General features: G+C 71.5%; 228 protein-coding genes, 1 tRNA gene and 1 pseudogene (1 of these 230 running past the window's edge). 114 read left to right on the forward strand and 116 right to left on the reverse strand.

The annotated features are described in order from the left end of the window. Positions 1-30 precede the first annotated feature (30 nt). Complete coding sequence (locus CF165_RS14165; protein ID WP_093947971.1) at positions 31-1,071, reverse strand: NAD-dependent epimerase/dehydratase family protein; 1,041 nt, start codon at positions 1,069-1,071, stop codon at positions 31-33. Between the two features lie 117 nt (positions 1,072-1,188). On the opposite strand from CF165_RS14165, the gene CF165_RS14170 reads away from it, so the two are divergent. Then, positions 1,189-1,620, forward strand: coding sequence for an organic hydroperoxide resistance protein (locus CF165_RS14170; protein ID WP_093947972.1), 432 nt, complete (start codon positions 1,189-1,191; stop codon positions 1,618-1,620). Further along, positions 1,620-1,772: a hypothetical protein gene (locus CF165_RS51190; protein WP_158226788.1), complete on the forward strand. Its 153-nt coding sequence runs from the start codon at positions 1,620-1,622 to the stop codon at positions 1,770-1,772. The genes CF165_RS14170 and CF165_RS51190 overlap by 1 nt, the downstream gene beginning before the upstream one ends. A 35-nt stretch (positions 1,773-1,807) precedes the next feature. Here CF165_RS51190 and CF165_RS14175 read toward each other — a convergent pair whose 3' ends face one another. Beyond that, entirely contained in the window at positions 1,808-2,836 is a 1,029-nt protein-coding gene (locus CF165_RS14175; RefSeq protein WP_093947973.1) for an alpha/beta fold hydrolase, read from the reverse strand. A 93-nt stretch (positions 2,837-2,929) separates the two neighbouring features. Then, on the reverse strand, positions 2,930-5,626 hold the full coding sequence (locus tag CF165_RS14180) for an ATP-binding protein (RefSeq protein WP_093947974.1): 2,697 nt from the start codon (positions 5,624-5,626) through the stop codon (positions 2,930-2,932). Positions 5,627-5,774: 148 nt separating this feature from the next. On the opposite strand from CF165_RS14180, the gene CF165_RS14185 reads away from it, so the two are divergent. From CF165_RS14185 to CF165_RS14195, 3 genes are all read left to right on the forward strand, one after another. Continuing rightward, positions 5,775-7,250: a tannase/feruloyl esterase family alpha/beta hydrolase gene (locus CF165_RS14185; protein ID WP_093947975.1), complete on the forward strand. Its 1,476-nt coding sequence runs from the start codon at positions 5,775-5,777 to the stop codon at positions 7,248-7,250. A gap of 91 nt (positions 7,251-7,341) precedes the next feature. Continuing rightward, positions 7,342-8,409: an aldo/keto reductase gene (locus CF165_RS14190; protein ID WP_093947976.1), complete on the forward strand. Its 1,068-nt coding sequence runs from the start codon at positions 7,342-7,344 to the stop codon at positions 8,407-8,409. 26 nt (positions 8,410-8,435) lie between these two features. Continuing rightward, the gene (locus CF165_RS14195; RefSeq protein WP_093947977.1) at positions 8,436-9,188 is read left to right on the forward strand and encodes an aspartate racemase/maleate isomerase family protein; all 753 of its coding nucleotides are present in this window, start codon (positions 8,436-8,438) and stop codon (positions 9,186-9,188) included. Here the strand turns inward: CF165_RS14195 and CF165_RS14200 are convergent. Beyond that, entirely contained in the window at positions 9,142-9,867 is a 726-nt protein-coding gene (locus CF165_RS14200; RefSeq protein WP_167441466.1) for an ANTAR domain-containing response regulator, read from the reverse strand. The two genes, CF165_RS14195 and CF165_RS14200, sit on opposite strands and share 47 nt — an antisense overlap. Before the next feature lie 176 nt (positions 9,868-10,043). Here CF165_RS14200 and CF165_RS14205 point away from each other — a divergent pair, with 176 nt between their 5' ends. After that, positions 10,044-10,379, forward strand: coding sequence for a DUF3140 domain-containing protein (locus CF165_RS14205; protein WP_093947979.1), 336 nt, complete (start codon positions 10,044-10,046; stop codon positions 10,377-10,379). A 67-nt stretch (positions 10,380-10,446) separates the two neighbouring features. Here the strand turns inward: CF165_RS14205 and CF165_RS14210 are convergent, their stop codons facing one another. From CF165_RS14210 to CF165_RS14235, 6 genes are all read right to left on the reverse strand, one after another. Next, the gene (locus CF165_RS14210) at positions 10,447-12,345 is read right to left on the reverse strand and encodes an RICIN domain-containing protein (RefSeq protein ID WP_240521594.1); all 1,899 of its coding nucleotides are present in this window, start codon (positions 12,343-12,345) and stop codon (positions 10,447-10,449) included. Between the two features lie 121 nt (positions 12,346-12,466). Further along, on the reverse strand, positions 12,467-14,221 hold the full coding sequence (locus CF165_RS14215) for a glycoside hydrolase family 35 protein (RefSeq protein WP_093947981.1): 1,755 nt from the start codon (positions 14,219-14,221) through the stop codon (positions 12,467-12,469). After that, positions 14,214-15,752 (reverse strand): alpha-N-arabinofuranosidase, encoded by a 1,539-nt coding sequence (locus CF165_RS14220; protein ID WP_093947982.1) that lies wholly within the window; start codon positions 15,750-15,752, stop codon positions 14,214-14,216. The genes CF165_RS14215 and CF165_RS14220 overlap by 8 nt, the downstream gene beginning before the upstream one ends. Further along, the gene (locus CF165_RS14225) at positions 15,749-17,095 is read right to left on the reverse strand and encodes an ABC transporter substrate-binding protein (RefSeq protein ID WP_205660860.1); all 1,347 of its coding nucleotides are present in this window, start codon (positions 17,093-17,095) and stop codon (positions 15,749-15,751) included. Before CF165_RS14225 ends, CF165_RS14220 begins: the two co-directional genes overlap by 4 nt. A 49-nt stretch (positions 17,096-17,144) precedes the next feature. After that, positions 17,145-18,008, reverse strand: coding sequence for a carbohydrate ABC transporter permease (locus CF165_RS14230; RefSeq protein WP_093947983.1), 864 nt, complete (start codon positions 18,006-18,008; stop codon positions 17,145-17,147). 1 nt (position 18,009) lies between these two features. Next, on the reverse strand, positions 18,010-18,936 hold the full coding sequence (locus CF165_RS14235) for a carbohydrate ABC transporter permease (protein ID WP_167441442.1): 927 nt from the start codon (positions 18,934-18,936) through the stop codon (positions 18,010-18,012). A gap of 111 nt (positions 18,937-19,047) precedes the next feature. On the opposite strand from CF165_RS14235, the gene CF165_RS14240 reads away from it, so the two are divergent. Next, a complete protein-coding gene (locus CF165_RS14240) occupies positions 19,048-20,103 on the forward strand; it encodes a LacI family DNA-binding transcriptional regulator (RefSeq protein WP_093947985.1) in 1,056 nt (351 codons plus the stop codon). A 277-nt stretch (positions 20,104-20,380) separates the two neighbouring features. Beyond that, entirely contained in the window at positions 20,381-20,566 is a 186-nt protein-coding gene (locus CF165_RS14245) for a hypothetical protein (protein WP_093947986.1), read from the forward strand. Positions 20,567-20,570: 4 nt separating this feature from the next. Here CF165_RS14245 and CF165_RS14250 read toward each other — a convergent pair whose 3' ends face one another. Continuing rightward, positions 20,571-21,194 (reverse strand): DsbA family oxidoreductase, encoded by a 624-nt coding sequence (locus CF165_RS14250; RefSeq protein ID WP_093948457.1) that lies wholly within the window; start codon positions 21,192-21,194, stop codon positions 20,571-20,573. 74 nt (positions 21,195-21,268) lie between these two features. Beyond that, a complete protein-coding gene (locus tag CF165_RS14255) occupies positions 21,269-22,234 on the reverse strand; it encodes an NAD(P)-dependent alcohol dehydrogenase (protein ID WP_093947987.1) in 966 nt (321 codons plus the stop codon). A 95-nt stretch (positions 22,235-22,329) separates the two neighbouring features. On the opposite strand from CF165_RS14255, the gene CF165_RS14260 reads away from it, so the two are divergent. Both CF165_RS14260 and CF165_RS14265 read left to right on the forward strand, forming a co-directional pair. Beyond that, positions 22,330-22,989, forward strand: a complete 660-nt coding sequence (locus CF165_RS14260) for a TetR/AcrR family transcriptional regulator C-terminal domain-containing protein (protein WP_093948458.1) — start codon at positions 22,330-22,332, stop codon at positions 22,987-22,989. A gap of 45 nt (positions 22,990-23,034) precedes the next feature. After that, the gene (locus tag CF165_RS14265) at positions 23,035-24,027 is read left to right on the forward strand and encodes an LLM class flavin-dependent oxidoreductase (protein ID WP_093947988.1); all 993 of its coding nucleotides are present in this window, start codon (positions 23,035-23,037) and stop codon (positions 24,025-24,027) included. On the opposite strand, the gene CF165_RS14270 is transcribed toward CF165_RS14265, so the two are convergent. The 4 genes from CF165_RS14270 to sigK all read right to left on the reverse strand — a co-directional run bounded on the left by CF165_RS14270 (position 24,028) and on the right by sigK (position 27,622). Continuing rightward, positions 24,028-24,690 (reverse strand): fasciclin domain-containing protein, encoded by a 663-nt coding sequence (locus CF165_RS14270; protein ID WP_093948459.1) that lies wholly within the window; start codon positions 24,688-24,690, stop codon positions 24,028-24,030. Between the two features lie 92 nt (positions 24,691-24,782). Further along, on the reverse strand, positions 24,783-26,324 hold the full coding sequence (locus tag CF165_RS14275) for a molybdopterin-dependent oxidoreductase (RefSeq protein WP_205660862.1): 1,542 nt from the start codon (positions 26,322-26,324) through the stop codon (positions 24,783-24,785). A gap of 24 nt (positions 26,325-26,348) precedes the next feature. Further along, positions 26,349-27,029: an anti-sigma factor gene (locus CF165_RS14280; protein ID WP_093947989.1), complete on the reverse strand. Its 681-nt coding sequence runs from the start codon at positions 27,027-27,029 to the stop codon at positions 26,349-26,351. Then, entirely contained in the window at positions 27,026-27,622 is a 597-nt protein-coding gene (sigK, locus tag CF165_RS14285) for an ECF RNA polymerase sigma factor SigK (RefSeq protein ID WP_093947990.1), read from the reverse strand. Before sigK ends, CF165_RS14280 begins: the two co-directional genes overlap by 4 nt. A gap of 323 nt (positions 27,623-27,945) precedes the next feature. Between sigK and CF165_RS14290 the strand changes: the two genes are divergently transcribed. Both CF165_RS14290 and CF165_RS14295 read left to right on the forward strand, forming a co-directional pair. Beyond that, entirely contained in the window at positions 27,946-28,359 is a 414-nt protein-coding gene (locus CF165_RS14290; protein ID WP_093947991.1) for an SsgA family sporulation/cell division regulator, read from the forward strand. A 13-nt stretch (positions 28,360-28,372) separates the two neighbouring features. Beyond that, entirely contained in the window at positions 28,373-29,737 is a 1,365-nt protein-coding gene (locus tag CF165_RS14295) for a class I adenylate-forming enzyme family protein (RefSeq protein ID WP_093947992.1), read from the forward strand. Here the strand turns inward: CF165_RS14295 and ilvD are convergent. Continuing rightward, positions 29,716-31,407: a dihydroxy-acid dehydratase gene (ilvD, locus tag CF165_RS14300; RefSeq protein WP_093947993.1), complete on the reverse strand. Its 1,692-nt coding sequence runs from the start codon at positions 31,405-31,407 to the stop codon at positions 29,716-29,718. The genes CF165_RS14295 and ilvD overlap by 22 nt on opposite strands. A 113-nt stretch (positions 31,408-31,520) precedes the next feature. Here ilvD and CF165_RS14305 point away from each other — a divergent pair, with 113 nt between their 5' ends. Both CF165_RS14305 and CF165_RS14310 read left to right on the forward strand, forming a co-directional pair. Continuing rightward, positions 31,521-32,597 (forward strand): NAD(P)H-dependent amine dehydrogenase family protein, encoded by a 1,077-nt coding sequence (locus CF165_RS14305; protein WP_093947994.1) that lies wholly within the window; start codon positions 31,521-31,523, stop codon positions 32,595-32,597. Continuing rightward, positions 32,594-33,079 carry a carboxymuconolactone decarboxylase family protein gene (locus tag CF165_RS14310; protein WP_093947995.1) on the forward strand — a complete coding sequence of 162 codons (486 nt, stop codon included), beginning with the start codon at positions 32,594-32,596 and terminating at the stop codon, positions 33,077-33,079. Before CF165_RS14305 ends, CF165_RS14310 begins: the two co-directional genes overlap by 4 nt. Positions 33,080-33,123: 44 nt before the next feature. Here CF165_RS14310 and CF165_RS14315 read toward each other — a convergent pair whose 3' ends face one another. Continuing rightward, positions 33,124-34,620, reverse strand: coding sequence for a GMC oxidoreductase (locus tag CF165_RS14315; RefSeq protein WP_500676259.1), 1,497 nt, complete (start codon positions 34,618-34,620; stop codon positions 33,124-33,126). Between the two features lie 293 nt (positions 34,621-34,913). Here CF165_RS14315 and CF165_RS14320 point away from each other — a divergent pair, with 293 nt between their 5' ends. The 3 genes from CF165_RS14320 to CF165_RS14330 all read left to right on the forward strand — a co-directional run bounded on the left by CF165_RS14320 (position 34,914) and on the right by CF165_RS14330 (position 36,366). Next, positions 34,914-35,276 carry an RNA-binding S4 domain-containing protein gene (locus tag CF165_RS14320; RefSeq protein WP_240521595.1) on the forward strand — a complete coding sequence of 121 codons (363 nt, stop codon included), beginning with the start codon at positions 34,914-34,916 and terminating at the stop codon, positions 35,274-35,276. A gap of 215 nt (positions 35,277-35,491) precedes the next feature. After that, positions 35,492-36,019 carry an RNA polymerase sigma factor ShbA gene (gene shbA / locus CF165_RS14325; RefSeq protein ID WP_093947998.1) on the forward strand — a complete coding sequence of 176 codons (528 nt, stop codon included), beginning with the start codon at positions 35,492-35,494 and terminating at the stop codon, positions 36,017-36,019. Positions 36,020-36,045: 26 nt separating this feature from the next. Then, complete coding sequence (locus tag CF165_RS14330) at positions 36,046-36,366, forward strand: cupin domain-containing protein (RefSeq protein ID WP_093947999.1); 321 nt, start codon at positions 36,046-36,048, stop codon at positions 36,364-36,366. 3 nt (positions 36,367-36,369) lie between these two features. Here CF165_RS14330 and shbA (CF165_RS14335) read toward each other — a convergent pair whose 3' ends face one another. The 3 genes from shbA (CF165_RS14335) to CF165_RS50225 form a co-directional block, all read right to left on the reverse strand. Then, a complete protein-coding gene (gene shbA / locus CF165_RS14335) occupies positions 36,370-37,017 on the reverse strand; it encodes an RNA polymerase sigma factor ShbA (protein WP_439098507.1) in 648 nt (215 codons plus the stop codon). A 230-nt stretch (positions 37,018-37,247) separates the two neighbouring features. Further along, positions 37,248-38,195 (reverse strand): hypothetical protein, encoded by a 948-nt coding sequence (locus tag CF165_RS14340; RefSeq protein ID WP_240521596.1) that lies wholly within the window; start codon positions 38,193-38,195, stop codon positions 37,248-37,250. A gap of 27 nt (positions 38,196-38,222) precedes the next feature. Then, positions 38,223-38,498 carry a hypothetical protein gene (locus CF165_RS50225; RefSeq protein WP_143268589.1) on the reverse strand — a complete coding sequence of 92 codons (276 nt, stop codon included), beginning with the start codon at positions 38,496-38,498 and terminating at the stop codon, positions 38,223-38,225. On the opposite strand from CF165_RS50225, the gene CF165_RS51195 reads away from it, so the two are divergent. Next, the gene (locus CF165_RS51195) at positions 38,497-38,664 is read left to right on the forward strand and encodes a hypothetical protein (RefSeq protein WP_158226789.1); all 168 of its coding nucleotides are present in this window, start codon (positions 38,497-38,499) and stop codon (positions 38,662-38,664) included. The genes CF165_RS50225 and CF165_RS51195 overlap by 2 nt on opposite strands. On the opposite strand, the gene CF165_RS14350 is transcribed toward CF165_RS51195, so the two are convergent. After that, a complete protein-coding gene (locus CF165_RS14350) occupies positions 38,661-39,302 on the reverse strand; it encodes a TetR/AcrR family transcriptional regulator (RefSeq protein WP_093948002.1) in 642 nt (213 codons plus the stop codon). The two genes, CF165_RS51195 and CF165_RS14350, sit on opposite strands and share 4 nt — an antisense overlap. Before the next feature lie 138 nt (positions 39,303-39,440). On the opposite strand from CF165_RS14350, the gene CF165_RS14355 reads away from it, so the two are divergent. The 3 genes from CF165_RS14355 to CF165_RS14365 are packed head-to-tail and all read left to right on the forward strand — an operon-like array spanning position 39,441 to position 42,956. Next, positions 39,441-40,244 carry an SDR family NAD(P)-dependent oxidoreductase gene (locus CF165_RS14355; RefSeq protein WP_093948462.1) on the forward strand — a complete coding sequence of 268 codons (804 nt, stop codon included), beginning with the start codon at positions 39,441-39,443 and terminating at the stop codon, positions 40,242-40,244. Between the two features lie 25 nt (positions 40,245-40,269). After that, positions 40,270-41,391, forward strand: a complete 1,122-nt coding sequence (locus CF165_RS14360) for a DUF5938 domain-containing protein (RefSeq protein ID WP_093948003.1) — start codon at positions 40,270-40,272, stop codon at positions 41,389-41,391. A 5-nt stretch (positions 41,392-41,396) separates the two neighbouring features. After that, positions 41,397-42,956, forward strand: a complete 1,560-nt coding sequence (locus tag CF165_RS14365; RefSeq protein WP_093948004.1) for an AMP-binding protein — start codon at positions 41,397-41,399, stop codon at positions 42,954-42,956. Here CF165_RS14365 and sigJ read toward each other — a convergent pair. Then, complete coding sequence (gene sigJ, locus CF165_RS14370) at positions 42,898-43,761, reverse strand: RNA polymerase sigma factor SigJ (protein ID WP_240521597.1); 864 nt, start codon at positions 43,759-43,761, stop codon at positions 42,898-42,900. The genes CF165_RS14365 and sigJ overlap by 59 nt on opposite strands. 95 nt (positions 43,762-43,856) lie before the next feature. On the opposite strand from sigJ, the gene CF165_RS14375 reads away from it, so the two are divergent. The 3 genes from CF165_RS14375 (at position 43,857) to CF165_RS14385 (ending at position 47,054) form a co-directional block, all read left to right on the forward strand. Further along, positions 43,857-44,057 (forward strand): carboxymuconolactone decarboxylase family protein, encoded by a 201-nt coding sequence (locus tag CF165_RS14375; protein ID WP_093948006.1) that lies wholly within the window; start codon positions 43,857-43,859, stop codon positions 44,055-44,057. A 105-nt stretch (positions 44,058-44,162) separates the two neighbouring features. After that, positions 44,163-44,672 carry a hypothetical protein gene (locus CF165_RS14380; RefSeq protein ID WP_093948007.1) on the forward strand — a complete coding sequence of 170 codons (510 nt, stop codon included), beginning with the start codon at positions 44,163-44,165 and terminating at the stop codon, positions 44,670-44,672. A 69-nt stretch (positions 44,673-44,741) separates the two neighbouring features. Then, on the forward strand, positions 44,742-47,054 hold the full coding sequence (locus CF165_RS14385) for a putative bifunctional diguanylate cyclase/phosphodiesterase (RefSeq protein ID WP_240521598.1): 2,313 nt from the start codon (positions 44,742-44,744) through the stop codon (positions 47,052-47,054). Positions 47,055-47,073: 19 nt separating this feature from the next. On the opposite strand, the gene CF165_RS14390 is transcribed toward CF165_RS14385, so the two are convergent. Further along, entirely contained in the window at positions 47,074-47,901 is an 828-nt protein-coding gene (locus CF165_RS14390; RefSeq protein WP_093948009.1) for a cyclase family protein, read from the reverse strand. A 101-nt stretch (positions 47,902-48,002) separates the two neighbouring features. Here CF165_RS14390 and CF165_RS14395 point away from each other — a divergent pair, with 101 nt between their 5' ends. Both CF165_RS14395 and CF165_RS14400 read left to right on the forward strand, forming a co-directional pair. Then, positions 48,003-48,425 carry a DUF5709 domain-containing protein gene (locus tag CF165_RS14395; protein WP_093948010.1) on the forward strand — a complete coding sequence of 141 codons (423 nt, stop codon included), beginning with the start codon at positions 48,003-48,005 and terminating at the stop codon, positions 48,423-48,425. Positions 48,426-48,538: 113 nt separating this feature from the next. Next, complete coding sequence (locus CF165_RS14400) at positions 48,539-49,384, forward strand: MFS transporter (RefSeq protein WP_093948011.1); 846 nt, start codon at positions 48,539-48,541, stop codon at positions 49,382-49,384. A gap of 51 nt (positions 49,385-49,435) precedes the next feature. On the opposite strand, the gene CF165_RS14405 is transcribed toward CF165_RS14400, so the two are convergent. Next, the gene (locus CF165_RS14405) at positions 49,436-50,629 is read right to left on the reverse strand and encodes a glycoside hydrolase family 18 protein (RefSeq protein WP_439098506.1); all 1,194 of its coding nucleotides are present in this window, start codon (positions 50,627-50,629) and stop codon (positions 49,436-49,438) included. A gap of 152 nt (positions 50,630-50,781) precedes the next feature. Between CF165_RS14405 and CF165_RS14410 the strand changes: the two genes are divergently transcribed. Beyond that, positions 50,782-51,174: a hypothetical protein gene (locus CF165_RS14410; protein ID WP_093948013.1), complete on the forward strand. Its 393-nt coding sequence runs from the start codon at positions 50,782-50,784 to the stop codon at positions 51,172-51,174. Here CF165_RS14410 and CF165_RS14415 read toward each other — a convergent pair. Next, entirely contained in the window at positions 51,168-52,514 is a 1,347-nt protein-coding gene (locus CF165_RS14415; protein ID WP_093948463.1) for a pyridoxal phosphate-dependent decarboxylase family protein, read from the reverse strand. The genes CF165_RS14410 and CF165_RS14415 overlap by 7 nt on opposite strands. Before the next feature lie 66 nt (positions 52,515-52,580). Between CF165_RS14415 and CF165_RS14420 the strand changes: the two genes are divergently transcribed. Next, positions 52,581-53,114 (forward strand): GNAT family N-acetyltransferase, encoded by a 534-nt coding sequence (locus CF165_RS14420; protein ID WP_093948014.1) that lies wholly within the window; start codon positions 52,581-52,583, stop codon positions 53,112-53,114. Here the strand turns inward: CF165_RS14420 and CF165_RS14425 are convergent. Continuing rightward, complete coding sequence (locus CF165_RS14425; protein ID WP_093948015.1) at positions 53,104-53,580, reverse strand: nitroreductase family deazaflavin-dependent oxidoreductase; 477 nt, start codon at positions 53,578-53,580, stop codon at positions 53,104-53,106. The two genes, CF165_RS14420 and CF165_RS14425, sit on opposite strands and share 11 nt — an antisense overlap. A gap of 44 nt (positions 53,581-53,624) precedes the next feature. Here CF165_RS14425 and CF165_RS14430 point away from each other — a divergent pair, with 44 nt between their 5' ends. The 4 genes from CF165_RS14430 (at position 53,625) to CF165_RS14445 (ending at position 56,243) form a co-directional block, all read left to right on the forward strand. After that, positions 53,625-54,248 (forward strand): class I SAM-dependent DNA methyltransferase, encoded by a 624-nt coding sequence (locus CF165_RS14430; protein ID WP_093948016.1) that lies wholly within the window; start codon positions 53,625-53,627, stop codon positions 54,246-54,248. A gap of 68 nt (positions 54,249-54,316) precedes the next feature. Further along, positions 54,317-55,495 (forward strand): PucR family transcriptional regulator, encoded by a 1,179-nt coding sequence (locus CF165_RS14435; RefSeq protein ID WP_093948017.1) that lies wholly within the window; start codon positions 54,317-54,319, stop codon positions 55,493-55,495. A 50-nt stretch (positions 55,496-55,545) separates the two neighbouring features. Then, on the forward strand, positions 55,546-56,025 hold the full coding sequence (locus CF165_RS14440) for a DUF2975 domain-containing protein (RefSeq protein WP_093948018.1): 480 nt from the start codon (positions 55,546-55,548) through the stop codon (positions 56,023-56,025). Further along, entirely contained in the window at positions 56,025-56,243 is a 219-nt protein-coding gene (locus tag CF165_RS14445; RefSeq protein ID WP_093948019.1) for a helix-turn-helix domain-containing protein, read from the forward strand. Before CF165_RS14440 ends, CF165_RS14445 begins: the two co-directional genes overlap by 1 nt. Positions 56,244-56,250: 7 nt before the next feature. On the opposite strand, the gene CF165_RS14450 is transcribed toward CF165_RS14445, so the two are convergent. Continuing rightward, positions 56,251-56,766, reverse strand: coding sequence for a hypothetical protein (locus CF165_RS14450; RefSeq protein WP_240521600.1), 516 nt, complete (start codon positions 56,764-56,766; stop codon positions 56,251-56,253). A gap of 251 nt (positions 56,767-57,017) precedes the next feature. On the opposite strand from CF165_RS14450, the gene pgfA reads away from it, so the two are divergent. Next, positions 57,018-58,046 carry a cell envelope lipid trafficking protein PgfA gene (gene pgfA, locus CF165_RS14455; RefSeq protein WP_093948020.1) on the forward strand — a complete coding sequence of 343 codons (1,029 nt, stop codon included), beginning with the start codon at positions 57,018-57,020 and terminating at the stop codon, positions 58,044-58,046. A 40-nt stretch (positions 58,047-58,086) separates the two neighbouring features. Here pgfA and CF165_RS14460 read toward each other — a convergent pair whose 3' ends face one another. Continuing rightward, positions 58,087-58,782 (reverse strand): class I SAM-dependent methyltransferase, encoded by a 696-nt coding sequence (locus CF165_RS14460; RefSeq protein ID WP_093948021.1) that lies wholly within the window; start codon positions 58,780-58,782, stop codon positions 58,087-58,089. Between the two features lie 145 nt (positions 58,783-58,927). On the opposite strand from CF165_RS14460, the gene CF165_RS14465 reads away from it, so the two are divergent. Further along, complete coding sequence (locus CF165_RS14465; RefSeq protein WP_240521601.1) at positions 58,928-60,085, forward strand: glycosyltransferase family 4 protein; 1,158 nt, start codon at positions 58,928-58,930, stop codon at positions 60,083-60,085. A 44-nt stretch (positions 60,086-60,129) separates the two neighbouring features. On the opposite strand, the gene CF165_RS14470 is transcribed toward CF165_RS14465, so the two are convergent. Genes CF165_RS14470 through CF165_RS14480 form a run of 3 tightly spaced genes read right to left on the reverse strand, consistent with a single transcriptional unit; the run spans position 60,130 to position 63,063 of the window. Further along, on the reverse strand, positions 60,130-61,185 hold the full coding sequence (locus CF165_RS14470; protein WP_093948023.1) for a hypothetical protein: 1,056 nt from the start codon (positions 61,183-61,185) through the stop codon (positions 60,130-60,132). Positions 61,186-61,188: 3 nt separating this feature from the next. Continuing rightward, entirely contained in the window at positions 61,189-61,371 is a 183-nt protein-coding gene (locus tag CF165_RS14475) for a hypothetical protein (protein WP_093948024.1), read from the reverse strand. Between the two features lie 3 nt (positions 61,372-61,374). Beyond that, positions 61,375-63,063 carry an MmpA family trehalose lipid delivery protein gene (locus CF165_RS14480; protein WP_093948025.1) on the reverse strand — a complete coding sequence of 563 codons (1,689 nt, stop codon included), beginning with the start codon at positions 63,061-63,063 and terminating at the stop codon, positions 61,375-61,377. Between the two features lie 70 nt (positions 63,064-63,133). Between CF165_RS14480 and CF165_RS14485 the strand changes: the two genes are divergently transcribed. Continuing rightward, a complete protein-coding gene (locus CF165_RS14485; RefSeq protein ID WP_093948026.1) occupies positions 63,134-64,345 on the forward strand; it encodes a lipopolysaccharide biosynthesis protein in 1,212 nt (403 codons plus the stop codon). 215 nt (positions 64,346-64,560) lie between these two features. On the opposite strand, the gene CF165_RS53415 is transcribed toward CF165_RS14485, so the two are convergent. Next, the gene (locus tag CF165_RS53415; protein ID WP_093948027.1) at positions 64,561-68,571 is read right to left on the reverse strand and encodes an alpha-(1->3)-arabinofuranosyltransferase; all 4,011 of its coding nucleotides are present in this window, start codon (positions 68,569-68,571) and stop codon (positions 64,561-64,563) included. 78 nt (positions 68,572-68,649) lie between these two features. On the opposite strand from CF165_RS53415, the gene CF165_RS14495 reads away from it, so the two are divergent. After that, positions 68,650-69,369 (forward strand): class I SAM-dependent methyltransferase, encoded by a 720-nt coding sequence (locus CF165_RS14495; protein WP_240521602.1) that lies wholly within the window; start codon positions 68,650-68,652, stop codon positions 69,367-69,369. On the opposite strand, the gene CF165_RS14500 is transcribed toward CF165_RS14495, so the two are convergent. Both CF165_RS14500 and CF165_RS14505 read right to left on the reverse strand, forming a co-directional pair. After that, the gene (locus CF165_RS14500) at positions 69,363-71,096 is read right to left on the reverse strand and encodes a hypothetical protein (protein ID WP_093948028.1); all 1,734 of its coding nucleotides are present in this window, start codon (positions 71,094-71,096) and stop codon (positions 69,363-69,365) included. The genes CF165_RS14495 and CF165_RS14500 overlap by 7 nt on opposite strands. Positions 71,097-71,106: 10 nt before the next feature. Then, positions 71,107-72,687 (reverse strand): substrate-binding domain-containing protein, encoded by a 1,581-nt coding sequence (locus CF165_RS14505; RefSeq protein ID WP_093948029.1) that lies wholly within the window; start codon positions 72,685-72,687, stop codon positions 71,107-71,109. 259 nt (positions 72,688-72,946) lie between these two features. On the opposite strand from CF165_RS14505, the gene CF165_RS14510 reads away from it, so the two are divergent. Next, positions 72,947-73,747 carry a hypothetical protein gene (locus CF165_RS14510; protein WP_093948030.1) on the forward strand — a complete coding sequence of 267 codons (801 nt, stop codon included), beginning with the start codon at positions 72,947-72,949 and terminating at the stop codon, positions 73,745-73,747. 24 nt (positions 73,748-73,771) lie between these two features. On the opposite strand, the gene pdxR is transcribed toward CF165_RS14510, so the two are convergent. Next, entirely contained in the window at positions 73,772-75,172 is a 1,401-nt protein-coding gene (gene pdxR, locus CF165_RS14515; protein ID WP_093948031.1) for a MocR-like pyridoxine biosynthesis transcription factor PdxR, read from the reverse strand. A gap of 47 nt (positions 75,173-75,219) precedes the next feature. Between pdxR and CF165_RS14520 the strand changes: the two genes are divergently transcribed. Both CF165_RS14520 and CF165_RS14525 read left to right on the forward strand, forming a co-directional pair. Continuing rightward, positions 75,220-75,678: a carboxymuconolactone decarboxylase family protein gene (locus tag CF165_RS14520; RefSeq protein ID WP_093948032.1), complete on the forward strand. Its 459-nt coding sequence runs from the start codon at positions 75,220-75,222 to the stop codon at positions 75,676-75,678. After that, positions 75,675-77,072: an MFS transporter gene (locus CF165_RS14525; protein WP_093948033.1), complete on the forward strand. Its 1,398-nt coding sequence runs from the start codon at positions 75,675-75,677 to the stop codon at positions 77,070-77,072. Before CF165_RS14520 ends, CF165_RS14525 begins: the two co-directional genes overlap by 4 nt. A 180-nt stretch (positions 77,073-77,252) precedes the next feature. Here CF165_RS14525 and CF165_RS14530 read toward each other — a convergent pair whose 3' ends face one another. Next, positions 77,253-78,716 carry an MFS transporter gene (locus CF165_RS14530; protein ID WP_093948034.1) on the reverse strand — a complete coding sequence of 488 codons (1,464 nt, stop codon included), beginning with the start codon at positions 78,714-78,716 and terminating at the stop codon, positions 77,253-77,255. A gap of 86 nt (positions 78,717-78,802) precedes the next feature. On the opposite strand from CF165_RS14530, the gene CF165_RS14535 reads away from it, so the two are divergent. After that, positions 78,803-79,177, forward strand: coding sequence for a MarR family winged helix-turn-helix transcriptional regulator (locus CF165_RS14535; RefSeq protein ID WP_093948035.1), 375 nt, complete (start codon positions 78,803-78,805; stop codon positions 79,175-79,177). A 4-nt stretch (positions 79,178-79,181) separates the two neighbouring features. On the opposite strand, the gene CF165_RS14540 is transcribed toward CF165_RS14535, so the two are convergent. The 8 genes from CF165_RS14540 to glyA all read right to left on the reverse strand — a co-directional run bounded on the left by CF165_RS14540 (position 79,182) and on the right by glyA (position 89,729). Beyond that, positions 79,182-80,522 carry a S1C family serine protease gene (locus tag CF165_RS14540; RefSeq protein WP_093948036.1) on the reverse strand — a complete coding sequence of 447 codons (1,341 nt, stop codon included), beginning with the start codon at positions 80,520-80,522 and terminating at the stop codon, positions 79,182-79,184. A gap of 149 nt (positions 80,523-80,671) precedes the next feature. Next, complete coding sequence (locus CF165_RS14545; protein ID WP_093948037.1) at positions 80,672-83,107, reverse strand: GcvT family protein; 2,436 nt, start codon at positions 83,105-83,107, stop codon at positions 80,672-80,674. A 13-nt stretch (positions 83,108-83,120) separates the two neighbouring features. Continuing rightward, positions 83,121-83,963, reverse strand: coding sequence for a formyltetrahydrofolate deformylase (gene purU / locus CF165_RS14550; protein ID WP_093948038.1), 843 nt, complete (start codon positions 83,961-83,963; stop codon positions 83,121-83,123). Next, positions 83,960-84,427 (reverse strand): sarcosine oxidase subunit gamma, encoded by a 468-nt coding sequence (locus tag CF165_RS14555; RefSeq protein ID WP_439098508.1) that lies wholly within the window; start codon positions 84,425-84,427, stop codon positions 83,960-83,962. The genes purU and CF165_RS14555 overlap by 4 nt, the downstream gene beginning before the upstream one ends. Next, complete coding sequence (locus tag CF165_RS14560) at positions 84,420-86,957, reverse strand: 2Fe-2S iron-sulfur cluster-binding protein (RefSeq protein ID WP_093948040.1); 2,538 nt, start codon at positions 86,955-86,957, stop codon at positions 84,420-84,422. The genes CF165_RS14555 and CF165_RS14560 overlap by 8 nt, the downstream gene beginning before the upstream one ends. After that, positions 86,954-87,232 carry a sarcosine oxidase subunit delta gene (locus tag CF165_RS14565; protein WP_093948041.1) on the reverse strand — a complete coding sequence of 93 codons (279 nt, stop codon included), beginning with the start codon at positions 87,230-87,232 and terminating at the stop codon, positions 86,954-86,956. The genes CF165_RS14560 and CF165_RS14565 overlap by 4 nt, the downstream gene beginning before the upstream one ends. 8 nt (positions 87,233-87,240) lie before the next feature. Further along, the gene (locus tag CF165_RS14570; RefSeq protein ID WP_093948042.1) at positions 87,241-88,452 is read right to left on the reverse strand and encodes a sarcosine oxidase subunit beta family protein; all 1,212 of its coding nucleotides are present in this window, start codon (positions 88,450-88,452) and stop codon (positions 87,241-87,243) included. Beyond that, complete coding sequence (gene glyA / locus CF165_RS14575) at positions 88,449-89,729, reverse strand: serine hydroxymethyltransferase (protein WP_093948043.1); 1,281 nt, start codon at positions 89,727-89,729, stop codon at positions 88,449-88,451. Before glyA ends, CF165_RS14570 begins: the two co-directional genes overlap by 4 nt. A gap of 73 nt (positions 89,730-89,802) precedes the next feature. On the opposite strand from glyA, the gene CF165_RS14580 reads away from it, so the two are divergent. Then, positions 89,803-90,450 (forward strand): GntR family transcriptional regulator, encoded by a 648-nt coding sequence (locus tag CF165_RS14580; RefSeq protein WP_093948044.1) that lies wholly within the window; start codon positions 89,803-89,805, stop codon positions 90,448-90,450. On the opposite strand, the gene CF165_RS14585 is transcribed toward CF165_RS14580, so the two are convergent. Next, positions 90,447-91,568 (reverse strand): aromatic ring-hydroxylating oxygenase subunit alpha, encoded by a 1,122-nt coding sequence (locus tag CF165_RS14585; protein ID WP_093948045.1) that lies wholly within the window; start codon positions 91,566-91,568, stop codon positions 90,447-90,449. The genes CF165_RS14580 and CF165_RS14585 overlap by 4 nt on opposite strands. A 281-nt stretch (positions 91,569-91,849) precedes the next feature. Then, positions 91,850-92,428 (reverse strand): TetR/AcrR family transcriptional regulator, encoded by a 579-nt coding sequence (locus CF165_RS14590; protein ID WP_093948046.1) that lies wholly within the window; start codon positions 92,426-92,428, stop codon positions 91,850-91,852. Positions 92,429-92,519: 91 nt separating this feature from the next. Between CF165_RS14590 and CF165_RS14595 the strand changes: the two genes are divergently transcribed. The 6 genes from CF165_RS14595 to CF165_RS14620 all read left to right on the forward strand — a co-directional run bounded on the left by CF165_RS14595 (position 92,520) and on the right by CF165_RS14620 (position 99,422). Then, a complete protein-coding gene (locus tag CF165_RS14595) occupies positions 92,520-93,980 on the forward strand; it encodes an aldehyde dehydrogenase family protein (protein ID WP_093948466.1) in 1,461 nt (486 codons plus the stop codon). Between the two features lie 32 nt (positions 93,981-94,012). Then, a complete protein-coding gene (locus CF165_RS14600; protein ID WP_093948047.1) occupies positions 94,013-95,581 on the forward strand; it encodes an amino acid permease in 1,569 nt (522 codons plus the stop codon). 8 nt (positions 95,582-95,589) lie between these two features. Further along, positions 95,590-97,257 (forward strand): choline dehydrogenase, encoded by a 1,668-nt coding sequence (betA, locus tag CF165_RS14605; protein ID WP_093948048.1) that lies wholly within the window; start codon positions 95,590-95,592, stop codon positions 97,255-97,257. Positions 97,258-97,438: 181 nt separating this feature from the next. Next, positions 97,439-97,759: a bifunctional 3-phenylpropionate/cinnamic acid dioxygenase ferredoxin subunit gene (locus tag CF165_RS14610; RefSeq protein WP_093948049.1), complete on the forward strand. Its 321-nt coding sequence runs from the start codon at positions 97,439-97,441 to the stop codon at positions 97,757-97,759. Then, positions 97,756-98,889, forward strand: coding sequence for an NAD(P)/FAD-dependent oxidoreductase (locus CF165_RS14615; protein ID WP_093948050.1), 1,134 nt, complete (start codon positions 97,756-97,758; stop codon positions 98,887-98,889). The genes CF165_RS14610 and CF165_RS14615 overlap by 4 nt, the downstream gene beginning before the upstream one ends. Positions 98,890-98,927: 38 nt before the next feature. Then, on the forward strand, positions 98,928-99,422 hold the full coding sequence (locus tag CF165_RS14620) for a putative immunity protein (RefSeq protein ID WP_093948051.1): 495 nt from the start codon (positions 98,928-98,930) through the stop codon (positions 99,420-99,422). Positions 99,423-99,643: 221 nt separating this feature from the next. On the opposite strand, the gene CF165_RS14625 is transcribed toward CF165_RS14620, so the two are convergent. The 5 genes from CF165_RS14625 to pdhA are packed head-to-tail and all read right to left on the reverse strand — an operon-like array spanning position 99,644 to position 104,476. After that, positions 99,644-100,633 (reverse strand): hypothetical protein, encoded by a 990-nt coding sequence (locus CF165_RS14625; RefSeq protein ID WP_093948052.1) that lies wholly within the window; start codon positions 100,631-100,633, stop codon positions 99,644-99,646. After that, positions 100,630-101,178, reverse strand: a complete 549-nt coding sequence (locus CF165_RS14630; RefSeq protein ID WP_093948053.1) for a hypothetical protein — start codon at positions 101,176-101,178, stop codon at positions 100,630-100,632. Before CF165_RS14630 ends, CF165_RS14625 begins: the two co-directional genes overlap by 4 nt. 55 nt (positions 101,179-101,233) lie before the next feature. After that, the gene (locus CF165_RS14635; RefSeq protein ID WP_093948054.1) at positions 101,234-102,412 is read right to left on the reverse strand and encodes a dihydrolipoamide acetyltransferase family protein; all 1,179 of its coding nucleotides are present in this window, start codon (positions 102,410-102,412) and stop codon (positions 101,234-101,236) included. Beyond that, a complete protein-coding gene (locus CF165_RS14640; protein WP_093948055.1) occupies positions 102,405-103,400 on the reverse strand; it encodes an alpha-ketoacid dehydrogenase subunit beta in 996 nt (331 codons plus the stop codon). The genes CF165_RS14635 and CF165_RS14640 overlap by 8 nt, the downstream gene beginning before the upstream one ends. Continuing rightward, the gene (pdhA, locus tag CF165_RS14645; RefSeq protein WP_167441443.1) at positions 103,400-104,476 is read right to left on the reverse strand and encodes a pyruvate dehydrogenase (acetyl-transferring) E1 component subunit alpha; all 1,077 of its coding nucleotides are present in this window, start codon (positions 104,474-104,476) and stop codon (positions 103,400-103,402) included. Before pdhA ends, CF165_RS14640 begins: the two co-directional genes overlap by 1 nt. Before the next feature lie 134 nt (positions 104,477-104,610). On the opposite strand from pdhA, the gene CF165_RS14650 reads away from it, so the two are divergent. Continuing rightward, on the forward strand, positions 104,611-105,087 hold the full coding sequence (locus tag CF165_RS14650; protein WP_093948468.1) for an Lrp/AsnC family transcriptional regulator: 477 nt from the start codon (positions 104,611-104,613) through the stop codon (positions 105,085-105,087). Between the two features lie 10 nt (positions 105,088-105,097). Here the strand turns inward: CF165_RS14650 and CF165_RS14655 are convergent, their stop codons facing one another. Then, a complete protein-coding gene (locus CF165_RS14655) occupies positions 105,098-105,508 on the reverse strand; it encodes a GNAT family N-acetyltransferase (RefSeq protein WP_093948056.1) in 411 nt (136 codons plus the stop codon). A gap of 248 nt (positions 105,509-105,756) precedes the next feature. Here CF165_RS14655 and CF165_RS14660 point away from each other — a divergent pair, with 248 nt between their 5' ends. Continuing rightward, positions 105,757-108,348, forward strand: coding sequence for a glycoside hydrolase family 3 protein (locus CF165_RS14660; RefSeq protein WP_093948057.1), 2,592 nt, complete (start codon positions 105,757-105,759; stop codon positions 108,346-108,348). 40 nt (positions 108,349-108,388) lie between these two features. Here the strand turns inward: CF165_RS14660 and CF165_RS14665 are convergent, their stop codons facing one another. Further along, positions 108,389-109,117 (reverse strand): TetR/AcrR family transcriptional regulator, encoded by a 729-nt coding sequence (locus CF165_RS14665; RefSeq protein ID WP_205660863.1) that lies wholly within the window; start codon positions 109,115-109,117, stop codon positions 108,389-108,391. Positions 109,118-109,206: 89 nt separating this feature from the next. Between CF165_RS14665 and CF165_RS14670 the strand changes: the two genes are divergently transcribed. Further along, complete coding sequence (locus tag CF165_RS14670; RefSeq protein ID WP_093948058.1) at positions 109,207-110,781, forward strand: FAD-dependent monooxygenase; 1,575 nt, start codon at positions 109,207-109,209, stop codon at positions 110,779-110,781. A gap of 34 nt (positions 110,782-110,815) precedes the next feature. Here the strand turns inward: CF165_RS14670 and CF165_RS14675 are convergent, their stop codons facing one another. Next, on the reverse strand, positions 110,816-111,247 hold the full coding sequence (locus tag CF165_RS14675; protein WP_240521604.1) for a hypothetical protein: 432 nt from the start codon (positions 111,245-111,247) through the stop codon (positions 110,816-110,818). A gap of 8 nt (positions 111,248-111,255) precedes the next feature. Then, positions 111,256-111,741, reverse strand: coding sequence for a hypothetical protein (locus CF165_RS14680; protein WP_093948060.1), 486 nt, complete (start codon positions 111,739-111,741; stop codon positions 111,256-111,258). A 375-nt stretch (positions 111,742-112,116) separates the two neighbouring features. On the opposite strand from CF165_RS14680, the gene CF165_RS14685 reads away from it, so the two are divergent. After that, the gene (locus tag CF165_RS14685) at positions 112,117-112,812 is read left to right on the forward strand and encodes a response regulator transcription factor (RefSeq protein WP_093948061.1); all 696 of its coding nucleotides are present in this window, start codon (positions 112,117-112,119) and stop codon (positions 112,810-112,812) included. After that, a complete protein-coding gene (locus CF165_RS14690; protein WP_093948062.1) occupies positions 112,802-114,604 on the forward strand; it encodes a sensor histidine kinase in 1,803 nt (600 codons plus the stop codon). The genes CF165_RS14685 and CF165_RS14690 overlap by 11 nt, the downstream gene beginning before the upstream one ends. On the opposite strand, the gene CF165_RS14695 is transcribed toward CF165_RS14690, so the two are convergent. The 3 genes from CF165_RS14695 to CF165_RS14705 all read right to left on the reverse strand — a co-directional run bounded on the left by CF165_RS14695 (position 114,583) and on the right by CF165_RS14705 (position 117,325). After that, a complete protein-coding gene (locus CF165_RS14695) occupies positions 114,583-115,734 on the reverse strand; it encodes a 4-hydroxybenzoate 3-monooxygenase (RefSeq protein ID WP_093948063.1) in 1,152 nt (383 codons plus the stop codon). The genes CF165_RS14690 and CF165_RS14695 overlap by 22 nt on opposite strands. Positions 115,735-115,806: 72 nt before the next feature. After that, complete coding sequence (locus CF165_RS14700; protein ID WP_093948470.1) at positions 115,807-116,559, reverse strand: IclR family transcriptional regulator; 753 nt, start codon at positions 116,557-116,559, stop codon at positions 115,807-115,809. Positions 116,560-116,770: 211 nt separating this feature from the next. Then, positions 116,771-117,325: an AAA family ATPase gene (locus CF165_RS14705; protein WP_093948064.1), complete on the reverse strand. Its 555-nt coding sequence runs from the start codon at positions 117,323-117,325 to the stop codon at positions 116,771-116,773. Positions 117,326-117,606: 281 nt separating this feature from the next. Here CF165_RS14705 and CF165_RS14710 point away from each other — a divergent pair, with 281 nt between their 5' ends. Continuing rightward, complete coding sequence (locus CF165_RS14710) at positions 117,607-118,029, forward strand: hypothetical protein (RefSeq protein ID WP_093948065.1); 423 nt, start codon at positions 117,607-117,609, stop codon at positions 118,027-118,029. On the opposite strand, the gene CF165_RS14715 is transcribed toward CF165_RS14710, so the two are convergent. Together CF165_RS14715 and CF165_RS14720 are read right to left on the reverse strand one after the other, a co-directional pair. Then, positions 118,007-119,764, reverse strand: a complete 1,758-nt coding sequence (locus CF165_RS14715) for a serine/threonine-protein kinase (RefSeq protein WP_093948066.1) — start codon at positions 119,762-119,764, stop codon at positions 118,007-118,009. The two genes, CF165_RS14710 and CF165_RS14715, sit on opposite strands and share 23 nt — an antisense overlap. After that, positions 119,761-120,549: a hypothetical protein gene (locus tag CF165_RS14720; RefSeq protein WP_093948067.1), complete on the reverse strand. Its 789-nt coding sequence runs from the start codon at positions 120,547-120,549 to the stop codon at positions 119,761-119,763. Before CF165_RS14720 ends, CF165_RS14715 begins: the two co-directional genes overlap by 4 nt. A 74-nt stretch (positions 120,550-120,623) precedes the next feature. On the opposite strand from CF165_RS14720, the gene CF165_RS52635 reads away from it, so the two are divergent. The 6 genes from CF165_RS52635 (at position 120,624) to CF165_RS14755 (ending at position 127,671) form a co-directional block, all read left to right on the forward strand. Beyond that, entirely contained in the window at positions 120,624-121,520 is an 897-nt protein-coding gene (locus CF165_RS52635) for a hypothetical protein (protein WP_240521605.1), read from the forward strand. 78 nt (positions 121,521-121,598) lie between these two features. Continuing rightward, positions 121,599-122,375 carry an ArsR/SmtB family transcription factor gene (locus CF165_RS14735; RefSeq protein WP_093948070.1) on the forward strand — a complete coding sequence of 259 codons (777 nt, stop codon included), beginning with the start codon at positions 121,599-121,601 and terminating at the stop codon, positions 122,373-122,375. Positions 122,376-122,576: 201 nt separating this feature from the next. Beyond that, positions 122,577-123,734, forward strand: coding sequence for an EfeM/EfeO family lipoprotein (locus CF165_RS14740; protein WP_093948071.1), 1,158 nt, complete (start codon positions 122,577-122,579; stop codon positions 123,732-123,734). Next, positions 123,731-124,930 (forward strand): Dyp-type peroxidase, encoded by a 1,200-nt coding sequence (locus CF165_RS14745; RefSeq protein WP_093948072.1) that lies wholly within the window; start codon positions 123,731-123,733, stop codon positions 124,928-124,930. Before CF165_RS14740 ends, CF165_RS14745 begins: the two co-directional genes overlap by 4 nt. 39 nt (positions 124,931-124,969) lie before the next feature. Further along, positions 124,970-126,592, forward strand: coding sequence for a phospholipase C (locus CF165_RS14750; protein WP_093948073.1), 1,623 nt, complete (start codon positions 124,970-124,972; stop codon positions 126,590-126,592). Between the two features lie 119 nt (positions 126,593-126,711). After that, entirely contained in the window at positions 126,712-127,671 is a 960-nt protein-coding gene (locus CF165_RS14755) for an IS481 family transposase (protein ID WP_093948471.1), read from the forward strand. Positions 127,672-127,723: 52 nt separating this feature from the next. On the opposite strand, the gene CF165_RS14760 is transcribed toward CF165_RS14755, so the two are convergent. The 5 genes from CF165_RS14760 to CF165_RS14780 are packed head-to-tail and all read right to left on the reverse strand — an operon-like array spanning position 127,724 to position 131,722. Further along, the gene (locus CF165_RS14760) at positions 127,724-128,128 is read right to left on the reverse strand and encodes an ATP-binding protein (RefSeq protein WP_205660864.1); all 405 of its coding nucleotides are present in this window, start codon (positions 128,126-128,128) and stop codon (positions 127,724-127,726) included. Between the two features lie 11 nt (positions 128,129-128,139). After that, positions 128,140-128,496: an STAS domain-containing protein gene (locus CF165_RS14765; RefSeq protein WP_093948075.1), complete on the reverse strand. Its 357-nt coding sequence runs from the start codon at positions 128,494-128,496 to the stop codon at positions 128,140-128,142. Between the two features lie 34 nt (positions 128,497-128,530). Then, entirely contained in the window at positions 128,531-128,971 is a 441-nt protein-coding gene (locus CF165_RS14770; protein ID WP_093948076.1) for a response regulator, read from the reverse strand. Further along, entirely contained in the window at positions 128,968-130,530 is a 1,563-nt protein-coding gene (locus CF165_RS14775) for a sensor histidine kinase (protein WP_093948077.1), read from the reverse strand. The genes CF165_RS14770 and CF165_RS14775 overlap by 4 nt, the downstream gene beginning before the upstream one ends. Continuing rightward, positions 130,520-131,722, reverse strand: a complete 1,203-nt coding sequence (locus tag CF165_RS14780; protein ID WP_093948078.1) for a PP2C family protein-serine/threonine phosphatase — start codon at positions 131,720-131,722, stop codon at positions 130,520-130,522. Before CF165_RS14780 ends, CF165_RS14775 begins: the two co-directional genes overlap by 11 nt. A gap of 193 nt (positions 131,723-131,915) precedes the next feature. Here CF165_RS14780 and CF165_RS14785 point away from each other — a divergent pair, with 193 nt between their 5' ends. Continuing rightward, on the forward strand, positions 131,916-132,284 hold the full coding sequence (locus CF165_RS14785) for a hypothetical protein (protein ID WP_093948079.1): 369 nt from the start codon (positions 131,916-131,918) through the stop codon (positions 132,282-132,284). Between the two features lie 6 nt (positions 132,285-132,290). Here CF165_RS14785 and CF165_RS14790 read toward each other — a convergent pair whose 3' ends face one another. The 4 genes from CF165_RS14790 to CF165_RS51750 all read right to left on the reverse strand — a co-directional run bounded on the left by CF165_RS14790 (position 132,291) and on the right by CF165_RS51750 (position 136,572). Next, positions 132,291-132,884 (reverse strand): hypothetical protein, encoded by a 594-nt coding sequence (locus CF165_RS14790; RefSeq protein ID WP_093948080.1) that lies wholly within the window; start codon positions 132,882-132,884, stop codon positions 132,291-132,293. 71 nt (positions 132,885-132,955) lie between these two features. Then, positions 132,956-133,669 (reverse strand): GNAT family N-acetyltransferase, encoded by a 714-nt coding sequence (locus CF165_RS14795; RefSeq protein ID WP_093948081.1) that lies wholly within the window; start codon positions 133,667-133,669, stop codon positions 132,956-132,958. A 41-nt stretch (positions 133,670-133,710) separates the two neighbouring features. Then, positions 133,711-136,203, reverse strand: coding sequence for a CHAT domain-containing protein (locus tag CF165_RS14800; RefSeq protein ID WP_240521606.1), 2,493 nt, complete (start codon positions 136,201-136,203; stop codon positions 133,711-133,713). A gap of 210 nt (positions 136,204-136,413) precedes the next feature. Next, positions 136,414-136,572 (reverse strand): hypothetical protein, encoded by a 159-nt coding sequence (locus CF165_RS51750; RefSeq protein ID WP_167441444.1) that lies wholly within the window; start codon positions 136,570-136,572, stop codon positions 136,414-136,416. Between the two features lie 409 nt (positions 136,573-136,981). Between CF165_RS51750 and CF165_RS14805 the strand changes: the two genes are divergently transcribed. The 4 genes from CF165_RS14805 to CF165_RS14820 all read left to right on the forward strand — a co-directional run bounded on the left by CF165_RS14805 (position 136,982) and on the right by CF165_RS14820 (position 139,948). Further along, on the forward strand, positions 136,982-137,392 hold the full coding sequence (locus tag CF165_RS14805) for a hypothetical protein (RefSeq protein WP_093948083.1): 411 nt from the start codon (positions 136,982-136,984) through the stop codon (positions 137,390-137,392). 29 nt (positions 137,393-137,421) lie between these two features. Further along, complete coding sequence (locus CF165_RS14810; RefSeq protein ID WP_093948084.1) at positions 137,422-137,784, forward strand: VOC family protein; 363 nt, start codon at positions 137,422-137,424, stop codon at positions 137,782-137,784. 82 nt (positions 137,785-137,866) lie between these two features. Next, positions 137,867-139,537, forward strand: coding sequence for a hypothetical protein (locus CF165_RS14815; protein ID WP_093948085.1), 1,671 nt, complete (start codon positions 137,867-137,869; stop codon positions 139,535-139,537). 15 nt (positions 139,538-139,552) lie between these two features. Then, on the forward strand, positions 139,553-139,948 hold the full coding sequence (locus tag CF165_RS14820) for an NUDIX hydrolase (protein ID WP_093948086.1): 396 nt from the start codon (positions 139,553-139,555) through the stop codon (positions 139,946-139,948). A 387-nt stretch (positions 139,949-140,335) separates the two neighbouring features. Here the strand turns inward: CF165_RS14820 and CF165_RS14825 are convergent, their stop codons facing one another. From CF165_RS14825 to CF165_RS14835, 3 genes are all read right to left on the reverse strand, one after another. After that, positions 140,336-141,073: a dihydrofolate reductase family protein gene (locus CF165_RS14825; protein WP_093948087.1), complete on the reverse strand. Its 738-nt coding sequence runs from the start codon at positions 141,071-141,073 to the stop codon at positions 140,336-140,338. Next, complete coding sequence (locus CF165_RS14830) at positions 141,070-141,708, reverse strand: dihydropteroate synthase (protein WP_093948088.1); 639 nt, start codon at positions 141,706-141,708, stop codon at positions 141,070-141,072. The genes CF165_RS14825 and CF165_RS14830 overlap by 4 nt, the downstream gene beginning before the upstream one ends. A 117-nt stretch (positions 141,709-141,825) precedes the next feature. Beyond that, positions 141,826-142,125 carry a YciI family protein gene (locus tag CF165_RS14835; RefSeq protein ID WP_093948089.1) on the reverse strand — a complete coding sequence of 100 codons (300 nt, stop codon included), beginning with the start codon at positions 142,123-142,125 and terminating at the stop codon, positions 141,826-141,828. Positions 142,126-142,337: 212 nt separating this feature from the next. Between CF165_RS14835 and CF165_RS14840 the strand changes: the two genes are divergently transcribed. The 5 genes from CF165_RS14840 to CF165_RS14860 are packed head-to-tail and all read left to right on the forward strand — an operon-like array spanning position 142,338 to position 147,003. Further along, positions 142,338-143,246: a hypothetical protein gene (locus CF165_RS14840; RefSeq protein WP_093948090.1), complete on the forward strand. Its 909-nt coding sequence runs from the start codon at positions 142,338-142,340 to the stop codon at positions 143,244-143,246. A gap of 21 nt (positions 143,247-143,267) precedes the next feature. Next, a complete protein-coding gene (locus tag CF165_RS14845) occupies positions 143,268-144,461 on the forward strand; it encodes a pyridoxal phosphate-dependent aminotransferase (protein ID WP_093948091.1) in 1,194 nt (397 codons plus the stop codon). Positions 144,462-144,472: 11 nt separating this feature from the next. Continuing rightward, entirely contained in the window at positions 144,473-145,399 is a 927-nt protein-coding gene (locus CF165_RS14850) for a phosphotransferase enzyme family protein (protein WP_093948092.1), read from the forward strand. A gap of 29 nt (positions 145,400-145,428) precedes the next feature. After that, the gene (locus tag CF165_RS14855) at positions 145,429-146,118 is read left to right on the forward strand and encodes a TetR/AcrR family transcriptional regulator (RefSeq protein WP_093948093.1); all 690 of its coding nucleotides are present in this window, start codon (positions 145,429-145,431) and stop codon (positions 146,116-146,118) included. A 36-nt stretch (positions 146,119-146,154) separates the two neighbouring features. Beyond that, positions 146,155-147,003: an LLM class F420-dependent oxidoreductase gene (locus CF165_RS14860; protein ID WP_205660865.1), complete on the forward strand. Its 849-nt coding sequence runs from the start codon at positions 146,155-146,157 to the stop codon at positions 147,001-147,003. Here the strand turns inward: CF165_RS14860 and CF165_RS14865 are convergent, their stop codons facing one another. Together CF165_RS14865 and CF165_RS14870 are read right to left on the reverse strand one after the other, a co-directional pair. Further along, on the reverse strand, positions 147,004-147,327 hold the full coding sequence (locus CF165_RS14865; protein ID WP_093948094.1) for a nitroreductase/quinone reductase family protein: 324 nt from the start codon (positions 147,325-147,327) through the stop codon (positions 147,004-147,006). It lies immediately after the preceding gene. A 170-nt stretch (positions 147,328-147,497) separates the two neighbouring features. Beyond that, positions 147,498-148,325 carry a hypothetical protein gene (locus tag CF165_RS14870; RefSeq protein WP_205660866.1) on the reverse strand — a complete coding sequence of 276 codons (828 nt, stop codon included), beginning with the start codon at positions 148,323-148,325 and terminating at the stop codon, positions 147,498-147,500. A gap of 61 nt (positions 148,326-148,386) precedes the next feature. Here CF165_RS14870 and CF165_RS14875 point away from each other — a divergent pair, with 61 nt between their 5' ends. Continuing rightward, positions 148,387-149,910, forward strand: coding sequence for an AMP-binding protein (locus CF165_RS14875; protein WP_093948096.1), 1,524 nt, complete (start codon positions 148,387-148,389; stop codon positions 149,908-149,910). 33 nt (positions 149,911-149,943) lie between these two features. Here the strand turns inward: CF165_RS14875 and CF165_RS14880 are convergent, their stop codons facing one another. From CF165_RS14880 to CF165_RS14910, 7 genes are all read right to left on the reverse strand, one after another. Beyond that, a complete protein-coding gene (locus CF165_RS14880; RefSeq protein ID WP_093948097.1) occupies positions 149,944-150,489 on the reverse strand; it encodes a dihydrofolate reductase family protein in 546 nt (181 codons plus the stop codon). A gap of 43 nt (positions 150,490-150,532) precedes the next feature. Next, on the reverse strand, positions 150,533-152,845 hold the full coding sequence (locus CF165_RS14885; protein WP_093948473.1) for a molybdopterin-dependent oxidoreductase: 2,313 nt from the start codon (positions 152,843-152,845) through the stop codon (positions 150,533-150,535). Between the two features lie 11 nt (positions 152,846-152,856). Next, entirely contained in the window at positions 152,857-153,882 is a 1,026-nt protein-coding gene (locus tag CF165_RS14890; protein ID WP_093948098.1) for an LLM class flavin-dependent oxidoreductase, read from the reverse strand. After that, on the reverse strand, positions 153,879-154,376 hold the full coding sequence (locus CF165_RS14895; RefSeq protein ID WP_093948099.1) for an SRPBCC family protein: 498 nt from the start codon (positions 154,374-154,376) through the stop codon (positions 153,879-153,881). The genes CF165_RS14890 and CF165_RS14895 overlap by 4 nt, the downstream gene beginning before the upstream one ends. Before the next feature lie 69 nt (positions 154,377-154,445). Next, entirely contained in the window at positions 154,446-154,949 is a 504-nt protein-coding gene (locus CF165_RS14900; RefSeq protein WP_093948100.1) for a winged helix-turn-helix transcriptional regulator, read from the reverse strand. Positions 154,950-154,981: 32 nt separating this feature from the next. Then, complete coding sequence (locus CF165_RS14905) at positions 154,982-155,557, reverse strand: GNAT family N-acetyltransferase (protein WP_093948101.1); 576 nt, start codon at positions 155,555-155,557, stop codon at positions 154,982-154,984. A 9-nt stretch (positions 155,558-155,566) separates the two neighbouring features. Further along, entirely contained in the window at positions 155,567-155,947 is a 381-nt protein-coding gene (locus CF165_RS14910; protein WP_093948102.1) for a cupin domain-containing protein, read from the reverse strand. Positions 155,948-155,998: 51 nt separating this feature from the next. On the opposite strand from CF165_RS14910, the gene CF165_RS14915 reads away from it, so the two are divergent. Then, the gene (locus CF165_RS14915) at positions 155,999-156,964 is read left to right on the forward strand and encodes a helix-turn-helix domain-containing protein (protein WP_093948103.1); all 966 of its coding nucleotides are present in this window, start codon (positions 155,999-156,001) and stop codon (positions 156,962-156,964) included. On the opposite strand, the gene CF165_RS14920 is transcribed toward CF165_RS14915, so the two are convergent. Next, positions 156,921-157,538, reverse strand: coding sequence for a TetR/AcrR family transcriptional regulator (locus CF165_RS14920; protein ID WP_093948104.1), 618 nt, complete (start codon positions 157,536-157,538; stop codon positions 156,921-156,923). The two genes, CF165_RS14915 and CF165_RS14920, sit on opposite strands and share 44 nt — an antisense overlap. A gap of 69 nt (positions 157,539-157,607) precedes the next feature. Between CF165_RS14920 and CF165_RS14925 the strand changes: the two genes are divergently transcribed. The 3 genes from CF165_RS14925 to CF165_RS14935 all read left to right on the forward strand — a co-directional run bounded on the left by CF165_RS14925 (position 157,608) and on the right by CF165_RS14935 (position 159,672). After that, positions 157,608-158,072 carry a GNAT family N-acetyltransferase gene (locus CF165_RS14925; RefSeq protein ID WP_093948105.1) on the forward strand — a complete coding sequence of 155 codons (465 nt, stop codon included), beginning with the start codon at positions 157,608-157,610 and terminating at the stop codon, positions 158,070-158,072. 122 nt (positions 158,073-158,194) lie between these two features. Further along, positions 158,195-159,091, forward strand: a complete 897-nt coding sequence (locus CF165_RS14930; protein ID WP_240521607.1) for an NHL repeat-containing protein — start codon at positions 158,195-158,197, stop codon at positions 159,089-159,091. A 242-nt stretch (positions 159,092-159,333) separates the two neighbouring features. Continuing rightward, entirely contained in the window at positions 159,334-159,672 is a 339-nt protein-coding gene (locus CF165_RS14935; RefSeq protein ID WP_240521608.1) for a hypothetical protein, read from the forward strand. On the opposite strand, the gene CF165_RS14940 is transcribed toward CF165_RS14935, so the two are convergent. Then, entirely contained in the window at positions 159,661-160,497 is an 837-nt protein-coding gene (locus tag CF165_RS14940; RefSeq protein WP_093948107.1) for a DMT family transporter, read from the reverse strand. The two genes, CF165_RS14935 and CF165_RS14940, sit on opposite strands and share 12 nt — an antisense overlap. Then, the gene (locus CF165_RS14945; RefSeq protein ID WP_093948108.1) at positions 160,497-161,006 is read right to left on the reverse strand and encodes a MarR family transcriptional regulator; all 510 of its coding nucleotides are present in this window, start codon (positions 161,004-161,006) and stop codon (positions 160,497-160,499) included. The genes CF165_RS14940 and CF165_RS14945 overlap by 1 nt, the downstream gene beginning before the upstream one ends. Before the next feature lie 106 nt (positions 161,007-161,112). Between CF165_RS14945 and CF165_RS14950 the strand changes: the two genes are divergently transcribed. From CF165_RS14950 to CF165_RS14980, 7 genes are all read left to right on the forward strand, one after another. After that, a complete protein-coding gene (locus CF165_RS14950; protein WP_093948109.1) occupies positions 161,113-162,132 on the forward strand; it encodes a LacI family DNA-binding transcriptional regulator in 1,020 nt (339 codons plus the stop codon). Between the two features lie 69 nt (positions 162,133-162,201). Further along, positions 162,202-163,737, forward strand: coding sequence for a sugar ABC transporter ATP-binding protein (locus CF165_RS14955; protein ID WP_093948110.1), 1,536 nt, complete (start codon positions 162,202-162,204; stop codon positions 163,735-163,737). Further along, entirely contained in the window at positions 163,734-164,735 is a 1,002-nt protein-coding gene (locus CF165_RS14960; protein WP_093948111.1) for an ABC transporter permease, read from the forward strand. The genes CF165_RS14955 and CF165_RS14960 overlap by 4 nt, the downstream gene beginning before the upstream one ends. A 22-nt stretch (positions 164,736-164,757) precedes the next feature. Continuing rightward, a complete protein-coding gene (locus CF165_RS14965; protein ID WP_093948112.1) occupies positions 164,758-165,744 on the forward strand; it encodes a substrate-binding domain-containing protein in 987 nt (328 codons plus the stop codon). 20 nt (positions 165,745-165,764) lie between these two features. Beyond that, positions 165,765-167,171 carry an L-fucose/L-arabinose isomerase family protein gene (locus CF165_RS14970; protein WP_093948113.1) on the forward strand — a complete coding sequence of 469 codons (1,407 nt, stop codon included), beginning with the start codon at positions 165,765-165,767 and terminating at the stop codon, positions 167,169-167,171. Positions 167,172-167,413: 242 nt separating this feature from the next. After that, on the forward strand, positions 167,414-168,910 hold the full coding sequence (locus CF165_RS14975) for an alpha/beta hydrolase (RefSeq protein ID WP_093948114.1): 1,497 nt from the start codon (positions 167,414-167,416) through the stop codon (positions 168,908-168,910). Between the two features lie 72 nt (positions 168,911-168,982). Continuing rightward, positions 168,983-169,840: an SGNH/GDSL hydrolase family protein gene (locus tag CF165_RS14980; RefSeq protein WP_093948115.1), complete on the forward strand. Its 858-nt coding sequence runs from the start codon at positions 168,983-168,985 to the stop codon at positions 169,838-169,840. A gap of 79 nt (positions 169,841-169,919) precedes the next feature. Here the strand turns inward: CF165_RS14980 and CF165_RS50240 are convergent, their stop codons facing one another. After that, complete coding sequence (locus CF165_RS50240; RefSeq protein WP_143268593.1) at positions 169,920-170,144, reverse strand: hypothetical protein; 225 nt, start codon at positions 170,142-170,144, stop codon at positions 169,920-169,922. Between the two features lie 187 nt (positions 170,145-170,331). Next, positions 170,332-171,009 carry a hypothetical protein gene (locus CF165_RS14985; protein WP_240521609.1) on the reverse strand — a complete coding sequence of 226 codons (678 nt, stop codon included), beginning with the start codon at positions 171,007-171,009 and terminating at the stop codon, positions 170,332-170,334. Between the two features lie 362 nt (positions 171,010-171,371). Between CF165_RS14985 and CF165_RS14990 the strand changes: the two genes are divergently transcribed. Together CF165_RS14990 and CF165_RS14995 are read left to right on the forward strand one after the other, a co-directional pair. Beyond that, positions 171,372-172,541, forward strand: coding sequence for a lytic transglycosylase domain-containing protein (locus CF165_RS14990; protein WP_093948117.1), 1,170 nt, complete (start codon positions 171,372-171,374; stop codon positions 172,539-172,541). Beyond that, a complete protein-coding gene (locus tag CF165_RS14995) occupies positions 172,538-172,801 on the forward strand; it encodes a hypothetical protein (RefSeq protein WP_240521610.1) in 264 nt (87 codons plus the stop codon). Before CF165_RS14990 ends, CF165_RS14995 begins: the two co-directional genes overlap by 4 nt. Here the strand turns inward: CF165_RS14995 and CF165_RS15000 are convergent. Further along, on the reverse strand, positions 172,798-173,568 hold the full coding sequence (locus CF165_RS15000; protein WP_093948118.1) for a TetR/AcrR family transcriptional regulator: 771 nt from the start codon (positions 173,566-173,568) through the stop codon (positions 172,798-172,800). The genes CF165_RS14995 and CF165_RS15000 overlap by 4 nt on opposite strands. A 60-nt stretch (positions 173,569-173,628) precedes the next feature. On the opposite strand from CF165_RS15000, the gene CF165_RS15005 reads away from it, so the two are divergent. Then, on the forward strand, positions 173,629-174,048 hold the full coding sequence (locus CF165_RS15005; protein WP_093948119.1) for a DnaJ family domain-containing protein: 420 nt from the start codon (positions 173,629-173,631) through the stop codon (positions 174,046-174,048). Positions 174,049-174,130: 82 nt separating this feature from the next. On the opposite strand, the gene yidC is transcribed toward CF165_RS15005, so the two are convergent. Both yidC and CF165_RS15015 read right to left on the reverse strand, forming a co-directional pair. Further along, complete coding sequence (yidC, locus tag CF165_RS15010) at positions 174,131-174,781, reverse strand: membrane protein insertase YidC (RefSeq protein ID WP_093948120.1); 651 nt, start codon at positions 174,779-174,781, stop codon at positions 174,131-174,133. A 94-nt stretch (positions 174,782-174,875) separates the two neighbouring features. Beyond that, positions 174,876-175,148, reverse strand: coding sequence for a DUF6412 domain-containing protein (locus tag CF165_RS15015; RefSeq protein WP_093948121.1), 273 nt, complete (start codon positions 175,146-175,148; stop codon positions 174,876-174,878). A gap of 69 nt (positions 175,149-175,217) precedes the next feature. On the opposite strand from CF165_RS15015, the gene CF165_RS15020 reads away from it, so the two are divergent. The 4 genes from CF165_RS15020 to CF165_RS15035 all read left to right on the forward strand — a co-directional run bounded on the left by CF165_RS15020 (position 175,218) and on the right by CF165_RS15035 (position 178,697). Then, positions 175,218-176,339 (forward strand): metallophosphoesterase, encoded by a 1,122-nt coding sequence (locus tag CF165_RS15020; protein WP_240521611.1) that lies wholly within the window; start codon positions 175,218-175,220, stop codon positions 176,337-176,339. 156 nt (positions 176,340-176,495) lie between these two features. After that, positions 176,496-177,146 carry a DUF998 domain-containing protein gene (locus tag CF165_RS15025; RefSeq protein WP_093948123.1) on the forward strand — a complete coding sequence of 217 codons (651 nt, stop codon included), beginning with the start codon at positions 176,496-176,498 and terminating at the stop codon, positions 177,144-177,146. A gap of 25 nt (positions 177,147-177,171) precedes the next feature. Beyond that, complete coding sequence (locus CF165_RS15030) at positions 177,172-177,963, forward strand: alpha/beta fold hydrolase (protein WP_093948124.1); 792 nt, start codon at positions 177,172-177,174, stop codon at positions 177,961-177,963. Positions 177,964-178,049: 86 nt separating this feature from the next. Beyond that, positions 178,050-178,697 (forward strand): HAD family hydrolase, encoded by a 648-nt coding sequence (locus CF165_RS15035; RefSeq protein WP_093948125.1) that lies wholly within the window; start codon positions 178,050-178,052, stop codon positions 178,695-178,697. Here CF165_RS15035 and CF165_RS15040 read toward each other — a convergent pair. Next, positions 178,687-179,154: an NUDIX hydrolase gene (locus tag CF165_RS15040; RefSeq protein WP_093948126.1), complete on the reverse strand. Its 468-nt coding sequence runs from the start codon at positions 179,152-179,154 to the stop codon at positions 178,687-178,689. The genes CF165_RS15035 and CF165_RS15040 overlap by 11 nt on opposite strands. 111 nt (positions 179,155-179,265) lie before the next feature. Here CF165_RS15040 and CF165_RS15045 point away from each other — a divergent pair, with 111 nt between their 5' ends. Next, entirely contained in the window at positions 179,266-179,706 is a 441-nt protein-coding gene (locus tag CF165_RS15045; RefSeq protein WP_093948127.1) for a DoxX family protein, read from the forward strand. Between the two features lie 24 nt (positions 179,707-179,730). On the opposite strand, the gene CF165_RS15050 is transcribed toward CF165_RS15045, so the two are convergent. From CF165_RS15050 to CF165_RS15070, 5 genes are all read right to left on the reverse strand, one after another. Continuing rightward, the gene (locus CF165_RS15050; RefSeq protein WP_004561734.1) at positions 179,731-180,333 is read right to left on the reverse strand and encodes a GTP-binding protein; all 603 of its coding nucleotides are present in this window, start codon (positions 180,331-180,333) and stop codon (positions 179,731-179,733) included. Further along, complete coding sequence (locus CF165_RS15055) at positions 180,314-180,685, reverse strand: DUF742 domain-containing protein (protein ID WP_093948128.1); 372 nt, start codon at positions 180,683-180,685, stop codon at positions 180,314-180,316. The genes CF165_RS15050 and CF165_RS15055 overlap by 20 nt, the downstream gene beginning before the upstream one ends. Next, on the reverse strand, positions 180,682-181,098 hold the full coding sequence (locus CF165_RS15060; protein WP_093948129.1) for a roadblock/LC7 domain-containing protein: 417 nt from the start codon (positions 181,096-181,098) through the stop codon (positions 180,682-180,684). Before CF165_RS15060 ends, CF165_RS15055 begins: the two co-directional genes overlap by 4 nt. After that, positions 181,098-183,662 carry a sensor histidine kinase gene (locus CF165_RS15065; protein ID WP_093948130.1) on the reverse strand — a complete coding sequence of 855 codons (2,565 nt, stop codon included), beginning with the start codon at positions 183,660-183,662 and terminating at the stop codon, positions 181,098-181,100. Before CF165_RS15065 ends, CF165_RS15060 begins: the two co-directional genes overlap by 1 nt. A gap of 611 nt (positions 183,663-184,273) precedes the next feature. Beyond that, positions 184,274-184,930 (reverse strand): transcriptional regulator, encoded by a 657-nt coding sequence (locus tag CF165_RS15070; protein ID WP_093948131.1) that lies wholly within the window; start codon positions 184,928-184,930, stop codon positions 184,274-184,276. Between the two features lie 196 nt (positions 184,931-185,126). Here CF165_RS15070 and CF165_RS15075 point away from each other — a divergent pair, with 196 nt between their 5' ends. Continuing rightward, a complete protein-coding gene (locus tag CF165_RS15075; protein WP_093948132.1) occupies positions 185,127-187,055 on the forward strand; it encodes an AMP-dependent synthetase/ligase in 1,929 nt (642 codons plus the stop codon). A gap of 99 nt (positions 187,056-187,154) precedes the next feature. On the opposite strand, the gene CF165_RS15080 is transcribed toward CF165_RS15075, so the two are convergent. Beyond that, positions 187,155-188,054, reverse strand: a complete 900-nt coding sequence (locus CF165_RS15080) for an SDR family NAD(P)-dependent oxidoreductase (RefSeq protein ID WP_093948476.1) — start codon at positions 188,052-188,054, stop codon at positions 187,155-187,157. 384 nt (positions 188,055-188,438) lie between these two features. On the opposite strand from CF165_RS15080, the gene CF165_RS15085 reads away from it, so the two are divergent. Next, on the forward strand, positions 188,439-189,650 hold the full coding sequence (locus CF165_RS15085) for an MFS transporter (protein WP_240521612.1): 1,212 nt from the start codon (positions 188,439-188,441) through the stop codon (positions 189,648-189,650). A 552-nt stretch (positions 189,651-190,202) separates the two neighbouring features. Then, on the forward strand, positions 190,203-191,432 hold the full coding sequence (locus CF165_RS15090) for a GGDEF domain-containing protein (RefSeq protein ID WP_093948133.1): 1,230 nt from the start codon (positions 190,203-190,205) through the stop codon (positions 191,430-191,432). Here CF165_RS15090 and CF165_RS15095 read toward each other — a convergent pair. After that, entirely contained in the window at positions 191,410-192,321 is a 912-nt protein-coding gene (locus CF165_RS15095) for a hypothetical protein (protein WP_093948134.1), read from the reverse strand. The two genes, CF165_RS15090 and CF165_RS15095, sit on opposite strands and share 23 nt — an antisense overlap. A gap of 167 nt (positions 192,322-192,488) precedes the next feature. Here CF165_RS15095 and CF165_RS15100 point away from each other — a divergent pair, with 167 nt between their 5' ends. The 3 genes from CF165_RS15100 to CF165_RS15110 all read left to right on the forward strand — a co-directional run bounded on the left by CF165_RS15100 (position 192,489) and on the right by CF165_RS15110 (position 197,132). After that, a complete protein-coding gene (locus CF165_RS15100) occupies positions 192,489-194,642 on the forward strand; it encodes a phospholipase A2 family protein (protein WP_093948135.1) in 2,154 nt (717 codons plus the stop codon). Positions 194,643-194,786: 144 nt separating this feature from the next. Beyond that, positions 194,787-196,484 carry an LCP family protein gene (locus CF165_RS15105; RefSeq protein ID WP_093948136.1) on the forward strand — a complete coding sequence of 566 codons (1,698 nt, stop codon included), beginning with the start codon at positions 194,787-194,789 and terminating at the stop codon, positions 196,482-196,484. 180 nt (positions 196,485-196,664) lie between these two features. Further along, complete coding sequence (locus CF165_RS15110) at positions 196,665-197,132, forward strand: helix-turn-helix domain-containing protein (protein WP_093948137.1); 468 nt, start codon at positions 196,665-196,667, stop codon at positions 197,130-197,132. A gap of 54 nt (positions 197,133-197,186) precedes the next feature. Here the strand turns inward: CF165_RS15110 and CF165_RS15115 are convergent. Next, a pseudogene (locus CF165_RS15115) lies at positions 197,187-198,637 on the reverse strand (flavin-containing monooxygenase). 113 nt (positions 198,638-198,750) lie between these two features. On the opposite strand from CF165_RS15115, the gene CF165_RS15120 reads away from it, so the two are divergent. Together CF165_RS15120 and CF165_RS15125 are read left to right on the forward strand one after the other, a co-directional pair. Continuing rightward, a complete protein-coding gene (locus CF165_RS15120) occupies positions 198,751-199,308 on the forward strand; it encodes a TetR/AcrR family transcriptional regulator (protein ID WP_167441469.1) in 558 nt (185 codons plus the stop codon). Positions 199,309-199,558: 250 nt separating this feature from the next. Then, entirely contained in the window at positions 199,559-199,975 is a 417-nt protein-coding gene (locus CF165_RS15125) for a hypothetical protein (protein ID WP_205660877.1), read from the forward strand. Positions 199,976-199,978: 3 nt separating this feature from the next. Here the strand turns inward: CF165_RS15125 and CF165_RS15130 are convergent, their stop codons facing one another. Further along, positions 199,979-200,200, reverse strand: a complete 222-nt coding sequence (locus CF165_RS15130; protein ID WP_004559246.1) for a DUF3618 domain-containing protein — start codon at positions 200,198-200,200, stop codon at positions 199,979-199,981. Positions 200,201-200,316: 116 nt separating this feature from the next. Between CF165_RS15130 and CF165_RS15135 the strand changes: the two genes are divergently transcribed. From CF165_RS15135 to CF165_RS15145, 3 genes are all read left to right on the forward strand, one after another. Further along, positions 200,317-200,390 (forward strand) — tRNA-Leu (locus CF165_RS15135). Positions 200,391-200,456: 66 nt separating this feature from the next. Beyond that, positions 200,457-201,836 (forward strand): amidase family protein, encoded by a 1,380-nt coding sequence (locus CF165_RS15140; protein ID WP_093948140.1) that lies wholly within the window; start codon positions 200,457-200,459, stop codon positions 201,834-201,836. 4 nt (positions 201,837-201,840) lie between these two features. Further along, positions 201,841-202,677 (forward strand): MerR family transcriptional regulator, encoded by an 837-nt coding sequence (locus CF165_RS15145; RefSeq protein ID WP_093948141.1) that lies wholly within the window; start codon positions 201,841-201,843, stop codon positions 202,675-202,677. Here the strand turns inward: CF165_RS15145 and CF165_RS15150 are convergent. Next, positions 202,664-203,605: a saccharopine dehydrogenase NADP-binding domain-containing protein gene (locus CF165_RS15150; RefSeq protein ID WP_093948142.1), complete on the reverse strand. Its 942-nt coding sequence runs from the start codon at positions 203,603-203,605 to the stop codon at positions 202,664-202,666. The two genes, CF165_RS15145 and CF165_RS15150, sit on opposite strands and share 14 nt — an antisense overlap. Before the next feature lie 70 nt (positions 203,606-203,675). On the opposite strand from CF165_RS15150, the gene CF165_RS15155 reads away from it, so the two are divergent. The 5 genes from CF165_RS15155 (at position 203,676) to bcp (ending at position 207,391) form a co-directional block, all read left to right on the forward strand. Beyond that, positions 203,676-204,596: a helix-turn-helix domain-containing protein gene (locus tag CF165_RS15155; RefSeq protein WP_167441445.1), complete on the forward strand. Its 921-nt coding sequence runs from the start codon at positions 203,676-203,678 to the stop codon at positions 204,594-204,596. 184 nt (positions 204,597-204,780) lie between these two features. Next, positions 204,781-205,668 carry a hypothetical protein gene (locus CF165_RS15160; RefSeq protein WP_093948144.1) on the forward strand — a complete coding sequence of 296 codons (888 nt, stop codon included), beginning with the start codon at positions 204,781-204,783 and terminating at the stop codon, positions 205,666-205,668. 203 nt (positions 205,669-205,871) lie between these two features. Then, a complete protein-coding gene (locus CF165_RS15165; RefSeq protein WP_093948145.1) occupies positions 205,872-206,054 on the forward strand; it encodes a hypothetical protein in 183 nt (60 codons plus the stop codon). Positions 206,055-206,244: 190 nt separating this feature from the next. After that, positions 206,245-206,790 carry a hypothetical protein gene (locus CF165_RS15170; RefSeq protein WP_093948146.1) on the forward strand — a complete coding sequence of 182 codons (546 nt, stop codon included), beginning with the start codon at positions 206,245-206,247 and terminating at the stop codon, positions 206,788-206,790. 127 nt (positions 206,791-206,917) lie between these two features. Further along, a complete protein-coding gene (bcp, locus tag CF165_RS15175; RefSeq protein ID WP_093948147.1) occupies positions 206,918-207,391 on the forward strand; it encodes a thioredoxin-dependent thiol peroxidase in 474 nt (157 codons plus the stop codon). Between the two features lie 4 nt (positions 207,392-207,395). Here bcp and rdgB read toward each other — a convergent pair whose 3' ends face one another. The 5 genes from rdgB to CF165_RS15200 are packed head-to-tail and all read right to left on the reverse strand — an operon-like array spanning position 207,396 to position 211,035. Then, a complete protein-coding gene (gene rdgB / locus CF165_RS15180) occupies positions 207,396-208,001 on the reverse strand; it encodes an RdgB/HAM1 family non-canonical purine NTP pyrophosphatase (RefSeq protein ID WP_093948148.1) in 606 nt (201 codons plus the stop codon). Further along, positions 207,998-208,774: a ribonuclease PH gene (gene rph, locus CF165_RS15185; RefSeq protein ID WP_093948149.1), complete on the reverse strand. Its 777-nt coding sequence runs from the start codon at positions 208,772-208,774 to the stop codon at positions 207,998-208,000. The genes rdgB and rph overlap by 4 nt, the downstream gene beginning before the upstream one ends. A 22-nt stretch (positions 208,775-208,796) precedes the next feature. Continuing rightward, on the reverse strand, positions 208,797-209,564 hold the full coding sequence (locus CF165_RS15190; RefSeq protein WP_093948150.1) for an MBL fold metallo-hydrolase: 768 nt from the start codon (positions 209,562-209,564) through the stop codon (positions 208,797-208,799). A gap of 29 nt (positions 209,565-209,593) precedes the next feature. Further along, positions 209,594-210,400: a glutamate racemase gene (gene murI / locus CF165_RS15195; RefSeq protein WP_093948151.1), complete on the reverse strand. Its 807-nt coding sequence runs from the start codon at positions 210,398-210,400 to the stop codon at positions 209,594-209,596. After that, entirely contained in the window at positions 210,397-211,035 is a 639-nt protein-coding gene (locus CF165_RS15200; protein ID WP_093948152.1) for a rhomboid family intramembrane serine protease, read from the reverse strand. The genes murI and CF165_RS15200 overlap by 4 nt, the downstream gene beginning before the upstream one ends. 92 nt (positions 211,036-211,127) lie before the next feature. Between CF165_RS15200 and CF165_RS15205 the strand changes: the two genes are divergently transcribed. Next, complete coding sequence (locus tag CF165_RS15205) at positions 211,128-211,979, forward strand: arylamine N-acetyltransferase family protein (RefSeq protein WP_093948153.1); 852 nt, start codon at positions 211,128-211,130, stop codon at positions 211,977-211,979. Position 211,980: 1 nt separating this feature from the next. Here the strand turns inward: CF165_RS15205 and CF165_RS15210 are convergent, their stop codons facing one another. Then, positions 211,981-212,697 carry an aspartate/glutamate racemase family protein gene (locus tag CF165_RS15210; RefSeq protein ID WP_093948154.1) on the reverse strand — a complete coding sequence of 239 codons (717 nt, stop codon included), beginning with the start codon at positions 212,695-212,697 and terminating at the stop codon, positions 211,981-211,983. A 9-nt stretch (positions 212,698-212,706) separates the two neighbouring features. On the opposite strand from CF165_RS15210, the gene CF165_RS50245 reads away from it, so the two are divergent. After that, positions 212,707-213,534: an MBL fold metallo-hydrolase gene (locus tag CF165_RS50245; protein WP_143268595.1), complete on the forward strand. Its 828-nt coding sequence runs from the start codon at positions 212,707-212,709 to the stop codon at positions 213,532-213,534. Between the two features lies 1 nt (position 213,535). Here the strand turns inward: CF165_RS50245 and CF165_RS15220 are convergent, their stop codons facing one another. The 3 genes from CF165_RS15220 to CF165_RS15230 all read right to left on the reverse strand — a co-directional run bounded on the left by CF165_RS15220 (position 213,536) and on the right by CF165_RS15230 (position 215,237). Further along, positions 213,536-214,486 (reverse strand): PLP-dependent cysteine synthase family protein, encoded by a 951-nt coding sequence (locus CF165_RS15220; RefSeq protein ID WP_093948155.1) that lies wholly within the window; start codon positions 214,484-214,486, stop codon positions 213,536-213,538. A gap of 3 nt (positions 214,487-214,489) precedes the next feature. Next, positions 214,490-214,762, reverse strand: coding sequence for a MoaD/ThiS family protein (locus CF165_RS15225; RefSeq protein ID WP_086679767.1), 273 nt, complete (start codon positions 214,760-214,762; stop codon positions 214,490-214,492). 67 nt (positions 214,763-214,829) lie between these two features. Next, a complete protein-coding gene (locus tag CF165_RS15230; protein ID WP_093948156.1) occupies positions 214,830-215,237 on the reverse strand; it encodes a M67 family metallopeptidase in 408 nt (135 codons plus the stop codon). Positions 215,238-215,318: 81 nt separating this feature from the next. On the opposite strand from CF165_RS15230, the gene CF165_RS15235 reads away from it, so the two are divergent. After that, positions 215,319-215,561: a hypothetical protein gene (locus CF165_RS15235; protein ID WP_240521614.1), complete on the forward strand. Its 243-nt coding sequence runs from the start codon at positions 215,319-215,321 to the stop codon at positions 215,559-215,561. Here CF165_RS15235 and CF165_RS15240 read toward each other — a convergent pair. Genes CF165_RS15240 through clpS form a run of 3 tightly spaced genes read right to left on the reverse strand, consistent with a single transcriptional unit; the run spans position 215,549 to position 217,385 of the window. Continuing rightward, entirely contained in the window at positions 215,549-216,535 is a 987-nt protein-coding gene (locus CF165_RS15240) for a P1 family peptidase (RefSeq protein WP_093948158.1), read from the reverse strand. The genes CF165_RS15235 and CF165_RS15240 overlap by 13 nt on opposite strands. Next, positions 216,532-217,089, reverse strand: a complete 558-nt coding sequence (locus tag CF165_RS15245; protein ID WP_004560463.1) for a DUF2017 domain-containing protein — start codon at positions 217,087-217,089, stop codon at positions 216,532-216,534. Before CF165_RS15245 ends, CF165_RS15240 begins: the two co-directional genes overlap by 4 nt. Next, a complete protein-coding gene (clpS, locus tag CF165_RS15250) occupies positions 217,086-217,385 on the reverse strand; it encodes an ATP-dependent Clp protease adapter ClpS (RefSeq protein ID WP_093948478.1) in 300 nt (99 codons plus the stop codon). Before clpS ends, CF165_RS15245 begins: the two co-directional genes overlap by 4 nt. A 74-nt stretch (positions 217,386-217,459) precedes the next feature. Here clpS and CF165_RS15255 point away from each other — a divergent pair, with 74 nt between their 5' ends. Genes CF165_RS15255 through CF165_RS15265 form a run of 3 tightly spaced genes read left to right on the forward strand, consistent with a single transcriptional unit; the run spans position 217,460 to position 219,995 of the window. Continuing rightward, a complete protein-coding gene (locus CF165_RS15255; protein ID WP_093948159.1) occupies positions 217,460-218,761 on the forward strand; it encodes a nicotinate phosphoribosyltransferase in 1,302 nt (433 codons plus the stop codon). A gap of 14 nt (positions 218,762-218,775) precedes the next feature. Further along, positions 218,776-219,354, forward strand: coding sequence for an isochorismatase family protein (locus tag CF165_RS15260; protein WP_093948160.1), 579 nt, complete (start codon positions 218,776-218,778; stop codon positions 219,352-219,354). Further along, the gene (locus CF165_RS15265; RefSeq protein WP_093948161.1) at positions 219,351-219,995 is read left to right on the forward strand and encodes a bifunctional 4-hydroxy-2-oxoglutarate aldolase/2-dehydro-3-deoxy-phosphogluconate aldolase; all 645 of its coding nucleotides are present in this window, start codon (positions 219,351-219,353) and stop codon (positions 219,993-219,995) included. The genes CF165_RS15260 and CF165_RS15265 overlap by 4 nt, the downstream gene beginning before the upstream one ends. A 1-nt stretch (position 219,996) precedes the next feature. Here the strand turns inward: CF165_RS15265 and CF165_RS15270 are convergent, their stop codons facing one another. Beyond that, a complete protein-coding gene (locus CF165_RS15270; RefSeq protein WP_093948162.1) occupies positions 219,997-220,614 on the reverse strand; it encodes a choice-of-anchor P family protein in 618 nt (205 codons plus the stop codon). A gap of 209 nt (positions 220,615-220,823) precedes the next feature. Between CF165_RS15270 and CF165_RS15275 the strand changes: the two genes are divergently transcribed. The 3 genes from CF165_RS15275 to CF165_RS15285 all read left to right on the forward strand — a co-directional run bounded on the left by CF165_RS15275 (position 220,824) and on the right by CF165_RS15285 (position 223,956). Then, positions 220,824-221,411, forward strand: a complete 588-nt coding sequence (locus CF165_RS15275; protein WP_093948163.1) for a biotin transporter BioY — start codon at positions 220,824-220,826, stop codon at positions 221,409-221,411. Between the two features lie 96 nt (positions 221,412-221,507). Further along, positions 221,508-223,556 carry an ATP-dependent DNA helicase gene (locus CF165_RS15280; protein WP_093948164.1) on the forward strand — a complete coding sequence of 683 codons (2,049 nt, stop codon included), beginning with the start codon at positions 221,508-221,510 and terminating at the stop codon, positions 223,554-223,556. Positions 223,557-223,614: 58 nt separating this feature from the next. Further along, a complete protein-coding gene (locus CF165_RS15285; protein WP_093948165.1) occupies positions 223,615-223,956 on the forward strand; it encodes a hypothetical protein in 342 nt (113 codons plus the stop codon). Between the two features lie 236 nt (positions 223,957-224,192). On the opposite strand, the gene CF165_RS15290 is transcribed toward CF165_RS15285, so the two are convergent. Beyond that, positions 224,193-224,594 carry an OsmC family protein gene (locus CF165_RS15290; RefSeq protein WP_093948166.1) on the reverse strand — a complete coding sequence of 134 codons (402 nt, stop codon included), beginning with the start codon at positions 224,592-224,594 and terminating at the stop codon, positions 224,193-224,195. Between the two features lie 16 nt (positions 224,595-224,610). Further along, positions 224,611-224,780, reverse strand: the end of a protein-coding gene (locus CF165_RS15295; protein WP_093948167.1) for a peptidyl-tRNA hydrolase. Its footprint extends 610 nt past the window's final position; 170 of the gene's 780 nt are visible here — the last part of the coding sequence; its start codon lies off the right edge, out of view; it ends in the stop codon at positions 224,611-224,613.

Genomic DNA, 224,780 nt, shown 5'->3' on the forward strand with positions numbered 1-224,780 from the left:
GTCGTTCATGACCTCCGGGCGAGCCGGGCGTCAGGGGCGGCGGCCGATACCGGTGCTGATTTCGTGCAGGCGGTGCCGGTCCGGGGCCAGCGGCGCCGTGTCCGCGCCGGCGCCCGCGCGCAGCCCGGCGAGGAACTCCCGCACCGTCGACGCGGCGTCGTGCCGCGGCTGCCAGCCCAATTCGGACTCCGCCCGCGTGGTGTCCAGCAGCGGCAGGCGCATGACCGCGTCGAACAGCCCGGGTGACGCGGGTACCGCGTGCAGGCGCCAGGCCGCGGCGACCGCCGCGCGGACCGCCGCGACCGGCACCGGCACCGTGCGCGCGCCGAGCAGGCCGGCGACGAACCGCGGGTCGACGACCGGGCCGGTCGCGATGTTGAACGCCCCGCGCACCGGGCGCTTCACCACGCGGCGGACGGCGTCGCCGAGGTCCGCGGTGTGCACGACCTGGAAGCGCAGCCCCGGGACGTCCGGCAGGAGCGGGACCAGCCCCGGCCGCACCAGCGAGCCGGGGAGGAACGGCCCGGCGAACAGGCGGCGCTGTTCCGTCGCGGCACTGCGCTGGAAGACGAACCCGGGCCGGAGCCGGACCACGTCGAGCTTCGGGTGGCGGTGCTCGAACGCGTCGAGATACCGCTCCAGGTAAGACTTTTCCCGCGTGTACGCCGCGCCGGGCCAGCCGTGCGTCGGCCAGTCCTCGGTGACCGGCTCGTCGTCTTCTCGCGGCGAGTACGCGCCGACCGACGACGAGTAGACGAGCTTGGGAACCCCCGCCGCGGCCACCGCGTCGAACACGCGCAGCGAGCCCAGGACGTTCGCGCGCCAGGTGCGTTCCGGGCGGCGCGTCGGCTGGAACAGCCAGGCCAGGTGGACGACCGCGTCGGCGCCGCGGAAGTGCGCCACGAGGTCGTCCCGCTCGACGTCGGCCCGCACGTACTCGGCCTTTTCCGGCGGCCGGCCCGCCGTCCGCCGGGCCAGCCCGACGATCGTCTCGACCTGCGGGTCGGCGCTCAGCGCGCGGACGACCCCGGTCCCGATGTTGCCCGTCGCTCCGGTCACCACGATTCGCATCCGGGCCGGTTACCCGCCCGCCGGTGACGTACACGGGTGACGTCGCGCGACGGTCGCCGCGCGCGCACGCGGGTTCCTAGCGTGGGGTTCGTCCACCCGCCAGAGCAAAGGAAGACCATGTCCGAAGTGACCTACACCGCCGTCGCCACCTCCACCGCGGAGGGCCGCAACGGCGGCCGCGCGACCTCCGACGACGGCGCGCTCGACGTCACCCTCGCCGTGCCCAAGGCCTTCGGCGGCGCCGGCGACGGCACCAACCCCGAGCAGCTGTTCGCGGCCGGCTGGGCGTCGTGCTTCGTGGGCGCCGTGCGCCGGGTCGCGGGCGCGAAGAAGGTGCCGCTGAACGACCTCGCCGTCGTCGCGGAGGTCACCCTGCACCACGACACCGAGGCCGGCGAGTTCAAGCTCAGCGCGGTGCTGCACCTGGAGGCGTCCGGCATCGACCAGGCCACGGCCGACGAGCTGGTCCAGGGCGCGCACCAGGTCTGCCCGTACTCGAAGGCGACGCGCGGCAACATCGAGGTCACCCTCGACGCGACGGTCGCCTGATGAAGCGCCCGAAACCGACCGTCGTGCTGGTCCACGGCGCGTTCGAGGACGCGTCCGCGTGGGCGCCGGTCACCGAGGTCGACTCGCCGCACGCGATCGTTTCGGCGGACCCGGACGCCGTCGTCGACGCGGTTCACCGCGCCACGCGCTGAGTGGGAGGGCCCGGGTGCGCGGGCCCTCCCACCGGTCACAGGCGGTCGGCGTCCTGGATCGCCTGGGCGAACGGGCGCGGCGCCTCCTGCGGGACGTTGTGGCCGATCCCGTCGAAGACACGGTGTTCGTACTCGCCGGTGAACTTGGCGCGGTAGGGCTTGCCGTCCTTGGCCGCGCCGTCGAAGTCGCTGCCGATCGTGATCGCTGGGACGCCGATGGTCGCGCCGGCGGCCAGTTTTTGTTCGTACGCCTCGTACTGCGGCTCGCCCGGGGCGAGGCTCAGCCGCCAGCGGTAGTTGTGGACGACGATGGCGACGTGGTCGGGGTTGTCGAACGCCGCCGCGCTGCGGTCGTACGTCGCGTCGTCGAAGTGCCACGCCGGGGATGCGTTCTTCCAGATCAGCTTGTTGAAGTCGTGGCGGTTGGCCGCGTAGCCGGCGCGCCCGCGCTCGGTCGCGAAGTAGTACTGGTACCACCAGCCGAGCTCGGCCGCCGGCGCGAGGGGCTGCTGGTTCGCCTTGAGGTTCGTGACGATGTACCCGCTCACGGCGACGACCGCCTTGCAGCGCTCGGGCCACAGCGCGGCGATGATGTCGACGGTCCGGCCGCCCCAGTCGTAGCCGCCGAGGACGGCCTTGCCGATCTTGAGCGCGTCCATCAAGGCGATGACGTCGAGCGCGACCGCCGTCTGCTGGCCGTTGCGGACCGTTTCGGCGGACTTGAACGCCGTCGGCCCGTAGCCGCGCAGGTACGGGACGATCACGCGGTAGCCCGCGCCCGCAAGGATCGGCGCGACGTCGACGTAGCTGTACGGGTCGTATGGCCAGCCGTGCAGCAGCAGGACCGGCTGCCCGGTGGCCGGGCCGAACTCGTGGTAAGCCATGCTCAGCACCCCGGCGTCCACGTGCTTGACCGGGCCCAGCGAAGTGTGCTCGCCCGAACCGGCCCGCAGGTCGGGCCCGGGGGCCGGCGCCGCGGCGGGCGTGCCGGACGAGCAAGCCGCCGGCGACGTCGCCGCCAGTCCGGCCGCGAACGCCTGCCCGAACCTTCTCCTGCTGATCATCTGGAGCTCCTGCGCGAAAGACTGTGGGACTTTCACGACGTTAGGAGCGGTCCGGTGACCTTCGCGCCCGTCAGGTGACGCAGCCGGTGTACGTCACCCTTCCAGGGTCTTCAGCATCCCGGCGAGGTCAGCGCGCGAGCTCACGCCCAGCTTGGGGAAGATGCGGTGCAGGTGGGTGCCGACGGTCCGGTGCGAAAGGTACAGCCGCTGCCCGATCTCCCGGTTCGTCAGCCCCTCCGCGGCCAGCTGCGCGATGCCGAGTTCGTGCGGGGTCAGCTTTTCCCGCGCGTCCGGGCCCCGGTTCGGGCTCGACTCGCCCGCGCCGCGTAGCTCCCGCCGCGCCCGCTCGGCCCAGGCCGCCATGCCGAGCGCGTCGAACGTCTCGCGGGCCGTGCGCAGGTGCGTCCGCGATTCGACGACCCGTCGCTGCCGCCGCAGCCACTCGCCGAACGCCAGGTGGACGCGGCCGCGTTCGGCGGGCCAGCCGGTCAGGTCGGCCCGCAGCGCTTCGCCGAACAGCTCGTCGCTCGGGTCGAGCACAGCGCGCGCGTACCGCAGGCCGATGTGCAGAGCGGGTGACGGCGCTTTCGCGGCGAGCGGCTCCAGCTCGGCGAGGACGTCCCGGAGCGCGTCCGTCCGGCCGGCCCGCACCGCGGCCTCGGTGAGCTCCGCGACGCAGTACGCGCGCAACGCCAGCTGGTACGCGGGGTCGGCCGGGTCGAGCAGGCGGCGCAGGTCGGCGAAGGCGTCGTCGAACCGGCCCTCGCCCAGGTTCGTCAGTGCCCGGGCGAGCTGCACGGTGGCCAGCACCGGCCGCGCGCCCGCCGCGAGCCCGAGGCGTTCGGCCGCGTCGGCCAGGCTCTTGGCTTGCTTGTGCTCGCCGCGCAGGGCGGCGATCTCGGCCTGGACCGCCGTGGCCAGCCCGTGCATGAACGGCTGGCCGGTCTCCTGGGCGAACCTGGCCGCCTCCGCCGCCGCCGGCGCCGCCCCGGTCAGGTCGCCGAGCCGGACGCGGCTCCACGCTTGGACGGTCAGCGCGCGCGGCAGCAGCCCGAGCCGGCCCTGGGCGCGCAGACCGGGCGCCGCCGCTGCGGAGAACCGGGCGGCCAGGTCGAACGCGCCGACCTGCAGCGCGGCGCTGCCCAGGTACCGGTCGACCTCGGGATCGGCGCCGGTCCTCGCGACCAGCTCCCGCAGCTTCTCCAGAACGGCCCGGCCGCGTTCGAACGGCGCGACATAAGCGGTGACGGCCACGACGCGCGGGTCGTCGTCGGGGATGGGCAGCCGGTCGGTGACGTCCAGCAGGGCTTGCCTCGCGGCGGCTCCCGGCTCGGTCCAGAAGCAGCGCATGGCGGCGCTCCAGAGGATGCGCATCGCCGCGTCGTGCTGCCCGTCGGCCGCGACGGACCGGGCGGTCTCGGCCAGTTCCGCGACGCGGGCGGGGTCCTCACGGACGCCGTCTTCGAACTCGCTGAGCAGCCGGCTCGCGGTGGCGCGGCGCCGCGCGTCGGCGGGTTTCGCGGCGTGCACCAGGCGTTCGGCGGTCTCGCGGCGGCCGGAGTCGACCGCGAGTCCGGCGGCCCGCAGAAGCCGGTCCGCCCGGCACCCGGCATCGGGACTCAGTCGCGCGGCCTGTTCGAGGGCGGCGATGGCGGCGGCCGCCCCACCCCGGAACCGGGCGCGCTCGGCGGTCCGCTCGAGTTCGGCGGCGACGGTTTCATCGGGCCCGGCGGTGGCGGCGGCCTGGTGCCAGGCGCGGCGGTCGGGCTGGTCGCGGAGGGCGTGGACGAGGGCGAGGTGGGCGTTCCGGCGGTCGAGTGGTGTGGCGGAGGCAGGGATGGCGGAGCGCATGAGGGGGTGGCGGAAGGTCAGGGTGCCGGCGGAGAGATCGATGAGACGAGCTTCGGCGGCGGGCGCGAGGATCTCGGGTTCGGCGGACATCCGGAGCAGTGCACCCGTCGCCGTGAGGGTCTCCGCCAGCGATGTCGTCTCGTTCAACGCCGCCACCAGCAACGCCGTGCGCGTCACCTCCGGCAGCGCCGCCACGCGCGCGGTGAACGTGCGCTCGAGCCGTTCGGTCAGCGGGAGCACCGGGTCGAGCCCGCCGAGATCGGCGACCGCCGGGAGTTCCACCAGGGCCAGCGGGTGCCCCGCCGCCTCCGCCAGCAACCGGGTCCGGACCGCCGGGGCGAGCCGCGGGGCGACCGAGTCCAGCAGCTCCGCCGCCGCGTCCGCGGGCAGGCGGTCGAGCGCCATCGGGGCCAGCCCGGCGTCGAACAGGGGCGACTCGGCGTCGTCCCGCAGCGTCGCGACCAGCACGATCGGCTCGTTCTCGATCCGTCGCGCGACGAACGCGAGCACGTCCGCGCTCGCCCGGTCCAGCCAGTGCACGTCCTCGGCGACCAGCAGCAACGGCTTCGCGGCGGCCTCCTCGGCCAGCAGGGTCAGCACGGCGAGCCCGACGAGGAAGACACTCGGTTCGTCGCCCGCGGCCAGCCCCAGCGCGGTCCGCAGGGCGTCGCGCTGCGGCGCGGGCAGCTCGGCCACCCCGGCCCGGACGGGGTACAGCAGCTGGTGCAGCCCCGCGTACGCGAGATTCTGCTCGGCTTCGGCGCCGGTCGTGCGCAGCACCCGCAGCCCGGCGACCGAAGCCGCGGCGGCCGTCTCGGCCACCAGCGCGGACTTCCCGATGCCGGCTTCGCCGCGGATGAGGACGCCGCCGCGGTCTTCCGGGCCGTCGACGAGCTCCCGCAGCTCCTTCAGCTCGGTGTCCCGTCCGCGCAGCGCCATGGAAACGACCTTACCCAAAGCACGTTTCCGCAGCTCAAGGCCGATGACGTACGACGGCAGCGTCACCTGACGGGCGCGGGGATCCCGGCGCCCCGCCTAGGTTTCCCCAGCAATGTCCACATCGGACGAAAGCGACCAGAGAGACCCGATGAGACGCTTACTCCTCGCGGCCGCCGTGCCGCTCCTGCTGACCACCGTCGTGCAGGCCGCCCCCAGCGCGGCGGCGTCGGCCCCCTGCGCCGCCGTCCCGGTCGCCGCCCCGCCCGGCGCGAAGATCGAGTCGGTGCAGGCCGCGCACCAGCCGTCGTACTGCCAGGTCACCGTCACGCTCACCCACACCGGCGCGGACCACGTCAAGGTCGCCGTGGCCCTGCCGGACACCGGGTGGAACGGCCGGCTCCAAGCCCTCGGCGGCAGCGCCTACGCCGCCGGCGACTCCGCCGCGCTCGCGCAGGCGGTCAAGGACGGCTACAGCGCCGTGACGACCGACGCGGGCGTGTCCCTGAACGGCCTCGACACGTCCTGGGCGCTGAAGAACGGCCAGGTCGACCAGACCCTGCTGACGAACTTCGCCACCCGGTCGGTGCACGAAGAAGCCCTGATCGGCAAGGCCGTCACGCAGCGGTATTTCCAGCGGCCGATTTCGTACTCGTACTGGACCGGCTGCTCGACCGGCGGCCGCCAGGGCTACTCCGAAGCCCAGCGCTATCCGGACGACTTCGACGGCATCCTGGCCAACGCCCCCGCCGTCGACTGGACGCGCTTCGCGGTCGCGACCCTGTGGCCGCAGGTCGTCATGAACCAGAGCCACGACTTCCCCAGCCCCTGCGTGCTTTCCGCGTTCCGCACGGCCGCGGTCCAGGCGTGCGACGCGCGGGACGGCGTGACGAACGGCATCGTCGACCGGCCCGACGAGTGCGGCTACGACCCGCGCAGCCTCGTGGGGACGAAGGTGGTCTGCGACGGCCACGAGGTCACCGTCACGGCGGCGGACGCCGAGGTGGTGCGCAAGATCTGGGCCGGCCCGACCGACGAGCACGGCCACAAGCTGTGGTCCGGGCTGCCGAAGGGCGCGGACTTCACGTGGCTCGCGGGCACCCAGCCGGGCTTCCCGGTGGCCGTCGAGTGGGTGCAGTCGTTCCTGGAGAAGCAGCCCGCCTTCGACACGTCGAAGCTCACGTACGCGCAGTTCACGGACCTGTTCCGCCAGTCGGTGCGTGAGTACGACGACGTCATCGGCACGTCCGATCCCGACCTGTCGGCGTTCCGCCGCGCCGGCGGCAAGCTGATCACGTTCGTCGGCGCGAACGACCAGCTGATCCCGCCGGGCGGCACGCTCTCCTACCGCACCCGCGTTGAGCAGACGATGGGCGGAGCGCGGCGGGTGAACGACTTCTACCGGCTGTTCCTCGCGCCGGGCGTCGAGCACTGCTTCGGTGGCGGCGGCCCGGAGCCGACGAACGCGCTCGGCGCGCTGGTCGACTGGGTCGAGCACGGGAAAGCTCCGGCCACGCTGGCGGCGGCGTCCGCGGACGGGAAGACGCGCGACCTGTGCGCGTACCCGCGGGTTTCGCGCTTCACCGGCGGCGACCCGGCCACGGCGTCGAGCTACCGCTGCCGCTGAGTCCAGGGCCGTGCGTGCCGCCCTCCCTCCGGCACGCACGGCCCGCTCGATTGGACTTGCGGGTCCAAAATCGGCTCGGCACGCTGAGGTCATGGCACTCGATCAGTACTACCTCCTCGGCCGCTCCGGACTGCGCGTCAGCAGGCTCGCCCTCGGCACCATGAACTTCGGCACGGGCGGGTTCCACGCCGCCTACGGGAAAACCGAGGACGAAGTCCGGCCGATCTTCCGCCGCTACCTCGACGAGGGCGGCAACTTCGTCGACACCGCCGACTTCTACACCGCGGGCGAAAGCGAGACGATCCTCGGCAAGCTCATCGCCGAGGCGAACGTGCGTGAGCGGGTGGTCCTCACCACCAAGTTCACCAACAGCGTCGACCCGGCCGACCCCAACGCCGGTGGCAACGGGCGCAAGCACATGATCCGCGCCCTCGAAGCGTCGCTGCGGCGGCTGGGCACCGATTACGTCGACCTCTTCCTGCTGCACACGTGGGACCGGGTCACCCCGGTCGAAGAGGTCGTGCGCACCTTCGACGACCTCGTCCGCGCGGGCAAGATCCGCTACCCCGGCCTGTCCGACGTGCCGAGCTGGTACGCGGCACGGGCGCAGAGCCTTGCGGAGGCGCACTCACTGGCGCCGATGGTCAACCTGCAGCTGCCGTATTCGCTGGCCGAGCGGCAGATCGAGACCGAGCACGTCCCGATGGGCCGGCACCTCGGCCTCGGCGTCACGGCGTGGAGCCCGCTGGCCGGCGGCGTCCTCACGGGCAAGTACCGCGACGGCGGCACGGGACGGCTCAGCGACGGGCCCCCCTGGACCGAGCGCACCCCGCACGTGCTCGAACCCCTCGAAGAGGTCGCGAACAAGCTGGGCGTGACGATGGCCCAGGTGGCGATCAACTGGGTGGCCACCCAGCCGGGCATCGCGGCGGCGATCGTCGGCGCGAGCAGCGCGGACCAGCTCGGCAAGAGCATGGCGGCGCTCGACTTCGAGATCCCGGCGGAGTTGCGGACCCTGCTCGACGAGGCGAGCGCGGTCCCCCCGGCTTCGGTGTACCGGATGTTCACCCCGGCCTACCAGAACTGGATCGTCACCCCGGACCTGAAGGTCGGCGACAAGCCGGCGGGGTACGCCCCCGCGGTGCGGAACTGGGTGTAGCGGCGAAATCCGGGTAACCGCGGGACATGCGCATCGGCCTGCTGTACCCGACCCGGGACTGCGGCGAGGACGACTTCGCCGCCCTGTGCCGCCGGCTCGATCCCGCCCCCAGCCTCGACTTCGCCTACGTCGAAGGCGATACGGACGTCGGCCCCGACGCGGCCGCCCAGACCGCCGCCGTGCGTGCGCTCGGGACACCCGGACGCCTGACCGCGGCCGCCGACAAGCTGCCGGCCATTCCGGACGTCGTCAGCTGGGCGTGCTCCAGCTGCAGCTTCGCCCACGGCCTCGACGGCGCCCGCGAACAGGCGCGGGCGCTCGCCGAGCACGTCGGCGTCCGGGCAAGCAGCACGTCGCTGGCCTACCTCGCCGCCCTCGACCGGCTGGGGGCCGGCCGCGTCGCACTCGCTTCCGTCTACCACCCGGACCTGACCGCCGCCTTCGCCGCCTTTCTCGCCGAGGCGGGCGTGACGACGGTGCACGCCGTGTCGGCCGACGCGGGCTCCGATCGCACGCTCGCCGCCTGGGGCGGGCACCGGATCACCGAGCTGGCCGTCGCGGCGGACCACGCCGACGCCGACGCCGTGCTCGTCCCCGAGACCGCCCTGCACACCACGCCGCTGCTCGCCGGTCTGGACGAACGGCTGCGGAAGCCGGTGCTCACGGCGACCGCGGTCACCGTGTGGGACGCGATGGGATCGGCACCGGCGCAAAGCGGCCTGGGGACGCTGTTCAGTGCCGGGCCGTCCCGCCGTCGGCGGAGCTCATCCTCCTCGTGAACCGGGCCGCGACGTCGCGCAGCTTGATGTTCGTGTGCTGGGACTCCACGATCAGCCGCTGCATCGCCGTGTCCTCGTTCACCCGGTGGATCAGCATCAGCATGCCCTTCGCCTGCTCGATCACCGCGCGCGTCTCCATCGCGTTGCGGAGCTCGTCGGCCAGGCGGCGGGCCTCGCGGTAGCGGCGGGTCAGCCGCAGGACCGTTTCCACGCAGAGCGTGAACAGCCGCAGCACCTTCGTGTCGAACTCGTGGTAGCCGTGGGTCTCGAACCCGAACAGCGTGATCGCGCCGACGAGCGTGTCGTCCACCCGGAGCGGGACCGCCAGGTAGCTGCCCACGCCGAGCTCCTTCGCCGCGGCGACGAACTCGGGCCACCGATCGCCCGTTTCGTCGACCGCGACCCGCACGACCTCGCCCGTGAGCGCCGCGAGCAGGCCGGGACCGTCGCCTGCCGCGTACTGGACGTCGTCGATGCGCCGGGCTCGCTCGTCGGTGAAGGCCGCGGTCTGCGTCACGCCATCGCGGACGACCATGATGCTGGCCAGGTCCGCGTCCGGGACCACCCGGACCGCCTCGCCGCAGACCGCGTCGAGCAGACCGGGCGTGTCGGACATCGATTCGAGGACCCCGACGAGATCGGCCAGGACGGCGTTCAGCTCGTCGACCCGCTCCGCCATGCCGTCGCCAGTGGTCGGCAAGGCCCACCCCTCCCATGCGTCAAGCCGCGAGCACGGGGAATGAGCTCGCCAGCAGCGTCAACCGAGACCACCGCTGGCGTTTCAACGGGTCCGGACGAATTCTACCGGCCACGGGCGCCCGGTTTGACGTCGGCCGCGCCGGGTAGCCGCGGAAGATGGACAATCCGGCTGTTGACGACGAGTTGTGGGCGGAGTTCCACCGGGTGGTGAACATGACCTCGCGCGAGCTGGAGGACTGGCTGCGCACGCGCGACGCGGGCCCGGAGACCGAACCGCTCCCCCGCGAGGCGGGCCCGCCGACGGGCAACGAAGTGCTGGCCATCCTGCGCAAGCGCCGCTCCGACGTGGACCACCACGACGCGGACGTGATGCGCAAGATCGTCGACCGGGTGCACGCACAGCGCCGCGACGACCTCGAGCCGACCGCGGGCGAGACCCACTGGCGCCACCGGCTGATGTCGATCGGCCACGACCCGCTCAAGCCCGCCTGAGGCCCCGAAAAGCCGTGAAGGCCACCTTGCGGGGATCCCGCAAGGTGGCCTTCACGCACGAGCAGGGTCAGCCTGCCACGGCCTGCCAGCGCTGGTTCGGCCCGTTGGTCGGCTTGTACAGGCCGATCCGCGCGCCGTCTTCGCGGGACTCGCTCGTGACGTCGAGCAGCTGGCCGCTCGCCGCGTTCACGAACGTCCAGGTGCCGTCACCGGTGGTGGACAGCGTCCACTCCGCCGCCGGGTCGCACGTTCCCGCCGCGGCCAGCGTCACCGCGCCGCCGGAGGTGCCGAGCACCTGGCCCGTGCCGACGTTGGTGATCGTGAACCGGTCGCGGTTGCCGTAGCGGCCCGTGCGGTCGGTGAGCGTCCAGCGCTGCGCGGGCGCCGAAGCGTCCGTCGTGCGCTGCACCAGCGAGCCGTTCTCCGCGGAGAGGGACTTGCCGCTCTGCACCCCGGTGAAAGTGAACGGCTTGCCGGAGCCGAGGCCCGTGCCGGCCGCCGTCGAGGAGACGCCGTCGACGAGGAAGCTGGTCACCGAACGCGCCGGCACCCGCAGCGTCGCCTTGCCCGCCGTTACCCGCACCGGCTTGCCGCGCTGCAGCGCGCCGTTGACGTCGGTGACGACCGGCGTCACCGACGCGCCGGGCCGGACATTCCGGAAGCCCGACAGGTCCAGCGTGACGTCCTGGGCGTCGGTGCCCGAGTTGGTGTGCACGACCGTCGCCAGGTCCTCGCCGCGCATCGCGGCCGTCGACGCGGTGTCGTTCACCCCGACCAGCCGGTCGCCCGGCTTGATGTAGTGGGTGAAGTTGCGCATCGTGTTGAACTTCGTGTTGGTCTTGATCTGGCAGGTCTGCAGCGTGGCGTTCTTCGGGCAGTCGAACGGGACCTGGATCTCGCCCCAGTTCATCCCCGCTGCGGACTCGCCGCCCGGCTTCATGTTGTTGTAGTCCTCGATCGGCTGCCAGCTGACCCACGCGCTGGGTTCGAGCAGGCGCAGGTCGTCGGTGATCTGCTTGGCCATCCCGAGGCCGGGGTCCATGTCCGTGAAGTCCTGGCGGTCCAGCCAGCTGCCGCCGACCTCGCTCATCCACAGCGGCTTGTCGCCGCCCTTGGCCAGGTCACGCGGGACCGGCCGGTTGCCGGTGCCGTAGGTGTGCACGTTGAGCCGGCCCGCCGCCGCACGGGCGTCGGCCGACCAGCCGGCCCAGTCCGCGGCGAAGATGTCCGGGTTGGTCTCGTCGGGCGCGGAGACGATCGCCCGCGAGCCGGCCGCCTTCAGGGCGCCGGCCATCGCCGGGATCAGCTGGGACTGGACCGACGGCCCGATGTGCGCGCCTTCCTGCCGTCCGCCGGCCGGGTTGCCGTCGGCGCCGAGGGTGGTCTTCCAGTAGTTCGTGTTCGGCTCGTTCATCGGGTTCACCGACGAGAACTTGATGCCGTGCGCGCGTTCGAGCGTGCGCACGGCCTGCGTCAGGTACGCGGTGAAGTCGCCGATCTTGTCGGCGCGCAGCTGTTCGTCGGTGGCGTTGAAGCCGCCCGAGACGTACCCCGACACGGTCTGGAAGTACGGCGGCGAGTTGCTGAACGCCTCCCACTTCGTGACGCGGTTCTTGATCTTGTCCAGCCACCAGCGCTGGTTCGGGTCGGCCTTGGGGTCGAACTCGGCCGGGTTCCCGGGCGTCCACCAGTCCTTGTCGGCGCGGGTGGTGCCGGCCGGCGCCTTCCACCAGCCCGGGACCGCGGCGCCCGGACGCAGGTACGCCGGGACGTCGGGGGCGTTGCCGCCGCCGATGTTGAACCGGGCGATGTTCAGGTTCAGCCCGTCCGGGCCGAAGACCAGGTCGGCCAGCTTGTTCCGGATCGCGTCGGGGTAGCCGCCGGTCGCCTCGGCCATCCACGCCAGGCTGGCGCCCCAGCCGTCGAACGACTGCTGCCGGTAGGCCGGGTCCGGCTTCACGGTCACGGCGGTGGCCGCTTCCGCCGGAGCCGATGCGATTCCAGCCGTAACAATTGGTACACAAAGGACGGTGAGCAAACGCCGCAAGTTCATCGTCGAACTGCCCTTCGGGTGCGGTGGGGACTTCTCAGGCCTCGGTGTGGCCCAGCAGCGGCCGCGGCACGAACCGGGCCGCGGGGTCGAGCATCGTGCCGAGTTCGAGCACGACGAGTTCGTTGGCGCCGGCCCGGACCACCGGGCGCGGCACGTACAGCGTCCGTTGCGGTCCGCGCCGCCAGTACCGGCCGAGCGCGAACCCGTTGAGCCACGCCACGCCCTTGCCCCATTCCCCGGTGTCGAGGAAGAGGTCGGCGGGCTCGTCGACGTCGATTTGCGCGCGCAGCAGCACCGGCCCGGCCACCGGACCCGGAACGGACTCCGGCCGCGAAGACCGCAGCGAAGGCAGCGCGGCCAGGTCGAGCGGCAGCACGTCCCAGCCGGCCAGCGGTTCGCCGTGCAGTGACGCCCCGCCGATGATGCCCTTCGCCTCGCCGATGCGCGGGCCGTAGTCGACGCGGCCCTGGTCCTCGACCAGCACCAGCAGCTCGCCGGCCGCGCGCGGCAGCGGGATCGCGCGGTCGTGGTGCTCGCGGGTGAGCGTGCCGACGAGGTCGCCGTCGAAGAACACCGTCGCGCGGTCGCGGACCTCGCCGAAGGTCAGCACGCCGGGCCGGTCGCCCGCCACCGAAGTACGCAGCAACGCCAGCTGCGGCATCGGCGTGAGGTCGTCGAACACCGGCAGGTCCTCGTGGAACTCCCAGGTGCCCCAGCGATCCGGCGCGTCGAGCAGGCGGACCGGGTCGCGCAGGCTGCCACGAGGCGTCGGCGCGGGCCGCGCCGGGGGCGGGACGGTGTCGGGAACCTTGTGGTAGCGGGCGATCACGTCCCGGAACGCGTGGTACTTCGGCGTCGGGTCGCCGGCTTCGTCCAGCGGCGCGTCGTAGTCGTAGGACGTGACCAGCGGCTGGTAGACGCCCTTGTCGTTGGCGCCGTTGGTGAGGCCGAAGTTGGTGCCCCCGTGGAACATGTACAGGTTGACCGACGCGCCCGCGGCGAGCAGCACGTCGAGTTCCGCCGCCGAGTCCGCGGCCGCGGTGGTGTGGTGGTGCGCGCCCCAGTGGTCGAACCAGCCGTTCCAGAACTCGCTGCACATCAGCGGCCCGGTCGGCTGGTGCTCCCGCAGGATCGCCAGCCGCGCCTCGGCGCCGGAACCGAACGACGCGGTGCGGTGCAGCCCGTCGAGGCTGCCCGCCTCGAGCATCTCCGGCGTCGGCTGGTCCACTGTGGTCAGTGGCACGGTGATGCCCGATTCGCGCGTGTGCTCGGCAAGCGCTTTCAGGTAGCGCTTGTCGTCGCCGAACGCGCCGTACTCGTTTTCGACCTGGACGAGCAGCACCGGTCCCCCGCGGTCGATCTGGTGCGGGACGACGACTTCGTACACCTTCGTCAGGTATTCGCGCACCGCGTCCAGGTACTTCGGCTCGTACCGGCGCACCCCGACCGACGGGTCGCGGAACAGCCACGCCGGCAGCCCGCCGTTGTCCCATTCGGCGCAGATGTACGGGCCGGGCCGCACGATCGCGTACATCCCGGCGTCGGCGACGAGCCGCAGGAAGCGGTCCAGGTCGAGGCCGCCGGACAGGTCGAACGTGCCGGGCTCGGGGGCGTGCGCGTTCCACGCCACGTACGTCTCGATGGTGTTGAGCCCCATCCGCCGGGCCTTGTCGATCCGGTCGGCCCACAGGTCCGGGTGCACCCGGAAGTAGTGCAGGGCGCCGGACAGGATGCGGAACGGGCGGCCGTCGAGCAGGAAGTCGGTTTCCCCGATGGCGAACTCAGGCATCCGGGGCCGCCTGCGGCGTCAGCTGCAGCACGGTCCAGGACAAGGGTGGCAGTGTCACGGTGATGGTGGTCCCCCCGGGATCGGACGTCGCGGCGGCGCCGGGTAGCGGCACCGGCCGGACCGGTTGTAAGTCGGCGGTGTTCACGGTGTGGCGGGTCTCGCCGTCCGGTGTGGTCAGGGTTTCGGCGGCGTAGACGCCGAACCGGGCGCCGCGCAGGCGGATCCGGACTTCGGTCGGCGACGCCGTGGCGCGGTTGGTCAGGAACACCGCGCCACGCCCGGACTCCTCGACCGTCGCGGCGACGTCGACGAGGTCGACTTCGCCGTGCTGCGCGGTGCGCAGCCGCTCGCCTTCGACGGTCAGGCGCAGGCTCGACCCGCCGGCCAGCGCGGCGACGCGCTGGAACGGGTGGAACGTCGTCTGCCGCCAGGCCGGGCCACCGGGCTCGGTGCGGATCGGCGCGATGACGTTCACCAGCTGGGCCTGGTTCGCCATGGTGACGCGGTCGACGTTGCGCAGCAACGAGCTCAGCAGCGACCCGACGACGACCGCGTCGGTGACGGTGTAGGTGTCCTCGATGATCCGCGGGTGCTGCCGCCAGCCGCCCTCGGCCAGCTTCGCCTGGTCGGCCTCGTTCCAGCGGCGCAGGTCCCAGACGTTCCACTCGTCGACGCTGATCCCGATCTTCTTGTCGAGGCCCAGCTCCGCCAGGGTTTCGTCGATGACCCCCGCCGTCGTGCGGATGTAGCGGTCCAGCGCGGCGCCGCTGGCCAGGTAGCTGTCGGTGTCGCCGTGCAGCTCCTGGTAGTAGGCGTGCAGCGAGATGTGGTCGACCAGCTCGGCGGTGTGGCGCAGCACCGTGCGCTCCCACGAGCCGAACGTCGGCATGTCCGCGTGCGAACTGCCGGCCACGACCAGTTCGAGGTCCGGGTCGATCATCCGCATGAGACGCGCGGTCTCCGCGGCCAGGCGGCCGTACTCCTCGGCCGTCTTGTGGCCGATCTGCCACGGGCCGTCCATCTCGTTGCCCAGGCACCACAGCTTGAAGCCGAACGGGCGGTCGGCGCCGTTCGCGCGCCTCCGCTCGCTCAGTTCCGTGCCACCGGCGTGGTTGCAGTACTCCAGGACGTCGGCGGCCTCCTGGATGCCGCGGGTGCCGAGGTTGACGGCGTACATCACCTCGGCACCCGCGGCTTCGGCCCACGCGACGAATTCGTGCAGGCCGAAGCGGTTGGACTCGACGCTGTGCCACGCGGGGTCGAGCCGCACGGGCCGGTCGGGCCCGACTCCGTCTTCCCAGCGGTAGCCGGAGACGAAGTTGCCGCCGGGATAGCGGACCACGGTCGGCCCGAGCTCCCGCACCAGCTCCAGGACGTCGCCGCGGAAGCCGCGATCGTCCGAAGTGGAGTGTCCGGGTTCGGACAACCCGGTGTACACGGACCGGCCCATGTGTTCGACGAACGAGCCGAAGAGGCGACGCGGGACCGGGCCGATGACCTGGCCCGCGTCGGCCTCGATGTGGACTGTCATCCCGCGCTGACCGTGAAGCCCTGCTGGTTGCCGTAGTCGACGAGCGCCTGCTGCCAGGCCGCCAGCCCTGCGTCGAGCCCGGTGTTGGCGAGGTAGGCCTTGCCGACGGTGTCGCTGTAGATGCTGTTGGCGTAGGTCTGGTACGGCAGGTAGGACCAGCCCGGCGCGACGTCCTTCGACGCCTGGGTCAGCACCTGGTTGACCTTCTGGCCACCGAAGTACGGCATGGTCTCGTCGACGAACGCGGGCGAGGTCAGGTCGGCCGTGGTGGACGGGAAGCCGCCGCTCTTGATGAACGGCTGGACGCCGCCGCCGTGGTTGAGCCAGCGCACGAACGCCGCCGCGAGGGCCGGGTTCTTGCTCTGCTTGACCACGGACTGGGTGCTGCCGCCGTTCTCCGCGGTGACCGCCTTCTGGCCGTCGTAGGTCGGCATCGGCGCCACCGCCCACTTGCCGCTGCCCGCGGCCACGGAGGAGATGAAGTTGCCGGGCATCCAGGCGCCGGTGGGCAGGGTGGCGATGGTGCCGTCACCGAGGGCGCGGAACCAGTCGTCGGACCAGCCCGCGATCGGCGAGAGCAGCTTGCCCTGGACCAGCTGGTTCCAGACCGACGTCCACTTCTTGGTGCCGGCGTCGCCCAGGTTGATCTTCACGTTCCGGCCGTCGACGGTGAACGGGTGGCCGCCCGCCTGCCAGATCATGCTCAGCGTGAACCCGGCGTCACCGGTGTCGGCGGTGATGTACTTGGTCGGGTCGGCGGCGTGGATCTTCTTCGCCGCGTCGACGTACTCGGCCCAGGTCTTCGGCACGGCGATGCTGTACTTGGCGAAGACTTCCTTGTTGTAGAACAGCGCCATCGGGCCGGAGTCCTGCGGCAGGCCGTAGAGCCCGTTGCCGTTCTTCACCTGCGCCCACGTCGAAGCGCTGTAGTCCTTTTCGAACGAACCGAAGCCGAAGGAGTTGAGGTCGGTCAGCGAATCGGTCAGCGCGAACTGCGGGAGGGCGTAGTACTCGATCTGCGCGACGTCGGGGGCACCCGAGCCGGCCTTGATCGCGTTCTGGAGCTTGGTGTACTCGTCCTTGTTGGTACCCGCGTTGACGTAGTTGACCTTGACGTTCGGGTATTCCTTCTGGAACGCGGCCACCTGGTCCTTGGCGGAGGGAGTCCAGCTCCAGTACGTGATCTCGCCGCCGGCCTTCAGCGCGGCGTCGACGGAGTCCTGGCTGCCGGTCGCGGCGGCGGGCGCGGTGGACGAGCCGCCCCCGGACGAACAGCCGACCGCCAGAGCGGCGGCCAGCGCCACGGCGAGAGCCGCCTTGGCGTGGTTGCGGATGCGTGACATCGAGTGTCCCTTCACGGCGGTGTGACGGCGGGTTTTACTAATGACGCTGCTACTGCTTGACGCTGCCCGCGCTCAGGCCCGATTGCCAGAACCGTTGCATGAGCAGGAAAGCGACGACTAGGGGGATGATGGTGAGCAACGACCCGGTGAGGACCAGGTTGAAGATCGGCTGGGCGCCGGCGCCGTTGGCCTGGGCGCTCCACTGGTTGAGCCCGACGGTGAGCGGGTACCACTTCGGTTCGCTGAGCATGATCAGCGGCAGGAAGTAGTTGTTCCACGTCTGCACCATCGTGAACAGCGTGACCGTGATGATCCCGGGGACCAGCTGGCGCAGCGTCACGGTGAGGAAGATCCGGATCTCGCCGGCGCCGTCGATCCGCGCCGCTTCCAGCAGCTCGTCGGGGATGGCGTCGGCGGCGTAGACCCAGATCAGGTACAGGCCGAACGGGCTGATCAGCGACGGGATGATGACCGCCAGCGGCGTGTTGGTCAGCCCGAGCTTGCTGAACATCAGGAACGTCGGCACGGCCAGCGCCGTCGGCGGCACGGCCACGGCCCCGAGCACGACGGCGAACACCGCGCGGCGGCCGGGGAAGCGGTACTTGGCCAGCCCGTAGCCCGCCGCCGTCGCGAGGATCGTCGCGCCACCGGCGCCGACCACGACGTACAGCAGGGTGTTCCCCAGCCAGCGGAAGAAGATCCCGTCGTTGTAGGTGAACGTCTTGCCGATGTTGTCGAACAGGGCGAACGAGTCACCGAAGGACAGGCCCGAGGTCGAGAACAGCGCCGGCTGGGTCTTGCTCGCGTTGATCACCAGCCACACCAGCGGAACCAGGGTGTAGAGCAGGTACAGCGCCATGAAGCCGGTGAGGACACGCGACTTGCGGGGGTTGGTCACCGAGAACGTGGCCACGTCACATCTCCTTCCGGGAGCCGCGCAGCTGCACGACGTACGCGATGACCGCGGTGATCACGCCCATCACGATCGCGACGGCGGCGGAGTAGTTGTATTGCTGCCCGTTGAAGGAAAGGTTGTAGGCGTACATGTTCGGCGTGTAGTTGGTGACGATCATGTTCGGCACCAGGTTGCGCATGATGTTCGGCTCGTTGAACAGCTGGAAGCTGCCGATGATCGAGAAGATCGTCGCGACCACGATGGCACCCCGGATCGCGGGGAGCTTGACGGACCGGATCGTGCGGAACGTGCCGGCGCCGTCGATCGCGGCCGCCTCGAACAGCTCCTTGGGGATCACCTTCAGCGCGGAGTAGAAGATGAGCATGTTGTAGCCCACGAACTCCCACGTGACGATGTTGCCGATCGACGTGAGCAGCCAGTTTTCCGACAACGGCTTCACCGAGGTGCCGAACAGGTGGTTCAGGTCGGCCGCCAGTCCGAAGTGGTCGCCGTAGATGAAGCCCCACATGAGCGCGGCGACCACGGCGGGGACCGCGTACGGCAGGAAGATCACGATCCGGAAGAAGCCGGCGCCGTGCAGCCGGGCGCTGTCGATGGCCAGTGCCGCGACCAGCGCGAGCGCCAGCATGATCGGCACCTGCACGGCGAGGAACACCAGCACCCGCCGGAAGGCGTCCCAGAACTTCGGGTCGCCGAACACCTGGAGGTAGTTGTCGGCGCCGACGAACACCGTGCCACCGAAGAAGGCCTGGTCACGGTAGAGGCTGAGCACGAACGCGTACACGACCGGTGCGATGAAGGTCAGCGCGAAGACCAGCATGAACGGGGCGACGAACAGCCAGCCCCGCCATTTCCGCCGCGGCCGGCGCGCTGCCGGCGCCGGACGGGACGGCGCCGGGACGGGCGGAGCCGCTGTGGACGTCATCGTCTCTCCGAGTGGTCATGCGGCCGGGTACTGGACCCGGCGAGATGTTTACGTCAACATGGACGGCCGCAGAGTAACTTGTTGACGTAAACATGTCCAGGACACCAAGGAGTGACCGTGCCGCGCCAGACAGCGACGTCGTCCGCATCCGGCCGCGCCTCCCGGCGGCGCGGGCCGTCGATGGCGGACGTGGCCCGCGAGGCGGGGGTGTCGGGTCAGACGGTCTCGCGCGTAGCAAACGGAAAGACGAACGTCGACGACGCCACCCGCGAACGGGTCCTGGCGGCGATGCGCCGGGTCGGCTACCGGCCCAACAGCGCCGCCCGCGCCCTGCGCAACGGCAAGTTCCGCAGCATCGGCGTGATCATCTCGGCGCTGCCGACGTTCGGGAACAGCCGCACGCTCGACGCCATCGCGGCGGCCGTCGTCGCGGAAGGGTTTTCGATCATCCTGATGCCGGTGACGCGGCCGACCCAGGGCGAGGTCACCGGGGCGTTCAGCACGCTGAACGAACAGGCCGTCGACGGCGTCATCATCCTCATCGAGCAACACCAGCTTGACCAAAGCGAGATCGAACTGCCACAAGGGCTCCCGGTGGTCGTGATCGACTCCAGCGCCCGGTACGCGTACCCGGTCGTCGACAACGACCAGGCCGACGGCGCGGCCAGGGCGACCCGGCACCTGCTTTCGCTGGGGCACTCGACGGTTTGGCACATCGCGGGCCCGCCGCAGTCGTATTCGGCCGAGCGGCGCCGGAAGTCGTGGCAGGCCACTTTGGAGGCCGCGGGCCGCACGGTGCCGCCGGTGCTGGCCGGGGACTGGTCACCGGAGTCCGGCTACCAGGCGGGCCTCCGGCTGGCGGCCGACCCATCGGTGACAGCGGTGTTCGCGGCGAACGACCAGATGGCGCTGGGCCTGCTGCGCGCGTTGCACGAGACAGGCCGTCGCGTCCCGGAGGAGGTGAGCGTGGTCGGGTTCGACGACATGGAGGAGTCGGCCCACTTCTGGCCCCCGCTCACGACGATCCGCCAGTCGTTCGAAGCGGTGGGCCACCACGCGGTCGAAGCCCTGCTGGCGGAAATCGAAACAGGCGCCGAAGCGGGCGAGCCGGTGATCCTCCCGACCGAGCTGGTGATCCGTTCGAGCACGGCCCCACCCCCGGCCTGACCGCGCAGCACCCGTGATTCAAGGGTCATCACACGTGATTGAGGAGCCAACTCGCGTGATTGGGGAGTCAACTCGCGTGATGTCGCTCCATGCCGCGTGTCGACCCTCCAATCACGCGTGTCGGCTCTCCAGTCACGTGTGATGACCCTTCGATCACGGGGTTCGTTTCACCGTGCGGAAGCGGGGGAAGTACTGGCCACCAAGCCAGGACGTCCGGTACCGCGAACGTCGCAGTGGCAGGGACCATTCGGCCCCGCGCCACGGAAACGAGGCCGTCATGCTCGCCATTCTCGCCGCTGTGCTCTTCGGGCTCGCCCTGCTGATGGAGCTGGCCGGGTTCGGGCTCGGCCCGGTGATCACCACCGGGACGCTCACCACCGCCGGGTTCCTGTGCATCGCCCTGCACCTGGCCGGGATCGCCACCGACCGCTCGCGGTTCACCCGGCGGCGCCGTCGTCGCTGACGGCTCAGCTCGCCGCGGGCTCCAGCGCGCGTCGCAGCACCTGCGTGAACACTTCGGACGACTGGGCGCCCGCGACGCCGAACCGCCGGTCGATCACGAAGAACGGCACGCCGGTCGCCCCGAGCTCGCGGGCCTGCTCGCCGTCGGCCGCGACTTCGGCTTCGTACGCGTCCGACTCCAGCACGGACCGGGCTTCGCCGGCGTCGAGACCGGCCTCGGCGGCCAGCTCCACCAGCGAGTCGCGGTCGAACAGCGACCGCCGTTCGGTGAAGTAGGCGCGGTAGAACCGCTCGACGACGGCGTCGGCGAGCCCGCGGTCGGCGGCGAGGTGGACCAGGCGGTGGCCGTCGACGGTGTTGCCCACATGGGCGCGGCCGAGGTGGTACTCGAGACCGTCGGCGGCGGCGCGCTCCTCCATCTGCGCCTGCATCGCGTCGGCCTCTTCCAGCGTCCGGCCGTACTTCTCGGCCAGCATTTCCCGCGTCGGCTGCGACGTCCCGCGCGGGAACGACGGGTCGAGCTGGAACGAGTGGTGCACCACCTCGACGTCGACGCCGAGTTCGGCCACCGCCCGTTCGAAGCGGCGTTTGCCGAGATAGCACCAAGGACAGACCAGATCGGACCAGATGTCGATACGCACGAAACCCACGCTAACCGAAAGGGTGGCGCGCACTTCAAGGTAACCGGCGGCGACCTGCGGGATCACAGCGTGACGACGACTTTTCCCTTGGCGTGCCCGGCTTCCTGGTACGCGATCGCCGCGCGCAGGTCGTCGAACGGGTAGCTCCGGTCGACGACCGGCGTGAGCGCTCCGCGCTCGGCCAGGGCGGTCAGCTCGCCGAGCACCGCCTTCTTGTCCCGGCAGCCCACCGCGTCCGCGAGCACGGCCCGCCGCCGCGCGAACGGCCCGGCGGCCAGCGCGGCGAACGCGTGCCCGGCGGGCTGCAGCCAGCGTCCGGCCGGGCCGCCGACCACGACGAACGTGCCCGTCCGGGCCACCACCCGGCGGCAGGCCGGGAGCGACCGGCTGCCCGCGATGTCCAGGACGAAGTCGTAACGCCGACCACTGCGTGTGAAGTCCGCCGACCGGTAGTCGACGACGTGCTCCGCGCCGAGTGAACGGGCAAGGTCACCGTTCGCCGCGCTGCAGACGGCGTCGACCCGGGCTCCGAGCGCCTTCGCCAGCTGGACGGCGAAGGTACCGACGCCGCCGGAAGCGCCGTTGACGAGGACCCGCTGCCCGGCTTCGACCCCGCGCAGGGCGAGCAGCGCGGTGACGGCCGCCATCGGCATCGCCGCCGCCTGCTCATGGGTGAGGTTCACCGGCATGGGCGCCAGGAGGTCCTCCCGGACGCAGACGTATTCCGCGTAGGCGCCGTTCGGCAGCAACGCGTAGACGTCGTCACCGGGCCGGAAGCGTGTCCCGGCCGTCTCGACCCGGCCGGCCAGGTCACAGCCGAGAATCCCGGCCTTCGGGCGTAGACCGAACCCGCCGGGCATCAGCCGCGCGACGTACGGCTCGCCTCTCATGAAGTGCCAGTCGTACGGGTTGACGGAGGTGGCCCGCACCCGGACCAGCACCTCGCCGTCGGCGGGCGCCGGGTCGGGCACGTCCTCGAAGCTCAGGCTCTCCGCCGGGCCGTACACACGCTGGACCAGGGCTTTCATGGCGCCTCCACGATTCTTACAGCGTAAGTCTTACACCGTAAGGTAGCTGCGGGACGCCGGCCGGTCAAGCACGTCTTACGTTGTACGATCCGGAGGTGACCACGGAAGCGCGGATTCCGCTGAGCCGCGAGCGCGTGCTGCGGGCGGCGGTCGAACTCGCCGACGAGCACGGCCTGCGCGCCCTCACGATGCGCCGCCTCGCCGAGGAGCTCGGCGCCGAAGCGATGTCGCTCTACTACCACGTGGCCAAGAAGGAAGACGTGCTCGACGGCATCGTCGACGTCGTGGCCCAGGAGATCAACGAAGCCGTCGCCCGCCTGGACTCCGGCGCGGACTGGAAGCAGGCCGTGCGGCGGCGGATCCTCACCGCGCGCGAGGTGTTCCTCCGGCACCGCTGGGCGCCGGAGCTGTTCGAGACGAGGTCGTCGACCAGCCTCGCGGTCCTGCGCCACTACGACACGCTCGTCGGGCTGATGCGGGACGGCGGGTTCTCCTACGACCTGATCCACCACGCGCTGCACGCGCTGGGCAGCCGCGCGCTCGGCTTCACCCAGGAACTGTTCGACCCGAGCGCGAACCAGCAGGCCGAGGTGCCGCCGGAGCTGGCCGCCGAGCTGCCGAACCTAGTGGGCATGCTCGGCGAGATCGCCCACGACGACCCGGACTCGACCCTCGGCTGGTGCGACGACCAGGCGGAGTTCGAGTTCGGCCTCGACGTGATCCTCGACGGCCTGGACCGGCTGCGGGGGCGGTAGTCCACCCGCTGGGACACCCCTGCTCGCCCGGGCAGAATCGGCACCGTGTCACGACCACTGCGGAAGCTCGGCTTCCTGACGATCGGCCTGTTCGACGCGGACGACCCGCGCCGGGGCCACGAGTCGACGCTGGAGATCATCGAACTCGGCGAGCGGCTCGGCTTCGACAGCGCCTGGGTGCGGCACCGGCACCTGCAGTACGGCATCTCGTCGCCGGTCGCGGTGCTGGCCGCCGCGTCGCAGCGGACCAGCCGGATCGAGCTCGGCACGGCGGTGATCCCGCTCGGCTGGGAGAACCCGCTGCGGCTGGCCGAAGACCTCGCCACGGTCGACCTGCTTTCGGGCGGACGGCTCAACCCGGGGATCAGCGTCGGCCCGCCGATGCGCTGGGACGAGGTCAAGCACGCCCTCTACCCGGACACCGCCGACGCCGAAGACTTCGGCTACGAACGCGTCCGGCGGCTGCTGGACTTCGTGCGCGGTGAACCGGCGACGGAGTTCAACGGCACCGAAGGCTTCGAGGTGTTCTCCGACCGGGTGCAGCCGCAGGCGCCCGGGCTCGGCGACCGCCTCTGGTACGGCGGGGCGAGCCTGCGCTCGGCGGAGTGGGCGGGCGAGCACCGGATGAACTTCCTGACCAGCAGCGTGGTCAAGGCCGAAGGGGACAGCACGGACTTCGCCGCGATCCAGCTCTCGCACATCCGGACGTTCCGCGAGCACCACCCCGCCGGACGCATCTCGCAGGGCCTGGTCGTGATTCCCACCGACAGCGCCACGCCGGAACAGCGGGCGAAATACGAGACCTACGCCGAAAAACGGCTTCCCCGCACCACCGAACCCCAGGGCCCGGCCCGGCTGCTGTTCTCCCCCGACTTCGTCGGCACGTCCGCGGAAATCGCCGATCGGCTGCACGGGCACGCGGCGTTCCGCGAGATCGACGAGGTGGCTTTCGCCCTGCCGTTCACCTTCGAACACGAAGACTACGTGCAGATCCTCACCGACATCGCGGAACACCTCGGCCCACTGCTGGGGCGCTGACTACTTGTTGGTGCCCGGCGTCAGCACCTTGTCGATCACGAAGACCGTGGCGTTCTTCGTGGGGATGTTGCCGCACAGGATCTTCGCGCCGTTGACCGTCATGTTCTCGCCCGAACCCTCGATCTTCACCGGCCCGCCGGCGGTGTTCAGCGTGTCGAGCGAGCCCGCGGCGGCGAGACCCTTGGCGTCGTAGCGCTTGCCGACGACGTGGTACTGCAGGATCGGCGCCAGCTCGGCGGGCTTGCCCGCGAGCTCGGCGAACTTGGCGTCGCCCAGCGCGGCGAACGCCGGGTCGGCCGGCGCGAAGACCGTGATGGCCTCCTGGCTGTTCAGCGTGTCGACCAGGTTGGTGGCCTTGACCGCCGCCACCAGCTTGGTCAGCAGCGGGTTCGTCGACGCGGCCGAGGCGACCGGCTGCGGGCCCATCGAGTCCAGCGAACCGGGCGCGGACCCCTGCGGCAGCTGCGAACAGGCCGGGCCGAAGACGTCGGCGTTGGTGGTCACGCCGTTGCCGGCACCGGAGGCCATGCTGGAGGTCGGCGCGGGTGGCGTCATCGAGCTGCCGGAACTACCCGGCGAAGCGGTGTCGCTGCCGCTGCACGCGGTCAGCGAAAGCGCGGCGACGGCGGCGACGCCGATTCCGGCGACACGGAGCTTGGTCACGAAAATCACTCCCATAAGCGGCTGATAATTGCTTCTTACCCTGGATTCGGAACCCCCGCGAAAGCGGATTGCCGCCATTCGGGTGATCCGGGTCACCGGGCCGTGAAGGCGATGCTGTGCCACCCGGTCGCGCCGTCGGGGACGGTTCCGGCGCGCATTTCGGTCTGCGTGTACCCGCTTTTGTCGGTCGCCCGGCAGACGACCTGGTGCCCGCCGGGCGCGACGTCGAACTCGAGCCACCACATGCGCCAGGTGTTCGGGTTGACCTCGTGCGACAGCATGGCTTCCCGCCACGGGCCGGTGTCCATGCGCAGCTCGATCTTGGCGATCCCGGTGTGCTGCGCCCAGGCGATGCCGGCGACGCGGACCTTCCCGGAAGAAACGGTTTCAAACCCCTTCGGCGTATCGATGCGCGATTGTGTCTTGATCGGCGCCTCCTGACCCCAGCCGCGTTTCAGCCAGTACGCCTGCCGCGCTCCCCAGGTCGTGACTTCGAGGTCGGTCACCCATTTCGTAGCCGACACGTAGCCGTACAACCCGGGAATGACGAGCCGGGCCGGGAAACCGTGCTCGATCGGCAGCGGCTCGCCGTTCATGCCGATGGCCAGCATGGCCCCGCGCGTCCGGTCCAGCGCCGCGGCGACCGGGCTGCCGGACGTCCAGCCGTCCACACTGGACGAATAGAGCTGCTCGGCGCCGGGCCGCACCCCGGCTTCGCCGAGCAGATCGGCCAGGTCGACGCCGACGAAGTTCGCGGTGGACACGTAGGTGCCGCCGACCTCGTTGGAGACGCAGGTCATCGTGATGGTCCGTTCCACCAGGGGCCGGTTGCGGATGTCCCCGTAGCTGTACCGCATTTCGCGGTCGACCAGGCCGTGCAGCCGCAGGCTCCAGTCCTCGGTCCGCACCTGCGGCACGGTCAACGCGGTGTCCACGCGGTAGAAGTCGGCGTTGCGCGTCAGGAACGGCGGCGTGCCGAGCTTCGCGAAGTCGGCGTCGGCCGGGATCATCGGCGCCGTCCGGGCCGGGACCAGCCGCCCGACGGCTTCGCGCGACGACGCCGCGTCCCGGCGGCCGGCGAGCAACTGCCCGCCGAGGCCCGCGACCCCGGCCCCGGCGACGACGCCGATGCCTGCCAGCAGCACCGTCCTTCGCGAACGGTCCGGGGCGACCTCGAGCCGGTGCAGGAAGGCGAACGTCACCACCCCGGCGAGCAGGCTCGCCAGCGGCGCGAGCAGCGCGACCGCGCCGAGGTCGGGACGCGCGTAAACCGCGAGGAGGCCGACGAGCCCCAACCCGGTGATCACCACCAGCCCCGGCACCGGCGTGCGCCGGGACAGCAGGCCCGCACCCGCCGCCACCGACACCATGACCACGGCCATCCCCGAGAGCAGGACGAGCTTGTCGTAGGTGCCGAACGTGCGGACCGCGAAGTCCTTCAGCCACACCGGGGTCAGGTCGATGGCGCCGTTGCCGACCGCGAGGTACGGCGAGGCGTTGACGCCGGCGAACCCGGCGACGAGGTGCCCCGCCGCCAGTGCCGCCGCGAGCGCCAGGACGCCCAGCAGGGCGGCCGGCAGGCGACGTAGCCGGGGTTCGGCCGCCACCGGCGGCTCCACGCTTGAGGTGCTCATCGCACTCCTGTTCAGGGTCGGGGGTCAGACGAGGTCGATCCGGGTCACGGCCGGAGACGTCGGGCCCGGAGAACCACCCGCGGGTTCGACGGTGATCCCGATCCGGTCGACGTCCGGCGGGAGTTCGGCCACGAGCATCCGCTGCGACGCCTCGGGCGCCATCAGCCCGGCCGACCGCGCGCCGCCGGTGCCGATGAGCCACACCTGGTAGACGTGGCCGGCGTCGAGCGCGGGCAGGTCCGAAGCGAGCAGGACGGCCTGGTGCCGGCCGCGCGAGACGACGAGGGTGGCGTGCCCCTGGCCGACGCCCTGCATCGCGGCGGCATCCGGCGCGGCCAGCACCGAGTCGACGGGAGCGGGTGCGGTGGCGACGCCGAGGACGACGGCGACCACGGCGGCCGCGGCGGCGCCCAGGAGCGCGGCGCGCAGGTGCCACGTCTTGGCCCGGCTCAACCGCCGGACCACCGGCACCCTGGGCGGCAGCTGGCGGGTACGCGCCACGTCGGCGAGCACCAGCAGCTTCAGCCCCGGCGGCGGGTCCGCCGCGACAGCCGCCGCGAGCCACGCGCCCGTCGCCCGCAGCTCCGCGACCTCCCGGCGGCACGCGGCGCACTCCCCGAGGTGCCGCTCGAACTCCGCACGGTCCACATCGGACACCGCGTCGAGTGCGTAGGCCCCGGTCAGCGTGTGCAGCTCGGCGGTCATCGGTCCACCCCCAGGCAGTCGCGCAGGCGGATCAGGCCGTCGCGGATGCGGGTCTTCACCGTGCCCGGCGCGACCTTCAGCACCTCCGCGACCTCGGGGTAGGTGTAGCCGTTGTAGTAGGCCAGCACGATCGACTCGCGCTGGAGATCGGTCAGCTGGGCCAGGCACTGCCGGACCCGCAGCCGGTCCAGACCGGCCAAAGCAGACTCGGTGACCTCGTCGAACGGCCGCCGCACGTCCATCCGGGCCGCTCGTTCGTCGCGCTCGAGGCCGGCCTGGTGGGCGCGCACGCGGTCCACCGCCCGGCGGTGGGCGACCGTCAGCACCCACGACAGCGCGCTGCCGCGCTCCGGGGCGTACCTCGCCGCCTTGCGCCACACCTCCACCAGCACCTCCTGGGCCACTTCCTCGGCCTGGGCGCGGTCGCGCAGCACGCGCGTCGCCAGGCCGAGCACCGGACCGGCGACGAGGTCGTACAGCCCCGCGAACGCCGCTTCGTCGCCGGCCGCCACCCGCCGCAGCAGCTCCTCGGCGCTCGGTACGGGCGCTGCCGCCTCGTCCGATCTCAGCCGCAGCCGCCCACGCTCACCCATGCCCGGCACCCTCCACGTCACCCCTGACTTGTCGGGGGGTTCGCGGCCGGGCACCCGCCCGGACTGGTGCCCGGTGACCCTTCCCACCCGGACGGCGCAACTCCGGCGCCGGGACCCATCCGGCGGCGGCGCGGCTCCGAACGCCAGTTACCACCGCTCACCGTGAGTGAGGGAGTTGCCCTTTTGGCCACGCCGACGGTGACGTCGGCCACTTCTCCATCACCCCAGAGTGTGAAAGTTTTTCGGATCGCTGGGCGTTGAACTCACCATGGGTTATCCCTGGAACAAGATCAACCCGACCGACGAGTAGCAAAGGGGCCACCATGGCCGACCCGCACACCGTGACCAGCGCCAGCCTCGACTTCGCCCTGCGCACCTTCGGCGCCGGGCCGCGACCGGTGCCGGCCGAGCTGGAGTACGACACCCGCGACCCGTACGCGGTCGCCGTGGTGCTGCACGCCGGCCCGAGCGCGGTCCGGTGGCTCTTCGGCCGTGACCTGCTCGCCGACGGCCTGCTCACCCGCTGCGGCGACGGCGACGTGCGGATCGGGCCCGCCGCCGACCCCGCGCTGGTCGTCGTGGAGCTGAGCTCGCCCGAGGGAGCTGCCGTGCTCGAGGCGCCCGCGAAGGAGATCGCCGCCTTCCTCGACCGCACCTACGACGTCGTCCCGGCCGGGAGCGAGACCGGCTGGTTCGACTTCGACGAGGAACTGCAGAAGCTTTCCTACCAGGACTGAGTACCGTCGCCGGGTGAGCTTCTTCCTGGACAAGGTCCTCGCCGCCCTCGACGAGGGCGGTGACCGCCCCCTGTTCGTCCAGGACGGCGTCACCACCTACCACCAGGCCCGCGACCGGCTGCGCCGACTGCACGGCGGCCTCGGCGAGGCCGAAACGGTCGCCGTCGACCTGCGCAACCGGCCCGAGACGGTGCTCGTCCAGCTCGCGGCCCTCCTGCGCGGCGCGACCGCGCTCATGGTCCCGGCCTCGGCACCGACGCGGGATCGGCTCGCCGCCGCGAGCGGCGCCACCGTCGTCACCGACCGCCCGCACGACTGGCCCGCGGGCGACGTCCGCACCCTCGCCGACCTCGACGGGGAGCCCGAGCCGCTGAACCCGCCGGACACGGTCCGCCTGCTCTTCCCCACCGGCGGCACCACCGGCACCCCGAAGCTCATCCGCCACAGCGGCATCTACGACGGCATGGCGTCCATCTTCACGCCGTCGCCGGCCGGGCCGGGCCGCACGCTGCTCGTCGCCCCGATGACGCACATGACCGGCAACGCCACCGTGCTCGGCGCCCTGCTGCGGCTCGACACCGTCGTGGTCCACGACGGCTTCGACGCGGGAGCCGTCCTTGAAGCGATCCAGGAGCACCGGATCGACACCCTCTCGCTGACTCCGCCACGGCTGGCCGCGCTCCTCGACCACCCGGCGCTGAACACCACCGACCTCGGCAGCGTCCGCTCGCTCTCCCTCGGCGCCGCGCCGCTGCCGCCGCACCGGCTCGCCCAGGCCCTCGACGTCTTCGGCCCGGTCGTCGGCCAGGGCTACGGCCTCACCGAAGCGCCGATGATCGCGAGCATCTCCGCCGCCGAGCTGATCGACCGGCCGGAGCGGCTGGGCTCGGTCGGCCGGATCGTGCCGGGCATGGAAGCCCGCATCACCGACGGCGAGGTCGAAGTGCGCGGACTGTCCATGATGGACGGTTATCTCGGCGGCCCGGACGTCGGCGCGGGCTGGCTGCGCACCGGCGACCTCGGCCGCTTCGACGACGAGGGCTACCTCTACCTGCTCGACCGCGCGGACGACGTCGTCGTGGTCGGCGAGCACGGCACGAAGGTCCCCACCACCGTCGTCGAGCACGCCCTCGCGACTCATCCGGCCGTGCGGAGCGCGGCCGTCTTCGGCCGGGAAACCGAAGACGGCCGGCTGCTGCACGCCGTCGTGGTCGCGGCCGGCGCGGTGACCGAAGACGACCTCAAAGCCCGCGCCCGGGCCGCCTTCGGCCAGGAGCACTACGTCCCGGCGAGCGTGGACTTCGTCGACGCGCTGCCGCTCACCGACGTGGGCAAGGTCGACAAGCGCGCCCTCGCTCAGCTCGTGACGGCGCCGTAGGACGACGACCGGACCAGCTTCACGTACTTGCCGAGCACGCCCTCGGGGAACTTGTTCGGCAGCGGCTCCCAGCCTTCCCGGCGACGCGCCAGCTTGGCCGCGTCGACCAGCAGGTCGATGCTGCGGGCCTTGATGTCGACGGCGACCCGGTCGCCGGTGCGGACGAACGCGATCGGCCCGCCGTCCGCCGCTTCCGGCGCGACGTGGCCGATGCACAGGCCGGTGGTGCCGCCGGAGAACCGGCCGTCGGTCAGCAGCAGGACGTCCCGGCCCAGCCCGGCGCCCTTGATCGCGGCGGTGATCGCGAGCATCTCCCGCATGCCCGGGCCGCCCTTCGGGCCTTCGTAGCGGATGACGACGACGTCGCCGGGCTCGATCCGGCCCTCGTTCAACGCCGCCATCGCCTCCTGCTCGCGTTCGAACACGCGGGCCGGGCCCTCGAAGCCGGCGGTGTCGAAGCCCGCGGACTTCACGACCGCGCCTTCGGGCGCGAGCGAGCCGCGCAGGATCGTGATGCCGCCGGTCGGGTGCAGCGGGTTGTCCAGCGGGCGCAGCACTTCGCCGTCGACCGGGCCGGGGTCCAGCTCGGCGAGGTTCTCCGCCACCGTGCGCCCGGTGACCGTCAGCGCGCCGCCGTGGATCAGCCCCTCGTCCAGGAGGGCCTTCATCAGCACCGGGATGCCGCCGTGGCGGTCGATGTCCTGCATGACGTACTTGCCGAACGGCTTGAGGTCGCCCAGGTGCGGGACGCGGTCGCCGACGCGGTTGAAGTCGTCGAGGGTCAGCTCGACCTTCGCCTCGTGCGCGATGGCCAGCAGGTGCAGCACGGCATTGGTCGAACCACCGAGGGCCATGACGACGGTGATGGCGTTCTCGAACGCCTCCCTGGTGAGGATGTCGCGCGCGGTGATGCCGCGTTCGAGCAGCCCGACGACGGCTTCACCCGAAAGGTGCGCGTAGTGGTCGCGACGGCGGTCCGCGGACGGCGGCGCGGCCGACCCCGGCATGCTCATCCCCATCGCCTCGGCCGCCGAAGCCATCGTGTTCGCGGTGTACATCCCGCCGCAGGCGCCTTCGCCGGGGCAGATCGCGCGTTCGATCCGGTCCAGGTCGGCGGTGCCCAGCCGGCCGGCCCGGCACGCGCCGACCGCCTCGAAGGCGTCGATGATGCTGACGTCCTTCTCGGTGCCGTCGGTGAGCTTCACCCAGCCGGGGGCGATCGTGCCCGCGTAGAGGAACACCGACGCCAGGTCGAGGCGCGCGGCCGCCATCAGCATGCCCGGCAGCGACTTGTCGCAGCCGGCCAGGAGTATCGAGCCGTCGAGCCGCTCGGCCTGCATCACGGTCTCGACCGAGTCGGCGATCACCTCGCGGGAAACCAGCGAGAAGTGCATGCCGTCGTGGCCCATGGAGATGCCGTCGGACACCGAGATGGTGCCGAACTGCAGCGGGTAGCCACCCGCCGCGTGCACGCCTTCCTTCGACGCCTGGGCCAGCCGGTCGAGGGACAGGTTGCACGGCGTGATCTCGTTCCACGAACTGGCGACGCCGATGATCGGTTTCTTCCAGTCGCCGTCGCCCATCCCGACCGCGCGCAGCATGCCTCTGGCGGGCGCGGCCTCGATCCCGTCGGTCACCGTGCGGCTGCGGGGCTTCGGGTCGATCGTCATCGCGGGCCTCCGATACGACGTTCGGGCGCTGGTCATGTTACCAACGGACGCGCGGTCCGCTGGCCGGAACGATTTCCTGTCCGCGCGCGCGTGGAGCGGCGAAAACTCGGGTCATGATCGCCACAGTGGTGTGGGGCACGGGCAACGTCGGCCGTGCGGCAATCCGGGCCGTCGACGCCCACCCGGCGCTGAAGCTCACCGCGGTGCTCGTCCACGACCCGGCCAAGGTCGGCAAGGACGCGGGCGAGCTGGCCGGAGTCGATGCGCTGGGCGTCGCCGCGACGGACGACATCGACGCCGTCCTGGCCGCGAGCCCGCGCGCGATCGTGTACGCCGCTTCGGGTGACGTCCGGTTCGACGACGCGCTCGCGGACATCGTGCGCGCGATCCGGGCGGGCGCGGTCGTCGTCACGCCGGCGCTCTACCCCCTCTACGACCAGCGGAACGCGCCACCGGAACTGCGTGAGCCGGTGCTGGCCGCGATCGAGGACGGCGGCGGCTCGCTGTTCGTCTCCGGCGTCGACCCCGGCTGGGGCAACGACGTGCTCCCGGTGCTGATCAGCGGGCTCGGCACGGACGTCGACACGATCCGCTGCCAGGAGATCTTCGACTACTCGACCTACGAGCAGCCCGACTCCGTCCGGTACCTGGTCGGCATGGGCCAGCCGATGGACTACGACCCGCCGATGCTCATGACCGGCGTGCCGACGATGGTGTGGGGCGGCCAGGTCCGGCTGATCGCGCGGGCCCTCGGCGCGGAGCTCGACGAGATCCGCGAAACCCTCGACCGGCGGCCGCTGGACGAAACCGTCACCACGCGGACCATGGGCGAGTTCGAGAAGGGCACGCAGGGCGCGGTGCGGTTCGAGGTGCAGGGCATCGTCGGCGGTGAGCCCCGGATCGTCATCGAGCACGTCACGCGCATCCACCCGTCGTGCGCGCCCGACTGGCCGGTTCCGCCCAGCGGCGACGGCGCCCACCGCGTGATCGTCGAAGGACGGCCGCGCATCGAGGTCACCGTCGAGGCGACCGACGAAGGCGAGAACCGGTCGGCGGGCGGCAACGCCACCGCCGTCGGACGGCTGGTCGGCGCGATCGACTGGCTGGCCGCGGCCGGACCCGGCCTCTACGACGCACTCGACGTCCCGCTGCGCCCGGCGGCGGGCAAGCTCGGAAGGAGGCGCTCGTGAACATCGACATCCCCGCGGGCAAGGACCCGATCGGGTACGTCTGGGGCGAGATGGTGCCCGGCATCGGGATCGCCGCGTCGAAGTTCTCGCTGGCGGTGTACGAGCACACGACGCTGGGGCTGCGGGAGTTCGAAGCCGCACGGCTGCGGATCGCGCAGATCAACGGCTGCGTCTTCTGCCTCGACTGGCGCACCGAGCGCGACGGTCGGAAGGTCGAGGAGGAGTTCGCGGACGCCGTCCTCGACTGGCGCACCACCGACCGCTTCGACGACCGCACGCGGCTCGCGGCGGAGTACGCCGAGCGGTACGCGACCGACCACCACAGCCTCGACGACGAGTTCTGGAAGCGGATGTCCGCGCACTACACGCAGCAGGAGATCGTCGAGCTGAGCATGAGCCTCGGCGCGTGGCTCGCCTTCGGCAGGCTGAACCACGTCCTGGGCCTCGACACCGTCTGCGTCCTGCCGTCCCACCGGTCGTGAGTGAGTAACAGTGTTCTAACACTGCTACTCACTCACGACGGGCTCTAGAAGTCCGTGGCGATGATCTTCTCGATGTTGCGCTCGGCCAGGGCCGTGATGGTGACGAACGGGTTGACGCTCGTGTTGCCCGGGATCAGCGAGCCGTCGATCGCGTACAGGCCAGGGTGGCCGGCGAGCCTGCCGTAGTTGTCGGTCGCCTTGCCCAGCACCGCGCCGCCGAGCGGGTGGTAGGTGAGATGGTCGCCCCAGGTCTTGTAGGTGCCGAAGAGGTCGGTCCGGTAGATCGTGCCCTCGGTCGCGTTGATCTTGTCGAAGATGGTCTTCGCCATGTCGATGCCCGGCTGTTTCCACGCCGTCTGCCAGTTCAGCTCCACCGCACGCGTCGTGGGGTTCCAGGTGAACTGCGCGCGGTTCGGGTTCTTCGTGATCGAGAGGTAGAACGACGCCCACGTTTCGATTCCGGTCGGCAGCGGCGCGACCTCCGCGAACGCGCCGCCCGCGGCCCAGTTGTCGATGCCGCCGCACGGGATGGTCGACTGGGAGGCCCCGGTCGGGTCCCAGATCTGGTTGGCGCGCCCGACCATCACGTTCCCGTTGTCGCCCCAGCCCTTCCCGACTTCGCCGTTGAGGTTCGGCAGCGCGCCGGTCGCCTTCAGCTTCACCAGCAGCTTGCTCGTGCCGACGCTGCCCGCGGCGAAGAACACCTTGTCCGCCGTGACGGTCTTGATCGCGGACACCGCGCCCGCGGTGGTGAGCTGCTCGATGGTCACGGTGTAGCCGCCGCCGGACGCCGGCACCACCTGCGTCACGCGGTGCAGCGGTGAGATGGTGACCCGGCCGGTCGCGGCGATCTGCGGCAGGTAGGTCTTCTGCAGCGACTTCTTGCCGTAGTTGTTGCCGAACAGGATTTCCCCGGCCAGCGCCGACTTCGTGGCGGTGCCCGCCGCCTCCTGCTCCATGTAGTTCCAGTCGTACACGTCCGGCACGAACACGAACGGGAACCCGGACCGCTGGGCCTGTTTCCGGCCGACGCGGGCGAACTGGTACCAGTCGGTGGTCTCGAACCAGGCGGGGCGGATGCTGGCGACGCCGAGTCCCGCGTTGGCGCGCGGGTAGTAGACGTTGTACATCTCGTCGGCGTTGACGGTCGGGAGGATCGCGCCGAAGTTCTCCCGTTTGGGCGTGACGGCCATGCCGCCGTTGACGAGCGAGCCGCCGCCGACGCCGCGGCCCTGGTACACGGTGATCCCGCTGAACTCCTCGGCGTCGAGGACGCCCGTGTAGCGCGGGATGTCCTTGTCGATCGGGAACCCGAGGAAGTTGGAGAACGGCTGTTTCGTCCTGGTGCGCAACCAGAACGACCGCTGGTCCGGATTGGGCGTCGCGCAGAAGATCTTGCCGTCCGCGCCCGGGGTGTCCCAGGCCATCCCCATTTCGATCATCTGCACGTCGACGCCGGCCTGCGCGAGGCGCAGCGCGGCGACCGAGCCGCCGTAGCCGGAGCCGATCACCAGCGCGGGCACGCGGGCGCCGTCGGCCACGCTTTCCGATGAAGTCGCAGCGGGCCGGCTCGGGGCTGCAGTGACTGCGGCAGTGGCCCGGCCGGCCAGCGCGGCACCGGCCAATATAGAACCAGTTCCAGCGATGAAGAGGCGACGGGAAACAGCGCCAGAAGTTGTTCTCCACACGGGTTCGTCACTCATGTGTTGTTCCTCACCGTTGAGGTATTTAGAACAAGTTATAGCTCGAACCCTACTGACAAGTCGACATATACCCACGAGTAACCTGGCGGCCCGGTGCGGCTGTGCCGCTGAATGGGCCATGATGGACGGCTGTGGAGTCCACCCGAGTGGACCGCTGGCTCTGGGCGGTCCGGCTGACGAAGACCCGCCCGGACGCCGCGGCGGCGTGCCGCGGCGGGCACGTGCGCGTCAACGACAAGCCCGCGAAGCCGGCGACGACGGTCGTGCCGGGCGACGAGGTGCGCCTGCGCGTCGCCGGGACGACGAGGATCTTCGACGTGGTCCGCGTGATCCAGAAGCGCGTGGGCGCACCGGACGCGGTGACGTGCTACGTGGACCGGACGCCGAAGCCGCCCCCGGAGACGGCGATCCCGGTCGCCCGCCGCGACCGCGGCGCGGGCCGGCCGACCAAAAGGGAGCGTCGCGTCCTGGACGCGTTCCGGCAGCAGCAGTGAGCCGAACCGGACTTTCCTCGCATCCGGCCGCCCGGGCAGGCCGGACCCCCTCGCGGTTTTCGAGGTCATCTCGGTCTTCGATCTAGGAATCGCCCATCCGGCCGGGACTTTTCCGGAAATAGCCGGGAATCCGCGTGACACGGGTCGGTTTCCGAGGAAAACGGGTAGTCCCCCCTGCCGGTCGACGACGACGCGGCAGCTCGGGGAGGAAAGCCATGACGACCAGCACCGCCCAGGACCGCTTGCTGGCCGCGGCCCGGCCGCTGGTGGTGCGGTACTGCCGCGCCCGCCTCGGCCAGCGGCAGGACACCTGGTGCTCGGCTGACGACGTCGCGCAGGACGTCTGCCTCGCGGTGCTCAAGGCGCTGCCCGGGTGGCCGCCGGAGCGGCCGTTCCCGGCCTTCGTCTGCGGCATCGCCCGGCTCAAGGTCGCGGCCGCCCGCAAGGCCGCGGCCCGGCAGCAGGACGAGCCGGTCGCCGAGCTGCCGGACGAGGTCGACTCCTCGATGGACCCCGAGCACCACGCCCTGCGGCGCGAGCTGGGCGAACGCATGGCGAAACTGCTCCGGGCGCTGCCGGAGAAGCAGCGGGAGATCGTGGTGCTGCGCGTGGTGGTCGGCCTGTCCGCGGAAGAGACCGCGGCGGCGGTCGGCTCGACACCGGGCGCGGTCCGCGTCGCCCAGCACCGGGCGCTCACCCAGCTGCGCAAGGCGGTCACCGCCGAGCGCGGGGCCCGGCCGTAGGCCCGGGAACTGGCTACCCTCGAGAGATGAGCGACAGCGAGAACTCCGCCGCACTCAAGAACACCGAAGGACGCGATGTCGGGTCCGGGATCTCGGTCATCCGCGAAAGCACCGACGTCGTCGGCTCGGGGCCGCGCCTGCACCGGCACCCGTACACCGAGACGTTCGTCATCATCCGGGGGCGGGCCCGGTTCACCGTCGGCGACGAGCAGCGCGACGGCGGTGCCGGGGACGTGCTCGTCGTCCCGGCCGGCACGCCGCACAAGTTCGCCGTGCTCGGCCCCGGCGTCTACGAGGCCGTGCACATCCACGAAAGCGACCACTTCATCACCGAGTGGCTGGAGTGAGGCTCAGAACCCGCGGTCGCCGATCATGCCGCGCAGCTTGCCCAGGGCGCGGTACTGCGTGATGCGGACGTTGCCGGCGGAGATGCCCAGCGCCTCCGCCGTCTCCGTCGCCGACAGGCCGACCACGATCCGCAGCGCGAGGATCTCCTGGTGCAGCCGCGGCAGCGACGCCACCAGCCGGCCCAGCCGGGCGCCGAGGTCCAGTTCGAGGACGTGGTTCTCCGGCTCGTTCCCGCCCAGCGGCCGGTCGGGCAGCTCCGAAACCGGCTTCGACCGGTCCCTGGCCACCGAGCGGAACGCGTCGGCGACCTTGTTCGCCGCGATCGCGCGCACGAGGTACAGGAACGAGCCACCGCGGTCCTGGTAGTTCGGCAGCACCTTCAGCACGGCCAGGCACACCTCCTGGGCGACGTCGTCGGCCGAGAGGTAGGAGAGGTCGCGGCCGCCGATCCGGGCCCGGCAGTAGCGCACGACCGCCGGCTTGATGAGCCGCAGCAGCGCCTGGACCGCGTCCGGGTCGCCGTCGCGCGCGGCCGCCACCACCGGGTCGAGCCGCTCCTTCGCCAGTGCACCCTCGGGCCGCGGCGAGTCCTTCAGCACGGTGTAGCCCTCGACCGGCACCGCCGCCTCCGGCACCGCCTCCGAGATCATGGTTTCCACGGGTCCCTCCTCGCGTCCGCCACCGGGATTCCCGCCCCTCTGTCCACAATGGAGCACATGGGTGCCTCGACGGTTACCGGCCCGACACACGGGTAATCGAGACGCTGACCAGCAACGTTGCAATGCGGCGGTGGTTGTCCAGCTATTGTCCGTTAACCGTTCACCGGCCGCCTGGACCTGACGGCGACCACCCGCGCATTACCGGACAGATCCTGGACAATTCACCACCAGCGAATCCCGTAGGCGAAGCCGGGCGCGAGGTGCCGGAACCGCACGTGCACCTCGCCGGCTTCGTCGGCTTCCAGTTCGCCGCCCTGCGACGTCAGGTCGTTCGTTTCGCCGCGATCGGCTCCGGCCAGCCGCACGATCCGTTCCGGCACATTCTCACCGAACCGGACGTGCAGATCGAAAAGATCGCACGGGTGCCGCGGAACGCAGAGATAACGCGGTTCCCGCAGGTTCGCCCGGAATCGCAAGCCGATGTCGTGCCGCGCCCCGCGCCGCAACGGCTCCGGGAGCCGCAGCGCCAGCCCGAACCGGTCCTTCGATTCCCGCACCCGGCGGCCGAGCACACCGCCGTGGAACACGTCGACCTCGAGGTCGGACTCGCGCACCGATTCCTCCGATTCACCGGCCACGGGCAGCGTGAGCGCCAGGTCCAGCACGGCGATTTCGTCCGCGTCGGCGATCACCCGCCGGAATTCGAACGCCTCCGCCACCGGCTGGTCGAGAGCCAGCGTGACGCGCAGTTCTTCGGTGTGCCAGCTGCGGCTCGGATAGCGCGGACCCGCTTCCGCCGCACCCGCGACGGCCAGCGCGGCGATCTGCTCGATCCCCTCGTCGATCCGCCGCCGGACCGTCCGGTCGTCGCGGTCGAGCGTGATCGCCGCCCAGTGCACCCGCTCCTGGTAGAACGGCTTCCGCGCCCGCTCGTCCAGCGCGAACGCGGCGATCAGGGCGATCTTCAGATCCTCCGGCAACGATTCGACCAGCGGCCGCAATCGGTCGAAGAGCTTGCGCCGCATCTCCACCGTGCCGTCCTCTTCGGCAATGCCACAAGTGGTGCGCAATGCGGGACCGACCCGGTCCGCGAGCGGTGTCGTGAAAATTGCCCTCCCTTTGCGCAGGGCCTTGAGCTCGCCGACCACGTCCGCCGCACTGAGGTCCACCGTTGCACCCCTTCCCTCCCGCGGGCATCAATGTTCGTCAGCGCCATCGCCGATGTCCAATCGATCAAGGTGCGGCAAACGGATCGTTATCCCTCGGTTTCCTTTCCCGGCGGCGACGGAAACGGGAAAGCCCTCGATGTCCGGTTCCCGCGGGCCGCATTGTTGGCGCGCCGCCCCGATTCCGCGGCGGAAAATCTCCGGCACCGGGCGAAGATCGCGCCCGCCGCCCGGCCGGGTGATCGTGACCCGGCTGTGGCCCGCCGCCCGGTTGACGGCGAGCCGCCGCGGGTACTTGTTGATCATGAGCCCGAAGATGTGGCGCCTGCTGATCTCGGGGTCGCTGCGGCTGTTCCTGATCAGCGCCGTACCGGCCGCCGCGCACCTGTCCGTGCTCGCCGGCCTGGCGGCGACGGTCATCGCGTTCGTCGTGCCCGCGCCGCGGGGCAGGCGTGAACCCGGCAGGCCCTAGCCGGCCACGAGGCGCGCCAGCACGGACGGCACGTCCCGTTCGAGTTCCGCCGCGGCCTCCTCCACTCCGGCCAGGTGCCGGAGCAGCGCTTGCTGGAACAGGCCGTCGAGCAGCGCGTAAGCCATCGATGGCGGCACGTCCAGCGGCGCGGGCACCAGGTCCGCGTAGCGCGTCACGACCTGGCGGATCATCTCCTCGCGCCGCCGGTCGATCTCCAGCACGTCGGCGCGGAACGACTCCTCGAACAGGCTCTGGTTGCGCAGGTCGTACCAGAGCCGGTGCATCTTCGCGTCCGCGCGCAGCGTCGCGGCCATCGCCGTCGCGAAGTCCCGTTGCAACTCGAAAGCCGTCCGCGCGCGGGCGACGATTTCGTCGTACCGGGTGACGCAGACCTCCTCGAACTGCCGGACGCAGTGGGTCAGCAGGTCGACCTTGTCGGCGAAGTAGTAGTGCAGCACGCCGTGCGAGAACTCCGAGTTCTGGGCGATCTCCCGCAGGCTGGTGCGCGCGTAGCCGAGCTCGGCCAGCGTCTGCAGCGCGGACTCCGCGAGCTGGGCGCGCCGCTGCTCGAACTTGTCGACCTGGCGGCGCGAGATCCGCTCCCGGGTCCGCTCCTTCGCCTCTGTCACCTGCACCATCCGTCATTTCGTCGGTTGAGGGCGTCAGTCTATCGGACACTTGACCAACTTTTTCTTTACGAGTGTCCAAGAAACTCTTGACGACTGTCCAGTCTTCGGCCGATGCTGTGCCGCAGCCGTCTCAAGGAGGAGATGTCCATGGCTGGTTACGACCTGTCCGGGCGCGCCGCGCTCGTCACCGGAGGAGCACGCGGCCTCGGCGCCGGAATGGCCGAAGCGCTGGCGAAGGCGGGCGCCGCGGTGGTGATCGCCGACATCCGGGAGGACCTGGGCCGCGCGACCGCCGACGCGCTCAAGCAGACCGGCGCCACCGCCGCGTTCGTCCCGCTCGACGTCACCGACGACGCGGCCTGGGAGCAGGCCGTCACGGCCACGATCGCCGAGCTCGGCGGCCTGGACATCGTGGTCAACAACGCCGGCATCGAGCTCTCCGGCCTGGTCGCCGACCTCGACCCGGCCGACGTCCGGCGGATGCTCGACGTCAACGTCCTCGGCACCGCGCTCGGCCTCAAGCACGCCTTCCGCGCGATGCGCCCCGGCGGCCCGGCCGGGAACGGCGGCGCCGTCGTCAACATCGCGTCGGTCGCGGCGACCATCGCCTTCCCCGGCATCGCCGGCTACTCCGCGACGAAATCCGCCGTGGACCGGCTGACCCGCGTCGCCGCCATGGAGGCCGGGAAGCTCGGCTACAGCGTCCGCGTCAACTGCGTCTACCCCGGCCTGGTCCCCACCGAGATGGGCAACCAGCTCGCCGGCGACGTCGTCCGGCTGGGCCTGTTCCCGAGCGTCGAGGACGCCATCGGCGCCGTCGTCGGGCAGACCCCGGCCGGCCGCCTCGGCGAGGTCACCGACATGGCCGACGCCGTCGTCTTCCTCGCGTCCGACGCCGCCCGCTTCGTCACCGGCGCCGGCCTGCCGGTCGACGGCGGCATGGGCATGTGACCCCTCCTCCCGAAAGGCACGATCCATGACCAAGCCCGTCGTCGTCTACGGCGCCTCCGGCTACACCGGCCGCCTGATCTGCGAATACCTTCGCGAGTACCACGTCCCGTTCACCGCCGCCGGCCGCGACAAGGCCCGGCTCCAGGCCACCCTCGACCACATCCCCGGCCTCGACACGGTCGACCACGAGGTCGTCGAAGTCGGCCACGAAGCGGAGTCGCTGGCCGAGCTGTTCGACGGCGCGTCCGTCGTCTGCAACACCGTCGGGCCGTTCGCCGAATACGGCCACGAAGTCGTCGAGGCCTGCATCCGCAGCGGCACGCACTACCTGGACACGACCGGTGAGCAGGACTGGCTGATCACCTGCGACGAAACCTACGGCGCGCGGATGGCGGAAAAGGGCCTGCTGCTCTCGCCCGGCATCGCGCAGATGTACACCACCGGCGAGATCGCCGCGAACCTCTGCCTCGAGACGCCCGGCCTGGACACCCTCGACATCCTGGTGTTCTGGAAGGGCTACCCCACCGTCGCTTCGACGCAGACGATCCTGGTCAACGCCGCGCTGTCGAAGGCCTACCACCTCGAACAGGACACCTACGTCGAATGGCCTGCCGACGGCGGCCTGCACGACGTCGCCGTGCCCGGGCAGCACGAGATCGGGCTCGCGCTGCCGTGGGGCGGCACGTCGCACCCGGTGTGGTTCAAGCGCGACCCGCGGGTGGCGAACGTCAAGGCGCTCGGCGGCGTCTTCGACCGCGCGCTGATGCAGGGCGTGCCGCTGATCGTGAAGGCCGTGCTGGAGCAGGTGGACGGCCTGCCGGAGGCGGAGAAGCTCAAGGTGCTGCACGAGCAGGCCGCCGCCGTGCGCGACGAGATGCCGCCGCGGGAGAACCAGCGGATCAACACCTCGCTGGATTCGGTGCACGCCTCCGGCCCGGCCGGGCGCGCGCACTGCGTCATCCACGGCACCTGCAACTACAAGCAAACCGGCCTGTTGCAGGCGTACGCGGCGTATTCACTGCTGCAGCAACCGCCGCGGCGGGCCGGGTTCGCGTCGGCGTGCCAGGCGTTCGGGCACCGCGAACTGCTGGGCGTGCTGCGGAACTTCGGCCTGGTGCAGGCGCCGGCCCTGACCGTGCAGATCTGACCGCCATGCGCCTGGCCGACTACCTCGACAAGGGGGCCTCGCTCGGCCCCTCGGCGCCGTGCCTGACCACGGCGGGGATCTCGCTGAGCTACGCGACCGTGCAGGAGCTGTCCTGGCGGATCGCCCGGGCGCTCGACCGCTCCGGCGTCCGCCCGGGCGAGAAGGTCGCGATCCTCTCCGGCAACGACCCGATCGCGTTCGCCTGCGTCTTCGGCGTTTCCCGGGCGGGCGCGGTGTGGTGCCCGGTCAACCCCCGCAACGCCGCCGCCGAGAACCGGGACCAGCTGGACCTGTTCGACTGCACGTGCCTGATCTTCCAGTCGTCGTTCGCGCCACTGGTCGAGAAGATCCGGCCGGAGCTGCCGAAGCTGAAGACGGTCGTCTGCCTCGACGACGGCTCGTTCGAGGGTTGGCTCGGCGACGCCGAGCCCTGGGAAGCCCCGCCGGTGGACGACGTGGTGATGCTCGTCGGCACCGGCGGGACGACCGGCAAGCCGAAGGGCGTGGTGCTGACCGGGCACAACATCGAGACGATGACCGCGCTGACGCTGATGAGCTACCCCTTCGAGGGACGGCCGAAGTACTTGGCCCTGGCGCCGCTCACGCACGCGGCGGGGGTCCTGTGCTTCCCGGTCATGACGCTCGGCGGCGAGATCGTCGTGATGCCTTCGCCGGACTTGACGGAGTTCATCGACCTCGTCGAGCGGAACCGGATCACGCACGCGTTCCTGCCGCCGACGCTGATCTACCTGCTGCTGGACAACATCACGCTGGATGCCGCGGACCTCTCGTCGCTGCAGTGCCTCTGGTACGGCGCGGCGCCGATGTCCACCGCGCGGCTGAAGGAGGCGATCGAACGGATCGGACCGGTGCTGGGCCAGCTGTTCGGGCAGTCGGAGGCACCGATGATGATCTCCACGCTGGCGCCGGCGGACCACTTCGACGCCGACGGCACGCTCGCCGTCTCGCGGTTCGCCTCGGCGGGCAAACCGACACCCTTGACGCAGGTGGCCATCGTCGGCTCCGACGGCCGGTTCCTGGAGCGGGGAGCCCGCGGTGAGATCGTGGTGCGCGGCCCGCTGGTGATGGCCGGGTACTACCGGGACCCGGCCGCCACCGCCGCGGTCTCCCGGGACGGGTGGCACCACACCGGCGACGTCGGCTACCTCGACCGTGACAACTATCTGTACATTGTGGACCGTCTCAAGGACATGATCATCAGCGGCGGGTTCAACGTCTACTCCGCCGAAGTCGAACAGGCGCTGATGAGCCACCCCGCGGTACGGGACTGCGCGGTCGTCGGGCTGCCGCACGAGAAGTGGGGCGAGCAGGTGACCGCCGTGGTGCAGTTCCACTCCGGACGCGGGGTGGCGGCCGCGGAGCTGCGGGAGTTCGCGAAGGACCTGCTCGGCAGCGTCAAGGCGCCCAAGGAGGTCCTGGTCTGGCCGGACCTGCCCCGGTCCAAGGTGGGCAAGGTGCTGAAGGGAGAGGTCAAGGCGCGGCTGCTCACGCCGCCTGCCACCGGCGGAGCTTCTCGGGGTTCCGCACCGCCCAGATCCGCTTGATCGACTCGCCGGCCACGTCGAAGGCCATGACCATCACGACGGCTCCGCCGCGCCGGGCGAGCAGGCCCGGCCGGCCGTTGACCACGGTCTCCTCGAGCGTCAACGCGGGGATCCGGCCCGTGATGTCCACGGTGTAGCGCGCGATCCGCTCGCCTCCGGTGATCGGGCGGAGCACCGCGCTGACCAGGCCGCCGCCGTCGGCGGTGGCCTGGGCGCCGGGGTCGAGGAGGCCGATCAGTCCTTCGATGTCCTTCGCCTCCCAGGCCAGCTTGAAGGCCCGGACGACGTCCGCGCTCCCCCGCGGCGGCACCGCCGCCCGGGCCGCCCGGACGCGGCGGCGCGCGGAGGTGGCCAGCTGGCGGCACGCCGCCGCCGACCGGTCGAGGACCGCCGCCACCTCCGCGAACGGGTAGCCGAACACGTCGTGGAGGACGAACGCCACGCGTTCGGCCGGCGTCATGGTCTCCAGCACGATCAGGAACGCCATGGTGACCGACTCGTCCAGCGTGACGCGGTCGGCCGGATCGGCGGGCCACCCCGCCTCCGCCGGCAGCGGCTCGGGAACCCACTCGCCGACGTAACGCTCCCGGCGGACCCGCGCCGAACCGAGGAGGTCGAGGCAGATCCGGCTCGCGACCGTCGTCAGCCACGCGCCCGGCCGGTCGACCGCTTCCCGCTGCGGCCCGGACAGGGCGTACCACCGGCCGTACGCCTCTTGGACGGCGTCTTCGGCGTCGCTCAGGGACCCCAGGAGCCGGTAGGCGAGGCCGATCAGCCGCGGCCGTTCACCCAGAAGATCACTCACACCGCTCTGACGAGTCCGGGCGGCGATCCGTGACAGCGCCTCACATCCGGCCGGGCCGTTTCGCCGGGAATCCGGAACCGACGAAAGGAACTCCGATGTCCGAAGCGATCTTCACCGCGAACCCCGGGGCCGAGCGGGTTTCCGACGAGCTGGTCGCCCGGGCCGCCGCCCACTACGACGAAAAGGCGCTCTGGACGCTCGTGCTGGTGCTGAGCCAGATGTGCTACTTCGTGCCGGTGGCGCTCGTCGCCAAGCCGATCCCGGGACGGCCGCTGGACGAGAACCACACCACGTGACGCCCGTACGCGCCCGGGCGTAGCCGCAAGTGCCGTCCGCGGGCGGACGACCGCGGACGGCACCTGCCCCGACGATGGAGCCCTCGAAAAGGGAGGGCGGCCACCATGACCATGCTGAGCACCCGGGCTCGCAAGACCTACCTGCTGGCACACCTCGTGTCGGCCGGCCTGTGGTTCGGGATCGACGCGGCGTTCGGCATCCTGGTCTGCACGGCGCTGATCTCCGGAGACCCGGCCGTGGTCGCCACGAGCCTGCGTGCGGTCGGCCTGTTCGTGGTGTGGCCGATGCTGACCACCGCCGTCCTCACCCTCGGCACCGGCGTCGTGCTCGGCCTCGGCACCAAGTACGGCCTGGTCCACTACTGGTGGGTGGCCGTGAAGCTGGCCGCCAACGTGCTGATGCTGCTGCTGATCTTCTTCTCGCTGCGGCCGGGGATCGACGACGTCGTCGAGTACGGCAGGCAGCTCGCGGCCGGCGGGACGCCGCTGGGCGACCCGAGCGGCCTGCTCCCGCCCGTCGTCGTCGCGCCCAGCCTGCTGCTGCTCTCGAACGTCGTCTCGGTCTTCAAGCCGTGGGGCCGCGTCCGGCGAGGACAGCCGGCACCGGTGCGGTGAGCGCGTACTCGATCACGCGCGGTGTAGTGTTTCCCGGTCCGACCGGCGTGCGTGACCGCGTGAGGTGCCATGACAGTGCGGCGGTACCCAGTGGCGATCGCGTTCGTCCTCGTCACGGCGGCGATGATCTTGGTCAACGGTTTCGCGTTCTGGGGCGACACCGTCGCGCTGTGGATCGACGACGCCATGCAGCTGAGCGCGGGGATCTCCGCGGTCGTCTGCGGTGTCCTGGTCGCCCGCCGCGTCCGGGGGCACCAGCGCTGGTGGCGGGTCCTGGTCGCGACCGGCATGACCGCCTGGTCGCTCGGCCAATGCGTCTGGTCCTGGTACCAGCTGATCGACGGCCGCGGGCTGCCGTCGCCGTCGCTGGCCGACGTCGGGTACCTGAGCTTCCCCGTGTTCGCACTCGCCGCCCTGTTCGTCCTCGCCCGGGCGCGGGTCCGGCCGGACCGCGAGCGCTGGCAGCCCGCGCAGTGGACGGCGCACTTCGGCGTCGCGGTCGTCATCGACGGGCTCGTCGTCACCGGCTCGCTGTTCATCCTGACCTGGACCGCCGCGCTCGGGCAGGTGGTCAGGGCCACCGGCCCGGACGCGCTGACCTGGGCCGTCGCCATCGCCTACCCGCTGTCCGACCTGGTGATCGTGGTCGTCGCGGTGCTGCTGGTCGTGTTCGACCGGGTGGACCGGCCCTACCGCGCGAACCTGCTGCTGGCCGCCGTCGGGATCGTCGCGCTGGCCTGCTCCGACAGCGTCTTCGCCTACCTGGTGAGCATCGGCGCGCAGAGCATGAAGCCGTGGGCGGACGCGGGGTTCGTGCTCGGCCCGCTGTTCATCGCCTTCGCCCTGCTCTTCACGCCCCGGGCGCGGCGGCACGACGACGCGGGCCAGGCGGCCGGGGTCGACTGGTGGCAGGTGGCGCTGCCGTACCTGCCCGTCACCGCGGTCGCGCTGCTGATCACGGTGCAGCTGCTGGCCGGAGCCGGGCCGGACGGCGTCGAGGTGTCCGTCGGCGTGCTCGTCGTGTTCCTGGTGCTCGCGCGGCAGCTGCTTTCCTTGCTGGACAACAGGTTGCTGCTGCGGAGGGTGTACGAGGGCCGCCAGCAGCTGACCCACCAGGCCTTCCACGACCCGCTGACCGGGCTGGCCAACCGCGCGCTGTTCGCCGACCGGCTGGACCGGGCCGTCGAGCACGCCGCGGACGGCGGGCACCGGCCGCTCGTGCTGATCTTCGTCGACCTGGACGACTTCAAGGAGGTCAACGACCGGTTCGGGCACGCGGGCGGTGACGTCCTGCTGCACGCGGTCGCCCAGCGGCTGCTGAGCTGCGTACGCGCCGGCGACACGGTCGCGCGGCTGGGCGGCGACGAGTTCGCGATCCTCCTGGAGGGCGAGCTGGACGCACCGCAGGCCGTCGCCGACCGGATCCAGAGCGCGCTGCGGCGGCCGTTCGCGGTGCACGGCACGCTGGTCCCGGTCCGCGCGAGCATGGGCCTGGTGGTGCCGGACCCGGCCGAGCCGCTGGTCACCTCGGACGTCCTGCTGGGCCGCGCGGACTCGTCGATGTACGCGGGCAAGCGGCTGGGCAAGGACACCACCGTCGTGTACCACCCGTCGCCGGACGGGCCGCCGGACTTCCCGTCGGCGCTGCGCCGCGCGGACGGCGGCCTCCCCGAAGGCTTCGCGCTGGTGTTCCAGCCGATCGTCCGGCTCGCCGACGAGACGCCGGTGGCCGTGGAGGCGCTCGCCCGGTGGACCACGCGGGACGGCACCGCGGTGTCGCCCGAGACGTTCGTCCGCGCCGCCGAAGGCGCCGGCCTCGGCGCCGAACTGGACGCGCTGGTGCTGGACCTCGCCTGCCGGGAGATCACCGCGGCCGGGCTGGACCTCACCGTGCACGTCAACGTCTGCGCGAGCCGGCTCGGCGCCGCCGCGCTCGAGGAGAGCGTCGGCGCGAGCCTCGCCCGGTACCGGCTGCCCGCGGACCGGCTGATCGTCGAGATCACCGAGACCGTGCCGGTGCCGGACCTGACCGCGGGGGCCGCCGCGATCCGCCGCCTGCAGGCCCTCGGCGTCCGGGTGGCGCTCGACGACTTCGGCGCCGGGTACAGCTCGCTGACCGTCCTGCACGCGCTGCCGGTCGACCTGATCAAGCTGGACCGGGCGCTGACCACCGGCGTCCAGCCGGACCGCGACGCGGCGCTGTGCCGGTCGCTGGTCGGGTTGTGCGCCGACCTCGACGTGGCCGTGGTCGCCGAAGGCATCGAGACGGCCGAGCAGGCCGAACTGGTCGTCCGGGCGGGCTGCACGACCGCCCAGGGCTACCGGTTCGGCCACCCGGCCCCGCTGTCACAGCTGCGGCTGTCGACGCTTTCCGCAGGTTAACCAGCGTTCACACTCGCGGTTAACCAGCGTTCACGCCCGGCGGCAGCACGCCGAAGACGGTCGCGGTCGAGCCGGCGCCGTTGCGGTTGATCGGGCCGCCCGCGAGCACCCAGGCGCCGGTGGTGGGCAGCGCCTTGAGGTTCGCCAGGATCTCCAGGCTGATCCGGTGCCGCCGGTAGACCAGCTTGGACACGGTGTAGGTCTCGTCGGTGCCGACGTCGGGGCTGAAGGTGTCGGTACCGGTGCCGCCGCGGCGCCCCAGCCGCCCGGTGTCGATCAGCCACCGCACGGCGGGAACGGAGAAGCCAGGCTGGTGCAGCACGCCGTCCGCGCCGGTGTTCGGGTACGCGGGGGTGCCCCACTTGGCGTCCCAGCCGGTCCACAGCACGACGACGGACTCGTCCGGGATCCGGCCGTGGCGCTTCTCCCACGCCTTGAGGTCGTCGACCGTGACGGCGTAGTCCGGGTTCGCCGCGGCCTTCGCCCGCACGTCGATCTTCACGGCGGGCCGGAACAGGTCGCCCGGGTCCATGTCGTCGGCGAGCGGCTCGCCGGTGTTGAAGTGCCCGGGCGCGCCCCAGTGCGTCCCGGTGTGCTCGCCTTCGCGGACGAACTGGAGGTAGTAGCCGTCCGCGGGGATGGTCGCGATGGTTTCCAGCTCGAAGGCCGGGTCGCCGGGGAAGACGTTCGTCGTGGCGGGGTCGTTGACGTGCGAGAGGTTGACCAGGTTCAGCTGGTCGAGCCGCACCGGCGGGACCGTCGGCGCGGCTTGGGCCGTCCGCCCGGACAGCGCGGTGCCGAACACCCCGGCCAGCCCCGCGGCCAGCACCCTGCGTCTCATCGGCATGAGGGATCACCTTTCCACCCAGTTCCGGGCGTGACCCCCGGCATGACACGGTGATATCACCCGGGCTCGGCGCGGCCAAGGAGTTGCGGGAAGATGGGGTCGTGGGCAACGACATCGAAGACAGCGCCGACGACGGCATCCTGGACCCCGAAGACACTTTGGACGACCGCGACGAGCTGGCGGAGGGGTACTCCCCGCCGGAGCGCGCGCAGGCGACCGAGGGCTGGGGCACCACCGCGCGCGAGACCGCCGAGGGCGAAAGCTGGGAACGCCGGCTCGCCCGCGAGGTCCCGGACGTGGCTTCCGAGGAGGGCGACGGCCTCGGCGACAGCGAAGACACCGACGGCGAGCTGATCGACGACGAGGTCGGCGACGTCCGCGCGGGCCGCTTGGTCGCCACCGACGAGGGCTACGGCGAGGACAGCGACGAAGAGCTGTACGCGTCCGACGCGGGCATCGACGGCGGCGCGGCTTCGGCGGAGGAAGCGGCCGTCCACGTGATCGACCCGTCGCGGCGCTGGTGAGGTGACGGGCCGGCGTCCGAGGCACCAGGACCGCCCGCCACCCTCTCGGACGCTGCCGACGTCGTGAACGACTCGTTCACCCCGCCTGACGTCATGAACGACTCGTTCATGACGTGCGACGAGCCGCCGGCGTCGCCGAATCCGCCGCGGGCCAGGCCGTGACGATCTACGCGCTCGGCACCGCGCTCACCGCGATCCCGCTCTCCGCGGCCACCGCAACCTGGCGCCGCAAGCGTTTGCTGCTGGCCGGCGTCGCCGGGTTCGCCGTCGCCAACACCGTCACGGCGCTGTCGGCGGACTACCTGCTCACGATGGTGGCCCGGTTCGTCGCCGGCGTGGCCGCGGGCGTCGTCTGGGCGCTGCTGGCCGGCCACGCCCGGCGTCTCGCTCCCGCGCACCGGCAGGGCAAGGCCATCGCGATCGTCATGGCCGGCATCCCGCTCGCGCTCTCCCTCGGCATCCCGGCCGGGACGTTCCTCGGCGGCCTGCTCGGCTGGCGCTCGGCCTTCGGTGTCATGTCGGTGCTCGCGGTCGTGCTGCTCGCGTGGATCACCGCGGCGGTGCCGGACCAGCCCGGGCAGGCCGGCGGCCGGGTCCCGGTCCTGCGCACGTTGACGGTGCTCAGCACGCTTCTGGTCGCGGTGGCCGCGTTGCTGCTGGCGGTGTTCGCGGGCAGCCCGGTGCCGGTCTACGCTGCCGTGGCGCTGTGGGGGCTCGGCTGGGGCGGCGTCCCGACGCTGCTGCAGACGGCGGCCGGGAACGCCGGCGGCGAAGCGGCGGACAACGCGCAGGCCATGCTCGTCACGCTGTGGAACGCCGCGATGGCCGCGGGCGGGGTGGCCGGCGGTGTCCTGCTCGACGCCGCCGGGCCGGCGGCGTTCCCCTGGACACTGCTGGTGCTCCTCGTGCCGGTACTCGCCCTGGTGCTCGGCGCGCGGCGGCACGGCTTCCCGGCATAGTCCTCAGTGGACGAAGGGCCCGGACGCGCTCGCGTCCGGGCCCTCCAGCTTTCAGCAGCGGCCCGCGACAGCCTTCAGCAGTTCGGCGTTGGCCGTGTCACCGGACAGCTCCCAGGCGAACACCCCGCCGAGCCCCTGCGACTTCGCGTAGCCGGCCTTGGCCGACGCCGTCTCGGGCGTGTCGTAGCTCCACCACTGCGAACCGCACTTCGCGTAGGCCGTGCCGGCGACCCGGCCGTTGGCGGGGCACTTGGTCTTGAGGACCTTGTAGTCCTCGACGCCCGCTTCGTAGGTGCCGGGAGCCGGGCCGGTCGCCGTGCCGCCGGGCTGCTTCTGCGTCACGCCGTCCCAGCCGCGGCCGTAGAACCCCAGGCCCAGCAACATCTTCGACGACGGCACGCCCTGGTGGCGCAGCTTCTGGATCGCCGCGTCGGCGTAGTAGCCGGCCGTCGGGAGGCCCGGGTAGGCCCGCAGCGGCGAGTGCGGCGCGGTGGGCCCGGCCGGGCTCGCGCCCGCGACGAAGTAGTCGTAGGTCATCACGTTGTACCAGTCGAGGTACCGGCTCGCCCCGGCGTAGTCGGTGGCGTCGATCTTGCCGCCGGCCGAGCCGTCCGCGGTGATCGCGGCGGTGACGAGCTGGTGCCCGAACTTCGCGCGCAGCGCCTTGACCAGTCCCGTGAACGCCTTCGGGCCACTGGTGTCGCAGGTGTTGCCGCAGGCGTTCGGGTACTCCCAGTCGACGTCGATGCCGTCGAAGACGCCCGCCCAGCGCGGGTCGTTGACGAGGTTGTAGCAGGATTCGGCGAACGCGGCCGGGTTCTTCGCGGCCTCGGTGAACCCCGCCGACCAGGTCCAGCCGCCGAAGGACCACAGCACCTTCAGCTTCGGGTGCAGCTTCTTGAGTTCGAGGAGCTGGTTGAAGCTGCCGTGCAGCGCGCCGGGTTCGGCGCCGTCGGCCTGGCCGTCGACGCTCGCGGCGGCGTCGTAGGGCATGTCGTGGTCGGCCCACGGATCGCCGACCGCGCAGCCGCCGCCCGTCACGTTGCCGAACGCGTAGTTGAGGTGCGTCAGCTTCGCGGCCGATCCGGACGTCTCGATGTCCTTCACGTGGTAATTGCGGGCGTAGACGTCCCAGTCGGCGAAGTAGGCCATCACCTTGCCCTGGGCCTGCCCGGCGTTCGCGGGCGGCGCGACGACGGAGGCACCGGCGAGCGCGAGTGCGATGACGGCGACGCGTTTTCTCATGCGGAGCACGGGATTCTCCCAACCTGCCGTGTGGACACGCCGAGGCTAACAGGTCCAGACCATTCTGAACCAGGGTCAAATCAGTACGGTCAACGGATTTCCCGAAGCTCCCCCAGCCGGGCGCGGATTCACGGACGTGCGATGATCGCCCGATGACCGAGTTCGGCTGCGCCCGCTGCTCCGGCGACGACGCCCTGACCGCGCTGGCGTTCTGCACGACCCGGCTGCGCAAGACCCATTGCCTGGTGGAGCGGTCCCATTTCAGCGTCTCGCTGCGCCGGTGCCTGGAATGCGGCCAGTCGTTCGCCGCGATCTTCACCGAGTTCGTCGACCGGGCCGGCGGCGAAGACGCGCAGTACTTCGACTTCGTCCCGCTCACCACCGCCGAGGTGACGTCGCTGGCCGCGCAGGGTCCCCGCGTCGACCTCGCCGAGCTGGGCGCGCTGGGCAGTGTCCGGCGGCGGCTGTCGTCGAGCTGGCCGACGGGTGGCGAGAAGGAAATCGCCTGGCGGACGGATGCGCTCGCGGTGCGCGAGGGTCACTGACCGGCGAGGCGGAGGATCGCCGCGGCCGAACGGTCGACGTCGGCCTCCGTCGTCGTCCAGCCGGACACCGAGATCCGCAGGTAGCGGCGGCCGCGCCAGGTGGTGCCGCCCAGCCAGCACGTGCCGTCGTCCTGGACCTTCCGGGTGAGCGCGTCGGTGTCGTCGCCGAAGGAGACCAGGACCTGGTTGAGGACGACGTCGTTGCCGATTTCGGCGCCGCCGTCGGCGAGAGCCTTCGCGAAGCGCCGCGCCAGCCGGCAGCAGCGGTCGACGAGTTCGGCGACGCCGTCGCGGCCCAGCTCGCGCAACGCCGCCCAGACCGCGAAGCCGCGAGCGCGGCGAGACGACTCCAGCGTCAGATCGCCCATGCCGGACACTTCGCCGGCCCCGGTCAGGTAGGCCGCGCGGTAGGCGATCGCCGCGGCGTGGACGTCCGGGCGGGCGCAGAAGACGAACCCCGAGTCGTACGGGACGTTCAGCCACTTGTGCCCGTCGCAGGCCCAGGAGTCGGCCAGCTCGACGCCGTCGAGCAGCGCCGCCGTGGCCGGGTTGGCCGCGGCCCACAACCCGAAGGCGCCGTCGACGTGGAGCCAGGCGTCGCCCGCGGCTTCGCGGGCGGCACGCAGGTCGTCGCACGCGCCGGTGTTCACGTTCCCCGCCTGCAGGCAGACGATCGCCGGTCCGCTGCCGGCGGCGAGGACCCGTTCGAGGTCGGCCACATCGATCGCGCCCTGCGGCCCGGCGGCCACCGGCTCGACGGCCCGGGTGCCGAACCCCAGCAGGCGCAACGAGCGGTCGATGGTCGCGTGCCGTTCTTCGCTCGCGACGACGCGGACGCGCGGGGCACCGGTGAGCCCGTCGCGTTCGACGTCCCAGCCGGCTTCGGCCAGCACGTGGTGCCGGGCCGCGGCGAGCCCGGTGGTGTTCGCCGACTGGCCGCCGGTGACGAACCCGGCGGACGCCGTGGCGGGCAGGCCGAGCAGCTCCTTCAGCCAGGCACCGGCGACGTCTTCGGCGGCGGCCGCGGCGGGTGAGAGGACGGCGTTGAACCCGTTCTGGTCCCAGCCCGCGGCCAGAACATCAGCGGCAGTCGCGGCGGGCAGCGCGCCGCCGACGACGAAGCCGAAGAACCGCGGCCCGGCCGTGGCGACCAGTCCCGGTTCGGCGGCGCGGGCGAGCTCTTCGAGCACTTCGGACGGTGGGCTCGGCGCTTCCGGCAGTGGGCCGCCAAAGCCGGCGCGCAGGACGTGCGGGTCGGCGGCACGGGCGACCGGCCGGTCCGCCAGGCTCTCGCGGTGGTCCGCGGCCAGTTCGGCGGCGCGGGCCAGCAGTGCGCGTATGTCGTCCACGGGCCGACTGTAGGCCGTCGCGGGAACAATCAAGGACTTCCGGGCGTAGCGTCTGTTATGGAGACTCCGTTGAGCACCGACCGGCTCGTGATCCGGGACTGGACGGTGGACGACGCCGAAGCCGCGTTCGCGATCTACGGCGCGGAGGACGTCACGCACTGGCTGACCCCGGCCATGGACCGCGTCGGCGACGTCGGCGCGATGCGCGCGGTGCTGCAGGCGTGGCAGGAGGCGCAGCCGAACCTGCCGCCGCCGCGCGGCCGGTGGGCGGTGCAGCGCAAGGACGACGGCGTCGTGATCGGCGGCCTCGGCATCCGGCTGCTGCCACCGTTCGAGGAGGACCTCGAGCTGAGCTGGCAGCTCGCCCCCGGCGTCTGGGGCAAGGGCTACGCGTCGGAGGCGGCGACGGCGCTGATCGGGTGGGCGTTCACCCAGGACACCGAGGAGCTGTTCGCGGTGGCGCGGCCGAACAACACGCGCGCGATCGCCGTGGCCAAGCGGCTCGGCATGCGGTGGGTCGGCGAGACGGACAAGTACTACAACCTGCGCCTGCAGGTGTACCGGCTCCGGCACACCGACCTCATCGACTGACGGGCTCCAGCAGGAAGACGCGGATTTCGCGGTGCCCGGCCCGCACGGCGTAGCGGTCGTAGGCGGGCCAGTACGAGGCGACGGCGTCCCACATCTCCTGCCGCTCGTCCCCGGTCAGCAGCCGGCCGGTGACGTCGGAGGTCCGGCCGCCGATCGCGACCGTCGCCTTCGGGTTCGCCAGGAGGTTCGCCGACCAGGCGGGGTGGGCCTCGCCACCCCAGTTCGAGCCGATCACGACGTACCCGCCACCGCGTTCGACGTACAGCAGCGGCACCTGCCGCGGCTCACCACTGCGGCGCCCGATGGTGGTGAGCAGCAGCGTCCGCAACCCGACGGCCGCGCCGACCCCGACCCGGCCGCCGCTGACGCGCAGCAGCACCCGGTCGGCGGGCACCAGCGCCCGCCCGAGCACCGCGAACGCCCTGCTCTTGCCGAACCCGGCGAAGACACTTCGTAAACCGGCCACGCCGGAACCCTAACCGCACCGGGTTTCCTGGCAGGGTTCGGCACATGACGGAAACCGCCGCCGAAGTCTACGACGCGCTCGGCAAGGACTACGAGACCGCCTTTCCCGACCAGGCCGGGCAGAAGGCCGTGCTCGAGTGGCTGCTCGGCCGGCTCTCCCCGGGCGCCACGGTCGTCGACCTCGGGTCGGGCACCGGCCGCCCGGTCGCGGAGACCCTCGCCGCCGCCGGGCACGACGTCACCGGGTACGACGTCTCGGCGGAGATGATCGAAATCGCGCGAGCCCAGGTCCCGGCCGCGCGGTTCGAGCAGGCCGACCTCCGCACCCTCACCCAGCCGCCCGGAAGCCGGGACGTGGTCACCGCGTTCTTTTCCCTCCTCCAGATGAGCCGCGCCGAGATCGACGCAGTGCTGGCGAAGGCGGCGACGTGGCTCGTGCCCGGCGGCTGCTTCGTGCTCGGCACGGTGGCGGCGGACGCCGACGAGGTCGAGTTCAGCTTCCTCGGGCACCCGATCCGCGCGAGCAGCTATCCTCCCGAGACGTTCGTCGCGCGGCTGGAGGGCGCCGGCCTGGAGATCGTCTACCGCGAGCTGGTGCGGTACGAGTCGAGCCATCCCGGCGTCCGGCCGGAGGAGCAGCTCTACCTGGCCGCCCGCAAACCGGCCTGACCCGACAGATGTGAATTTTGCTCAAGTTTGTGCGTGTTCCCGGCGGGGGACCCGAGCTAAAGTGAGGAATGGGCATCGAAGCTCTGGCCACGCCGGTACCTCGCGAGCACCGCCAGCTCGTCCGCGAGATGCTGGCGAGGCTGCCGGAGTTCGCCGACCGCCTCGCCCGGCTGCTCGGCGAGCAGGACGACTTCTACCGCCAGGTGGAGCGCGTCGCGCCCGGCGAGCTGCGCCAGGTGTGCCGGGCCAACCTCGAACGCGCGCTGACCGCGGTCGCCGAAGGGCACGGCCTCGCCATCGACGCCGCCCGCAAGACCGGGCTCGTCCAGGCACGCCAGGGCATCCCGCTGCCCGCCGTGCTGCGCGCGTTCCGCATCGGCGGCACCTTCGTCTACGAAGCCCTCCTCGAGCTCGCCGGCCCGGAGTTCCTCAACCCGACCCGGACGATCCAGATCAACTCCTACGTCTGGAAGGCGATCGACCTCTATTCGGACGCGCTGACCACGGCGTACGAGGAGGTCGCGGCCGAGCCGTCGCACGCGAACGCGCGGCTGCTGGACGACCTGCTGCGCGGCAGGCTCGTCAGCCAGGCGGACATGGAGGCCGCCGCGCGCGAGCTGGGCCTGCCGACCGCGGGCATGTTCGTCACCGTCGTCACCGAACGCGTCGAGCCGGACGAGCACGACTCCGTCGAGGCGCTGCTGCGGGCGCGCCGCTGGCGGTCGGCGTGGCGGCCCGGCGGCGAGGCGGGGCTGGTCGCGATCGACCGGATCGAGGACGTCCGGCGGTTGCGCGAAGTGCTCGGTTCCCTGCCGGTGGCGGCCGGGATGAGCAGGCCGTTCACCGGCTTCCCCGACGTGCCGGACGCCCTGCACCGCGCCCGGATCGCCCGCCGCTCGCTGCCGTCGGGGACGGCTGGTGTCGTGGTGTTCGGCGACTCGCCGGTGACGACGCTGGTCGCCGCCGCGCCGGGGATGGCCCGCGATGTCGTGCGGTCGGCGCTGGCCGGCGTGCTCACGCTGCCGGGCGCCGAACGCAAGGTCCTGCTGGACACGCTGCTCGCGTGGTTCGCCGGCCACGGCTCGGCGAAGGAGGCCGCGGACCGGCTGTTCGTGCACCCCAACACGGTCCGCTACCGGCTGCGCCGCGTGCAGGAGCTGACCAAGCGGGACCTCACCGACCCGGTCGACATCGGCGAGCTGTACGTCGCGCTCGAATCGGTGCGGCTCGATCCGGAGCCATCGTAGATCGACAACTACCTATTGACTTTCGATAGATCGACGGCGATAGTCGTCGCATGGTTACCGAGAAGTGGGCCGTTGCCGCGCTCAGAATCTTCCTCGTCGTGCTCTTCGGCGTCCTCCTCGTCTTCCAGACGCTCTCCCTGCCGGGCGGGATTGCCTACCACACACAGCAGAACCCGCACGACGCGCCGCTGCGCTGGCCGCTGACCGCCATCGCGGTGTTCCTCGTGTTGTGCGTGCAGGTGATCCTCGTCGCGACCTGGAAGCTGCTGACGCTGGTCAAGAAGGACCGGATCTTCACCACCGCGTCCCTGAAGTGGGTCGACGCGATCGTCTGGGCCGTGGGCGCCGCGTGGGTGGTCTTCGCGGGCATGCTGATCTTCGTGGGCTTCAACGCGGACGACCCCGGGATGCCGATGGTGCTGTTCCTGGTGACCGTCGGGATCACGGTGATCGGGCTGCTGATGGTGGTCATGCGCGCGCTGCTGCGGCAGGCCACCGCGCTGCGCTCCGACATGGAAGCGGTCATCTGATGCCGATCGTCGTGCGCATCGACGTCGAACTGGCCAAGCGCAAGATGAGCGTCGGGGAGTTCGCCGAGAAGGTCGGGCTCACGCCCGCCAACGTCGCCGTGCTGAAGAACGGGCGCGCCAAGGCCGTGCGCTTCAGCACCCTGGAAGCCATGTGCCGGGTGCTCGGCTGCCAGCCCGGTGACCTGCTCGAATGGGTCGACGTGGAGGACGAAGACTAGGCCGGGGCTAAGCCGCGTCCGCTTCGACGAGGCGGGCCAGTTCCAGCAGGGCACCTTCGAAGCCGGGGCCGGCGGTGAGCGCCACCGTGAGCGGCCCCCCGCGCCGGTCCGTGCCCACCGGGAGCGTCACCGCCGGTTCCGTCCACTGAGGATGATCCGAGCCCGCCGAGACGACGACGTCCGGCCGCGCGGGCGGGTGCCTGCGGCCTCCCGCGTCGAGGTCGAGCACGACATTGCCGTGCAAGGAAAGCAGCGCGGCCACGTCCGCGACGGCGTCGCGCAGCTCGCGGTCGGCGATCGAGTCGGAGTGGGCGCCGATGGCCGGGCGGGACGGCTCGCCGTCACGGGCGAGCCGCGGCACGATCGCCCCGAGGTCGCCCCGGGCGCAGGTGAGCACCCGGATTCCGGGGACGCCCGCGAGGGGATCGGCGAGGGTGATGCCCGCGCTCGCGGCGGCCGCCACGATCCGGGCCCGCCAGCGCGCGGTCGCCGCGATGGCGACCAGGGAAGGGTCCTGCGACAACAGGGAGTTTCTCCTTTGCTCTCCGGCGCGGCGGGTGTGGATCGTCCGATGGTGGGGCCCTGCCCGTTGTGCCCGGGAACAAACATGTTTGGTCGCTTGGTCCGAACGGCCGTGCCCATGCGGCCTTCCGGTCGCACCGGGTGTCTGTAACCGCGGGTCACACTTTGACGCGCGACGTGGTGCGCGCCACTATCTGCGCACTGATTACCGCCGGGTAATTTGCGTGTACGGAGTACGACCCAGGAGGACCGTTGCGACGAGCTTTCGGCCTGATCTTGCTGGCGCTGGGGGTTTTCGCGGTCGCCGGGGCAGTGGTGCTGCCGACCTACGTCTACCCGAAGCTCGCCAAGGTGCCGCTCGACCAGGACTCGACGTCGGTGCTGGAAGGCACCGCGAGCAAGGTCCTCGCCGTGACCGACAACGGGTCCGGCCCGGTCGCCAAGATCCGCGAGAACGCGAAACTGACCGCGACCGGCCGCGTGCAGGCGAACTTCGCCGCGCCGGAGATGCACAAGGACACCGATTACGCGGTCTGGCTGCTCGGGGTGCAGGTCAAGGACGACGCCGACGGCACCATGGTCAGCGCGACCAAGCGGCAGGTCTGCTTCGACCGGCGAACCGCCGAGGGCTACGAGCCGAACGGCGCGAATGACCCGAAGTGCGACGCCAAGAGCAGCTACGTCACCGGACCGGACGGGACGAACGTCGACAAGGCTCAGCCCGGCTTGAACTTCAAGTTCCCGTTCGGCACCGAGCAGAAGGACTACAAGGTCTACGACGACAACACCGGCGCGGCCGTCACCGCCAAGTACACCGGCACCGAGACGGTCAACGGGATCGAGACCTACAAGTTCGTCCAGAACATCCCCGACACGAAGCTCGACTCGAAGAAGGTCCCCGGCTCGCTCATCGGTTCGGCCGAGTCGTCCGTCACGGCCGACCTCTACTACCGCGGTGTCAACACGATGTGGGTGGAGCCGGTCACCGGGATCGAGGTGAACCAGCAGCAACAGCAGCACCAGGAACTGCGGGCGGGCACGAGCACGACCGTCGTGTTCGACGGGACGCTCGCCTACAACGGCAAGACGATCGCGCAGATGGTCGACCAGGTCGACGAGAACAGGGGCAAGCTGGAGTTCCTGTCGAGCACCGGCCCGCTGTGGCTGGGCATCGGCGGCGGGGTGCTGATCCTGGTCGCGCTCTACCTGCTGTTCCGCCGCCGTCCGACCCCGCCGCCGGCGCCGAGGCAGCGGCGCCAGGTGGTTTTCGCCCGTACCTGACTTTCCTTTCGGGGGCTCCGGTGCCGGAGCCCCCCGGTTGTCACCGTCTCCGCAGGACCAGGACCAGATTCCAGGAAGCTATTTCCCGCAGGCCGGGAACCCGCACGATCCACATCGCCCAGCTCGGGTGGTACCGCGGATAACCGGCCACCAGGTCGGCGAGCGGCGTCGCCTTCGCCCAGCGAAGTGCGGCGCCGACCGAAACCGGGAACAGGCTTTCCCCGAATTTGTTCTTGGGCTGCTTTCCGAGTTTGCGGAGATAGCGCTGCCGGGCGTAGTCGCCGCCGAGGAAGTGCCACGGCGCCGTCTCGTGGCCGCCCCACGGCGAATACCACGGCGTGAACGAGGCGAAAACCGTGCCGCCGGGTTTGGTCACCCGGCACATTTCGTCGAGCATGACCCACGGCTCCGACACGTGTTCGAGCACGTTCGACGAGTAGCAGACGTCGACGGAACCGGTGCGCACCGGCAGTTCCGTGCCGCTGGCGCGGATCATGTTCTCGCCGGGCTCGCCCCGCGCGGACAGTTCGCCGACGTCGGGATCGAGGCCGAGATAGGCGGCGCCGGCCGCGCGGAACGCGTCCGAGAAATAGCCGGGTCCCCCGCCGACGTCGAGTACTGTGCGCCCCGACAGCGGAGCGTGCGAAGCCAATTGCCGGACGGAGTCGGCGGCCAGCGCCGAATAGAAGCCGTCCGGGTCCGTCTGTTCGGTGAGGAACGTCCGGAACAGCGTCACGGAACGGCGGAGCGTGGCGCGGTGCGGCCGTGCCGTCGCGACGATAACAGGATTACCTACCATTGAACCGTCGCTTTCCCGAATACGTTCATCTAGGGTGTACGCACCGGTAACCTAGCATCGTCGCAGGAGTTTGGATAACCCGATGGAACGTCCTCGTGTGCTCCTCGTCAACTGGCGCGACACCGGCCATCCCGAAGGCGGCGGGTCGGAGCGGTACGTCGAGCGGATGGCCGAAGGGCTCGCGAAAGCGGGGTACCGGGTCGAGATCCAGTGCGCCGCCTACGCCGGCGCGGCCGCGGGCGAGTGGCGCGACGGCGTCCGCTACCGGCGGCGGGGCAACAAGTTCGGCGTCTACGCGCACGCCCTGCGGGCGATCCGCCGGGCCCGCGCGGACCTCGTGGTGGACGTCCAGAACGGCATGCCCTTCTTCGCCCGGCTGGTCGCCGGCTGCCCGGTGCTGGTGCTCGTGCACCACGTCCACAAGGAACAGTGGATCAGCGCGCTCGGCGAGACGCTGGGCCGGATCGGCTGGTGGATCGAGTCGTGGCTGGCGCCGCGGCTGTTCCGCAAGTGCCGCTACGTCACGGTTTCCGAGGTCACCAAGGTTGAGCTGGCCGGGCTCGGCGTCGACCGGGAGCGCGTCACCGTGGTGCCGAACGGCCTCGACGCGCCGCCGCCCTGCACGTCCGGCCGGGACCCCGAACCCACCCTGGTCGCGGTGAGCAGGCTGGTGCCGCACAAGCGGATCGAGCACGCCATCGACGTCGTCGCGCGGCTGGCGGGTCGCTGGCCGTCCCTGCGGCTGGAAGTCGTCGGGCAGGGTCCGTGGGACGAGGTGCTGCGCGCGCACGCCGCCGAGCGCGGTGTCGCGGACCGGGTCGTCCTGCACGGCTGGGTAGACGAGCAGGCCAAGCACGAGATCCTCGCGCGGTCGTGGGTGCACCTGTGCCCGTCGGTCAAGGAGGGCTGGGGCATCGTCATCATGGAGGCCGCGGCGCACGGCGTGCCGTCGGTCGCCTACCGCGCCGCCGGCGGCGTCGCCGAGTCCATCGTGGAGGGTCGCACCGGCCTGCTGGCGGAGGATTTCGAGGATTTCACCGCCCGGGTCGACGATCTGCTCGCCGACGCGCCGAGGCGCACGGAGATGGGCCTGGCCGGTGCCGAGCGGGCCGGCCTGTACAGCTGGAACGCGAGCGCCGCCCAGTTCGAGTCCCTGGTCCGCGCCACCTCCGGACGCCCCGCACCCCGTCCCCGGGTCCTCACCCCGCACCGCGCCGAGCAGCGGCCCGTGATGTCATGAACGACTCTTTCCTGTCACCGGACGACAGGAAAGAGTCGTTCATGTCATGGCCGCGCGGCCTGACCCCGCACCGCGTCGCGGAACTCGTCCAGCAACCGGGCGGCGGCAGGCGCGTCGAAGTCCTTGCGGCGCGCGCGCACGGTCACGGTCGTGGTCCCGCCGGTGGTCGCCGCGCCGAACGCCACCCCTGACCGGCCACTGGCCGCCGGGTAGAACGCCAGCGAACGCACGGTGTCCCCAGTGGACACCAAGCCGAGGTTGGACACGAGGAACGTCGAACCCAGCCTGCTCGCCAGCAGCCGGGTGCCCAGGCGGGCGAGCCTGCTGCTGCGGACGGGGAAGTCCGGTTCGGGCGCCTGCGCGGCCAGCACCGCGGCGGCGTCCGCGCCACGGCCGAGCCGCAGCCGGAAGAACGCGCTGTCGTGCACCGGTTCCGGCGCCGCGCCGGACCGCCGTGACGCACCCACCGCCGCCACGACGCGGGCGGTCCGGGCACCGTGCGCGCGGTTCCAGCGTTCGGTGGCGCGGACGGCGGCCGCCACGAACCCCGCGGCTCCCAGGCGCAGCCGCGGTTCGCGACGGGCGGCGAAGACGTCTCCTGCGGCCGCCACGGCACGGTCGGGGCTGATCCGGCCCGGCGGCGCGAAAAGTGCCTCAGCGAGCCGCTGGAGGGCCGAAACCGCAAAGGACCTGCCACCGGGACGTTCGCCGATCCCGCGCGCCGCCGAGGAAACCGGGACGTCGAGGAGGATGCCCAGCAGGGCCAGGAGACCGAGGCCGTCGAGGGCGCCGTGGTGGGCGGCGACGAGCAAGGTCGGTTCGCCGGTGCGGACGGCGACGCGGACGAGCGGCTCGGTGCGTTCGTAGGGCACCGAAGCGAAGCGGTCGCGGACGGCGGGCAGGTCGGCCGTCACTTCGATTTCGGGCAGCAGACCGAGGTGCGGGTACTGCTGGATCGCGGCGGCCAGCCGGGCGCGGAGCTTTTCCGGTTCGGGCGGGGCCGCGGCGAGGTCCGCTTCGAGGAGGATGCTCCAGGAAACGGTGGGGTCGCCGTAGAGCCCGACGACGCGGTGCGCGTGGTCGGAGGCGAGCCGGGTCACGCGTCAGCGGTCCCCGTAGATCTTGTTCGGGTGGTCGGCGGGGTTGTACTTCACCTGCGCGTTCAGCTTTTCCTGCACCTGGGCGGAGCTGTCCGGGTCGGCGCTGCTGATGAGCGCGAACCCCGCTCCGGTCGCCGTGCCGCCCCCGATGATGACGGCGGCGATGATGCCGATGACCGTGCCCACGTGTCACTCCTTCCGCGGCGGGGAATTCCTGCCGCGGCCCAATGTACGCATCGGTAACATGCGGCACAACAGTGCGACGCACAGCAACGTCAGCGCTACTCCGTTCGCCACGACGGCGGGCGCCCACGAAATCCCTTTCACCACGGGCACACCGGGCGTCCGGTAGAGCGTCAGCCACGCACCGGACCAGGCCGGGGTCGCGTCGGCGAGCAACCGCGAGTCGACGTCGCCGGGTGTCCCGTGTTCGACGAGGATCCAGCCGATGCCCTCGGCGGTGAGCTCCCGCGCGGACGTCGCGGCGCGGACGTCCCCGATCCGCGGGTCTTCGCCGGCGACGCGCTCGGTGCCGACGACCAGGGTGTCGTCCATCAGCACGGGTTTCGGCAGAGCGCGCGGCGCCGGGTCGAGCTGGGTGCGGTCGGCGTTCCAGGCGAACCCGCGGAACGCCGAAAGCGGCAACGTCAGCACGTCGCCCGGCCGGTCGTCGGCACCGAGCACCTCGGACACCGCCCGCCAGTCGTCCGGGTACTGCGCGGTGCCGAGCCGTCCCCAGCCGGCCCACGCCAGGTCCGGCATGGTGAGCAGCGGGAACGCGGCCGCCGCGGCCACCAGGGCGACGCGGCCACCGGAGGTGCGCAGTTTCGCCGCCGCGGCTTCGACGGCCAGCGCGAACCCCAGCGCGAGCGGCAAAGCCCACCAGGCGACCCACTTCTGGGCGTCCCGCAGGAGCCCGGCGCCGGGCAGGTGGCGCGTCGCCGCGGTCAGCAGCGCGTCCCCGCCCGGCAGGGTCGCCAGCGACGCCAGGAGGACACCGGCGAGGCCCAGAGCGAACAGGGACCGTGCCGGCGCCTTCCCCCACCGCTGCGTGAGCGGGAAGAGCCCGGCGATCGCGATGGCGACGACGACGAGCGTCAGCACCGGGATCAGCGGCATGGCCCGGCTGCCGGGCACCGTTTCGGCGTTCCAGATGCCGCCCAGCCCGAGCACGCTGAGCAGCGCGGGCCCCCAGCTTTCGGCGCGGGCGCTGAACGCCGCGACGCCGGCGGGGTCGGAGTACGTGCCACCGGCGTCGAGGAGCGTCGGCAGCAGCCACGGCAGGTTCAGGGCGACGGCGATGGCGAGCGTCAGCCAGAGCCGCCGCGACCCGGCGGCCACGGCCATGACGGCGGCGGCCAGCACCCCGCCCGGCGGGGTCAGCACGGCCGGGGCGCACGCGATCACCAGCTTCGGCAGGGCGTTCGGCTCGTGCCGGCGCACGGCGAGCCCGGCCCGGACGATCCACGGCAGGCACGCGTAGGTCAGCAGCAACGGCCAGTGTCCGATGAACAGCCGCTCGGCGACGTACGGCGTCCAGGCGTAGGCCGTCGCGGCGACGAGCCGGGTGCCGGTGTGCTCGGTGGGGACGAGCCGCCCGGCGCCCAGCGCGGCGAAGAAGATGGCCAGGAGCAGGACGAGTTTCTGGACGATGTCGCCGGGCAGCACGGCGGTGGCGAGCGCGACGGCGGCGTCGGCGGGGACCGACCGCGGCAGGGTGCTGCCGAGCCCGACGGCGTCCGGCACGAAGTACTGGCGTGGCGCGAAAACCATGTCGTAGCTCAGGACGAACCCGCGGCCCAGCAACGGCCCGCAGACGGCGAAGGCCAGTACGGCGGACAGCACGGGGAGCGCGAACCGCCTGCCCGGTGCGTCCACTGCCCTTCCTTTCCGTTGCCCGCGCGGTTAAGGTCGCAGGTCATTACTCGCCGGTAATGGGAGTCCCCCGTTGAGCGTAGACACCGAAGTCCCGGCCCGGACCGGCAACCGGGTCGCGGCGATCCTCGTCTCCCTCGCGCTCGCGGGCAACAACGCGGCCAGCTACGTGCTGAGCCTGGTGGCCGCGCGGATCCTCGCGCCCGGCGCGTTCGGGGAGCTGAGCTCGCTGCTGGCGGTGCTGGTGATCGGCGTCGTCCCGGCGATGGGCCTGCAGACGGTCGTGGCGCTGCGGGTGGCGCGGTCGCCGTCGCTTTCGCAGGGTTCCTTGTTCGCGCTCGGCCTGGTGACGAGCGGGATCGTCGCGACGGCGGCGCTCACGCTCAGCCCGTTGCTGGTCCTCCTGCTGCACCTGGGCTCGCTAACGCCGGCCCTGCTGGTGACGGCCGCACTCGGGCCGTTGACGCTGCTGGGGCTGTTCCACGGGCTGCTGCAGGGCAGCCACCGGTTCGCGACGCTGGCCGGCCTGATCGCGCTGGAAGGCGCGGGCAAGGTCGGCGGTTCCCTGGTGGGCCTGGTCGTCTCGCACTCCACCGCCGGCGCGCTGGCCGGGACGGCGATCGGTTCGCTGGTGGTGGTCGTGGCGGGCTGGCAGATCTGCGGCCGCCCGCGTCCCCGCTGGGCCGACCGCCACGGCGGCGAAGTACTCCATACGGCCCAGGCGATGCTCGCGCTGGTGCTGCTGGTGAACCTGGACCTGGTGCTGGCGCGCCACACGCTGCCCGCCGGCTCCGCGGGCGAGTACGCGCTGGGCGCGATCGTCACGAAGATCGCGTACTGGCTGCCGCAGGCGGTCGGGGTGCTGGTCCTCCCCCGGTTCGCGGCCTCTTCGGGCCGCCGCCGGGTCCTGCCGCTCGCGTTGGCGGTGTGCGCGTTCCTGGACGCGTTCGTGCTGCTGGTTTCGCTGGTGCTGGGGCCTTCGCTGCTGGCGTTGATCGGCGGCGCGCGCTATGCGGGCAGCACGATGCCGGTGTGGCCGTTCGCGCTGGCGGGCTCGATGCTGGCACTGGTCCAGATCCTGCTGTACGCCCGCCTGGCGGACGGCGACCGCCGCGTGACGGTCCTGATGTGGACGGCGGTCGCCGTCGAGGCGCTGCTGATCACGACCTGGCTGCACGGCTCGGCAACCCAGGTGGTCACGGCGGCGGCCTGCACCGCGGGCGGCCTGGCCTTGGCGGGGGCGATCCTGGAGCTCCGGCCCCGCCGCACGACCCAGGCTTCCTGAGCAGCCCCCGTTTTCCACGCTACCGGCAGGCACCGACAAATCCCGGCGCCCTCCGGGCAGTAAGCCTCGGTTGTCCACAGTGCCGGGCAAGCGCCCCAATGTGGCGTTGGTTGCGTTCAACGCACCGAACGCCACATTGGGTGCGCTGGACGCACCGAACGCCACATTGGGGCGCTTGAGCCGGGCCGCTGTCGACGAACCTCGGAAGCGCAACTCTAGGTCGTTGGTTCGGTGGGGTTTTCCTTGCGGGTGAACCACTCCACGCAGGTTGCCGCCATCGCGGCCGCCGCCAGGAGGAGGGCCGCCTGGGTCACCGGGCCGTAGGCCCACTCTTGGCCGTGGCCCAGGACGCGGCCCGTCACCGACACTCCGGCCGCCACCACCATGCCGCCGAACGCCAGGTACCGGGGCGCGCGCTCCGAGAACTGGCGGGCCAGCAGGCACGCGATCAGCAGCACCACCGGCAGCATCCCGCCCAGCGCCACCAGCAGGCCGATCAGCACCACCGGTACCCACCCACCGCCCGCCGAGATCGTGAAGCGGCGCCGGCGGGCCGGCCACGCCACCCCGATCAGCAGCGCCAGCACCGCCGCCGCGCCGATCAGGAGGCTCAGGCGGTAGTGCGAGTCCGGCTCGAACTCCAGCGACACCACTCCGCCCGCGCCGGCCGGGACGATCCACGCCTGCTGCCAGCCGTCCACCCGGGTGCGCGTCAGCTGCTGACCGTCCAAAGTGGCCACCCAGCCCGCGTTCGCGTTCTCCGGGACCGCCAGCACCGCCTCCGGGCCCGGCGCCACCGTCACCGACCGCGACGCCGCGTCCCAGCCGCCCACCCGCACCGCGCGGTGCACCGGTGGCGTGGCGGGGCTGGCCGGGCGCAGCCACAGGTCCTGGACCACGAACGACTCCGACCGGTCCGTCCGCAGCTCGTGCCCGCCCGACGGGAGCGCGATGCCGCCTTCGGAGTCCCGGCACATCCGCAGCGCCAGCGGCCGGTGCCGGGTGATGTCGGACAGCGTGCCCTGCACCGACGTCCGGTAGTCGAGACCGTCGAGGTGGACGTTCGGCCCCGACCCGCACGGCACCGTGAACGCCGGGTCCGGCCCCGGCAGCAACTCGGGGCTCCCGGACAGCGAAAGGCTGCCGATGCCCACCACCGCCCGGGCCGCCGGATCGTCGTCGTCGCCCGGCAGGACGATCTGCAGCTGGTCGGTGTCCAGGGGCTCGAAGGACGCGGACCCGCCCGCGTCGAGCTGCACCGTCCGCGCCCCCGACTTGCCGGCCAGCTGCACCTGCCGCGGCACGCGCGCGCCGCTCGACGGCTCGACCGCGATGTGCAGCCCGGAGATCCGCTGCGGGCTCGCCCACCCGAGGGTCAGGGCCGGCCGCAGGTCGGTGACGTCGGGACGCCACGTCGTGCCCGGGTCGCCGTCCACGGCCGCGAACCCGCCCGCCGCCGGGTCGCCGCCGAGCTGCGACGTCGACGCCACCGTGACCCCCGGCAGCGAAACCGGGTTGCGGCCGCCGCCCGCCGGCAGCACCGTGCCGCCGACCAGGAACGTCGCCTCGGCCGGCGTGCTGAACAGCCGCCGGATCCCGTCGGGTTCCTCGCCGTCGCGGGCGGCCATGGCGTCACAGCGCACGGCGTCACCGACCGGCTGGCACGCGTAACGCGGTTGCGCACCACGCGTGAACGCGAACCCGGGCGCCGGGCCGGCGGGCAGGTCCGCCGGCACCTCCAGGGCGCGCTGCGGCTCGGTGCCGGGGATCTTCAGCTCCGCGATGCCGACGTTCCCGTCCTGCCGCCCGACCACCAGCGACAGCAGCGTGATCCGCACCTTGCGCGTGACCCCCGCGGCGACGGAGTACTCGTGCGGCCCGGCGCCGCGGATCACCTGCTGGTCGACCGAGCCGTTGTCGGTGGTGATCCGGATCCGGGTGGGCGGCCAGCCGACCCGGATGTCGTCGACCATCTGCAGCTGCACCGAGTTCACCAGCCGCGGCGTGTCCAGCTCCACCTCGAGCCACTGGCCGACCGGCCCGCTGAACGACGACGAGTGCCACGCCGTGCGCGGGTCGCCGTCGATCGCGGCGAACGGCTGGTGGCTGGGGTCGGAGCCGCCGAAGGCGTCGGCGAAGGACGCCGCCGTCGACGCCGTCACCGCGCGGATGCCCCGGTAGGCGGCCACGGTCTGGTGCTCCTGCCCCGGGAACGGCAGCAGGTCGCCAGCCGCGCGCTGCTGGCGGTAGGCCTCGCCTGCGGTCAGCGTCTGGCTGAGGTTGTCGCGGACGCCGCCGACGTTCCGCTCGGCCCGGCGCAGGCCGTCGGTGACCAGCCGCGGGCCGCCCGCCGAGCCGCCGTCACCCGTCAGCACCGTCGGCGTCGCCGGGTCGAGCTGGCCCGAGTCGATCAGCGGCAGCAGGTTCTCCGGCCCGCCGCTCACCGTCGGGACGTCCTTTGTGGACGTCGCCGTGGCGAGCGGCACCGGCTGCTTCACCTCGTAGACTTCGAGGGGCCCGAACGCCGCCGCCTTGGCGATGCCCGGCGATCCGGCCAGCCCGGCGCGCAGGGTGGCGATCGGCGGTGCCGCGGTCCGCTCGCGTTCGATGTCGTTGCGCAGCAGCAGGAACCGGTACCCGGACCGCGCGAGCAGCGCGGCCAGCCCGGGATCGCCGCGGCCGTCCGCCAGCGCCGCGTCCACGGAGTCCATCAGCCGCGTGTTGCCTTCGGAGCCCAGCGGCACCTGGTTGCGGACCGCCCACGGGCTCCGCGCGATCGCCTGCGCGGGCTCGTCGACCGTGCGGCCCCAGTCGTACTCGCCGAACCCGGTGGCCGGCAGCAGCAGCGTCCGCGCGTTCGGGTCGGCCTTGGCGACGTATCCCATCGCGTCGTACCAGTAGCCGGGCACCTCGTCCCAGCCCGGCCCGGACCGCAGGTTGAGCAGCCACGCCGGCGCGGCCATCACCAGCACCAGCAGCAGGCCCAGCGCGGGCCGCAGGAAGCGGCGCGCGGACGGCACCCGGACCGGGCTCGAGATGCCGTGCACGAACGCCAGCATCAGCGGCAGCCGCAGCACGGGCTCGAACTTGTGCACGTTGCGCAGGGGCGCGAGCGGCCCGTCGAGCAGGTGCCGGACCTGCTCGGCCAGCGGGCTGTCGAGCGTGCCGACGTACCCGATGGTCAGCAGGGTCAGGCCGGTGACCACGCCGAGCACCAGGAACCGCCGTTCCGGCAGGCCGCGCCGGGTCAGCCCGAACAGGCCGACGCCGGCGACTAGCCCGGTGGCGAGCATCAGCACCGGGTTGTCGATCAGGGACCAGCCGCCGGGCCACCACGGCGTGCCCTGCACGACGTAGGCGACCCACTGGTTGGTCCCGCGCAGCACCTCGAACAGCGACATCGGCGCGGTGGTGTTCGTCGCGGACTCGATGTAGTCCAGGAACGGCAGGCTGTACTCGCCGAGCAGCAGCAGCGGCAGGATCCACCACAGCGTCGCGCCGACGACGAAGACGAACCACCACAGGACGAGCTCGACGTGGTGCCGCGTCCACTTGCGGGTCAGCAGCCACAGTCCGGGCAGGACCAGCGCCATCACGACCATCGCGCCGTTGACGCCGCCCATGCACAGCACGGCCAGCGCGGACAGCCCGGCGGCGCGGCGCGGGGACGCGATCGTCCCGGCGCGGACCAGGGGTACCAGCACCCACGGCAGCAGCACCGCGGGCAGCATTTCCGCGGACAGACCGCCGATTTCGGTCAGCATGCGCGGCGCGAGCGCGTACCCGAGCGCGCCGATCAGCCGCGTGCGTTCGGTGCCGATCTTCATCGCCCGCGCCAGCAGCAGGGCGCCGCCGAACGCGGCCGAGAGCAGGACCGCGCCCCACAGCCGTTGCGCGATCCACGCGGGTACGCCGGCGACCTGGCACAGCGCGAAGAACGGGCCCATCGGGAAGAGGTAGCCGTACGCCTGGTTCTGCAGCTCCCCCGCGGTGGCTTGGGGGTTCCACAGGTGCAGCGCGCGGCCGAGGAAGGCGAGCGGGTCGACGGCGAGGTCGAGTTTCGTGTCGAACGTCGTCTTCCCCGGCATCTGCAGGAACGACAACGTGGTCAGCGCCAGCACGATCCACGTGCTCGGCCGGCGGAAGAACGCACCGGGCGAGAACTTGCGGTCGCGCTCCACCGGCGGGGCGTCGTCCCGGGTTCGATCGCGGGTGCTGGTTACCATCCGGTAGATACTAAGCCGAAACCTGGCTACCATGTGCCGACGATTTTCCGGTTCCCGAGTTCACAGGCAGGTGTGCCCATGACCGCAGAGGTGACGGCGGACGGATTCGCCGACGCGTGGGCGCTGGCCGAGCCGGTCAAGGGCTGGATGACGCGCGCGCAGGGCGAAGCCCTGTGGCAGGCCGCGCGCCGCCTGGAGAAGGGCGACGTCATCCTGGAAATCGGCAGCCACCAGGGGCGATCCACGATCGTCCTGGGCGCCGCGGCCCGCACGGTCGGCGCCACGGTGATCGCGGTCGACCCGTTCGTCGACGGCAGGCTGTTCGGCGGATCGCCGACGCGGCAGCTGTTCGAGCGCAACATCCGCCGGGCCGGGCTGGACGACGTCGTCGAGCTCGTCGCCGGTTACAGCACGGAACTGCGCCCTGACTGGGACCGGCCCATACAGCTGCTTTACATCGACGGCAAGCACGACTACTGGACCTACACCGACGACCTGCGCTGGTCGGCGCACCTGCCGCCGGGTGCGGAAATCCTGGTCCACGACTGCTTTTCGTCGATCGGCGTCACGCTCGGCACGATCGCGAAGGTCCTCTTCGGACGCCGGTACACCTATCTGGACCGGGCGACGTCGCTGGCGCGGTTCCGGCTGGCGCCACCGTCCACGGCGGACCGGGTGCGCGTGCTGGCACAGCTGCCGTGGTTCCTGCGCAACGTCGGGATCAAGGTGCTGCTGCGCCTGCGGCTGCGGCCGCTGGCCCGGCTGTTCGGCCACGACAGCCCGTACGACCCCTACTGAGTCACCGGCTTCCCGACCTCGACCTTCGCGACGCAGACCGGCGCGCCCGGGCTCGACAGCTGCACGCCAATGTGGTCGAAGAGGCCGTCGACCGGCAGGTACAGCGTGTGCAGCCCGGCCTGGAACCACACCGGCGTCCGCTCGACGAGGCCTTCGCCACCGTCCGAAGTGTAGTAATCGAGCTTGAGCAGGTACCGGCCGAGGACCGGCGCGTCCAGCGGGATGCGCACCAGGGTCTCGCCGATCGCGTTCCCGCAGCCCGGCACCGGGCCGGGCACCCCGCGGGAAACCGGGTCCACGCCGGTGACGCGGTGGGGCGTGCCCGTGTCGTCGAGCACGTGCATCCGGCTCGTCGGCTGGTCGAAGTGGGTGCCGGGGAGCAGGCCGACCACCCGGGACGCGCGCGAGTCCGCCCCGAACCATTCGTGCACCACGTCGGAAGGCACGAAGGTGTCGTAGAAGACCAGATCGGGATCTTCGGCGACCGCGGCCCGGACATTCCCGATGTATTGGCCGGAATGTTCGAACCGCATTGCCGGGGAAAGGCGCGCGAAACCCACCGCGGAACTGACGATCAACAAGACGCTCAAGATCAGCGCGACCGGCCGCTCGCGCTTTCCGGACGGCGATCCGGGCGGCAGGAATGCGAACGCTCCGCACAACGCGGCCGACAGCGCCAAATCGGCGACGTACCGGGGATCGTCCCCGGCGGACGGGCCGACCTCGCGCAGCCGGGTCAGCGCGAGCAGGCCGACGTCCACCGCGAACAGCGTCGCGAGCAGGGCCCAGGCGCCCCACGCGCGCCGTCCGCCGGCACGCACCCCGGTGAGCACCACGCCCAGCGCGACCGCGAGCAGCACGACGACGACCACGAACGGCGACGGCGCCCAGGTCGCGCCCGGTCCGGGGCCGGACCACGGGCCGCCGGCCAGGCCCGGCAGCAGGGTGTCGCCGAGCATCCGGCCGGTCAGGTCGGCGACCGTGCCCGCCGACATCGGCTGCTCACCCTGCCCGACCTGGCTCGACGTCACCAGGAAGAAGACGGTGACGAACCCGGCCAGCAGCACGGCTTGGGCCGCCCAGTAGCGGGCGTGCTCGCGGAACGACCGGCCGAGCAGGACCGTCACCCCGGCCAGCAGCAGCGGGATCACCGCGGCCTTCTCGTAGAACGCCAGGCCGAAGAGCGTCCAGGCGAAGGCGCCGAGCCACCAGCGCCCGCCGTCGGCGAGGAACCGGACGTGCGCGTGCAGCGCGCCGGCGGCGGCCAGCACCACCGGCACCAGCTGGCTGCCGTAGGACCACCACAGTGTCGGGACCAGCAGCAACGTCGACGCCGTGAACACGGTGAACGGCACGAGGATCGCCCAGCGGCGGCCGAAGCAGCGCACCAGCAGGCACCAGAACAGCACCGTCGCCAGTGCCCGCATCAGCAGCAGCGGCAGCACCAGCACGGGGAAGTTCAGCGGCGCCCACCACGTCAGCAGGGCGGCGAGGAAGAACCCGCCCGGCATCAGGTGCCCGTGGTAGTCCTGGAACAGGTACCCGAGGTCGAACGGCCCGGCCGCGGCCGCCTGGTGGGTCACGACGAAGTCGTCCTGCGCGAAGCTGCCGTGCAGGGCCGCCCACGCGTGCAGGGCGAACGGCACGACTCCGGCGACGAACGCCGCGACGACCAGAGCAGATGGTCTTCGGATGGCCCGTGACGCGGGCTTTTCGGTCAGCACCAACACGGGGTCCTCAATTCTTGCAGGCGGGCGGCTGGCACATGAGCCTGCTCAGTGCCTGGTAGAAGACGTCGGAGATCTTGCGCGGGTCGGGCGTGGTGAACGACTCGCCGCCGGTCGCGGCCGAGACCTGCCGCAGCTCGCCGGCGTCGATGTCCGGGCCGATGCCGATCCCGATCACCGGCAGCGGTTTGCGCGGGTCCTGCAGCCGGTTCAGCTCGGCGAGCAGGCCGGGCAGCCCGATGGAGTCGCTGTCCTCGTTGCGGCCGTCGGTGAGCACGACGACGACGTTGATCCGGCCGAGCTGCCAGCTCTGCCGGGCGTTCTGGTACGCGGCGAGGATCGAGTCGTACAGCCCGGTCGCGCCGCCGGGCTTGGGCTTGACCGCCTGCAGCGTCGCCACCGCACCCGCGGCGATCTGCTGGGAGATCGGCCGCATCGGCAGCAGTTCCTTGTAGTCCTTGGCGCCGTCCAGCTTGGTCGAGAACAGCCAGAGGCCGATCTCGGTCGTCGGCTTGAACAGCCCGAGCCCCTGCGTCGCGGCTTCGAGCGTGAGCGCCATCCGGCTGCGCCCGGTGCCGGGGACGGTGGCGGCCATCGAGCCGGACACGTCGAGCAGCACCTGGACGCGGGCGCTGAGGTTCGCCCCGGCCCACGCCTGGAGCACGCCGTACATCGCTTCGGGCGCGGGTGGGCCGGCCGGCCGCGGCGCGGCGTTCGTGCGGGTGTCCCGGGGCCGGTCGCCGAGCAGCTGCCCGGACGGCGTCCGGAAACCCGCGTCGGCGAACGCCTTCGTGGCGGTCTGGTCGAGCAGGAGCCGCAGGAACCGCTCGGCCGCCGACCGCGACGCCTCCGACGCGCGCGGCAGCACGACGTACGGGTAGTCGAAACTCGGCACCCCGGCCGCCGGGTAGGCGGCGACCAGCTTGCGGGCCAGCACCGACTGCTCGGACGCGGGCGACGCGGTGAACGGCTCCTTCACCGCCGAGAGCTTGCGGATTTCCTCGGTGAACGCCGCCCCCGGGTCCGGCGCGTCCTTGGTGAGCTGCTGCAGGCCGATCAACGCGGCGATCCCGGCGGGGTCGCGGCTGGGGTCGGGCAGCCCGACCGGGCTGCCCGCGAGGACATCCGACCAGGACGGTGACTTCCCGGGCCAGCCTGCCTGCTTCGCGACGTCGTCGGTCAGCGCCAGCACCACCGGCGAGCTCGCCACCGGCTGCCCGGACTCGGGGAGGTTCCACGCGCCGCCGTCGCGGGCCTGCAGCAGCCAGGTGCTGGACTCGGGCACCCAGACGTCCGGGCCGGTCGCGCCGTTGGCCTCCAGCGCCGCCGCGGTGGCGGCCGACGGGCTCGCGGTGACCTCGACGGTGTAGCAGTCGCCCTCCGGGACGGACCCAGCGAGCGTGGTGAGCACCGGCGCGACATCGGGCGCGGCCGTGAGGTGCACCGGCGTCGTCGTGTCGCAGCCGCCGCCGGCCAGCCGGTCCTTCAGGTAGTCGACCCCGGCCCAGGCGAGCAGGGCGACCACGAGCAGCGCGCTCAGGACGACGACCCGCGCGTCGATCCGCCGGGCCCGCACCGGGTGTGCCGCCATGCACGTCCTTCCTCGAGAAGTGCTGGCAGCTTGCCAGCCGGGTGAGCGGGAAGCCAGTACCGACAGCGGAAAGTGACCATCGGCGCGTGAACCCGAGGTGAAGGAATTGCGCGCTGCGGCCATTTTGGTGATTGACAAGAACTGCGTAACGTTTCTCGCTTGACCTCCGTCCCACGTGGGTAATAGCACGATGGCGGATCGCGGAGACGATTTCGCCGTCCCCGGAACGGCGACACGGCACCGAACGGAGACGCAACCCGTGCGCACGATGTACGACGCGGTCACGGCCGCGAACATCCCCGGCGACGCCCGCATGGTCGCGGGATATATCGACCGGATCAAGCTGATACCGTGGTCGGCCGAGGACTGGGCGCGCTTTCCCCGCGCGGTCAAGGTCACCATCGTCAAGAAGGCGGACACGAACGACGGTCACGTCCTCGACATCGAGCCCGGCGACGCCACGCCGGGCGAGGCGCCGGGCTGGGTCCGCATGCGCCGCGAGGCGGGCGCGGTCCCGACCGTCTACTGCAGCCTGTCGACCTGGCCCGCGGTCCGGTCGGCGTTCTCCTCCGCCGGCGTCGCCGAACCGCACTACTGGATCGCCCACTACGACGGCGATCCCACCATCCCCGACGGCGCGATCGCCAAGCAGTACCTCGGGAACGTCGCCCCGGGCTACGACGTCTCGTCCGTCGTCGACTACTGGCCCGGCGTGGACGGCGACGAGCCCGCCTCGACTGGAGTGGAGATCATGGAACGCATCACCGTCACCCCGCCGAGCGCCGAACAGCACGCCGTGCGGGTGTTCCTGTCCGGCAGCCCCGGCGCGGCGGTCGTGATCCGGCCGCGGCTCGGCAACGACGGCTTTTCGAAGCCCATGTGGATCGGCGACATCTTCGCGTGGGGCAACGACCGCCAGGGCGTCGGCCACAACCCTGCGCAAACGCCGGGGTACAACAACAAGCTGACCTCCCACCGGCGGTACGACCTGCCGGGCGCGGTGTGGGCGGACATCAACTACAGCTCGGCGGATCCGTTCGAGATCGACATCGTCGGCTAGGTCGCGGCCTCTGCCGCCGTGAACTCACGCGGGTGGCAGGGCGCGGCACAGCGTGTCGAGGGCCGCGGGGTAGGCGTGTTCGGACGGGGTCGCGTAGCCGACGACCAGTCCGTCCATTGTGGACATAGTAGCCGCCGGGTGACGGAAGGCGGCCAGGCCGTCGAGCGCGAGGCCCTGCCACGCCGCGGCCTTGCGGGCCGACTCCTCGGTGCCCGGTGGCAGGCGCAGCACGGCGTGCAGGCCGGCGGCGATGCCGGTGGGCACGACGTGCGGTGCCCGTTCGGCGACCGCCGCCAGGAGCAGGTCGCGACGGCGGCGGTAGCGCTGGCGCATCCGCCGGATGTGCCGGTCGTAGGCGCCGGAGCGGATGAACTCGGCCAGGGTCAGCTGGTCGAGCACGCCCGCCCACGCCTCGCGTTCGCCCTTCGCCGCGAGCACGGCGTCGACGAGGTGGGCGGGCAGCGCCAGCCAGCCGAGCCGCACTGCGGGCGACAGGCTCTTGCTGGCCGAACCGGCGTAGACGACGTGCTCGGGATCGAGGCCCTGGACCGCGCCCACCGGCTTGCGGTCGTAGCGGAACTCGCCGTCGTAGTCGTCTTCGATCAGCACACCGCCGGTCGCGCGGACGTGGCCGACGACCGCGGCGCGGCGGTCGTGGTGCAGCGGGCCGCCGGTCGGGAACTGGTGCGCGGGGGTGAGCAGCACCGACGGCGTGTCCAGGTCCTCGACGCGCGCGCCGTTTTCGTCCAGGGCAAGGGGAATCGTCTCGACGCCGGCCGTGGCGAAGATCGAGCGGTGGAACGCGAGGCCGTACGACTCGACCGCGAGCGGCCCCGGCAGCACCGCCGGGAAAAGCAGCCGCAGCGCGTGCGCGAACCCCGAGCACACCACGATCCGGTCCGGAGACGTCCGCACGCCCCGCGCCCGCGCGAGGTACTTGGCGAGGGCCTCCCGCAGTTCGCGACGCCCGCGCGGGTCGCCGGGGCCGAAAGCGTCGTGCGGGGCCAGGTTCAGCGCGCGGCGTGCGGCGGCGAGCCATTCGGTGCGCGGGAACGACGTCGCGTCCGGCTGGCCCTGCCTGAGGTTGTACCGGGGTTCCGGTGCGCCCGGCGCCTTTTTGGGCGTCCGCGCCGGTTCGAGGGGCTCGGCCCGCTCGGCGACCCGGGTGCCGGAGCCCTGGACGGCGGTGAGCCAGCCCTCGGCGACCAGCTCGGCGTAGGCGTCGGCGACGGTGTTGCGGGCCAGCCCCAGATCGGCGGCCAGTGACCGGTACGGCGGCAGCCGGGTGCCCGGGGCGAGCCGTCCGGCGCGGACGGCGTCCCGCAGCGCGGCGATGAGCGCCGCCCGCTTGCCGCCGGCGCCCGCCAGCTCCAGGTGCAGGTCGGCGCCGAGCCGCTCCCCCGAATTGACCCATTCTTTTGCCATGGAAGTGCACCCTACATGCGGGTCAACTGGGCCTTAGATTTCTGGCCATGACGAACTCCCGCCTCAACTTCGCCAAGACCGCCCCGAAGGCCTTCAAGGCCCTGATCGGCTTCGACGCCGCCGCCCGCGCCGGGCTGGACCCCGCGCTGGTCGAGCTGGTCCAGATCCGCGCGTCGCAGCTCAACCGCTGCGCGTACTGCCTGCACATGCACACTTCCGACGCCCGCAAGGCAGGTGAGAGCGAGGAGCGGCTGCACATGGTCGCCGTGTGGCACGAAGCCACGAACTTCTTCAGCGAGAAGGAGCAGGCCGCGCTGGCCCTCACCGAAGCGGTCACGCTGGTTTCGGGCGGCGTGCCCGACGACGTATACGCCCGCGCCGCCGGCCAGTTCGGCGAGGAGGAGCTGGCCCAGCTGCTCGCGCTGATCTTCACCATCAACACGTGGAACCGCATCGCCATCACGACGGCGAAGGTGCCGGGCACGGACGAGCGGGTGGCCCGGTGACCCGCCGGCCGGGCGCGGTGCTGGCGCTGCTGGCGTTCGCGCAGCTGATCATCTCCCTCGACTACAACATCGTGTACGTGGCCCTGCCGGACATCGGCCGCGAACTCGGCTTCTCCACCCAGACCCTGCAGTGGGTGGTGAGCGCCTACGCCGTGGCGTTCGGCGGGTTCCTGCTGCTGGGCGGGCGGGCCTGCGACCTGTTCGGCCCGCGCCGGATCTTCGCGCTCGGCTGCGCGCTCTACGCCGGCTCGTCGCTGGTGGGCGCGCTGGCCGGGAACCCCGGCCTGCTCGTCGGGGCCCGGGCCGGGCAGGGCCTCGGCGGGGCACTGCTCTTCCCGGCGACCTTGACGCTGGTCAGCACCAGCTTCGCGGCCGGACGCGAGCGCAACCGCGCGTTCGCGGTCTGGGGCACCGCGGGCGGCAGCGGCATGATCCTCGGCTCCCTGCTGGGCGGGGTGCTGACGCAGGCGTTCGGCTGGGCGGCGGTGTTCTTCGTGAACGTCCCGCTGGCCGCGGCCGCCGCGGTGCTCGCCTTCCCGCTGCTGGCGGCGGATCCGGCCAGGGAGCCGGGCCGCCGGTTCGACCTCGGCGGCGCGCTGACCGCGACGCTCGGCACGACGCTCGTGGTGTTCGCCCTCGTCGAGGGCCCGGAGCTCGGCTGGACGGTCCTTTTTCCCGCCGCGGCGGCGGGGCTGGTGTCGCTCGGCGCGTTCGCCGTGATCGAACGCCGGGGCCGCGACCCGCTGCTGCCCCTGTGGCTCCTGCGGGAGCGCAACCTCGCGACCGGCGTCGTCGTGACGTTCTGCTACATGGGCACGTTCGGGACGTTGCTGTACTTCCTCACCGGGTACTTCCAGGGCGTGCACGGCTACGGCGCGCTGGCGACCGGGCTCGCGTTCGGCGTGCCGATGGTCGCGATCGCCGCGGGTTCGCAGGCCGCGGGCCGGCTGGCCACCCGCTACGGCACCCGCCCGACGCTGGTGGCGAGCCTGGCCACCGGCGGGCTCGGCGCGGTGCTGCTCGGGCTGTCGATGACGGCGGAGGCGTCCTACGCGGCCTTGGTGCCCGCGCTGGTGGTGCTGGGCCTCGGCCAGGGCGCCGGGTACACGCTGATGTTCGGCGCGGCGGCGGCCGGGATCCCGGCGCGGGCCCAGGGAATCGCTTCGGGCGTGGCATCGACGGCGCAGCAGATCGGCGGCACGGTCGGCCTGGCGGTGTTCGTCGCGGTGGCCAACGCGGGCACCCACGGGCTGTCCGGCGAGGCCCTGCAACTGGCCACAGTGGACGGTCTGCGCACGGCGGTGCTGCTGGCCGCGGCCGGGATCGCGGTGACGGCGGTGGCGGCACTGCGGTTCAGCCGCGCGCCCGCCCCCGCGGTGGTCCCGGCCGGCTGAGCAGCCCCCGTTTTCCACGCTAGCGGAGGGCACCGACAAATCTCGGTGCCCTCCGCGCGGGAAGCCTCGGTTTTCCACAGTGCCGGGAAAGCGCCCCAATGTGGCGTTGGTTGCGTCCAACGCACCCAATGTGGCGTTCGGTGCGCTGGACGCACCGAACGCCACATTGGGGCGCTTCTGTCAGTCGGCGAGCGCGAGCAGGTCCTCCTCCGCCGCCACCGCCGGAGCCGGGGCCGTCCGCTTCCGGGCCACCAGGCCCGAGGCCGCGACCAGCAGGCCCAGCACCGCGATGCCGGTGACCACGCTCAGCGCCGGGGTCAGCCCGGTCAGCAGCGCGGCCGGGGAGGCCTCGCGGCCGCCGTTGGCGGTCAGGACCGCCGTCACCACCGCGAGCCCGATCGCGCCGCCGACCTGCAGTGACGTGTTCAGCAGGCCGCCCGCCAGGCCCTGCTCGTCGTCCGCGATGCCGGCCGTCGCCTGGATGTTGAGTGACGAGAACGCCAGCGTGAAGCCGATGCCGAGCAGGATCATGCTGGGCAGGACACTCCACGCGTAGCCCGAGTGTTCGTCGATCCGCAGGAACAGCGCGTAGCCGATGACGTGCGCGACGACGCCCGCGAAGATCGTGCGCGGCGTGCCGACGCGGTCGATCAGCGGCTCGATGCGCGGGGAGCCGAACGCCACGATCAGCGCCGCCGGCAGGAAGCCGAGCGCGGTCTGCAGCGCGGACCAGCCCAGCACCCGCTGCAGGTAGAGCATCACGACGAACTGGAACCCGATGTACGCGCCGAAGAACAGCGCGCCGCCGAGGTTGGCGCGGGCCAGCGGACCGGAGCGCAGGATGCCCAAGCGCAGCAGCGGGTGGCGGCTGCGCTTCTCGATGACCACGAACGTCACCAGCAAGGCCAGCGCGACGGCGAACGTGATCAGCGTGCGCGCCGAGGCCCAGCCGACCTCCGGCGCCTCGACCACGCCGAACACCAGCAGGAGCGAGCCGGCCGCACCGGTGATGGCGCCCGGGAAGTCGTAGCCGCGGCCCTCTTCCCGCTGGTACGACGGGATCAGCTTCCACGCCGCCACCAGGGCGACCAGCGCGATCGGCGCGGGCAGCAGGAACGTCCAGCGCCAGCCGACCTCGGTCAGCAGGCCGGAGAACACGAGCCCGGCGGAGTAGCCGCTGGCCCCGAACACGGCGAAGATGCTGATCGCCTTGTTGCGGGCCGGGCCCTCCTGGAACGTCGTGGTGATGATGGACAACGCGGCCGGCGCGGTGAAGGCCGCCGCCAGGCCCTTGATGAACCGGCTCGCGATGAGCAGCGCGCCGTCGTCGACCAGGCCGCCGAGGAGCGAGGCCAGAGCGAACACGGCGACGGCGACCAGGAACACGCGGCGCCGGCCGAGCAGGTCGGCGGTGCGCCCGCCGAGCAGCAACAGCCCGCCGTAGCCGAGCACGTACCCGCTGACGACCCATTGCAGCGCGCTGGTGGACAGGCCGAGGTCGGCCTGGATGGCGGGGAGCGCGACCCCGACCATCGACACGTCGAGCGCGTCGAGACCGATGACGATCGAAACAGTGAGCAGGACACCCCAGAGACGTGCGTCCCACCGGGTTGAAGTGGTGGACAAAGACACGGAAGAGCTCATGGCGGCGACAGTACATGCGCACGCATCTAATGTCTACGCATTTAATGCGTTTGCATCAGATGCCCGTGCATGGTAAGTTGGCCGCCGTGAGCGACGTCGCTGAACAAGAACTGGTGCAGGAGTGGCACGAGCTGCTGGCCCGCTACTCGGCCGTGTTCAGCACGCTCGAGTGCCGTCTGCAGGAGCGCCACGGCATCGGCGCGAACGAGTTCGAAGCCCTCGAGCGGGTCGCGACCGGCGACTCCAAATGCCGGTCGGCCGACCTCACCGAAGCCATCCACCTCAGCCAGAGCGCCACGTCACGGCTGGTCGCCCGCCTCGAGAAGGAGGGCCTGGTCGAACGCGCGCTGTGCGAAGTGGACCGGCGCGGCATCTTCGTCACCCTCACCGACGCCGGCCGCGAGCGCTACCTCGCCGCGAAGCGGACGCACCGCGAAGTGCTCAACGAAACGCTGCGCTGACGCCTCAGCCGACCGGCCCTTCGATCGCCTTGACCGGCACCTGCTGCCGGGCGCCGGAGGCGTCCGTGACCGTCAGCGTCAGCTGGTCCCCCGGGTGGTGGGTGTCCATCACGTTCGTCAGCGTCGTCGCCGAGTCGATCGCCTTGCCGTCGATGGCCGTGATCACGTCCCCGGCCGCGAGGCCGGCCTGCTGGGCCGGCCCGCGCGGGACGACCTGGCGGACCTGGGCTCCCTGGCCCTGGGAGTCCGAGACCGAAACGCCGATGAACGCCGTCTTGCCGATGTGGACCTTGTCCGACGCGGTGCCCGCGACGATCTGGTGGGCGATGTCGACCGCCTTGGTGATGGGGATGGCGAAGCCCTGGCCGGCGCCGCCGCTGCGGCGCCCGTTCAGCTGGTAGCCGGTGGACGCGGCGGTGTCGACGCCGATCACCTGCGCGTCCGCGTTGACGAGCGGGCCGCCGGAGTCACCCGACTCGATGTTCGCCCGGACCTGGATCAGGCCGGTGAGCTGCTCGGACGACCCGCTGGACTCGTCCGAGGCGGTGATCGACTGGTCCAGCGCGGTCACGGTGCCCGGCGCGGCCACCGGGTCGCCGCCGCGGCCGCCCGCGTTGCCGAGGCCGAGGATCTGGTCGCCCACCTTGACCGCGGACGAGTCGCCGATGGTCGCGGCCGTCAGCCCGGACGCGCCCTGCAGCTGCAGGACCGCCACGTCTTCGCTGCGGTCGTAGCCGACGACCTGCGCCTTGTACGTCTTGCCGGTGCCGATGCTGGTGACCTTGATGCTGGTCGCGCCGGCGACGACGTGGTTGTTGGTGAGCACCTCGCCGTCCGGGGTCAGCACGATGCCGGTGCCCGCCGCGGCCGCGCCCTGCAGCCCCAGCTCGGTGTTGACGTTGACGATCGCCGGGTTGACCTTCGCCGACACGGCGTCGACGTCGAGGACCGTCTTCGCCGCGCTGGGCTGCCCGGAGAAGCCGAAGTTCTGGTTGCCGCTCGCCGTGGGGCTGTTCGCCCCCGAGATCACGTGCCCGATCCCGAGCCCGGCGACCACGGCGAGGGCGACCGCCACCACGGCGACGGTGAACGCGCGGAACGGGTGACGCCGGCGCGGCGGCACCGGTGGCTGGTAGGCGGGCTGCGGGTAGGCGTAGCCCGGCTGCGTGTACGGCGAATACGGGCGTCCCCACTGGTCACGGGGCTGGTCGTACTGCTGCTGGTAGTAACCCTGGTTGTCCTGCGGATACCCGTTCTGGCCGTAGTAGTCCGGCGAGTACCCGTCCTGGCCGTAGCCGTACGGGTACTCGCCGCCGCGTGGGCGTCCTCGGTCGTACTCGCTCATGCACAGCTCCAGCCCTCGACAAGCCTCCGGCTCGTACCAGGAAACGCCTCGATCCTGAGAATTTCCTTGTCCGGTTCCGTGGACTTGCTGTGGATTCCCCGTGGGAGCGCCGAGACCGACCTGACGTGACCGATGTTACGCCCGCGCCGTCACCGCCTGATCCGTTCCATGCCGGGGTCGACCAGCGGCTCGGCGGCCACAGTGGCCGCGACCCGGCGTCCGAAGTACTCGATCTCGACGCCGCTCCCCACGTCCGCCGACGCCGGCAGCCACGCATAGGCGATCGGCCGGCCCACGGTGTACCCGTACGCGGCGCTGGTGACGTAACCCGCGGCGACGCCGTCGACGAACACCGGTTCCTTGCCGAGCACGACCGTGCGGCCGTCGTCGATCGTCAGGCACCGCAGCCGCCGCGACGCGGTCTCTTCGCTGCGGCCCTCGATCGCGTCCCGGCCGAGGAAGGGGCCCTTGGCCGGACGCACGGCGAACGCCAGTCCCGCCTCGTAGGGGTCGTGTTCGGTGGTCATGTCGGTGCCCCACAGCCGGTAGCCCTTCTCCAGCCGCAGGCTGTTGAACGCCGCCCGCCCGGCCGCGATGACGCCCAGGGACTGCCCGGCCGCCCACAGCGCGTCCCACAACCGGAGGCCGTTGTCCGCGCTCGTGTAGATCTCCCAGCCCAGCTCGCCCACATAGGACAGCCGCATCGCGGTGACCGGCACCCCGGCGATCCGCGCCTTGCGCGCCCGGAAGTACTTCAGCCCCGTGTGCGAGAAGTCCTCGCGGCTCAGCGGCTGCACGAGGTCCCGCGCCAGCGGGCCCCACACCCCGACGCAGCAGGTCCCGCCGGTGATGTCCCGGACCTGGACACCGGCGGGCGCGTGCTTCACGAAGTGGTCGACGTCGGTGGTGCCGTTGATGCCGACCTGGAACACCTCCGGCTCCAGCCGCGCGACCGTGACGTCGCTGCGGACGCCCCCGGCGGCGTCCAGCATCAGCGTGTAGGTGACCGAGCCGACCGACTTGTCCAGCTGGTTCGTGGTCAGCGACTGCAGGAACTCCAGCGATCCCGGCCCGCTGATCTCGACCCGCTTCAACGGCGTCATGTCGTACAGCGCGACGCCGTTGCGCGTGTGCCACGCCTCGGCCGCCGCGATGGGCGAGTGGAACTGCGCCGACCACGCGTCCCGCGCGGGCGGCAGCCAGTCGTGCGGCAGCTTCTTGAGCAGCGGCGCGTTGGCCTCGAACCAGTGCGGCCGTTCCCAGCCGCCCGCCTCGAGGAACACCGCGCCCAGCTCGCGCTGCCGCGTGTGGAACGGCGTCACCCGCAGGTCACGCGGGGAAAGCTTGGGCTGCAAGGGGTGCAGGATGTCGTAGACCTCGACGAAGTTCTGCTGCGCCGTCTCGCTCACGTACGACGGCGCGAGCTGGACCTCTTCGAAGCGGTGGACGTCGACCTCGTGCACGTCGGTCTCGGAGTGCCCGTCGACCAGCAGCTCCGCCACGGCCTTGGCGATGCCGGCGGAGTGCGTCACCCACACCGCTTCGGCGAGCCAGAACCCGCGGACGTCGGCCGACTCCCCGATCAGCGACAGGCCGTCCGGGGTGAACGAGAAGATGCCGTTGAAGCCTTCCTCGACCTTGGTCTGCCGCAGCGCGGGCAGCAGCAGCTTGCTCTGCTCCCACGACGGCGCGAAGTCGTCCTCGGTGAACGGCAGCATCGACGGCATGGCCGTGTCGCTCACCGCGAGGTCCAAAGTGGACTCGTCGACGGGCATCGGCCGGTGCGCGTAGGAGCCGATGCCGAGCCGGTCGACGTGCTCGCGGAAGTACAGGTCCTGGTCCTGGTGGCGCAGGATGGGCAGGCTCGCCTCGGCCTCTTCGGTGTTGCGGCCGACGAGGTCCGCGACCTGCCCGGTCTTCGCGTACTGGTGCGCCAGCGGCAGCAGCGGGACGTCCATGCCCGCCATCGCGCCGATCTCGCGGCCCCAGAACCCGGCGCACGACACGACGACGTCGGCCGGGAAGTCGCCCTGGTCGGTGCGGACGCCGGTGACGCGCCCCCCGTCCTGCAGGACGTCGGTGACGCGCGTCGAGCCGACGAACCGCGCCCCGCGCGAACCCGCCCGCGCGGCCAGCACCTCGACGGCCTTGGCGGCCCGCGCGAGCCCGTCGGTCGGGACGTACAGCGCGCCGAAGATCCGCGAACCGTCGAGCAGCGGCCACCGCCGGACACATTCCTCGGCATCGATCAGCTGCCCGGGCACCCCCCACGACGTCGCCCAGCCGTGCTTGCGCCTGAGATCCTCCCAGCGGGCCGGCGTGGTCGCCACCTCCATGCCGCCGACCTGGGTGAAGCACCCCAGCTCCAGGAACTTCTCGACGGTGTACCGGGCGAACTCCGTCATCGCCTTCGACGGGTTGGTCTGGAACACCAGCCCCGGCGCGTGCGACGTCGACCCGCCGGTGCGCGGCAGCGGGCCCTGGTCGAGCACGGTCACGTCGGCCCAGCCTCGGGCGGTCAGCTCGTCGGCCAGGTTCGCGCCGACGATGCCGGCGCCGATGATCACGACCTTCGGTGCACTCATGGCGGAACTCCTTCTACCGGAACACAACAGTGCTGTTGCCGTTGAGCAGGACGCGGCGTTCGCAGTGCCAGCGCACCGCGCGGGACAGGGCCAGAGCTTCGGCGTCGCGGCCGACGGTCACCAGCTCGCGCGGCGAGTAGGTGTGGTCGACGCGCTGGACCTCCTGCTCGATGATCGGGCCCTCGTCGAGATCGGGGGTGACGTAGTGGGCGGTCGCGCCGACGTACTTGACGCCGCGGTCGTAGGCCTGGTGGTAGGGCTTGGCGCCCTTGAACCCGGGCAGGAACGAGTGGTGGATGTTGATCGCGCGGCCTTCGAGCTTCTGGCACAGCTCGTTCGACAGCACCTGCATGTACCGGGCCAGGACGATCAAGTCTGCTTCGTACTCGCCGACGAGGTCGAGCAGCCGTTGCTCGGCCTCCGGCTTGGTCTCCGGCGTGACCGGGACGTGCACGAACGGGACTCCGGCGGCCTCGGCCATCGGCCGCAGGTCCTCGTGGTTGGAAACAACGGCGGTGACATGGGCGCCGAGGCCGCCCGCGCGCCAGCGGAAGAGCAGGTCGTTGAGGCAGTGCCCGAACTTCGAAACCATCACCAGGATCCGCGGCGGGGTGCCGTCGGAGAACTCGAACTCCATGCCGAAGTCCCCGGCCACCGGGGCGAACGCGCGGGTGAGATCGTCCACTGTGGTCTGTTCGGTGCGGGTGAAGGACGTGCGGAGGAACAGCGAGCCGCGGACGTCGTCGTCGAACTGCTGGTGCTCGACGATGTCACAGCCCTGCCCGACGAGGAACGTCGTGACGGCGTGCACGATCCCGGAGCGTTCCGGGCACTTGAGCGTCAGGGTGAAGGTCACGACACGTACTCCAGACTCGCGTCGGTCAGCCACGCCTTGAAGTAGTCCGAAAAGGACTGGCGCACGAGGATCGTGAAGCCGTCTTCCCGGGCCATCAGCACCATTCCCGTGCGCGCCAGCAAGGTCTGCACGCACGTACCCGGAGGCGACGACTCCAGGTCGATCGAGCACCCGTGCGCCAGCACGTCGGCCGCGTGCTCGCCGGTGAGCCGCACGACGTTGCGCTGGGCCGAGACGTCGACCACCGCCGCCGCGCCTTCCTCCCGGAGTGCGGTTTCCAGCTCGGCCTGGCGCCCGGGCTCGGCGAGCACGAGGTACTCGTCCGGACCCATCCAAAGGATGTCGACCCCGTTGCCGCTGGTGAAGGTGCACGGCCCGGGCAGGTCGACGCCGAGCAGCGTGCGCCCGTCCCGGAGGCGGACGGTGAGCTGGGTGCGGAACGGTTCGTCGACCGCGTCAACCATCACGGCGGGCTCCTTCCTTGTCGAAGAGCACGGATTCGGTCACGGTCACCGGCACCACCTGGTCGCCGACCGGCACATACAGCGTCTCGCCGATCCGCTCGCGGCCCGAGCGGACGAGGGCGAGCGCGAAGGTCCTGCCCAGGGCAGCGCTGTCGTAGCTGGAGGTGACGTGGCCGAGCATCCGCACCGGCGGTTCGGGGATGACCTCGGACTCGATGATCTGTGAGCCCTCCGGCAGCAGCACCGACGGCTCCACCGGGAGCAACCCAACCAGGTGCTTGCGGTCGGGCCGGTTGTTCTCGGCGCGGGTGAAGGAGCGTTTCCCGATGAAGTCGGCCTTCTTCTTGGACACGGCCCAGGACAGGCCGAGGTCGTGCGGGGTGACCGTGCCGTCGGTGTCCTGGCCGATGATCGGGTAGCCCTTCTCGGCGCGCAGGACGTGCATGGTCTCGGTGCCGTACGGCGTGGCACCCAGGTCCACTATGGACTGCCAGAGCGCGGGGCCGTGCCACGACGGGACGTTGATCTCGTAGGCCAGCTCGCCGGAGAAGCTGATCCGGCAGACCCGCGCCGGAATTCCGGCGACCTCGGCGTCCTGCCAGGTCATGAACCCGAAAGCGTCGTTCGAGACATCGAGGTCCGGCGCGAGGCGGCTGAGGACTTTCCGCGAACGCGGACCGACCAGCGGGATCGTGGCCCAGTGCTCGGTGACCGACGTCGCGAAGACGTCGAGGTGCGGCCACTCCGTCTGGAGCCACTCCTCCATCCACTCGAGGATCTTCGCCGCGTTACCGGTCGTCGTGGTGACCAGGAACCGGTCCTCGGCGACACGGATCACCGTGCCGTCGTCGATCACCATGCCGTCGACGCCGCACATCACGCCGTAGCGGATGCGACCGACGCGCAAGTTGCTCATCATGTTGGTGTAAAGCATGTCGAGGAACCAGCCGGCATCCGAGCCTTGGACGTCGATCTTGCCCAAAGTGGACCCGTCCATCAGCGCGACGTCGTTGCGCGCGGCGCGGCATTCGCGCCGGACGGCGTCGTGCATCGACTCGCCGGGCCGCGGGTAGTACCACGGCCGCTTCCACTGGCCGACGTTCTCGAACTCGGCGCCGTGCTCGACGTGCCACGGGTGGATCGTCGTGACGCGCACGGGATCGTGCAGCTCACCGCGGTTCCGGCCGGCCAGCGCGGCGAACGAGACCGGCGTGTACGGCGGGCGGAACGTCGTCGGCCGCTGGGTCGCAAGGTCGACGCCGAGGGCTTCGGCCGTGATGCCGGCGGCGAGCATGCCGGACGTCTTGCCCTGGTCGTGCGCGGTGCCGATGGTCGTGTAGCGCTTGATGTGCTCCAGCGAGCGCAGGCCTGCGCCGGTCGCGCGCAGGACGTCGGACACCGTGGCGTCGCGCTGCTGGTCAACGAACCGGGTGTCCACTTCGGACTCCGGGGCCGGGACCTGCCAGAGCACCTTGGTCTCCGGCAGTCCTTCCCCGGCGGCCGCGCCGGCCACGCTCACGGTCGGCAGATCGCCGTCGGGGACGTACGCGCCCAGTTCCGGCGAGTACCGGAGGGTGCCGCGAGCCTGGCTGTAGAGGTGCACGACCGGGTTCCAGCCGCCGGAGACGAGCAGCAGATCGCAGGGCACCCGCTCCCCCTCCAGCGACCCCAGCCGAGCGACGTGCGCGGCGGTGACGTGCCCGTCGCCGTCGGTGCCGATGACTCCGTATCCCGCGCGGGCGTCGACGATCCGCACGATCTCGGCCCCGGCTTCCGCCAGGTCGGAGGCGGCGTCGTAGGCGGAGTCGTTGGTGGTGAACACGACCACGCGCCGTCCGGCGAGCACGCCGTACCGGTTGAGGTACGTGCGAGCGGCGGAAGCGAGCATGATGCCCGGGCGGTCGTTGTCCGGGAAGACGATCGGCCGCTCGTGGGCGCCGGTCGCGATGACGATCCGCTTCGCCCGGATCCGCCAGACCCGCTGACGCGAGATGCGCTCCGGGGCCGCGGGTTCGCCCCGGCGTTCCAAGGCGAGCACGAACCCGTCGTCGTAGATGCCGAACGCCGTGGTGCGCGAGAGGAACCGGACTCCCTCGGGAGCTTCGCCGCCGGGTTGGTCGTCGACGAGGAGCACGCGCCCTTCCGCGGCGGCAGCGGCCGCGCGGCCCGCGGGCCCGGCGCCGATCACCAGTACGTCGCAATGGGCGTACTTCGTGTCGTAGCGCGCCGGGTCGGGCTCGGCGGCCAGGCGGCCTTGACCGCGCAGGCCACGCGCCTCGAGACCGTCGTACAGCTCGACGGTGGTCGCGGTCAGCATCGGCTCGGGGAACGGCTTTTCGATCTGCACCAAGGCGTTCGAGTCTTCGACGCCGGCACCGACGATGCCGCGCGGCCGTCCGTACTTGATGCTGGTCGCGACCTGGTGGATGCCGTTGGCCAGCAACGCGGAAGCCAGGGTGTCGCCGAGGAAACCGGTCAGCTCGCGGCCGTCGAAGGTGAACTTGAGGGGGACTCCGGACAGTCGGGTCACGAGATCACCGGCCTGGGCTCGTCGAGGCGGTAGACCGCCAAGAGGTCGTGGGTGCGGGTGTCGCGAACGGCGTTGAACCAGCGACGGCAGCCCGCGGAGTGGCTCCAGCGCTCGGCGAACGGCCCGCTCGGGTTCTCGCGGAAGAAGACGAACTTCGCCCACTCCTCGTCCGACAACGCCGACGGATCCGACGGGTAAGCGACGTGCGCCTGGCCGCCGTAGTGGAACTCGGCTTCCTCGCGTGGCCCGCACCACGGGCAGGGAATCAGTTGCACGGGAACTCCTAATGGGCCACGGCGGCGGCGCCGTGCTCGTCGACGAGGGCACCGGTGGTGAACCGGTCCAGGCTGAACGGTTCGGCGTACTCGTGGGGCTTTCCGCGGGCGATGGTGTGCGCGAAGACGTCCCCGACACCCGGGGTGGCCTTGAAGCCGCCGGTGCCCCAGCCGCAGTTGAGGAACAGGTTCTCGACCGGCGTGAGCCCGATGATCGGCGAGGCGTCCGGGCTGACGTCGACGATGCCCGCCCACGTCCGCAGCAGGTGCGCCCGCGCGAACACCGGGAACAGCTCCAGCGCGGCCGCCATCTGCTGCTCGATGATGTGGAACGAGCCGCGCTGGCCGTAGCCGTTGTAGCTGTCGATGCCCGCGCCCATCACGAGTTCGCCCTTGTGCGCCTGGGAGACGTAGACGTGCACGGCGTTCGACATGACGACCGTCGGGTGGACCGGCTCCAGCAGCTCGGACACCAGGGCCTGCAAGGGATGCGACACGAGCGGCAGGTCCAGGCCCACCATGCGGGCCAGCACCGACGAGTGCCCGGCGGCGCACAGCGCGACCTTGCCCGCGGCGATCCGGCCCCTCGACGTCTCGACGCCGGTGACCCGGCCGTCCACTGTGGAGATTCCGGTGACCTCGCAGTTCTGGATGAGGTCGACGCCCATCTCGTGCGCGGCCCGCGCGAAGCCCCACGCGACGTAGTCGTGCTTCGCGATGCCCGCGCGCGGCTGGAAGGTCGCGCCCAGCACCGGGTAGCGGACGTCCGGGGAGGTGTTGACGATCGGGCAGATCTCCTTGACGCCGTCGGCGTCCACCCATTCGGCGTCGATGCCGTTGAGCTTGTTGGCCTCGACGCGGCGGACGCTGTCGCGGACATCCTGCAGGCTGTGCGCCAGGTTCAGCACCCCGCGCTGGCTGAACAGGATGGGGTAGCCGAGGTCCTCTTCGAGTCCTTCCCACAGCTTGAGGGAGTGCTCGTAGATGCCGGAACTCTCGTCCCAGAGGTAGTTGGAGCGGATGATCGTGGTGTTGCGGGCCATGTTGCCGCCGGCGAGCCAGCCCTTCTCCAGCACGGCGACGTTGGTGATGCCGCGTTTCGCGAGGTAGTACGCCGTGGCCAGGCCATGCCCGCCGCCACCGACCACGATGACGTCGTACGCCTTCTTGGGCTCGGGGTTGTCCCAGAGGAAGTCCGGGTGCTCCGGCAGGTCGGTCATCGGGCCTCTCCCAGTAGCGGGTACAGCGGGAACGCCTCGGCCAGCGCGGTGACGCGGGCGCGAAGGCTTTCGGCGTCGAAGCCGGGCCTGAGCGCCTCGGCGATGACGTCGGCCGCTTCGCGGAACTCGGCGTCGCCGAAGCCGCGCGTGGCCAGCGCCGGGGTGCCGATGCGGAGACCCGAAGTGACCATCGGCGGCCGCGGGTCGAACGGGACGGCGTTGCGGTTGACCGTGATGCCGACTTCGTGGAGGCGGTCCTCGGCCTGCTTGCCGTCCAGTTCGGAGTGGCGCAGGTCGACGAGCACGAGGTGGACGTCGGTGCCGCCGGTCAGCACGGAGATGCGATCTTCGGCCCGCAACCGCTCGGCGATGATCTTCGCGCCGCGGAGCGTCCGCTGCTGACGTTCGGCGAACTCCGGTTCGGCGGCCATCTTGAACGCGACCGCCTTGGCCGCGATGACGTGTTCGAGGGGCCCACCCTGCTGGCCGGGGAACACCGCGGAGTTGACCTTCTTGGCCAGCGCGGGGTCGTTGGTGAGCACCACACCGCCGCGCGGGCCGCCGAGGGTCTTGTGCGTGGTGGTCGTCGTGACGTGCGCGTGCGGGACCGGCGACGGGTGCAGCCCCGCGGCGACCAGACCGGCGAAGTGCGCCATGTCGACCATGAGGTACGCGCCGACCTCGTCGGCGATCTCCCGGAACCGGGCGAAGTCGAGCTGACGCGGGTAGGCCGACCAGCCGGCGATGATCAGCTTCGGCCGGTGGTCCTTCGCCAGCCGTTCGACCTCCGCCATGTCGACCCGGTAGTCCTTTTCGGACACTTCGTAGGCGGCGACGTCGTAGAGCAGGCCGGAGAAGTTGATCCGCATGCCGTGCGTCAAGTGGCCGCCGTGGGCCAGCGACAGCCCGAGGATCTTGTCGCCCGGCTTGAGGAGCGCGGCCATCGCGGCGGCGTTGGCCTGCGCGCCCGAGTGTGGCTGGACGTTGGCGAACTCCGCGCCGAAGAGCGCCTTGACGCGGTCGATCGCGAGTTGTTCGAGCACGTCGACGTGCTCGCAGCCGCCGTAGTAGCGACGTCCGGGGTAGCCCTCGGCGTACTTGTTGGTGAGCACCGAGCCCTGGGCCTGCAGCACGCTCAGCGGTGCGAAGTTCTCGCTGGCGATCATCTCCAGCGTCGACTGCTGCCGGCGCAGCTCGGCATCGATCGCCTCGGCCACCGCCGGGTCGAAGTCGGCCAGGAACCGGTTGAGCACGTGCTGGTCGATCGTCGCGGTCATCCGCAGCTCCGTCCGATCAAAACATCGTCTGGTCGACTTCTGATATATCAATCGTCGATGTAGGCTAAGCGGCGTGCACCCACAGGTCAATCCCCCCTCCCTGGCGGAACAGGCGTACCTCTTCGTCCGCGACCGCCTGGTCATGCTCGACATCCCGCCGGGCTCGCCCATCAACGAGGAGGAGCTCGGTACCGCGCTCGGCATGGGCCGGACGCCGATCCGCGAGGCGTTGAAACGGCTGGAGTCCGAACGCCTGGTCGTCGCGTACCCGCGGCGCGGGACGTTCGCCACCGACGTCAACATCTCCGACCTCGCGCACATCTCCGAGGTGCGGCGCACGCTGGAGCCGATGGCCACGGCGGCCGCGGCTTCGCGTGCCACAGACGCCGACCGGGCGACGCTCACCGAGCTGCGCGCGCAGCTCGACACCGGCGTCCCGAGCGAGGACAACGCCGAGCTGCTGCGCACCGACCTCGCCCTGCACCGGGCGATCTACCGGTGCGTGCACAACCCGTTCCTCGAGGACACGCTGATCCGGTACGACAACCTCGCGACCCGGATCTGGTGCGTGTTCGTGCCCCGGCTGTCCGGGATGGCCGGCCACGTCGACGAGCACGTCCCGCTCCTCACCGCGATCATCGAGGGCGACGCCGAGAAGGCCGCCGCCCTCACGCTCGAGCACGTCTCCGGCTTCGAGGCCGCCATCCGCGCGTTGATCTAGACCGCCAGTCTCGCTCGGACCCAGTCGTGGAACGCGGCGATGTGGTGCTCGCTGGGCACGAGCACCCCGCCGTTGACGTACGAGCGTGAGTCCATCGCCAGCTGGCAGCGCTCGCAGGCCTCGAAGTCCTGCAGGTTGACGCGGTGGAACAGCTCGACCGAGCGCGTCAGGTCCGTGCCGGATTCGACGACTTCGGGCAGGTAGAGCCAGTCGCAGCGCACCAGCGTCCGGTCCGGGGCCAGCGGGAACATCCGGTGGAGGATGACGTGGTCCGGGACGAGGTTGACGAAGACCTGCGGCTTGATGGTGATGGCGTAGTACTTGCGGTCCTGGGCTTCGGTGACACCGGGGAGCCGGTCGACACCTTCGCCGCCGTCGACGGTGAAGCCCTTGATGTCGCCGCCGAACTCGGCGCCGTGGCCGACGTAGTACTGCGCGGCGTACCCGTCGGCGAACTCCGGGAGGACCTCGGTGAGCTCCGGGTGGATCGTCGCGCAGTGGTAGCACTCCATGAAGTTCTCGATGATCTGCTTCCAGTTCGCCTTCACGTCGTAGTCGATGCGCTTGCCCAGCGCCAGGCCGTCGATGCCGTAGGCGTCGATCTCTTCGGCGCTTCCGAGGCGTTCGGTGACCGCGCCGACGACGGTCTCTTCGAACGACGGCGGCTCGTCGGCCAGGCAGACCCAGGCGTACCCGAGCCACTCACGCAGGTGGAGCTTCGTGAGGCCGAACTCGGTGCGGTCGACGTCCGGCATCCCGGTGAGGTTGGGCGCGGCGATGAGCTTGCCGTCGAGGCCGTACGTCCAGGCGTGGTACGGGCACTGGAAGGCGCGCTTGACGGTCCCCGTCTCGGACGTGCAGAGCCGGGCGCCGCGGTGGCGGCAGACGTTGAGGAAGGCGTTGAGCCGCCCGTCCCGGCCCCGCGCGACCAGGACGCTCTCCTTGCCGATCTGCACGGTCTCGAACGACCCGGGCGACGGCAGGTCGGCGCTGCGCACGGCGCAGAACCAGCCGGCCTCGAAGATCTTCGCCTGCTCCAGCGCGAAGACCGCCGGATCGGTGTAGGAGGAGCCGGGCAGCGTGGCGAGCAGGCTCGGCGGCAGATCGGTTGTGGTCACCGGCGTGGTCCTCTCCGCGGATCAGGACGGGAGCAGTTGCGCAGAACGCGTCTAGTTGCACACTCCGGAACAGAGTGACTCCCGCCCGGGACCATGTCAACCCAGGTTTTTCAACGCCCCCAGGCGTTTCACCCACACGGCGTGACCAAAGGGTCAACTCGCGTGATTAAAAGGTCGACACGCGTGATCAGAGGGTCGACACGGCTCGCCGGTCCTCGTTCGCCGTGTCGACCCTTCAATCACGCGTGTCGGCTTCCCCATCACGCGTGTCGGTGGTTCCGTCACATGGCGGGGCCGTTGATGGCTCGGCGGAAGAGGGTTTCGATCTCGTCGCGGGTGGGACGGGGGTCGGCCAGGGCGGCCTGCATCAGGAGGCCGCAGAACAGGCCCGCCAGGAGACGGCCGGTCAGGGGGTCGGTGCGGGAGCCGAAGAACGCGATGAGCGCGTCGTCCCAGGCCGCGCTCGCCTTGCGGAGCGCCGGCCGGTGCAGGGCCGCGACGTACAGGTCGTACTCGACGACCGTGTCGCGGTACTGCTCGTTGATGTAGCCCATCACCAGGTCGGCGAGCGCCGCGGCGAAGTCGGCGTCGGGCGGGAGCGCGGACTCCCACTCCTTCAGCGCGTGGACGTTCTTCTCGGCCGCCTCGTGCAGGGCGACTTCCAGGAGGTCGTCCAGCGTCGCGAAGTGGTAGGTCGTCGAGCCGAGCGGGACGCCGGCCGCCGCCGCCACCGAACGGTGCGTGACCCCGTCGATCCCGCGCTGGGCGACCACCTCGATCGCCGCCTTGGCGATCCGCGCGCGCCGTTCGGGGTCGTTCGGACCGCGGCGCCTCGTCGCGCCGGGTTCGCTGTTCGTCATCAAACCCCCTTGTGGACATCTGTACACACTTCGCGTACAAATGTACGCACTCAAGGCACCGAGCAGCCACTACCGATCCGGGAAGGGCCGCATGAAGGACCTCCACATCGACGGCATCTGGACGGACGCCGGCACCCACTCCGACGTCCTGAACCCGGCCACCGGCGAGGTCGTCGTGACCGTCGCCGAAGCGGGGAAAGCCGAGGTCGACGCCGCCGTCAGAGCCGCCAGGCGGGCCTTCGACGAGGGCCCGTGGCGCCGCACCACCGCCGGTGAACGCGCCGGGCTCCTCCGCAAGACCGCCGACCTCCTGGTCCGCGACCGCGAAGAACTCGCCCGCACCGAGAGCCTCGACACCGGCAAGACGCTGGGCGAAGGCCGCATCGACATCGACGACGTCACCAACGTCTTCCGCTACTACGCCGACCTCGCCGACAAGGACGCCGGACGCCTGGTCGACGCGGGCAGCGCGACCGTCGTCAGCCGGATCGTGCACGAACCGGTCGGCGTCTGCGCCCTGATCGCGCCGTGGAACTACCCGCTGCTCCAGATGTCGTGGAAGGTCGCGCCCGCCCTCGCCGCGGGCAACACCGTGGTCCTCAAGCCGAGTGAAGTCACCCCGCTGACGACGATCAAGCTGGTCGCCCTCCTCGAGGAGGCCGGCACGCCACCCGGCGTCGTCAACCTCCTGCTCGGCGACGGCCGCGTCGGCGCGGCGATGGTCGAGCACCCGGCCGTCGACCTCGTCTCCTTCACGGGCGGCTACGCGACCGGCGAGAAGATCATGACCGCCGCCGCCAAGGGTGTCCGCCGCGTCGCCCTCGAGCTCGGCGGCAAGAACCCGAACGTGGTGTTCGACGACGCCGGCTACGAAACCGCGCTCGACTACGCCCTGATGGCGGCGTTCGTCCATTCCGGACAAGTCTGTTCAGCGGGCGCGCGGCTGATCGTCCAAGATGGAATCCATGACCGGTTCGTCGCGGACCTCGCCGCGCGCGCCGACCGGATCCGCGTCGGGAACGGCCTGGACCCGGAGACCGAGACGGGCCCGCTCGTTTCGGCTCAGCACCGCGCGAAGGTCGAGGGCTACATCGAGAGCGCCCTCGAAGCGGGCGCGAAACTCGAAGCGGGCGGCAAACGGCCGGAGGGACCGGAGTACGAAAGCGGCTTCTTCTTGCGCCCGACCGTTTTTTCCGGTTGCACCCGGGACATGGCGATCGTCCGGGAAGAGGTCTTCGGCCCGGTCGTCACCGTGGAACGGTTCACCGAAGAGGCCGACGCGATCGCGCTGGCCAACGACACCGAGTACGGGCTCGCCGGAGCCGTGTGGACGTCGGACGCGTCCCGCGCCCAGCGGGTGGCCGGGGCCCTGCGCCACGGCACCGTGTGGATCAACGACTACCACCCCTACCTGCCGCAGGCGGAGTGGGGTGGTTTCGGCAAATCGGGTATCGGCCGCGAGCTCGGGCCGTCCGGGCTGGCCGAGTACCAGGAGAGCAAGCACATCTACCAGAACATCGATCCCGTTCCGCAGCACTGGTTCAAAGGCTGAATTCCCCTCCCCCACCACGTGAGGACGTTGCCATGACCACTCAGGAAATACCGGCGGGCGGGGGGCCTGCTCCGGACGACAGCTCCGAACTCGAAAAGTTCGGCTACCGCCAGGAGCTCGAGCGCTCGCTCGGGTCGTTCTCCAGCTTCGCCGCCGGGTTCAGCTACATCTCCATCCTCACCGGCGTGTTCCAGCTGTTCTTCTTCGGCTTCGGCTCGGGCGGCCCGGCGTTCATCTGGACGTGGCCACTGGTCTTCGTCGGCCAGGCGGCGGTCGCCCTGTGCTTCGCCGAGCTGGCCGGGCAGTTCCCGCTCGCCGGCTCGGTGTACCAGTGGGCCAAGCAGATCGCGAAACCCGCGACGTCGTGGCTGGCCGGCTGGATCATGATCATCGGCGCGATCGTGACGGCGGCGGCCGTCGCGGTCGCCTACCAGATCATCCTGCCGCAGGTGTCGACCGCGTTCCAGATCGTCGGCAGCGACGACGACGCCGGCCTGACGTCGACGCCCGGTGGCGCGCAGAACGCCATCATCCTGGCCCTGGTGCTGGTGGTGTTCGCCACGATCATCAACATCATCGGCGTCAAGCTGATGGCGAAGATCAACAACTTCGGGGTCGCCGTCGAACTCGGCGCGAGCGTCCTGCTCGTGATCGCGCTGGCCATCCACATCAAGCGCGGTCCGGGCCTGGTCTTCGACACCGCCGGCACCGGCGAGGGTCACTCGTTCGGGTACCTCGGGGCGTTCCTGGTGGCGTCGCTGATGAGCGCGTACGTCTTCTACGGCTTCGACACCGCGGGTTCGCTGGCCGAGGAGACCACCCAGCCGCGGCGGCACGCCCCGCGCGCGATCCTGCGCGCCATCACCGCGGCGTTCATCGTGGGCGGGCTGATCATGCTGTTCGGCATGATGGCCGTCGGCGACCTGAGCGCCAAGGAGCTGAGCACGTCCGGCATGCCGTACCTGCTGAAGAGCACCCTCGGCGAAGGACTGGGCGACGCGTTCCTGATCTGCTCGGCGATCGCGATCACCGTCTGCTGCCTCGCCGTGCAGACCGCCGCCATCCGGATGACGTGGGCGATGGCCCGCGACGGCCGCCTGCCGTTCAGCAACGCGATGGCGAAGGTGTCGCCGCGGTCCAAGACCCCGGTGCTGCCCGCGCTGCTCACCGGCGGCCTCACCGTCGTCGTACTGCTGATCAACCTCGGCAACCAGCGGGCGTTCTTCATCCTGACCTCGACGGCGATCATCCTGTTCTACATCCCCTACCTGATGGTCACCGGCCCGATGCTCGTCCGGCGCCTGCGCGGCGGCTGGCCGCGGCCGGAGCACGGGCCGTACTTCAAGCTGGGCCGCTGGGGCACGCTGGTGAACCTGGTCGCGGTGGTCTACGGCGCGGCCATGACGGTCAACCTGATCTGGCCGCGGGCCGAGGTCTACGGCTCCGACCACTGGTACTTCCAGTGGGGCGCGGTGATCGTCACCGCGCTGATCGTGATCATCGGTGCGATCATGCTGTACGTCCGGCGCCACACCTGGGGCTCGGCGCACACCAGCCCCGAACACATGCCCGACGCGGCTCCGGATTCCCTGCCCGGCTAGGAGGACGCATGAGTTCCGATACCTACGACTTCGTCATCGTCGGCGGCGGCTCGGCGGGCTGCGCGCTGGCGAACCGGCTGTCGGCCGACCCCGCGAACAAGGTCCTCGTCCTGGAAGCGGGCCGGTCGGACTACAAGTGGGACGTCTTCATCCACATGCCGGCCGCGCTGACCTTCCCGATCGGGTCGAAGTTCTACGACTGGGGCTACCGCAGCGAGCCCGAGCCGTACCTGAACCGCCGTCGCGTCTACCACGCGCGCGGCAAGGTGCTCGGCGGGTCGTCCAGCATCAACGGGATGATCTTCCAGCGCGGCAACCCGATGGACTACGAGCGCTGGGCGAGTGATCCCGGGATGTCCACTTGGGACTACGCGCACTGCCTGCCGTACTTCAACCGGATGGAGAACTGCCTCGCGGATCCGCCGGACGGCCAGTGGCGCGGCCACGACGGACCACTGGAGCTGGAGCGCGGCCCGGCGTCGAACCCGTTGTTCACCGCCTTCTTCGACGCAGCCGAGGAAGCGGGCTACCCGCGCACCGACGACGTCAACGGCTACAAGCAGGAGGGCTTCGCGGCGTTCGACCGGAACGTCCGAAAAGGACGGCGGCTGTCCGCCGCCGGCGCGTACCTGCACCCCGTGATGGACCGGCCCAACCTCACGGTGAAGACCCGCGCGTTCGTGTCGCAGGTCCTCTTCGACGGCACCCGCGCGGTCGGCGTCGAGTATTCGCAGGGCCGCGGTGTGCCGGGTGAGGTGTACGGCAAGGAGATCATCCTCTGCGGCGGCGCGATCAACACCCCGCAGCTGCTGCAGCTCTCCGGCGTCGGCAACGCCGCCGACCTGGAGAAGCTCGGCATCGACGTCGTGAAGGACCTGCCGGGCGTCGGCGAGAACCTGCAGGATCACCTGGAGGTGTACATCCAGTACGCCTGCAAGCAGCCGGTTTCGATGCAGCCGTCGCTGGCGAAGTGGAAGCGGCCCTACATCGGCGCGCAGTGGCTCTTCCTGCGGTCCGGACCGGCCGCCACCAACCACTTCGAGGGCGGCGGGTTCGTCCGGTCCAACGACGAGGTGAAGTACCCGAACCTGATGTTCCACTTCCTGCCGGTGGCGATCCGCTACGACGGATCGGCGCCCACGGAAGGGCACGGCTACCAGGTGCACGTCGGCCCGATGTACGCCGACACCCGCGGCTCGGTGAAGATCACCTCGACCGACCCGCGGCAGCACCCGGCCATCAAGTTCAACTACCTGTCGACCGAAAACGACCGCAAGGAGTGGGTCGAGGCCGTCCGGGTGGCGCGGAAGATCCTCAACCAGCCCGCGCTGGAGCCGTACAACGGCGGGGAGATCTCGCCGGGGCCGTCGGTGGAGACGGACGAGGAAATCCTCGACTGGGTCGCCAAGGACGCCGAGACGGCGCTGCACCCGTCGTGCACCGCGAAGATGGGCGTCGACGAGAAGTCCGTCGTCGACCCGCAGAGCATGCGCGTGCACGGCACCGAAGGCCTGCGCGTGGTCGACGCGTCGGTCATGCCGTACGTGACCAACGGCAACATCTACGCGCCGGTGATGATGACCGCCGAGAAGGCGGCCGACCTCATCCTCGGCAACACCCCCCTGGACCCGATCAAGCTGCCGTTCTACCGGCACGGGGAAGCCGCCGCTCGCTGACCCGGACGTCGTCGCGCCCGTACCGCCATCCCCGGTACGGGCCTTCGGCGTGCCCGGAAACACCGTTACGCGGTAACGGAAAACTACCGGAGCGTATCCCCTTGACGAGGGTTCGGACGACACTCAGACTTGTTGCGTATCACAGTTGATGTTCCCCCATGCGCAACACCTCGGAGGCGCCATGATTCGCGCGTGCACGGTGGACGAGCTGCCCCCCGGTGAGTCGGTCCGGATCCCCGGCCCGCCCGCCATCGCGGTGTTCCACACCGAGGACGGCGAGCTGTACGCCATCGGCGACACGTGCACGCACCAGGATGCCTCCCTGGCCGACGGCTGGCTCGAAGGCTGCTTCGTCGAGTGCCCGCTGCACGCGGCGCTGTTCGACCTGCGCACGGGCATGCCGACCTGCCTGCCGGCGAAGGACCCGGTGCGCACGTACGCCGTGGTCGTCGACGAAGGCGTGATCTACGTCCAGGGCGTGGCGAACGAGGACGCCGCGTGAAGCGCGTCGCGGTCGTCGGCGCTTCGCTCGCCGGGGTCCGCGCGGCGCAGGAGCTGCGCGCGCAGGGGTACGACGGCGGGATCGTGCTGATCGGCTCGGAAACGCACCTGCCCTACGACCGGCCGCCGCTGTCCAAGGGCTTCCTCGCCGGAACGGCCTCGCGCGAGTCGCTGGACCTGCTCGACGCGGGCGATCTGGCGTCCCTGGCCCTGGACTTCCGGCTGGGTGTCCGGGCCACGGCACTGGAACCGGCCAACCGCCGCGTGCTGCTGTCGGACGGGACGTCGGTGCACGCGGACGGCGTCGTCGTCGCCACCGGCGGCCACGCGCGCACGCTGCCGGGCTTCGAGGGCGCCCACACGCTGCGGACTCTCGACGACGCTCTGGCTTTGCGCGCAGCTTTGGTCGCCGGGGCCCGCGTGGTCGTCGTCGGGGCCGGGTTCATCGGGGCCGAGGTGGCCTCGACGTGCCGTTCCCTCGGCCTCGACGTCGTCGTCCTGGAAGCTTTGGACGCTCCGCTGGCGCCGGTGCTGGGCCCTTCGCTGGCCGCTGTCTGCGCCCGGCTGCACCTCGACCACGGCACGGACCTGCGTTGCGGAGTCCAGGTTTCCGGGCTCTCCCCGGCCGGAGTCGAGCTGGCGTCGGGCGAGCTGGTCCCGGCCGACGTGGTCGTGACGGGCGTCGGGATGACACCGGCGACCCGGTGGCTGGCGGGCTCGGGTTTGAAGGTCGGCGACGGCGTCCACACGGACGCGGGGCTGGTGACGTCGCTGCCTCAGGTCGTGGCCGTGGGCGATGTCGCCCGGTACGGGGGACGGCGGCACGAGCACTGGACGAACGCGTCGGAGCAGGCACCGGTCGCGGTGGCGAACCTGCTGGCCGGGCACACCGCGCGCACGTACACGCCCAGCGGATACGTCTGGTCGGACCAGTACTCGGGGACCTTGCAGCTGGCCGGGCATCCGCGCCCGGACGACACGCTCACCTACGTGGACGGCGATCCGTCGTCGGGTTCGTTCGTGGCGACGTTCTCGCGGGACGGCGTGACGGTCGGGGTCTTCGCGTTGAACAACGCCAAGCTGTTCAACCGCCTGCGGCGGCAGGCCCTGCGCCGCCCGGCCGTCGTCTGAAAGTCTCAACCGGCGGTTCAAAGATACGCTTCAGGGGCATGGAGCTGAGTCTTGACGAGCTACGGGCGTTGACGGGCTGGGCCGCGGCCTGCGCCTCCCGGGTCCTGCCGCTGATCCCGGACGACCCACGCCCGGCCGCGGCGATCTCGGCGGCGCGGGAATTCGCCGCGGGCGGCCCACGCACCAAGGCCCTGCGCACGGCGGCATGGGCGGCACTGGCGGCGGCCGGCGCGACCGCCGATCCGGCGGCTTCGGCGGCGGCCCGCGCGGCGGTCGGGGCCGCAGGTGCGGCCTACCTGCATCCCTTGGCATCTCCCCACCAGGTCAAGCACATAGTGGGCCCGGCCCAGCAGGCGGCGCTGGCCCGCGAGCTGTCCGGCGGTTCCGCGGAGGAGGAGATCGAGTGGGCCCTCTCGCAGGCCCCGCCGGAGGTTCGCGAACTGCTGCGCCGCTTTCCCACGGGCAAACCGGGCCGGACTCGCCTTGGCGAGTTGCACCGCAGGCTGGAGACGGCCCTCCGCGGACAGCCGTGACGAGTTGTCCACAGCCCGGCCATAACCGGCACCCCACCCAGACCTCCCCTGCCACCCCGATACGAAGCCAGAACACGGACGGTAGCGCCGGGTCAAGGCACGCTTTCCCGCCTTGACGCGGTGCTGCCGTCCGTAGTCACAATCCGGCTTCGGGGTGGTGGGTCAATGAGTGCTACCTGCAACGACAAGACTGTGCCGGACCCCTGCCGGCGAGCTGCTGCCTAGCGCGAGAGTTCGTCCAAATCGGACTCCAGCCGGGCCCGCCAGGTCCACCGCCGCTCCGTCGTGTCCACCCCTTCCAGAGCCGGCGGCCCCAACGGCAGCGCCGGATCGCTCACCCCGAACGTCACCCGGTACGCCAGCACCGACGCGGCGGTCCGGATCCACGCGTCGCCCGAGGTGCCTGACGGCGGCGCCACCCCCAGCGCGTGGCCGAACCACGCCGGCAGCAGGGCGTTCGACCCGAGCGCGTCGGTGATCCGGGTCCGCAGCCGGACCTGCAGGTCGTGCCACGCGCGCTCGGCGCGTTCCAGCTGCGGCACCACCCTGGCCTCGACCGCGTCGGCCTCGCGCAACGCCAGCTTCGCCTGGTCCGCCGCCGCGACAGCCGCCGGGATCTCCTCGTCCAGCAGCGTCCGGCGCCGGGTCGTCAACGCCCGCAGCCGCGACTCCGCGTCGCCGCGGCCCCGGGAAGCGCGGTCCGTCGACGCCAACACGCCGATGACCTCCAGCAGGTCGGCATCGCACCGCAAAAGCGCCCCGCGCACCGTGTCCAGGTGCGTGATCTCCTCCGCGTACCTGGCCCGCTGCTCCTTCGTGACGAGCTCCTTGTGCAGGTCGTCCCAGCGCGCCGCCTCGGCCGCGAGCGCCCGGGTCTCCGCGCCGACGTCGTCGAGGTCGGCCCGCGGCACGCCGTCGGCCACGCGCACCGCGCGCTCCAGGGCCTGCACCTGCTGCTGCAGCCGCTCCAGCTGCCGGCCGAAGAGGTCCAGCCGGTCCTCCTGGCGGCCGCCCTCGCCGCGGTCGAGGCGGTCGGTCAGGGCGGCGACGTCCTGACGCAGGCGATCGTCGGTCTCCTCCACCGCCGCGCGCAGGCCGTCGACCGTCGCGAACAGCTCGTCGAGGTCTCTGCGCGCCAGTTCGGCGGGCTCCTCGTAGTAGTCCTGCGAGAACTCGGGATCGTCGCCGTAGGTCGCGTAGCCGTGGCTCATGGGATCCGGCTTTCCCGCCACAGCAGCGCGCACGTGCCCGCGACGCCCACCGCCGTCAGGCTGGTGAAGACGGCAGCCGCGGACCACGGGACCAGCGCCGGGACCAGCACCGCCGCCGTGACGCTGCCCGCCCACGCGCCCCGCCGCCGCTCGCGGATGACGTCGGCGACGCGGCGGACCGGGCCGAAGCCGATCCACAGGCCCGCGGCGAACAGCGGGACCAGCGCGAACAGCCACAGCGGCGAAAGCACCTCGAACAGCACCAGCGCCCCGGCGACCAGCGGCACCAGCACCGGCGCGGCCGCGAAGTACACGACCGCGCGCTGTGTCGCCGCGTGCCGGGACTCGAGCTCGGCGTTGGCGAGCCGGTGCTTGGCCTCGTCGAACGCCAGCTCCGCGTCCAGCAGCCGGTGGGCCGTCGCGACCAGCTCGTCCATCGTCGCGACGTCCTCGGGCGGGGTCGCCAGCCCGTCCCGCAGGTCCTGCTTGAGCCGGGCGACGCGCCCTTCCGCGAGGTCGCGGTCGTGCTGGGCCGGAGTCGTCACGCGAACACTTTAAGTGCCACGGCCGTCACCACCGGCCAACTCGGCCGGTGAGTCGTCACAGGTCGCCGAGAGCGGTGACCGGCGATTCGACGCAGTCGGCGACGAACCGCAGGAACCCGCCCGCCGTGCCGCCGTCGCAGACGCGGTGGTCGAAGGCCAGCGTCAGCTCGCACACCTTCCGGGCCGCCAGTGCGCCGTCGACGACCCACGGGCGGTCGATGATCCGGCCGATGCCGAGGATCGCCGCCTCCGGGTGGTTGATGATCGCGGCCGAGCCGTCGACGCCGAAGACGCCGTAGTTGTTCACGGTGAAGGTGCCGCCGGTGAGGTCGGCGGGCGCGAGCTTGCCGTCCCGCGCGGTGCGTGCGCGGTCGCCGATCGCCGCCGAAAGCTCCCGGGTGGACAGCTCGCCCGCGTCCCGTACGACCGGCACCACCAGGCCGCGCCCGGTCTGCGCGGCGAAGCCGAGGTGGATCTTGTCGAGCAGCACGATCTCGTCGCCTTCGACGCGCGAGTTCAGCTCGGGGTACCGGCGAAGGCCCGCGACGGCGAACCGCGCGATCAGGCCGAGCAGGCTCACCGGCCGGTCCGTCTTGGCATTCAGTTCCGCCCGCGCGGCGACCAGCCCGGTCGCGTCGACGTCCACCCAGACCGTCGCTTCCGGGATCTCGCGCCGCGACGTCGTCAGCTTGTCGGCGACGGCCTTGCGGACGCCGGTGAGCGGGATCCGCCTGCCGCCCTCAGCGGGCTTCTTCAGCAGCGTCTCGACGTCGGAGCGGCGGATGATCCCGTCCGGGCCGGTGCCGGTGACCTTCGCGAGGTCGATCCCGTTGTCGGCGGCCAGTTTCCGGACGAACGGCGAGATCACGCCGGGCGCCTGCTTCGGCCGCGCCGGTGCCGGGGCACTCACCGCACGCCGGGCACGCTTGCGCCGCGTAGCGGGCGCGGTGCCGTACCCGATCAGGACGTTCCCGCTCCCGGAAGTGACCCCGGGTTCGGCAAGTCCGCCGACGCTCAGCAGCGGCGCGCCGACCGGCAGCAGCTGCCCCGGCTCGCCGTGCAGCGCGGACACCACGCCGGCGAACGGCACCGGCACCTCGACCGCCGCTTTCGCCGTCTCGACCTCGACGACGACCTGGTCGACGTCGACGGTGTCGCCGACCTCGACCCGCCAGTCCACGATCGCCGCCTCGGTCAGGCCTTCGCCGAGGTCCGGCAGCAGGAAGTCAGGCACCGGCCACCACCGGGGTGTCGTCCCACTGCAGCCGGGCGATCGTGTCGAGGATCCGGTCGACGTCCGGCAGCTGGTGGCGCTCGAGCTTCGGCGCCGGGTACGGGATGTCGAGGCCGGTCACCCGGAGGACGGGCGCGTGCAGCTGGTGGAAGCACTGCTCGGTGACGCGCGCGACGACCTCGGCGCCGTAGCCGCCGAAGCCCGCGGCTTCGTGCACGACGACCGCGCGTCCGGTGTGGCGCACGGAAGCCGTCACGGTTTCGTCGTCGAACGGCGACAGCGAACGCAGGTCGACGACCTCGACGTCCCAGCCCTCGGCCGTCGCGGCCTCGGCGGTCTCCATCGCGGTGGCGACCATCGGGCCGTACGCGATGAGCGTGACGTCCTTGCCGGGGCGCCGGATCACGGCCTGGTCCATGGCCGGGCCGGAGCGGGTGAAGCTGACCTCCTCGGCCGACCAGTAGCGGCACTTCGGCTCGAGGAAGATCACCGGGTCGGGTGACTCGATGGCGTCGCGAAGCAGGTCGTACGCGTCCTGCGCGGTGCCCGGCGTGACGACGCGCAAGCCCGCCGTGTGGGTGTAGTAGGCCTCGCTGGAGTCGCAGTGGTGCTCGACGCCGCCGATGCCGCCGGCGTAGGGGATGCGGATCACCATGGGCAGCGAAAGCGCGCCACGCGTGCGGTTGCGCAGCTTCGCCACGTGCGAGGTGATCTGCTCGAACGCCGGGTAGGCGAAAGCGTCGAACTGCATCTCGACGACCGGGCGGAACCCGCCCATCGCCATCCCGACGGCGAACCCGACGATGCCGGACTCCGCCAGCGGCGTGTCGAAGCAGCGGTCCTCGCCGAAGTCGGCGGTGATGCCGTCGGTGACCCGGAAGACACCGCCGAGCGTGCCGACGTCCTCGCCGAACACGAGCACGCGGTCGTCGTCCTTGAGCGCGTCCCGCAGGGCCGCGTTGAGCGCCTGCGCCATCGTGGTCGTCATCAGGCCTCCAGTTCCGCGTGCACCATCGCCCGCTGGGCTTCGAGCTGGCGGGTCGGCTCGGCGTAAACGTGGTCGAACAGCGACATCGGGTCGAGCTCGGGTTCGGCGTTCAGGGCGTCGCGGACGGACTGCGCGAACGTCTCGGCGTCGGCCTTGAACTGCTCGATTTCGTTTTCCTGCAAGGCTTCCCGGCCCTTGAGGTAGGTCTCGAGCCGCTTCAGCGGGTCCGCTTCGCGCCACCTCTCGACTTCGCCGGCTTCGCGGTAGCGGGTGGCGTCGTCGGCGTTGGTGTGCGAGTCGATGCGGTAGGTGTGCGCCTCGACGAGGACGGGCCCACGGCCTTCGCGGGCGTGCTTCACTGCGTCGCCGAGGACGGCGAGGACCGCGACGGCATCGTTGCCGTCGACCTGTTCCGAACGCATGCCGTAGCCGATGCCCTTGTACGCCAACGCGGCCGCGGCGCTCTGCTTCTCGAACGGCACCGAAATGGCGTAGCGGTTGTTCTGCACGAAGAACACCGCGGGCGCCTTGAAGACGGCCGCGAAGTTGAGCGCTTCGTGGAAGTCGCCTTCGCTGGTGGCGCCGTCTCCGATGAGCGCGAGCGCGACGCCGTCTTCGCCACGTCGCTGCATCGCGTGGGCCAGCCCGGCGGCGTGCAGAGTCTGCGTCGCGAGCGGAGTGCACTGAGGGGCTACGCGCGTCTCGGCGGGGTTGTAGCCGCAGTGCGCGTCGCCGCGAAGCAGTGTCAGGACTTCGCCGGGCTTCAGGCCGCGGGCGACGAGGGCGACGGAGTCGCGGTAGGTCGGGAAGAGCCAGTCGTGCTCGTTCAGCACCAGCGCGGCGGCGACCTGACACGCCTCCTGGCCGGCGCTGGAGGGGTAGACGGCGAGGCGGCCCTGCTTGGTGAGCGCGGTCGCCTGGACGTCGAACCGGCGGCCCAGGACCATCAGCCGGTAGGCCTCCTTGAGGAGGCTCTCCGGGGGCTCGGCGTACGCGCCGTGCCGGCCGGCGGGCGTCCCGTCCTCGGCGACGAACCGCACCGGCGACGCGGACGGCAGCAGGGTCTCCGCGACCATGACGCACACCACCTCTCGCAGACATATGATGCTGAAATGGTGGTTCTCGGCGGTGTTGTGTTCAAGGGTTGGCGAAAATGAGCGACAAACGGTCTCCCACGACCTCTCCGTCGGACCAAACGTCCACTGGTGTCCTGGCTCACGGGGGTCTTCCGGGACGAACGGTTCCGGTCCTGGACGACGTCGACCGGGCGATGCTGGCGGAGCTGTCCGCGGACGGCCGGCTGGCGGTGCGCGCACTGGCGGAGCGCCTGCACATCTCACGGACGAACGCGTACGCCCGGCTGGAGCGTCTGCTGGCGGAGGGCGTGATCACGGGCTTCGGGGCCCGGATCGATCCACGCCGGGCGGGCCTGGGCACGTCGGCCTACATCATGGTGACGGTCGAGCAGACGTCCTGGCGCACGATGGCGACGGACCTCCACGAAATCCCGTACGTCGACCACGTGGCCCTGGTCGGCGGCGACTTCGACATCCTGCTGCTGGTCCGCGCCCCGGACAACTCGACGCTCCGGGACGTCGTCCTGGAACGGCTGCAGGCCCTCGACGGCGTGCGCTCGACGCGGACCTGGCTGATCTTCGAGGAGCTGCCGGGTTCGGTGCTGAGCTGATCCCGCGCGCTCAGCCGAACGTCCACGCCAAGACCGTCTGTCCTTCCTCGGCAACCCCGCCGGCCGCGCGGTAGGTCGCGTTCGCCGCCGCGTTGTCCCCTTCGGTGACGACCCACATGCCGTAACAGCCGCGCTCGCGAGCCAGTTCCGCGAGCGCCGTCACCAACGACCGGCCGAGGCCCCGCCCGCGGAAGCCGTCGTCGACGCCCAGTTCGTACAGGAACATCTCGGTGCCCTTGTCCGGGTGGGTCGTCTCCACCCCGGTCACCATGCCCGCCGGGACGTCGTCCACGTACGCGACCAGCAGGTGGTGGCCTTCGGCAGCGAGGAAGCGCTCGGCGGCGTCCGGACGCGGGGGATCGTCGAACAGGTGCCCGGCCGCCAGGAGCGGATCGAGCGAGACCACCTGGCGGATGTCCATGGGGCAGCACCTTTGCCCGCCAGTGCCCTTGACCGCAAGAGCATTACGCGTTAAGCGTGGCCCCACCACCGAGCGACTCTTATTTTATGTCGAGAATTAACAGGCCGTCCAAACAATCGAAACGCTTGACGCCGCCCGCGCGGCCGATGAGGATCAGCCGGTCCGCCGTTCATCGCAGAATGGACCAGACCATGGCCAGAAGATCCCGCGCGTGGTCCCGTGCGCGCCGAAGTTCGCTCGTCACGCTGATGAGCCTGAGCCTGCTGGGCGGGGTCGCGCAGGCGACACCGGCCCAAGCCGACACACCGGCTCAGCCCGTGATCGGGCAGCCCGCCAAGGACAAGGACGGCTGCGCCAAGATCGAAAAGAGCCTGCCGACCCTCGCCGACTGGCCGAAGGTCGACAGCCGCTTCAAGGGCAAGGGCGACGACGAGGCGCGGATCGCCCAGATCCTCCAGGGCATGACCCTGGAGGAGAAGGTCGGGCAGATGACGCAGCCCGAAATCGCCGCCATCACGCCCGACGAGGTCCGCCAGTACGCCATCGGGTCCGTCCTCAACGGCGGCGGCTCGTGGCCCGGCGCGAACAAGCACGCCACCCAGCAGGACTGGCTGAACCTCGCCGATTCCTACTGGAACGCTTCGAAGACCAGCCGGACGAAGATCCCGGTCATCTGGGGCATCGACGCCGTGCACGGCAACAACAACGTCTACGGCACCACCGTCTTCCCGCACAACATCGGCCTGGGGGCCGCGCACGACCCGTGCCTGGTCCGCGACGTCGCCGGCGCCACCGCCCGGCAGATCCGCGCGACCGGCCAGGACTGGGCCTTCTCGCCGACGCTGGCCGTCGTGCAGGACGACCGCTGGGGCCGCACCTACGAAGGCTTCTCCGAGGACCCGCGCATCACCCGCGCCTACGGCTTCGAGGCCATCAACGGCCTCCAGGACGGCGCCACCAAGCGCATCGGCGGCAGCGGCGTGATCGCCACCGCCAAGCACTTCATCGGCGACGGCGGCACCATCAACGGTCAGGACCAGGGCGTCAACCCCTCGTCCGAAGCCGACATGATCAACATCCACGGCCAGGGCTACTACGGCGCCATCGCCGCCGGCGCCCAGACCGTGATGGTGTCGTTCAACAGCTGGACCAACCCCGACCTCGGCATCAACGAGGGCAAGCTGACCGGCAGCGACAAGGCGCTGAACCAGATCCTCAAGGGCAAGATCGGCTTCGACGGCCTGCTCGTGTCCGACTGGAACGCCATCGGCCAGGTTCCCGGCTGCACGAACTCGTCCTGCCCGCAGGCGATCAATGCCGGTATCGACCTGGTGATGGTGCCGAACGACTGGAAGGCGTTCATCACCAACACCGTCGCGCAGGTGCAGAGCGGCCAGATCCCGATGTCGCGCATCGACGACGCGGTGACGCGCATCCTGCGTGTCAAGCTGCGTGACGGCCTGTTCGAGTCGCAGAAGCCGTCCGACCGGTCCTACGCCAACTCCGACGAGGCGCTGAAGGACAACTGGCTGGCGCGCGACGCCGTCCGCGAGTCGCAGACGCTGCTGAAGAACAACGGCAACGTGCTGCCGCTCAAGCCGGCGTCGAAGGTCCTCGTCGTCGGCAAGAGCGCCGACAACATCCCGAACCAGACCGGCGGCTGGACGCTGAGCTGGCAGGGCACCGGCAACACCAACGCCGACTTCCCGAACGCGACCTCGATCCTCGCCGGGCTCAAGCAGGACCTCGGCGACGCGAACGTCACCTTCGACGCCACCGGGACCGTCGACCCCAAGGGCTTCGACGCGGTCATCGCCGTCATCGGCGAGACGCCGTACGCCGAGGGCGTCGGCGACCTGACCCGCAAGTCGCTCGAGGCGGCGAAGCTCTACCCCGAGGACCTGGCGGTGCTGGACAAGGTCAGCGGCAAGGGCACCCCGGTCGTCACCGTGTACGTCGGCGGCCGCCCGCTGTACATGAACAAGGAGATCAACCGCTCCGACGCGTTCGTCGCGGCCTGGCTGCCCGGCACCGAGGGCGGCGGCGTCGCGGACATGATGGTCAAGGGCAAGGACGGCACCGGCTACCGGGGCACGCTGTCCTACTCGTGGCCGAAGAGTGCGTGCCAGACGCCGCTCAACCCGTGGTCGCCGGGCTACGACCCGCTGTTCAAGCTCGGCTACGGCCTCAAGACCGGGCAGCGCGCCACGGTCGGCCAGCTGGACGAGACGGCCGGGCCGGCGTCCTGCACCTCGACCGGGGGCGGCGGCACGGCGACCGAGGACCTGGTGCTGTTCGACCGCACCGACGTCCCGCCGTACACCAGCCAGATCGGCTCGGCGGAGAACTGGGGCGGCACGGTGATCGGCCCGGACGGCACGGCGGCGCACACCGAGATCAACGTCGTCCCGACCGACGTCAACGTGCAGGGCGACGGCCTGAAGGCGACCTGGACCGGCGCCGGCGCGGCCCAGCTGTACATGCAGAACACGGCGGGCACGAACGACCTGCGAGGCTACCTGAACGCCGACGCGGCCCTGGAGTTCGACACGACCGTGCAGCAGGCACCGGCCAACCGGACGGTGATCAGCATGCACTGCGTCTACCCGTGCTTCTCGGAGGTGAACGCGACCAAGCTGTTCACCGACCTGGCGGGCGGCGCGAAGACGACGGTGAAGATCCCGGTGTCCTGCTTCAACAACGGGCTGGACTTCGAGCACATCAACACCCCGTTCCTCGTGTACACCGACGGCGCGTTCCAGGCGTCGTTCGCGAACGTGCGGTGGGTACCGAAGGGGGCTCAGGATCCTGACGCGAGATCCTGTTCGAGCTTGACCTGACGGCGACCGGGCCGGGAGCGGACTCCGCTCCCGGCCCGGTTCACTTCCGCGGCGGCAGGTGGGCGGCCAGGCCGTCCAGCACCCGCGCCAGCCCCGCTTCGAACAGCCGGTCCTGCCGGTCGGCGGCGTGCGGGGTCTTCGCCTCGATCATCACTCGGGTGAGCCTCGGCCAATCGCCGCTGTTCATGATCGACGGGCCGTACTCGCCCTGCTGTTCCATCCACTGCTCGTGGGTCAGCCCGGACCGGCGTGCCGCCTCCTGGTCGCCCAGCTCCCCCAGCACGTGCCCGAGCACGAACGCCGACAGCGTGCTGAGGTTGGCCAGCATTTCGTCGGTGTCCAGGTCCATGCCGTCGAACGCCGACAGCGACAGCTCCGTCCACCACAGGCTGTTCGGACCGTGGTTGGCGCGGCCCGAGGACAGCGACGGCAGCCACGGGTGCCGCAGCGCCGTCTCGCGCAGCAGGCGCGCGATGGTGCGCAGGTCGGCCCGCCAGTCACCCGGCAGCGTCGTGCCGCGCAGCTCCCCCATCACCTCGTCGCCCATCAGCTCCAGCACGTCGTCCTTTTTGGACACGTACCGGTACAGCGAGGTCGTCCCGGTGCCGAGTTCGGCGGCGATCCGCCGCATCGACACGGCGTCGATCCCCTCCGCGTCGGCGATCCGGATCCCGGCGACCGCCACGTCCCGCCGGCCGTGGGTGGGCTTCGGACCCCGTGTCCCGTGTTCGGGACGCATCCAGATCACCGGGTGGTCGTTCGACGGCACCGTCACCTCCTCGATATTGCGAACACTGTACCCAGTTCGCTAACGTGCAACTACTGCGAACACTGTTGCCGGGTTTCTGGGGAGTAAAGATGGACTACGACGTGGTGGTGGCCGGAGCGGGTCCCGTCGGACTGCTGCTGGCCTGCGAACTTCGGCTGGGTGGTACCCGGGTGCTCGTCCTCGAGCGCGAGACGGACACTCCGCCGGCCCGGTACGGGTCCATGGGCGCCCGCGCGATCAACGCGCCTTCCGTGCACGCGCTGCACCTGCGCGGCCTGCTGCCCGCCGTCGAGGCGGCCGCCCTGATGTGGCTCGGGGCACTGCCGGAGATCGCGGACGGCGAGCGTCCGGACCTCTACGCCGGCCACTTCGCCGGAATCGACATCCGCGTGGACCGGCTCAAGCCACCGGGCGCCGGCGACGAGTTCCTCGGCGCGGGGGTGATCAGCCAGGCCGACCTTGAGGCGATCTTCGCGGCGCGAGCGTCGGCACTCGGCGCGGAGGTACGCCGAGGAGCCGCCCTGACCGGGTTCGACGCCGGGGACGGCGGCGTGACCGTCCACACCGGACACGACAGCTTCCGGACCGCTTGGCTGGTCGGGGCGGACGGCGGGCGCAGCACGGTGCGCCGCCTCGCCGGGTTCGGTTTCCCCGGCGTGGACCCGGTCTTCACCGGCCGCCAGGCCGTCGTGGACCTCGCCGATCCGGAGAAGCTCACCGCCGGCGGCTGGCAGCACGGCGAGAACGGCTCCTACACCCTGGGCGGCTGGGCCGACGGCGACGGGCCGCCCCGCGTGCACACCGTCGAGTACGAGGGCCCGCCCGCGGACCGGGACGCACCCGTCACGGCGGAGGAGATGCAGGCCGGCCTGCGCCGGGTCAGCGGCACCGACGTGACGGTCACCCACGTGCACGTCGGCACCCGCTATGCCGACACGACCCGGCAGGCCACCACGTACCGGCGAGGCCGGGTGCTGCTGTGCGGGGACGCCGCGCACGTGCACTCGCCCGCGGGTGGGCAGGGCCTGAACCTCGGCATCGGCGACGCGGTCAACCTCGGCTGGAAGCTCGCGCTCGTCGCGCGCGGCGCGGTGCCGGACTCGCTGCTCGGCACCTACGAGGCCGAGCGTCACCCGATCGGCGCCTGGGTGCAGAAGTGGAGCATGGCGCAGACCGCGCTGAGCACGGCGCGGGGACCGCGGGCGGACGCGCTGCGCGACGTGATGGCCGACCTGCTGGACACCCCGGACGGCGCGACACACGTGGTTTCGATGATCAGCGGCCAGTGGCAGCACTACGACCTGCCCGGCGACCATCCGCTGATCGGCCGTCGCGTACCCGACCTCCCCTTGACCGACGGCACCACCCTGGCCAGGCACTTCCGCGACGGACGAGCGGTTCTGCTGGACTCGGGCACGGGCGCGGCCGCCGTCGCGGAAGCGTGGGGCGACCGCGTCACGACCGTCACCGCGCGGGCGGCCGCGTTGCCGGACGCCGCGTTGATCCGTCCGGACGGTCACATCGCTTGGCTCGCGGCCGAGGCCGGCTGGGACGGGCTCCGCACGGCACTGACCACGTGGCTCGGCCCGCCCGCGCACGTTCGCCCCGGCGTGAAATCGCCTGGATCGGCGGTGACCAGCTCGGCTGCGGCCGACTGCCGCTGAAGGTGCTTGAAGACGTCGTCCGGGCCTGGGCCGATCAGTGCTGCGGGCCGTAGGACTTCTGGCACGGGTAACCGTCGCCGGTGGCGGACCAGTTCGCCGGGTATCCGTTCCGCGCCCAGGCGGCGAACGCCTGCGCGTAGGTGTAGCCGCGCGCGTACAGCCACTGGCACGGCGTCTGGCCCGCGGCGGGTGTGATGGTGATCCACGGCTGGGCGTTGATCCAGCTCGGCTGGGCGTACCACTGGCTCGACGCGGCGATGCCTGCCGGGGCGGCAGTAACCGTCTGCGGTGGCGGGACGAAGACAGTTTGCGGTACCGGCGCGGTGACGATGGGCGGCACCGGTGCGGTGACCGTCGCGGTGGACGCCGGAGCCTGGGCGGCCCCGCCGGAAATCGTCCGCGGCAAGCCGCACCCGGCGAGGGCGAGCACGGCGGAAAGGGTGGCGACTGTCCTCAGTGTACGCATGGCGGGCCTCATTTCGTCCGGGTCATGTGGCTGCCGGTGATGACGCCGCCGGAAACCGTGTACGTACCGGAAAACGTCCGGGTGCTGCCGTCGGTCTGGACCGCCGACAACACGACGTAGACCGTGCTGCCGCGGACGTCCGTGACGGTCAGCGTGTCCCACCACGTCGTCGCGAAACCGTTGACGTACCTGGGATATCCGCCGCCGCCCGCGATGCGGCTGCCGCCGAGCGACCACGCGGTGGCGAAGTCGCGGCGGTTGAGCGCGTCGTAGTACGCGACGACCGTCCTCGCCTCGGCGGTCTCCGCCGGTGCCGGGGCGACCGGCGGCTGGACGTAAACCGTCTCCGGCGCGGGCACCGCGACCGTCGCCGTGCTGGTCACCGGCGACTGCGGAGTCACCGGCACCGGCACGCCGACCACCGGCACCCCGCATGCGGCCGCACCCAGCAAAACCATGGCTGCGACGGCGATTCTGGTCGCGTTCACGGCCATCACCTTCTTCCGTGTCCGCCTCCTGGAATCGGGCGCCCGCCCGTTTCCGCAACGAATCCGCGGAACCGCGACGCAAGCGTTATCCCGTGGGATTCACCCGTTCTGCCCGGTGATGTCGTGAGCCGTCATCGCGGCGGCCGTGGCGGCTCGCCCCGAGTCCGTCCACATAGGACATGGACACCTTGGACGACTCGACGCTGCCGGTGCCTGGCCGCGCCGCCGGTCGTCGCCGCGGCGGCGGGGTCGCCGACCATCGCTGACATCGTTGTCGGAGCCGCGGCCGACACTGTGACAAAGACCTGGCTCGTGTCCCGAGGTGTGAAGATCCGGTCAGGATGGCGTCGAAACGGTGTCAGGACGCCTACCCTCGACGCGGTGTGCGCACGTGTACTGGTCGCCGAGGACGACGAGAAGCAGGCCGAGGTTCTTCGGCTCTACCTCGAAAGCGAGGGCCACACCGTGGTGCTGGCCCCGGACGGCCGGGCGGCGCTCGACGAGGCCCGCCGCGACCGGCCCGACCTGCTGGTCCTCGACGTGATGATGCCGAAGGTCGACGGCCTCGACGTCTGCCGGATCCTGCGCGGGGAGTCCGACGTCGCGGTGCTGATGCTCACCGCCCGCGCGACCGAGGACGACCTGCTGCTCGGCCTCGACCTCGGCGCGGACGACTACCTGACCAAGCCGTACAGCCCGCGCGAGCTGATGGCCCGGGTCCGGACGCTGCTGCGGCGGACCGCCGCCCGCCGCGAACCGCCCGACACGGCGTTGCGTGCCGGCGGGCTGCGGCTCGACCCGGTGCGGCACGAGGTGTCCGTCGACGGCCGCCCGGTGGAGACGACGCCGGGTGAGTTCCAGCTGCTGGAGACGCTGATCCGGCAGCCGGGCCGGGTGTTCACCAGGCGGCAGCTGCTCGAGCTGACCCGCGGCGACGACCGGTTCGTCAGCACCCGGATCATCGACGTCCACGTGCTCAACCTGCGCAAGAAGCTCGAACCGGACCCGCAGCACCCCAGCTACCTGCGGACCGTGTTCGGCGTCGGGTACAAGCTGACGGCGGACGATGACACGTAGCCCGAGGCGCTCTTCCCGGCCGAGGGCGCGGCAGCACAGCTTTCCGCGGCGGCGCAGCCTGGTCGTCCGGCTCACCGCGGTCTCGCTGCTGATCGCGCTCGCCTCGATCGCGGCGACCGCGTGGCTCGCCGTGCAGACCACCACCCGGGCGATCCAGCAGGAGCAGGGCCAGGCGCTCTCCGGCGACGCGACCATCTACACCGAGCTGCTCGGCTTCGCGGCGGCCAACCACACCTGGGACCAGGTCGGGCCGAAGCTGCGGACGTTGTCGGAGCAGACCGGCCGCCGGATCGTGCTGACCACCCTCGACCGCCGCGTCCTCGGCGACTCCGGCGGCGCGCCGGTCACCCTGCCGGTCAAGGCGACGGCGTCGGTCGACCCGCTGCACGTCGACCCGGTCCTGCTGCCCGAGGCCGGCACCAGCGGCATCGACCCGCGCGCGGTGGGCCCGTTCCGGCTGCCGCCCGCCGACCGCATGGAGACCGACGCGCTGGCCAGGAAGACGGTCGCCTGCCTCGCCACGTACGGCGTCCCCAGCCAGGTGCGGGAGTCGCCGAGCGGACGCGCGCAGCTCACCGGGATCGATCCCCTCACCGCCCGGTACCTCGCCGTCAAGTGCGGGCTCTATCAGCTCGCCGAGCCCACGCGGACCGAGCAGGCGGCGCTCATCGAACTCGACGACGCCGTGAACAAGTGCCTCAAGCGCCAGGGCGCGGACCAGGTCAAGCTGGGTCTCGACTTCGAGGTGCTCACCGTCCCCGACCAGGGCCCCAGCCGGGCCTGCGTCGACTCCGCGCGCCGCGAGCAGCTCACGGCGTACGTCGCCCCGCCCGCGTTGCTGTTCACCCTCGGCCCGGGCGGGTCGCAGCTGCCGACGTTCACGCTGTCGCGGGAGAACCTCACCCGGATCCTCGCGGTGACCGGCGGCGTGCTCGTGCTGGCCGCCGCGCTCACCGCGCTGGTGGCCCGGCGGCTGTCCCGGCCGCTGCGGGCGCTGACCGAGGCGGCGAAGCAGGACCGGCCGGCGCCGGTGAAGTCCCGCGACGAGGTCGGCTACCTCGCGGCCGCGTTCAACGACCTCACCGCGCGGCGGGAACGCATCGAGGAGCAGCGCAAGGCGATGGTCGGCGACATCGCCCACGAGCTGCGCAACCCGCTCAACGTCATCCGCGGCCGGCTGGAGGCGGCCGAGGACGGGCACCTGCCGTTCGATCGCGCGCTGACCGCGTCGCTGCTGGAAGAGACCGTGCTGCTGCAGCACATCGTCGACGACCTGCAGGACCTCGCCGCGGCCGACGCCGGGCAGCTGCGCCTGCACCCGGAGCCCCTCGACGCGGCCGAGCTGGCCGACCACGTCGCCGCCGCGCACGCGGACCGGGCCGCCGCGGCCGGCGTCGCGCTCACTGTCTCGGCCGACGGCGAGGCCGCACTGACGGCGGACCCGGTCCGCCTGCGGCAGGTCGTCGGCAACCTGGTGACGAACGCGATCCGGCACACCCCGCCCGGCGGCCGGGTGACGATCCACGTGTTGTCCACAGTGGACACGGTGACGCTCGCTGTCGCGGACACCGGCACCGGCATCGCCGCCGAGGACCTGCCGCACGTGTTCGACCGGTTCTGGCGCGCGGAGAAGTCCCGCAACCGTCAGACCGGCGGAAGCGGACTCGGCCTTGCCATCGTGCGCCACCTGGTGCAAGCCCACGACGGCACGGTGACGGTCGAGTCCGAAGTGGACAAGGGATCGGCCTTCACCGTCCGGCTTCCGGTGCACTACAACGGCAGGCCCGCGTAGTTGTCGGCCAGTTCGGTCGCCGCCGCCGTCGACGTCACCGTACGGCGGAGCTGGGAGAGCTGGAGCTGGGCGTCGAAGTCGTCGCCGTGGCGGTGCAGCATCGACGTCATCCACCACGAGAAGTGCGTGCAGCGCCAGACCCGGCGCAACGCCGTCTCCGAGTACGCGGCGGCGAGTTCGTCGTCGCCGCGCAGCGACGCCGTCAACGCGGACGCCAGCAGCGAAACGTCCGCCACCGCCAGGTTCAGCCCCTTCGCCCCCGTCGGCGGCACGATGTGGGCGGCGTCCCCGGCCAGGTAGAGGTTTCCGTACCGCATCGGCGTCGCGACGAAGCTGCGCATCGGCAGCACGCTCTTCTCCGTGATCGGCCCGGTCCGCAGCGTCCACCCCGCGACGCCCAGCCGCTCGGACAGCGCCGTCCAGATCCGGTCGTCGCTCCAGCGCGCGATGTCCTCGTCCGGGTCGACCTGCAGGTAGAACCGGCTGACCCGCGGCGAACGCATGCTGTGCATCGCGAAGCCGTCCGGGTGCCAGGCGTAGATCAGCTCGTCCGTCGACGGCGCGACGTCGGCAAGGACGCCCAGCCACGCGAACGGATACGTCCGCTCCCAGACCTGCGGAGCGGGGATCGAGGCACGGCTCGGTCCGTGGAAGCCGTCGCAGCCGACGACGACGTCCGCGTCGATCCGCCGTGCCGCACCGGAATCGTCCACAAAGGTCACGAACGGCTTCCCGGTCACGTCGTGCAGCGTGACGTCGGCCGCCGAATAGTACGCCGGACGCCCGGCTTTCTCCCGCGCCGCCATGAGGTCCTTGGTGACCTCCGTCTGCCCGTAGACGGTCACCGACCGGCCGATGAGGTCGACGAAGTCCACGTGGTGCCGGTTCTCCGGCCACTGCAGGTGGATCCCGCGGTGCTCCATGCCCTCGACGTCGAGCCGGCCACCGAGACCGACGTCCCGCAGCAGCTCGACCGTGCCCGCCTCGAGGATGCCCGCGCGGATGCGGGCCTGGACGTATTCGGCGGTCTGCCGTTCGAGCAGCACCGAGTCGATGCCTTCGAGACCGAGCAGATGGGACAGCAGCAGCCCGGCCGGGCCGGCGCCGACGATGACGACCTGGGTGCGCACTGGAGAACGTCCTTTCCCGGGGAAAGCCAGAGCATGGAACGGCCGCACCCCCGGCCACTACGTCATTCTCATTCAGTGAGAGGAATTCCCCATCGCCCGCGAGATACCGCGCGCCGCCGCCCGCAAGGCGGGGATTTGCATCCGCGCGTTCCGGTCGTTGGGCACGATCACCGACAGCGCCGCGACGACGTCGCTGCCCGGCCCCCGCAGCGGCACGGCGATGCCGGTCGTCTCCTCGTCGATGAAGCCCGCGCAGAACGCGTAGCCGTTTCGGCGGACGTCGGCGAGGAACCGGCGCAGCCGAGCGGGCTCGGTCAGCGTGGTCCGGCGGAAGGCCTCCAGCGGACCGGCCAGCACCTGTTCCTGCAGGTCGGCGGGGGCGTGGGCGAGCAGCACGAGCCCGGACGACGACGCGTGCAGCGGCAGCCGCCCGGCCACGCGCGTCACGTTGAGCGTCGCGCCGGGCGCCGAGAGCCGCTCGACGAAGAGCACTTCGCGGTCCTCCAGCACCGCGAGCTGGGTGTGGTGCCCGACGACGGCGTGCAGGTCCTCCATGAACGGCATCGCCGCTTCGCGCAGCCCGAGCGTGGGGGACGCGCGCGAAGCCAGCTCCCACAGCCGGACACCCACGCGGATCCGCCGGTCGGGGTCGCGCCGCAGCCAGCCGTGGCCGACGAGCTCGTCGACCAGCCTCGACGCGGTGGCGACGTGCAGATCGGCCCGCCGCGCGATTTCGGTGACGCGCAGCGCCGGCGTGTCCGGCCCGAACGTCTCGAAGATCCGGACGACGCGCGAAACCACGGACTCACCCCGCGCCGGCTTCACCACGCGGAGCAGTGTGTCACGCCGGCCCCTCAAGCAACGGCCCGCAACTGCCCCGGAACCCCCTCTGACCACGAGTGATGCCCCCTAAATCACGCATGATGCCCCCGCCAATCACGCGAGCCGACCCTCCAGGCACGCCAGCCGACCCTCCAGGCACGCCAGCCGACCCTCCAGGCACGCGACTCGACCCTCCAGGCACGCGAGCCGACCCTCAGCAGTCCACCAGCACTTTGGCCACCAGCCTCGTGCGGGTCGCCGCGGCGCGGTCGATGACCTGGACGCTGCGCCAGCCCGCCGGGACCTGGTCCGCGAGCAGCTCCTCCCGCCACTTCCCCACCCGGCGGACGTGCCGCGCGAACGACCGCGGCCGCACCAGGCGGCCCCGGCTGCGTTGGCCCGCCAACGCCTGCGACGACGTCACGTCGAGGAACAACAGCCGCACCGGCCGGCCGCTCACCACGCCGACCAGGGCCAGCAGGGCACGGGTCGAGGCTCGCGTCGACGGCTCGTGGACCACGATCGGCCCCGCCACCCCGATCGCCCGGCCGAGGATCCGCAGCCGGTGCCACGCGTGCACCACCGGCCGGTAGCACCGGTAGGGCACCGCCGGGGCCGCCGCGGCCAGGCGGAGGCGGACCTGGTCGGAGTCCAGGACCGGCAGCCCGGTGGCGGCGTGCCGGAGCATGGTCGTCTTGCCCGCGCCGGGCAGTCCCGCCACGACGAGCAGGTCGCGCGGGCCGAGCTCGATGACAGTGGGGTCGCCCATGCCTGTCCAACGTCCCAGCGAAAGTAATGGTTCCTTTACCTTCGACTCACGCAGGGTGACGACCATCCCCGCCGAACCCCCCGTGCGGCGAACACCACCCAACCGGAAACCCGGTGGTCACCCGCCGTGCCCTATGTCACCCACTCGCCTGAAAACCCATGCGCGCCAAGGCATCCGGCCACCGGAACCGCTTCGGGTGAAGATCACGCCGGCCTCTTCCCGGCGTCCGGAAAATCCCTATCTTCTGAAGGGGACGCTCGGTAGAACAGGGGAAACTCGTCATGACCCAGTCGCTGGAACTCCCGGTCCAGGAATTCTGTCTCGATTGGACGCTCACGGGCGACGAAGGCGCCCGTGTCGGAGTCGCCCTCTCAGGGCAGGTGTCGCTGCTCGACAACAACCGGTTCTACAAGATCGACGGCGTCGTCTACGTCACCGACGGCGACGCCGACATCCGCGCCGTCGGCAACCCGCGGATCTCCGTACGCCGCAACGGCGTCGAGAAGAGCGGGCGCCAGTGGGGCTGGGAGATGTGCTCGGCCCGCAAGAGCCTCCTCGCGCTGAACACGATGGAGGGCTACTTCGTCCGGACCGGGTACTGGGCCCCCGCCGACCGCGCCATCCAGCTGAGCCTGTGCGCCGAACAGGGCTGGAGCCGGCGCAGGAGCTACAGCCCGCACGTCACCGTCCGGATGGTCGACTGACCACTGTGGACGCTCGGCGGCGCGCCGCCGCGACGACCAACCCGGCCGCGACCGCGCCCGCCACCGCGCACCCGGCACCGAACCCCGGCGACGGCTCGTGGACGCGCAGCACCGACACGCACAGCCACGCGGCGGCGCCGAACAGGATCCCCAGCACGGGGCCGCCGACCGCCGCGCCCCGCCAGCGGTGGCCGTTGCGGATCGTGCGCAGCCCCGATTCGAGGTAGGCGAGGGCGAACAACGCCAGGATGAGGCTGCCCGCGCCCAGGGCGCTGGCCAGGGGGTGCTGGCTGGTCAGCAGCGTGAACGTCCGGGTGGACGTGTCCGTGCGGACATCGGCGGTGACGGCGCCGCCGACGATCCACCGCGCGATCCCCGGCAGGGTGAGCTGGGCGGTGAAGCCGTTGCCGTCGGGCTTCGCTTCGGCCGACGCCGACCCGAGCGGGATCCCGGCCGCGGAGAGGTCGAGGGTGACCCGGCCCGGATTGCCGGTCCCGGTCATGACCAGCGGTTTGCTGAGATCCACCTCGACCGGCGTGGACACGGGCGCACCGCCGAGGCGGAACGTGGGCGACGCCTCGTGCGGCAGCCGCGCGGGGTTGAGCAGGGCGAGCACGACCAGCACGATCGCGGCGGCCGCCGCGGCGAGCCGCAGCCACAGCACGGCAGCACCGGCACCCGGCTCGGACGTGCCGGGCCCGCTGGTCGCGTCCGGCCCCGGCGACAGACCGGGAGGCGGATTCAGCGGGCCGCTCACCGTTCCCACCAGCGTCGGGTCCGGGGTGCCTGGCCGCCGGACCGGGCGCGTCGGTGACTCCTCCGGCGCGGTGGCCGAGTTGAGCCCGGCGATCACCCGGGGCGTCAGGTGCAGCACCGGCACCCCGGCGCGCTCCAGCCACCCCGGGCCGTAAACCGCGGTGGCCGCCGCCGCGAGGTCGGCCGCGAACGACTCCGCCTCGCGGTACCGCGCGTCCAGCTCGCGCGCGAGGCTGCGCATCACGACCCCGGCGATCGGCATCGGCACGCCGGCGATCGGGCGCGGGTCGGTGAACATGTGCTGGCGCATCATGCTGATCGCGCCGCGGGTGTTGTCGAACGGCAGCTGACGGGACAGCAGCTCGTACAGCACCGTGCCCGCCGCGTAGACGTCGGCCGCCGGGCTCAGCGCGTTGCCCATCGCCTGCTCCGGGGCGATGTACGCCGGCGTGCCGAGGATCTCGCCACCGTGCGTGACGAGGGTCGCGCCCTCGCTGATCACCCGCGCGATGCCGAAGTCGGCCACCTTCACCACGCCCTGCAGGTTGAACAGCAGGTTCCGCGGCTTGACGTCGAGGTGCAGCACCCCGGCCCGGTGCGCCGCGTGCAGCCCGGCGAGCATCGCCAGGCCGATCGCGCACGCCTGTTCGCCGCTGACACCGCCGCCGTGGAACCGGCTGTGCACGGTGCCGCCGTCGAGCCGTTCCATCACCAGCAGGTGCTCGCGGCCGGTGCGGACGTAGTCGTAGACCGGCACGATGTGCGGGTGGTCCAGGCTGGCCAGCACCCGGGCCTCGCGGTCGAACAGCTCGCTGCTCGCCGCGTGGTTGAGGATGTCCCAGGGCAGCTGCTTGATCGCCACGCTGCGGCCGAGCGTCCGGTGGACGCCGGCGAACACGACACCCATGCCGCCTTCGCCGATCGACTCCCCGATGTCGTACTGCGGCAGGGCGGCGACCAGCTCGGCCGGTGCGCTCATCGGGTGAATTCCTGGGTGTTCGGCACGGCCAGCCGGACGGTGGTGTCACTGTCCGCGACGGCCGGCGGCGCCGGGTGCGGCGTCAGGTAGCCGAGCAGGAACGCGATCGCGGCGGCGCCGAGCACCACCGGGATCTCGATCGCCGGCTCGGGCGGGACGAGCCGCAGCACCGACAGGCTGATCACCGCGACCAGGCCGGTGCCGAACCCGGCGGGCAGGAACCGCAGGCCGCGGCGCCAGCGGTTGGGCGCCAGCCGGTGCCGGGCCAGCGCAAGCAACGCCGTCACCCAGGCGAGGACCGTCAGCACGAGCATCGCCAGGCCGAAGACGCCGTACACCGACCAGAAGGAGCCGCGGACGTCGGCGACCGTCGTCGCCTCGCCGAGCGTGGCGCGCTGCGCGTCGAGCAGCTCGACCGACGACGGCAGCAGCCCGGTCGCCTGGCCGGTGAGGTCGCCGAGGTCGAGCACGAAGGTCCGGGTCACCGAGCCGCGCGCGGGGACCTCGAAAGGCGCTGTCGTGTCGTAGGCGAAGAAGGTGAGGGCGAGGGCGACGCCGGAGAGCCGGACACTGCGGACCTTCACCGGCGCGGCGCCGGAGTTGGTCGCGGTGACCTGCAGCTCGACCTGGTTCGCCGGGTCGATCGCGACCGTGGCGTCCTCGATCGGCCGGTGGTCGATCGAGACCTGCACGTCGAGCGAGCCGGAATCCGCTGACGCAGGTGGTGCGCCGAGCAGCACCACGCAGAAACCCAACGCAACCCCCGCCGCGATGACACGTCCCATTGGGCATCCCCTACTTGTGTTATCCAACTCGTGCGGAATGCTACAGCGAGCACCCACCGGGGAGGGACGTCCCAATGCGCATCGTCGTTCGGCTGTTTTTCGGCGCCGTGGCCGGAACGTTGCTTCTGCTCGCGTTCGCGGGCAACGCCAATGCACAATACACGTCGTCGGTTGGTTTGAAACCGTCGAGCGGCAAGGCGGGCAGTTCTTTCACCATTTCGTGGAATTTCTACCCCTGCAAGGGCCCGGTCACCTTTTCCTGGAACGGCACGCCGATGTGGTCGGCGAACGCCGACCTGCAGAACATCAGCGGCACGGTCGCGGCCACGGTGCCCGCCGGTGCGCAGCCGGGCACCTACCCGGTCACCGGCACGTGCACCAACGCCCGGACCGGCGGCCCGCTCAGCGCCGGCAGCCGGTTCACGGTGACCGCCACGCCCACCACGACCCCGCCGCCGCCCCCGGTGACCACCACCCCGCCGCCTCCGCCGGTGACGACGCGGCCGAGCAAGCCCGGCGCCCCCACGACACCGTCCGTCCCGACGACCACCCCGCCCACGACCACGAGCACCCCGCCGACGACGACCACGCCGGCCACGCCCGGTACCCCGGCGACGACGTCGAGCACCGAGCCGAAGCCCGGCGAACTGGTGCTCGACCGGCCGAGCGTCAAGCCCGGCGAGCCGCTGTCCGCCTCGGGCAAGGGCTGCGTCCCCGGCCGGATGGTGACGCTGACGTCCGACGGCGCCGACGTCGGCTCGGCCTTCAGCGACAGCTCCGGCGCCTTCACCGCGCCGGTCGAGTTCACCCGCATCGAGGCCGGACGGCACACCGTCATCGCCGAGTGCGGAGTGCGGCTGACCGGCGCCGTCGACCAGGTTGTGACGCGGTCGTCCGGCGGGCAGACCGGCACTTTGGTCATCCTCGTGTTCTTCGTGCTGGCCGGCGTCACGGTGATCCGGTTCCGCTGACCCCAGGTTGACATGCAGCCGTACGGCTGCCTATCGTGAAAAGGCAGCCGGAAGGCTGCATGTCACGAGGAAGGCGCGATGGACGAGGCGTTCAAGGCACTGGCCGACCCCGGCCGCCGACGGCTGCTGGACGTGCTCAACGAGCGCAACGGCCAGACCCTGCGGGAACTGTGCGCGGGGATGGACATGACCCGCCAGTCCGTGAGCAAGCACCTGGCCGTGCTCGAAGCGGCCGGACTGGTCACGACGACCTGGCGCGGCCGCGAAAAACTGCACTACCTCGACGCCGCGCCGATCAACGCGATCGCCGAGCGCTGGATGACCCGGTACGACCGGCAGCGGGCCGGCGCGCTCGCCGACCTGAAACGAGCTTTGGAGTCGACACCGATGCACGAATTCGCCTACACCACCTACATCAACACGACCCCCGAAAAACTCTGGCAAGCGCTTACCGAGCCTGCCTTCACTCGGCAGTACTGGGGTGTCGGCTTCGAAACCGACTGGGAAAAGGGCTCACCGATGACTTGGTCCGAAAACGGGGCGAAAACCACGGACCCGGGGCAGGTCGTCCTCGAATCGGATCCGTACCGCCGGCTCTCTTACACCTGGCACACTTTCACGCCGGAATGGGCCGAAGGCGCCGGCGTCGACGGCGGAACACTCGCGAAACTGCAGCGGGAAAGCCGCACGAAAGTCACCTTCACCCTGGAACCGCACGGAGAGATGGTGAAGCTGACGGTGGTGCACGACGGTTTCGACCCCGGCAGCACGGTCCTGGCCATGTGCAGCCAGGGCTGGCCCGCGCTGCTGTCCAGCCTGAAGACGCTCCTGGAGACCGGCGTCCCGCTGCCCTGACCACGGCAAACCAGTCGAACCAGACAGAACTCACCCAGAGAAAAGTCTGAATCCTCCCCCTTTCGTGGGCGGCCGGCTGAAGTCCGGGTGAATTCCCTCCTCTCGGCGCCATCCGATGCGGTTTTTCGGCCGTTAGGCTCGCATAATCCGTGATCGACGATGGTCCGATCGAGTGACGGGAGAGTGTGCGTGCCGGGGTCTGTGCGTGTCCGCTGGATCGTGGCGGGCGTGGTCGTGGCGGCCGCGGCGGGAGCCGTCGTGGCGTTCTGGCCGGACAGCGCGGCGGCGGGCGACCCCGAGATTGCCGTGTCGCGCTCGGCGTGCGGCACCGGCTGGGCGGACCCGAAACCCGGTCCGCAGACGTTCCGCCTGCACAACACCGGATCCGTGACCGCGGAGGTCGACCTCATCGACCCGGCGACCGGCGTCGTCTACGGCGAGGTCGAGGGACTCGGCCCGGCGACGACCCGGCCGCTGCAGGTCAACCTGGGCAACGGCAGCTACGCGTTCCGCTGCCTGCCCGAGGACGCCGCCGCCATCGTCGGGCCGGCCGTGCGGATCACCGGCGGGGCCGAGCGGACCGGACCGGGCGTCGCACCGGTGACGCACGACGACCTGCTCGGCCCGCTCAAGGCCTATCAGCAGCACGTGACGACGGGGCTCGGCGAGCTCGTCGCGAACACCGGCGTGCTGAAGAACGCCGTCCACGGCGGCGACCGCGCGACGAGCGAGGCCGCCTGGCTGACGGCGCACCTGACCTACGAGCGGCTGGGCGCGGCCTACGACGCGTTCGGCGACTCCGACGGCGCGCTCAACGGCACGGCCGACGGCCTGCCCGGCGGCCCGGCCGACCCGGGCTTCACCGGCTTCCACCGGCTGGAGCAGGGGCTTTGGCACGGCGAGGACCTGGGCGCACTCGCCCCCGTCGCCAACCAGCTGGACGGCGACGCCCACGCGTTGCAGACGTCCTTCGCCAACAGCCAGGTCGACGGCAACGACCTCGCGCTGCGCGCGCACGAAATCATGGAGAACACGCTGCAGTTCGAACTCACCGGCCGCACCGACTACGGCAGCGGCACGAACCTGGCCACGGCACGCGCGAACGTCGACGGCACGCGCGCGGTCCTGGACGTCCTCCGCCCGCTGCTGACGCCGCGCTACCCGGATCTGTCCAAGGTGGACTCCTGGCTGACGCGCACGCAGTCCGCTTTGGACGCCGCGCACCGGCCGGACGGTAGCTGGACACCGCTCGCCCGGCTGCCGCAACGCGAACGGCAGAAGCTCAACGCGGACGTGAGTGAACTGACCGAGCTGCTGGCCCCGATCGCCGCGATCGCCGAGCCGAGGAGGGTGTCATGACGGACCTGCCTCGCCGGTCCTTCCTCCGCCGGGCCGCGATGGGCGCGGGACTCACCGTCGCCGCCGGGGCGGGGCTCGGCGCCTCCGCCGCCGTCACCGACGGCACCTCGCCCGTCCCCTTCCACGGGCCGAACCAGGCCGCCATCCTGCGGAAACCGCCGGCGCAGACCATCGTCGCGTCGTTCGACGTCGTCGCCGCGAGCAAAGCCGAGCTGGCCGACCTCTTCCGCGCGATCACCGACCGGGCCCGGTTCCTGACCGCCGGCGGAGCCCCCGCCGCGCTCGGGATCACCGCCCCGCCCGCCGACTCCGGGGTTCTGGGCCCCGTGGTGCCCGGCGGCGACCTCGGTGTCATCCTCGGCGTCGGCGCGTCGCTCTTCGACGACCGCTACGGTCTGGCGAAGCTCAAGCCGGCCAAGCTGAAGCCGATGACGACGTTCCCGAACGACGCACTGGACCCCGCGCAGTGCCACGGCGACCTCAGCCTGACCCTGTCGGCGAACTCCACCGACACCGTGCTGCACGCCCTGCGCGACATCGCCCGCGCGACCCGCGGCGGCATGCAGCTGCGCTGGAAGCTCAACGGCTTCAGCTCACCGCCGCGCCCGGAAGGCACCCCGCGGAACCTGATGGGGTTCAAGGACGGCACCGCCAACCCCATCGGGTCCGATGTGGACAGTCTGGTGTGGACGAACGGCGGCGGCGAACCGGCGTGGACCGCCGGCGGCAGCTACCAGGTGGTCCGCCTGATCCGGATGCTGGTCGAGTTCTGGGACCGCGTTTCCCTGGCGGAGCAGGAGAACATGTTCGGCCGCCGCCGCGACACCGGCGCCCCGCTCGACGGCACCGAGGAGACCGACGTCCCCCGGTACGCCGACGACCCGATCGGCACGGTGATCCCGCTGACCAGCCACATCCGGAAGGCGAACCCGCGCACCCCGGAGACCGATCCCAGCCGGATCCTGCGCCGCGCGGTGAACTACGACCGCGGCATCGACAGCAACGGCAACCTGGACATGGGCCTGCTGTTCGTCTGCTACCAGCAGGACCTGGAACGCCAGTTCGAGACGGTCCAGAACCGGCTGGCCGACGAGCCCCTGACCGACTACATCTCCCCGTTCGGCGGCGGCTACTTCTTCGCGCTGCCGGGCGTCACCGACCCGGACGACCACTTCGGGCGCTCGCTGCTCACCTGACCGCTCATCCCCACCCCGCAACACCAGGAGGAACCCTCAGTGGAAAACAGATCCCGCCGGCGACGCCGCGGCCTGCTCGGCGCCGGGACGCTCGCCTCGGTCGTCACGCTGGCCGTCGTCACCGGTTCCGCGGCGGGCACCGCGGACGCCCAGCCCCTGCACCCGTTCCCGGCGCAGTGGCTCCCGACGTCGACGCCGATCAAACACGTCGTGGTCATCTTCGGCGAGAACATCTCGTTCGACCACTACTTCGGCACCTACCCGAACGCGGCCAACACCGACGGCACCCCGTTCACCGCCGCGCACGGCACCCCGAAGGTCAACGGCCTCGACAAGAAGCTGCTGACCGGCAACCCGAACGCGTACAACCCGAAGCGGCTCACGCCCCAGCAGGCAATGACCTGCGACCAGAACCACAACTACGGCGCCGAGCAGGCCGCCTACAACGGCGGCAAGATGGACAAGTTCGTCGAGAAGACCGAGACGGACAAGTGCACCGGCCAGCCGATCCTGTTCGGCGAGCCCGGCCTGGTGATGGACTACTACGACGGCAACACCGTCACGGGCATGTGGAACTACGCCCAGCACTACGCGATGAGCGACAACTCGTTCAACACGGTCTTCGGCCCGTCCACGCCGGGTGCGCTGAACCTGATCTCGGGTCAGACGCACGGCGCCCAGGCGGTCGACCCGGTCACGCACAAGCCGGTCAGCGACGCGTACGCGGTCCAGTCGCCGGACTCCAACGGCGTCGGCACGGTCATCAACGACCCCGACCCGGCGTGGGACGACTGCTCGGGCAAGAACCACACGAGCACGGACAACCTGGCCACGATGCACGGCCGCAACATCGGTGACCTGCTCAACCAGCGCCGCGTCACGTGGGGTTGGTTCCAGGGCGGTTTCCGCCCGACCGGCTCGGCGAACGGCTACGCGGTCTGCGGCCAGAAGCACACGAACGTGGGCGGCAACGCGGTCGTCGACTACAGCCCGCACCACGAGCCGTTCCAGTACTACCCATCGACGGCGAACCCGAAGCACCTCCCGCCGTCGTCCGTGCAGGCCATCGGCCAGACCGACCGCGCGAACCACCAGTACGACATCAGCGACTTCGACGACGCGCTGCAGGCCGGCTCGATGCCCGCGGTGAGCTTCCTGAAGGCGCCGGAGTACCAGGACGGCCACGCGGGTTACTCGGACCCGCTGGACGAGCAGCAGTTCGTGGTCAACGAGGTCAACAAGATCCAGCAGTCCCCGGACTGGCGGTCGACGGCGATCGTCCTGGCCTACGACGACTCGGACGGCTGGTACGACCACGTGTCCTCGCCGATCGTCAACGGCTCGCACGACGCTTCGCAGGACCAGGCGGTCTGCACGGCGAAGCCGGTCAAGGTGGGCACCTACGCGGACCGCTGCGGCTACGGCCCGCGGCTGCCGCTGCTGGTGATTTCGCCGTTCAGCAAGGTGAACCACGTCGACCACAACGTGACGGACCAGACCTCGGTGCTGAAGTTCATCGAGGACAACTGGTTCGCCGGCCGGATCGGCGACTCGTCGTTCGACTCCCGCGCCGGGTCCTTGAACGGCATGTTCGACTTCTGGTGGCCGCAGGCTCGCCGGGTGACGCTCGACCCGAAGACCGGAGCCGTGGTCAAGGGCTAGCTGTTCTGTCCGGGGAGGTTGCGATCGTGGCGACACGTGATCGAATGATCTTGGTGTGAGGGAGGGCCTCCGGGTTCGGTGTGGATTGCGACATCTGCACCGGCGACCTGGAGGCCCTCGTGACCCACGCTAACGCACCCCTGACCCCGACCGGCAGGCTGCGCCTAGCCCGCTGCATCGTCGAAGACCACTGGCCGCTGCGGCGGGCTGCGGAACGGTTCCAAGTGTCGGTCTCCACCGCCGCCAGGTGGGCCGGCCGCTACCGCAACCTGGGCGAAGCCGGCATGACCGACCGGTCCAGCCGACCACAGACAAGCCCGAACCGCACACCGACCCGGACCGAACGGCGAGTCATCAAGATTCGGGTGATCCGCAGGTGGGGGCCGGCCCGCATCGGCTACCTGCTCGGCCTCAACCCCTCGACGGTGCACCGGATCCTGACCCGCTACCGGCTGGCCCGGCTCACCCACCTGGACCGGGCCACCGCCCGCCCGATTCGCCGCTACGAACACTCCGCACCCGGCGACTTGGTGCACGTCGACATCAAAAAGCTGGGCAACATCCCCGACGGCGGCGGGCACAAGGTCCTCGGCCGAGCCGCCGGCCGCCGCAACAGCGGCCAACGTGGCCACGGCTACGCCTACCTGCACAACGCCGTCGACGACCACTCCCGCCTGGCCTACACCGAAATCCATGCCGACGAGACCCGGGAAACCGCCGTCGCGTTCTGGACCCGGGCCCAGGCGTTCTTCACCAGCTGCGGCATCACCGTCACCCGGGTCCTGACCGACAACGGCTCCTGCTACCGCTCGCATCTCTGGCGCGACACGCTGCGCGCCGCCGGCATCACCCCGAAACGCACCCGGCCTTACCGACCGCAGACCAATGGCAAAGTGGAACGGTTCAACCGCACCCTGCTCGAGGGATGGGCCTACGCCCAGCCATACCGCACCGACACCGAACGCCGAGCAGCCCTGCCCCGCTGGCTGCACACCTACAATCACCACCGCGGCCACACCGCACTCGCCGGCAAACCACCCGCCAGCCGCGTCCCCAACCTCACGGGTCAATACAGCTAGCGCGATGTCATGAACGACTCTTTCCTGTCGTCGGACGACAGGAAAGAGTCGTTCATGACGCGCGGAGGCGGTCCCAGGCCAGGGTGACGACGGTTCCCTCGTCGCCGGAGGTGATGTCCGCCCGGTCGGCGCTCGCCCGCAGCAGCAGCAACCCCCGGCCCCGCACGGAAACCGGGCGCGGGTCCGGCACCGGCATCCGCCACCGCCCGTGGTCGGTGATCACCACCTCGATCCGGTCCGGGTGCACCGCGGCGTCGAGGTCGACGACTCCCGAGCCCGCACCGTCGTAGGCGTGATCGGCCACGTTGGCCAGCGCTTCGTAGCTGGCCAGCACGATGTCCTGGGCCCGGGCCTCGTCGACGCCCGCCCCGAGGACCCACGCCATCAGGTCGTGGCGAAGCCGGCGCAGGGCCTGCGGGACTGCTTGCACGCCGTGGCTCTGGAACGGTTCCGGCATCCGCGCCCGCCTCACCGAAGTGCTTCGTCGATCGTGGCGTGGAGGCCGATCCACGTGTCGAGCCCGGTGGTCCGCAACGGCCTCGACGTCACCGCGGAGTCGCTCACCACCCGCAGCGCGCGCTCGGCCAGCCTGCGGTGCGCCGCCGCGAGCACCTGCAGGCCCGCCGAGCAGAAGAACGTCACCTCGCGCAGGTCGACCACCAGTTTCTCCGGCTCCCTGGCCAGCACCGCGTCGACGACGTCGGCGAACTCGGGTGCGCTGAGCAGGTCGATCTCCCCCGCCACGCCCAGCACCGCGGCCCGTCCCCGCCAGTCGAGCGTGACCGCCAGCTCGGTGGCGGGGAGATCCCGTGATGAAGAGGTCACGGCCCCCCATGGTGCCCGACTCTCCGCCAAACGGCTACCGGTGCGGCAGCTGCACCACGGTGACCCAGAAGTCGTCGATCTTCCGGACCACTTCGATGAACTTCTCGAAGTCGACCGGTTTGGTGACGTAGGCGTTGGCGTGCAGTTCGTAGCTGCGCAGGATGTCCTCCTCCGCTTCGGACGTGGTCAGCACGACCACCGGGATCGTGCGGAACCCCGGGTCCTGCTTGATCTCGCCGAGCAGCTCCCGGCCGTCCTTGCGGGGCAGGTTGAGGTCGAGCAGGATCAGCCCCGGCCGCGGCGCCTCCCCGAAGCCGCCCTCGCGGTTGAGGAACTCGAGCGCCTCGACGCCGTCGCTCACGACGTGCAGCGCGTTGCGGATCTTGTGGTGCTCGAACGCTTCCCGCGTCATCAGCACGTCACCGGGATCGTCCTCGACGAGCAGGATGTCGATCGGGACAGGCGCCTGGATCATGCGTCCCCCTCGTCTTCGCGGGCCGGCAACGTGAAGCGGAACGTCGTGTCCGGCGCCTCGGTGTCGAGCCAGATCCGGCCGCCGTGGTGCTCGACGATCCGGCGGCAGAGGGCCAGGCCGATGCCGGTGCCCGGGTACGCGGTGCGCGTGTGCAGCCGCTGGAACAAGGCGAACACCCGTTCCGCGTACTCCGCGTCGATGCCGATCCCGTTGTCCGCCACGGAAAACACCCAGTCGTCGCCGTCACGCTCGGCGGTGACCCGCACCTCCGGCGGCGCCTCGCCCTTGAACTTCAGGGCGTTGCCGATCAGGTTCTGGAACACCGCCGTGATCAACGCCGGCTCGACGCGCACCTCCGGCAGGGCGCCGCGGCTGACCTTGCCGCTGCTCAGCGACAGCGCGACGTCCAGGTTCGCGAGCGCGTCGTCGACCAGCACGCCCGCGTCGACCAGCACGAGCTCGCCCGGCCGCCGGCCGACGCGGGAGAACGCCAGCAGGTCGTTGATCAGCACCTGCATCCGCTTCGCGCCGTCCACGGCGTACTCGATGTACTGCTCGCCGCGCTCGTCGAGCAGCCCCTGGTAACGCCGCTGGAGCAGCTGGCAGAAGCTGGCCACCTTCCGCAGCGGTTCCTGCAGGTCGTGCGAAGCGACGTAGGCGAACTGCTCCAGGTCGGCGTTGGACCGTTCCAGCTCGCGCGTCCGCCGGTCCAGCAGCGCGTTGGACCGCTCCGCCTCTTGTGTCCGCCGGTCCAGCAGCGCGTGCGCCCGCTCGAGCTCGGCGACCTCGTCGAGGATGCGCTGCCGCATCGCCTCGACGTCGGCGCCGAGCTGGGCGATCTCGCGCGGCCCGCTCCCGTGCACCGGGTGGTGGACGTCGGACTCGGCGACCTGGCGGACCTCGGCGGCCAGCCGCAGGATCGGCCGGGTGATCACCTGCCGCAGGCCGAGCACCAGCACCGCGAACAGCAGCAGGACGAGCACGGCGACGGCGACCAGCATCGCGGTCAGGAAGCTCGCCGCCTGGTCCAGTTCGGCGCGCCCGGTGTCGCGGACCGCGGCGAGGTGGGCGAGCTGGGCGTCGAGGGCCGAGCGCACCGCGACGAACTGCACCCGGCCACGCTCGACCTGGGCCGGGGTCACCGGCGGCGCGCCCGGGGCGATGGTGGGCGCGGCCTCGGCCTGCCAGGTGGCGGCGGCCCGCAGCACAGCCTCGAGGTCGTCGCCGATCCGGGTGCCGGGGACCGCGCCGAGCCGCCGCAGCTGCGTGACCGCGTCGGCCTGCGCGCGGACGCCGTCGGTGTACGGGACCAGGAAGACCGGCTTCCGGCCGAGCTGGTAGCCGCGGACGCCGCTCTCCTGGTTCACCAGCGCGGTGGACAGCTGGGCGGCGCTCACCCGCTGCGGCCCGATGACGTCGAGCAGGCGGTTGCGGGCGTCGGTGAGGTTGTTCAGCGCGATCCCGCCGCCGACCAGCGCGGCGAGCAGCAGCACGGTCTCGCCGACGGCGAGCAGGGCGAGCCAGCGGCCGATCGGCCACCGGCGGGCATCAACGCTCATCGGCCGGGTCTCCAGGATCGTGGCTGAGCAGGGCGAGGGCGACGTCGTCGTCGAGCGGGCCGGAGTTGAGCCGTTCGGCGCGGGCGATCAGCTCGTCGAGCAGGTCCCGGCCGTGCATCCCGGTCTCCCGCTTGATGTCGACTACCAGCGCGGCCATCCGCTCGTGGCCGAGCCGCTCGGATCCGGCGCCGACGCGGCCCTCGAACACGCCGTCGGTGTACAGCAGCAACGACCACCCGGGCTCCAGCGGCACTTCGACGGCGTCCCACTTGGCGCCGTCGACGATGCCGAGCGGGACGCCGAGGCGCTCGCCGGTGAGCAGGTGCCCGTCGCCGGGGGTGAGCAGCAGCGGCGGGAGGTGCCCGGCCAGCGACAGGCGCAGGGATCTTCGGTCCGGCGCGACGACGACCATGCAGACGGTGGCGAACAGCGGCTCGATCCGCTCGTGCACCAGGACCCGCTCGACCATGCTCAGCACGTCGGCCATCGGCAGGCCGGCCATCACGAGCGAGCGCCACGCGATGCGCAGCGCGACCCCGAGCGCGGCCTCGTCGGGCCCGTGGCCGCAGACGTCGCCGATCATCATGTGCACGGTGCCGTCGGCGAGCTCGATGGCGTCGTAGAAGTCGCCGCCCAGCAGGGAACCGTTGCGGCCGGGCCGGTAGCGGGAGGCCAGGTCGAGGTGCGGGTCGCGCAGCAGCGGGCTGGGCAGCAGGCCGCGTTCGAGCCGCGCGTTCTCGCGGGCGAGCAGCTGCTGCTGCAGGAACTGCTGCTCCACCTGCTCGGCGCGCTTGCGTTCGCGCGCGAAGCGCAGCGCCTTCACCAGCAGCGGCCCGTCCACCTGGTCCTTGACGAGGTAGTCCTGGGCGCCGGCGGCGACCGCGGCGACGCCGGTCGCCTGGTCGTGCTGGCCGGTCAGGACGACCACGGCGACACCGGGCGCGTGCTGGCCGAGCTTGGTCAGGCCGGACAGGCCCATGGCGTCGGGCAGCTGCAGGTCCAGCACGACGCAGTCGGCGGTGAGCGGGCCGCCGAGCGCGGCGGAGAGCGTCTCGACACGTTCGAGTGAGTACTCCACGGACGTGTCCGCCAGCATCTCCTCGACCAGCAGGGCGTCGCCGTCGTCGTCCTCGATCAGCAGCACCCGCAGGCGGGTGCCGGGATCCCACGATAGGTCGTGCGCGGCGGTCACCGGCTTCTCCCGTTCGGCTGCTCTCGAGCCAGATCCAGACGATCACCCTAGCGGCACCGGCGGCGGCCGCCTACGGCCGCGGAACCGGTCCCACTGAGGTAGCGCTTTATAGCACTCCGGTGTGACACCGGGTGCGTAACGGTTCGGCTCACGACCGTCTCGGCGCCGGGCGATCCGGGCCTACGCTCCGGCCATGTCCGCGACCCCGGCGCCGCGCGCCGCCCTCGCCTGGTGGGGTGCGACGGCGTGCTGGTTCCTCGGGACGCTGGCCGGCCGGCTGGCGGGCAGCGACACCGCGGTCACCGGAGCCGTCCCGCTGCCGGTCGCGGTGCTCGTCTTCGGGGTCTGCGCCGGGCTCTGGGCGCTGCTGGTCTACGGCGTCCACCGTGGCGTGAAAGGCACTCGCGTGGCGCTGGGGATCGCCGGCGCGCTCGGCATCGTGGACCTGGTGGTGCAGCTGGTCGGGGACGCCGTGACGGGCAATGCGGTGCACGGCGGGTTCTTCCTGGCCGCGCTGGCGCTTTCGAGTGCCGGATTCGTGCTGCTGTTCAGGCCCCGCTGAACGGTCTCAGCGGTTCCGGCCGCCGTGGCCGTGCTGCTGCCACGAGCTGATCACCGAGCTGACGTACTCGCGCCACTGGTCCTCCGGCGACGTCGTCGACGGTGCCGTCGTCGAGGTGTCGGCGCGCGCGGGTTTGCGTCCCGCCACGGCCGGCACGTGCGTGGTCTCGACCGGTGAGTCCTGCACTTTGGCGGTGAGCGGGGGCGGCGCGGCGGAAGCACTCATCGTCTCGACCGCTTCGCTCGAGGTCGGCGGCGGAGCCGGGACGGACGCCCCCGGCGGCGGGACAGCGGTCCCACCCACCTGCTGCGGCTGGAACAGCACGACGGCGGCCAGCCCGAGCGCGACGGCCGCGCCCGCGACGAGGATGTACGGCTTGGTGCGCCGGGACCCGTCGGCGGGCGGGCTTTCCCGGGGACGTTCTTCAGGCTCTTCGGCGGCCAGTGCGGCGTCGAGCACGGCCAGGGGGTCGGGGGCGGGCTCGGGTTCCTCGACGAGCTTCGCGTCGAGTTCACCGCGGATCACCAGCGGCCTCGTCTGCGAGAGGTCCACCAGTTCGGCGACGGAGGGAAGTTCTCCCTCACCGCCCGTGCGTGCCATCGAACGACCTCCACCCTGTCGGCGTCGTGCGGGGTCACCCTACTGGGCGACGACGGCCCGAAGCTCCCCGGTCAGCGCCACCAGTTCGCGTCGCCGAGGTGGACGAACCCGAGCTTGTCGTAGAGCGGGCGGCCGGCCCGGGACGCGGAGAGCGTGACGGGCAGGTCCCCGAAGTGCCGGAGCACGGCGTACATCAGTTCGCGACCGATGCCGCGAGAGCGGTGTTCCGGCAGCGTCGTCACCCAGTAGACGCCGCCGACCCCGCCGTGAGCCATGGTGAGGCAGGCGCCGGCGTGGCCGTGGGTGAAGAAGGCCGGGCCGTCCCGCACGAGCAACGGCGGCGGGAACACCGTGCCGGCCCGGAGCGGCTGGTACTCCTCCAGCGGAAAGCCGTGCACGATGAGGTCTTCGGCTTTCCCGAGCTCGTCGGCCGTGGTCACCCGGGAGATCCCGCTGGGCTCCGGGACGGGCGCGGGTTCCCGGACCATCACGGGCAGCTGCCCGGCAGTCATCCCCAGCGCCCCGAGGTCGAGCACGCGGAACGGGTCCTCGACGACGACGGTCCGCCCGTCCTTCCGGCGCGCGCGGGCGAGTTCGGTCAGTTCGCCGACCGCGGTCCCGTCCGGATCGGCGCACCGCACCATGATCCGGAACCGGCGCCCGTCGATGGCGGTGAAGGCGGGTCGTTCGAGCACGTCGTCACCGCGGGCGTGGGCGAGGGCGGTCCAGATCGCGACGGCGTTGTCGGAAGCCTGCCGCAGGCGCTCGGTGAGCAGTCCGGTCATGCCGGGGAACCCGGGCCGGGGTCGGTGGACGGCATCACGGTTCAGCCCGCGCCGAGACAGACGAACGGACGCCGGAACGGATCCACCGCGATCGCGTCGGCCAGCGCCAGTGCCGGACTCTCCCGGATGGCCAGCGCGCGGTAGTAGTCGTCCATCGCGGCCGCCGAGGCGAGGTCGCCGACGCGGGACAGGGGCGCGATCACCGTCCGGGAGCCGCTCGCCAGCAGGGCGCTGGCGAACCCCAGCGCTTCGTCGCCCGGCCGGATCCGGTTCATCGCCAGCTCGCACGCGGCGAACACCACCTGCCGCGGCGGCTGCCGCAGCCCGGCCATCTCGTGGCCGAACAGGGCGCCGTCGGCCAGTTCGAGCCGGGAGAACAACGCGTTCTCCGGCTCGTGCGCGCCGTGCGCGGCGAAGTGCGCGAGCTTCGCGCCGTCCATCGCCCGCAGCACGGACTTCACCGTGGCCTTGGCGCCGGTCATCGTCGTCGCGGTGCGGTAGTGCGTGGTCAGCTTCTCGAGCTCACCGCGGGCACCGGCCAGTCCCGGCCCGCGGACGAGCACGATCTTGCGGGCGCGCGGCGACTTCGTGAGTTCGGCGGCGAGCCACGCGGTCGCCGACGGCGCGACCACGGTCGGCCGCCCCCGCAGGCCCGGCAGCACGCCCCACGGCACGGCGTAGAGCGGCCCGGTCGGGACGATGACCAGGTCGCGGTCGCCGAACAGCTCGGCCAGCGGCTGGATCAGCTGCGTGTCGAGCTTGTCCGCCTGCTTGCGCGCCGAAGCCATGACGACCTCGGCCAGCCGCTCGGGCAGGTTGTCGGGTGCGAGCGCGTCGAGGTCGACGTTCAGCACGCGCGCCGACTCGGCGGCGGCTTCGGCGGACCCGAGCCGCACCAGCCGGCACTCGCCCCCGGCGATGACGACGGCGACGAGATCGTCCCCGGAAGCGGCGAAGCTGACCATGGCCCGCTGACCGAGCCGCGAGACGACTTCGTGGAGACCGGCCAGCGGCCGCGGCCTCCCCCAGCGTCCGGTGTGCCAGCCGAGCCGCTGCGCCTCCCGCAGCCGTTCGTTGTACTTCGCCCGCAGACCGGCGATCGGGTGCCCGTCGTGCTGGGCTTCCTGGATCGCCTGGCCGAGCCCCCGCACCTCGGCGACGCGGGCGGCGAGCTCCGGATCGGTCCCGGCGGACAGCGGTTCGTAGCGGTAGGTCTGGGCGCGGGTCCGTTCGAGCCAGACGAACAGGCGCCGCGCGTCGTTGCGTTCGAGCACGAGCTTGACGGCGAGGTCGGCGAGCTCCTGGCCGTGGAGAGCGGTCCCGGACACGAGGTCGAGCCCACCCATCCGATCGCGGACGGCGTCCAGCTCGGTGAGCCCGGACCGGATCTCGGTGAGCGCCTTGACCCGGTTCCCCTGGGCAACGGCGAGTTCGGCCCGGCAAAGCCGGCGAAGCATCCGGTAGTCGATGGGCGTCAGCTGCCCGGGACGGGGAACCATCCGGAGGGTCTCGACGGCCCGCTTGAGGTTCCCGCGCCGGATGTCCAGCCGGACGGCGAGCATCCGCGCGGTGGCGGCCTGCTCGGCCAACCGGGGAAGCTGCATCTTTTCCGCGGTCCGCAAGGCTCGCACCGGCAGCGCCGAGGGCGGTTCCCCGCTCGACACCGCGTCGCGCACATCGGCTTGCAGACCGAGGACGGTCGCGTTGGCGACACAGGTCTGGCAGCCCACCCGCAGCAGCAGCCGGCGGGCGGAGGCGGCGGTTTGCCGGGCGAATTCGACGTCATCGCTCAACAAGGCGGCCGAAGCCCGCAGCAGCTCCGCGACGCCCAAGTGGCCCACGATGCCGCGGTCGGCGGTCAGCCGGGAGATCAGTTCGTCCAGGTGACTGCCCGCTTCGTCGGCCAGCCCGGCGGCCAGCAGGGCTTTCGCCTGCTCCATCGGCAGCAGGGCCGGCGTCTCCATGTCCAGCGCGCGGTAGGTCCGCTCGCTCTCCTCGAACAGCCGCAGCGCTTCCGGCACGTCGCCGGTCCGCAGCGCCAGCGTTCCGAGGACACGCCGGACGTCGGCGGCCTCGCCCCGCAACTCGTACTTCTCCGCCAGCTCCAGTGCCCGGATCAGGTCCGTGCGGGCCTCGTTCACGTTGCCGAGCTTGGTGTGCACCCAGCCGCGCGACGACAGGGTCACCACGAAAGCACGCATCTGCGGCGCCGGATCGCCCCCCTGGGCGAGCAGGTATTCCTTGTGCTCGAGGGAGGCGTCGAAGGAGGCGAGGCTGTCCTCGTGGCGCCCGGCCGTCATGAGCCGCATGGCGTAGTTGTGGTTCAGGGCGCTGTTCAGCTCGGCCCGCAGCACCGGGTCCGAAACGGCGTCGACGAGCAGCCGCACGTCGTCCAGCCCGGCCAAGCCGGCGGCAGTGTCCCCCGTGATCTCGGAGGACATCCCGGCCAAGGTGCTCGCCACCTTGATCCGGGTGACCAGCCAGTCCGTGCGGTGCTCGTCGGCGACCGGGTGGATGGAGTCCAGCAGGCTCATTCCCCGCCGAAGATGCTTGACTCCCTGGTGGAAACGCCCGAGACACGACGCGTCAACGGCGGCTTGCTGAAGCGCGCGGACCGACTCGATGACTGCTGAGGGGTCCGGGTTCGTCACAGGCACTCTCTAATGACAGCACAGCCGTTGCCAAAAGGAAGCCCGCCTACCGGTCGAAGATCAGCAGGCGGGCGATGCGAAGCCCGGGTGCGGTCAGGGCTTGACGACCTGGTAGCAGCCGGCCGCGCAGTCGGTGTGGACCGGGTGGTCGTGGACCTTGCCGTCCTCGCCGGTCCACTGGACCACCGGCTGGCCCGGCTCTTCGACCGGCTCCGGAGTTTCTTCGGGCTTGGTGTCCGTGGGCGTCGACATGGTCGATCTCCTCTCCCCTGGGGATCTGCATGGGGCCGCTGTCCGTGACAGTGAGTCCCCCTCGCGAGGCCCTCTCCCCGCGAACGGCCCAATGGTTTCACAACGGAGCAATGATCGGGAGAGTTTTTGCTACAGAAAGTCAGGCCAACCCCCGTGAGCAGGCTCGATGTCCAGATCGGAACGTCCTAAAGAGTGAAGTCTGTAACGACGTCCACTCCGGACGTGCATGCCGCCATGTGGGGGACGGCTCCGAAGCCACCTGAGCCACCCCACCCGAGCCACCCCCGAGCCACTCGGAGCCACGTGGCGATCCGGGCACGGAACGTGACCGCGAGGCCGCTCAACGTCCTTTGTGGACACTCGGTCGGCGACCGGTAACGCTCGGACGTCCCGGCGGGATGTTCTTGGCATGGGGGCACCGGAAGCCGGAACAATCACTCGGTCCGGCCGTGGCCTGGCGGTCGCGTCGCTCGCGGTCGGCGCGTCCGGCTTCACGCTGGCGGCCGCGACCTGGGTGGCCTGGCTGATCGTCCGGCCGGAGCTGGTGTCGGCATGGGCCTACTCCTGGGTCGCGCAGGCGTTCGTGCTGGTTCTCGGCGCGCTGTGGTTCGGGCTGTTGCCGATCAGCGTGCTCGCGCTGATCTTCGGCCTGTGCGCCGACACGCAGCCCCGGCCGGATTTCGGCCGGATCGGCATGACGCTGGCCGTCGTCACCGCCCTGCTGGCGTTGGGGGGCGCCGCGGTGTTCGCGACGACGTCCTGGCGGCACGTCGGCCCGCCGGTCGCCTACTTCGACACCCAGACCGGAACACCGCGGTAGGGATCCGCCCGGGTGGGTACCACCCGATCATGAAGCTGACCTCCACCGTGCTCGGCACGCCGGATCCCCGCGCGCTCGCCGGGTTCTACTCGAAACTGCTCGGCTGGCCGATCCGCACCGACGAGCCGGAGTGGGTGACGCTGCGCCCGGACGACGGCGGCGCGGGCCTGTCGTTCCAGCTGGAGACCGGGCACGTCCCGCCGGTGTGGCCGCCGGCCGACGGCGCCCAGCAGATGCAGCTGCACCTCGACATCGAGGTCGACGACCTCGCGGAGGCGACGGCGGCGGCGACCGCCGCGGGCGCCGTGGTCGCGGATTTCCAGCCGCAGGACGACGTCCGCGTGTGCTTCGACCCGGCCGGGCATCCGTTCTGCCTGTGGACGCGCGGATGACGTGACGCCCCGCGTTCGTACGGTCACAGGATCCGCTATCTTCGCCTGAGGTCCCTGTTCCCGGCGAACGGAGTTGAGTCCTGTGGGGGTGCACCGGATCTGGCACCACGGACTGGTCCCCACCGAGGGAAAGCGCCCCCTGGACGCCTTGCGCAGCAGGTTGATCACCCGCCAGCGGCAGCACGACGACTACACGGTGACCGACCTCGGCTCGTCCGACGACGGCGGATCGCGCCGCTGCGACCTGAAGTTCGCCTACGAAGGCAGCGAGGGCCGCTACTCCGTTCAGGTATTGCTTTCGCTGTGCTACCACGCCGGCGAGGACCGGGTGGCGTGGCTGCTCGCCGCGGCCTGCACGCGGCCGTGGCGCAGCTGCCACGAAGCGCCCGCGCAGCGGATCGGCCTGGAGGAGCTGGGCGCCAGCGGCAACGACGAGATCCCGATCGAAACGCCGGTGCTGGCGATGCGCGGCTGGTCGCGCAAGGAATGCGACCACCTCGCCGACCTGCTGGGCGAGGCGCTGGTGGCGCCGTGGCGGACGTCGGCGGTGCTGGTGCTCACCGAGCCGCCGACGGTGCCCGTCGAGGGCTGGCCCGGCCTGGTCAACGTGTTCGACGTCGACGACCGCTTCCGCCGGACCCTCAACCGGCACCTCCCCCTCGGCTGCGCGGTGCCGCTGGGCGCGCGGCTCTACGCGCCGCCCTGCGACCAGCTCCCGGACTTCGTCGAGACCGCCAGCCCGGTTTCCGGCGAGGCGCTCGAAGGCGCGATCACGCAGCTCATCCAGGCGCGCGGCCGGACGCCCCTGCCGCCCGAGTGGGCGGAGGTGCCGAGTGTGCGGACCTGGTACGAGACCGATCCGTTCGCTTCGCCGGAGCGCGAGCCCGACGCCGAGCTGACCGAGAAGCTCGACCGCGCCGAGCGGGAACTCGCCGAGGCGCGCACGGTGATCACGATCCTGCGGAAGAAGGCGAAGGCCCACGCCGAGGAGCGGGATCGGCACGCCTGCGAGGTGAAGGCGCTCCGCCGTCGCCTCGAGGACGTGTGCGCCACCGATGTCGCGTGCCTGCGGAACCAGCTCGCACAGCTGCAGGAGGAGGTGGACGACTACGCGCGCGCGTTCGAGGAGACGGAGGCCGAGCGCGACGAGCTCAGGCGCGTCAACGGGCTGCTGGCGGGCAGGCTCGCCCGCCACCACGACGCGGACGACGAGGTCGCCGCCGCCGAGCGCCCGCCGGACGACTTTCCCAGCTTCGGGGAGCTGATCGGCACCGCCGCGGCGACGCTCAAGCACCTCGCGATCACGGCCGAACCGGCCCCGGCCGCGATCCTCGACCACCACCCGAAAGCCGCTGCCTGGCGCCGCAAGGCGTGGGACGCGCTCCGCACCCTCGACGCCTACGCCGCCACGCGGACGTCGTTGCTCGCCGCGGGCCAGGACCCGGGACCCGAGCTCTCGGACGTGCTCGCCTTCGCCCGCACCGGCCAGCCGGGTTCGCTGATCAGCGCCAACATCATCGCCCTCGCCGAGTCCGACACGGTGACCACGAACGAACGGCTCCGCCAGGCTCGCACGTTCCGTGTCGATCCCCGGACGAACCCGGTGGGCCGCGACTACTTCGGCGCCCACATCGCCTTGGAGCGCTTCAAGTCCCCGGCGCCGCGCCTGCACTTCCTCGACGACACCGACCGCACGGGGACGGTGTACGTCGGGTACCTGGGCGCCCACCTGCCGACGTCCAAGACCAACTGAGCGACAATCGCGCGCATGACGGAGATCGCGCACAAGCACCTGGCCTACTGCTGGATCGCTCGTGACGACCGGGTGCTGTTCCTCCGCCGCGGGACCGGCGTGTTCCTCGCCGGCCGGTGGGAACTGCCCGGCGGGACCGCCGAGCCCGGCGAGCCCTTCGAAGCCACGGCGGTGCGCGAAGTGGCCGAGGAAACCGGGCTGACGGTCCGGGTCACCGGCGAGCTGGCGCGAGATTCGTGGCCGGACATCACGGGACGCGCGATGCGGATCCACGCCTATGTGTACACAGTGGACGAAGACGGGACCGGCGAGGTCGTGCTCAATCCGTCCGAGCACGACGACTTCGCGTGGCTGACCCGGGCGCAGGCCCGGGAACTGCCGCTGCCGGACCACTTCCGGCGGTTGCTCTAGGTTTCTTCCTTGCCGCAGCGCCATTCCGGGACGCCGCGAAGGTCTTCGCGTGGTGGTCATGTCTCCGACGGTACCCGAACACCCGTGCGAACATCATCGCTGAACCGGGTGATCTCCGCGGCGGCTCGCAGGCGAGTTTTCCTTTGTGCAGCAAGGCAAATCAACCTGAGCAGCCCCCGTTTTCCACGCTACCGGAGACCACCGACAAAAACGGCGCTCCTGAGGGCTCGCGAAGCGCTCGCCAAGGTTCACCGGGTCCGAAACGCTCCGGTCACAAACCGGCTCACGCGCCCCAATGTGGCGTTCGGTGCGTCCAACGCACCCAACGCCACATTGGGGCGCTTGTAGCCAGGTCGGCGGAAACCGGTCGCCGGTCCGGTCGGCACACTAGCGAGGAGTCAGGTACCGCAGCAGGACGCTGGCCCCGTCGGTGAGCACCGAAGCCAGCTCCAGCTCCGCCGGGTCGACCACCCCGCCGACCGCCGCGCGGCTCGCGGTTCCCGCCACCAGGAACGGGGCCACGGTCAGCCGGAACTCGTCGACCACGCCCGCCTCGATCAACGAGCCGAACAGCCTGGGCCCGCCTTCGCAGTCGATGCGGCCGAGCCCCTCGGCCGCCAGGGTCTCGACCACCCGCTCGGCCGACACCTCCGCTTCGCCCGCCACGAAGACCCGGGCGCCGTTGGCCGTCCACGCGTCACGCAACGCCGAAGGTGCCGTCGAGCCCGTGAAAACCAGCGTCGGGACCGAGGCCTTCGTGATCACCGGCGCGTCCGGGGGCAGGGAGCGGCCCGTCGTCACCACCGCCACCGGGGCGATCGGGGCCAGGCCGAACCGGCGGCGGCGGGCGGCCGTGCGCTCGTCGGGGCGCATGCCCTCGAACCCCTCCGCCATCGCCGTTCCCGCGCCCACCAGGACGACGTCGGCCAGGTCGTTGCCGAGCCGGTAGACGATCCGGTCGGCCGGGGTCGACAAGGCCGCCGAACGGCCCTCCACCGCGATCGCGCCATCCGTGCTCGACACGAAGTTCACCGCGACCCACCGGCGGCCGTCCGGGTAGCGGTACAGCTGCTCGAGGTCTTCGTCGCCGAGATCGCGCCCGGACGGCCAGACCTGCCGGATCACTCCCATCGGACCGCCTTCGCCGGCGGGCGGGTGCCCGCGATGCTCGCCGCCATCTCCGCCACCTGCCGCACCCGGCGCACGTGCGCGGTCCGGATGATCGCCACCCCCGCCGACGCCGCGAGCGCCGCCAGGGCCAGTCCACCGGGCGTCCCGTCCCCGGCCACCTCGGCCAGCACGGGGAAGTCTCCCGGCGGCGGCACCGCCGTCCGCACCACCCCGGCGTCCAGGACGACGCCCTCGGCCGGCAGCCCGGCCGCGCCGGGCACCGAAGAAGCGGCGTAGCCGGTCCCGAAACGGGCCGCGACCCCGGAGAGGTCGGCACGCGCGACGACCAGGTCGGCGCCCGCTTCGCAGCAGGCCGCGGCGTCCGAAGGGTCCGCGGTGTCCACCGCGACGAACAGGCTCGGGAAAGTCTCACGCGCCCACGCGACCAGGGGTTCGACGCCGGTTCCGGCGAAACTCACGAGGTCGGCGCCGTCGGCGACGGCGTTCCGGGCGGCAACCTGTGCGGCAGTTGCGGCAGTTGCGGCAGTCCGGGCCGCCGACGTGTCCGGGAGCACCTCGACCGCGGCCAGCACCAGCGCGCGGTCACTGCTCAACCGGCGGCCCCGGAAAACGAGGTCGGGGGTCTTCATCGCACTCTCCCTGCTGGACATCCGTGCTTCGCGATCATAAGCGGAGCAGGGGGTGCGCGGTCTTCGCCGGCAGGTGGCGGGGCATCGTCGCCGGGCCACCCGGCCGTGGCGGACTCCTCAGGAGGCGATGGCCTCGTTGATCGCCAGCAGCTCCTGGGCGGTGCGCGTGGCGGTGAACTCGATGACGTCGTACCGGGCGAGCCGCTGGACCACGAACGGATCGGAGGCGAGCACGGCGTCCAGCTTGCCGCGCAGGCACGAGCGCGTCAGGATCACCTGGTCCGCCCGGCCGTTGCCTTTTCCGGCAACCAGGAAAATTCCTTTCGTGAATTGTTTGCGCATCCAGTCCGAATGGTCCGGTAGCGCGTAGTCGACTTCCGTTTCGGGCGCTGTGTAGGTCAGCAGTGCGATGTACATGTTCGCAGAGTAGAACTCCGCGGGCGACCTCGCATCCGCCTGCAGAGTGGCACCGGACACGGGCGCCGTTAATATTCCGTCAAGAACCATGGAATTCCTTTACCAATGCTTTTTCGACATTCTCACCGGGTGCCGTACGCCTGTCGTCGTACGTCCCGGTGCCGCCACCGGGCCGACGCGGTGCCCGGGCCCGGCGGGCGACACTCGGCGCCATGAACGCACTGACCCGGATCTGGCACGACGGCAGGCGAGCCGAACGGATCGCCTACGCCGTCGGCGCGGCGCTGTTCCTGAGCGGCACCGTGCACGCGATCGTGCTCATCGCCACCGGCGGCTCGTGGCTGGGACCGCTGTCGATGCGCAAGGCCGTCACCTTCGGCCTGTCGTTCGGGCTGACGCTCGCGTCGGTCGCCTGGGCGACGTCGTTCCTGACCATCCGCCTTCGCTGGCGCAACGCCCTGCTCGGCGCGTTCACCGCCGCGAGTGTCGTCGAGGTCGTGCTGGTCAGCACGCAGGTGTGGCGCGGTGTGCCGTCGCACTTCAACTTCGAGACGCCGTTCGACAACGCCGTCTCGATGACGCTTGCCGCGGGCGGCGGGGTGATCATCCTGACCGTCGTCGGCTTCACCGCCGCCGCGCTCGTGGAGCCGGGACCGGACGCGCCGAGCCTGCGCCTGGCCATCCGCGCCGGCCTCGTGGTGCTGCTGATCGCGCTGGCCACCGGCGCGGTGATGATCGGCCGCGGGGTCGTGGCGGCCCGCGGCGGCGACCCGCAGCTGGCCTACACCACGGCGGGCGCGCTCAAGCCGCTGCACGCCGTCGCGATGCACGCGATCCTCGTGCTGCCCGCGGTGGCCTGGCTGCTGCAGTTCACCCGCTGGCCCGAAGCGCACCGGATGCGCGTCGTCAAGACAGCCGTCGTCTCCGACGCCGTGCTGACCGCCGTGATCGGCGTCGAGTCCTTCACCGGCGTCTCGCCCTTGGCCGCGCCGCTGCCGGTTATCGCCCTTTCCGTGCTGGCCACCGCCGTGCTCGCCGGCAGCGGGCTCTACGCGTTGTCCGGCATTGAACCGGCCGTCCGATTCGCACGTGTCTCCGATGGGAAGGCAAGGGGCCGGTAATGCGGCGGACGGAGACCACGCGTGCGGCACGGTATGACCACCAGCGGCCTTTTCCGGCAGGATCAGGCGCACAGCCCGTCGTTCTTCTCCGTGTCCAGGGCGATGGGACACCACGCGGACGACCTCGCCGACTTCTGCATTCCCTGCAACCCGTACTTCCCGACCGACGAGATGTTCGGCGAGCTGGAACGCGGTCTCCGCACGATCCTCAAGTTCTACCCCAGCGACGCCGGCGCGATCACCGCGCAGCTGGCGAGCGTGCTGCGGCTCAACCCGTCGACGATCTCGCTCGCCAACGGCTCGACCGAGCTGATCACCTGGATCGACCGGCTGCTGGTCGGGTCCAGTGTCGCCGTGCCGATCCCGACGTTCGGCCGCTGGACCGACCAGCCGGTCGAGACCGGCAAGCGCGTCGACATGTTCCTGCTCAAGGAAGCCGACGGCTTCGAGCTGCGCGTGGACGAGTACATCGAGTTCATCAAGCGCCGCGGCTCCCGGGTCGCGGTGCTGTGCAACCCGAACAACCCCGACGGCGGGTACCTGCCGCGCCGTGAGGTGATCCGGTTCATGGACGCCCTCGAGGACCTGGACCTCGTGGTGATCGACGAGTCGTTCGTCGACTTCGTCGAGGCCGAGCGGAACCCGTCGGTGGCCGCCGAGGCTGTCGTGCGGCCGAACGTGATCGTGCTCAAGAGCCTCGGCAAGAACTTCGGGCTGCACGGGATCCGGTTCGGCTACCAGGTGTCCAACCCGGCGCTGACGCGCAAGCTGTCGGCCGCGCTGCCGAAGTGGAACCTGAACTCGCTCGCCGAGGCCGTGATCTTCATGCTCGCCGAGCACCGCGCGGAGTACGAGGACAGCCTGAAGAAGCTGGCGCTCGACCGGTTCATGATGAGCTCGCAGCTCGGGCAGTTCGCCGAGCTGACCGTGTACCCGTCGCAGGCGAACTTCCTGCTCGTCAAGCTGCCGGGCTCGGTCGACGGCGCCGAGCTGTGCGACCACCTGCTCGCCGAACACCACCTGCTGGTCCGCCAGTGCGGCAACAAGATCGGCATGACCAGCCAGTTCATCCGCCTGGGCGTGCGACCGGACGCCGAGGTCGAGCGGCTGGTCGAGGGCCTGCACGGGGTGGAGCGGCTGGGCGGCGGCCGGCACACGTCGCCGGCCATCGAGCTGGTCTCGCACGCCCGCGAACCCGAACGGTCGATCAGCTGAGCACCTGGGCGATGGCCGACTTCCAGGCGAACAGCCGGCCGTTCACCGAACTCGACCGCTCCGGCCGCACGCGACGCCTGCGCCGGCTCGCCGAAGCGGCCTTGACCGCCTATGACGTGCCGGTGGCCCGGCTGACCCCGCTGGGGCACGGGCTCAACACGACGTTCCGCGTCGACGGCGCGGACGGCCACCGGTACGTGCTGCGGGTGCAGCGGCCGGACGGCCCCGGCGCCGCGCAGGTGCGGTCCGAGCTGGCCTGGCTCGCCGCGCTGCGCCGCGAAACCGGCCTCGTCGTCCCCCTGCCGGTGCCGACGCGCGGCCGGGACCTGGTCACCGTGGTCGCCGACCCGGCGGTGCCCGAACCCCGCACCTGCGTGCTCTGCCACTGGGTCGAGGGCCGGTTCGTCGACGAGCGGCTCAGCGCACCGCAGCTGTACGCGGTGGGCGAGTTCACCGCGCGGCTGCACCTGCACGGCGCGCGGATGAACGGCCTCGACCGCGGCCGCGTCGACGACCTGACCGACTTCGGCCGGACGCAGGTGGACGGCTTCTCCGCGGCGGTCGTCGACCGGGCGGTGGCACTGGCCGGGGGCGACGAACGGATCCGCGAGACGGTGGCGCGCGTCCGCGCGGTCCGGGCCGAGCTGGGCTTCGGCGCCGACGTCTTCGGCCTGGTGCACGGCGACCTGCACCAGGAGAACTACCTGTTCCACCGCGGCCGGGTCCGTGCGGTCGGCTTCGACGGCTGCGGGTTCGGGCACTACGCCTACGACCTCGCCGTGGCCCACGCCGCGCTCGGGCGCCTGCCGCAGCGGGAAGAACTGCGGGAGGCGCTGCTCGACGGCTACCGGTCGGTGCGCCCGGCCGCGGCCACGACCGATCCGGAGGTCCTCGACGCGTTCGCCGCGCTCCGGGACCTCCAGCTGCGGCTGCGCTGACCGTTACAGGCCGTCGTTACAATTGCTATATGGCCGGACGATCGAGCAGCGCCACCAGTACCCGCGACCGCCTGCTGCTGGCCGCGGGCCAGCTCCTGCACGAAGCCGGCGACGGGCCGGTGTCGACGCGGGCGATCTGCGAACGCGCCGGCGTCCAGGCCCCCACGCTGTACCACCACTTCGGCAGCAAGCAGGGCCTGCTCGACGCCGTCGTCAACTACGGCTTCACGCAGTACGTCCAGATCCCGTCGCCGGACGGCGATCCGGTGGACCGCATCCGCGCGGGCTGGGACCGGCACGTCGAGTACGGCCTCGCGCACCCCGGGTTCTACGTGCTGCTCTACGGCCAGATCGAAACCGGCGTGCCGTGCAACCTGACCTCGAGCGCGGAGGCGATGCTGCTGGAGCTGTTCACGCCGTTGGCGCGCGAAGGCCGGTTGCGCGTCGAGGCGGCGGAGGCCGCGCGGCAGTTCGCGGCGGCCAACAGCGGCGTGACGCTCAGCCTGATCGCGCAGCCAGAGGAAAGCCGCGACCTGGCCATGTCGGCGCAGGTCAGGGAGTCGGTCCTGGCCGGGCTGCTCGCCGACCGCCCCGCCGGAGGGTCGTCCGTGAGCGCGCTCGCTGTCGCTTTGTCGACCGCGCTCGCCGACGACACCGAGGCACTGACCACCACCGAGCGGCAGATGCTGCGGGAGTGGCTCCACCGGCTGGCCGTTTGAGCACATCCGGGCGCTACATTTGCTACATTGACTTGTATGACAAATGTAGTGAAGCAGTTCGGCCTGTTCCTGGCCCCGCACCGCGACGACGCGAGCCGGAAGGAGCAGGCGATCGCGGCCGACCGGCTCGGCTACGGCGCGGTCTGGTTCGGCACCGGCCGGAACTCCGTCGGCGACCTCGCGTTCGTCGAGGACGTCCTCGCCTCGACCGAGCGCATCACGGTGGCGACGGCGATCGTGAACATGTGGGTCGACGAGCCGGAGACCCTCGCGGAGTCCTACCACCGGCTCGCCGGCCGGTACGGAAACCGGTTGCTGCTCGGCATCGGCGTCGGGCACCCCGAGTCGGTCACCGGATACCGCAGCCCCTACGAGAAGATCGTCGACTACCTCGACCGGCTCGACGCGGCCGGCGTGCCGGTGGACGCCCGGATCCTCGCCGCGCTCGGCGACCGCGTCCTGAAACTGGCCGCCGAGCGCAGCGCGGGCGCCCACCCGTACCTCGTACCGGTCGCGCACACGCGGCACGCCCGGTCGCTCCTGGGCGCGGGCAAGCTGCTCGCGCCGGAGCAGAAGGTCGTCGTCGACGAGGACCCGGTGGCCGCGCGCGCCATCGGCCGCCCGTACGTCCGCACCCCCTATCTGGGCCTGCGGAACTACGTGAACAACCTGCTGCGCCACGGATACACCGAGGCCGACGTCGCCGACGGGGGCAGCGACCGCCTCATCGACGACCTCGTCCGGCACGGCTCGCCGGAGACGGTCGCGAAGGGGCTGCGGTCCCATGTGGACGCCGGGGCGGACCACGTGGCGGTGCAGGTGCTCGGCCCGTCACCCGAGGTGGAGCTGGCGAACCAGCGGCGGCTGGCCGAAGTGCTGCTCTGATCAGCCGTCGAGCCGGCGCAGCTCGACGACGGGCAGGACCCGGGTCGTTCGCGCCTGGTAGTCCGCGAACCCCGGTTCCCGCTCGACCACGGCGGCGAACAGCTCGTCGCGGTCCGGCGGCAGTACCGCCTCCGCTTCGAAGGTCTCCGCCTCGGTTTCCACGGTGACCAGCGGGTTGTGGCGGAGGTTGTGGTACCACGCGGGGTGCTTCGGCGAGCCCATCGCCGACGCGACGACGACCAGCCGGCCGTCGATGTCCAGGGCTCCCAAGGTGACCCGGTGCTTCTTGCCCGTACGGGCGCCGGTCGTGGTGAGGAAGATCAAGCTGGTCCTTTCCGATGAAGAGGTCACCGGAGGCCGTGAGCCGACACGGATCGGGCGCGCGGAGGCACACTTCTGCCAAGGAATGCAGAACGTGTCGAACTCAAGGGGGCTGAGTAGCCACTACCTCCGTGCGTAGGCCCATCCGGGGCGCACAGGCACGTTAGCACGCGTCAGCGGGCGGCGTCGGCGGCTTTCCGTGCTTCCTCGGCTGCCGCGTCGGCCTGCTCGTAGGTCTCCTTGGCCTGTTCGAACTCGGCCGTCGCGCGCTCGGCGCGTGCCTCGGCCTCGGCCAAGCGCTCACGCAGGTCTTCGACGCGGGCCGTCGCCTGCTCAGCCGCGCGTTCGGTGCGGACGAGGTCGCGCTCGGCCACCGCGCGGTCCTTGGCCCGGTCGGCGGCTTCCTTGCGCAGGCGGTCGCGTTCCGCGCGGGCACGCGCCCGCTCCTCTTCTTCGCGGCGGTGGTCCCGCTTCGGCTTCGCCGGCTCCGCCTTGTCCACCAGCTTCTTCGGGCGTTTCCCGGTGGCGGGCGGCACGCTCGCGGCCAGGGTGAACCACTGGTCGGTGTCCTGGTGCGCCACCGACGTCAGCCGCCCGGCGAGGGCGAGCGCGGCCGTGTCCGGGTCGGCCGCGACGGCTTCCAGGGTCGCTTCGACTTCGCGGGCCACCGAGTCGCTCATCGACGGCAGCTCGTGGCTGATCCGCCGCACGAGCTCGCCGCGGCGGCGGGTCAGCGCGCGCAGCTCGTCGCCGGCCAGCCGGGTGTGCGCGTCCCGCAGCTCGTCCCCCAGCTCCGCCAGCTCACGCAACGGGCCGGCGTCCTCCCGGGCCAGGCGGTTGACGATCGCCGCGGCCGTCGTCGGCTTCCGCAGCTCGCGGATCTTGGCCGCGAGCTCGGCGTCGCCCTCGGCCTTCGCGGCCTTCGCCGCCGCGTTGCGCGCGCTGACGAACTCCGCGAGGTCGCCCCCGTAGAGCTCGCCGGCCACCGTGTCGAAGTCCATCGTGCTCCAGCGAACCACATCGGACTGGTGTGAGCACCTGCGAAGAGTCATCATCGGGGGCATGTTCTTCGATCTGGGTGTCCGGGACTTCCTCGACCGCGCGGAAACGGTTTACCCGGACCGCGTCGCGGTGGTCGACGAGCCGAACCAGCCCGCGCCGAGCTGGGGTTCGCTCACCTACCGCGAGGTGGCGCGCCGGGCCCGCGCGCAGGCCGCCAACCTCGACGCGCTGGGCGTGCCGGCCGGCGGGCGCGTCGCGATGGTGTCGCACAACGCCGCGCGCCTGCTCGTGTCGTTCTTCGGTGTGTCCGGCTGGGGCCGGATCCTGGTGCCGGTCAACTTCCGGCTGGCACCCGCCGAGGTCGAGTACATAGTGGAGCACTCCGGGGCGGAGGTGCTGATCGTCGACCCCGAGCTGGAACACCTGCTGGACCGGGTGACGGCGAAGCACGTCTTCGTCCTGGGCCGCGACGACGAGGCGATCTGGGGCGGCGACGGGACACCGCGGCCGTGGGACGGCGACGAGTCGGCGACCGCGACGATCAACTACACCTCGGGCACGACCGCGCGGCCGAAGGGCGTCCAGCTGACCCACCGCAACATCTGGCTGAACGCCGTCGTCTTCGGCCTGCACACGACGTTGAACGACAACGACGTCCTGCTGCACACCCTGCCGATGTTCCACTGCAACGGCTGGGGCATGCCGTACGCGGTGACCGGGCTCGGCGGGCGGCACATCGTGCTGCGGAAGGTCGACGGCACCGAGATCCTGCGGCGGATCGACGAACACGGCGTCACCATCCTCTGCGCCGCCCCCGCGGTGGTCACGGCCGCGCTGGACGGCGCCGCGAGCTGGGAAGGCGAGATCCCGGGCCGCGGCCGCGTCCGGATCGTCGTGGCCGGCGCCCCGCCGCCGACGCGCACGATCGAGCGGGTCCGCGCGGAACTGGGCTGGGAGTTCATCCAGATCTACGGGCTCACCGAAACCGCGCCGCTGCTGACGGTCAACCGAATGCGCGCCGAATGGGCGGACCTCGACCCGCACGAGCAGGCCCGGCTGCTGGGCCGCGCGGGAACGCCCGCGCTGGGCGTCCGGATCTCCGTCGACACCGACGGCGAAGTGCTCGCGCAGTCGAACCACAACCTCGACGGCTACTGGGAGAACCCTTCGGAGACCGCGCGGGTCCAGGAAGGCGGCTGGTTCCACACCGGCGACGGCGGTTCCTTCTCGGAGGGGTACCTGACGATCGCCGACCGCAAGAAGGACGTGATCATCTCGGGCGGCGAGAACGTGTCGTCGATCGAGGTGGAGGACGCGCTGAACTCGCACCCGGCGATCCGCGAGGCCGCGGTGATCGGCATCCCGGACGAGAAGTGGGGCGAGCTGGTGACGGCGCTGGTCGTGGTGGACACCGACGTCACAGCCGACGAGCTGATCCGGCACTGCCGTGATCATCTGGCGGGGTACAAGTGCCCGAAGCGGATAGAGTTCCTGGATGAGCTTCCTCGCACGGCTACGGGCAAGATCCAGAAGTTCAAGCTCCGGGAGCCGTTCTGGCGAGGTCAGCCGAGGCAGGTCAACTGAGCTGCGGTTCTTCTTCGACGCGGCTCAGCGAGGTCACGCCGGCACGTAGGTCAGCTGGACGACGCCGTTGCCGAACGTCGCCGACTTCCGCAGCTCCAGCGGGAACGACGGACCCTGCTCGGGGAACAGCCGTTTCCCGCGGCCGACGACGATCGGGTGGAGCAGCAGGTTCAGCTCGTCGACCAGACCCTCGCCCAGCAGCCACCGCACCGTCGTGGTGCTGCCGCTGGTCATGATGTCGCCGCCCGGTCCGGCCTTCAGCGCCCGGACGGCCCCGGCCGGGTCGCCGGTCAGCAGGGTCGAGTTGTTCCAGGTGACCGCGGACAGCGTCGACGAAAGCACGTACTTGCGCACGTTGTTCATGAATTCGGCGCCTTCGTCGTCCTCGACGGTCCGGCCGGGCCACGCCTCGGCGAACCCCTCGTACGTGACGCGCCCCAGCAGCATCGCGTCGGCCGCCGCCATCCCGCTGCCGACGGCCTGGCCGATTTCGTCGCTCCAGTAGCGCAGCGACCACTTGTCCGGAGCTTCGACCACGCCGTCGAGGGAGCTGAACAGGTTCGAGACGATCTTGCGCATGGGCCCCCTTTGGTCAGGGGTCCCACTATAAACCGCCGAAACGTCAAGACTGTCCACTTGCGACGGTTTCGCGCACGCGGGCGCTGTCCGACTCCGCCCGCGCCCGTTCCGCCTCCGTCGCCGGCTCCAGGCGCGCCGGGACGTCCTTGTGGTGTGGCGTGCCGGCGATCGGGTCGCGGTCCATGGCGTCCGTCAGGAGGTTGATCCGCGGTCCGCTCACCACCCGCCGGCCGTGGGCGTCGGGATGCGCCATGCCGTAGCCGTGCGGCAGGGCCAGCTGTCCCGGCCGCAGCCCGGGATCGGCCTCGGCGCGGACGACCACCCGGCCGGCCGCCGTCACGACGGCGACCCAGTCCCCCGGCGAAGCGCCGATCGACGCGAGCTCCTCGGGACGCGCCCGCAACGCGCCGTCCGGATCGGTGCGGCGCCAGTGCGGGTCACGCAGGATCTGGTTGGCGTTGTGCGTCCGCCGTTGCCCGTTGAGCAGCGAAAACGGATAGTCCGGCGCCGGCCGGTCGGCGGCCGGGTCGAGGGAGGCCAGCCAGTCCAGCAGCTCCGGCACGGCCAGGTGGACCCGTTCGCGGCGCATCAGGCTCCACACCTCGTCCTGTTCGTGGGCCGAGAACGGCGTGGGACCGGCCAGCACGCGCGAGAACAGCTCCTCGCCCAGCCGCGGCCCGGTAGCGTCACTGCCCAGCGCGCGCTGCACCTGCACGGTCATCGACTTCGCCGCGCGGTGGCAGCCCGCCCACAGCGGCGCGATCGACGCCGCGCCATCGGGCAGCGACGCGCCCAGCGTGCGGTAGAGCAGCACGGGCAGGATCGCCGCGCGCTCCGGCATCGCCTGGACCAGCGCCGCGATCCCGCCCTGCAGCTCCGGACGCGGCCCGGCGGCCAGCTCGGCGAGGACATCGGACGGCGGCAGCACGCCCAGCGCGTCGAACAGCCGTGTGTAGATCTCGGCTTCCACGAGGGTGCCCGGCAGCGGGTCCAGCAACGGCGGCCGCAGCTGGAAGTAGTTCGTCGGCCACTCGAAGGTGAAGAGCGTGAACTCCCACTTCTCGTGCTGGGAGGCGGCGGGCAGGACGTAGTCGGCCAGCGCGGCGGTCTCGGTGTACGCGACGTCGACGACCACCGACAGCTCGGCGGCCCGCAGCGCGCGTTCGACGTCCCGCGTGCCCGCGAAGGTGTTCGCGGGGTTCGACGATTCGACCCACACCGCACGCACCCGGTTCGGGTGGTCGGCGAGGATCTCCTCGGCCAGGGTGTTCGCCGGGAGCAGGCCGCCGATGTACTCGAACCCGGTGATCTCGGAGCGCTGCCCGGTCGTCGCACCCCACAGCGGCAGCAGCCACGAGTGCAAGTTGTTCGTGCCCTCGCGGCCGAAGTGCCCGGTGAGCAGGTACAGCAGCTTTTCGAGGTAGCTGTTGAGCGTCGAGTTCCGGCCCTGCTGGATACCCAGCTCGACGCGGACCGTCATCGCCTTCGCCGCCAAGATCAGGTCGACGGCCCGTTCGACGTCCACACGGGACACTTCCGCGTGCGCGATCCACTCGTCGACCGGCACCTTCGCCAGCACGGCGGCGACCTCGTCGAAGCCTTCGGTGCGGGCGGCGAGGAACTCCGCGTCCTCGCCGCCGCGCTCGAGGACCAGCGCGAGGATCGCGGCCAGCAGGTACGCGTCGGTGCCCGGGCGCAGCGGCAGGTGCAGGTCCGCCAGTTCGGCGGTCTCGGTGCGCCGCGGGTCGATCACGATCATCCGGCGCGCGGGGTCGTTCTTGATCGTGTTGAGCGCCTGGCGCGCGTTGGTGAACCCGTGGGCCAGCCAGGGGTTGCAGCCGAGCACGACCAGCAGGTCGCAGTGCTCGACGTCTTCGGCGGTGTGCACGCTCGTCGAGCCGAACAGCCTGCCGTTGACCCAGAAGTCGCCGGTCTTCTCCTGCGAGAGCGCGTTGAAGTGGCGCGTCGAGTTCATCCACTTCAGCAGCGACGCGCCATACGCGCCGCCGGAGTGGTTGCCCTGGCCGCCACCGCCGACGTAGGCGAACGAGCCGGGCCGCCCGGCCGCGGTGTCGGCGTCCCGGACGGCGTGCAGCTTCGCGGCGATTTCGGTGAGCGCGGTGTCCCAGCCGATCGGCTCGTGCGTGCCGTCGGGGCGACGCCGCAGCGGCGTCGTCAGCCGGTCTTCGTGGTCGCCGTACCAGGTCAGGCGCTGCGCCTTCTGGCAGAGGTAGCCCCCCGAGCGCGGGTGCGCCTTGTCGCCGCGGACGCGGGTGATCTTCCGGCCGTCGAGCTGCACCTCCAGCCCGCAGTTGAGGTAGCAGAGGCTGCACGCGGTGCGCTGCCACTCGCCCATGACGTTCCCCTTCACAGCAGGTCCAGCGCGCGGCCGAGGGTCTCCAGCCGCGCCGCGGGCGTTTCGCCGGCCGGGTACAGCCGGACCGTGTCGATCCCGGTGTCACGCCAGACGCGCAGCCGTTCCCGTACCATCTCCTCGGTGCCGATCAGCGTCGTGCCGAGCACCATCTCGTCGGTGACGAGCGCGGCGGCGCCGTCGCGGTCGCCGGCCTGCCAGCGCTCACGGACCTCGGCGGCGACGTCCGCCCAGCCCTGACGGCTGTAGGCGTTGTTGTAGAAGTTCGTGGTGGCCGAGCCCATCCCGCCGAGGCTGAAGGCGAGTTCCTTCTTGCGGCCGCCGACCATGACGCGCAGTTCGTCCTCGTTGTCCGCGAAGGCGACTTCGGCGCCCTGGCAGACGTCGATGTCTTCGCGCTGCCTCCCCGCCTTCGCGAGTCCTGCGTCGAGGTGCGTGAAGTAAGCGTCGGCGCCTTCGGGCACGAAACTGGTGCCGAGCCAGCCGTCCGCGACCTCGCCGGTGAGCTCCAGCAGCTTCGGCGACAGCGTCGCGAGGTAGATCGGGATGTCCGGGTTCGGCGCGGTGGACAGCCGCATCGGCCGGGCCTCGCCGGGCAGCGGGATCTCGAAGGCCCGGCCGGAGAACGAGATCTTCTCCCCGGCGAAGGCCTGGCGGATGATCTCGACGGTCTCCCGCATCCGCGTCAGCGGCTTCGCGAACGGGACGCCGTGCAGGCCCTCGATCACCTGCGGCCCGGACGCGCCGAGCCCCAGCGAGAACCGCCCGCCGGACAGGTCGGCCAGCGTCAACGCGGCCTGCGCGATCGCGACCGGCGTGCGGGTGCCGAGCTGGACGATGCCCGAGCCGAGCCGGATCCGGTCGGTGCGGGCGGCGAGGTACCCCAGCGCGGACGGCGCGTCCGAGCCCCACGCTTCGGCGACCCAGCAGACGTCGAGACCGAGTTTTTCCGCCTCCAGCACGAAATCCAGTGTCGCGCGCGTGTCCTTCGAAAACTCGACAGTCGTCGCGGTCTTCATCGGTTTTCGATCCGGGCCTTGATGGCGGCGAGGTTGCCGGCCATCGCCGTCTCGAACTCCCGCATGCGGACGAAGACGATCTTCTGTTCCTTCTCGGGCATCCGGTCGATGGCGAACGACAGCCCGGACCGGCCCGGGCCCATCCGCATCCACTGGCTCAGCCGGGTACCGCCGTTTTCGGGCTCGAGCGTGAACTTCCAGACCGCGCTCGGCTCGTCGGGATCCTGCACGGCCCACGCGAAGACGCGCGGCGCTTCGCACTCCACGACGTAGGAGGTCGTCTCCCACTCGCCGAAGGCGTCGTGCTTGCTGCGGCCGACGAACTTGCGGCCGACCGCGCCGTCGCACCACGCGACGGACTGCAGTTCGGCGCTCATCTCGGGCATCAGCCCGATGTCGGCGACGACCGGCCAGACGTCCTCGGGTGCGGCGCCGATCCACGTGGAGACCTCGGCTGTCGGCAGGTCGGCGTACCTCGCCCCGGTCCACTCCATCGTGGTCGCACTCCTCTCGAAGAGCCGTCTGACCACGATAGTTGCGTAGATAGACCTACTCTGTCAACGTCACTCCTGCCGCGCGAACCGCTCCTCGACGTCCGGGCGGCGCGCCAGCCGCGGCGGGAAGCCGGGACCGAGGCGCATCCGCGTGTCGTCCGGCGTCATCGGCTCGCCGCACTCGGCGCAGGCGATTTCGGCGTGCGTGTCGTGCCCGCAGGCGAGGTGGTGCACGGTGATCGGCGGGCCGGCTTCCGCGGCGAGCCACTTGTCGCCCCAGCGGGTCATGGCGAGCAGCACCGGGTAGAAGTCGCGGCCCTTCTCGGTGAGCACGTAGTCGTAGCGCACCGGCTCGGTCTGGTAGGGCACCTTCTCCAGCAGCCCTTCGTCGACCAGCCGCTTGAGCCGGTCGGCGAGGGTGTTGCGCGCGATCCCGAGCGCCTGCTGGAACTCGTCGAAGCGGCGCACGCCGTAGAAGGCGTCCCGCAGCACCAGCGGCGTCCACCAGTCCCCGAGCAGATCCATGGTGCGCGCGATCGAGCACGGCCACTGCGCGAACGATGTCCGTTTCATGCGGCCGAGGGTACCCCGTTTCGGAGAGAGACTCAGCAGGTCAGCCGCATGACGACGCGCCGAGCGGTGGGACGGCTGACCTCGCTGAAGCCCGCGTCGGCGAAGATGCCGGCGGTGCCGACGAACAGTTCGGCCGGCCAGGCGACCTTCTGGCCCGGTTCGACGAGCATCGGATAGCCCTCGACGGCCCGGGCACCCCGTTCCCGCGCGAAGCCCACGGCCGCTTTCGCCAGCGCCGCGCTCACCCCTTGGCGGCGGAACCCCTTGCGCGTGACGAAGCACGTCACCGCCCAGACGCCGTCGTCCGCCGGGTCCTCGTCGCGATCGGCCCAGACCAGCCGGCTGGTCCGGAGCCGCCGATAGGCCGTGCGCGGTTCGACCGCGCACCAGCCGGCGGGCTCGCCGTCGAGGAAGGCGACGAGCCCGGTCGCGCGGTCGGCCGTCTGGGCACGGAGCCGCTCGGCGCGTTCGGCGGAAGTGCCCGAACGCCATTCGGCGGGCGTGTCCTTGAAGTACTGGCACCGGCAGCGGGCCGGATCCCCGCGGTCGCCGAAGATCGCCTGCAGGTCCGCCCAGGACGCCTGGTCGACCGATACGACAGTCAGCATGGTCCGAAGTTAGACCAGGTGCCCGGTCGTGACATCGACGTGGCCGGGCACGTCGTCGTGCACGTCGCCGACCGTGAGCGTCCCCGCCGGTTCCACCAGCAGCACGCTCGCGCCCGACTTCGACGACGGCTTGTGGAACGTGCCCTTCGGCACCACGAACACCTGGCCGCGCGCCAGCGTGACCACGCGTTCCTCCGGATCGCGCAGGCCGATCTCGATCTCGCCGTCCAGGACCAGGAAGAACTCGTCGGTGTTCGCGTGGACGTGCCAGACGTGCTCGCCGTCGAACCGGGCGAGGCGGATGTCGTAGTCGTTGACGCGGGTGACGATCCGCGGGCTCCAGGCGGCGTCGAAGCTCGCCAGGACTTCGTTGAGGTCGATCGGGTTCATGACGCCATGCTCGTCCTGGCGTACCCGGCGCGGGAGTGCTAGGAATCGCACATGCCGCAAGAATTCTCGCACCGGGTGGTCGCGATCGTCACCGAGCAGTCGAACCCGTTCGAGATGGGCGTGGCGACCGAGCTGTTCGGGCTCCGGCGCCCGGAGCTGGATCGTCCCTGGTACGACTTCACGCTCTGCGCCGCGACGCCGGAGGTGCGGATGAACCTGGGCATGTTCACGCTGTCCGGCGTCGCCGGGCTGGAGGCCGCCGACACGGCGGACACCTTGATCGTGCCCGCCCGGCCGGACACCCACGTGCCGACGGCGCCGGCGATCATCGCGGCCATCCGGCGGGCGGCCGGCCGCGGCGCCCGGCTGGTCAGCTTCTGCACGGGAGCGCTCGCCCTCGCCGAGGCGGGTGTCCTCGACGGGAAGCGGGCGACGACCCACTGGCAGTGGGCCGCTTCGCTGGCGTCGCGGTTCCCTCGCGTGCGCTGGGAGCCGGACGTGCTGTTCATCGACGAGGGCAACGTCCTCACGGCGGCGGGCAGCGCGGCTTCACTCGACCTGGGCCTGCACCTCATCCACCGCGACCACGGCGCCGAAGTCGTCAACGCGGTCAGCCGCCGCCTGGTGTTCACCGGCCACCGCGACGGCGGGCAGCGGCAGTTCATCGCCCGCCCGGTGCCCGCGGTGCCGGAGACGTCGCTCGCCCCGGTCCTGGCGTGGGCCCTCGAGCGGCTGGACACGCCGCTGACGGTCGCCGACCTGGCCGCCCGCGCGTCGGCCAGCCCGGCGACGCTGCACCGGAAGTTCCGCGCGGAACTGGGTACGACCCCGCTGGCGTGGCTGACGACGGAACGGGTGACGCTGGCCTGCCGCCTCATCGAGCGAGGCGAACTCCGCCTCGACCGCGTCGCCGCGGCGAGCGGGTTCGGCACGGCGGCGAACCTGCGGCTGCAGCTGCGGCGCCACACGGGTCTCAGCCCGAGCGCCTACCGCCGCCGGTTCGGCCCGGCCGCGTAATCTCGGCGAGCGCCTTGGCCAGCACCTCCCGCTGCAGCCGCGCCGGATAGGCCGCCGGGTCGGCCGCGGCCAGGACGTTCAGCCCTTCCACCAGTGCCACCAGGCCCTTCGTCGCCCGTTCGAGGTGGTCGTCCGTCCATTCCGGACGGACCGCCGCGACCAGCCGCCGGATCCGGGCCAGGAACGAGTGGTTCGCCGCTCGGTGGCGGTCAGCCAGGTCCTCGTCGGCCAGGGCCGCGGCCAGGAAACCCACCCACACCCTCGACTCCTCGTGGTGACCGTGCGGCAGGTCGACGGCCTGGCCGAGCACCGCCGCCAACGCGCCCGCAGCGTCGGCGCTCGCCGACTCGGCCGCGTCGGCGCGGACGGCCGTGCGTTCGTAGAGCAGGTCGCGCGCGTGCAGCAACAGCGCCTTCTTGGTCGGGAACGTGTGCATGACCAGGCCGGTGGTGCACCCGGCGCGCTCGGCGACCGCGCGCAGCGTCAACCCCGGCAAGCCCTCTTCCGCGAGCACCTGCCACGTCGCGTTCGACAGCAGTTCCCGTTGCGCCCGCACGTCACGCTGCTTCGGCATCCAGCCTCCTTCCCGGGAGCGTAACAGCTGCTACGGTAACAACCGTTACGAAACAGGAAGGGTGATCCGATGATCGACTGCACACTGACGATCAGCCCGGTGACCTGGGACGATCCCGACGCCGTCCGCCTGCGCGAAGCCCAGCGGACCGAGCTCGACGCCCGCTACGGCACCGACGACCACGAGCCCGGCGCCCTGCCGACCGCCGAGACCGTCGCGGTGTTCCTCGTCGCCAGGGACGCGGCGGGGACCGCCGTCGGCTGCGGCGGGATCCGGCCACTGGGGCCGGGATCGGGTGAGGTCAAGCGCATGTACGTCGAGCCGGCGGCCCGCGGCACCGGCGTCGCGGCCGCGCTGCTGCGCGCGCTCGAAGACCACGCGCGCGGCCTCGGCATCACCCGGCTGCTGCTGGAAACCGGCACCGGGCAGCCCGACGCGATCCGCTTCTACCAGCGCGAAGGCTACGAACCGATCGAGGCTTTCGGGCCCTACCGCGGAGAACCGCTCTCGCGTTGCTTCGCGCGCGACCTGTGATCGGTTTTCCGATGGCCGCCCCAGGCTGAGCTATTGGCGGTGGCACGCGCATCGGGCCTACGGTCGAGGGCACGGCGATCTGGGGTTCTTTTCGCCGCTCCCTTCACGAACCGGAGTTTCCCTTGCGTATCAAGCAGATTGGCCTCGCGCTGGCCGCGGCCGCCGTGCTGGCCCTCCCGGCCGCGCCCGCCGAAGCGACGTCGAGGATCATCCCCCTCGACCTCGCCGCCGGGCAGCAACCGGAAAACATCACGCTGGAGCCCGACGGCTCCGCCGACCTCACCTTCGCCTACACCGGCGAAATCGGCCGGGTCACCCCCGGCGGGCAGGTGAGTGTCATCGCCCGGATTCCCGTCCCCGCCGACGGCGACGTCCCGGTGGTGCACCGGAAGCTGTTCCTCGGCGGCATCGTGCGGGCCCCAGGCGGCGACCTGTACGTCGCCGTTTCCACCGGTACGGCGGCGACCGGCCTCTACCGCGTGCGGGCCGGAACCGCGCCGGTGCGGGTGGCCGCGCTGCCGCCGTCCGGCTTCCACAACGGCGTCGCGCTCGATCCCGCCGGTGGCGACCTCTTCGTCGCCGACTCGTTCGGCTCGGTCGTCCGGCGCGTCTCGCCGCGCACCGGGCAGGTCACCGACTGGGCCACCGGCGATCTGCTCGCCCCGGTGAGCGGCTTCGGCGCGAACGGCGTGAAAGTCCACGACGGCGCGGTGTGGGTGTCCAACCTGGACCGCGGCACGCTGGTCCGGCTCCCGCTCACCGGAGCGCCGGGGCGGGTTGTCGCCACCGGGCTCGGGCCGGTCGACGACTTCGCCTTCCACGGCAGTACCGTCGTGGTGGCCGTCAACCAGGAGAACCGGGTCGTCACCGTCGATCGCGACGGCACCCGCACCATCCTGTCCATTTCGGACGGCCTGGCCAACCCGACATCGGTCGCCCTCCGCGGTGACACGCTGTACGTCGCCGACAGCGCTTACTTCGGCGGCTCGCCCAACCTGCTGCGCACGTGCCTGCGGTGACCGGATTCGGCACGTGCATCCGCACGCCGATTGTGCACGCGCTTTCCGGCGATCACGGGAAATGGTTGCTGTGAACCAAATCCACCGGTAAGTTGGCGGACCCCGGTGCCCGTCATCGGTCACCGGGGTTCGCGCTGCTCGGCGGGAGCGGGGAGGCACCCGCCGAGAGAGCGCTTTCCGGCGGTAGGGGTCACCGCCGGGTGCAGGAGGGATGCAGTGCCTTGGTGTACCGGGGAACAGTCGTGGCCGACCACGTGACCGAGCCGTACCTGGTCGGCGTCGAAGCCATCGCGGGCGAGCTGCTGCGCGGGAAGTGGTGTGTCTACCTGCACGAATGGCTCGGGGACGACTACGACCTCGCGAGCTGGCGGGAGCTCGTCGCCGCCGAGGCCGAACGGTCCGGCGTCGAGGTGTGCTTCGTGCAGATCCCGCGCAAGGACATGACGCTCGTGGCGAACGTGCGCGCGCTGCCCAGCTTCGAGCAGGTCACCGAATCCGTGGCGGCGCTGGAACACTACCGGGGCCTGGCCGCGGGACGCGGGTGGCGGGGCGCCGCCACCGGCCGCCGTTCAGCCCAGTGACACGAGCGCGATCGCCGCGCCCGCGCCGAGCAGCCCGGCCACCTGGGCCCGGCTCAGCCGTTCCCGCAGGAAGATCAGGGCGAGCAGCACGGGCACCGCGGGGTACAGCGCGGCGAGCACCGTCGCGACCGCTAGCAGCTGGTGCTGCGCCGCGAGCAGGTAGAGCACGATCGCCGCGCTGCCGCACGCCCCGGCGAACGCGGCGGGAGCGAGCAGCCGCGACGGCAGCCGCCACGGCGCCCGCGTCGCCGCGACCAGGCCCGCGATGGCCACCACCGAGACCGCGCGGCTGAGCACCACCGGCCAGAAGCCCGCCTCCGCCGGGATCCGCGAGAGCGCGACGAACTGGACCGCGAAGCCGAGCCCGGCGACGAAGGCGTCCGGGATGCCCGCCGCTGTCCGGACGGCGGCGTCCCCGTGTGACCGGGAGACCAGCCACAACGCCGGCACCGCGCAGCAGACGCCGGCGAGCGCGACGAACGAGAGCCGCTGCCCCAAAAGGACCAGTCCGAACAGGACCGGCAGGACGACCGCGGCGACGTCGCTCGCGGGCACAACCAGGCTCATCGCCCCCTTGCCCATCGCGCGGTAGAGGAAGGCGACGCCGACCCCGGTGCCCGCGCCGGAGAGCGCGCCCCAGCCGAGTGCCGCCGCGTCCGGCGTTCCGGACCCGGCGAGCGCGGCGAACGGGACGGTCACGACGGTCCCCGCCACCTGGGCGTACAGCGACACGGTCATGCCCGGTGCCCGGCGGGACACCAGCCCGCTGACGAAGTGCGTGACCCCGAAGAAGAGGGCCGACACGAGCGCGAGGACGTTTCCCATCAGGAGCTCCTTTCGGCCTGCCCGACCGGGCAGATCCGCCGCTCGGCGACGCAGCCCGGACGGTCGCAGAGCCGGCACATCAGGTCGCCCGAGCGGACTTCGGCGTGCAGGCCCCGCAGCAGCGACTCCAGCAACGGTTCGAGCGCGGCGTGGCCGGGCACCGCGCGCAGAGCGGTGACCAGGACGTCCTGACGCGCCTCGAGCGCACGGGCGGCGGCCTCGCGCCCGGCCGGGGTCGGCACGACGGCGACCGCGCGGCCGGTCTTCGCCTGCCGCCGCACGAGACCACGGGCTTCGAGCTGGTCGAGCATCCGCGCGCAGGCCGGCTGGCTGAGCCCGATCCGCCGGCCCAGCTCGGTGCCGCCGAGCCCGGGGAACTCGGCGAGGACGACCAGGGCGGCGGTCCCGCTCACGCTGACACCGGCGGCCGCCGCGGCGGCGCCCGTCATCCGGTCGGACAGGTTCAGCACCGCCGCGCCGAGCAGGTTCGCCAGCCGCAGTTCATGCATTACTCATGCATAACACGGAATCGGGACACGAACAAGACGGGAAATCGATTACTGTCGCGCTATCGTGAGCTCGGAACACTGTCGGCTCAAGTGATCGAGGACGCGGGTGGCGACGATCTCGGACGTGGCGGCACTGGCCGGTGTCTCGACCGCGACCGTCTCGCGGGTGCTCAACGGCAAGTCCACAGTGGACCCGGCGCTGGCGGAGCAGGTGGCCAGGGCGGTGGCGGAGCTCGGCTACACGCCGAACGGCCTCGCACGCAGCCTGCGCCGCCGCGAAACCGCGGTGCTGGCGCTGATCATCTCCGACGTCGAGAACCCGTTCTTCACGGCGATCGCGCGAGGGGTCGAGGACATGGCGCAGGCCGCGGGGTTCTCGGTGATGCTGTGCAATTCGGACGAGAACACCGCCAAGGAACGCCGGTACGTCGAGGTGGCGGCGCAGGAACGGCTCGCGGGCGTGATCATGTCGCCGACCACCCGCGACAGTGACGTCGAGCCGCTGATCGCGCAGCGCACGCCGATCGTGACGATCGACCGCCGCCTCGACTCGGTGGACTGCGACGCGGTGCTCGTGGACTCTCACACCGCGGCCCGGGAAGCCGTGCGGCACCTGGTTTCCCAGGACTACCGGCGGATCGGCTGCATCGCCGGGCCACCGGGCGTCACCACGGCGGACGAGCGGCTCGACGGTTACCGCGAAGGACTCCGAGAAGCAGGCCTGAAATACGCGGCGAAGTGGGTTCGACGCTGCGAATTCCGCGAAACCGGCGGCCGTGAAGCCGCGACCCAGCTGTTGACGAGGTCCGATCGGCCCGACGCGCTCCTGGTGTCGAGCAGCACGATGGCGGTGGGCGTACTGCAGGCGATGGCCGGGCTGGGCCTGCGCTCGGGCCGCGACGTCGGAATCGTTTCGTTCGACGAAGCACCGTGGGCGACCTTGATCTCGCCCCCGTTGACAGTCGTCGCCCAGCCGGCCTACGCGATGGGCCGGCTGGCGGCACGCCTGCTGCTCGACCGCATCGCCGGCGGCGTCGACCACCCGGCGACCACCACGACTTTGGCGGCCCAGCTCATCGTCCGGGCCGGCACGACCCGCCCCGGAGTCTGCCCGAGTGACGCTTGACACACCTCCGTACCCGCCCTAGCGTCGAGTAATCGATTACTCCCATCTTCCGCCGACGCGAGGGGTGTCATGGAAGAGCCGGGTACTCCGCTGGTCGCGATGGCCGGCGTCAGCAAGGGTTACGGCGGCACGCTCGCCTGCGACCGCGTCGGCTTCACCGTGCGCCGCGGCGAGGTGCACGCGCTGCTCGGGGAAAACGGCGCCGGCAAGTCGACGCTGATGCGGATCCTCTGCGGAGACGTCACCGGGCACCGCGGCACCGTCGAAATCGACGGCGAGCCCGTCGTCTTCGGCGGACCGGCCGACGCGCAACGGCACGGCATCGCCATGATCCCGCAGGAGCTCGACCTCGTGCCCGGGCTTTCGATCGCCGCCAACATCTTCCTCGGCCGCGAGCCGCACACGAAAGCCGGCGTCGTCGCGCGGCAGAAGATGCATCGCGAGACGCGGGAGCTGCTCGCCCGCACCGGGATCGCGCTCGACCCGAAACGCGCCGTCGGCGAGCTGCGCACCGGCGAGCAGCAGCTCGTCGCCATCGCCAAGGCACTCGCCCTCGACGCCCGGGTGCTGATCATGGACGAGCCGACATCCGCGCTCACCGGCGCCGAGGTCGAGCGGATGTTCAAGGTGATCGACGAACTGCGCGAGGCGGGCGCCGGGATCGTCTACATCTCCCACCGGCTCGAAGAAATCGGGCGGATCGCCGACCGGGCCACCGTGCTGCGCAACGGCCGGGTCGCCGGGGAGTTCGCCGCGCGCGACCTGACCGCCGAGCAGGTCACCGAAGCGATGCTCGGCCGCCCGGTCCAGGCGCTGTTCCGCCTCGAACACGGCGAAACCGGCGGCGAGCTGCTCCGCCTCGACGACTTCGCGCTGCGTCCGCGACGGCACCGGGCCGGCCGCCGCGAACCCGGCGGCATCTCGCTCACCGTGCGCGCCGGGGAGATCGTCGGCCTCGGCGGCCTGCTGGGCTCGGGCCGCACCGAACTGCTGGAGACGCTCTTCGGCGCGGGCACGCCCGGGCAGTGGCGGGGGCGCGTGTACCTCGGCGGCCGGGAGATCCGGCCGGGAAGCCCGCGGCAGGCCGTCAAGCTCGGGCTCGCGCTGGTGCCGGAGGACCGCCGGATCGCGGGCCTGGCCCTTGACCACTCGGTCCGCGCGAACACCGTACTGTCCGTTGTGGACAGACTGGCGACGGCGGGCCTGCTGACCCGGCGACGCGAGAACGAAACCGCCGCCGCGATGCTCGGCGAGCTGAAGGTGAAGGGCGCGCTCGCCGACCCGGCCGGCGCGCTCTCGGGCGGCAACCAGCAGAAGGTCGTGCTCGGCCGGGCGCTGCTCACCGAACCGGCCCTGCTGCTGCTCGACGAGCCCACCCGCGGCGTCGACGTCGGGGCGAAGGCGGAGATCTACCAGCTGCTGGCCGCCGCGGCCGCCCGCGGCATCGGCGTGCTGCTCGCCTCGTCCGAACCCGCCGAGCTGGTCGGGCTGTGCGACCGCGTCGTCGTCCTCCACGAAGGCCGCGGCGGCCAGGAACTCGACACACACGACGCCGGGGAAGCCGAGTTGCTCGCCGCAGCGATGAGCGGCAGGGGGATCCGATGACCACCACCGAGTTCCTGCCCGGGCGCGTCGCGAACGCGCTGTTCCGCTTCCAGAGCTTGTTCGGCCTGGTGCTCGTGCTCGCCGCGGCGATCGCGTTCTCGCCGTCCCACGACGGGTTCCCGGACTTCCTCACCGGCGACAACCTCTTCAACGTCGTCCGCGCGATCTCCGAGATCGGCATCATCGCCGTCGGCATGACGTTCGTGATCCTGATCGGCGGGATCGACCTGTCGGTCGGCGCGGTGCTCGGGCTCGCCGCGGTCGGCTCGGCGGTCCTGCTGGTCGACGACGGCCTCGGAGTGCTCCCGGCCGTGCTCGTCGTCCTCGCCGCCGGCCTGGTCTTCGGCCTGCTGCAAGGGATCGCGTCGGCGGTGTTCGGCATCCAGGCGTTCATCGTCACGCTGGCCGGGCTGCAGGTCGCCCGCGGGCTCGCCCGGATCTGGTCGGGCGGCCAGGGCGTGCAGATCTCCTACGGTGACGGCCCCGGCGAGGCACCGGTCGCGTTCTCGCTGCTCGGCGAACGGACGTTCAACGGGCTGGTGCCGGTCCCGGCGGTGATCTTCGCCGTGGTCGCCGTCGCGGCCATCGCGTTCCTGCGCACCAGCGCGTTCGCCCGGCACGTCTACGCGATCGGCGGCAACGAAAAAGCCGCGCGCCTGTCCGGCGTCGCCGTCACCCGCGTCAAGGTACTGGTCTACGGGCTGAGCGGGCTACTGGCCGCGCTCGCCGGGATCATCCACGCCGGCCAGCTCAACCAGGGCAGCCCGAACGACGGCGGCGGCTACGAGCTCGACGCCATCGCCGCCGTCGTGATCGGCGGCACCGCGCTGTCGGGCGGCCGCGGCTCGGTGTCCGGCACCGTCGCCGGCGCGCTCCTGCTGGGCGTGCTCAACAACATCCTGGCGCTCAACAGCGTCGACCCGAACGTGCAGCTGCTGATCAAGGGCCTGGTGATCGTCGCCGCCGCCGGACTGCAGCGGCTGCGTCCCGCGCCTTGACCGCGAAAGAGGGGAGAAGGAAATGTCCGGAAAGCACTGGGCGATCCTCGTGCTCGTCCTGGCCGCGACCGCCTGCGGCACCACGCACGAGAACTCCGGCCAGGGCGCATCGACGTCCGCGCAGGCATGCAAGGGCAAGGACGGCAAGTACACCATCGGCGTCAGCCAGGCCAACCTCGCCGAGCCGTACCGCAAGCAGATGGACGACGACATCGCCCGTGCGGCGAAGCAGTACCCGCAGTTCACCGTCGAGTTCGCCGACGCGCAGCAGGACAACGCCAAGCAGGTGGCCGACGTCGAGAACTTCCTGACCCGGCGGATCGACCTGCTGATCATCAGCCCCAACGAGGCGACCCCGCTGACGGCGGTGGTGAAGAAGGCCTACGACAAGGGCATCCCGGTCCTGGTGCTGGACCGCAAGGTCGACGGCGACGCGTACACGCAGTGGATCGGCGCCGACAACGTCGACATCGGACGGCAGGCCGGGCAGTACCTGGCGGCGGAGATCCTGCCGCGGGGCGGGAAGATCGCCGAGATCCGCGGGCTCGCCGGATCCACCCCGGCCAAGGAACGCCAGGACGGCTTCGCGAAGGGCATCGAGGGCCGCGGCATCGACATCGTGACCACTGTGGACGCCGACTGGCTGCGCGAGAAGGCACAGCAGCAGGCGGACGCGATCTTCAAGGCGCATCCGGAGATCCAGGCGGTCTACGCCCAGAACGACCCGATGGCCGAAGGCGCCTACCTCGCCGCGAAGGCGGCCGGGCTGGACCAGAAGGTCAAGTTCCTCGGCATCGACGGCCTGCCGATCCCGCCCGGCGGGATCAAGGCCGTCGAAGCCGGCCGCCTCGCGGCGACGTTCGTCTACCCGACGGGCGGGCGCGAAGCGGTGGCGTCCGCGAAGAGCATCCTCGTCGACTGCGCCAAGCTGCCGAAGACGCAGCTGCTGCCGACGCAGCTCGTCACCCGGGCGAACGCCGCCGAGGTGTACGCGAGAGCCAACCGCTGAAACCACGGAAGGGAACCGGCATGGCACGCATCGGCTTGATCAGCCTCTCCGACGGCCGCGACTACGTCCACAGTGGAATCGTGGAGTTCGTCCGCAGCACCGAGGACAGGCTGGCCGCGGCCCTCGCCGAAGCGGGCCACGAGGTCGTCCGGGCCTCGACGCCGGTGTTCGCCAACACCGAGGCCACCTCGGCCGGCCGCGAGATCGAGGCGGCCGGGGTGGACCTGACCGTGCTGCACTACTGCGTCTGGGCTTTCCCGCACTTCACGATGCTCGCCGCGGGTGCGCTCCGCGGGCCGCTGGTCCTGGTGGCCAACCCGGACCCGGTGCAGCCCGGCATGGTCGGGATGCTCGCCGCGGGCGGCGCGCTGGACCAGATCGGGCGGCGGCACACCCGGCTCTGGGGCGACCCGGCGTCCGTCGTCGCCACGATCGGGACGCGCGGGAACGCGGCGGCCGCCGTGGCGAAGCTGCGCGGCAGCACGTTCGGCCGGATCGGCGGGCGGCCGATGGGGATGAACACCGCCGTCGCCAACACCGACCAGTGGCAGCGGCAGTTCGGCATCGACGTCGAGGAGATCGACCAGTGGGAGATCGTCCGGCGCGCCGAAGCGGCCGATCCGGCGGAGAAGCGGACGGCAAGGGAGTGGCTGGAGCGGCACGCGACCGTGCGCTACGACGGCGTCAAGCTGACCCCCGAGCTGCTGGAGCGGCAGATCGGGGCGTACCTCGCGATGCGGTCGCTCATCGACGAATGGCACCTGGACTTCACCGGCGTCAAGGGCCAGCCCGAGCTGACCCGGCACTTCGCGACGATGGACGTCGCCGAGGCGTTCCTCAACGACCCGTACGACTGGAACGGCCCGAAGGAGACGCACGTGTGCGCGACCGAAGCCGACATGGACGGCGCGCTCACCATGCAGCTGATGAAGCACCTGTCGGGCACGCCGGTGCTCTTCGCCGACGTCCGCCACTACCACGCGGACCGGGACATCTGGGACCTGTGCAACTCCGGCCAGCACGCGACGTGGTTCGCCGCCCGCAGCGACGACCCGGCGGAGAACCTGGCCCGCGTGACACTGCACCCGGAAGTGTTCTTCTTCCCGGCCGGCGGCGCTTCGGTGCACCACATCGCCGCACCGGGGCGGATGACGCTGGCCCGGCTGACCCGGCTCGACGGCGCCTACCGCCTGCAGCTGATGCCGGGCGAGTTCGAGAACTACGACGAGGCCACGACCGCGGCGCTGGAGGCGCAGTCGACCCCGGAGTGGCCCCACGCGTTCGCCCGGCTCGACGTGCCCGCGGAAACCTTCCTTTCGCGCTTCGGCGCCAACCACATCCACGCCGTACCGGGTGACCTACGGCCTGAACTCAGGGAGGTGTGCGACCTGCTGGGGATGACCCTGGACGAGTTCACCCGCGGCTGAGCGAAACTGTCGGTGCCCGCCGGTAGCGTGGAAAACGGGGGCTGCTCACGGCCCGATCGTCGCGGCCGGCCCGGATCTCGATGAGACTGCATCTGGGGGTCAGCCTCATCGAGATCCGTTCTCCTCCACTTGATCGTCCACAGTGGACACTTCAGGCCGATTCACCTGGGAAGCTGGCGCGCGCACCGGATCGGTGATTTATTGGAGCGGGTCAGGCACTGTCGGTAAGGGGAGGGCTCGCGATGGTGGACGTACGCAAGCGGCTGCTGACGGCCGTGGCGGCGACAGCGGTACTGGGCAGCCTGCTGACGGCGGCACCGGCTTCGGCGGCCGAAGCCGTCGACTGGAAGCCGTGTGCGGACGCGCCGGAGATCGACTGCGGCGCGGTGACCGTGCCGATCGACTGGGCGCACCCGGACCGCGGCACCACGACGGTCGCGCTCGCCCGGCGCAAGGCCACGGACCCGCAGGCCAGGATCGGCTCGATCCTGATGGACCCGGGCGGCCCCGGCGGATCGGGCGTCGAGGAGGTCAAGTACGGCTGGACACTTTCGCCGGAGATCACCAAGCGGTTCGACACCGTCGGTTTCGACCCGCGCGGCGTCGGCGCCAGCACCCAGATCAAGTGCGGGCTCGACGAGCTGATCGCCGACCACCCCGTGGTGCCGCGCAACCAGGCCGAGTTCGAGCAGCTCGCGCAGTACAACCGGAAGCTCGGCGAAAGCTGCGCCCGGCTCACCGGGCCGCTGGCGCGGTTCGGCGACACCAAGAGCGTCGCGCGGGACATGGACACCATCCGCGCCGCGCTCGGCGACCGGAAGCTGACCTACTACGGCGTTTCCTACGGCACGCTGATGGGCCAGCAGTACGCCGAGCTGTTCCCGGACAAGGTCCGCGCGCTCGTGCTGGACAGCAACATGGACCACTCGCAGTTCACCACGTGGGGGTTCCTCGACAGCGAAACGCAGTCGGTGCAGGCGGAGTTCGGCGAGTTCGCCGCGTGGTGCGGCCGGACGCCGAGCTGCGCGCTGCACGGCCAGGACGTCTCCAAGCTGACGCGCGCCCTTCAGGACAAGGCCGCGCGCGGGGAGCTGAAGGATCCGCAGAGCGGTGAGCCCCTCACGCCGCTGGACCTCGCGTCGATCATCCGCGCCCACTTCTACGGCCCGGACTGGGACCTGCTGGCGAAAACGCTCAAGTCGTTCGCGGACGGCGCCAAGCCGGCCGCGTCGGCGAAGCTGAAGGACGACATCCCGGTCAACACCGTGTTCCAGAGCGTGTTCTGCGACGACTGGAACCTGCCGGTCCACAACTTCGCCGAACTCGAGACCTACCGTCGTGCGGCCGCGGCGTTCGCCCCGGACGTCAAGGTCAGCTCGCTGGGCTGGGCCGCGATCACCGGCTGCATCGGCTGGCCGGGCCAGGCCGACAACCCGCAGCACCCCCTGCGGCCGCACGGTGCGCCGCCCCTGCTGATGCTGAGCAGCAAGCACGACCCCGCGACGCCGTATTCGTGGTCGCGGGCCGCGGCCCGGCAGAGCGGCAGCACGCTGCTCACCTACGACGGCTGGGGCCACGGCGCGTACTTCAAGAAAAGCCAGTGCGTGGTCACGGCGACCGACGACTACCTGATCACCGGCAAGCTCCCGGCCGAGGGCACGCACTGCGCCGCGGTCGAGCCGGGCACGGCGCAGGCCCGGGTCGCCGGACCGAAACCGCCGTCGGCAACCGCCTTCTGACGCTTCCGTCGCGTGGCCGGACCGAGCAGAATCGGTTCCGGCCACGCGACGCTGCGGGGAAGGGAGCCGGACATGGGGTTCAGGAGCAGGACTTTCCACCGGATCCTGGCCGGAGCCGCGGTCGTCCTCGCGCTGGCTTCGCTGACGACGGCGCCGGCGGAAGCCAGGCCCACCCACGGCGGATACCTCGCCCTCGGTGATTCGGTGGCGTTCGGCTACCGGCCGGGTGCCGTCACCCCGCCCGCGGACTACCTGAACCCGGCCAACTTCCGCGGATACGCGGAGAAATACGCATCCTTACGCGGGCTTCGGCTGGCGAACGCGTCCTGCCCCGGCGAAACGACGGCGAGCATGCTGACGCCGGGCGCGCAGAGCAACGGCTGCGAGAACTCCCTCGGTTCCCCGGCCGGCTACCGGACGTCGTTCCCGCTGCACGTCAGCTATCCCGGCACCCAGGTCGAGTACGCGGTGCGGTACCTGCGCACCCACCCGGACACCCGGCTGGTGACGCTGACCATCGGCGCCAACGACCTGTTCCTCTGCCAGGACACCACGCCGGACCAGTGCACGAGCTCGTTCCCCGCCGCGCTCGACCAGGTGAGCCGGAACCTCGCGGCCATCCTCGGGGCGGTGCGCGCCCACTACCGCGGCGACTTGGCGCTGGTGTCGTACTACTCGCTCGACTACCGCGATCCGGTTCAGGTCGCGCGGGTGAAGGCCATCGACGCGGCTTTGGCTCAGGTGACCCGTCGCTACCACGGGTTCGTCGCCGACGGCTTCACGGCGTTCCGGTGGGCTTCCCTGCGTGCCGGCGGGGATCCGTGCGCCGCCGGGTTGCTGATTCCGCTGCCCGGCGGGGGGTGCGATGTTCATCCCACGGCCGCCGGACATTGGGCGTTGGCTGCCGCGCTTGCCGTGGCTGTTCATTGAGTTGCCGGAATTTCAAGATACGGCTGGGGGAAATCGACACTCTCGTTGTAGGCCGGAGGTGATTCACCCCGAAAATCCATTACCGCGGCCTGCGCCGCCAGAGGCCGGTGACCACCGCCAGCGCGCGAGCACCCGGGGACGCCGCCCGGACCGCCGGTTCCGGGCCGATCCTGCGTCGCATCCGGTAGGCCAGTTCCAGCACCTCGAGGTCTTCGGGGCGGCGCCTGCCGTGGACATCCGGCCGGAGCATCAGCTCCCCCACCGTGACTGGCCTGCCACTGGCACGGTGCGCCGTGCGCGCCATCGGGAACCTCCGCTTGCTTTGCCGACCGGGACCCCGATTCTATGAATCTGATTCGGGTTCGTCACCTTACTGGCGAGTTCTGTCCGGTCGGTCAGCCTCGCCGCATGATCATCACCGGGGTTCTGACCATTGACGACCGTCCGACCTGGGAAAACCCGCAGTACCGGATTCCGCTCGGCTCGCAGCGTCAGCGACGGTGACGACCGCCGCCGCCGCAACCATGGTGCCCGCCGCCGAAGGACCAGTTCCCGGCGGGGCGGCGGCCCGCGGACGGCGCCTGCCAATCCGGCGCCGCAGGGCGGCCGCGCGACCAGAGTGGGACGTCCGGGATCTCGTGGCGCACCGGCATCACCTGCTGCTGCGGCTTCGGTTTCGCCGGCTCCGGCACCTTCGCCTTGGAGACGATCTTCACCGCTCGCGCGAGCTTGCCGCGGTGCGCTACCGGATCGACGGAATTCGGTTCCGGGTCGACGACTGCCGGGGAAATCCCACCCGAATCCGCGGGCGGCGCTACGGAATCAGGAGCCGGTTTGGCCGGTGGCACCGCGGCGTGCGACGGCGGCGGCAACGGCACCAGGGCGACCGGCGGGGGCTCCAGGCCGACCGGTGGCCACGTCGCGCCCGCGCTCCGCTCGACCGGCATCGACACCGCCGCGCTGACCCCGCCGGTCAACGCGAGCGCCCCGGCGACCACGGAGAACACCCGCAGCCGCGCCAGTGAACGCAGTACCGGCGATTTCTCGCGGTGGCGTGCCCGCGGAAGCACGAGTGTGTCCTCGTCCCGATAACGGTCGCGCGCCGCTTCGGACCGGACCAGCAGGTCGGCGACGGTGACCTGCTCTCGGCGCGGAGCCCTGCGTGCCATCAAACCCTCCACCATGGGCCGGCCGGACGGCGGCAACGCGTCCGGACGGCCGATCATAGGAATGGTCCAGCGTCCTGTAAAGGCTCGTTCACCCTCGGTTCGGGCAAGCGCCGCGCACACTTCCGCGGGGAACGCGTGGCCGGACTGTCCTCGGCACCCCGTCAAGTCCTGGTGAATTTGACAGATTTCCTACGAAGGTTTTGTGCCATCCAGACGAACTTCTCCGCCACGGCCGGATTTCGCTGTTCCATTCGCCAAAGTTCGGTTCCATCGGATAGCTTGCTCCTACCGGTCAGTACCGGTGGGTGAGGCCGATCGGGTGAGGCGATCAGCGAACAGATCGAGGGAAGCGGGGACGCACCATGCCGAAGCACCGGCCACGTCGCAAGAGCACGCGATCGGCGGTCCGGCGGACCGCGGCCGCGCTCGCGGGTGGGGCGCTCGTCGTGCTGCCCACGTTGACGACCGGCCTGCCGACGCCGGTCGTGGTCGCCGACGCCGGCAACGGCAACGTTCTGCCCGACCGGGCCGCCGCGCCGCTCCAGCAGCCGAACATCGTCATGCCGCCGATCGCCGTCGACGGGAGCCTGCCCCAGCCGCCGCTGCCCGAGCCGCTGGTCGTGCCGGGCGGCCGCGCCGGCTCGGCGGGCATCTCCGGGCCGCTGGGCATCCCGGGCAGCATGCTCAAGGCGTACAAGAACGCCGCCGACATCCTCGCCAAGGAGCAGCCGAACTGCCACCTCGACTGGGCACTGATCGCGAGCATCGGCCGGATCGAGTCGAACCACGCCCGCGGCGGCTACGTCAACGCGGCGGGCGACACGCTCGAGCCGATCCTCGGCCCGGTGCTCAACGGCGCCGGCGCGTTCGCCGCGATCCCGGACACCGACGGCGGCAAGTACGACGGCGACGCCCGGTGGGACCGCGCGGTCGGCCCGACGCAGTTCATCCCGTCGACGTGGCGCGGCTACGCCTCCGACGGCAACGGCGACGGCGTGTCGAACCCGAACAACATCTACGACGAGGCACTGGCCACCGCGCGCTACCTGTGCTCGGGCGGGCTGGACCTCTCGACGGACGCGGGGCAGCGCATCGCCGTGCGCCGCTACAACAACTCGCAGTCCTATGTGGACACCGTGATGGCGTGGGCCGCGGCCTACCGCGGCGGGGTGGCCCAGCTGCCCGACAGCCAGGTGCCGATCGGCGCGGCCGACGCCCCCGGCGACGCCGCGGCGGGCAGCCCGGCGGCCCTCCCGGCTCCGCCCGCGCCCCCGGTTACGCCCGCGCCGCCGGTGACCGCCCTGCCGCCGGGCTCGCTGCCGGCCGGCACCACCCCGTCCGGGACGACGACCCCGCCGTCCACCAAGCCGACGACGACGAAGCCTTCCCCGACCACGGACCCGTCGACGCCCACCACGCCGCCGACGACCTCGACCACCACCACGCCCCCGGCGACGACGACCGCGGCCAACACCCCGGCCGACTCCGCGGGCACCACCACCGAAACGACGACCACCACCCCGGCCGGATGAGCCCGGTGGAGCCGTTCCTGGTGCACATCCGCTGCGACACCGACGGCTACACCCATGCCGTCACCGAGGACGAGTTCGCGGCGGGGCGGCACGACGGGCGGTTCCGGGCGGTGTGCGGGCACGTGGTGCTGGCGGCGCCGATGATCGAGGCGCCGGGCCGGTTCGACCCGGTGTGCCGCGACATCCTGCGCGGGGACGGCGAACCGCCTTCGGTACCCCGCCAGGAGCGACGCCGGCTGCGGTGGCGCAGCCGGCGCTAGCGGACCAGGGCTTCGATGCCGTCGAGCATCCGGTCGAGGCCGAACGCGTACGCCGCGTCGCCCTGGGCCTTGGCGCTCTGGTCGAACCCGCCGCCGAGCCAGATCCGGTTCATCGCCGGGTGCGCGTCGACCACGAAGTAGTTCTCCCAGAACGAAGACCGCTGGTGCCACCAGGCTTCGGTCGACTGACCGGTGCTGCGTTCGAGCCGCGCGTCCTCCGCGCCGAGCGCCGCGTTCGCGTCGACGTACGTGCCGATCCCGTTGGCCGCCGCGACCGCCTGCCGCGGCGACAGCCCCAGACCGTCCATAATGGACAGCAAGTACTCCTGCCCGGCCAGCTGGCCGGGCCCGAGCGGCGGCCGGACCCGCGACACCTCGCACAGCCACGGGTGACCGCGGTAGGCCGCCCACGTCCGTTCGGCGTACAGCGCGACCTGCTCGCGCCAGTCGCCGGGCCGCGGCTCGCCCGGCCCGGGCAGCCGCCGCTCGACGAGCACGTCGTCGACCATCAGGTCCACCAGCTCGGCCTTGCCGGGCACGTAGGTGTACAGCGTCATCGTGCCCGCGCCGAGCTCCTTGGCGACGCGGTGCATCGACGCCGCGGCGAGCCCTTCGGCGTCCGCGACCGCGATCGCGGCGGCGACGACCCGCTCGATCGTCAGCGTCGGACGACGGCCCCTGGTCGGTTCGGGGGCGCCGCCGCGAGCCCGCCAGAGCAGCGCGAGCGTCCGGTCGACGTCCTCGGCACCAGTGCGTTCGACGGTCATGCGCTCCCCTCGGTCTCGCTCGGACATTACCCTGGAAGGGGACGGAGGGGGCGTGAGGAGATGACGCGACGCAAACCACCCAAGGTCGCTTTCCGCTGGTGGGTGGACCGGCAGATCGCCGAAGCCCGCGAACGCGGCGAGTTCGACGACCTGCCCGGCACCGGGAAGCCGCTGCCGAAGCCCACCGGCAACGACGCGGCCACCGACTGGGTGCTCCGCGAGGTCAAGAAGGGCGGGCACGACACCAAGGCGTTGCTGCCGCCGGCCCTCGCGCTCAAGCGCGAAGTCCAGGACCTGCCGGAGACCCTCGCCGCGGAACGCACCGAACAGCGCGTGCGGGAGCTCGTCGAGGACCTCAACCGGCGGATCCGCCAGGCCTACCTCAACCACCACACCGGCCCGCCGCTCACGGTCGCGCTGGTGGACGTCGAGGAGGCCGTGGCGGACTGGCGGCGCTCACGAGCCGCGTCGCAGTACTAGTCCGGCCAAAAGTAGGCCGACCCTCACGCAGCACGTAACCGTTGCTGCTAAGCCATCGGCCGTGGCTGTGGCCGGACTAGTACTATCGGCACAGCAACGCCCGCTCCGCCGCACTCCACGCGTTCGTGGTGAGCAGGTAGAGGCAGGCGGCCTGCGGCAGGACCAGTGTCGCGAGCACGCTGCCGTAGGGCAGCAGCCGCAGCAGCTTCCCGCCGGGAACGTCCGCGGTCGCGTCGCGGTGGCGGTCCTGCCACCGCACGGAGAACCACGCGACGACGGCGAGCCCGGCCGCGATCACGAACACGAGCGGGCTGCCGGCCAGGCCGTGCGCGCCCAGCGGCGTCCCGAACAGGGTCGAGCCGAGCAGCGAGTTGGGCTCGCCGCCGATCGTGGGCGTCGTGAAGAGCCGGTACATGACGGTGAAGAACGGCAGCTGCAGCAGCAGGGGCAGGCAGCCGGCGAACAGTGAGGTCCCGGACTCCTGCTGCAGCTTCGTCATCTCCGCGGCCAGCCGGTCCCGGTCGCCGCCGTGCTTCTCCCGCAGGGTCCGGATTTCCGGCATCAGGGCGGCACGGGCGCGTTCGCCGCGGGCCGCCGACCGGGCGAGCGGGTGCAGCAGCAGCCGCACGCCGAGGGTGAAGGCGACGATGGCCAGCGCCGTCGAGAGCGGGCCGGTGAGCGCGTGGATCAGGTGGTACGCGCCAGCGACGGGAACGTCGAGAAAGCCGAACATGGGCAGCACTCCGCAAGGGGTGAAAGGGATGGGGTCGGCGGAATGGCTGCGTCGAAGCGGTTCTGCGTCGAAGCGGTTCTACGTCGAAGCGGTTCTACGCAGCCGTGCTGCGGGAACCGGGTGCTCGTGGGCGGCTCCGGCCCGGCCTGCCCGGGTCGCGGAGCCGGATCGACTCGGCGCGCCGGGCCCGGCGGCGCAACGCCGTGGCGCGGCTGCGCACCGGCGCCGACCACAACGCGAGCTCGGCGCGGTGCGTGCTGCCGACAAGCAGGACGACCAGGAGGCTCGCGGCGGCGAGGGAGGCGAAGGCGACCAGCGCGGTCGGGCTGGCCAGCACGGGGAACGCCAGCTCCAGCACCGTGTGCACGGCGTCCCCCTTCCTTCCACCACCAGAGTAGCGAAACGCTAACAGCCCGATGGGCTGTAACCTGGTTCGATGAGAGGCCAACTAGTCGTCGTGCCGATCTTGGCGCTGCTCCTGCTGTTCGCCGTCCCGTGGTGGACGCTCGTGCTCGCGCCGGACTGGGGCACGGCGGCCACGATCGCCGGCACGGCGGTGTTCGCGCTGGGCCTGGTGACCATGCCGGTCGCCATGGTCCGCGGCCACGGCCGCCGCCAGCGCGACGGCGGCGCGCGCCTCGGCGACTCCCTGCTCGCCGTGATCTGGGTGCTCTTCAGCTGGTCCGTCCTGAGCCTGGTGCCGCGCGTCGGGCTGCTCGGCGTCGACGACCCGGCGCGGTCGCGGATCGTCGCGGGCGCGGTCGCGCTCGTCGCCGCCGTCCTGCTCGTGCACGGCAACCGCGTCGCCATGCGGGTGCCGCCGGTGAAGGCGGTCGACGTCGTCATCCCGCGGCTCGGGCCGGGGCTCGACGGCCTGCGCGTCGCCGTGCTGACCGACACCCACTTCGGCCCGATCGACCGGACGAAGTGGTCGGAACAGGTCGTCGCGGCGGTGAACGCCCTGGAGGCGGACGTCGTCTGCCACGCCGGCGACCTCGCCGACGGCGCGGTGGCCAAGCGCCGCAAGCAGGTCGACCCGCTCGGCGGCGTCCAGGCCGGGCTCGGGCGGTTCTACATCACCGGCAACCACGAGTACTTCGGCGAGGCGCAGGCCTGGCTCGACCACATGGAAGGGCTCGGCTGGGACACCCTGCACAACCGCTCCACGTTGCTCGAACGCGGCGGCGACCGGATCCTCTTCGCCGGCATCGACGACCCGACCGGCACCGCGTCCGGCCTGCCCGGCCACGGCCCCGACCTGGCCCGCGCGCTGGAGGGCGCGCCCGCCGACGTCCCGGTGGTGCTGCTGGCCCACCAGCCGAAGCAGGTACGCGAGGCCCGCGAGGCAGGCGTCGACCTGCAGATCTCCGGCCACACTCACGGCGGCCAGATCTGGCCGTTCCACCTCCTGGTGCGGCTCGACCAGCCGACGCTGTCCGGCCTGACCCGGCACGGGGAGACCCAGCTGTACAACAGCCGCGGCACGGGGTTCTGGGGTCCGCCGTTCCGGATCTTCGCGCCCAGCGAGATCACGCTCCTCACCCTGCGCCGCGCCTGACCCCAAAACACCCCAATGTGGCGTTGGGTGCGTCCAACGCACCCAATGTGGCGTTCGGTGCGCTGGACGCACCGAACGCCACATTGGGGCGCTTGGGTGCCACCGACAATTTTTCTTGTCTTGACAGACTCGATCGTCGGGTGTCAGGCTGTCAGCATGACCACTACCGCCTTGAGCCCCACCCGCGCCCTGCCCACCTCGGCCACCCGGTCCCTGCTGGCCTGCGGGATCCTCGCCGGGCCCCTCTACGTCGGCACCGGACTGGTCCAGGGCCTGACCCGGGCCGGCTTCGACCTCACGCGGCACCCGGCGAGCGTGCTCGCGAACGGCGACCTCGGCTGGATCCAGATCACGAACTTCGTCCTCACCGGCCTGCTGACCCTCGCCGCCGCGGCCGGGATCCGGCGGGTTCTGCCCGGGCGGTGGGGACCGAGACTGCTGGCCGGCTACGGCGTGAGCCTGCTGTGCGCGGGTGTGTTCCGCGCCGACCCGCAGGACGGCTTCCCGCTCGGCACGCCCGCCGGTCCGCCGTCGTCGGTGAGCTGGCACGGCACCCTGCACTTCGTCTGCGGCGGCCTTGGCTTCGCCGCCTTGGTCGGAGCCTGCTTCGCCATCGGCTCGCACTTGACGCCCGCCAGGGCGTGGTACTCGCGAATCAGCGGGGTGCTGTTCGTCGCCGGCTTCGCGGGCGTAGCGTCCGGATCGGCGAGCCCCGTCGCGGTGCTCGGCTTCTGGGCGGCCGTGGTGATCGCCTGGACGTGGCTCGCGACGACCTCCGCCCACCTGATGCGGCGCACCGTCGCCTGACCGAGAAGACGAGGAGAGAGTTCCCATGAGCACGACGGTTTCCGCCGACGGCACGAAGATCGCCTACACGAAGGCCGGCTCCGGCCCCGCGCTCGTCCTCGTCGACGGCGCGATGTGCTACCGCGGCTCGTCCCCCAACGACGCGCTCGCGAAGGAGCTGGCCGCGCACTTCACGGTGTACACGTACGACCGCCGCGGCCGCGGCGAGAGCACGGACACCGGGCCGTACACGGTCGGGCGCGAAGTCGAGGACATCGCCGCACTCGTCAAGGAGGCGGGCGGCGAGGCGTTCCTGTTCGGCATCTCCTCCGGCGCCGCACTGGCGCTCGAAGCGGCTCCCAGCCTCACGGTCCCGAAGCTGGCGGTGTACGAACCGCCGTTCATCGTGGACGACACCCGCCCCCGCGTCCCGGCCGACTACCCGGCCCGTCTCGACGAAGCACTGAAGGCGGGGAAGCGCGGCAAGGCGGTCAAGATGTTCATGACCGAAGGCGTCGGCCTGGGCAACGCGACGGTGGCGGTGATGCGGATCATGCCGTTCTGGGCGAAGCTCAAGCGAGTGGCCCACACGATCCCGTACGACACGGCACTGGTGGCGGACCACCAGTCGGGCCGCCCGCTGCCGGCGGCGTGGCCGGAGGTGAAGATCCCCACCCTGGCCATCGACGGCGGCCGGAGCCCGGAATGGATGCGCAACGGCGTGTCGGCGCTGGCGAAGGTCCTGCCCTCGGCGGAGTACCGGACGCTGCCGGACCAGACGCACATCGTGAAGGCACCGGCACTGGCCCCGCTGCTGACGAAGTTCTTCCTGAGCTAGGCGGCGATCGTCCGTTTCGAAGGGCAGGACCCGGTCTCGTCACAACCGGCTTGCCTGAACGATCACCGACCGGGCAGGGTTCAGGCGTGCCCACCCGCGCCCTGGTTTTCGACTTCGACGGCACGCTCGCCGACACCGAGTCCGCCGTCCTGCAGGCGTGGCAGGAGGTCTTCCGCGAACACGGCACCGAGCTGCCGATGGAAGCCTGGTACGCCGTCATCGGCACCCAGCACACCACGCCCGCGATGTTCGCCCTGCTCGCCGAGCACGCTCCGGGCATCGATCCCGAAGCGATGCGGCCCCACACGCGCGCCCGGGTCCTGAAGCTCCTCGAAACCCTCGGCCCCCGCGAAGGCGTCCGGAGCTACCTCGAGACCGCGAAGGACCACGGCCTCAAGCTCGCCGTCGCGTCCAGCTCGTCCGGGGCCTGGGTGAACCCGCACCTCGAACGGCTCGGCATCGACCGCTACTTCGACGCCGTTCTCACCGGGGACCTCCACCGGGCCAAGCCCGATCCGGACCTCTACCTCGCCGCGCTGGCCGCACTCGGAACAAAGGCAAAAGACGCCATCGCCTTCGAGGACACCCCGCACGGCGTCACCGCCGCCAAGGCCGCCGGGCTGACCTGCGTCGCCGTGCCGAACGCCATCACCGCGAGCCTCGACTTCGGGCAGGCGGACGTCGTGCTGCCGTCGTTCACCGCCAAGCCCCTCGAGGCGCTGCTCAGCCGCTGACCAGCGCCAGCAGCCGGTCCAGGAACGGCAGCTGGCCCTTCACCAGCTTCTCCCGCGCGACCGTCAGGGAGAACCACTCGACCCGGTCGACCTCGGGGAACTCCTGCTGCTTGCCCGACCGCGGCGGCCACTCCATCGAGAACGTCCCGGGCACCACCGAAGCCGGGTCGAGGTCGGCCTCGACCGCCCACGCCGTGACGACCTTGCCGCCCGACTGCTTCACCACGCCCAGCTCGACGTACTCGCCGTCCGGCGCCGGCAGCCCCAGCTCTTCCTCGAACTCGCGCCGCGCCGCCTTCTCCGGCGACTCGTCCGGGTCCAGCTCGCCCTTGGGCAGCGACCACGCGGCCGCGTCCTTCTTCGCCCAGAACGGCCCGCCCATGTGCCCGAGCAGCACCTCGACGTCGTCGCCGCGGCCGCGGTAGAGCAGGAGCCCGGCACTCTGTTTGCCCGCCATGGAGACAGTCTCCCGAAAGGCTCCAAGATTTTTTCGCGCGGGTGTCGATCCGGCGGTGACCCGCTCGACGCGTAGGCAGAAGGCAAGCGGAACCCAGGGAAGGAACCCACCATGACCGCCACCATCGCCCGCGAAACCCAGACCACCGCCACCCCGGCCAAGACCCAGGTCACCGGCCTCGTGGTCGGCGCGAGCCGGATCGTGATCTCGTTCCTGTTCGGCTTCCACGGCCTGCAGGGATTCGGCTTCTTCGGTGGCATCGACGGCCAGGGCGGCGGCGTCCCGTTCGGCTCGTTCCCCGGCTGGTGGGGCAGCGTCTTCGAACTCGCGGGCGCGTTGCTGCTGCTCACGGGCCTCGCCGCCAGGCCGGCCGCGATCCTGCTCTCCGGCGTGATGGCCTACGCCTACTTCACCGTGCACGCCCCGATGGGCCTGCTGCCGCTGCAGAACATGGGCGAGCCCGCCGCGGTCTACTCGTGGGTCTTCCTGCTGTTCGCCGCGATCGGCCCGGGCCGCTTCGCGCTCGACAACCTGATCAAGCGGCGTCGCTGAACCAGACGCGAGCGCGCGGTCCGATCAGTAGCCGCCCTGGGCGGCTGCCAGGTCGGACCGCGCCATCACGTGTTCCATCAGGCTGGTCAGCACCTGCTTCGTCGACTCCCGTTCGCGGGCGTCGCACAGCAGCAGCGGGACGTCCATGCCGACGTCGAGCGCCTGCCGGACCTCCTCGGTGCCGTACCGGTACGCGCCGTCGAAGCAGTTCACGCCGACGACGAACGGCAGGTTGCGGCGCTCGAAGAAGTCCACCGCGGCGAAGCAGCTGTCGAGCCGCCGGGTGTCGGCCAGCACGACGGCGCCGAGCGCGCCCTCCGCCAGCTCGTCCCACATGAACCAGAACCGGTCCTGCCCGGGCGTGCCGAACAGGTAGAGGATCAGGTCCGGGTTGATCGTGATGCGGCCGAAGTCGAGCGCGACCGTCGTGGTCGTCTTCTGCTCGACGCCGGACAGGTCGTCGACACCTTCGGACGCGGTCGTGATGACCTCTTCGGTCCGCAGTGGCGGCACTTCGCTCACCGAACCGACCATCGTGGTCTTGCCGACCCCGAACCCGCCGGCGATGAGTACCTTGACCGCGGTCGCGGTCAGGTTCCGCCGGGGGTCAGAGTTTCCGGATGCCATCAAGGACCGCCTGCAATACGTGTCGGTTGGGGGTTTCCTGTGCCGGTGCCGCGGTACGGAACAGCACCAGGTTCTGCTCGATGAGGTCGCTCAGCATCACCTTCACCACGGGCAGCGGGAGGTCCACCCGGGCGGCCACCTCGGCCACCGAGACGGGCCGCTGGCACAAGGCGATGATGCGCGCGTACTCCGGTTCGAGCATGCCCGCTTCGTGCGCCGTGCGCAGCGCCACGACGAGCGTGATGAGGTCGAGCCCGAGCGTGTCCGACCGGGTGCGGCCGCCCGTGACCGCGTACGACCGGACCAGCGGACCGGCTTCGTCGTCGAACCAGGCTTCGTGCCGTGGGCTCATGGCGCGGGCTGGACGCCGGCGCCGGTACGGGGCGCGGAGGTGAGTACCTGTCCGACTCGCTTCACCATCAGGTTCATCTCGTACGCGACTAGCCCCATGTCCGCGTCCTCGCGGGCCAGCAGGGCGAGGCAGGCGCCGCGCCCGGCCGCCGTGACGAACAGGAACGCGTGGTCCATCTCGACCATCGTCTGGCGGACGTTGCCGCCGCCGAAGTGCCGTCCGGTGCCGCGGGCCAGGCTCTGGAAGGCCGAAGCGACCGCGGAAAGGTGTTCTGCGTCTTCCTCGGAAAGGTTGCCGGACCTTCCGATGAGCAGGCCGTCCGAGGACAGCACCACCGCCCGGTCCGCCCCGGCGACCCGCTTGACGAGGTCGTCCAGCAGCCAGTCGAGCTCGTGGGCGCCTGAGTTGACCATTACTCGCGCTCTCCGTACCTGTCGTCGTTCTCGGAAAACTCTTCGTCACGGGCCCGCCGGGTGCCCTGCTGGAAAGCGGACAGCCTGCTGCGGGCGACCTCCGGCGAATCCAGCCTGACCTCTTCGCGTTCCGCGGCCGGCGTGGGCTTGTCTTCCCGCAGCTGGGGAACGAGGCTCTGCTGACGTCGCCGTTGCGGCAGCGGCGGGCGGCCGGGTGCCTCGGGACGGCGCGGCTGCTGCGGACGGCCTTCGGGGGTCGTCGCGGCCCGCGGCTCCTGCGGTGGCCACGCCGGCTGCTGCGCGGCCGGACGCGCCGGGCGCGAGACCCGCGCCGGCGGTGCGGGGGGCCGCACCGGGGCGATCGGCTGGGCCTGCGTCGGCTGGCTCATCGGCTCCGAGACGGACCCGACCGGGACCGGCGTCGGCGCGGACGGCGGCTGCTGGGTGGACGGTGCCGGCGGCGCCAGTGCCGGGGCCGGCGGCGGGACGGTCACGGGCGGGACGACCGCGGGCGGCGGTGTCACGGCCGCGGGCGCCGTCTCGGGGGCCGGCGGGGCGGGCGGCTCGGTGCGGTGGCGCGCCGGGCGGCGCTGCGGCCGCTTGAGCGGCGCGACCTCGTCGTTCACCGGCTCCGGCTCGACCAGGTTCGGGACGAGCTCCGGCTTCGGCGGGGTGATCGGCTGCTCCGGCTCGCTCTCCGCCAAGGGAGCCAACAGGTCGGTGCGCACCAGCACGATGGCCCGGGTGCCGCCGTAGGCCGACTCCCGCAGGTGCACCTGGATGCCGTGGCGCGCGGCCAGCCGCGCGACCACGAACAGGCCCAGGCGCGGCTCGTCGGACAGCGCCATGATCCCGAAGTCCGGCGGGTTGGCCAGCATCGAGTTGATCTCTTCGGTCTGGTCCGGCTCGAGCCCGAGGCCCTGGTCCTCGACCTCGATCACGACGCCCTTGCCGACCACGTTGCCGCGGATCTCGACCCGCGACTGCGGCGGCGAGAACGCCGTCGCGTTGTCGATCAGCTCGGCGAGCAGGTGCACGAGGTCGCCGACGACCGGGCCGCGGACGGCGATCTGCGGCAGCACCGCCGTCTTGACCCTGGCGAAGTCCTCGGTCTCGGCGGACGCGCCGCGGACCAGCTCGGCCAGCCCGACCGGGTTGCGCCACTGACGGCCCGGCTGCCCGCCGCCGAGGATGATCAGGTTCTCCGCGTTCCGGCGGGCGCGGGTGGAGAGGTGGTCGAGCTGGAACAGCGTGTCCAGCTGGTCCGGGTCCTCCTGCTTGCGCTCGGCCTGGTCGAGCACCTTGAGCTGGCGGTGCACGATGACCTGGCTGCGGTGGGCGATGTTGAGGAACACCGTCTTGGTGCCCTCCTTGATCTTCGCCTCTTCGATGGCGGCCGCGATGGCGGTCTGCTGCGCCTTGTTGAACGCGTCGGCGACCTGGCCGATCTCGTCGGTGCCGTGGTCGAGGAAGTGACCGCCCTCTTCGAGGTCGACGGGCTCGCCCGCCTGGACCCGGGCGACCAGCTCGGGCAGCCGCACCTCGGCCGCGTCGAGGGTGTCCTCGCGCAGCCGGTGCAGCCGGCCGATGAGCCGGTTCGACAGCCGGACGGCGACGAACACCACGAAGACCGCGAACAGGACCGCGATCACACCGGCGATCAGCGACTCGGTGAACGTCGAGTCCGCGTCGTCGATCGCGGCCTGGCTCGCGTTCGAGCTCTGCAGGATGAAGATGCCCATCAGCGCGGAACCGACCTGGCGGGCGGCGGCACGCCACTGGTCCTGCGGTACCGGCAGCTTCGACAGGTCGCCGCGCAGGAACGCGGTCTCCACCTGGGTCACGACCTGCCACGGCTGGCTGGCCAGCAGCTGGTCGTACTTGGCCTTGACCTCGGGGATCAGCTTCGGCGCCGACGCGTCGAGCTGGGCGTGGTAGGCACCGACCTGGCCCACGTAGGCGCGGAAGTCGTCGTTGGTCAGCCCGCCCGCGGCCAGCCCGGCGGCGGCGAGCGCGTCACTGCGCTGCATCTCGTCGGCCGCGGTGAACAGCGGGATGGCGGTCAGCCGGTCGAACGCGTTCTGGGCGCCGCGCGCGTTCTGCGCGAGCCCGGCCACGCCGTCGGTGAACTGGTCGATCATCTTGTTGTAGTAGGCGAAGGCCTGGTTGATCTGCATCTGGCCGCCGTCGATCGCCTGACGGTTCTGCGGCAGCTGCTGGAACAGCCCGAAGAACGTGGTGATGTTCTTCAGGACGCTCGGCGGGGTGTCGTCGTAGTCGGCGAAGTTGTCCTTGAGGTACTGGATCGTCTTCGCGGCGTTCTCGTCCGTCTTCGGCCGCACGGCCGCGAGCGCGGCGCGCTGGCTGCTCTGGCCCGCGAGCAGGCTCAGCGTGGCCTGGCGCTCCTGCTGCAGCGAGGCGAGGAACGGGATCGACGGGGCCTCCGAGCCCCGGATGCGGTTGGTGTAGTCCCGGCCTGTGACGGCGTCGTAGATCAGGTAGCCCGCGAGAGCCACACCGACGAGCAACAGCGCGACACTGGGGACGAGCGCGATCGTGAGCACGCGCTTCCGAATCGAGGATCCCCGGTTGCGTCGAAGAGAAATCTGCTTCACCTGGGTCCGTTTTCCTTCCGGCAGTACATGGTTTCGGGTCGCCCGAGGTGGTCTGCACCCGGATTCCGACCAGCCGGATCAACATCACCGTGGTCTGCTTCGCCCGCGACGACGTTAGGCAGCCCTCCAGGGCGCGTCAAGTCCGTGGCGAGAACGTGATCTTGGAACGGTGACCCTTCAACAGTTGCTGCCTGCGCTTCGAAAGTCCACCACCGTAAGTCGTGACCTTCGTCGCAGGGCGGCTTTCCGTTCCACGCACGTATGTGAGTACCGGAGGCGCTCCCGGTCCCATCGTGTGTCCCGGCGGGGCCGACTACGTACGACAGCGCCGAATCGTTCGGTGACGAACATCACGACTTCGCGGCCGCGGCCTCGCACGCCCGCTTCATCCGGAGCGGACGGCGTCTCCAAAGCGAAAATAGGCCGAAATCGCGGTCAATGCCACGGATTCACCGGAAATAGCGGCGGAATTCCCGGTATTCCGCAAGCGTGTCCGCGCGGACACCTGGAGTGCACCCGGTACCGGTTCCGCGGCCGGGTCCCCCGAGGACCGCGAGCCGTCAGACGGTGAACTCGTCAGCGAGGGTGTTCCAGAACAGCAGCTCGTAGCTCTGGAACAGCCGGGCGCAGCGGTGCGCCTCGCGCTCGTCCAGCCGGTGCGCGTCGAGGCCCGCCTGGATCGCGGCGAGCGCTTGTTCTTCAATTTCCGGAACGTCCGCGGCGAAGTAGTCGAAGAACGCGCACTGCTCGCCGGTGAAGCGGTAGTGCTCCCGCATGCCCGCGGCGACGTCCTTGCAGTACCGGCCGAAGGCGGCGAAGTTGGCGAAGATCCCGGCCGCGGTCGCCGACGACTCGCCGTTCAGCGCGAGCCACGCGACGTAGGCCGGGTAGGCCTGGCAGCCCGCGCGCGGCCGCTCGTCGCCATGGTCCGGACCAGTCGCCGCGAGCAACGCGTCCAGCATCGCGTTCGCCTGCTGCTCACCCGGCGCCAGACCGCCGAAGAAGACGCGCGCGTGCGGTTCGTCGGCCCGGGCGGCCAGCGCGTGGAAGCTGCGCCAGTCGCTGAGCGTGATCAGCTTCTCCTCCGCGGCCAGTGCGGCGAACACCGCGCGCGGCGCGCGGCCGGCGGTGATCAGCGGGACGAGGCGGTTGTCGCCGTCACGCGGCGCGAGCTCGGCCTGGATCTCCTCGAGCAACTTGCGCGCCGACCGCGTCATCGGTTCCCCCTGCCGTCCGTGGTCCCTCCATTGAAGCGCGGTTCCGGCGCGGACGCTCGTGTACACAGTGGACAGTCGTGAGAGCCTGACCGCTATGTCCGTTTCGACGGCGATGCTTGACGTGGCCGCGATTGTCTATCCACCCGCGCCGGGAGCCCCTACAGTGTGGCCAACCGGAGCACCGAGGAGGCCAGCGTTGACCACCCCGTCCGTCGCCGAGCAGACCGAAGGCCAGACGATCCCGCGGTTGCTGCGCCGCAACGCCGTCGAGTACCCGGACCTGCCGGCGATCACCTCGCTCGACATCGAAGGGCAGGTCGCTTTTCGGGGGTCCGGGTGGCGAAGCCCCCGGCCCGGGGCGGAGCCCCGGCTGTCACAGCCGACGCTGACCTGGCGGGAGTTCCGCACCGCGATCGCCGAGGTCTCCCGCGGGCTGGCCGGGCTCGGGCTCGCCGCGGGCGAGCGCATGCTGATCATGGCGCCCGGCTGCCCCGACCACATCGTCGCCGACCTCGCCGCGACGCACCTGGCCGCGATCCCCTGCACCGCCTACGCCACGCTCAGCCCGGACCAGATCCAGTTCGTCGCGCGGCACAGCGCGGCGCCGGTCGTGGTGCTCGGCGGCGAGAACGAGCTGGCGCGCTGGCGGCCGGTGCTCGACGACCTCCCGGCCCTGCGCCACGTCGTCGTCATGGACGAAACCGCGCTCCCCGGCGACGACGACCGCTTCGTCTCGCTCGCCACCCTTCGCGCCCAGGGCCGGGAAGCGCTTGCGGCCGACCCCGAGGCGTTCGAACGGTCTTGGCAGGACATCAAGCCGGACGACCCGCTGTCGATGATCTACACCTCCGGCACGACCGGCGACCCGAAGGGTGTCGTGCTGTCGCACCGCAACGCGATCCACCAGGCGTACGCGGTCACCGAGCTGCACCACCCGCCGATGCACGCGACGAACATCGCGTACCTGCCGCTCGCCCACATCGCCGAGCGGCAGCTGTCGATCTACCTGCCGATCGTGTGGGCGGGCCACGTGCACACCCTCGCCGACCCGACGGCGGTCGCCGGCGCGCTCGGCAAGGTGCACCCGCAGAGCTTCTTCGGCGTCCCCCGCGTGTGGGAGAAGATGGTCGCCGCGCTGAAGAACATGCTCGGCAGCGTGCCGGAGGACCGGCGCACCGCGCTGCTGCAGGCGAACGATCTGCTGCAGCAGGGGTACAAGCTGCGCAGCGCCGGTCAGCCGGTGCCCGCCGAGCTCGCGGAAAAGATCAGGCAGACCGACGAAGCCGCGCTGGCGCCGGTGCGCGCGCTGCTCGGGCTCGACAAGATCCTGGTCGCCTCCAGCGGCGCGGCCGCCCTCCCGGTCGAGATCATCTACTTCCTGGCCGGCCTCGGCGTCGAGATCTGCGAGGTCTGGGGCCTGTCCGAGACGACCGGCGCGGCGACGTCCAACTCCGCGGAGTCCTTCCGCGCGGGCACCGTCGGCAAGGCGATCGAAGGCGTCGAGGTGAAGGTCGCCGAGGACGGCGAGCTGCTGGTCCGCGGCCCGATCGTGTTCCTCGGCTACCTGCAGGAGGACGGCACGATCGCCGACGCCACCGACGCCGACGGCTGGTACGCGACCGGCGACATCGGCACGATCGACGAAGACGGCTTCGTGACGATCACCGACCGCAAGAAGGAACTGATCATCACCTCGAGCGGCAAGAACATCGCGCCGACGAGGGTAGAGGGCCTGCTCAAGGAGCACCCGCTGATCGGCCAGGCGGTCGCGATCGGCGACGACCGGCCGTACGTGACGGCGCTGATCGTGCTCGACGACGAGATCGCCCCCGGCTGGGCCGCGGCGAACGGCGTCGACGCCGCCCCCGAAAACCTCACAGACCTGGCGAGCCACCCGGCGGTGCGGGCCGAGCTGGAACGCGCGGTCGAGTCGGCCAACAGCAGGCTCGCGCGGATCGAGCAGATCAAGCGCTACCACGTGCTGCCGAAGTCGTGGACTCCCGAGTCCGGCGAGCTGACCCCCACGCTCAAGCTGAAGCGCCGGGTCATCAACGACCGCTACTCGGCCGACATCGAAGCGCTCTACGCGGCCGTCCGCGACCCCGAACCGGCCGCCGGTTCCTGAGGTGCCAGAACGCCCCAATGTGGCGTTGGTTGCGTCCAGCGCACCGAACGCCACATTGGGTGCGCTGGACGCACCGAACGCCACATTGGGGCGCTTGGGTCAGGCGGTGCGGGGCGAGGTGGTCTCCGTCCACTTGCGCAGCCGCGGCGGGACGCGCTTCTCCAGGCCGTAGTTCTCCAGGTGGGCGGAGAAGACCTCGTCGAACGCCTTCTGCACGGTCTCGGTGTCCCACACCGGGCGCTCGAGGATCGGCTGCTTGAGGAACGGCTGGCCCATGATGTGCAGCTGCGGGCCGTTGCACCGGATCATCTGGCCGGTGATGCCGTCCGAGCCGTCGCCGAGCAGGAACAGCACGACCGGCGCGATCCGCGACGGCGTGCGGTCCGGCGGGCAGGCCCGCAGGGACCGCTCGGACTTCCACACCATCCGGGTGTGGGCGAGCGGGCAGACCGCGTTGACGCGGATCCCGGCGTCCTCGAGGTCGAGCGCCCAGGAGTAGGTCAGGGACGCGACCGCGCCCTTGCTGGCCGCGTACACGCCGAGCTTGCGCTGCCCGAGCGAGGCGCCCGAGGAGATGTTGACGATCGAGCCCCCGGTGCCCGCGTCGACCATCGCCTTGATCGCGGCCAGCCCGGTGTTCACCACGCCGAGGACGTTGACTCCGATGAGCTCCCGCGCCTGCTCGAAGTCGTCCTCCCACGGCAGTGCTTCGTAGTTCAGCCCGGCGTTGTTGACCAGCCCGTCGATCCCGCCGAACTCCTTGACGCACAGGTCGACGATCTCCTGCGCTTCGCCCGCCTCCGCCACGCTGTGCCCGCTGGCGACGGCGCGGCCGCCGTGCGCCCGGATGTTCTCCGCCGTCCGCTCGGCCAGCTCCACATCGATGTCGTTGACGACCACCGCCCCGCCCGCCCGTGCGACGTGCACCGCGAACGCCTCGCCCAGCCCCCGGCCGGCACCGGTCACCACGACCGCCTTGCCCTGCATCAACCCGTCCATCGTCTTCTCCCCGATCTGCGGCGCCGGCGGCGCGCGGTCCGTCCACCCCGGCCGGCTCTGGGTCCAGTCTTGGCCCATTCGGTCCAACGGGGCATCGCCACGACGACGAGCGGCCGCCGCCTTGCGCCGAGCGAGTCCGGTTCGATCAGTCCGCAGGTACCCGCGCGCCGGTCACGGCCACCACGCGCCCCTCGTCGGGGGTGTGACCCGATCGGTTCCCCGTGGGAGTGAGTGGCGCGCGTTCCGGGGACATCGGGGCGTAGCCGGCGCCATACTGTTAGTGCTTCCGGGAGGTCGGCGGTGACTCCCCCGGATGGGATCGTCACTGGCCAGGCACAATGCGGACGATTCATATTCACTCGATCGGGGGACGGTGGTGACGAGGTGACGACGCGCGCGACACCACGGCTCCGAGCCGTCCTGGCCAACCACGAGTTCCGCGCGCTGTGGTTCGCCGAGACGCAGTCGATGCTGGGCGACCAGCTGACCATCGTCGCGCTGGCCATCCTGATCTTCGACCGGACCGGGTCGCCGCTGCTCTCGGCCGTCGTCTACTCCCTGACGTTCCTGCCCGCCCTCGCCGGCGGGCTCGGGCTGTCCCAGCTCGCCGACCGGTTCCCGCGGCGGGCGGTCCTGGTGACCGGCTCGTTCGCGCAGGCCGTGCTGATCGGGCTGATGGCCCTGCCCGGGATGCCGATGGGCTGGCTCTTCGCGCTGTTCGTGCTGGCCCGGCTGGCGAACGCGCCGGGCAACGCGGCGCAGAACGCGCTCGGCCGCGAGATCTTCGCCGACGACGACGTCTACCTGCAGAGCCAGGACCTGCGCGGGATCACGAACAACACCGCGATGCTGGCCGGCCTCGCCGCGGGCGGCCTGCTGGTGACCGGCATCGGCACGTCGTGGGCGCTGGCGATCGACGCGCTGACGTTCCTGGTGTCCGCCGTCGCCGTGCGGCTGATGGTGCGGCGGCGCCCGCCGGCCGGGGACGGCGGCGCCCCGTGGTTCGGCGCCGTCCGGCAGGTTTTCGGCGACGAACGGCTGCGGGTGCTGCTCTACCTGTCCTGGCTCGTCGGCCTGGCGGTGATCCCGGAGGGGCTCGCCGCGCCGCTCGCCGCCCAGCTGGGCGCGGGCGACCAGGCGGTGGGCTGGCTGCTGGCCGCGGACCCGCTGGGGTTCGTGCTCGGCACGTTCCTGCTGTCGCGGTACGTCTCGACGGAGCACCGCCGCAAGCTGCTGGGGGTGCTGGCCGCGCTGCCGCTGGCCGCGCTGGCGGCGTTCGCGCTGCGGCCGAACCTGTGGCTCGCGCTGATCCTGCTCGCGCTGGCCGGCGCGACGGGCGCGTACGTCATCACGGTGTCGGCCACGTTCATCACGTGGGTGCCGAACGACATCCGGGGCAGCGCCGGCGGGCTGTACCGGACCGGGCTGCGGGTCGCCCAGGGTGTGGGCGTGGGCATCGGGGGGCTGGTGGCCCAGGGAATCGGTTCCGCGGGCACTACGGTCGCGCTCGCCGGGGCTGTGGGCCTGCTGCTGGCCGTCCCGGTGGGGTTCGCCTGGCGCCGGGTCGGCGCGGAACCGGGACCACGGCCGTCATGAGCCGCGGTTCAGAGGTCACGGTTGGCCATCGGAAGCCACCTCTCCGCACAGTCAAGATCATGAATAGTATTCGGCCGGTCACAGGTCGCGGTTGCGCACGGTTGCCACCTCTCGGGGTAATGGGGCACGACGTCGTAGACGGCAATTCGCCGGCGCATCAGAGATCGCGGTTGCTCAACGGTGCCACCTCCGTGTGGGGAGCCTGAAGATGTTTCTGGTCCGCGTTCCCGGCAGTTCCACCGAGGACCCGTCAGTTCCGTTGCAGTGGGATGGTACCCGCCCACGGAATGCGTGAACACTCCGGCAGGTACCGATGAGATTACTCAGCACCCCCACGTACGCTGGAAAGGAGGTGACCAATTGCATCCCGGACCAGACGACGCCGTGAGCGGCGGCGGCGCGGCGGCGGGCCGAGGCGGGCCGCGGCCGCCGGTGCCGCGCGAAGGGCCAGCCCAGGCGACCACGCCCAGTGGTCCACCCGGGACGGTCTGGCGCGGGCACCCCTTCTCGCCGCGGAACTGGGCGCTCTGGCGCCGTCGTCCCCGGGTCGTATTGTTCATGCTCGGCAGTGAAGCGCTCGCCGCCGCCGTGCTCGCCATTTCCCTCGCCCATTCACAGGCGCTCGTCCCCCGCGACTGGGTCAACTTCGGAATCCTCGCCGTCGGCGCCACCGTCCACATTCAACTGACCCAGCGCCAGGAAGAACGGCGCCGAAACCGCAAAAAGACGGTCCTCATCGACCTCACCGCCGTGTGGACTTTCTCGGCCGCGATGATCCTGCCCGTCCCGCTGATCCTGTTCGTCATCTTCGTCGTCCGGCTCCAGCATTGGTTCATCGCCCGCCGACCGGCGCACAACTTCATTTTCTCGTCGATCACGCACGGCCTCGCGGGCGTGCTCGCCCACCTGACCTACACCTCGCTCGGGCCCCATTTCTCCGGCTCCGGCTGGAGCGACTTCCTCTACGAGTTCGGCACCATCGCCCTCACCGGCGCGATCTACGAGGCGATCCAGATCGTTTACGTCGGCGGGGCACTGGCGCTCGGCATGTCCTCCGAGCCGACCGTGCGTAACGTCCTGGGCAGCCCGGCCGACAACATGCTGGAAGCGATCACCATCGGCCTCGGCGCGGTGACCGCGATTCTGCTTGCCACCGTGCCGCCGATGGTGGCGGTGATGGCCGTGGTCACCGTGGTCTTCAATCGGCTCGCGGAACTCGACCAGCTCCAGAACGACGTCCGGACGGATCCGAAAACGGGCATTCTCAACATGCGTGGCTGGTCGGAGTCGGCGGAGCGGGCACTGGAACGGACCGCTCGATCGGGTGATCAGCTGGCGCTCCTGATGGTCGACCTCGACCACTTCAAGTGGATTAACGACACTTTTGGGCATCCGGCCGGCGACGACGTGCTGCGGACCGTTGCGCAAACCCTCGACGAAGTGACCAGACCGAGCGACTTGGTCGGCCGTTTCGGCGGCGAGGAATTCCTCATTCTGCTGCCGGACATCGACGAAGAGGCGACCTGGGAAGCCGCCGAACGGATACGGATCGCGATTGCCAAGCTGCACATCGTGACCACGGACAAGCGCGGCGACCCGGCGACCATCGCGGACCGGACGACGTCGATCGGCGTGGCCCGCCACCCGCGGCACGGCGACACCCTCGAACGCCTGCTCCACTCCGCCGACGCCGCCGTCTACCTGGCGAAGGAGAACGGCCGCGACCAGGTCTGCTTCGCCCCGGACACGCCGGGCGGGCTCACACCCCCAGCCGCACCGTGAGCTCGAGCTTGACGAGCACGTCGGCGGACGACCCGGCCGGCATCCCGGCCGGCGCGGCGTCGAGCCGCAGCCGCTCGCCGCGGTAGCCGGCGGACTCCAGCCGCAGCACGCGCGCGCCGGGCGCCGGGCGCGGGTGGCACCAGTGCCGCGCGGTCGGCGTCCCGGCCGGGTCCTTGGCCAGGACGAGGTACTCGTGCCCGAGGTCGTCGGTCACCCGGCCGAGCCCCTTCCACCACAGCGCCCGCAGGGTGAGTCCCTCCTCGTCGCGCACCAGCTCGACCGGCGCGGCCGACTCGACGTCGACGCGGAACCCGTGGTCGCCGATGCGCAGCGAGCGGACGTCGAGGAACGCGCTGCCGGTCCGCACGAGGTCGCCGTCCGGGACGCGGCCGCCCCGGTCCGGCGGTGGCAGCAGGGCCGCGACCGCGAGCTCCGCGGCGAGCCGCCCGTCGCCGGCCGCCGGGACCACCGGGACGCCCCGCAGCTCCCCGGCGAGGATCCGGTGGCCGCCGGCTTCCGCCCAGCCCAGTGCCGCCATCCGCAGTCCCGGCTCGGCGCGCAGCCGGTCGAGCAACGGCCCGGCGCGGCGGGTTCTGCTGTACCGGGCGGCCCGGACCAGCCGGGCGGCCGCCGGGCCGGCCGGCCGTCCGGCGCCGAAGAAGCCGGTCACCGCCCGGTCCATGGCCCGCAGCTGGCCGGCCAGCACCGCGCGGGCGACCGGCACGGGATGGGTGCGTGCCAGCTCCGACGGGGCGTGGTCGCGCAAGGCTTGGGCGAGCACGCGCAGTTCGGGAGTCCGCGGTTCGCGGAGGGAGGCACCGGGCGCCAGCCGGCGCAACGCGCGCACGGTGTTCTCCACGGGCACGCCGTCGAGGTCGGTCGAGGCCACAGCACGCCCTCCTGGTCGCCGTGCCCCCCGTCCCGAGTCTCGGGGGCGCGTCCCGGCGGCGGAAGGGAAGAACGGGCAGCCGTGCGGGCAGCATAGAAGAAAGCCACACCGGATCCCGGGGGTTGTCCCCATCCCGGCGCGGTGGCGGGGCTGGCACCCTGGAAGGCATGCCGGCCCCGTCCGAACCGCCCCGCCTCCGCCGACCGTGGTCGACGTCCGGCTGGCTGCTGCTCGTCCTGCTGGTGGTGTTCGCGTTCGGGCTGATCGCCTCGCGCCCGCCGTCGCCGCCGGACCAGGGCCCGCCCACCGGGGACGTGCTGGCCGCGCAGAACGCCATCGAGGCGCTGGTCCACCCGGGCCCGCACCCCGACGCGCTCGCCCGGCTGCCGAAGGACTTCACCGCGCTCAGCGGCGTCACCCCGGGCGCGATGCCCGCCCGGGACGGCACGGTCCGCGCCGTCCACGTCGACGGCGGCTGCTCGACGCCGTGGGGCGACGACAACACGAAGTGGGACTACGCCGTGCCGTGCAAGGCCCACGACCTCGGCTACGACCTGCTGCGGTACGCCGACCGCAAGGGCCACCCGCTCGGCCCGGAGGTCCGGGAGGCCCTGGACGACCGGCTGTCCTACGACATGCACCACGCCTGCGACCTCAACCCGATGAACTCGGCGCTCACCTGCCGGGTCGTCGCCTCCTTCTACTCGGCCGGGCTGGTGGTCAACTCCTGGCACCAGCGCTGGGGCCCGCCGGTCGGCGACCCGATCGGCCCGATGGTGGCCGGGGTCCTGGTGATCGGCTGCCTGCTGGTGTTCCGGCTGCGCGGCTGGCTGCGGGCCCGCCGCGCCCCCCTCGCGCCGGTGCCCGCGGCCACCCCGGCGTCGGTCGGCCGGTGGGCGCTGCTCGGGGCCGGCGGGGTCGTCCTCCTGCTGCTCGGGGAGTCCGTGACGGCCCTCGCGGACTGGGCGGGCGCGCCCGGATCGGCGTTGTGGCCGCTGACCTGGCTCGCCCAGCTCGCCCCGGTGATCTTCTTCGCCGGCGGCCACCTCAACGCGGCGGGCTGGCGCGCCGAGCAGGAGGCGGGCGGCGGCTACCGCCACTACCTGGCCGAACGCTCGAGCCCGCTGCTGCGGCCGGCGCTGATCTTCGCGGTCGTGGCGCTGCTGACGCCGCTGGCGCTCGAACTGCTCGGCATCCCGGCGGGCACGACGGCGACCGTCATGCGGATCGCGCTGCACCCGCTCTGGCTGCTCGGGGTGTACCTGCTGACGATCGTCTGCGCGCCGCCGCTGCTGGCCCTGCACCGCCGGGCGCCGGTGGGCGCGGTCGCCGGGCTCGGCGTCCTGTTCGCCGCCGGGGAACTGGCCGCGAACTGGTCCGGCTCGCCGTTGCCGCGCTACGCGGCCACGTTCGCGCTCGCCCTCCTCGCCCAGCAGCTCGCCTTCGCGCACGCCGACGGCGTACGCCCGTCTCGACGGCTGCTCGCCGTGGCCGCCGGAGCCGGTGTCGCGGGCCTCGCCGGAGTGAGCGTCCTGCGGGGCGGGCCACCCCTCCTGCTCGGCAGCCCGGGCGCCCCGGCGGCGTTCTCCGCCCCGCCGTGGGGCGTGCTGCTGCTCGGCCTGATCCAGCTCGGGGTGCTCGGGCTCCTGGCCGGCCCGCTGACGCGGCTGGGCACGCGGCCCGCCGTCGCCGGCGCGTCCCGGTTCGTGCTGCGCGCGCCGATGAGCCTCTACCTGGCGTTCCTCGCCGCGATGCTGCTGCTGGTCGCCGTCGTGTACCTGCCCGGCCGGATCGCCGACGGGATCGGCTGGCTGCTCCGGCCGCGGACGCTGGTCGCCGTCGGGCTGCTCGCGGTGCCCGCGACCTGCGTGTTCTGGTGGTTCGAACGGCACACCCACGGACCACGGCAGCCGCGCGCGGCCGAGCACCCCGGCCGCCGGACGGCGGTGCTCACCCGGGCCGCGGCCGGGCTCGGCATCGGCTACGCGACGCTCGGCGTGTTCGGCTTCGCGCTGACCAGGTTCGGCGGGGTGGCCGCCGACGCCGACCTGCTGGGCCTGCGGCTCGACCCGATCCAGAGCCTGGTGCACCTGCTGCTCGGGGTCTTCCTGCTGCACACGATCCGGATCGGGGCGGGCGCGGCGACCGGCACCTGGCTGGCCACGGCGCTGGCCTGCGCACCCTCACTGCTGTTCGCCGCCGACGGGAGCACGCCCGGCTTTCTCGGTGTCACGCTGCACGCCGTCACGGCCGGGTTCGCCCTGCTCGCCGCCGCCGGCACCCTCCTGCCCGTCCGGCGACCGGCGAATGCGCCGTCCTGACCAGGCGAAACCGTCGAAGATGCGGGAAACTGGGTGGTGCATGACACATTCGTGGGGGGATGTGTAACGCTACGGCAACCAGGGGAAGGCACCATGCGTCCCATCCCCAGCACCACCTGATCGAACCAGTGAGGAGTCGCCCGCGTGGACCACCCGCCTCGGAACGGGCAAGGCGGCCGCCGCCCCGCCCGGCCCTGGCAGGAAGAGCCAGGCCGGGCCGACACCCGGCGTGGCACGCCGCCGCCGCGACGTCCCGCACCGCGCCGCGAGCCGGCGGACGCGGGCCGCGCCGGCGCCTCGCCGTCGCGCCGTCCCCAGCCCGATCGGCTGACCCCGCGCCCCGCGCCGCGGGCCCGCCGCAACTCCTCCCGCGGTGCGAAGGTCTCGCTGGCCGTCGTGTCCCTGCTGGTGATGGGCCTGACCGGGTACGCGTGGGCCGCCATGCAGGGCCTGGTGAACGGGCTGAACTACCAGAACGTGATCAGCGACGGCGGCGGTGGAGACAAGCCCGCCGACGGCGCCCGCGACATCCTGCTGGTCGGCCTCGACAGCCGGACCGACGCCCAGGGCAACCCGCTGCCCCGCGAGGTGCTCGACGAGCTGCGCGCCGGGGAGTCCGACGGCGAGCTCAACACCGACTCGCTGATCTTCGTGCACATCCCGAACGACGGCAGCAAGGCCGTCGCGATCTCGCTGCCCCGCGACACCTACGTCGACATCCCCGGCGGCTACGGCAAGCACAAGATCAACTCGGCCTACGCGCGGGCGATGCTGCAGGCCCGCAAGGACCTGCAGAAGCAGGGCGTCACCGACCCGAAGGAGCTCGACGTCAAGGCCAACCAGGCCGGGGCGAAGGAGCTGATCCAGACCGTCGAGAAGCTCACCGGGTCGACCATCGACAACTACGCCGCGGTGAACCTGCTCGGCTTCAGCGACATCACCAAGGCCATCGGCGGCGTCGACGTCTGCCTCAACAACACCGTCAAGGACGAGTACTCCGGCGCGAACTTCACCAAGGGCCAGCACACGATCTCGGGGGTCGAAGCCCTCGAGTTCGTCCGCCAGCGCCACGGCCTGCCGCGCGGCGACCTCGACCGGGTCGTCCGGCAGCAGGTGTTCATGGCCGGCATGGCGCGCAAGGTGCTCTCGGCGGGCACCCTGACCAACCCGGGCAAGCTGACCGACCTGATCGACGCGATCAAGAAGTCCGTCGTGCTCAACCAGAACTGGGACATCTTCGGGTTCGCCCAGCAGATGAAGGGCCTGACCGGCGGCCAGCTCGAGTTCCGCACCATCCCGGTGAAGAACGTCGATTACAAGACCCCCGAAGACGGCTCGGCCATCCAGGTCGACCCGGCCGAGGTGAAGCAGTTCGTGCAGGGGCTCGCCGGGCCGCAGCCGGGCGAGCAGCAGCCGTCGGATCAGCAAGCCGACAGCGCGAACAAGGCCACCACGGTCGACGTCCGCAACGCCACCAGCCGCAGCGGCCTCGCCGCGAGCGTCGCCAAGACCCTCGAGGGCAAGGGCTTCACCGCCGGCGACACGGCGACCGCGACGGCACGCAAGACCACGGTGATCTGGGTGCCCAAGGGCGGCAAGGACGCCGGCCAGGCCGTCGCGGACGTGCTCGGCGGCTCGCCGACGATCCAGGAGGACAAGAGCGTCAAGGCGGGGCACGTGATGGTGTTCCTCGGCGCCGACTACCAGCCCTCGAGCTCGAACGCCGGCGCCAGCAGCAGCGGCGCCGGGGCGGCCGCGGGCGCGTCGTCGCCGTCCACCGCGCCGCCGGCCGCCGACGACGAGAAGCCGATCACCGCCGAGGGCGTTCCCTGCGTCAACTGAGCCGCTCAGCCACCTGCCGTTAACCCGTTCGGCCTAACTCGCGCAATCGGTATCAAAGACATGCCCGAATCCGCGTAAGGGCGAGGCCGCAGCGCACTTACATACACGTGAGGGTGCACCTGCACGGGAATCATCACGACCGCGCGGGTGCCGCGGGAGCGCACGGCAGGGGACATTGATGTGCTGATCGACGCTGAGGAGTATCAGCGGGTACTCGGAGACGAGCTCCGCAAGCTCCGGCGCAGCCGAGGCTGGACGCGCAAGGAGCTGAACCAGCACCTGCAGAGCGAAATTTCGCTGCAGACGCTGGCCACCTACGAACTGGGCACCAGACAGTGCTCGGTCGTGCGCCTGGTCGAGCTGTGTGTCGCGATGGACGAACTGCCCCAGGACCTGCTGGCCAAGGTGCACCGCCGCGTGTTCGTCGACGAGCCCGGCCGGGTCCGCGTCGACCTGCGCAAGGTCGTCGCCGACGCCTCCGCCGAACTGCTTCCCCTGCGCCGCTGGGCCGAAGACCGCCTGCGGCAGACGGGCGAGCACGGCGGCGAGGTCGCCCTCGACCTGCCCGCGCTCGAACGCATGGCCGAACTGTGCGGGCTGCCGACCGTGGACCTGATCGCGCGCCTCCGCCGGTACGCCTCCCGGTGACGCCCGGGTCGTGAGTGTTCAGACGGGTTCTAACCGTCTGAACACTCACGGCCCTCAGCCGACCAGGAAGTCCTCTCGCCGCACCTTCCGCGTGTCCAGCCAGTAGCGCCAGGTGAAGCCGGGCCAGATCGTCCGGTTGACGCCCTTCGCGTCCAGGTACCAGCTCTTGCAGCCCCCGCGCGTCCAGATGCCCTTGGCGAGCTTGCGCTGGATCTCGGCGTTGAACCGCTCCTGCGCCGGGGCCTTCGGCTCGATCGACCGGCCTCCGGCCAGCCGCAGCGCTTCGGCGACGTAGGAGATCTGGGCCTCGATCATGAACACGACGGAGTTGTGCCCGAGCCCGGTGTTGGGGCCGAGCAGGAAGAACAGGTTCGGGAACCCGGCGACGGTGATGCCGAGGTGCGTCCGCATCCCCTCGGTCGCCCACTCCTTGCCGAGGTTGCGGCCGTCGCGGCCGACGATCTCCAGGTCGTCGAAGGCGTCGGTGACGTGGAAGCCGGTGCCGTAGACGATGACGTCGGCCTCGTGTTCGACGCCCGCCGCGTCGACGATGCTCCGCTCGCGGACCTCCCGCACGCCGCCGGTCACGACGTCGACGTTGTCCCGCGCCAGCGCCGGGTAGTAGTCGTTGGAGACGAGCACGCGCTTGCAGCCCATCGTGTAGTCCGGCGTGACCTTGCGGCGCAGCCGCGGGTCCCGGATCGCGCGGTCGATGTTGCGCTTGGCGATCCGCTGCCCGAGCTTCATCACCCACGACTGGCCGTTGAAGCCGATCGCGCGTGCTTCGAGCAGCCAGTAGAGCAGGGTGCGGTAGGCCGCTGAGCCGGCGGGAACGCCCTGAACAGCGCGCGCGTGCGGCCGGACATCTCGTGGTCGGCCTTCGGCATGACCCACGGCGGCGTCCGCTGGAACAGCGTCAGCTCCTCGACGTCCGGCGCGATCCGCGGCACGAACTGGATCGCGCTCGCGCCGGTACCGATCACGGCGACCTTCTTGCCGGTGAGGTCGACGTCGTGGCGCCACCGCGCCGAGTGGAACGCCGGGCCGGCGAACCGCTCGATCCCGGGGAGCTCGGGAATCATCGGCAGGTGCAGTGCGCCGACCCCGGCGACCAGCGCGTTCGCCACGAACTCACCGCCGCCTTTCGTGGCGACGTGCCAGCGGTTCTCTTCCGCATCCCAGCGGGCGCCGGTCATCTCCTGGCCGAAGCGGACGAAGCGGCGCAGGTCGTGCTTGTCGGCGACCTCGCGCAGGTACCGCCAGATCTCCGGCTGCGGCGAGTAGGCCCGCGACCAGTCCGGGTTCTGCTCGAAGGAGAACGAGTACATGTGCGACGGGATGTCGCAGGCGCAGCCCGGATAGCTGTTGTCGCGCCAGGTGCCACCGACGTCGTGCGCCTTCTCGAGGATGACGAAGTCGTCGCGGCCTTCCTTGCGCAGCTGGATCGCCATGCCGAGACCGGAGAACCCGGTCCCGACGATGACGACCCCGGTCTCTTCGGCCATGCCGCCTCCCGGTTCCTGTTACTCGCCGTCCAGCTTACTTGGAGTAGGTTACCAGCGGTAGAGTGGCGCCCGTGACGACCGCGAAGCGCAAACGTATGCCCCGGGCCGAGCGGATGCGGCAGATGATCGAAGTCGCCGAGCAGGTCTTTTCGGCACGCGGCTACGCGGCGGCGTCCATGGACGAGATCGCCGAACTCGTGGGCGTCTCGAAGCCGATGCTCTACGAGTACTTCAACTCGAAGGAAGGCCTGCTGCTCGCCTGCATCCGGCAGTCACGAGCGATCCTGCGCGAAGTCACCGAGCAGGCGACGGTCGGCGCGGCCAGTGCCGAGGACGCCCTGCGGCGCGGCCTGCTGGCGTTCTTCGTCTTCATCCGGGAGCGGCGCCAGGCGTGGTCGCTGCTGCGCCACGAGATGGCGCTGATCGGCACGCCGGCCGCCGAGGAGGTCGAGGAGACCCGCCGTCAGCAGACCGACCTCATCGCCGCGCTCATGAGCGGCCACTTCGACAGCGGCGACGACCTGAGAGCCGAAGCGGCCGCGGAATTCGTGGTCGGAGCGTGCGAACGCCTCGCGATCTGGTGCGAGCGGCACGACGAAGTGAGCCCCGAACTGGCCACCGAATACGCGATGGACGTGCTGTGGAGCGGCCTGCGGGAGCGTGCACGTTAGCCTGCGGGAGCGTGCACGTTAGCCTGCGGGAGCGTGCACGTTAGCCTGCGCGTGCACTAGGCCATTTGGTCGTTACTCAGCGCTATCGTGTCCTGTGACACAGAGTTGCTCTACGGTATCGATGACACGGTAGAAAGTGTGCTGGACTTTCACGGCCGGAGGAGGGGCGTGGGTTTCCGCGTCATGGGAATGCGGTGGCGACGTCACGGTTGTGTAAAGCAGGCTGGTGGAGGAGAGGGGCGTGAGGCAGATGGTGGAAGCGATCACGGCTACGTACGTCCAGGAGGACGCTGACTGGGCGATCACGGTCAGCGGCCGTGGCAAGGAGCTGACCGCCAGGGCGCCCGGCATCATCGCGGCGCGGGACCGGGCCGACCAGCTGGTCGAGCAGCTCGCCGGCGACACCAAGACGACGGTGGTGCACCTGCTCAACGGCAGCGCGCTGGACTTCACCAGCGCCTACATGACCGCCCGGCTGACGCTCCCGAAGCTCCCGCCGCTCGAGGTCCCGCCGCCCGGCAGCGTGCCGAAGCAGCAGACCCCGGACTCGGCGGAGAAGAAGCCTCAGCTGCCGCCGAGCAAGCAGCTCCCGAAGGCCGTCGAGGACCCGAAGAAGCCGGCCACCCCGGCGCCGGCCGAGGCCAAGGCGCCGGCGAAGCAGGCCTGAGCGTTACTTCAGGAGCTTGCGCACCAGCAGGACGAGCACCAGGACACCCGCGCCGATCAGCGGGAACTTCACCTTGGGGTTGTCCAGCTTGGCGCGTACGCCGTCCTTCGCCGCGTCCGCGAGCTTCTTGGGGTCGGCCTTGACGGTCAGCTGGTCGAGCGTCGCCGCCAGGGCGGTCCTAGCCTGCTCGATCTCACGCTCGATCGTCTCGGGGTCGCGGGCCACGTGTCCTCCTCGCCGCATGGGACTCTGGCGCCCACGTTAGCGGGCCGCCTCGCGGAGTCCCGCACCGGCACGCCCGGCGAGGCGGACCCGCCGCGCGCTACGCTTCCGGAGTACTGGGGCCCGTAGCCCAATTGGCAGAGGCACACGGTTTAGGTCCGTGCCAGTGAGAGTTCGAGTCTCTCCGGGCCCACGTCCCTCCCGCTTTCTCCGGCCGATGCTTGCGCCTGACACGGTGTCAGGGGCTAAACCGGAAGCCATGACTTCTTTCCTGACAGCGACCGAAGCCGCCGCCGGCGTCCGCGGGGGTGAGTTCACCTCCCGTGAGCTGACCGAACGGCTGCTGGCCCGGATCGACCAGGCGAACCCCGCGGTGAACGCGATCGTCGAGCTGCGCCGTGAGGACGCCCTCCGTGCGGCGGCCGAAGCGGACGCGGCGCTCGCCCGCGGGGACCACGCCGGTCCGCTGCACGGCGTGCCGATGACGGTCAAGGAGAGCTTCAACGTCGCCGGGATGCCCACCACCTGGGGAAACCCCGAGTTCGCCGACTACATCCCCGACTGGGACGCCACGGTCGCCGAACGGTTGCGGGCGGCCGGGGCGATCGTCGTGGGCAAGTCCAACGTGCACCGGATGCTCGAGGACTTCGGGCAGACGGTGAGCGGGATCCACGGCCGGACGCGCAACCCGTGGGACCCTGCGCGCACGCCCGGCGGCTCGAGCGGGGGCGGCGCGGCGGCCCTGGCCGCGGGCTTGACCTACCTGGAATACGGCTCGGACCTGGTCGGCTCGATCCGGATCCCGGCCGGCTTCTGCGGTGTCTACGGCCTCAAGCCGACCGCCGGGCTGGTGCCGCAGCGCGGGTTCCAGCCTCCGGGGCCACCGGCCCTGCCCAGCGAAATGGCGTACCTGTCGGCGGTCGGGCCACTGGCCCGCTCGGCGGGTGACCTGCGGACGGCGCTGCGGGTCACCGCCGGTCCCGAAGGCGACGCGGCGAAGGCGTACCGCTGGGAACTGCCGCCGCCGCGGCACACCCGGCTCGACGGCTTCCGTGCCGGTTTCGTCCTCGACCACCCCCAGGCGCCGGTCACCGGGGAGGCCGGCGCTGTCCTGTCCGACGCGGTCGACGCGCTCGGCCGGGCCGGGGTCAAGCTCGTCGAGGGCTGGCCCGGCGGCGTCGACCCGGTCCGGGAGGCCGGGACCTTCGGCTTCCACGTCGGCCTGTTCTTCGCCCACCAGCAGCCCGGAGCCGATTTCGCGCCGCTGACGGAAGTCGTCGCGCGGGAACGGGAGCGGATGGCCGCGCGGGCCGCCTGGGCCCGGTACTTCGAGGACGTCGACGTCTTCCTCTGCCCGGTCGGCTTCACCACGGCCTTCCCCCACGACGACCGGCCGTTCGCGGACCGGGTGATCGCGACCTCCGACGGGGACCGCCCGTACGACGACCAGGTCTTCTGGATCACGCACGCGTCCCTGCCCGGCCTCCCCGCGGTGGCGGCGCCGGCGGGGCTGTCGCCCGGCGGGCTGCCGGTCGGCCTGCAGGTGGTCGGCCCGCGTTTCGAAGACGACACCGCGCTGACCTTCGCCGAACTCGCCGCCGAAGTGACCGGCGGTTTCACCCCGCCGCCAGGGTGGTGAGGCGGTGTTCACCATCGGCGAGTTCGCCCGGCACGGCCGGGTCTCGGTCCGCATGCTGCGGCACTACGACGCCATCGGGTTGCTGCGGCCCGCGTCCGTCGACCCGGCCACCGGCCACCGCGGCTACGAAGCCGGGCAATTGGCCCGGCTCAACCGGATCGTCGCGCTGAAGGACCTCGGCTTCACCCTCGAACAGGTCGGGGCGATGCTGGCCGACAACGTCGGCGTGGCCCAGGTCCGCGCGATGCTGACGCTGCGCCGGGCCGAGCTGGAGCAGGCACTGGCGGCGGGCATGGAGCGGCTGACGCAGGTCGAGGCGCGGCTGCGGACCTTGGAGGACGAGGGCCTGCCCCTCCCCGGCATCGTCGTCAAGCGGCTTCCGGCGACCCGGCTGGTCGAGCTCACCGGCACCGCGGCGAGCTTCCGGCCCCAGGACATCGGCCCGGTCGTGCGCCCGCTGTGCGCCGAACTCGGCGAGCGCCTGCGCGGCGCGCCCGCGGTCACCCCGGCCGGCCGTCTGACCTGCTTCTACGAACAGCTCGGCGAGAACGAGGTCGTCGTCCACGCGGCGATCCCCGCTTCGGTGACCGAGGGCGAGCGCAACGGGCTGGAGGTCGTCGACCTGCCCGAGACCGAAGCGGCCACCCTGGTGCACCGCGGGGCGATCGACCTCGTGCTGCCGAGCTGGCAGGCGCTGGTCCGCTGGCTCGAGGCCACCGGCCGCCGCTCGGGCGGGCCGCAGCGTGAGCTCTACCTCGACTGCCCGGAGGACCCGGCGAAGTGGATCACCGAGCTCCAGGAACCTCTGGCCCCTTCGGTGAGGGTCCCTACTCGACCGTGATGTGCGGAGCGAGCGCCCGCAGGAAGTCCGGCGCGTCGAAGATCTCGCCCGCCGAGACGACGCCCTTCGCCTTCGTCCGTCCCGAAAGGATCCGCTCCACCGCCTCCACCGCGAGCGGCGCGCTGACCGCGTAGATGTCCTCGCCGCGGGCGGTGCGCCGGCGTTCCTCGCCGCCCGAGCGCACCACGACGTCGACCACGAACGTCTCGGCCGAGTCGCGTTCGCCGGCCGCCGCCAGGCCCTCCGCCGCGTCGACCGTCATGTAGCTGGTGACGTCGGAGACCTTCAGGTGACGCGGGATGGTGACGATGTCGGCCATCGAGAACTCGCCGAAGACGGGCCGGGTGCCGAGCGGCCCGGGGAACGCCCACTCGAGCGTGGGCAGGGCGTCGTCGCGGTAGTCCAGCCGGCCGCCCGCGTACCGGATGCGCTTGCCGCCACGGCGGTCCCGGGACACCCGGCCCGCCTCGAGGGTCCCGGCCGTCGGATTCCAGCCGCTGAGCCCGTAGGCGACGTGCACCTCGTCGGCCGTCGTCCAGTCGCCCATCGCCGCCGTCGCCAGCAGGTCGCCCAGGCCGCCGAAGAACGCCATCGCGGGCACCACCACGGGACCGGTGGCCCGCTCGAAGGTGTCGAGGTTGGCTTCGATCTCGGCGGCGACGTCCACGTACGGGACGCCGGCGCGGGCGGCCGCCTCGGCCACCGGGAGGGCGGTCGCGGCGAACGGGCCCGCGCAGTTGATCACCGCCGCCACGCCGTCGAAGGCGCGGTCGAGGGCCGCCGGGTCGTCGACCGACGCCGGCCGCCCGCCCGGCAGCTTCGCCGCGTCCCGTCCGGAAAGGACCGGGGTGATGCCGCGCTTTCGCAGCTCGGCCACCACGAAACGACCGGTGTGTCCGTAAGCGCCGTAAACCAGTACCGAAGTCATGAGGTAATCCTGGCGACGGTCCCGCGTCGGCGAAAGTGTCCGGAACGACGTGGTGCGTACACTTTCGGACATGCACACTGTCGCGCTGGCCGCCACCGACGGGATGCTCTCCTTCGAGCTGACCATCGCCACCGAGGTGTTCGGCGACCACCCCCGGTACGACTTCGCGGTCTGCGGCAGCCACGCCGTGCGGGTCGGCCGGTTCCTGCTGGAGCCCGACCACGGGCTCGACCGGCTGGCGCGCGCCGGGACGGTGATCGTGCCGGGGTGGGCCGACATCGACGCCGACCCGCCCGCCGACCTGGTCGACGCGGTGCGCGCGGCCCACTCGCGCGGCGCACGCGTGGCGTCGCTCTGCACCGGCGCGTTCGTCCTGGCCGCCGCCGGCCTGCTCGACGGCCTGCGCGCGACCACCCACTGGGCGCACACCGACGTCCTGGCCGCCCGGTATCCGCGGGTGACGGTGGACCCGGACGTGCTCTACGTCGACAACGGCAGCGTGCTGACCTCCGCCGGCAAGGCCGCCGCGATGGACCTCTGCCTGCACCTCGTCCGCGCCGACCACGGCCCGGCGGCCGCCAACGACGTCGCCCGCCGCCTGGTCGTCCCGCCGCACCGGGCCGGCGGGCAGGCCCAGTTCGTCACCACCCCGGTGCCCACGCGCGACGACCACCCGCTGGCTGCGCTGCTCCCGTGGATCACGGCGCGGCTCGACGAGCCGCTCACGGTGGAGGACCTGGCCCGGCAGGCGAACATGAGCTCCCGCCACCTGGGACGGCACTTCCGCTCGGCGACCGGCACGACCCCGCTGCGGTGGCTGCTGACCCAGCGGATCCGCCGCGCGCAGGAACTGCTGGAGAACACCGACTCCGGCATCGACGCGATCGCGGAGGCGGTCGGCATGGGCACCGCCACGACGTTGCGGCGGCACTTCAACCGCACGCTCGGCGTGCCACCGGACACCTACCGCCGCACGTTCCGCAGCCGGTAGCGACGAGTACACAGTGGACGGTCCGGCGCCTCGTGCCGGGCGAGCGGGCCGAAACTGTCGGTGTCACCCGGTAACGTGAAATCCGGGGGTCCCCCAGACCGGGGACCCCTCAGCGGCGAGCCCGGCTGCTCTGAGGTCCGATCCGTTCAAGACCCCCGTCCCGGCGGGGTGCGACGCTGATCGCATGCCTGTGCACCTCTCCGCGGCCGCGTCGTTCATGGCCACGCACGCCCGCCTCCTCGACCGGCGCCGCTTCGAACTGCTCAGCGGCGAAACGGACGCCCACGCGGTGCTGACCGCCCTCGACGCCTACCGCAACCCCGACGGCGGCTACGGCTGGGGCCTCGAACCGGACCTGCGGGCACCGGAGAGCCAGCCCGGCGGCGCCCTCCACGCCTTCGAAGTGTTCGAGGAGATCGCCCCGGACACGGCCGCCCACGCGGCTCACCTGTGTGACTGGCTGGCGTCGGCTTCCACACCGGACGGCGGTCTGCCGTTCGCGCTGCCCGTGGCGGACCCCGCGGGGTGCGCGCCGTTCTGGGTCCAGGCCGATCCGGCGGAGGCGACGCTGCAGAGCACGGCGTTCGCCGCCGGCGTCGCCCTGCGCGTCGCCCGCCACGACCGGGTCGTGCGCGAGCACCCGTGGCTGACCGCGGCGACGCGGTACTGCTTCCGTGCCATCCGCGAGCTTTCCTCGGCGCCGCACGCGATCGCGCTGTCGTTCGCGGTGCGGTTCCTGGACGCCGCCCACGACCTTCACGCCGAGGCTGCCGTGCTGCTGGACCACCTGGCCACCTTCGTCCCGCCCGACGGGCTGGTCCCGGTGGACGGCGGTTCGGAGGGCGAAACCCTGCGTGCTCTGGACTTCGCGCCCCTGCCGCACCGCCCGGCGCGCGCCTTGTTCGCCGACGGCGTCATCGACGCCGAACTGCGACGGCTCGCCGAGGAGCAGCAGGACGACGGCGGCTGGCGGGTGGATTTCGCGAGTTACTCGCCCGCGGCGGCACTCGAATGGCGTGGCTACTCGACCGTCCGCGCGGTCTCGATCCTGCAGCGCAACGGAGTCGTCTGAGCTTCTACACGAGCGACGCCGAGGTTCACCCGGCCGTGGGTTGTCGGGTAGCGAGTGGTGAGCGGAGCCGGTCGTCCGTTCGCCCATCCGGGGGCGGTCCACCTGGCCGCCCCGGCTGCTCGGGTGGACGGTCGCACGCGCCTTCCGGTGGCCCCGGCCGAACCCGTACTGTGACCGGGAACGCCGGTTCCCGGAGGTGAAGCATGTCGTCGCGCAGCCCGATGCGCCTGTTCGCCCGCTGGGCCGACTGGTTCGAGGAACGCGGCGTGTACGTGCCCGGCGAAGAGAGCCGCGCGGTCGACCCGGTCCGCGATTTCGGCTGGCTGATGGCCGCGTGGGTGGCCGGCGTGGCGATCTTCATCCTGTTGTTCGCCCTCGCGGTTTAAGTGGCATGTGGGCAAAGATTGTCACCAGCCGTGCCGTTCCGGTCACGGATTGGCCACGGGGCGGCACCAGGTGCGCGACAACCCCCCGTCGCGCCTCGTAACCGCGCGCGATCACGGCCAGAGTGGAGCGGGTTCGCCCGGCATCCCCGTTGCCGAACGGCACCCCGACCCGCCGACTGGAGTACCCGCGATGGCGCTCGCGCGCACGTGCAAGATCATGTTCACCTCAGGATTGCTGTGCCTGGCGGTGGCGTGCGGGGTCCCCTCGGCGCAGACCGGCACCGCCGCGCTCGGCGCGGCCGGCTCCCCCGCGGGCGCCGGAGCGTCGGCTTCCCAGGCGGGCAACGACCTCAAGTTCGGCGCCGACCACCGGTTCGCCGGCGGCCTCACGGTCTCCGTCGGCGCCCCGAAGTCGTTCCGGCCCAGCCCGTCGGCGTACCCGCAGAGCCCCCGCGGCGCGGTGTTCGACATCGAACTGACGAACGACGGTTCGACGACGTACAAGCTTTCGGGTCTCACGGTCACCGCCACCTCGGCGGGCGCCGCGGTCAAGCAGGTCGTGGACACGGCCCAGGGGTTCACCGGCATCACCGACGCCGGCAAGGACGTGCCGCCGGGCCGTTCGGTGCACCTCACGCTGGCGTTCGCGGTGCCGCAGGAGCAGACGCAGCTGCGGCTGCAGATCCGGCCGAGCGCGACCGAACCCACGGCGGTCACCTACTGCGGGCCGGCCTGACCCAGGATCGTTACCAATCCGGCCCGAAAGCAGGCGGAAACGGGCCGGCGCCAACCCGCTGACCGGCACCTGTTCCGCCGTGGCTGCCGGCCGGATTGGTAACAATCGGCACAGTAGGCTCGGGGGCATGACCGAGCGACTTTCCCCCGGTGACGCGGCCCCGGACTTCACCCTGCCCGACAGCGAGGGCAAGGAGGTGTCGTTGCGCGACTTCCGCGGCGAGTCCGTCGTCGTGTACTTCTACCCGGCGGCGAGCACCCCGGGTTGCACGAAGCAGGCCTGCGACTTCCGCGACAACCTCGCCGAGCTGAACGACGCGGGCTACCGCGTCATCGGCATTTCGCCGGACACGCAGGCGAAGCTGGCGAAGTTCGCCTCGAACGAGAGCTTGACGTTCCCGTTGCTGGGCGACCCGGAGAAGACCGTGATCGAGGCGTGGGGCGCGTACGGCGAGAAGAAGAACTACGGCAAGACGTACCTGGGCGTGATCCGCTCGACGTTCGTCGTCGACCCGGAAGGCAAGATCGCCCACGCCTGGTACAACGTCCGCGCGACCGGCCATGTGGCGAAGCTGATCCGCGACCTCGGCCTGGCTTCCTGACGGGCTAGCCGGCCAGTTCCCGCAGAGCCGGGAGAAGGGCGCGCAGTGCCCGTCCGCGGTGCGAAGCCGCGTCCTTCTCCGCCGGTTCCAGCTCCGCCGACGTCCGGCCCTCGCCGTCCGGCAGGAAGATCGGGTCGTAGCCGAAACCGTTGGTGCCACGGCGTTCCCGGACCAGCTTGCCCCGCCACTCGCCGCGGACCACCGTCTCCTCGCCCGACGGCAGGACCAGCGCCGCCGCGCAGACGAACTGCGCCCCGCGGCGCTCGTCCGGCACGTCCCGCAGCTGCCCCAGCACCAGGTCGAGGTTCGCCTCGTCGTCTCCGTGGCGACCCGACCACCGCGCCGACAGCACGCCCGGCATGCCGTTCAACGCGTCGACCGCGATGCCCGAGTCGTCGGCGATGGCGGGCAAACCACAGGCCGCCACCGCGTCACGGGCCTTCGCCACCGCGTTGCCCTCGAAATCCGGTGCCGTCTCGGGTGCCTCGGGGAACGACGGCACGTCCGCGAGCCCCAGCACCTCGATGCCCGAGATCCCTTCCGCGGCAAGGATCCGCCGCAGCTCGCCGAGCTTCTTCGCGTTGCGGGTGGCCAGAAGCAGCTTCGTCACTTCGAGCCCTTCTTCTTGTCCGGACGCGGCTCCGGCAGCTCGCCGGGGTACGGCAGCGCCAGCGCCTCGTTCTGCAGCCGGGTCAGCTCGGCGCAGCCGGCCAGCGCCATGTCCAGCATGGTGTCCAAAGTGGACCTCGCGAAGGTCGCGCCCTCACCGGTGCCCTGGACCTCGATCAGGGTTCCCGCGTCCGTGGCCACCACGTTCATGTCGACCTCGGCGCGCGAGTCCTCTTCGTACGGCAGGTCGAGCCGGACCCGGCCGTCGACCACGCCGACGCTCACCGCGGCCACCGACGACGACAGCGGCTGCGGGTCGTTCAGGCGGTTCGCCGCGCCCAGCCACGTGATCGCGTCCGCCAGCGCCACGTAACCGCCGGTCACCGCGGCCGTGCGGGTGCCGCCGTCGGCCTGGATGACGTCGCAGTCGATGACGATCGTGTTCTCGCCCAGCGCCGCCAGGTCGATGCAGGCCCGCAGCGACCGGCCGATCAGCCGCGAGATCTCGTGCGTCCGGCCGCCGATCCGGCCCTTCACCGACTCGCGGTCACCGCGGGTGTTCGTCGCGGACGGCAGCATCGCGTACTCGGCCGTCACCCAGCCGAGGCCCGAGCCGGCCCGCCAGCGCGGCACCCCTTCGGTGACGCTCGCCGCGCACAGCACCCGCGTGTTGCCGAATTCGATCAGCACGGACCCCGCAGGCCACTGCTGGAACCCCCGGGTGATCTTGATGTCGCGGAGCTGGTCGTCGTTCCTGCCATCTTTACGAGCCACGGGTGCACTCTATGACCGCCGGTCAGACGTCGTAGACGGCACCCTGCTTGACGACCTCGGCCCCGGGGAACTCGGCCGACGCCTCGCCCAGGACCGCACCGGCGTCGGTCCACGGCGCGATGTGCGTGAGCAGCAGCCGCCCGACACCGGCTTCGCGCGCCAGCTCGCCGGCCTGTTTTCCGGACAGGTGCACCCCTGCCGGCCGCTCCGCCGAGTCCGTCCAGGACGCCTCGGCGAGCAGCAGGTCGACGCCGTCGGCGAGCTCGTTCAGCGCCGCGCACGGCCCGCTGTCGCCGGTGAAGGCCAGGATCCGGCCACCGTAGGAGATCCGCAGGCCGTACGCCGGGGTCGGGTGGTCGACCTCGACCGCGACGACGTCGAACGGCCCGATCCGGAACGGCTCGGGCCGCAGCGGGTGGAAGGCGTAGACGTCGGTGAGGTCGGTGACGGCCCGCTCGGTCTCGTTGGGCGCATACGCGTTCGCCAACCGCGTCGGCGCGTCCGGCGGCGCGTACAACGGCAGCAGGCGCGGACGCGCGGGGTACGGCGGCGCGGGGTGGTAGCGGCGGAGGACGGTGAGTGCGCTGACATCGGCGCAGTGGTCGGGGTGCAGGTGCGTGAGCACGAGGGCGTCCAGGTCGAACGGGTCGGCCACGGCCTGCAGCTGCGCCAGCGTGCCGTTGCCGAGTTCGAAGCCGAGCAGGAAGCCCTCGGCCTCGAGCAGGTAACCGGACGCCGCGGCGTTCGGCCCGGGGATGCTGCCGGAGCACCCGAGGATGGTCAGTCGCACGACGACACCCTAAGCGTCGGAAGAGCCGATTACGCGGTGGTGGGAGCGAGGACACCCGGGGCGAAGCCCATGAACCGCTGAGCCAGCCGGGTGAACGGCTCGGCCGAGCCGGTGGCGAGGAACTCGTGCCGCGGCGGAGTGTCCCTCGTGGTCAGCAGGTCCCGTTCGGTGAGGACGCGGACGAGGTCCTTCGCGGTCTCCTCGGCGCTCGAAACGAGCGTGACCTCTTGCCCCATCACGATCTGCAGCACGCCCTGCAGCAGCGGATAGTGCGTGCAGCCGAGCACGAGCGTGTCGACCTCGGCGTCGAGCAGCGGCTGGAGGTAGCCCTGCGCGAGCCCGAGCACCTGGCGCCCGGTCGTGATGCCGCGCTCGACGAAGTCCACGAACCGCGGGCAGGCGACGCTGGTGAGCGTGATGCCGGGCGCCGCGGCGAAGGCGTCTTCGTAGGCCCGCGACCGCACGGTGCCTTCGGTGCCGATCACGCCGACGCGGCCGGTGTGCGTGGCGATGACGGCGCGCCGCGCGGCGGGCAGGACGACTTCGATCACCGGGACGTCGTAGCGCTCGCGGGCGTCGCGCAGGCAGGCCGCGGACGCCGTGTTGCAGGCGATGACCAAGGCCTTCACACCGCTTTCCACGAGTTCGTCGAGCGCCGCGAGCGCGTAGCTGCGGGCGGTGGCGATCGGGAGCGGGCCGTACGGGTTGTGCGCGGTGTCGCCGACGTAGCGGAGCTGCTCGGCGGGGAGCTGCTCGAGGATCGCCCTCGCGACCGTCAGCCCGCCGACACCGGAATCGAACACACCGATCGGGGCATCAGCGGGCGGGGTGGTCACCCTTCGAGGTTACCCGTCGCCGCCGGGACGGCTTTGCGGGACCGGCGGGTGGTCAGCCACGCCGCGAGGACGCCGGCCAGCGCGCCGAAGACGTGCCCCTGCCAGGAGACGCCGGGCTGGCCCGGCAGCAGCCCGGCCAGCATGCCGCTCCACACGCCGAGCAGGACGAGCGCGACCAGGATCTGCCCGGCCGCGCGGTTGAAGATGCCGCGGACCAGCAGGTAGGCGAGCCAGCCGAAGGCGAGGCCGGACGCGCCGACGGTCACGCCGTTCGCCGGCCCGATCAGCCACACGCCGAGCCCGGACACCACCCAGATGATGGCCGTGACCAGCGCGAACCGGCCGATCCCGGCGGCCATCGCGAGGAACGAGAGCACGAGCACCGGCACCGTGTTCGCGAACAGGTGCGACCAGCCGGCGTGCAGCAGCGGCGCGAACAGCACACCGTCCAAGCCGGACAGCGCCCGCGAGTGGATGCCGCCCTGGTCGAGGTCGCCGGGCAGGATCACGTCGACCAGCTCGACCAGGTAGAGCAGCAGGGTGAACGACAGCGCGACGAGCGCGGCCGCCTTCGGTTTCGGCGGCAGCACGCGCTTGGCGGCGTCGGTTTCCGGGGCGGGGATCGGAGTGCTCACGCTTTCGAGGCTACGTCGGGCCAGGGCGCTCCACCTCGGGTGAAATCCCTGATCCGGAGGTTTTGTCGGTGCCAACCGCTAGCTTGGCGGACATGGGGAACATCGACGTCACCGGATACCTCGAGCGGCTCGGCCTCGGCGCCGAGCCGCCGGGGCCCGCCGCCTTGCGGCGGCTGCACGCGGCACACGTGGAGCGCGTGCCGTACGAACCGCTGGAGATCCAGCTGGGGCGGCCGACCCCGCTCGATCCGGCCGCGTCGGCCGCGCGGATCCTGCGGGGCCGCGGCGGGTACTGCTACCACCTCAACGGCGCCTTCTCGGCTCTGCTGCGGGCGCTCGGCTACCAGGTCACGCGGCACCTCGGCGGGGTGCAGGGCGGCCAGGGCGACGCGCCGAACGTCGACCGGAACCACCTGGCCCTCACCGTCACCGGCCTGCCCGAGGACCCGTCGGCGAGCTGGCTGGTCGACGTCGGGCTGGGTGACGGCATCCATGAGCCGCTCCCCTTACGGGAAGGCACCTACGTCCAGGGACCGCACACCTACCGGCTGCGGCCGTCCGAGGTGGCGCCGGGCGGCTGGCGGTTCGAGCACGACCCCTCGGGCAGCTTCGCGGGCTTCGATTTCGCGCCCGGGCCGGCGGAAATGGCCGACTTCGCCGAAAAGCACGGCTGGCTGTCGACCGCGCCGGAGTCCGGGTTCGTGCGGGTCTGCGTGCTCCAGCGGCGGGACGCGACCGGCGTCGACACCCTGCGGGCGCGCACGCTGAACCGGCACGGTGCCAAGGAGGTGATCGAGTCGCCGGAAGACTGGTGGACGGCGGCCGCGGACGTCTTCGGCATCACCCCGGCGCAGTTCACCACCGAGGAGCGAGAGCTGCTGTGGCGGAAGGTCGTCGCGCAGCACGAGGCCCACACGAGCGGGGACCCGGTGGTCGCCGTGTGACTCAAGCGGGCGGAGCGGGCAGCGGTGCCTTGCCCAGCGCGTAGTCCACCGCCGCGTCGGCGTGCAGGCGGGTCGTGGGGAACGTCGGCACCGCGGAGTCCTCCGGGCCGACGAGCAGCTCGATCTCCGTGCAGCCGTAGATAATCCCTTCGGCACCCGCGTCGACCAGCCGCGCGATCACCTCGCGGTAGGCCTCGCGGGACTCGGGCTTCACCACGCCGAGCACCAGCTCGTCGTAGATCACCCGGTGCACGAGGTCGCGGTCGCCGGCGTCCGGCACGAGCACGTCGAGGCCGTGCGCGGCCAGGCGGTCGCGGTAGAACGGTTGCCCCATGGTGAACCCGGTGCCGAGCAGGCCGACCCGGCGCACCCCGGCGGCCTTGATGGCCGCGGCGGTGGCGTCGGCGAGGTGCAGCAGCGGGATGCCGAGGCCGTCTTCCAGCCGGTCGGCGACCTTGTGCATGGTGTTGGTGCAGAGCACGACGAAGTCGGCGCCGGCCGCCTCGAGGGCCTTGGCGGCGCGGTTCAGCTCGGCGCCGGCGTCGTCCCAGCGGCCGTCGGCCTGCATCCGCTCGATGGCGGCGAAGTCGACGGAGTACAGCACGGTGTGCGCGGAGTGGAACCCGCCGAGAACGGCCTTCACCCGCTCGTTCACGAGCCGGTAGTACTCGATCGACGATTCCCAGCTCATCCCGCCGAGCAGCCCGATGACCTTCATACTCCCAGCATGCCCGAACTGCGCACGGCCTTCGCCGGCGTCTCGAACGTCCTGGTCACCGACGGGGAGTCGGCCGTGCTGGTGGACGGCTTCTTCTCGCGGCCGTCCTTGCCGAAGCTGGCGACGCGGGTGGCACCCGACCGCGGGCGGATCGAGGAGTGCCTGCGCCGGCTGGGCGTCACGAAGCTGGACGCTGTCCTGGTCTCGCACTCGCACGTCGACCACGCCCTGGACGCGCCGGTGGTCGCGAAGCTGACCGGCGCCACGCTGGGCGGGTCGGCGTCGACCCGGAAGATCCAGGAGGGCTACGGCCTGGCGGGCGAGCCCTTCGAGGAGCTGGTCCCGGGTGAACCGGTCGAGTTCGGCGCGTTCACGGTGACTCCGGTCGGCGCGCGGCACAGCGACGGCGACCGGGTGCCCGGCGAGATCACCGAGCCCGTCCGGCTGCCGGCGAAGGCGAAAGCGTTCAAGACCGGGCGGTGCTACTCGTTCCACATCGCGCACGCGGCGGGGAACGTGCTGGTCCACGCGTCCGCGAACTTCGTTCCCGGCGCGCTGGCCGGGTACGACGCGGACGTCGTCTACCTCGGCACCGGAACCGCCGGCAAGCAGACCGAGCAGTGGCGCGAGCAGTACTGGCGGGAGACCGCCGGCGCGCTGAGCCCCCGGGGCGTCCGGCCGGTCCACTGGGACGCGTTCTGGCGGCCGCTGAGCAAGCCGCTGAAGCTCCTGCCGAAGGTGTTCGACGACTTCGGGACGACGATGCGCACCTTCGAGCGGCTGGCCGCGGCCGACGGCGTCACCCTCGCCGTGCCCGAGCTCTGGAAGCCGGTGTAGCTCAGGCCCAGAGCTGCCCGTCGAGCCGCTGCGCGGCCTCGTCGAGCGATCCCGCATAGGCCCCCGTCGACAGGTACTTCCACCCGGCGTCCGCGACGATGAACGCGACGTCCGCCCGCTCGCCCCGGGCCGCGGCCTTCTCGGCGACCGCCAAGGCGGCGTGCAGCACCGCGCCCGTCGAGATGCCCGCGAAGATGCCTTCGTTCTCCAGCAGCTCGCGCGTCCGGCGCAGCGCGTCGTACGCCCCGACGGAGTACCGCCCGTTGAGCACGCTGGGGTCGTACAGCTCCGGCACGAAACCCTCGTCGAGGTTGCGCAGGCCGTACACCAGCTCGCCGTAGCGCGGCTCGGCCGCGATGACCTGGACGTCCGGCTTCGCCTCGTGCAGGTAGCGCCCGACGCCGACGAGCGTGCCCGTCGTGCCGAGACCGCCGACGAAGTGCGTCAGCGTCGGCAGGTCCTTGAGCAGCTCCGGGCCGGTGCCGCGGTAGTGCGCGTCGGCGTTGGCCGGGTTGCCGTACTGGTAGAGCATCACCCAGTCCGGGTTCGCCTCGGCCAGCTCCTTCGCCCGCCGGACGGCCTCGTTCGAGCCGCCCGCGGCCGGGGAGAAGACGATCCGCGCGCCGTAGGCCTGCAGCAGCTGCTTGCGCTCGGTCGAGGTGTTCTCCGGCATCACGCAGACCAGCCCGTAGCCCTTGAGCTTGGCGGCCATGGCCAGCGAGATGCCGGTGTTGCCCGAGGTCGGCTCCAGGATCGTGGAGCCGCGCCGCAGCCTGCCCTCACGCTCGGCGGCTTCGATCATCGCCAGCGCGGGCCGGTCCTTGACCGACCCGGTCGGGTTGCGATCCTCGAGCTTCGCCCACAGGCGCACGTCGTGCGTCGGCGAGAGCCGGGGCAGCCCGACCAGCGGGGTGCCGCCGAGCGCGTCGAGCAGCGACTCGAAGCGAGCCATCGATCAGCCACCGGCCACGGCGGGGAGGATGGTCAGGGTGTCGCCGTCCTTGACCTCGGCCTCGAGCCCGCCGGCGAAGCGCACGTCCTCGTCGTTGACGTAGACGTTGATGAAGCGGTGCAGCTTCTCCTCCTTCACCAGGCGGCCCTTGATGCCCGCGTGGCGGGACTCGACGTCGTCGATGACCTCGAGGACGGTCGCGCCCTTCGCCTCGACGGACTTCTCGCCGCCGGTGTGGGTGCGCAGGATCGTCGGGATGGAGACGGTCACGGCCATGGGTTCTTACCTCCGGTGGGTTCTTACACGCAGACGCCGGTGGCGCGGCGGTTTATTCCGAGCGGGCTCAGCCGACGATCTCGACCGGCTCCTCGGTGATCTCGGCGTCCACGATCCGGTACGACCGGAACTCGTGCACTTCGGGGTCGCGGGTGGAGACGAGCACGTAGTGCGCGTCCGGCTCGGCCGCGATGTTCGCGTCGGTCCGCGACGGGTAGGCCTCGGTCGCGGTGTGCGAGTGGTAGATGACCACCGGCACCTCGTCGTTCGCGGCCATCTCGCGGTAGAGCTTCAGCAGGTCGCCGGAGTCGAATTCGTAGAACGTCGGCGACCGGGCCGCGTTCAGCATGGGGATGAACCGCTCGGGCGAGTCGGAGCCTTCCGGCCCGGCGATCACCCCGCACGCCTCGTCGGGGTGGTCACGACGGGCGTGGGCGACGATCTCGTCGACGAGTTCACGGCGGATCCGGAGCACAAAGACATCTTAGGTGGTGGACAAAGCGCGTCCAGATGATGAGACGTACCGCTCACCAGCCGTTCTCGGGATACTGGGCCGATGCCGTTGTCGTCGAAAGTGCGCGATCGCTGCCGGATGTACCTCGGCACGGACGAACGGATCCAGTACCTGATCCCGGGGATGTCGCTGTCGATCAACAAGATGGTCGCGCACCCGTCGCTCGGCCCGGTGCTCACCGTCTCCGGGCTCAAGCTCGAGATCGACGAGGAGGTCCCGGCAGTCCGCGCGGCCAACCTGGAGATCAGCGGCGACGCCCTGCCCGAGGACCCCTACCCGGGCTGAAACGCCTCCGGCCAGACGTCCCGGTAGGCGGGCACCCCGCCGGCCGTGGTCGCGGCCAGCAGGCCGTGCACCATCGCCCGCGCGAACACCCGCGCCGCCGCCGAGCACAGCGCGTCCAGCGCCGCCGGACGCGCCGCCGCCCCGAACGGGCCACTCGCGTCCGGCAGCTCGTGCGCCCCGGTGGCCAGCGCGAACACCGTGTCGCCGTCGAACATCGTGTGCGCCGGACGCACCGCGCGCGCCAGCCCGTCCTGCGCCGCGACCGCCAGCCGCCGCGCTTCGGCCTTCGAAAGCGCCGCGTCGACCGCGACCGCGCCGATCGTCGTGTTCAGGTCCGTCCGGCGGGACGGCAGGTCGGCAGGCCGCGAAGGCCAGTTCACCCCGAAGTCGCCGTGGTCGGCCGCGTAGGCCCGGCCCGTCGTCAGGTCCACGGCTTCCCCGGCCGCGTTGACCGCCGCCAGCGCCCCGACCGTGTACTCGCCGACGACCTCGCTGGCCGTGCCGATCCCGCCCTTCAGCGACCCGACGGCCGCGCCCGCGCCGGCCCCGACGGTTCCCTGCGCGACAGAGCCCGAAGCCGCTTCGCAGGCCGCGTACCCGAAGGACGCATCCGGCCGGTTGCCCCAGTCGCTGCGCGGCAAGTCGAACAGCACGGCCGCGGGCACGATCGGCACGACCTCGTGCGGCTGCGTCCCGACGGGAAAGCCCAGGTTCCGCTCCGCCAGCCACCGCATCACGCCGTCGGCCGCGGCGAGGCCGTACGCCGAACCGCCCGAGAGGCAGACGGCGTTGACCCGCTGGACGAGGTTCTCCGGCTCCAGCAGGTTCGTCTCCCGCGTGCCGGGTGCGCCGCCACGCTGGTCGACCGCGCCGACCGCGCCCTCGGGCACCAGGACCACCGTCGTCCCGGTGGCCCAGCCGTCGCCGACCCGCTCGTGGTGCCCGACGAGGACACCGGGTACGTCGGTGATCATCCGGTCAGCGCCTGGATCAGCGTCTCCTGCACCCAGGTCAGCCAGTGGTAGACGCCGAGGTGCGGCGCCCGCGGGTCGTCCTCGGGCAGCTCGTCGGGCATGTCCTCGGTGACGTCGAGCGCGGTGCCGAGCGCCAGCCGGACGTCGTTGAGCGCGCCCAGCCAGGCGTCGGCCTGCTCTTCGGTCAGCCGGACGTGGCCGCCGTCGCGGGGCAGCGTGTCGAGCACGATCTTCGCCACGCCGACCTTGATGTCGAGCAGCTCCGGCTCGTGCAGCGAACGCATCGCCGCGGAGGAGTCGATGTCCTCCCGCGAGGGGTTGTCCGGGTCGAGCTTGTGGAAGTCCGGGAGCAGCCGCGAGAGCACCGGGTCGTCCGGGGACTCGGTGGGCCCGGTCCGGATGCCGGTCAGCTCGGCGAGCTCGTCCTGCGGCGCCTCTTCGGCGCGTGCGGTGAGCATGTCCTCGAGCTGGCTGACCAGACCGCGCAGCACGGCCGCTTCCTGTTGCTCGAACCCGGCGTGGATCACCGCGCCCTTGCGCCGCCAACCGTTCACGAGGGCTGCTCCATGGTGGCCCAGAGGCCCGCCGCGTGGAGTTTCGCCACGTCCGTCTCCACCTTCTCCTTGCTGCCGGACGACACGATCGCCTTGCCCTTGTGGTGCACGTCCAGCATCAGCTTGGTGGCGTGGTCGCGGCTGTAGCCGAACAGCTTCTGGAAGACGTACGTCACGTACGACATGAGGTTGACCGGGTCGTTCCACACCACGGTCCGCCACGGTGTGTCCGACTCGGCGACTTCGGCACCGACCGGATCGACCTGCGTCTGTTCGGATGCGACAGGCGTGGACATGCACCCCATGGTGTCACGGAGGGGACGGGGTACGCCGCGCCAGGTCCGGCCATGTGGGTGAATAGGCTTACCCCATGGGTTCACCGGAGCCGGTCACGGCCAGCACTGCGCTGCTCACCGACCACTACGAGCTGACCATGCTGGGCAGCGCGCTCGCCGACGGGACGCACGCGCGGCCCTGCGTATTCGAAGTTTTCGCCAGGAGGCTGCCGGACGGGCGGCGCTACGGCGTCGTCGCGGGCACCGCCCGGGTGCTCGACGCGATCGCGGACTTCCGCTTCACCGACGCCGAACTGGCGCAGCTGGAGGCCACCGCGGTCGTCGACGACGCGACGCTCGCCTGGCTCGCGGACTACGAGTTCGCGGGTGACGTCGACGGCTATCCCGAGGGCGAGCTGTACTTCCCGGGCTCGCCGATCCTCACCGTCACCGGCTCGTTCGGCGAGTGCGTGCTGCTGGAGACGCTGGTGCTGTCGATCCTCAACCACGACAGCGCCATCGCGTCCGCGGCGGCCCGGATGTCCGGTGCCGCGCACGGCCGTCCGATCATCGAGATGGGCGGCCGCCGCACGCACGAGTACGCCGCGGTCGCCGCCGCGCGCGCCGCTTACCTGGCCGGCTTCGCGACGACGTCCAACCTGGAAGCCGGGCGCCGCTACGGCATCCCGACGCGCGGGACCGTCGCGCACGCCTTCATGCTGCTGCACGACAGCGAAGAAGCGGCGTTCCGCGCCCAGGTCGAGAAGATGGGCGCGGACACGACGCTGCTGGTCGACACCTACGACATCACCGCCGGCATCGAGACCGCGGTCCGCGTCGCCGGGCCGGAGCTGGGCGCGATCCGGATCGACTCCGGGGACGTCGGCCCGCTCGCCCGCCGCGCGCGGGAGCAGCTGGATTCCCTCGGGGCGAAGGACACCCGGATCGTGGTGTCCGGCGACCTCGACGAGCACGCCATCGCGGCGCTGCGCGCGGAGCCCGTCGACGCGTACGGCGTCGGCACCTCGGTGGTCACCGGCTCGGGCGCGCCGACCGCCGGGATGGTCTACAAGCTCGTCGAAGTGGACGGCAAGCCGGTCGCCAAGCGCAGCGCGCACAAGGAGTCCCGCGGCGGCCGCAAGTCCGCGCTGCGGCGCCACCGCGGCACCGGTACCGCGGTCGAAGAGGTCGTCTGGGCGACCTCGGGGGCCGCTCCCGCGCCGGAGGCGAACGACCGGCCGCTGCAGATCCCGCTGATCCGCGCTGGCCGTCCGGAGCCGGACCTGCCTACGCTCGACGACGCGAGGCAGCGGCTGCGCCGCGGCCTGGTCAGCCTGCCGTGGGAAGGCCTCAAGCTCTCGCACGGCGAACCCGCCATCCCCACCCTCTTCTTCTGAAACGGAGTCCGGCCATGGGAACCGCGCTGATCGTGGTGGACGTGCAGAACGACTTCTGCGAGGGGGGTTCGCTCGGCCTGCCGGGCGGGGCCGCCGCGGCCGCCGCCATCTCGAAGCAGGCCGCCGAAGGCGGGTACAGCCACGTCGTGGCCACCCGGGACAACCACATCGACCCCGGTGCCCACTTCAGCGAGACGCCGGACTTCAAGGACAGCTGGCCGGTGCACTGCGTCGCCGGCACGCCGGGCGCGTCGTTCCACCCGGCGCTCGACGTCGTCCCGATCGGCGAGGTGTTCTCCAAGGGCGAATACAGCGCCGCGTACTCCGGCTTCGAGGGCTCGGCCCGCGACGGGAAGTCCCTGGAAGCCTGGCTGCGCGAGCACGACGTCACCGACGTCGACGTCGTCGGCATCGCGACGGACTTCTGTGTCCGCGCGACGGCGCTCGACGCGGCGAATGCGGGCTTCGGCGTGCGCGTGCTGCTGGACCTGACCGTCGGCGGTTCGCAGCCGACGGTCGATGCGACGCTGAAGGACTTCGACGAAGCAGGCGTCGCGTACACCGGCACCGCTCCCGTGCCGCCTGCCTCGTGAAGGATCTGCAGGCCGCGCTGGCGGAACACCGGCTCGTCGCGATCCTGCGGGCGTCGGACGCGTCCCGGTTCGCCGACGCGGCGATGGTGCTGCACGCGGCGGGCGTCCGCCTGCTCGAAGCGGCCTTGACGACGCCGGGCGCGCCCGCGGCGATCACCGCGCTGCGCCTCGCGCTCGGCGAAGCCGCGCTGGTCGGCGCGGGCAGCGTCCGCGAACCGTCCGATGTGGACATCGCGGTCGACGCGGGCGCCGCGTACCTGGTCACGCCGACGGTCAACCCGGCGGTCCTCGAGCGCGCCGCGGCCCTGGACACCCCGGTGCTCTGCGGCGCGCTGACGCCGACGGAGATCGACCAGGCGTGGCGGCTCGGCGCGGCCGCGGTGAAGGTGTTCCCGATCGCGGCCGTGGGCGGGCTCGCCTACCTGCGCGCGGTGCGGGCGCCGCTGCCGGACGTCCCACTGGTCCCGACCGGCGGCGTGCACCTGGCCGACGTCGAGGGTTACCTGCGCTCGGGCGCGATCGCGGTGGCGGCGGCGACGCCGTTGCTGGGCGACGCGCTGTCGGCCGGTGGCAGCCTGCCGGACCTGGCCACGCGGGCGGGCGAGTTCGTCGCGGCGGCTTCGCGTTTCGCGACGGCCTGAGCTACTTCTTGCCGAACGGGTCGCAGAACGCCGTGCCCAGGTAGATGTCGCCGCTCGCCGGGCCGCCCTGCGGGAACAGCTTGATGTGCAGCGCGTGCGTCACCAGGCTGCCGTCGGGTGGCTGGGGCGTCACGGTCTCGTTGAGGACCACCGTCGCCAGCGCGGTGCCCGCGGCGCCGCCGGGGATGACGATCCGGTGGTTCGGCGGGATCTCCTCCGGCACGGTGACCCCCTCCACGGCGCCGATCGCCACCTCGCCGGCGCTGCCGGTCGCGGTCGTCGCGCACTTCGCGGAGTACGTGCGCACGGTGAGCACCGGACCGCCGTAACGCTGCAGCACGGTGGCCCGGAAGCGGCGCCCGCCCGCCTGCGCGACCGACACCTCGCCCGACCGCCCGCACCCGGTGTCGCCTGCCCCGAACACCGCGATGTCGCCCGTGGCGCCGCCTTGCGTCCAGCCCTTGTACGGGCCGTCGACGGTGCATTTCGCCAGTTCGCCGGTGACGACGTGCTCGTTGTCGATCGTCACGTCCACCGAACCGGAAGACGCCCATCCGGTGGACGTCACGGGGGCCGCCGCACCGAGGAGCGGCACGGCCAGTGTCGTCACCGCGAGCAACCGATATGTCCTCTTCCTCGGGTTTCGCATGCTCCGGCCTCCTCGGTTCCGTGACAGATCGCAGCTCTGCACTTCGTCATCGGCCGGTCCGGCGCGGGCCCTGATCGGGTCCACCCGGACGAGTGGCCGGTGAGGAACGCAACTCGGGGGTCCACGGGACGGTAACGAGCGTTAACCTCGGTCGTCGCCTGTTCACCTCGGGAGGTTTCGTGTCTTCGCTGTCCTTCGCCGGCAAGCGGCCCGTGCTGGCCGACCTCGTGCCCGGCTCGCTCGTGCGGGACATCGCGCTGGTCGCCGGCGGTGCCGTGCTCACCGGCGCCGCCGCGCAGCTGACGATCCCGGTGCCGGGCAGCCCGGTGCCGATGACCGGCCAGACGTTCGCCGCCCTGCTCGTCGGCGCGTCGCTCGGCATGTCGCGCGGTGCCGCCTCGATGCTGGTGTACCTGCTGGTCGGCGCCGTGGGCGTGCCGTGGTTCCAGCACGGGACGTCCGGCCTGTCCGGCGCGAGCGCCGGCTACATCGTCGGGTTCGTCTTCGCCGGTGCCCTGGTCGGCGCGCTCGCCGGCCGCGGCGGCGACCGGACGCCGGTGCGCACCGCGGGCACCATGGTCCTCGGCAACGTCGTGATCTACGCCTTCGGCGTGCCGTGGCTGATGGCCTCGACCGGCTTCGACCTGTCCACCGCGTTCGCCAAGGGTGTGACGCCGTTCCTGATCGGCGACGCGCTGAAGATCGTCGTGGCCGCCGGCCTGCTGCCGCTGACGTGGAAGCTGGTTTCGCGCCGCACCGAAGACTGACCGCCCCGCCGTGGGGGCGCCGGTCCCCCACGGCGCGAACGGCCCGTTCGCGACGGAGCACCGATCTTTGTCGGAGGCGGCGGCTAATGTGTCGCTGTGCCCGCCCGAACTGATTTCCCCGGCGTCCTCGAACTCCTCACCCACGCGGTGGAGTCCGTCGGCGGCGCCGAACGCCCTGGGCAGGTCCAGATGGCCGACGCCGTCGGCCGCGCCATCCGCACCGGTGAGCACCTGGCCGTGCAGGCGGGCACCGGCACCGGCAAGTCACTGGCCTACCTCGTGCCCGCGATCCGGCACGCCGTCGAGAAGGAGGCCACGGTCGTGGTCTCCACGGCCACGATCGCGCTGCAGCGCCAGCTCGTCGACCGTGACCTCCCGCGCCTGGCGAAGGCGCTGAAGAAGCCGCTGGGCCGCGAACCGACCTTCGCGATCCTCAAGGGCCGCCGCAACTACATGTGCCTGCACCGGCTGGATTCCGGCGCGCCGGACGAGCCGGAAGACGCCCAGCTCTTCGACCCGTTCGCGGTGTCGCGGCTGGGCAAGGAGGTCACGCGGCTGCGGGAGTGGGCGTCGGACACCGAAACCGGCGACCGCGACGAGCTCGTCCCCGGCGTCACCGACCAGGCGTGGCGTCAGGTTTCCGTGACGGCGAAGGAATGTCTCGGTGCTTCGCGCTGTCCGATCGGCACCGACTGCTTCGCCGAGAAGGCCCGCGCCGAGGCCGGCCGCGCCGACGTCATCGTCACCAACCACGCCCTGCTGGCGATCGACGCGCTGCAGGGCTACCAGGTCCTGCCGGACCACGACGTGGTGATCATCGACGAGGCCCACGACCTGGTCGACCGGGTCACCTCGGTCGCCACCGGCGAGCTGACCAGCGCGATGTGCGCGGCGGCCGCGCGGCGCTGCGGCAAGCTCATCGACGCCGACGTCGCCGACCGCCTGCTGGAGGCGGGTGACGGGCTCGCGCTGATCGTGGACGACCTGCCCGCGGGCCGGATGGACGAGCTGCCGCGGCCGCTGAAGGGCGCGATCCCGGCGGTGCGCGACGCCGCGCACGCGTGCATCACGGCGCTGGGCTCCGACCGCAAGGAGGACGTCGAAGGGGCCACGGCGCGCAAGCTGGCGCGCTCGCTGCTCGACGAGGTGCACGACACCGCGGTCCGGCTGCTGGAGGCGTTCGACGAGGACCAGGCGCACCAGCGCGACGTCGTCTGGCTCTCCGGCGACAAGTACTCGTCGAACCCGCGGCCGCCGGCGCTGAAGGTGGCGCCGCTGGGCGTCGCCGGACTGCTGCGCGAGCGCGTGTTCAACCAGCACACGACGATCCTGACGTCGGCCACGCTCACGCTGGGCGGCACGTTCGACACCATGGCGCGGCAGTGGGGCCTTCCGCCCGGTGCGGCCAAGGTGGAACAAGCGCCCGGCGCCGCGACGGAGAAGGAAGCGCCGTCGGACGACTCGGGCCCGAAGTGGACCGGCCTGGACGTCGGCTCGCCGTTCGACCACCGGCGCAACGGCATCCTGTACCTGGCCAAGCACCTGCCGCCACCGGGCCGCGACGGCCTCGTACCGTCCACAATGGACGAACTTGCCGAGCTGATCGAGGCCGCGGGCGGCCGCACGCTGGGCCTGTTCTCCTCGATGCGGGCGGCCAAGCAGGCCACCGAGGAGATGCGCGAACGGCTGGACTTCCCGATCCTCTGCCAGGGCGACGACGCGACGTCGCTGCTGGTCCAGAAGTTCTCCGAAGACGTCCGCACGTGCTTGTTCGGCACGCTCAGCCTGTGGCAGGGCGTGGACGTGCCCGGGCCGTCGCTGCAGCTCGTGGTGGTCGACCGGATCCCGTTCCCGCGCCCGGACGACCCGGTGTCCTCGGCGCGGCAGCGCGCGGTGGAAGCCCGCGGCGGCAACGGGTTCCTCACGGTGGCGGCCACGCACGCGGCCCTGCTGCTGGCGCAGGGCACCGGGCGGCTGCACCGGTCGGTCACCGACCGCGGCGTGGTGGCGGTGCTGGATTCGCGGCTGGCGAACGCCCGGTACGGCGGCTTCCTGCGCGCGTCGCTCCCGCCGTTCTGGCCGACGATGGACCCGAAGGTGGTGCGGGAGGCGCTGCGCCGGCTGGACGCAGCCGCGCCCGCGTGACGCGGTCCGCCGCCACGCCCGGTACGGTGAACCCACCGAAGCAACAAGGGAGCACCGGTTGACCCAGGATTCGTCCAGCGCACAGTCCCGGACCGTCAGTGTCGACGACACCGGCGTGCGGCGGCGCCTCGCGGACGGCAGCGAAGAAGCTGTCACGTGGGCCGGCCTGTCGTCGGTGATGGTCCGGGTGATCCCTGACGGCCCGTGGAACGAAGACGTGTTCTTCATGCTGGTGGGCACCGACGGCAAGGGCACCGCGGTCCCGAGCGGCGACCCGGCGGCCGACGCGCTGATCGAGCGTCTGCAGGCCCTGCCGGGCTTCGACAACGAGAAGTTCATCGAGGCCATGACGACCGACGCCGACCAGGCCTACGTCGTCTGGGAATCCGCGAACAACTGAAGTGCGCTGCCCGGTCTGCGGTGAAGAGAGCCTGAGCCCGCTCGCCGAACTCGACACCTCGCGCTGGCTTCTCGCGCACTTCAAACGTCCCGGATTTCTGGAGCCGCGTCCGGCCTTCGTGGCGAGCCACGCCCGCCTCTGCCGATCGTGCGGCGCCGTGCTGCCGTTTCTCGACCAGCAGAACCGCGAGAAGCTCACCGAGGAGTGGGACGACCTGATCCCCGTCGCGCCCGACCCTAGACCGGGAACTCCTCCGTCACCGGAATCCCCTTCTTGAGCGTCCGGCTCACCGTGCAGAGCCGCTCGATCGCCCGGTCCACGGCGCCGGCCAGCGCTTTCCGCTGATCCGCCGTCAATGTCGACACATCGACATCGAAAGCGACGTGCACAGCGTCCAGCTCCGAAGCACCCTCGCGCCGATCGGCGCTGACGGCGACGCGGAACTTCGCGTCTTCGCCGATCCGCCGGGTGATCAGCTCTTCCGCGGTCACCGCGCTGCAGCCCGCGGCCGCGATCTGGAGCAGTTCGGCGGGTGAGAAGGCCCCTTCGGCGCCCGCCCGGCCCAGCCGGACCTCCGCGCCCCGCTCGTTGCGCCCGACGAACGCGTGCTCGCCCGTGCGTTCCACTTCCAATGCCATGCCCGCTCCAACCGGGTCAGGAAGCCGCTTGTTCCGGCGCCCACTGGGCGAGCACCGTGATCGTGCCCGGGTCGACTTCGGTGAACCCGGCGTCCCGGACGGCGATGACGCGGTCGCGCCGCCAAGCGCCCTCGGGGTCGTCTCCCGGGTGCAGTTCCTTCCAGCGCACCGCGCTCGCCGCGCGCA

The sequence above is a fragment of the Amycolatopsis vastitatis genome, assembly GCF_002234595.1.
In the GTDB taxonomy this organism is placed as follows: Bacteria; Actinomycetota; Actinomycetes; order Mycobacteriales; family Pseudonocardiaceae; genus Amycolatopsis; species Amycolatopsis vastitatis.

Coding starts and splice junctions, on each gene's coding strand:
- CF165_RS14165 (WP_093947971.1), bottom strand. CDS start 1,071: ATGCGAATCGTGGTGACCGGAGCGACGGGCAACATCGGGACCGGGGTC.
- CF165_RS14170 (WP_093947972.1), top strand. CDS start 1,189: ATGTCCGAAGTGACCTACACCGCCGTCGCCACCTCCACCGCGGAGGGC.
- CF165_RS51190 (WP_158226788.1), top strand. CDS start 1,620: ATGAAGCGCCCGAAACCGACCGTCGTGCTGGTCCACGGCGCGTTCGAG.
- CF165_RS14175 (WP_093947973.1), bottom strand. CDS start 2,836: ATGATCAGCAGGAGAAGGTTCGGGCAGGCGTTCGCGGCCGGACTGGCG.
- CF165_RS14180 (WP_093947974.1), bottom strand. CDS start 5,626: ATGGCGCTGCGCGGACGGGACACCGAGCTGAAGGAGCTGCGGGAGCTC.
- CF165_RS14185 (WP_093947975.1), top strand. CDS start 5,775: ATGAGACGCTTACTCCTCGCGGCCGCCGTGCCGCTCCTGCTGACCACC.
- CF165_RS14190 (WP_093947976.1), top strand. CDS start 7,342: ATGGCACTCGATCAGTACTACCTCCTCGGCCGCTCCGGACTGCGCGTC.
- CF165_RS14195 (WP_093947977.1), top strand. CDS start 8,436: ATGCGCATCGGCCTGCTGTACCCGACCCGGGACTGCGGCGAGGACGAC.
- CF165_RS14200 (WP_167441466.1), bottom strand. CDS start 9,867: ATGGCGGAGCGGGTCGACGAGCTGAACGCCGTCCTGGCCGATCTCGTC.
- CF165_RS14205 (WP_093947979.1), top strand. CDS start 10,044: ATGGACAATCCGGCTGTTGACGACGAGTTGTGGGCGGAGTTCCACCGG.
- CF165_RS14215 (WP_093947981.1), bottom strand. CDS start 14,221: ATGCCTGAGTTCGCCATCGGGGAAACCGACTTCCTGCTCGACGGCCGC.
- CF165_RS14220 (WP_093947982.1), bottom strand. CDS start 15,752: ATGACAGTCCACATCGAGGCCGACGCGGGCCAGGTCATCGGCCCGGTC.
- CF165_RS14225 (WP_205660860.1), bottom strand. CDS start 17,095: ATGTCACGCATCCGCAACCACGCCAAGGCGGCTCTCGCCGTGGCGCTG.
- CF165_RS14235 (WP_167441442.1), bottom strand. CDS start 18,936: ATGACGTCCACAGCGGCTCCGCCCGTCCCGGCGCCGTCCCGTCCGGCG.
- CF165_RS14245 (WP_093947986.1), top strand. CDS start 20,381: ATGCTCGCCATTCTCGCCGCTGTGCTCTTCGGGCTCGCCCTGCTGATG.
- CF165_RS14255 (WP_093947987.1), bottom strand. CDS start 22,234: ATGAAAGCCCTGGTCCAGCGTGTGTACGGCCCGGCGGAGAGCCTGAGC.
- CF165_RS14275 (WP_205660862.1), bottom strand. CDS start 26,324: ATGAGCACCTCAAGCGTGGAGCCGCCGGTGGCGGCCGAACCCCGGCTA.
- CF165_RS14280 (WP_093947989.1), bottom strand. CDS start 27,029: ATGACCGCCGAGCTGCACACGCTGACCGGGGCCTACGCACTCGACGCG.
- sigK (WP_093947990.1), bottom strand. CDS start 27,622: ATGGGTGAGCGTGGGCGGCTGCGGCTGAGATCGGACGAGGCGGCAGCG.
- CF165_RS14290 (WP_093947991.1), top strand. CDS start 27,946: ATGGCCGACCCGCACACCGTGACCAGCGCCAGCCTCGACTTCGCCCTG.
- ilvD (WP_093947993.1), bottom strand. CDS start 31,407: ATGACGATCGACCCGAAGCCCCGCAGCCGCACGGTGACCGACGGGATC.
- CF165_RS14305 (WP_093947994.1), top strand. CDS start 31,521: ATGATCGCCACAGTGGTGTGGGGCACGGGCAACGTCGGCCGTGCGGCA.
- shbA (WP_093947998.1), top strand. CDS start 35,492: ATGACGACCAGCACCGCCCAGGACCGCTTGCTGGCCGCGGCCCGGCCG.
- CF165_RS14330 (WP_093947999.1), top strand. CDS start 36,046: ATGAGCGACAGCGAGAACTCCGCCGCACTCAAGAACACCGAAGGACGC.
- shbA (WP_439098507.1), bottom strand. CDS start 37,017: ATGATCTCGGAGGCGGTGCCGGAGGCGGCGGTGCCGGTCGAGGGCTAC.
- CF165_RS51195 (WP_158226789.1), top strand. CDS start 38,497: ATGAGCCCGAAGATGTGGCGCCTGCTGATCTCGGGGTCGCTGCGGCTG.
- CF165_RS50225 (WP_143268589.1), bottom strand. CDS start 38,498: ATGATCAACAAGTACCCGCGGCGGCTCGCCGTCAACCGGGCGGCGGGC.
- CF165_RS14350 (WP_093948002.1), bottom strand. CDS start 39,302: ATGGTGCAGGTGACAGAGGCGAAGGAGCGGACCCGGGAGCGGATCTCG.
- CF165_RS14355 (WP_093948462.1), top strand. CDS start 39,441: ATGGCTGGTTACGACCTGTCCGGGCGCGCCGCGCTCGTCACCGGAGGA.
- CF165_RS14360 (WP_093948003.1), top strand. CDS start 40,270: ATGACCAAGCCCGTCGTCGTCTACGGCGCCTCCGGCTACACCGGCCGC.
- CF165_RS14365 (WP_093948004.1), top strand. CDS start 41,397: ATGCGCCTGGCCGACTACCTCGACAAGGGGGCCTCGCTCGGCCCCTCG.
- CF165_RS14375 (WP_093948006.1), top strand. CDS start 43,857: ATGTCCGAAGCGATCTTCACCGCGAACCCCGGGGCCGAGCGGGTTTCC.
- CF165_RS14380 (WP_093948007.1), top strand. CDS start 44,163: ATGACCATGCTGAGCACCCGGGCTCGCAAGACCTACCTGCTGGCACAC.
- CF165_RS14385 (WP_240521598.1), top strand. CDS start 44,742: ATGACAGTGCGGCGGTACCCAGTGGCGATCGCGTTCGTCCTCGTCACG.
- CF165_RS14390 (WP_093948009.1), bottom strand. CDS start 47,901: ATGCCGATGAGACGCAGGGTGCTGGCCGCGGGGCTGGCCGGGGTGTTC.
- CF165_RS14405 (WP_439098506.1), bottom strand. CDS start 50,629: ATGAGAAAACGCGTCGCCGTCATCGCACTCGCGCTCGCCGGTGCCTCC.
- CF165_RS14410 (WP_093948013.1), top strand. CDS start 50,782: ATGACCGAGTTCGGCTGCGCCCGCTGCTCCGGCGACGACGCCCTGACC.
- CF165_RS14420 (WP_093948014.1), top strand. CDS start 52,581: ATGGAGACTCCGTTGAGCACCGACCGGCTCGTGATCCGGGACTGGACG.
- CF165_RS14430 (WP_093948016.1), top strand. CDS start 53,625: ATGACGGAAACCGCCGCCGAAGTCTACGACGCGCTCGGCAAGGACTAC.
- CF165_RS14435 (WP_093948017.1), top strand. CDS start 54,317: ATGGGCATCGAAGCTCTGGCCACGCCGGTACCTCGCGAGCACCGCCAG.
- CF165_RS14440 (WP_093948018.1), top strand. CDS start 55,546: ATGGTTACCGAGAAGTGGGCCGTTGCCGCGCTCAGAATCTTCCTCGTC.
- CF165_RS14445 (WP_093948019.1), top strand. CDS start 56,025: ATGCCGATCGTCGTGCGCATCGACGTCGAACTGGCCAAGCGCAAGATG.
- CF165_RS14465 (WP_240521601.1), top strand. CDS start 58,928: ATGGAACGTCCTCGTGTGCTCCTCGTCAACTGGCGCGACACCGGCCAT.
- CF165_RS53415 (WP_093948027.1), bottom strand. CDS start 68,571: ATGGTAACCAGCACCCGCGATCGAACCCGGGACGACGCCCCGCCGGTG.
- CF165_RS14495 (WP_240521602.1), top strand. CDS start 68,650: ATGACCGCAGAGGTGACGGCGGACGGATTCGCCGACGCGTGGGCGCTG.
- CF165_RS14505 (WP_093948029.1), bottom strand. CDS start 72,687: ATGGCGGCACACCCGGTGCGGGCCCGGCGGATCGACGCGCGGGTCGTC.
- pdxR (WP_093948031.1), bottom strand. CDS start 75,172: ATGGCAAAAGAATGGGTCAATTCGGGGGAGCGGCTCGGCGCCGACCTG.
- CF165_RS14520 (WP_093948032.1), top strand. CDS start 75,220: ATGACGAACTCCCGCCTCAACTTCGCCAAGACCGCCCCGAAGGCCTTC.
- CF165_RS14530 (WP_093948034.1), bottom strand. CDS start 78,716: ATGAGCTCTTCCGTGTCTTTGTCCACCACTTCAACCCGGTGGGACGCA.
- CF165_RS14540 (WP_093948036.1), bottom strand. CDS start 80,522: ATGAGCGAGTACGACCGAGGACGCCCACGCGGCGGCGAGTACCCGTAC.
- CF165_RS14545 (WP_093948037.1), bottom strand. CDS start 83,107: ATGAGTGCACCGAAGGTCGTGATCATCGGCGCCGGCATCGTCGGCGCG.
- CF165_RS14555 (WP_439098508.1), bottom strand. CDS start 84,427: ATGGTTGACGCGGTCGACGAACCGTTCCGCACCCAGCTCACCGTCCGC.
- CF165_RS14570 (WP_093948042.1), bottom strand. CDS start 88,452: ATGACCGACCTGCCGGAGCACCCGGACTTCCTCTGGGACAACCCCGAG.
- glyA (WP_093948043.1), bottom strand. CDS start 89,729: ATGACCGCGACGATCGACCAGCACGTGCTCAACCGGTTCCTGGCCGAC.
- CF165_RS14590 (WP_093948046.1), bottom strand. CDS start 92,428: ATGACGAACAGCGAACCCGGCGCGACGAGGCGCCGCGGTCCGAACGAC.
- CF165_RS14595 (WP_093948466.1), top strand. CDS start 92,520: ATGAAGGACCTCCACATCGACGGCATCTGGACGGACGCCGGCACCCAC.
- CF165_RS14600 (WP_093948047.1), top strand. CDS start 94,013: ATGACCACTCAGGAAATACCGGCGGGCGGGGGGCCTGCTCCGGACGAC.
- betA (WP_093948048.1), top strand. CDS start 95,590: ATGAGTTCCGATACCTACGACTTCGTCATCGTCGGCGGCGGCTCGGCG.
- CF165_RS14610 (WP_093948049.1), top strand. CDS start 97,439: ATGATTCGCGCGTGCACGGTGGACGAGCTGCCCCCCGGTGAGTCGGTC.
- CF165_RS14620 (WP_093948051.1), top strand. CDS start 98,928: ATGGAGCTGAGTCTTGACGAGCTACGGGCGTTGACGGGCTGGGCCGCG.
- CF165_RS14625 (WP_093948052.1), bottom strand. CDS start 100,633: ATGAGCCACGGCTACGCGACCTACGGCGACGATCCCGAGTTCTCGCAG.
- CF165_RS14640 (WP_093948055.1), bottom strand. CDS start 103,400: ATGACGACCACGATGGCGCAGGCGCTCAACGCGGCCCTGCGGGACGCG.
- pdhA (WP_167441443.1), bottom strand. CDS start 104,476: ATGGTCGCGGAGACCCTGCTGCCGTCCGCGTCGCCGGTGCGGTTCGTC.
- CF165_RS14655 (WP_093948056.1), bottom strand. CDS start 105,508: ATGGACATCCGCCAGGTGGTCTCGCTCGATCCGCTCCTGGCGGCCGGG.
- CF165_RS14660 (WP_093948057.1), top strand. CDS start 105,757: ATGAGCCTGAGCCTGCTGGGCGGGGTCGCGCAGGCGACACCGGCCCAA.
- CF165_RS14670 (WP_093948058.1), top strand. CDS start 109,207: ATGGACTACGACGTGGTGGTGGCCGGAGCGGGTCCCGTCGGACTGCTG.
- CF165_RS14675 (WP_240521604.1), bottom strand. CDS start 111,247: ATGCGTACACTGAGGACAGTCGCCACCCTTTCCGCCGTGCTCGCCCTC.
- CF165_RS14680 (WP_093948060.1), bottom strand. CDS start 111,741: ATGGCCGTGAACGCGACCAGAATCGCCGTCGCAGCCATGGTTTTGCTG.
- CF165_RS14690 (WP_093948062.1), top strand. CDS start 112,802: ATGACACGTAGCCCGAGGCGCTCTTCCCGGCCGAGGGCGCGGCAGCAC.
- CF165_RS14705 (WP_093948064.1), bottom strand. CDS start 117,325: ATGGGCGACCCCACTGTCATCGAGCTCGGCCCGCGCGACCTGCTCGTC.
- CF165_RS14710 (WP_093948065.1), top strand. CDS start 117,607: ATGACCCAGTCGCTGGAACTCCCGGTCCAGGAATTCTGTCTCGATTGG.
- CF165_RS14715 (WP_093948066.1), bottom strand. CDS start 119,764: ATGAGCGCACCGGCCGAGCTGGTCGCCGCCCTGCCGCAGTACGACATC.
- CF165_RS14720 (WP_093948067.1), bottom strand. CDS start 120,549: ATGGGACGTGTCATCGCGGCGGGGGTTGCGTTGGGTTTCTGCGTGGTG.
- CF165_RS52635 (WP_240521605.1), top strand. CDS start 120,624: ATGCGCATCGTCGTTCGGCTGTTTTTCGGCGCCGTGGCCGGAACGTTG.
- CF165_RS14735 (WP_093948070.1), top strand. CDS start 121,599: ATGGACGAGGCGTTCAAGGCACTGGCCGACCCCGGCCGCCGACGGCTG.
- CF165_RS14745 (WP_093948072.1), top strand. CDS start 123,731: ATGACGGACCTGCCTCGCCGGTCCTTCCTCCGCCGGGCCGCGATGGGC.
- CF165_RS14760 (WP_205660864.1), bottom strand. CDS start 128,128: ATGCCGGAACCGTTCCAGAGCCACGGCGTGCAAGCAGTCCCGCAGGCC.
- CF165_RS14770 (WP_093948076.1), bottom strand. CDS start 128,971: ATGATCCAGGCGCCTGTCCCGATCGACATCCTGCTCGTCGAGGACGAT.
- CF165_RS14775 (WP_093948077.1), bottom strand. CDS start 130,530: ATGAGCGTTGATGCCCGCCGGTGGCCGATCGGCCGCTGGCTCGCCCTG.
- CF165_RS14785 (WP_093948079.1), top strand. CDS start 131,916: ATGTCCGCGACCCCGGCGCCGCGCGCCGCCCTCGCCTGGTGGGGTGCG.
- CF165_RS14790 (WP_093948080.1), bottom strand. CDS start 132,884: ATGGCACGCACGGGCGGTGAGGGAGAACTTCCCTCCGTCGCCGAACTG.
- CF165_RS14795 (WP_093948081.1), bottom strand. CDS start 133,669: ATGACCGGACTGCTCACCGAGCGCCTGCGGCAGGCTTCCGACAACGCC.
- CF165_RS14800 (WP_240521606.1), bottom strand. CDS start 136,203: ATGAGCCTGCTGGACTCCATCCACCCGGTCGCCGACGAGCACCGCACG.
- CF165_RS51750 (WP_167441444.1), bottom strand. CDS start 136,572: ATGTCGACGCCCACGGACACCAAGCCCGAAGAAACTCCGGAGCCGGTC.
- CF165_RS14805 (WP_093948083.1), top strand. CDS start 136,982: ATGGGGGCACCGGAAGCCGGAACAATCACTCGGTCCGGCCGTGGCCTG.
- CF165_RS14810 (WP_093948084.1), top strand. CDS start 137,422: ATGAAGCTGACCTCCACCGTGCTCGGCACGCCGGATCCCCGCGCGCTC.
- CF165_RS14820 (WP_093948086.1), top strand. CDS start 139,553: ATGACGGAGATCGCGCACAAGCACCTGGCCTACTGCTGGATCGCTCGT.
- CF165_RS14830 (WP_093948088.1), bottom strand. CDS start 141,708: ATGAAGACCCCCGACCTCGTTTTCCGGGGCCGCCGGTTGAGCAGTGAC.
- CF165_RS14835 (WP_093948089.1), bottom strand. CDS start 142,125: ATGTACATCGCACTGCTGACCTACACAGCGCCCGAAACGGAAGTCGAC.
- CF165_RS14840 (WP_093948090.1), top strand. CDS start 142,338: ATGAACGCACTGACCCGGATCTGGCACGACGGCAGGCGAGCCGAACGG.
- CF165_RS14850 (WP_093948092.1), top strand. CDS start 144,473: ATGGCCGACTTCCAGGCGAACAGCCGGCCGTTCACCGAACTCGACCGC.
- CF165_RS14855 (WP_093948093.1), top strand. CDS start 145,429: ATGGCCGGACGATCGAGCAGCGCCACCAGTACCCGCGACCGCCTGCTG.
- CF165_RS14860 (WP_205660865.1), top strand. CDS start 146,155: ATGACAAATGTAGTGAAGCAGTTCGGCCTGTTCCTGGCCCCGCACCGC.
- CF165_RS14870 (WP_205660866.1), bottom strand. CDS start 148,325: ATGGACTTCGACACGGTGGCCGGCGAGCTCTACGGGGGCGACCTCGCG.
- CF165_RS14875 (WP_093948096.1), top strand. CDS start 148,387: ATGTTCTTCGATCTGGGTGTCCGGGACTTCCTCGACCGCGCGGAAACG.
- CF165_RS14880 (WP_093948097.1), bottom strand. CDS start 150,489: ATGCGCAAGATCGTCTCGAACCTGTTCAGCTCCCTCGACGGCGTGGTC.
- CF165_RS14885 (WP_093948473.1), bottom strand. CDS start 152,845: ATGGGCGAGTGGCAGCGCACCGCGTGCAGCCTCTGCTACCTCAACTGC.
- CF165_RS14890 (WP_093948098.1), bottom strand. CDS start 153,882: ATGAAGACCGCGACGACTGTCGAGTTTTCGAAGGACACGCGCGCGACA.
- CF165_RS14895 (WP_093948099.1), bottom strand. CDS start 154,376: ATGGAGTGGACCGGGGCGAGGTACGCCGACCTGCCGACAGCCGAGGTC.
- CF165_RS14900 (WP_093948100.1), bottom strand. CDS start 154,949: ATGAAACGGACATCGTTCGCGCAGTGGCCGTGCTCGATCGCGCGCACC.
- CF165_RS14905 (WP_093948101.1), bottom strand. CDS start 155,557: ATGCTGACTGTCGTATCGGTCGACCAGGCGTCCTGGGCGGACCTGCAG.
- CF165_RS14910 (WP_093948102.1), bottom strand. CDS start 155,947: ATGAACCCGATCGACCTCAACGAAGTCCTGGCGAGCTTCGACGCCGCC.
- CF165_RS14915 (WP_093948103.1), top strand. CDS start 155,999: ATGCCGCAAGAATTCTCGCACCGGGTGGTCGCGATCGTCACCGAGCAG.
- CF165_RS14920 (WP_093948104.1), bottom strand. CDS start 157,538: ATGCCGAAGCAGCGTGACGTGCGGGCGCAACGGGAACTGCTGTCGAAC.
- CF165_RS14925 (WP_093948105.1), top strand. CDS start 157,608: ATGATCGACTGCACACTGACGATCAGCCCGGTGACCTGGGACGATCCC.
- CF165_RS14940 (WP_093948107.1), bottom strand. CDS start 160,497: ATGGGAAACGTCCTCGCGCTCGTGTCGGCCCTCTTCTTCGGGGTCACG.
- CF165_RS14945 (WP_093948108.1), bottom strand. CDS start 161,006: ATGCATGAACTGCGGCTGGCGAACCTGCTCGGCGCGGCGGTGCTGAAC.
- CF165_RS14955 (WP_093948110.1), top strand. CDS start 162,202: ATGGAAGAGCCGGGTACTCCGCTGGTCGCGATGGCCGGCGTCAGCAAG.
- CF165_RS14960 (WP_093948111.1), top strand. CDS start 163,734: ATGACCACCACCGAGTTCCTGCCCGGGCGCGTCGCGAACGCGCTGTTC.
- CF165_RS14965 (WP_093948112.1), top strand. CDS start 164,758: ATGTCCGGAAAGCACTGGGCGATCCTCGTGCTCGTCCTGGCCGCGACC.
- CF165_RS14970 (WP_093948113.1), top strand. CDS start 165,765: ATGGCACGCATCGGCTTGATCAGCCTCTCCGACGGCCGCGACTACGTC.
- CF165_RS14975 (WP_093948114.1), top strand. CDS start 167,414: ATGGTGGACGTACGCAAGCGGCTGCTGACGGCCGTGGCGGCGACAGCG.
- CF165_RS14980 (WP_093948115.1), top strand. CDS start 168,983: ATGGGGTTCAGGAGCAGGACTTTCCACCGGATCCTGGCCGGAGCCGCG.
- CF165_RS50240 (WP_143268593.1), bottom strand. CDS start 170,144: ATGGCGCGCACGGCGCACCGTGCCAGTGGCAGGCCAGTCACGGTGGGG.
- CF165_RS14985 (WP_240521609.1), bottom strand. CDS start 171,009: ATGGCACGCAGGGCTCCGCGCCGAGAGCAGGTCACCGTCGCCGACCTG.
- CF165_RS14990 (WP_093948117.1), top strand. CDS start 171,372: ATGCCGAAGCACCGGCCACGTCGCAAGAGCACGCGATCGGCGGTCCGG.
- CF165_RS14995 (WP_240521610.1), top strand. CDS start 172,538: ATGAGCCCGGTGGAGCCGTTCCTGGTGCACATCCGCTGCGACACCGAC.
- CF165_RS15000 (WP_093948118.1), bottom strand. CDS start 173,568: ATGACCGTCGAACGCACTGGTGCCGAGGACGTCGACCGGACGCTCGCG.
- CF165_RS15005 (WP_093948119.1), top strand. CDS start 173,629: ATGACGCGACGCAAACCACCCAAGGTCGCTTTCCGCTGGTGGGTGGAC.
- yidC (WP_093948120.1), bottom strand. CDS start 174,781: ATGTTCGGCTTTCTCGACGTTCCCGTCGCTGGCGCGTACCACCTGATC.
- CF165_RS15020 (WP_240521611.1), top strand. CDS start 175,218: ATGAGAGGCCAACTAGTCGTCGTGCCGATCTTGGCGCTGCTCCTGCTG.
- CF165_RS15025 (WP_093948123.1), top strand. CDS start 176,496: ATGACCACTACCGCCTTGAGCCCCACCCGCGCCCTGCCCACCTCGGCC.
- CF165_RS15030 (WP_093948124.1), top strand. CDS start 177,172: ATGAGCACGACGGTTTCCGCCGACGGCACGAAGATCGCCTACACGAAG.
- CF165_RS15040 (WP_093948126.1), bottom strand. CDS start 179,154: ATGGCGGGCAAACAGAGTGCCGGGCTCCTGCTCTACCGCGGCCGCGGC.
- CF165_RS15045 (WP_093948127.1), top strand. CDS start 179,266: ATGACCGCCACCATCGCCCGCGAAACCCAGACCACCGCCACCCCGGCC.
- CF165_RS15050 (WP_004561734.1), bottom strand. CDS start 180,333: ATGGCATCCGGAAACTCTGACCCCCGGCGGAACCTGACCGCGACCGCG.
- CF165_RS15055 (WP_093948128.1), bottom strand. CDS start 180,685: ATGAGCCCACGGCACGAAGCCTGGTTCGACGACGAAGCCGGTCCGCTG.
- CF165_RS15060 (WP_093948129.1), bottom strand. CDS start 181,098: ATGGTCAACTCAGGCGCCCACGAGCTCGACTGGCTGCTGGACGACCTC.
- CF165_RS15070 (WP_093948131.1), bottom strand. CDS start 184,930: ATGACGCGGTCGGCGCGCAAGTTGCTCGAGGAGATCCAGGCCGAGCTC.
- CF165_RS15080 (WP_093948476.1), bottom strand. CDS start 188,054: ATGGACGGGTTGATGCAGGGCAAGGCGGTCGTGGTGACCGGTGCCGGC.
- CF165_RS15100 (WP_093948135.1), top strand. CDS start 192,489: ATGCCGGCCCCGTCCGAACCGCCCCGCCTCCGCCGACCGTGGTCGACG.
- CF165_RS15120 (WP_167441469.1), top strand. CDS start 198,751: ATGCGGCAGATGATCGAAGTCGCCGAGCAGGTCTTTTCGGCACGCGGC.
- CF165_RS15125 (WP_205660877.1), top strand. CDS start 199,559: ATGGTGGAAGCGATCACGGCTACGTACGTCCAGGAGGACGCTGACTGG.
- CF165_RS15140 (WP_093948140.1), top strand. CDS start 200,457: ATGACTTCTTTCCTGACAGCGACCGAAGCCGCCGCCGGCGTCCGCGGG.
- CF165_RS15150 (WP_093948142.1), bottom strand. CDS start 203,605: ATGACTTCGGTACTGGTTTACGGCGCTTACGGACACACCGGTCGTTTC.
- CF165_RS15155 (WP_167441445.1), top strand. CDS start 203,676: ATGCACACTGTCGCGCTGGCCGCCACCGACGGGATGCTCTCCTTCGAG.
- CF165_RS15160 (WP_093948144.1), top strand. CDS start 204,781: ATGCCTGTGCACCTCTCCGCGGCCGCGTCGTTCATGGCCACGCACGCC.
- CF165_RS15165 (WP_093948145.1), top strand. CDS start 205,872: ATGTCGTCGCGCAGCCCGATGCGCCTGTTCGCCCGCTGGGCCGACTGG.
- CF165_RS15170 (WP_093948146.1), top strand. CDS start 206,245: ATGGCGCTCGCGCGCACGTGCAAGATCATGTTCACCTCAGGATTGCTG.
- bcp (WP_093948147.1), top strand. CDS start 206,918: ATGACCGAGCGACTTTCCCCCGGTGACGCGGCCCCGGACTTCACCCTG.
- CF165_RS15205 (WP_093948153.1), top strand. CDS start 211,128: ATGGGGAACATCGACGTCACCGGATACCTCGAGCGGCTCGGCCTCGGC.
- CF165_RS15210 (WP_093948154.1), bottom strand. CDS start 212,697: ATGAAGGTCATCGGGCTGCTCGGCGGGATGAGCTGGGAATCGTCGATC.
- CF165_RS50245 (WP_143268595.1), top strand. CDS start 212,707: ATGCCCGAACTGCGCACGGCCTTCGCCGGCGTCTCGAACGTCCTGGTC.
- CF165_RS15220 (WP_093948155.1), bottom strand. CDS start 214,486: ATGGCTCGCTTCGAGTCGCTGCTCGACGCGCTCGGCGGCACCCCGCTG.
- CF165_RS15225 (WP_086679767.1), bottom strand. CDS start 214,762: ATGGCCGTGACCGTCTCCATCCCGACGATCCTGCGCACCCACACCGGC.
- CF165_RS15235 (WP_240521614.1), top strand. CDS start 215,319: ATGCCGTTGTCGTCGAAAGTGCGCGATCGCTGCCGGATGTACCTCGGC.
- CF165_RS15240 (WP_093948158.1), bottom strand. CDS start 216,535: ATGATCACCGACGTACCCGGTGTCCTCGTCGGGCACCACGAGCGGGTC.
- clpS (WP_093948478.1), bottom strand. CDS start 217,385: ATGTCCACGCCTGTCGCATCCGAACAGACGCAGGTCGATCCGGTCGGT.
- CF165_RS15255 (WP_093948159.1), top strand. CDS start 217,460: ATGGGTTCACCGGAGCCGGTCACGGCCAGCACTGCGCTGCTCACCGAC.
- CF165_RS15260 (WP_093948160.1), top strand. CDS start 218,776: ATGGGAACCGCGCTGATCGTGGTGGACGTGCAGAACGACTTCTGCGAG.
- CF165_RS15290 (WP_093948166.1), bottom strand. CDS start 224,594: ATGGCATTGGAAGTGGAACGCACGGGCGAGCACGCGTTCGTCGGGCGC.